This is a genomic window from Streptomyces sp. NPDC107454, assembly GCF_055582885.1.
Genome location: NZ_JBVJPA010000020.1, coordinates 1 through 197471 on the forward strand (window position 1 = coordinate 1; position 197471 = coordinate 197471).

General features: G+C 71.2%; 174 protein-coding genes, 5 pseudogenes and 2 riboswitches. Of the genes and pseudogenes, 96 read left to right on the forward strand and 83 right to left on the reverse strand.

The features are described from left to right. Positions 1–125: 125 nt before the first annotated feature. Complete coding sequence (locus ACZ69M_RS40355; RefSeq protein WP_470057939.1) at positions 126–1559, reverse strand: short-chain fatty acyl-CoA regulator family protein; 1434 nt, start codon at positions 1557–1559, stop codon at positions 126–128. Positions 1560–1788: 229 nt separating this feature from the next. Between ACZ69M_RS40355 and ACZ69M_RS40360 the strand changes: the two genes are divergently transcribed. The 3 genes from ACZ69M_RS40360 to ACZ69M_RS40370 are packed head-to-tail and all read left to right on the forward strand — an operon-like array spanning position 1789 to position 5369. Beyond that, positions 1789–3297 carry an MmgE/PrpD family protein gene (locus ACZ69M_RS40360; RefSeq protein ID WP_470057941.1) on the forward strand — a complete coding sequence of 503 codons (1509 nt, stop codon included), beginning with the start codon at positions 1789–1791 and terminating at the stop codon, positions 3295–3297. Then, complete coding sequence (gene prpB / locus ACZ69M_RS40365) at positions 3297–4205, forward strand: methylisocitrate lyase (protein WP_470057943.1); 909 nt, start codon at positions 3297–3299, stop codon at positions 4203–4205. Before ACZ69M_RS40360 ends, prpB begins: the two co-directional genes overlap by 1 nt. Positions 4206–4247: 42 nt before the next feature. Next, a complete protein-coding gene (locus ACZ69M_RS40370) occupies positions 4248–5369 on the forward strand; it encodes a bifunctional 2-methylcitrate synthase/citrate synthase (protein ID WP_470057945.1) in 1122 nt (373 codons plus the stop codon). 19 nt (positions 5370–5388) lie between these two features. Here the strand turns inward: ACZ69M_RS40370 and folP are convergent, their stop codons facing one another. The 7 genes from folP to aceA form a co-directional block, all read right to left on the reverse strand. Next, the gene (folP, locus tag ACZ69M_RS40375; RefSeq protein WP_470057947.1) at positions 5389–6264 is read right to left on the reverse strand and encodes a dihydropteroate synthase; all 876 of its coding nucleotides are present in this window, start codon (positions 6262–6264) and stop codon (positions 5389–5391) included. Continuing rightward, positions 6261–7172, reverse strand: a complete 912-nt coding sequence (gene metF / locus ACZ69M_RS40380; protein WP_470057949.1) for a methylenetetrahydrofolate reductase [NAD(P)H] — start codon at positions 7170–7172, stop codon at positions 6261–6263. The genes folP and metF overlap by 4 nt, the downstream gene beginning before the upstream one ends. Positions 7173–7255: 83 nt before the next feature. Next, entirely contained in the window at positions 7256–7582 is a 327-nt protein-coding gene (locus tag ACZ69M_RS40385) for a hypothetical protein (protein ID WP_470057951.1), read from the reverse strand. Between the two features lie 89 nt (positions 7583–7671). Further along, positions 7672–9990, reverse strand: coding sequence for a 5-methyltetrahydropteroyltriglutamate--homocysteine S-methyltransferase (gene metE / locus ACZ69M_RS40390; protein ID WP_470057953.1), 2319 nt, complete (start codon positions 9988–9990; stop codon positions 7672–7674). A gap of 180 nt (positions 9991–10170) precedes the next feature. Continuing rightward, a riboswitch (cobalamin riboswitch) is annotated at positions 10171–10366 on the reverse strand. A gap of 208 nt (positions 10367–10574) precedes the next feature. After that, the gene (locus ACZ69M_RS40395; RefSeq protein WP_470057955.1) at positions 10575–11444 is read right to left on the reverse strand and encodes a 3-hydroxybutyryl-CoA dehydrogenase; all 870 of its coding nucleotides are present in this window, start codon (positions 11442–11444) and stop codon (positions 10575–10577) included. Further along, positions 11441–13036: a malate synthase A gene (gene aceB, locus ACZ69M_RS40400; protein WP_470057957.1), complete on the reverse strand. Its 1596-nt coding sequence runs from the start codon at positions 13034–13036 to the stop codon at positions 11441–11443. Before aceB (ACZ69M_RS40400) ends, ACZ69M_RS40395 begins: the two co-directional genes overlap by 4 nt. A gap of 115 nt (positions 13037–13151) precedes the next feature. Further along, a complete protein-coding gene (aceA, locus tag ACZ69M_RS40405; RefSeq protein ID WP_470057959.1) occupies positions 13152–14438 on the reverse strand; it encodes an isocitrate lyase in 1287 nt (428 codons plus the stop codon). A 386-nt stretch (positions 14439–14824) separates the two neighbouring features. Between aceA and ACZ69M_RS40410 the strand changes: the two genes are divergently transcribed. Then, positions 14825–16222, forward strand: coding sequence for a short-chain fatty acyl-CoA regulator family protein (locus ACZ69M_RS40410; RefSeq protein WP_470057961.1), 1398 nt, complete (start codon positions 14825–14827; stop codon positions 16220–16222). 14 nt (positions 16223–16236) lie between these two features. Next, a riboswitch (cobalamin riboswitch) is annotated at positions 16237–16413 on the forward strand. A gap of 122 nt (positions 16414–16535) precedes the next feature. Then, positions 16536–16928 carry a (2Fe-2S) ferredoxin domain-containing protein gene (locus ACZ69M_RS40415; protein ID WP_470057963.1) on the forward strand — a complete coding sequence of 131 codons (393 nt, stop codon included), beginning with the start codon at positions 16536–16538 and terminating at the stop codon, positions 16926–16928. A gap of 425 nt (positions 16929–17353) precedes the next feature. Here the strand turns inward: ACZ69M_RS40415 and ACZ69M_RS40420 are convergent, their stop codons facing one another. Beyond that, positions 17354–18514 (reverse strand): magnesium and cobalt transport protein CorA, encoded by a 1161-nt coding sequence (locus tag ACZ69M_RS40420; protein WP_470057965.1) that lies wholly within the window; start codon positions 18512–18514, stop codon positions 17354–17356. A gap of 167 nt (positions 18515–18681) precedes the next feature. Here ACZ69M_RS40420 and ACZ69M_RS40425 point away from each other — a divergent pair, with 167 nt between their 5' ends. After that, on the forward strand, positions 18682–19899 hold the full coding sequence (locus tag ACZ69M_RS40425; protein ID WP_470057967.1) for a winged helix DNA-binding domain-containing protein: 1218 nt from the start codon (positions 18682–18684) through the stop codon (positions 19897–19899). 33 nt (positions 19900–19932) lie between these two features. On the opposite strand, the gene ACZ69M_RS40430 is transcribed toward ACZ69M_RS40425, so the two are convergent. Then, the gene (locus ACZ69M_RS40430; protein ID WP_470057969.1) at positions 19933–20580 is read right to left on the reverse strand and encodes a LysE family translocator; all 648 of its coding nucleotides are present in this window, start codon (positions 20578–20580) and stop codon (positions 19933–19935) included. A gap of 52 nt (positions 20581–20632) precedes the next feature. Here ACZ69M_RS40430 and ACZ69M_RS40435 point away from each other — a divergent pair, with 52 nt between their 5' ends. Together ACZ69M_RS40435 and dmpI are read left to right on the forward strand one after the other, a co-directional pair. After that, the gene (locus tag ACZ69M_RS40435) at positions 20633–21499 is read left to right on the forward strand and encodes a LysR family transcriptional regulator (RefSeq protein ID WP_470057970.1); all 867 of its coding nucleotides are present in this window, start codon (positions 20633–20635) and stop codon (positions 21497–21499) included. A gap of 104 nt (positions 21500–21603) precedes the next feature. Next, positions 21604–21786 (forward strand): 4-oxalocrotonate tautomerase DmpI, encoded by a 183-nt coding sequence (gene dmpI / locus ACZ69M_RS40440; protein ID WP_054237041.1) that lies wholly within the window; start codon positions 21604–21606, stop codon positions 21784–21786. A gap of 159 nt (positions 21787–21945) precedes the next feature. On the opposite strand, the gene ACZ69M_RS40445 is transcribed toward dmpI, so the two are convergent. From ACZ69M_RS40445 to ACZ69M_RS40455, 3 genes are all read right to left on the reverse strand, one after another. Beyond that, the gene (locus ACZ69M_RS40445; RefSeq protein ID WP_470057973.1) at positions 21946–22737 is read right to left on the reverse strand and encodes a S1 family peptidase; all 792 of its coding nucleotides are present in this window, start codon (positions 22735–22737) and stop codon (positions 21946–21948) included. Positions 22738–22974: 237 nt separating this feature from the next. Continuing rightward, a complete protein-coding gene (locus tag ACZ69M_RS40450) occupies positions 22975–25797 on the reverse strand; it encodes an AAA family ATPase (protein WP_470057975.1) in 2823 nt (940 codons plus the stop codon). 264 nt (positions 25798–26061) lie between these two features. Next, positions 26062–26901 (reverse strand): helix-turn-helix transcriptional regulator, encoded by an 840-nt coding sequence (locus tag ACZ69M_RS40455; RefSeq protein WP_470057977.1) that lies wholly within the window; start codon positions 26899–26901, stop codon positions 26062–26064. A 116-nt stretch (positions 26902–27017) separates the two neighbouring features. Between ACZ69M_RS40455 and ACZ69M_RS40460 the strand changes: the two genes are divergently transcribed. Together ACZ69M_RS40460 and ACZ69M_RS40465 are read left to right on the forward strand one after the other, a co-directional pair. Continuing rightward, complete coding sequence (locus ACZ69M_RS40460; RefSeq protein ID WP_470057979.1) at positions 27018–28697, forward strand: AMP-binding protein; 1680 nt, start codon at positions 27018–27020, stop codon at positions 28695–28697. Then, a complete protein-coding gene (locus tag ACZ69M_RS40465) occupies positions 28694–30301 on the forward strand; it encodes an AMP-binding protein (RefSeq protein WP_470057981.1) in 1608 nt (535 codons plus the stop codon). Before ACZ69M_RS40460 ends, ACZ69M_RS40465 begins: the two co-directional genes overlap by 4 nt. A gap of 21 nt (positions 30302–30322) precedes the next feature. Here ACZ69M_RS40465 and ACZ69M_RS40470 read toward each other — a convergent pair whose 3' ends face one another. Further along, on the reverse strand, positions 30323–31210 hold the full coding sequence (locus tag ACZ69M_RS40470) for a hypothetical protein (RefSeq protein WP_470058207.1): 888 nt from the start codon (positions 31208–31210) through the stop codon (positions 30323–30325). 280 nt (positions 31211–31490) lie between these two features. On the opposite strand from ACZ69M_RS40470, the gene gcl reads away from it, so the two are divergent. Further along, entirely contained in the window at positions 31491–33275 is a 1785-nt protein-coding gene (gene gcl / locus ACZ69M_RS40475; RefSeq protein WP_470057983.1) for a glyoxylate carboligase, read from the forward strand. Positions 33276–33533: 258 nt separating this feature from the next. Here gcl and ACZ69M_RS40480 read toward each other — a convergent pair whose 3' ends face one another. The 4 genes from ACZ69M_RS40480 to ACZ69M_RS40495 form a co-directional block, all read right to left on the reverse strand. Next, complete coding sequence (locus ACZ69M_RS40480; RefSeq protein WP_054237047.1) at positions 33534–33770, reverse strand: hypothetical protein; 237 nt, start codon at positions 33768–33770, stop codon at positions 33534–33536. 312 nt (positions 33771–34082) lie between these two features. Continuing rightward, a complete protein-coding gene (locus ACZ69M_RS40485; protein ID WP_364564285.1) occupies positions 34083–35540 on the reverse strand; it encodes a catalase in 1458 nt (485 codons plus the stop codon). A 550-nt stretch (positions 35541–36090) separates the two neighbouring features. Further along, the gene (locus ACZ69M_RS40490) at positions 36091–37017 is read right to left on the reverse strand and encodes a 2-hydroxy-3-oxopropionate reductase (RefSeq protein WP_470057986.1); all 927 of its coding nucleotides are present in this window, start codon (positions 37015–37017) and stop codon (positions 36091–36093) included. 44 nt (positions 37018–37061) lie between these two features. Next, positions 37062–37919, reverse strand: coding sequence for a TIM barrel protein (locus tag ACZ69M_RS40495; RefSeq protein ID WP_470057988.1), 858 nt, complete (start codon positions 37917–37919; stop codon positions 37062–37064). 170 nt (positions 37920–38089) lie between these two features. Here ACZ69M_RS40495 and ACZ69M_RS40500 point away from each other — a divergent pair, with 170 nt between their 5' ends. From ACZ69M_RS40500 to ACZ69M_RS40530, 7 genes are all read left to right on the forward strand, one after another. Further along, on the forward strand, positions 38090–38341 hold the full coding sequence (locus tag ACZ69M_RS40500; RefSeq protein ID WP_054237051.1) for a YkoF family thiamine-binding protein: 252 nt from the start codon (positions 38090–38092) through the stop codon (positions 38339–38341). Further along, positions 38338–38706 carry a helix-turn-helix domain-containing protein gene (locus tag ACZ69M_RS40505; RefSeq protein ID WP_382123558.1) on the forward strand — a complete coding sequence of 123 codons (369 nt, stop codon included), beginning with the start codon at positions 38338–38340 and terminating at the stop codon, positions 38704–38706. The genes ACZ69M_RS40500 and ACZ69M_RS40505 overlap by 4 nt, the downstream gene beginning before the upstream one ends. Positions 38707–38839: 133 nt before the next feature. Continuing rightward, on the forward strand, positions 38840–39355 hold the full coding sequence (gene uraD / locus ACZ69M_RS40510) for a 2-oxo-4-hydroxy-4-carboxy-5-ureidoimidazoline decarboxylase (protein WP_470057991.1): 516 nt from the start codon (positions 38840–38842) through the stop codon (positions 39353–39355). Further along, a complete protein-coding gene (gene uraH / locus ACZ69M_RS40515) occupies positions 39352–39750 on the forward strand; it encodes a hydroxyisourate hydrolase (protein WP_470057993.1) in 399 nt (132 codons plus the stop codon). The genes uraD and uraH overlap by 4 nt, the downstream gene beginning before the upstream one ends. Before the next feature lie 5 nt (positions 39751–39755). Beyond that, positions 39756–40712 carry a factor-independent urate hydroxylase gene (pucL, locus tag ACZ69M_RS40520; protein WP_470057995.1) on the forward strand — a complete coding sequence of 319 codons (957 nt, stop codon included), beginning with the start codon at positions 39756–39758 and terminating at the stop codon, positions 40710–40712. A 148-nt stretch (positions 40713–40860) separates the two neighbouring features. Next, positions 40861–42249 carry an 8-oxoguanine deaminase gene (locus ACZ69M_RS40525; protein WP_470057997.1) on the forward strand — a complete coding sequence of 463 codons (1389 nt, stop codon included), beginning with the start codon at positions 40861–40863 and terminating at the stop codon, positions 42247–42249. A gap of 222 nt (positions 42250–42471) precedes the next feature. Continuing rightward, positions 42472–43869, forward strand: coding sequence for a nucleobase:cation symporter-2 family protein (locus tag ACZ69M_RS40530; protein ID WP_470057999.1), 1398 nt, complete (start codon positions 42472–42474; stop codon positions 43867–43869). 42 nt (positions 43870–43911) lie between these two features. Here the strand turns inward: ACZ69M_RS40530 and ACZ69M_RS40535 are convergent, their stop codons facing one another. Next, entirely contained in the window at positions 43912–44739 is an 828-nt protein-coding gene (locus ACZ69M_RS40535; RefSeq protein ID WP_470058001.1) for a chitosanase, read from the reverse strand. Between the two features lie 157 nt (positions 44740–44896). After that, on the reverse strand, positions 44897–46396 hold the full coding sequence (locus ACZ69M_RS40540; RefSeq protein WP_470058003.1) for an MFS transporter: 1500 nt from the start codon (positions 46394–46396) through the stop codon (positions 44897–44899). 112 nt (positions 46397–46508) lie between these two features. Here ACZ69M_RS40540 and ACZ69M_RS40545 point away from each other — a divergent pair, with 112 nt between their 5' ends. Further along, the gene (locus ACZ69M_RS40545; RefSeq protein WP_470058005.1) at positions 46509–46910 is read left to right on the forward strand and encodes a winged helix-turn-helix transcriptional regulator; all 402 of its coding nucleotides are present in this window, start codon (positions 46509–46511) and stop codon (positions 46908–46910) included. A 21-nt stretch (positions 46911–46931) separates the two neighbouring features. Here the strand turns inward: ACZ69M_RS40545 and ACZ69M_RS40550 are convergent. The 4 genes and pseudogenes from ACZ69M_RS40550 to ACZ69M_RS40565 form a co-directional block, all read right to left on the reverse strand. Next, positions 46932–47189: pseudogene (locus tag ACZ69M_RS40550) on the reverse strand (acyl-CoA thioesterase); the annotation flags it as partial. A 103-nt stretch (positions 47190–47292) separates the two neighbouring features. Next, on the reverse strand, positions 47293–47922 hold the full coding sequence (locus tag ACZ69M_RS40555; protein WP_470058007.1) for a hypothetical protein: 630 nt from the start codon (positions 47920–47922) through the stop codon (positions 47293–47295). A 43-nt stretch (positions 47923–47965) separates the two neighbouring features. Then, complete coding sequence (locus ACZ69M_RS40560) at positions 47966–48565, reverse strand: histidine phosphatase family protein (RefSeq protein ID WP_470058009.1); 600 nt, start codon at positions 48563–48565, stop codon at positions 47966–47968. Positions 48566–48655: 90 nt separating this feature from the next. After that, positions 48656–49864: a pyridoxal phosphate-dependent aminotransferase gene (locus ACZ69M_RS40565; RefSeq protein WP_470058011.1), complete on the reverse strand. Its 1209-nt coding sequence runs from the start codon at positions 49862–49864 to the stop codon at positions 48656–48658. An 85-nt stretch (positions 49865–49949) separates the two neighbouring features. On the opposite strand from ACZ69M_RS40565, the gene ACZ69M_RS40570 reads away from it, so the two are divergent. Both ACZ69M_RS40570 and ACZ69M_RS40575 read left to right on the forward strand, forming a co-directional pair. Continuing rightward, positions 49950–50585 (forward strand): winged helix-turn-helix transcriptional regulator, encoded by a 636-nt coding sequence (locus tag ACZ69M_RS40570; RefSeq protein WP_470058013.1) that lies wholly within the window; start codon positions 49950–49952, stop codon positions 50583–50585. A 104-nt stretch (positions 50586–50689) separates the two neighbouring features. Further along, a complete protein-coding gene (locus ACZ69M_RS40575; RefSeq protein WP_470058015.1) occupies positions 50690–51076 on the forward strand; it encodes a hypothetical protein in 387 nt (128 codons plus the stop codon). A 128-nt stretch (positions 51077–51204) separates the two neighbouring features. On the opposite strand, the gene ACZ69M_RS40580 is transcribed toward ACZ69M_RS40575, so the two are convergent. From ACZ69M_RS40580 to ACZ69M_RS40590, 3 genes are read right to left on the reverse strand one after another with little or no spacing between them, the layout of a single operon-like run. Beyond that, the gene (locus ACZ69M_RS40580) at positions 51205–52020 is read right to left on the reverse strand and encodes a hypothetical protein (RefSeq protein ID WP_470058017.1); all 816 of its coding nucleotides are present in this window, start codon (positions 52018–52020) and stop codon (positions 51205–51207) included. Further along, entirely contained in the window at positions 52020–53285 is a 1266-nt protein-coding gene (locus ACZ69M_RS40585; RefSeq protein WP_470058018.1) for a VWA domain-containing protein, read from the reverse strand. The genes ACZ69M_RS40580 and ACZ69M_RS40585 overlap by 1 nt, the downstream gene beginning before the upstream one ends. A gap of 49 nt (positions 53286–53334) precedes the next feature. Next, positions 53335–54831, reverse strand: a complete 1497-nt coding sequence (locus ACZ69M_RS40590; RefSeq protein ID WP_470058020.1) for an IucA/IucC family protein — start codon at positions 54829–54831, stop codon at positions 53335–53337. Between the two features lie 86 nt (positions 54832–54917). Here ACZ69M_RS40590 and ACZ69M_RS40595 point away from each other — a divergent pair, with 86 nt between their 5' ends. The 5 genes from ACZ69M_RS40595 (at position 54918) to ACZ69M_RS40615 (ending at position 61950) form a co-directional block, all read left to right on the forward strand. Further along, the gene (locus ACZ69M_RS40595) at positions 54918–56468 is read left to right on the forward strand and encodes an IucA/IucC family protein (RefSeq protein ID WP_470058022.1); all 1551 of its coding nucleotides are present in this window, start codon (positions 54918–54920) and stop codon (positions 56466–56468) included. 225 nt (positions 56469–56693) lie between these two features. Continuing rightward, entirely contained in the window at positions 56694–58454 is a 1761-nt protein-coding gene (locus tag ACZ69M_RS40600; protein WP_470058024.1) for a serine/threonine-protein kinase, read from the forward strand. A 279-nt stretch (positions 58455–58733) separates the two neighbouring features. Next, entirely contained in the window at positions 58734–60665 is a 1932-nt protein-coding gene (locus tag ACZ69M_RS40605) for an FHA domain-containing protein (protein WP_470058026.1), read from the forward strand. Between the two features lie 98 nt (positions 60666–60763). Beyond that, entirely contained in the window at positions 60764–61678 is a 915-nt protein-coding gene (locus ACZ69M_RS40610; protein ID WP_470058028.1) for a HipA family kinase, read from the forward strand. After that, positions 61675–61950 (forward strand): Rdx family protein, encoded by a 276-nt coding sequence (locus tag ACZ69M_RS40615; protein ID WP_054237070.1) that lies wholly within the window; start codon positions 61675–61677, stop codon positions 61948–61950. The genes ACZ69M_RS40610 and ACZ69M_RS40615 overlap by 4 nt, the downstream gene beginning before the upstream one ends. A gap of 13 nt (positions 61951–61963) precedes the next feature. Here the strand turns inward: ACZ69M_RS40615 and aceB (ACZ69M_RS40620) are convergent, their stop codons facing one another. Both aceB (ACZ69M_RS40620) and ACZ69M_RS40625 read right to left on the reverse strand, forming a co-directional pair. Further along, positions 61964–63598, reverse strand: coding sequence for a malate synthase A (aceB, locus tag ACZ69M_RS40620; RefSeq protein WP_470058030.1), 1635 nt, complete (start codon positions 63596–63598; stop codon positions 61964–61966). A gap of 187 nt (positions 63599–63785) precedes the next feature. Beyond that, positions 63786–64385, reverse strand: a complete 600-nt coding sequence (locus ACZ69M_RS40625; RefSeq protein WP_470058032.1) for a nucleotidyltransferase family protein — start codon at positions 64383–64385, stop codon at positions 63786–63788. A 208-nt stretch (positions 64386–64593) separates the two neighbouring features. Between ACZ69M_RS40625 and ACZ69M_RS40630 the strand changes: the two genes are divergently transcribed. After that, positions 64594–64911 carry a DUF5955 family protein gene (locus ACZ69M_RS40630; RefSeq protein ID WP_054237073.1) on the forward strand — a complete coding sequence of 106 codons (318 nt, stop codon included), beginning with the start codon at positions 64594–64596 and terminating at the stop codon, positions 64909–64911. Positions 64912–64964: 53 nt separating this feature from the next. Here the strand turns inward: ACZ69M_RS40630 and yczR are convergent, their stop codons facing one another. Then, positions 64965–66440 carry a MocR-like transcription factor YczR gene (yczR, locus tag ACZ69M_RS40635; RefSeq protein WP_470058034.1) on the reverse strand — a complete coding sequence of 492 codons (1476 nt, stop codon included), beginning with the start codon at positions 66438–66440 and terminating at the stop codon, positions 64965–64967. A gap of 106 nt (positions 66441–66546) precedes the next feature. Here yczR and ACZ69M_RS40640 point away from each other — a divergent pair, with 106 nt between their 5' ends. Both ACZ69M_RS40640 and ACZ69M_RS40645 read left to right on the forward strand, forming a co-directional pair. Beyond that, positions 66547–66771, forward strand: coding sequence for a hypothetical protein (locus tag ACZ69M_RS40640; protein WP_470058036.1), 225 nt, complete (start codon positions 66547–66549; stop codon positions 66769–66771). Continuing rightward, positions 66771–67271 carry a universal stress protein gene (locus ACZ69M_RS40645; RefSeq protein ID WP_470058038.1) on the forward strand — a complete coding sequence of 167 codons (501 nt, stop codon included), beginning with the start codon at positions 66771–66773 and terminating at the stop codon, positions 67269–67271. The genes ACZ69M_RS40640 and ACZ69M_RS40645 overlap by 1 nt, the downstream gene beginning before the upstream one ends. A gap of 16 nt (positions 67272–67287) precedes the next feature. Here ACZ69M_RS40645 and ACZ69M_RS40650 read toward each other — a convergent pair whose 3' ends face one another. Continuing rightward, positions 67288–68091 carry an IclR family transcriptional regulator gene (locus ACZ69M_RS40650; protein ID WP_470058039.1) on the reverse strand — a complete coding sequence of 268 codons (804 nt, stop codon included), beginning with the start codon at positions 68089–68091 and terminating at the stop codon, positions 67288–67290. A 299-nt stretch (positions 68092–68390) separates the two neighbouring features. Here ACZ69M_RS40650 and allB point away from each other — a divergent pair, with 299 nt between their 5' ends. Together allB and alc are read left to right on the forward strand one after the other, a co-directional pair. Further along, on the forward strand, positions 68391–69722 hold the full coding sequence (gene allB / locus ACZ69M_RS40655; RefSeq protein WP_470058209.1) for an allantoinase AllB: 1332 nt from the start codon (positions 68391–68393) through the stop codon (positions 69720–69722). A gap of 63 nt (positions 69723–69785) precedes the next feature. Continuing rightward, complete coding sequence (gene alc / locus ACZ69M_RS40660) at positions 69786–70901, forward strand: allantoicase (protein WP_470058040.1); 1116 nt, start codon at positions 69786–69788, stop codon at positions 70899–70901. A 46-nt stretch (positions 70902–70947) separates the two neighbouring features. Here the strand turns inward: alc and ACZ69M_RS40665 are convergent, their stop codons facing one another. Beyond that, a complete protein-coding gene (locus tag ACZ69M_RS40665) occupies positions 70948–71955 on the reverse strand; it encodes a magnesium transporter CorA family protein (RefSeq protein ID WP_470058042.1) in 1008 nt (335 codons plus the stop codon). 198 nt (positions 71956–72153) lie between these two features. On the opposite strand from ACZ69M_RS40665, the gene ACZ69M_RS40670 reads away from it, so the two are divergent. Together ACZ69M_RS40670 and ACZ69M_RS40675 are read left to right on the forward strand one after the other, a co-directional pair. Beyond that, positions 72154–72546 carry a guanyl-specific ribonuclease gene (locus ACZ69M_RS40670; RefSeq protein WP_352044552.1) on the forward strand — a complete coding sequence of 131 codons (393 nt, stop codon included), beginning with the start codon at positions 72154–72156 and terminating at the stop codon, positions 72544–72546. 221 nt (positions 72547–72767) lie between these two features. After that, positions 72768–74030, forward strand: a complete 1263-nt coding sequence (locus ACZ69M_RS40675; protein WP_470058044.1) for a sensor histidine kinase — start codon at positions 72768–72770, stop codon at positions 74028–74030. Positions 74031–74211: 181 nt separating this feature from the next. Here ACZ69M_RS40675 and ACZ69M_RS40680 read toward each other — a convergent pair whose 3' ends face one another. Further along, a complete protein-coding gene (locus ACZ69M_RS40680; protein WP_470058046.1) occupies positions 74212–75240 on the reverse strand; it encodes an aldo/keto reductase in 1029 nt (342 codons plus the stop codon). A gap of 114 nt (positions 75241–75354) precedes the next feature. On the opposite strand from ACZ69M_RS40680, the gene ACZ69M_RS40685 reads away from it, so the two are divergent. After that, positions 75355–76029 (forward strand): response regulator, encoded by a 675-nt coding sequence (locus tag ACZ69M_RS40685; RefSeq protein ID WP_470058048.1) that lies wholly within the window; start codon positions 75355–75357, stop codon positions 76027–76029. A gap of 41 nt (positions 76030–76070) precedes the next feature. After that, a complete protein-coding gene (locus ACZ69M_RS40690; protein ID WP_470058050.1) occupies positions 76071–77243 on the forward strand; it encodes a cytochrome P450 family protein in 1173 nt (390 codons plus the stop codon). Positions 77244–77320: 77 nt separating this feature from the next. Here the strand turns inward: ACZ69M_RS40690 and ACZ69M_RS40695 are convergent, their stop codons facing one another. After that, on the reverse strand, positions 77321–78331 hold the full coding sequence (locus tag ACZ69M_RS40695) for a Gfo/Idh/MocA family protein (RefSeq protein ID WP_060898450.1): 1011 nt from the start codon (positions 78329–78331) through the stop codon (positions 77321–77323). Between the two features lie 128 nt (positions 78332–78459). Between ACZ69M_RS40695 and ACZ69M_RS40700 the strand changes: the two genes are divergently transcribed. The 12 genes from ACZ69M_RS40700 (at position 78460) to ACZ69M_RS40755 (ending at position 92432) form a co-directional block, all read left to right on the forward strand. Then, on the forward strand, positions 78460–79197 hold the full coding sequence (locus ACZ69M_RS40700) for a GntR family transcriptional regulator (RefSeq protein ID WP_470058211.1): 738 nt from the start codon (positions 78460–78462) through the stop codon (positions 79195–79197). Positions 79198–79346: 149 nt separating this feature from the next. Beyond that, the gene (locus ACZ69M_RS40705) at positions 79347–80339 is read left to right on the forward strand and encodes a sugar ABC transporter substrate-binding protein (protein ID WP_470058052.1); all 993 of its coding nucleotides are present in this window, start codon (positions 79347–79349) and stop codon (positions 80337–80339) included. Between the two features lie 140 nt (positions 80340–80479). After that, entirely contained in the window at positions 80480–81484 is a 1005-nt protein-coding gene (locus ACZ69M_RS40710; protein WP_095851797.1) for a sugar ABC transporter substrate-binding protein, read from the forward strand. Beyond that, the gene (locus tag ACZ69M_RS40715) at positions 81481–82542 is read left to right on the forward strand and encodes an ABC transporter permease (protein WP_470058054.1); all 1062 of its coding nucleotides are present in this window, start codon (positions 81481–81483) and stop codon (positions 82540–82542) included. The genes ACZ69M_RS40710 and ACZ69M_RS40715 overlap by 4 nt, the downstream gene beginning before the upstream one ends. After that, positions 82539–83426 carry an ATP-binding cassette domain-containing protein gene (locus ACZ69M_RS40720; RefSeq protein ID WP_470058055.1) on the forward strand — a complete coding sequence of 296 codons (888 nt, stop codon included), beginning with the start codon at positions 82539–82541 and terminating at the stop codon, positions 83424–83426. The genes ACZ69M_RS40715 and ACZ69M_RS40720 overlap by 4 nt, the downstream gene beginning before the upstream one ends. 150 nt (positions 83427–83576) lie before the next feature. Next, on the forward strand, positions 83577–84722 hold the full coding sequence (locus tag ACZ69M_RS40725) for an ROK family glucokinase (RefSeq protein WP_075032911.1): 1146 nt from the start codon (positions 83577–83579) through the stop codon (positions 84720–84722). After that, positions 84719–85300, forward strand: coding sequence for a sugar kinase (locus tag ACZ69M_RS40730; protein ID WP_470058058.1), 582 nt, complete (start codon positions 84719–84721; stop codon positions 85298–85300). The genes ACZ69M_RS40725 and ACZ69M_RS40730 overlap by 4 nt, the downstream gene beginning before the upstream one ends. Positions 85301–85406: 106 nt before the next feature. After that, on the forward strand, positions 85407–88265 hold the full coding sequence (locus ACZ69M_RS40735; protein ID WP_470058213.1) for a DEAD/DEAH box helicase: 2859 nt from the start codon (positions 85407–85409) through the stop codon (positions 88263–88265). After that, positions 88262–90475, forward strand: a complete 2214-nt coding sequence (locus tag ACZ69M_RS40740) for an SWIM zinc finger family protein (protein WP_470058059.1) — start codon at positions 88262–88264, stop codon at positions 90473–90475. The genes ACZ69M_RS40735 and ACZ69M_RS40740 overlap by 4 nt, the downstream gene beginning before the upstream one ends. 159 nt (positions 90476–90634) lie before the next feature. Next, the gene (locus ACZ69M_RS40745) at positions 90635–91165 is read left to right on the forward strand and encodes a hypothetical protein (protein WP_470058061.1); all 531 of its coding nucleotides are present in this window, start codon (positions 90635–90637) and stop codon (positions 91163–91165) included. A 308-nt stretch (positions 91166–91473) separates the two neighbouring features. After that, positions 91474–92085, forward strand: a complete 612-nt coding sequence (locus ACZ69M_RS40750; protein ID WP_470058062.1) for a DUF3566 domain-containing protein — start codon at positions 91474–91476, stop codon at positions 92083–92085. A gap of 191 nt (positions 92086–92276) precedes the next feature. Next, entirely contained in the window at positions 92277–92432 is a 156-nt protein-coding gene (locus ACZ69M_RS40755; protein WP_470058064.1) for a hypothetical protein, read from the forward strand. Positions 92433–93135: 703 nt separating this feature from the next. Here ACZ69M_RS40755 and ACZ69M_RS40760 read toward each other — a convergent pair. Together ACZ69M_RS40760 and ACZ69M_RS40765 are read right to left on the reverse strand one after the other, a co-directional pair. Further along, positions 93136–93921 (reverse strand): hypothetical protein, encoded by a 786-nt coding sequence (locus ACZ69M_RS40760; protein WP_470058066.1) that lies wholly within the window; start codon positions 93919–93921, stop codon positions 93136–93138. A gap of 222 nt (positions 93922–94143) precedes the next feature. Beyond that, positions 94144–94494 carry a hypothetical protein gene (locus ACZ69M_RS40765; protein ID WP_403694084.1) on the reverse strand — a complete coding sequence of 117 codons (351 nt, stop codon included), beginning with the start codon at positions 94492–94494 and terminating at the stop codon, positions 94144–94146. A gap of 156 nt (positions 94495–94650) precedes the next feature. Here ACZ69M_RS40765 and ACZ69M_RS40770 point away from each other — a divergent pair, with 156 nt between their 5' ends. Continuing rightward, the gene (locus ACZ69M_RS40770) at positions 94651–97587 is read left to right on the forward strand and encodes an AfsR/SARP family transcriptional regulator (protein WP_470058068.1); all 2937 of its coding nucleotides are present in this window, start codon (positions 94651–94653) and stop codon (positions 97585–97587) included. Positions 97588–97676: 89 nt separating this feature from the next. Here the strand turns inward: ACZ69M_RS40770 and ACZ69M_RS40775 are convergent. After that, a pseudogene (locus tag ACZ69M_RS40775) lies at positions 97677–97721 on the reverse strand (hypothetical protein); the annotation flags it as partial. A gap of 276 nt (positions 97722–97997) precedes the next feature. Here ACZ69M_RS40775 and ACZ69M_RS40780 point away from each other — a divergent pair. Further along, positions 97998–98600: a TerD family protein gene (locus ACZ69M_RS40780; protein WP_470058215.1), complete on the forward strand. Its 603-nt coding sequence runs from the start codon at positions 97998–98000 to the stop codon at positions 98598–98600. Between the two features lie 250 nt (positions 98601–98850). Here the strand turns inward: ACZ69M_RS40780 and ACZ69M_RS40785 are convergent, their stop codons facing one another. Further along, on the reverse strand, positions 98851–99213 hold the full coding sequence (locus ACZ69M_RS40785) for a carboxymuconolactone decarboxylase (RefSeq protein WP_470058070.1): 363 nt from the start codon (positions 99211–99213) through the stop codon (positions 98851–98853). A gap of 238 nt (positions 99214–99451) precedes the next feature. On the opposite strand from ACZ69M_RS40785, the pseudogene ACZ69M_RS40790 reads away from it, so the two are divergent. The 9 genes and pseudogenes from ACZ69M_RS40790 to ACZ69M_RS40830 form a co-directional block, all read left to right on the forward strand. Beyond that, positions 99452–99700, forward strand: a pseudogene (locus ACZ69M_RS40790) (NAD(P)-binding protein); the annotation flags it as partial. A gap of 284 nt (positions 99701–99984) precedes the next feature. After that, positions 99985–101280, forward strand: coding sequence for a bifunctional 3-oxoadipate enol-lactonase/4-carboxymuconolactone decarboxylase PcaDC (pcaDC, locus tag ACZ69M_RS40795; protein WP_470058072.1), 1296 nt, complete (start codon positions 99985–99987; stop codon positions 101278–101280). Between the two features lie 70 nt (positions 101281–101350). Next, positions 101351–101986: an MBL fold metallo-hydrolase gene (locus ACZ69M_RS40800; RefSeq protein ID WP_067362462.1), complete on the forward strand. Its 636-nt coding sequence runs from the start codon at positions 101351–101353 to the stop codon at positions 101984–101986. Between the two features lie 87 nt (positions 101987–102073). After that, positions 102074–102853: an exodeoxyribonuclease III gene (locus ACZ69M_RS40805; RefSeq protein WP_470058074.1), complete on the forward strand. Its 780-nt coding sequence runs from the start codon at positions 102074–102076 to the stop codon at positions 102851–102853. A 56-nt stretch (positions 102854–102909) separates the two neighbouring features. After that, positions 102910–103350, forward strand: coding sequence for a DUF6278 family protein (locus tag ACZ69M_RS40810; RefSeq protein ID WP_054230384.1), 441 nt, complete (start codon positions 102910–102912; stop codon positions 103348–103350). A gap of 140 nt (positions 103351–103490) precedes the next feature. Next, positions 103491–104234, forward strand: a complete 744-nt coding sequence (locus tag ACZ69M_RS40815; RefSeq protein ID WP_352044605.1) for an amino acid ABC transporter ATP-binding protein — start codon at positions 103491–103493, stop codon at positions 104232–104234. Between the two features lie 16 nt (positions 104235–104250). Beyond that, positions 104251–105168, forward strand: coding sequence for a glutamate ABC transporter substrate-binding protein (locus ACZ69M_RS40820; protein WP_470058077.1), 918 nt, complete (start codon positions 104251–104253; stop codon positions 105166–105168). Positions 105169–105179: 11 nt separating this feature from the next. Beyond that, positions 105180–105824 carry an amino acid ABC transporter permease gene (locus tag ACZ69M_RS40825; RefSeq protein WP_470058079.1) on the forward strand — a complete coding sequence of 215 codons (645 nt, stop codon included), beginning with the start codon at positions 105180–105182 and terminating at the stop codon, positions 105822–105824. Further along, positions 105821–106711: an amino acid ABC transporter permease gene (locus ACZ69M_RS40830; RefSeq protein ID WP_470058081.1), complete on the forward strand. Its 891-nt coding sequence runs from the start codon at positions 105821–105823 to the stop codon at positions 106709–106711. The genes ACZ69M_RS40825 and ACZ69M_RS40830 overlap by 4 nt, the downstream gene beginning before the upstream one ends. 51 nt (positions 106712–106762) lie before the next feature. Here the strand turns inward: ACZ69M_RS40830 and ACZ69M_RS40835 are convergent, their stop codons facing one another. Continuing rightward, positions 106763–108331, reverse strand: coding sequence for an alpha/beta fold hydrolase (locus ACZ69M_RS40835; protein ID WP_470058083.1), 1569 nt, complete (start codon positions 108329–108331; stop codon positions 106763–106765). Positions 108332–108466: 135 nt separating this feature from the next. Then, entirely contained in the window at positions 108467–109225 is a 759-nt protein-coding gene (locus ACZ69M_RS40840) for a hypothetical protein (protein ID WP_180292807.1), read from the reverse strand. Between the two features lie 104 nt (positions 109226–109329). On the opposite strand from ACZ69M_RS40840, the gene ggt reads away from it, so the two are divergent. Then, positions 109330–111141, forward strand: coding sequence for a gamma-glutamyltransferase (gene ggt / locus ACZ69M_RS40845; RefSeq protein WP_470058085.1), 1812 nt, complete (start codon positions 109330–109332; stop codon positions 111139–111141). 43 nt (positions 111142–111184) lie between these two features. Here the strand turns inward: ggt and map are convergent, their stop codons facing one another. Then, on the reverse strand, positions 111185–111952 hold the full coding sequence (map, locus tag ACZ69M_RS40850; RefSeq protein WP_097286817.1) for a type I methionyl aminopeptidase: 768 nt from the start codon (positions 111950–111952) through the stop codon (positions 111185–111187). A 32-nt stretch (positions 111953–111984) separates the two neighbouring features. Here map and ACZ69M_RS40855 point away from each other — a divergent pair, with 32 nt between their 5' ends. The 9 genes from ACZ69M_RS40855 to ACZ69M_RS40895 all read left to right on the forward strand — a co-directional run bounded on the left by ACZ69M_RS40855 (position 111985) and on the right by ACZ69M_RS40895 (position 123232). Further along, positions 111985–112257 carry a helix-turn-helix domain-containing protein gene (locus ACZ69M_RS40855; protein WP_067362435.1) on the forward strand — a complete coding sequence of 91 codons (273 nt, stop codon included), beginning with the start codon at positions 111985–111987 and terminating at the stop codon, positions 112255–112257. Between the two features lie 56 nt (positions 112258–112313). After that, complete coding sequence (locus tag ACZ69M_RS40860) at positions 112314–113918, forward strand: hypothetical protein (protein ID WP_470058088.1); 1605 nt, start codon at positions 112314–112316, stop codon at positions 113916–113918. Between the two features lie 298 nt (positions 113919–114216). Next, positions 114217–115059: a nitrilase-related carbon-nitrogen hydrolase gene (locus ACZ69M_RS40865; protein ID WP_470058090.1), complete on the forward strand. Its 843-nt coding sequence runs from the start codon at positions 114217–114219 to the stop codon at positions 115057–115059. Continuing rightward, positions 115056–116339 carry an aspartate aminotransferase family protein gene (locus ACZ69M_RS40870; protein ID WP_470058091.1) on the forward strand — a complete coding sequence of 428 codons (1284 nt, stop codon included), beginning with the start codon at positions 115056–115058 and terminating at the stop codon, positions 116337–116339. Before ACZ69M_RS40865 ends, ACZ69M_RS40870 begins: the two co-directional genes overlap by 4 nt. A gap of 25 nt (positions 116340–116364) precedes the next feature. Continuing rightward, positions 116365–117927, forward strand: coding sequence for a PucR family transcriptional regulator (locus ACZ69M_RS40875; RefSeq protein ID WP_470058093.1), 1563 nt, complete (start codon positions 116365–116367; stop codon positions 117925–117927). Positions 117928–118072: 145 nt separating this feature from the next. Beyond that, positions 118073–118915 (forward strand): nitrilase-related carbon-nitrogen hydrolase, encoded by an 843-nt coding sequence (locus tag ACZ69M_RS40880; protein WP_470058095.1) that lies wholly within the window; start codon positions 118073–118075, stop codon positions 118913–118915. 154 nt (positions 118916–119069) lie between these two features. Continuing rightward, positions 119070–120473 (forward strand): dihydropyrimidinase, encoded by a 1404-nt coding sequence (gene hydA / locus ACZ69M_RS40885; protein ID WP_470058096.1) that lies wholly within the window; start codon positions 119070–119072, stop codon positions 120471–120473. Positions 120474–120491: 18 nt separating this feature from the next. Next, entirely contained in the window at positions 120492–121511 is a 1020-nt protein-coding gene (locus ACZ69M_RS40890; RefSeq protein WP_054230369.1) for a TIGR03842 family LLM class F420-dependent oxidoreductase, read from the forward strand. A gap of 194 nt (positions 121512–121705) precedes the next feature. Beyond that, positions 121706–123232: an NCS1 family nucleobase:cation symporter-1 gene (locus tag ACZ69M_RS40895; RefSeq protein WP_470058098.1), complete on the forward strand. Its 1527-nt coding sequence runs from the start codon at positions 121706–121708 to the stop codon at positions 123230–123232. Between the two features lie 31 nt (positions 123233–123263). Here the strand turns inward: ACZ69M_RS40895 and ACZ69M_RS40900 are convergent, their stop codons facing one another. The 3 genes from ACZ69M_RS40900 to ACZ69M_RS40910 form a co-directional block, all read right to left on the reverse strand. Further along, positions 123264–123929, reverse strand: a complete 666-nt coding sequence (locus ACZ69M_RS40900; protein WP_470058100.1) for a hypothetical protein — start codon at positions 123927–123929, stop codon at positions 123264–123266. A 122-nt stretch (positions 123930–124051) separates the two neighbouring features. Beyond that, positions 124052–124885 (reverse strand): class I SAM-dependent methyltransferase, encoded by an 834-nt coding sequence (locus tag ACZ69M_RS40905; protein WP_470058102.1) that lies wholly within the window; start codon positions 124883–124885, stop codon positions 124052–124054. After that, on the reverse strand, positions 124882–125883 hold the full coding sequence (locus tag ACZ69M_RS40910) for a carboxymuconolactone decarboxylase family protein (protein ID WP_470058104.1): 1002 nt from the start codon (positions 125881–125883) through the stop codon (positions 124882–124884). The genes ACZ69M_RS40905 and ACZ69M_RS40910 overlap by 4 nt, the downstream gene beginning before the upstream one ends. 216 nt (positions 125884–126099) lie before the next feature. On the opposite strand from ACZ69M_RS40910, the gene ACZ69M_RS40915 reads away from it, so the two are divergent. Both ACZ69M_RS40915 and ACZ69M_RS40920 read left to right on the forward strand, forming a co-directional pair. Then, the gene (locus ACZ69M_RS40915) at positions 126100–127212 is read left to right on the forward strand and encodes a sensor histidine kinase (protein WP_470058106.1); all 1113 of its coding nucleotides are present in this window, start codon (positions 126100–126102) and stop codon (positions 127210–127212) included. Continuing rightward, positions 127209–127877: a response regulator gene (locus tag ACZ69M_RS40920; RefSeq protein ID WP_470058108.1), complete on the forward strand. Its 669-nt coding sequence runs from the start codon at positions 127209–127211 to the stop codon at positions 127875–127877. Before ACZ69M_RS40915 ends, ACZ69M_RS40920 begins: the two co-directional genes overlap by 4 nt. A 64-nt stretch (positions 127878–127941) precedes the next feature. Here the strand turns inward: ACZ69M_RS40920 and ACZ69M_RS40925 are convergent, their stop codons facing one another. Next, positions 127942–128328 (reverse strand): VOC family protein, encoded by a 387-nt coding sequence (locus ACZ69M_RS40925; RefSeq protein ID WP_470058110.1) that lies wholly within the window; start codon positions 128326–128328, stop codon positions 127942–127944. Positions 128329–128435: 107 nt separating this feature from the next. Between ACZ69M_RS40925 and ACZ69M_RS40930 the strand changes: the two genes are divergently transcribed. The 8 genes from ACZ69M_RS40930 to ACZ69M_RS40965 all read left to right on the forward strand — a co-directional run bounded on the left by ACZ69M_RS40930 (position 128436) and on the right by ACZ69M_RS40965 (position 137385). Next, positions 128436–129206 (forward strand): TetR/AcrR family transcriptional regulator, encoded by a 771-nt coding sequence (locus tag ACZ69M_RS40930; protein WP_470058112.1) that lies wholly within the window; start codon positions 128436–128438, stop codon positions 129204–129206. Positions 129207–129435: 229 nt separating this feature from the next. After that, positions 129436–129849, forward strand: a complete 414-nt coding sequence (locus tag ACZ69M_RS40935; protein ID WP_470058114.1) for a hypothetical protein — start codon at positions 129436–129438, stop codon at positions 129847–129849. Positions 129850–130094: 245 nt separating this feature from the next. Continuing rightward, positions 130095–131918, forward strand: coding sequence for a gamma-glutamyltransferase family protein (locus ACZ69M_RS40940; RefSeq protein WP_470058116.1), 1824 nt, complete (start codon positions 130095–130097; stop codon positions 131916–131918). Between the two features lie 86 nt (positions 131919–132004). Beyond that, positions 132005–132850 (forward strand): inositol monophosphatase family protein, encoded by an 846-nt coding sequence (locus tag ACZ69M_RS40945; protein WP_470058118.1) that lies wholly within the window; start codon positions 132005–132007, stop codon positions 132848–132850. Positions 132851–133218: 368 nt separating this feature from the next. After that, positions 133219–134628, forward strand: a complete 1410-nt coding sequence (locus ACZ69M_RS40950; RefSeq protein WP_470058120.1) for a phytoene desaturase family protein — start codon at positions 133219–133221, stop codon at positions 134626–134628. A 134-nt stretch (positions 134629–134762) separates the two neighbouring features. Then, positions 134763–136235 carry a glycoside hydrolase gene (locus ACZ69M_RS40955; protein ID WP_470058121.1) on the forward strand — a complete coding sequence of 491 codons (1473 nt, stop codon included), beginning with the start codon at positions 134763–134765 and terminating at the stop codon, positions 136233–136235. A gap of 76 nt (positions 136236–136311) precedes the next feature. Continuing rightward, positions 136312–136821 carry an O-acetyl-ADP-ribose deacetylase gene (locus tag ACZ69M_RS40960; protein WP_470058123.1) on the forward strand — a complete coding sequence of 170 codons (510 nt, stop codon included), beginning with the start codon at positions 136312–136314 and terminating at the stop codon, positions 136819–136821. 45 nt (positions 136822–136866) lie between these two features. After that, positions 136867–137385 (forward strand): P-loop NTPase family protein, encoded by a 519-nt coding sequence (locus ACZ69M_RS40965; RefSeq protein ID WP_470058125.1) that lies wholly within the window; start codon positions 136867–136869, stop codon positions 137383–137385. A gap of 10 nt (positions 137386–137395) precedes the next feature. Here the strand turns inward: ACZ69M_RS40965 and ACZ69M_RS40970 are convergent, their stop codons facing one another. From ACZ69M_RS40970 to ACZ69M_RS40980, 3 genes are all read right to left on the reverse strand, one after another. Beyond that, positions 137396–137773 (reverse strand): nuclear transport factor 2 family protein, encoded by a 378-nt coding sequence (locus ACZ69M_RS40970; RefSeq protein WP_470058127.1) that lies wholly within the window; start codon positions 137771–137773, stop codon positions 137396–137398. A 26-nt stretch (positions 137774–137799) separates the two neighbouring features. After that, positions 137800–138513, reverse strand: coding sequence for an SDR family NAD(P)-dependent oxidoreductase (locus ACZ69M_RS40975; RefSeq protein WP_470058129.1), 714 nt, complete (start codon positions 138511–138513; stop codon positions 137800–137802). A gap of 211 nt (positions 138514–138724) precedes the next feature. Continuing rightward, positions 138725–139645 (reverse strand): LysR family transcriptional regulator, encoded by a 921-nt coding sequence (locus ACZ69M_RS40980; protein WP_470058131.1) that lies wholly within the window; start codon positions 139643–139645, stop codon positions 138725–138727. A gap of 216 nt (positions 139646–139861) precedes the next feature. Between ACZ69M_RS40980 and ACZ69M_RS40985 the strand changes: the two genes are divergently transcribed. From ACZ69M_RS40985 to ACZ69M_RS41000, 4 genes are read left to right on the forward strand one after another with little or no spacing between them, the layout of a single operon-like run. Beyond that, a complete protein-coding gene (locus ACZ69M_RS40985) occupies positions 139862–140164 on the forward strand; it encodes a muconolactone Delta-isomerase family protein (RefSeq protein ID WP_382246839.1) in 303 nt (100 codons plus the stop codon). A 31-nt stretch (positions 140165–140195) separates the two neighbouring features. Further along, entirely contained in the window at positions 140196–141521 is a 1326-nt protein-coding gene (locus tag ACZ69M_RS40990) for a YbfB/YjiJ family MFS transporter (protein WP_470058133.1), read from the forward strand. Positions 141522–141540: 19 nt separating this feature from the next. Then, the gene (locus ACZ69M_RS40995; RefSeq protein WP_470058135.1) at positions 141541–142158 is read left to right on the forward strand and encodes a GOLPH3/VPS74 family protein; all 618 of its coding nucleotides are present in this window, start codon (positions 141541–141543) and stop codon (positions 142156–142158) included. A gap of 58 nt (positions 142159–142216) precedes the next feature. Beyond that, positions 142217–143245, forward strand: coding sequence for an alpha/beta fold hydrolase (locus tag ACZ69M_RS41000; RefSeq protein ID WP_470058137.1), 1029 nt, complete (start codon positions 142217–142219; stop codon positions 143243–143245). A 47-nt stretch (positions 143246–143292) separates the two neighbouring features. Here the strand turns inward: ACZ69M_RS41000 and ACZ69M_RS41005 are convergent, their stop codons facing one another. Then, complete coding sequence (locus tag ACZ69M_RS41005) at positions 143293–143913, reverse strand: TetR/AcrR family transcriptional regulator (RefSeq protein ID WP_470058139.1); 621 nt, start codon at positions 143911–143913, stop codon at positions 143293–143295. 620 nt (positions 143914–144533) lie between these two features. On the opposite strand from ACZ69M_RS41005, the gene ACZ69M_RS41010 reads away from it, so the two are divergent. Further along, positions 144534–145385: a COG4705 family protein gene (locus tag ACZ69M_RS41010; RefSeq protein ID WP_470058141.1), complete on the forward strand. Its 852-nt coding sequence runs from the start codon at positions 144534–144536 to the stop codon at positions 145383–145385. A 45-nt stretch (positions 145386–145430) separates the two neighbouring features. On the opposite strand, the gene ACZ69M_RS41015 is transcribed toward ACZ69M_RS41010, so the two are convergent. After that, positions 145431–146327 (reverse strand): M48 family metalloprotease, encoded by an 897-nt coding sequence (locus ACZ69M_RS41015; RefSeq protein ID WP_470058143.1) that lies wholly within the window; start codon positions 146325–146327, stop codon positions 145431–145433. Further along, on the reverse strand, positions 146324–146707 hold the full coding sequence (locus tag ACZ69M_RS41020; RefSeq protein ID WP_470058145.1) for a BlaI/MecI/CopY family transcriptional regulator: 384 nt from the start codon (positions 146705–146707) through the stop codon (positions 146324–146326). Before ACZ69M_RS41020 ends, ACZ69M_RS41015 begins: the two co-directional genes overlap by 4 nt. 199 nt (positions 146708–146906) lie before the next feature. On the opposite strand from ACZ69M_RS41020, the gene ACZ69M_RS41025 reads away from it, so the two are divergent. Both ACZ69M_RS41025 and ACZ69M_RS41030 read left to right on the forward strand, forming a co-directional pair. After that, positions 146907–148412, forward strand: coding sequence for a hypothetical protein (locus ACZ69M_RS41025; RefSeq protein WP_470058217.1), 1506 nt, complete (start codon positions 146907–146909; stop codon positions 148410–148412). Continuing rightward, positions 148409–149356 (forward strand): lysylphosphatidylglycerol synthase transmembrane domain-containing protein, encoded by a 948-nt coding sequence (locus tag ACZ69M_RS41030; RefSeq protein WP_470058147.1) that lies wholly within the window; start codon positions 148409–148411, stop codon positions 149354–149356. Before ACZ69M_RS41025 ends, ACZ69M_RS41030 begins: the two co-directional genes overlap by 4 nt. A gap of 87 nt (positions 149357–149443) precedes the next feature. Here the strand turns inward: ACZ69M_RS41030 and ACZ69M_RS41035 are convergent, their stop codons facing one another. The 5 genes from ACZ69M_RS41035 to ACZ69M_RS41055 form a co-directional block, all read right to left on the reverse strand. Then, positions 149444–150178 (reverse strand): response regulator transcription factor, encoded by a 735-nt coding sequence (locus ACZ69M_RS41035; protein ID WP_470058149.1) that lies wholly within the window; start codon positions 150176–150178, stop codon positions 149444–149446. Positions 150179–150264: 86 nt separating this feature from the next. Next, positions 150265–152904, reverse strand: coding sequence for an ABC transporter permease (locus ACZ69M_RS41040; protein WP_470058151.1), 2640 nt, complete (start codon positions 152902–152904; stop codon positions 150265–150267). After that, positions 152901–153677, reverse strand: coding sequence for an ABC transporter ATP-binding protein (locus tag ACZ69M_RS41045; RefSeq protein WP_470058153.1), 777 nt, complete (start codon positions 153675–153677; stop codon positions 152901–152903). The genes ACZ69M_RS41040 and ACZ69M_RS41045 overlap by 4 nt, the downstream gene beginning before the upstream one ends. Then, positions 153664–154383 (reverse strand): ABC transporter ATP-binding protein, encoded by a 720-nt coding sequence (locus ACZ69M_RS41050; RefSeq protein WP_470058219.1) that lies wholly within the window; start codon positions 154381–154383, stop codon positions 153664–153666. The genes ACZ69M_RS41045 and ACZ69M_RS41050 overlap by 14 nt, the downstream gene beginning before the upstream one ends. Before the next feature lie 11 nt (positions 154384–154394). Further along, the gene (locus ACZ69M_RS41055; protein ID WP_470058154.1) at positions 154395–155039 is read right to left on the reverse strand and encodes a hypothetical protein; all 645 of its coding nucleotides are present in this window, start codon (positions 155037–155039) and stop codon (positions 154395–154397) included. Between the two features lie 171 nt (positions 155040–155210). Here ACZ69M_RS41055 and ACZ69M_RS41060 point away from each other — a divergent pair, with 171 nt between their 5' ends. Continuing rightward, positions 155211–156512 (forward strand): HAMP domain-containing sensor histidine kinase, encoded by a 1302-nt coding sequence (locus ACZ69M_RS41060; protein WP_470058156.1) that lies wholly within the window; start codon positions 155211–155213, stop codon positions 156510–156512. Between the two features lie 39 nt (positions 156513–156551). Further along, a complete protein-coding gene (locus ACZ69M_RS41065; protein WP_352044647.1) occupies positions 156552–157379 on the forward strand; it encodes a COG4705 family protein in 828 nt (275 codons plus the stop codon). Positions 157380–157415: 36 nt separating this feature from the next. Here ACZ69M_RS41065 and ACZ69M_RS41070 read toward each other — a convergent pair whose 3' ends face one another. The 4 genes from ACZ69M_RS41070 to ACZ69M_RS41085 all read right to left on the reverse strand — a co-directional run bounded on the left by ACZ69M_RS41070 (position 157416) and on the right by ACZ69M_RS41085 (position 160902). Beyond that, the gene (locus ACZ69M_RS41070; protein WP_470058160.1) at positions 157416–158780 is read right to left on the reverse strand and encodes a sensor histidine kinase; all 1365 of its coding nucleotides are present in this window, start codon (positions 158778–158780) and stop codon (positions 157416–157418) included. A gap of 55 nt (positions 158781–158835) precedes the next feature. Next, a complete protein-coding gene (locus ACZ69M_RS41075; RefSeq protein ID WP_470058162.1) occupies positions 158836–159498 on the reverse strand; it encodes a response regulator transcription factor in 663 nt (220 codons plus the stop codon). 91 nt (positions 159499–159589) lie between these two features. Continuing rightward, positions 159590–160198 carry a phosphatase PAP2 family protein gene (locus ACZ69M_RS41080; protein WP_470058163.1) on the reverse strand — a complete coding sequence of 203 codons (609 nt, stop codon included), beginning with the start codon at positions 160196–160198 and terminating at the stop codon, positions 159590–159592. Further along, on the reverse strand, positions 160195–160902 hold the full coding sequence (locus ACZ69M_RS41085; RefSeq protein WP_470058165.1) for a DedA family protein: 708 nt from the start codon (positions 160900–160902) through the stop codon (positions 160195–160197). Before ACZ69M_RS41085 ends, ACZ69M_RS41080 begins: the two co-directional genes overlap by 4 nt. A 116-nt stretch (positions 160903–161018) precedes the next feature. Here ACZ69M_RS41085 and ACZ69M_RS41090 point away from each other — a divergent pair, with 116 nt between their 5' ends. Beyond that, positions 161019–161405, forward strand: coding sequence for a BlaI/MecI/CopY family transcriptional regulator (locus tag ACZ69M_RS41090; protein WP_470058167.1), 387 nt, complete (start codon positions 161019–161021; stop codon positions 161403–161405). After that, complete coding sequence (locus tag ACZ69M_RS41095) at positions 161405–162346, forward strand: M48 family metalloprotease (RefSeq protein ID WP_470058169.1); 942 nt, start codon at positions 161405–161407, stop codon at positions 162344–162346. Before ACZ69M_RS41090 ends, ACZ69M_RS41095 begins: the two co-directional genes overlap by 1 nt. Positions 162347–162425: 79 nt before the next feature. Here the strand turns inward: ACZ69M_RS41095 and ACZ69M_RS41100 are convergent, their stop codons facing one another. Both ACZ69M_RS41100 and ACZ69M_RS41105 read right to left on the reverse strand, forming a co-directional pair. Further along, complete coding sequence (locus ACZ69M_RS41100; RefSeq protein WP_470058171.1) at positions 162426–162638, reverse strand: hypothetical protein; 213 nt, start codon at positions 162636–162638, stop codon at positions 162426–162428. A gap of 102 nt (positions 162639–162740) precedes the next feature. Continuing rightward, positions 162741–163118, reverse strand: coding sequence for an ArsR/SmtB family transcription factor (locus ACZ69M_RS41105; RefSeq protein ID WP_470058173.1), 378 nt, complete (start codon positions 163116–163118; stop codon positions 162741–162743). A 34-nt stretch (positions 163119–163152) separates the two neighbouring features. Between ACZ69M_RS41105 and ACZ69M_RS41110 the strand changes: the two genes are divergently transcribed. Genes ACZ69M_RS41110 through ACZ69M_RS41120 form a run of 3 tightly spaced genes read left to right on the forward strand, consistent with a single transcriptional unit; the run spans position 163153 to position 167217 of the window. Beyond that, complete coding sequence (locus ACZ69M_RS41110; protein ID WP_470058175.1) at positions 163153–165147, forward strand: heavy metal translocating P-type ATPase; 1995 nt, start codon at positions 163153–163155, stop codon at positions 165145–165147. Between the two features lie 55 nt (positions 165148–165202). Next, the gene (locus ACZ69M_RS41115; protein ID WP_470058177.1) at positions 165203–166684 is read left to right on the forward strand and encodes an AlkA N-terminal domain-containing protein; all 1482 of its coding nucleotides are present in this window, start codon (positions 165203–165205) and stop codon (positions 166682–166684) included. A gap of 50 nt (positions 166685–166734) precedes the next feature. Then, entirely contained in the window at positions 166735–167217 is a 483-nt protein-coding gene (locus tag ACZ69M_RS41120) for a methylated-DNA--[protein]-cysteine S-methyltransferase (protein ID WP_470058179.1), read from the forward strand. Here ACZ69M_RS41120 and ACZ69M_RS41125 read toward each other — a convergent pair. The 7 genes from ACZ69M_RS41125 to ACZ69M_RS41155 all read right to left on the reverse strand — a co-directional run bounded on the left by ACZ69M_RS41125 (position 167214) and on the right by ACZ69M_RS41155 (position 176901). After that, positions 167214–167990: an SIR2 family NAD-dependent protein deacylase gene (locus ACZ69M_RS41125; RefSeq protein WP_470058181.1), complete on the reverse strand. Its 777-nt coding sequence runs from the start codon at positions 167988–167990 to the stop codon at positions 167214–167216. The genes ACZ69M_RS41120 and ACZ69M_RS41125 overlap by 4 nt on opposite strands. Positions 167991–168063: 73 nt before the next feature. After that, positions 168064–171432, reverse strand: coding sequence for an SAV_2336 N-terminal domain-related protein (locus ACZ69M_RS41130; RefSeq protein ID WP_470058183.1), 3369 nt, complete (start codon positions 171430–171432; stop codon positions 168064–168066). Between the two features lie 100 nt (positions 171433–171532). Further along, positions 171533–172489, reverse strand: coding sequence for an AAA family ATPase (locus tag ACZ69M_RS41135; protein ID WP_470058185.1), 957 nt, complete (start codon positions 172487–172489; stop codon positions 171533–171535). Then, positions 172486–174705 carry a VMAP-C domain-containing protein gene (locus tag ACZ69M_RS41140; protein WP_470058187.1) on the reverse strand — a complete coding sequence of 740 codons (2220 nt, stop codon included), beginning with the start codon at positions 174703–174705 and terminating at the stop codon, positions 172486–172488. Before ACZ69M_RS41140 ends, ACZ69M_RS41135 begins: the two co-directional genes overlap by 4 nt. Further along, positions 174702–175088 (reverse strand): CU044_2847 family protein, encoded by a 387-nt coding sequence (locus ACZ69M_RS41145; protein ID WP_470058188.1) that lies wholly within the window; start codon positions 175086–175088, stop codon positions 174702–174704. The genes ACZ69M_RS41140 and ACZ69M_RS41145 overlap by 4 nt, the downstream gene beginning before the upstream one ends. Before the next feature lie 71 nt (positions 175089–175159). Next, positions 175160–175651 carry an NUDIX domain-containing protein gene (locus tag ACZ69M_RS41150; protein WP_470058190.1) on the reverse strand — a complete coding sequence of 164 codons (492 nt, stop codon included), beginning with the start codon at positions 175649–175651 and terminating at the stop codon, positions 175160–175162. Between the two features lie 98 nt (positions 175652–175749). Next, entirely contained in the window at positions 175750–176901 is a 1152-nt protein-coding gene (locus ACZ69M_RS41155; protein WP_470058192.1) for an ADP-ribosylglycohydrolase family protein, read from the reverse strand. A gap of 211 nt (positions 176902–177112) precedes the next feature. On the opposite strand from ACZ69M_RS41155, the gene ACZ69M_RS41160 reads away from it, so the two are divergent. Beyond that, positions 177113–178231, forward strand: coding sequence for a glycerate kinase (locus tag ACZ69M_RS41160; protein ID WP_470058220.1), 1119 nt, complete (start codon positions 177113–177115; stop codon positions 178229–178231). 114 nt (positions 178232–178345) lie between these two features. Here the strand turns inward: ACZ69M_RS41160 and pssA are convergent, their stop codons facing one another. The 7 genes from pssA to ccrA all read right to left on the reverse strand — a co-directional run bounded on the left by pssA (position 178346) and on the right by ccrA (position 186122). Continuing rightward, positions 178346–179164 carry a CDP-diacylglycerol--serine O-phosphatidyltransferase gene (pssA, locus tag ACZ69M_RS41165; RefSeq protein ID WP_355314172.1) on the reverse strand — a complete coding sequence of 273 codons (819 nt, stop codon included), beginning with the start codon at positions 179162–179164 and terminating at the stop codon, positions 178346–178348. A 22-nt stretch (positions 179165–179186) separates the two neighbouring features. Continuing rightward, positions 179187–179843, reverse strand: coding sequence for a phosphatidylserine decarboxylase (locus ACZ69M_RS41170; RefSeq protein ID WP_352044666.1), 657 nt, complete (start codon positions 179841–179843; stop codon positions 179187–179189). Positions 179844–180023: 180 nt separating this feature from the next. Next, positions 180024–181229 (reverse strand): acyl-CoA dehydrogenase family protein, encoded by a 1206-nt coding sequence (locus ACZ69M_RS41175; protein ID WP_054230299.1) that lies wholly within the window; start codon positions 181227–181229, stop codon positions 180024–180026. 2 nt (positions 181230–181231) lie between these two features. Further along, positions 181232–181759 (reverse strand): MaoC family dehydratase, encoded by a 528-nt coding sequence (locus ACZ69M_RS41180; RefSeq protein WP_470058195.1) that lies wholly within the window; start codon positions 181757–181759, stop codon positions 181232–181234. 5 nt (positions 181760–181764) lie between these two features. After that, positions 181765–182730: an HpcH/HpaI aldolase/citrate lyase family protein gene (locus tag ACZ69M_RS41185; RefSeq protein WP_470058198.1), complete on the reverse strand. Its 966-nt coding sequence runs from the start codon at positions 182728–182730 to the stop codon at positions 181765–181767. After that, positions 182727–184775, reverse strand: a complete 2049-nt coding sequence (locus tag ACZ69M_RS41190) for a protein meaA (protein ID WP_470058200.1) — start codon at positions 184773–184775, stop codon at positions 182727–182729. The genes ACZ69M_RS41185 and ACZ69M_RS41190 overlap by 4 nt, the downstream gene beginning before the upstream one ends. Positions 184776–184784: 9 nt before the next feature. Next, positions 184785–186122 carry a crotonyl-CoA carboxylase/reductase gene (ccrA, locus tag ACZ69M_RS41195; protein WP_470058222.1) on the reverse strand — a complete coding sequence of 446 codons (1338 nt, stop codon included), beginning with the start codon at positions 186120–186122 and terminating at the stop codon, positions 184785–184787. A gap of 688 nt (positions 186123–186810) precedes the next feature. Here ccrA and ACZ69M_RS41200 point away from each other — a divergent pair. Then, complete coding sequence (locus tag ACZ69M_RS41200) at positions 186811–187755, forward strand: MFS transporter (RefSeq protein WP_470058201.1); 945 nt, start codon at positions 186811–186813, stop codon at positions 187753–187755. Continuing rightward, positions 187752–189068 (forward strand): NAD(P)/FAD-dependent oxidoreductase, encoded by a 1317-nt coding sequence (locus ACZ69M_RS41205; protein WP_470058202.1) that lies wholly within the window; start codon positions 187752–187754, stop codon positions 189066–189068. The genes ACZ69M_RS41200 and ACZ69M_RS41205 overlap by 4 nt, the downstream gene beginning before the upstream one ends. Before the next feature lie 51 nt (positions 189069–189119). On the opposite strand, the gene ACZ69M_RS41210 is transcribed toward ACZ69M_RS41205, so the two are convergent. Beyond that, positions 189120–189932, reverse strand: a complete 813-nt coding sequence (locus ACZ69M_RS41210; RefSeq protein ID WP_352044672.1) for a TetR family transcriptional regulator — start codon at positions 189930–189932, stop codon at positions 189120–189122. A 136-nt stretch (positions 189933–190068) separates the two neighbouring features. Continuing rightward, positions 190069–191874, reverse strand: coding sequence for a 3-hydroxyacyl-CoA dehydrogenase family protein (locus ACZ69M_RS41215; RefSeq protein ID WP_352044673.1), 1806 nt, complete (start codon positions 191872–191874; stop codon positions 190069–190071). Between the two features lie 376 nt (positions 191875–192250). On the opposite strand from ACZ69M_RS41215, the gene ACZ69M_RS41220 reads away from it, so the two are divergent. After that, on the forward strand, positions 192251–192820 hold the full coding sequence (locus tag ACZ69M_RS41220) for an adenylosuccinate lyase (protein WP_470058204.1): 570 nt from the start codon (positions 192251–192253) through the stop codon (positions 192818–192820). A gap of 141 nt (positions 192821–192961) precedes the next feature. Here the strand turns inward: ACZ69M_RS41220 and ACZ69M_RS41225 are convergent, their stop codons facing one another. The 5 genes and pseudogenes from ACZ69M_RS41225 to ACZ69M_RS41245 form a co-directional block, all read right to left on the reverse strand. After that, positions 192962–193498, reverse strand: a complete 537-nt coding sequence (locus ACZ69M_RS41225; protein WP_470058223.1) for a GNAT family N-acetyltransferase — start codon at positions 193496–193498, stop codon at positions 192962–192964. Positions 193499–193524: 26 nt separating this feature from the next. Continuing rightward, a complete protein-coding gene (locus ACZ69M_RS41230; RefSeq protein WP_381959928.1) occupies positions 193525–193923 on the reverse strand; it encodes a RidA family protein in 399 nt (132 codons plus the stop codon). Positions 193924–193979: 56 nt separating this feature from the next. Next, positions 193980–195584 carry an alpha/beta hydrolase gene (locus ACZ69M_RS41235; RefSeq protein WP_470058206.1) on the reverse strand — a complete coding sequence of 535 codons (1605 nt, stop codon included), beginning with the start codon at positions 195582–195584 and terminating at the stop codon, positions 193980–193982. A 173-nt stretch (positions 195585–195757) separates the two neighbouring features. Further along, positions 195758–196189, reverse strand: a pseudogene (locus tag ACZ69M_RS41240) (radical SAM family protein); the annotation flags it as partial. Beyond that, positions 196190–197311: pseudogene (locus tag ACZ69M_RS41245) on the reverse strand (IS701 family transposase); the annotation flags it as partial. Positions 197312–197471: the final 160 nt, after the last annotated feature.

Genomic DNA, 197471 nt, shown 5'->3' on the forward strand with positions numbered 1-197471 from the left:
GACCCGGCGACCAGGGCCGCCGCCGCGCCCGCACCGGGCGGACACCCGGAGCCGGTCGCCGCGGCCTGACCGACTCTCCCGAGGGCCGCGCCGCTTGAACAGGGCGCGGCCTCGCCGCTGTTCTGTCAGGGGTTGCGGGTCTCGACAGGATAGGGAACGTACGTGCGCCGGTCGGGGTCGACGGCGAGCCGTCCGCCCGCCGGGGGCCGGGCCCGCTGGGCGCAGTCGCGGCGTTCGCAGATCCGGCAGCCGAGGCCGATCGGGGTGGCGGCGCGGGGATCGTCCAGGCCGATGCCCTCGGCGTAGACGAGCCGGTGCGCGTGCCGGAGTTCGCAGCCGAGCGCGACGGCGAACTCCGCGCGCGGGGCGTGATGGCCGAAGCCGCCGCGGGTGATGGTCCGCGCGATCCAGAAGTACCTTTTGCCGTCGGGCATTTCGGCGACCTGGGTCAGTATCCGGCCCGGCGCGGAGAACGCCTCGTACACCGTCCACAGCGGGCAGGTGCCGCCGAGCCGGGAGAAGTGGAAGTCGGTGGCCGACTGCCGCTTGGAGATGTTCCCGGCCCGGTCGACCCGGAGGAAGGAGAAGGGAACCCCGCGGCGGCCGGCGCGTTGCAGGGTGCTCAGCCGGTGGCAGACGGTCTCGAAGCCGACACCGAAGCGCGCGGAGAGCAACTCGACGTCGTAGCGCACCTCGTCGGCCGTGTTGTGGAAGCGTGTGTACGGCATGAGGAGCGCGCCCGCGAAGTAGTTCGCCAGGCCGATGCGGGCCAGTGGCGGGGACTGCGGCGACGTCAGTTCCGTAGCGCTGTCGACGAGTTGGTCCAGCAGCGGGCCGTGTTCGAGCAGGGCGAGCTGGGTCGCGAGCTGGAAGGCGCGCTGGCCGTCGCTGAGCCAGGGGGACAGGAAGACCAGTCCGGTGTCGGGGTCGAAGCGCCGGGCGTCGGGGGAGCGGTCCGGCGCGGCCTGGACGACCCGTACCCCGTGCCGTTCGGCGAGGTGGGCGGTCAGCGGATCGGCGGCGCGGCCCGGCCGTAGCCTCAGGGCCTCGGCGGTGCGTTCGGCCTGCGTGTCGAGGGGCTCGAAGTGGTTGTGGTGGGCGTAGAAGAAGTCCCGTACCTCGTCGTGCGGTTCGCCCGGAACCGGGGGCGCGCCCTCTGCGGAGAGGACGGCCGCCTGTTCCGCCGCGTCCCGGTAGCGGCGGTGCAGGGCGACCAGGGCGCGGGCCACCTCGGGGTGGTCGCGGGCGGCTTCGGAGATCTCCTCGGCCGCCGGCAGCGGCACTCCGCACGCCTCGTCGGCCAGTGCGGCCCGCAGATCGGCGGCGAGCCGGTCCTCCTCCGCCTCGGAGAAGAACTCCGCGTCGACCCCGAAGACCTCGGCGATCCGCAGCAGCACCGGCGCGGTCAGCGGGCGCTGGCTCTGCTCGATCTGATTGGCGTAGCTCGTGGAGATACCGAGCGCGTGGGCCATGTCGACCTGGTTCATACCGTGCTCGCGCCGCAGCCGACGCAGCTTGGCGTGGGCGTAGACCTTCCGCTCGGCCGGCCGTCGCGCCATGCCCCACCTCCTTGCGGGAAACCCGGGAAACCCGGGAAGTCCGTGAGACCAGCCCCGGTCACCACCTGCACGTGCTTGCGAACATAGCATCCGCAGAATTCGCAACATTCGCAGATTCGCAGCCCGGCGCTGTACGGATTCCGCAGATTGGAGCGGTGGTCCGGGCGCCGCCCGCCGGGCAGTCTCGATCACGACAGCCTCTCCCAGGACCGCCCCCGCTAGGAGTCCCGTGATCGAGCACCACGTCCGTGTCCACCCCAGCTCCGACCGGCTCCCGCGCGAGGACCAGCTCGCCTGGAAGCTCGCCGCCGTGGCCACCGCCACCCAGGAACCGGACCCCGCCAGTGCGGCCATGGCCGTCAACCGGGTGATCGACAACGCCTCGGTCGCCGTCGCCTCCCTGCTGCGCCGCCCGGTCGCCGTCGCCCGTGCCCAGGCCACAGCCCACCGCGCGACCACCCCCGGCGCGTCGGTCTTCGGCACCTCCGTCCGGGTCTCCCCGGAGTGGGCGGCCTGGGCCAACGGCACCGCGGTGCGCGAACTCGACTTCCACGACACCTACCTGGCCGCCGACTACTCGCACCCCGGCGACAACATCCCGCCCCTCCTCGCGGTCGCCCAGTACACCGGCCGCACCGGCGCCGACCTGCTGCGCGCCGTCGTAGCGGCCTACGAGATCCATGTCGCCCTGGTGAAGGGCATCTGTCTGCACGCGCACCGGATCGACCACGTGGCCCACCTGAGTGCGGCCACCGCCTGCGGCCTCGGAGCGCTGCTGCGGCTGCCGACCGAGACCGTCCACCAGGCGGTCCAGCAGGCCGTACACACCACCACCGCCACCCGGCAGTCCCGCAAGGGCGAGATCTCCAGCTGGAAGGCGTACGCCCCCGCCTTCGCCGGCAAGGCGGCGATCGAGGCCGTCGACCGGGCGATGCGCGGCGAGACCTCCCCGTCCCCGATCTACGAGGGTGAGGACGGCTTCCTCGCCTGGATGCTCGACGGGCTCGGGTCCGACTACACCGTGGCACTCCCCGAGCCGGGCGAGCCGCGCCGCGCGATCCTCGACACCTACACCAAGGAGCACTCCGCCGAGTACCAGGCCCAGGCGATCATCGACCTCGCCCGGCGCCTGCGCGAGAAGACCGGACAGCTGCAGAAGGTGCGCTCGGTGGTCCTGCACACCAGCCACCACACCCACCACGTCATCGGCTCCGGTGCGAACGATCCGCAGAAGTACGACCCGACGGCGAGCCGCGAGACCCTCGACCACTCGGTGCCGTACATCTTCGCCGTCGCCCTTCAGGACGGCACCTGGCACCACGAACGCTCCTACGCACCCGAGCGCGCCTGCCGCACGGAGACGGTCGAACTGTGGCGGAAGATCACGACGGTGGAGGACCCGTCGTGGACCCGCCGCTACCACGACCCCGACCCGGACCGCCGGGCCTTCGGCGGCCGGGCGGTGATCACTCTGGCCGACGGGACGGTCGTGGAGGACGAACTCGCCGTCGCCGACGCCCATCCGGCGGGCGCCCGTCCCTTCGACCGGCCGGCGTACGCGGGCAAGTTTCGCACCCTCGCCGAGGGCATCGTCACCGCCGCCGCGCAGGACGCGTTCCTGAGCGCCGCCGAGCACCTCGCGGAGCTGACGGCGGTCGACCTCGGCGGCCTGTTCCCGGCCGTGGACACGGCGGCCGTCGCCGCGTACGACGCACGGCTCCCGAAGGGCCTGTTCTGATGCTCCTGCACACCCGCACCACCCCCGCCGAACGCCGCCGCGCCTTCCGCGAGCAGCTCGCCTCGGGCCGGCTGTTGCGCATGCCCGGCGCGATCAACCCGCTCTCCGCCCGGCTGATCCAGGACACCGGCTTCGAGGCGGTCTACCTCTCCGGTGCCGTTCTCGCCGCCGACCTGGGCCTGCCCGACATCGGCCTCACCACGTCCGTGGAGATCGCCGCCCGCGCGCAGCAGACCACCCGGGTCACCGACCTGCCCGTCCTCATCGACGCCGACACGGGCTTCGGCGAACCGATGAACGCGGCCCGCACGACGCAGCTGATGGAGGACGCGGGCCTGGCCGGACTCCACCTGGAGGACCAGGTCAACCCCAAGCGGTGCGGCCACCTCGACGGCAAGTCGGTGGTCCCGCCGCAGGACATGGTCCGCCGGATCCGGGCCGCCGTGGACGCCCGCCGCGACCCGGACTTCCTCCTCATGGCCCGCACCGACGCCCGCTCCGTCGAGGGCCTGGACGCGGCGATCGACCGCGCCAGGGCGTACGTCGACGCAGGCGCCGACGCGATCTTCCCCGAGGCACTGGCCGACGAGAGCGAGTACGAGGCGTTCCGCAGGGCGGTCGACGTCCCTCTGCTCGCCAACCTGACGGAGTTCGGCAAGACCCCGCTGCTGGACACGCGGACCCTCGAAGACCTCGGCTACAACATCGCGCTCTACCCGGTCACCCTGCTGCGGATCGCCATGGGCGCCGTCGAGGACGGGCTGCGCACGCTCGCTGCCGATGGCACCCAGGAGTCCCTGCTGCCCCGCATGCAGACCCGCTCCCGCCTGTACGAACTCCTCGGTTACGAGGAGTACTCGGCCTTCGACTCGGCCGTCTTCGACTTCACTCTCCCGCCCGGCACCTGACGCACGCACGGACGCGTGCGCGCACGCATCGGAGGCACCACCATGACCATCCATCGCGGTCTCGCCGGTGTCGTCGTCGACACCACCGAGATCTCCACCGTCATCCAGGAGACCAACTCCCTCACCTACCGCGGCTATCCGGTCCAGGACCTGGCCGCCCGCCGCTCCTTCGAGGAGGTCGCCCACCTGCTCTGGTACGGCGAACTCCCCGACCCGCGCCAACTCGCCCAGTTCCAGGCCCGCGAACGCGCCCTGCGCCCCCTGGACCGCACCACCTCCGAGCTGCTGGCCCGGCTGCCCGAGACCTGCCACCCCATGGACGTATTGCGCACCGCGGTCAGCTTCTTCGGCGCCGAGGACCCGACCGAGGACGACAGCAGCCTCGCCGCCAACCGCGCCAAGTCCCTCACCCTGCTGGCGAGACTGCCCACCGTGGTCGCCGCCGACCAGCGCCGCCGCCGCGGCCTCGAACCGATCGCCCCGAACCCCGAACTCGGCTACGCCGAGAACTTCTTCCACATGTGTTTCGGCAGCGTTCCCGACCCGGACGTGGTCCGCTGCTTCGAGATCTCCCTCGTGCTGTATGCCGAACACAGCTTCAACGCCTCGACGTTCACCGCCCGGGTCGTCACCTCCACCCTCTCCGACCTCTACAGCGCGGTCACCGCGGCGATCGGCGCGCTGAAGGGCCCGCTGCACGGCGGCGCCAACGAAGCGGTGATGCACATGCTGAACGAGATCGGCGACCCGCGTCGCGCCGAGCGGTGGCTCGACGAGGCACTGGCAGGCAAACGGAAGATCATGGGTTTCGGGCACCGCGTCTACAAGCACGGCGACTCCCGGGTCCCGATCATGCAGGAGGCACTGGACCGCCTGGTCGCCCGCGCCGCCGACCCGGAGGTGACCCGGCTGGCCACCCTGCACGCCGCGCTGCGGCACGCGATGGTCAGCCGCAAGGGCATCCACCCCAACCTGGACTACCCGGCCGGCCTCGCCTACCACCTGATGGGCTTCGACATCCCGGCCTTCACCCCGATCTTCGTGATGAGCCGCATCACCGGCTGGACCGCCCACATCACCGAACAGCTCGCCCACAACGCGCTGATCCGGCCCCTCGCCTCCTACGCGGGACCGGAGCAGCGGGCGGTGCCGACGGCCGGTTAGAACACGGGAACGCGGCTCCTCACCAGCCGCTCTCCTTGGCCGCCTCCAGGGCTTCGAAGACCGTGAGCGCGTCGCGGAGGGCGGCGACGTCGTGGGTGCGGACGAAGTCCGCCCCGCTGCGCGCGGCATACAGCTCCGCCGCCAGCGTGGCCGGGCCGATCGAGGAGACGTCGCTGCCGGTGAGCGTGCGCAGGAACGACTTCCGGGAGGGGGAGACCAGCACCGGCACGTCGAAGCGGGCCTTGAGCCGTTCGAGACCGGCCAGGGTCCGCAGCGACGGTTCGGGATCGCTGCCCAGGAAGTAGCCCAGTCCCGGATCGATGACCAGCCGCTCGCGACCGATGCCGGCGCTCTCCAGCGCGGCCAGGCGCTCCGCGAAGAACTCCTCGATCCCTCTGCACACCGCCGAGGCATCGGTGCGCACCTTGGTGGCGGGGCCGTGCCGCTGCACGGAGTGCATGACGACGAGCCGACAGGCCATGGCGGCGAGTTCCTCGTACTGTGCGGGATCGTCGAAGCCCTGGATGTCGTTGAGATAGGTGGCACCGCGCGCGGCGGCGAACCGTTGCGTCGCGGGCCGGTAGGAGTCGACCGACACCGGAACGCCCTCGACGACCAACTGGTCGAGGACATGGGTCAGCCGTCGGATCTCCTCGTCCTCGGTGACCGTCCGCGCTCCCGGATGGCTCGCGGCAGGCCCGAGTTCGATGACGTCGGCGCCCGCCGAGCGCAGTCGGCGAGCGTGGTCCAGTGCCGCGTGCGCGGTCAGGAACCTGTTCCCGTCCGAGAACGAGTCCGCGGTGATGTTGACGATCCCGACCAGTGAAGGCCGGCGGATTCCCACGACGCGGCCCGGGGTGACCCTGTCCGAGTTGATTCTGGCGGGTGTGCTCATGTGTCCAGCTCAAGGTTCTTGTAGATCTCTGTTGTCACGGTGGAGAAGTTCATGGTCATGAAGTGCAGTCCGGGAGCGTCTTCGGTCAGCAGACGACGACACATCTCGGTGGCATGGTCGATTCCGAGTGCTCGGACCGCCTTCGGGTCTTCCTCTACGGCGAGCATGCGTTCCGCCAATCGAGCCGGGAAGGCGGCGGTGGAGAGGGTGGGAATGCGTTGCAGCGAGCGGATGGTGGTGACCGGCATGATCTCCGGAATGACCGGTGTCTCACAGCCTGCCGCTGTCACACGATCACGGAAGAACAGATAGTCCTCGACGTCGAAGAACATCTGGGTGATGGCGTAGTCGGCTCCGGCCCGGCATTTTTCGACGAAGTGCCTGATGTCGCTGTCCCGGTCGGGGGAGCGCGGGTGCATCTCCGGGAAAGCGGCGACGCCGACGCAGAAGTCCCCCGACTCCTTGATCAGGCTGACCAGTTCGGCCGCGTACCGCACGCCCTGTGGATGCTTTGTCCAGGGGCCGAGCGGATCGCCGGGCGGGTCTCCGCGCAGGGCGAGGATGTTGCGTACGCCCTGGTCGGCATAGTGGCCGAGGATGTTGCGCAGTTCCGCGACGCTGTGGTCGACCGCGGTGAGGTGGGCGACCGGGGTGAGTGTGGTCTCCTGGGCGATTCGCCCAGTCACGTTCACGGTCCTGCCCCGCGTCGAGCCGCCGGCACCGTAGGTCACCGAGACGAACGTGGGCGCCAGGGTCTCCAGCCTGCGAATCGCGGTCCAGAGTCCGGCTTCGGCTGCCGCGCTGCGAGGCGGCATGAATTCGAACGAGTAACAGCGGCCTCCCCGTGCGAGCAGGTCATGAATGGTTACCGCACGGTCTTTCCTTGTGCTGGGGATACCGAGAGCCATGTGGGCCGTTCCAGTCGGTTCGGGACTCCGCGAAGGAATTTCAGGGCGTGGGTTTACCGGGATACTCGGCGTGGTGGAACCGGTTACTCGGGTCCGGTGCGCCCCGACCCGGTGATGGCGCGTACCCGGTGCGCCTGTCGGCGCATTTCGGCGACCAGTTCCAGATTGGTGCGCTGGGGGTCGGGATCCGTGGAACCGTCCCGTGGCCCGGGCAGGCCGCCGTCGCCGAGGGCCTCCACCAGGGTGTCCAGGAGTTCGGTCATTTCGACGAGTGCGTCGCGCAGTATGCGCATCTTCGCGCTCTGACTGCCGAGCTGTCTGCGCATGGCCAGCAGACTCTCGAACTCCTTCGTCGGCACGGCGATCATGGGTTTGCCGTCCACGACGATCTGGCGCGGCTTGTTCCGCACGGATAGGCCCCCCTTCCTGCCTTGGTCCTGGCGGTGCTGCTCGGCGGGGCCGGGACGCTTGTGGCGTCCCGGCCCACTCAGACCATGGGTCAGGAAGCGGGCAGCTCGCCGCGGACCGTGCGGGCGGCGGTGACCAGGTTCTCCAGGGAGGCCCGGGTCTCGGGCCAGCCGCGGGTCTTCAGGCCGCAGTCGGGGTTGACCCACAGCCGCTCGGCCGGGATGGCCTTGAGGCCGGTGCGCAGCAGCTCGGAGGCTTCCTCGGTGCTGGGCACGCGCGGGGAGTGGATGTCGTAGACGCCGGGTCCGGCCTCGCGCGGGTAGCCGTGGGCGGCGAGTTCGCGGGCGACCTGCATGTGCGAGCGGGCCGCCTCCAGGCTGATGACGTCGGCGTCGAGGTCGTCGATGGCCTGGACGATGTCGCCGAACTCGGCGTAGCACATGTGGGTGTGGATCTGGGTGTCCGGGCGGACTCCGGCGGTGGTGAGCCGGAACGCCTCGGTGGCCCACGCGAGGTAGGCGGCCCGGTCGGCGGTCCGCAGCGGCAGGGTCTCGCGCAGTGCGGGTTCGTCGACCTGGATCACCGAAGTACCCGCCGCCTCCAAGTCGTTCACCTCGTCGCGCAGGGCGAGGGCGACTTGGCGGGCGGTGTCGCCGAGCGGCTGGTCGTCACGGACGAACGACCAGGCCAGCATGGTGACCGGACCGGTCAGCATGCCCTTGACCGGACGGTGGGTGAGGGACTGGGCATACGACGTCCAGCGCAGCGTCATCGGCTCGGGACGGGAGATGTCGCCGGCCAGGACCGGCGGACGCACGTACCGGGTGCCGTAGGACTGGACCCAGCCGTGCTGGGTTGCCAGGTAGCCGGTCAGCTGCTCGGCGAAGTACTGGATCATGTCGTTGCGCTCGGGCTCACCGTGCACCAGGACGTCGATGCCGGTCTTCTCCTGGAAGGAGATGACCTCCTGGATCTCCGCCTTGATGCGCTCCTCGTACCCGGCGGTGTCGATCCGGCCGGTGCGCAGGTCGGCGCGGGCGACCCGCAGTTCGTCGGTCTGCGGGAACGACCCGATGGTCGTCGTCGGCAGCAGCGGCAGCCCGAGGTGGGCACGCTGGGCCCCGACCCGCTCGGCGTAGGACTGGGAGCGGCGGGCGTCGGCCTCCGTGACGGCGGCTGCCCGGTCACGTACGGCCGGGGCGTGGGTGATGGGCGAAGTCGCGCGGGAGGCGAGGTCTGCCTGGTTGGCGGCGAGCTCGCCGGTGATGGCGTCGGTGCCCTGGGCGAGGCCCTTGGCGAGGGTGACGATCTCGGTGGTCTTCTGCTGTGCGAAGGCCAGCCAGCGCCGGATCTGCGGCTCGATGTCCCGCTCGGCGGACGCGTCGAGAGGGATGTGCAGAAGGGAGCAGGAGGCGGCCACGTCGACCCGGTCGGCAAGCCCGAGGAGGGTGCCGAGGGTGGACAGGGACGTGGCGAGGTCGTTGATCCAGATGTTGCGGCCGTTGACGACCCCGGCGACCAGCCGCTTGCCGGGCAGCCCGCCGACGGCGGCCAGGGCGTCCAGGTTGGCGGCCGCCGCCTCGGTGAAGTCGAGGGCGAGCCCGTCGACGGGCGCCTTGGCCAGGACGGGGAGGGCGTTGCCGAGCCGGTCGAAGTAGGAGGCCACCAGGAGCTTGGGCCGGTCGGGGAGGGCGCCGAGGTCGCGGTAGGCACGTTCGGCCGCGTTCAGTTCGGCCGGGGTGCGGTCCTGGACCAGGGCGGGCTCGTCCAGCTGCACCCACTCCGCGCCTGCCGCCCGCAGGTCGGCGAGCACCTCGGCGTACACCGGCAGCAGCCGGTCGAGCAGGGTGAGCGGCTCGAAGTCGGCGGCGACGCCAGGGGCGGGCTTGGCGAGCAGCAGGTAGGTGACGGGGCCGACCAGGACCGGGCGGGCGGTCAGGCCGAGGGCCAGGGCCTCCTTCAGTTCCGCGACCTGCTTGGCGGAGTTCGCGGTGAAGACCGTGTCAGGACACAACTCGGGGACCAGGTAGTGGTAGTTGGTGTCGAACCACTTCGTCATTTCGAGCGGGGCGACGTCCTGGGTGCCGCGGGCCATGGCGAAGTAGCCGTCGAGCGCGTCGGCTTCGACGGCGGCCCGGTGCCGCTCGGGGATCGCGCCGACCATGACGGTGGTGTCGAGGACGTGGTCGTAGTACGAGAAGTCGCCGGTGGGTACCTCGTGGACGCCGGCGTCGGCGAGCTGCTGCCAGTTGCTCCGGCGGAGTCCGGCGGCGGTTTCCCGGAGGGTGTCGGCGGAGACGCGGCCCTTCCAGTAGCCCTCGATCGCCTTCTTCAGTTCCCGGTTCTGGCCCTGGCGGGGGTAGCCGTACACGGTGGCCCGTGCTGCCGCGGCTGCGGACTTCGCTGTCACGGAGATCTCCTTCGCGAGACGATTCCCTGGGATCCCGGCGACGGGACGAGAGCGCGAAGGTGATGACGAACCGGACGGCGACGACCTCGCGCGGCAAAGGCACGGTCGTCCCGACTGGTATGTACGCCGACCCGCCCACGAGGTCACCGGGGTATCCGCACACGCTCTTGCGCGCGCGGGCAACGGGCAGGTCTTCGGACTCGCGGGCCCGCCCTCCTGACGGAGGACACCTACTGGCCGTCGCTTCCCAGGCCCGGTACGTCGGGTCCAGTGCGTATGACGGCGGTCGTTCCCACTCACCGCTGCGGGGCAGTCCCGGATTCCCACCGGGTTCCCTCTTGCGACACCCCGCCTGGCTGACGGGGCGAACCAGCTGCACCCGCCACCCTAAGGGGCCGCCACCGAATACGGAGCGTCGCGTCCATCATTCGGATGGTGAGTCGGCACACGCGGATGACGGGTGTGAAACGGGCCGAGGGCGGGAAACGCCGCACACGCGTCTCCCGCCCTTCCCCAGTCGGCGCCTGCCGGACCCTCACCCGGCGGCGCGCTCCAGGCTCCTCAGCCCGGAATCGCCAGGATCCTCAGTCCTGGACGTAGGTGTGGAACCCCCGGCCGGTCTTACGGCCGAGCAGCCTCGCCTCGACCATCCGCTGGAGCAGCGGGGGCGGGGCGTAGAGGGGTTCGCGGAACTCGTCGTAGAGCGACTCGGCGATGGCGGCGACGGTGTCGAGGCCGATCAGGTCGGCGAGCTTCAGGGGGCCCATGGGGTGGGCGCAGCCCAGCTCCATGCCGGTGTCGATGTCGGTGGCGGTGGCGAAGCCGGACTCGGCCATCCGGATCGCGGACAGGAGGTAGGGGATGAGGAGGGCGTTGACGACGAACCCCGCCCGGTCCCGGGAGTGGATGACCGTCTTGCCCAGCGTTTCGGTGGCGAAGTGCTCCACGGCGGCGACGGTCCCGGGCGCGGTGTGCAGGGAGGTCACGACCTCCACGAGCGGCAGCACGGGGACGGGGTTGAAGAAGTGCAGTCCCACGACCCGGTCGGCCCGGCTGGTCGCCATGCCTAGCCGCATGATTGGGAGGGAGGAGGTGTTGGTGGCCAGGACCGCGTCCGGGTCTTCGACGACCTTGTCGAGGGCGGCGAAGATCTCGGTCTTCGCGTCGGCGTTCTCGATGACCGCCTCGACGACCAGCTGCCGGTCGGCCAGGTCGTCCAGTTCGCCGGTGAAGGCGAGTCGGGCGAGGGCGTCCCGGGCGGTGGCCGGGTCCAGCTTGCCGCGCTGGACGGCACGTTCGAGTGAGGAGGTGACCCTGTCCCGCGCCGCGCGGGCGGCCGTGGCGTCGGCCTCGCAGACCACGGTGTCCAGACCGGCCCGTGCGCACACCTCGGCGATACCGGCGCCCATCTGACCGCCGCCGACGATCCCGACGCGCTGGATGCGGGCGCTCATGACCGGGGCTCCGCGCGCTGCACGAGGTGGCGGGAGTAGGCGTCCGGGGTGAAGAAGAGGGGCAGTTCGGGGGCGAGAGCCGTCCGCTCGAAGAGCTCCCGTGCTTCCTCGACGGGTGCCCAGGGGCGGACGACGCCGAGGGCGGCCGTCTCGTCGTCGAGGATGGTCAGGACGGTCTCGCGGTCGATCACCTGGTGTCGTAGCCACTGCCAGATCTGCACGCGGGCGATCTCGGCGGTGGCCGCGTCCTCCATCAGGCCGTCGATGGCGACCGCGCCCTGGCCACGCAGCCAGGCGTCGAAGTAGCCGAGCGCCACCGCGATGTTGGTGCGGACGCCCTGGTCGGTGGGCGGGCCGCTGATCCGGCGCACGGACAGCAGGTCACCGGGGGCCACCTCGACGTCGTCCCGGGTGCGGTCGAGCTGGTGCGGCCGGTCGCCGAGGACGTCGTCGAAGACCTCGCGGCAGGTCCGCACCAGTCCGGGGTGGGCGACCCAGGAGCCGTCGAAGCCGTCCTCCGCCTCCCGCTCCTTGTCCAGCCGCACGGTGGCGAGGACCGCCTGGTTCGCGGCCGGGTCCTTGGCGGGGACCTGGGCGGCCATGCCGCCGATGGCGTGTGCGCCGCGCCTGTGGCAGGTGCGGACGAGGAGTTCGGTGTAGGCCCGCATGAAGGGGGCGGTCATCGTCACCTTCGCCCGGTCGGGGAGGAGGAAGTCGGTGCGGTGTCCGAAGGTCTTGATGACGCTGAACAGGTAGTCCCAGCGGCCCGCGTTGAGCCCGGCGCTGTGCTCGCGCAGCTCGTGGAGGATCTCCTCCATCTCGAAGGCGGCGGTGACCGTCTCGATGAGGACGGTGGCGCGGATCGTGCCGCGCGGGATGCCGAGCAGGTCCTGGGCGGCGACGAAGATGTCGTTCCACAGCCGGGCCTCGTAGCGGTTCTCCAGCTTGGGGAGGTAGAAGTACGGGCCGTGTCCGGCGTCGATCTGCCGCTGCGCGCAGTGGAAGAAGTACAGGCCGAAGTCGACGAGCGCGGCGGGCACGGGCCGGCCGTCGTACTCCAGGTGCTCCTCGTCCAGGTGCCAGCCGCGCGGCCGGACCATGATGGTGGCGAGCCGGTCGCTGTCGCCGAGGCGGTACTCCTTGCCCTCCTCGGTGGTGAAGTCGATGCGCCGCTCGATGGCGTCCAGCAGGACGAGCTGGCCGGCGACGAGGTTGTCCCAGGTCGGCGCGGTGGCGTCCTCGAAGTCCGCCATCCACACGCTGGCACCGGAGTTGAGGGCGTTGACGGCCATGCGCCGCTCGGGCGGACCGGTGATCTCCACGCGGCGGTCGGCCAGGCCGGGAGCGGGCGGGGCCACCCGCCAGGTCCGGTCGGCGCGGACGGCGGCGGTGACCATGGGGAAGTCGAGCGGGGAGCCTGCCGCGAGCCGGATCGCCTGCCGCCGGCGTTCCTTCAGCAGGCCCGCGCGGCGCTCGCCGAACTCGGCGGCGAGATGGCCGACGAAGTCCAGGGCGGCGGGGGTGAGGATCTCGTCGTGCCGGTGGCCGGGGGCGGCGAGGACACGGACACGGGTCAGCGCGGTGGTGGACATCGGGGTCTCCTGGCGAAGAGGGGTGCCCGGCTGATCGCCGGTTGCCCGGCGCCCCTGAAGGGGCGCGGGGAACTGCGCGACCAGCCACTGCGCACCCGCAGACGACGAACCGGACTTAGTGGAACTGCGCTTCCTCGGTCGACCCGGCCAACGCGGTCGTGGAGGAGGCGGGGTTGACGGCCGTGGACACCAGGTCGAAGTAACCCGTGCCGACCTCGCGCTGGTGCTTGACCGCGGTGAAGCCCTGCGCCTGGGCGGCGAACTCCCGCTCCTGGAGGTCGACATAGGCGGTCATGCCGTGCTCGGCGTAGCCACGGGCCAGGTCGAACATGCCGTGGTTGAGGGAGTGGAACCCGGCCAGGGTGATGAACTGGAAGCGGTAGCCCATCGCGCCCAGCTCCCGCTGGAACTTGGCGATCTGGTCGTCGTCCAGTGCGGCCTTCCAGTTGAAGGACGGCGAGCAGTTGTACGCCAGCATCTGGTCCGGGTACCGGGCGTGGATGGCCTCGGCGAACTCGCGGGCCTGCGCCAGGTCCGGGGTGCCGGTCTCGACCCAGATCAGGTCGGCGTACGGGGCGTACGCGAGCCCGCGGGCGATGACCGGGGCCATGCCGTTGCGGACCCGGTAGAAGCCCTCCGCCGTGCGCTCGCCGGTCACGAACTCGGCGTCGCGCTCGTCGACGTCGCTGGTGATCAGGTTGGCGGCCAGGGCATCCGTACGGGCGATGATGACGGTCGGGACATCGGCGATGTCGGCGGCGAGCCGGGCCGCGTTGAGGGTGCGGATGTGCTGTGAGGTCGGCACCAGGACCTTGCCGCCGAGGTGGCCGCACTTCTTCTCGGAAGCGAGCTGGTCCTCGTAGTGGATGCCGGCCGCGCCCGCCGCGATCATCGCCTTGGTCAGCTCGAAGGCGTTGAGCGGGCCGCCGAAGCCGGCCTCCGCGTCGGCGACGATCGGCGCCAGCCAGTCCGTCGTGTCCCCGGCGTCCTCGGCGGTGGCGATCTGGTCGGCGCGCAGCAGCGCGTTGTTGATGCGGCGGACCACCTGTGGGACGGAGTTGGCCGGGTAGAGGCTCTGGTCCGGGTAGGTGTGCCCGGCCTGGTTGGCGTCGGCGGCGACCTGCCACCCGGACAGGTAGATGGCCTGCAGACCGGCCTTGACCTGCTGCACCGCCTGGCCGCCGGTCAGGGCACCGAGCGCGTGGATGTAGTCCTGCTCGTGCAGCTGGCGCCACAGCCGGTCGGCGCCGCGCCGGGCCAGGGTCGCCTCCTCGCGGACACTTCCGGAGAGCCGTACGACGTCCTCGGCGCCGTAGGTGCGCTCGATGCCCTGCCAGCGCGGGTCGGTGGCCCAGCGCCGGGCGAGTTCCTCGGCCGCCTGGGTCCTCGCTTCTGCTGCCATGACTGTCACCGTCTCCTCGGTCTGTTGCGTCTGCCAAGCACCCTGTCCCGGAGAGCAGGGGTGGCACTGTGTGTCGTATAGCCGGAGTGAAGCTGGAGTGCGGCCCGCCACCCGGTGCTGTGCGGAGGTGAGCAACGCTGCCGCGAAGGACCGCTGTCCTCGCCGGGATCGCCGACGTCAGGACATGAATTGCGCCCCGGCTCCGAGCGGTGATCGCCGGGGTCCGGCGGGCCGCACTGAAACTCTGACATTGGCACTGAGTGCCATCAAGCGTGGATGCATGCCAACTTCTGCGAATCTTCAACCGCTCTTTTGCCAAGTTTGCGAAGGGTCGCAGGATCGGTCGATCACGTACGCTGACCGCATCACGGACTGGGAGGATCGCGGTGAGCAAGACATACGCGGGCGCCCGGCTGCGCCGTCTGCGCGAGGAACGCGGGATGAGCCAGGCCGAGCTCGCCCGGGTCCTCGCGATCTCGCCGAGCTATCTCAATCAGATGGAGCACGACTCCCGCCCGCTGACCGTGCCCGTCCTGCTGCGCCTGACCGAAGCGTTCGGCGTCGACCCCGGCTTCTTCTCCGCACGCGACACCACCCGGCTGGTGGCGGACCTCCGTGAGGCACTGGCCGGGGAACTCGCCGAGGCCCGCGTCTCCGCCGCCGACCTCGCCGACCTCGCGGCCCGGCTGCCCGGCGTCGCCCAGGTCCTGGTCGACCTCGGCCGCCGCAACCAGCGCCTCGCCGAACACCTTGCCGACAGCCGGGGCACGGACCCGGACCAGCCGCGCTCGCCGCACGAGGAGATCCGCGACTTCTTCTACCGCCGCCAGAACTACCTCCACGACACCGACCTCGCCGCGGAGGACCTCGCCCGCGACATCGGTATCCGCCCCGGCGATGTCCTCCGCGTCCTGGCCACCCGCCTCACCGACCGCCATGGCGTCCGGCTGACCGCCGAACCCGGCGAACGCCTTCACCACTTCGACGAGCCGACCCGCACCCTCCACCTGTCCACCCGGCTCCGCCCCGGCCAGCGCGCCTTCCGCATGGCCACCCAGCTCGCCCTGCTCGAATACGGCGACGAACTCGACCGCCAGGCCGCCGAGGACTTCGAACCCGGCACCCCCACCCACGCCCTGGCCCGCATCGGCATCGCCAACTACTTCGCCGCCGCGATGATCCTCCCGTACACCGCCTTCCACACGGCGGCCGAAGAGGCGCGCTACGACATCGAACGCCTCACCGACCATTACGGCCTCGGCTACGAGACCGTCTGCCACCGCCTGAGCACCCTCCAACGCCCGCGGCTGCGCGGAGTTCCCTTCTCCTTCGTCCGGGTCGACCGCGCTGGCAACATGTCCAAGCGGCAGTCCGCGACCGGCTTCCACTTCTCCCGGGCGGGCGGCACCTGCCCGCTCTGGAACGTCTACGAGGCGTTCGCCGCCCCCGGCCGCATCCACGTCCAGATCGCCGAAATGCCCGACGGGCAGCGGTACTTGTGGACGGCCCGCGCGATCACCCGGCACCGCGGCGGCTGGGGCGAACCCGGCAAGACCTTCGCCATCGGCCTCGGCTGCGAGATCCGCCACGCCCACCGCCTGGTCTACGCCGACGGCCTCGACCTCACCAGCGCCTCAGCCGCCACCCCCATCGGCATGGGCTGCCGCGTCTGCGAACGCCTCGACTGCCCCCAGCGGGGCGCGCCGCCGCTCGGCCGGCCCCTGCGGATCGACCAGAACAGCAGCACGTTCGTGCCGTACCCGGTGACCGATCGCACGGTCTGACCGTACGACGGACTTGATAGCCTCATCAGGCCAGTCGAGCCACACCCGAGGCCAGGGAATCCGGTGCGAATCCGGAACTGACGCGCAGCGGTGAGGGGGACGGGCGGGGCACGCGAGCCACTGGGAGACCGGGAAGGCGCCCCGGCCGGACGAACCCGAGTCCGAAAACCTGCTGGCACCTTCGCGCTCCGGCGCGGAGGGACGTCCGTAGGCCAGGCTCCGCGTACGAGCCCCGACCCCCGAGGCATGCCCGTGCACCTCCGCGCCCCCGCGATCCGCTACGTGTCTCCCTCTGAGAGGAGGGTGACGATCAATGCCTCGACGGCGATCTGAAGAAGACGGACGTGCCCCGCACCCTCCCGCAGCCCCGGCGCCGTGCCGGGTCGTGGTCTGCCGGGACTGCTGCTGCGGGACCCCGAAAGTCACCGGCGTGGACCACGACCGGCAGGTGGCACGCCTGGCCGAGGAGGTTCCCGTGCGTGTCTCGGACTGTCTCGACGTGTGCGAACACGCCAACGTGATCGTCGTCCAGCCCTCGGCCGCCGCCCGTGCCGCAGGCGCCCGCCCGGTCTGGCTCGGCCTCGTCAACGACCCCGACGCCACCGAGGACGTCGCCGCCTGGGTACAGGCCGGCGGCCCCGGTATCGCTCCCTGCCCCGACATCCTCGATCTCTACGCCTTCACCCCGCCGCGCAGGGCGCGATGAGCGCGCATCCAGACCGATTGACGTTTCTACGGAGCTCTCTCGGATACCGATCGTCACTCGACGTCGACTCCGTGGGCGTGGGCAAGGTGAACGTGGTCCGCCTCATGATGTGGGCGGCGAGACAGCACATTGTCGTCACTGTCTGTGATGTGTCGTAGGGGTAGTCAGTTCGGCAGAAATCGGCGAGTAGGGGAGCCCGCCAGGGTATTGCGTCGGGGTGGAAGGGGAGAGTGTCATTCAATTCTCCCCAGATTCTCCCCAGCGTTGAAGAGTGCTCGAAAGACCAGGTCAGAGGCTCAGATGAGGCTGGATGAGGAGATCACCCGCATCACCTCTCCCCAGGGACTCCCCACGGCCGATCCTCGCTCGATCCGCAGTAGATGCGTGAGCAAAGTGTGAACAGGAACTGAGCGTAGTGCGAGGGGCTAGAGCCAGTCCCGCCGCTTGAAAATCACGTACAAACTCGCGCAAACCACCCCCATCAGGCCGATCGCAAAGGGGTATCCGAAGTGCCATCCCAGCTCCGGCATGTTCTCAAAGTTCATGCCGTAAATAGTTCCAACCAGTGTGGGAGCAAACAGAATCGCCGCCCACGAAGAGATCTTCTTGATCTCCTCGTTCTGCTCGAAGCCCGCCTCCGCCAGTGCGCGCATCTCGGCGTTCTGCTGCTGGGTGACGAGGGTGGCGTTGACGGTGAGGATGTCGGTGAGGGCCTGGCGGAAGCCGTCGACGCGTTCGCTGGTGTGGGTGACGTGGTCGGCGACGTCGCGGAGGTAGCGCTGGAGTTCCTCTTCGGTGCCGTACTTGGCGAAACCCGCCATCAGGCCGTGCAGCATGCCGACCAGCGGGCGGGTGGCGCGCTGGAACTCGACCATTTCGCGGGAGAGTTCGTAGATGCGGCGGGACACCTCGGGGTCGCCGCGGAAGACCTCGGTCTCGATCTCGTCGATGTCGTTCTGGACGCCGGTGACGACGGGGACGTAGCCGTCGACCACGGAGTCGAGGATCGCGTAGAGGACGGCCTCGGGGCCGAGTTTCAGCAGCTCCGGGGTGTCCTCCATGCGGCGGCGCACCGCCGACAGGTCCGGTGCCGCGCCGTGCCGGACGGTGATCACGAAGTCTGGGCCCACGAAGACGTGCAGTTCGCCGAAGTAGACCTCCTCGGCCGCGTCCAGATAGCGGGCCGCGCTCAGGACGACGAAGAGCGTGTCGCCGTAGCGCTCCAGCTTCGGACGCTGGTGTGCCTCCATCGCGTCCTCGACGGCGAGTGGATGCAGGTCGAACTCGGCCGCCAGGGAGAGGAGTTCGGCCTCCGTGGGGCGGGCCAGGCCGATCCATGCCATGCCGGACGGCTGGTCGCGCAGCTCTCGGAAGGTGTCGGCCAGGGAGGTGGGGGTCGAGACCCGTACGCCGTCGCGGTACAGGGCCGCCTGTACGACGCTGTCGGCGACGGCGGGTTCCGGCTCCGGCGGGTCGGCGCGCGGCGCCGGCGGTGTCACGCCGGTCGCGGCCGGCGGGTTCAGGGCGCGTCGCCAGACGGGCTTTCTGCCGTTCTTGGCGGTCGGACGGGGGCGTCGCTCGGACATTGCGGCTGCCTCCCAAGTCGCAGGTACGTCGCTGTGATCACGGAGAAGGATATACGGGTCAAATGTCGCGGGCGGGCAGTGGGCGTACCGTCCGGGCGGGCGTGCCCGTGGAGGGCCCCACGGCTTGCGGACAGAAGGTGTCCGCAAGCCCCGTTAGCGTGCACGGCATGACGACGAGGGCGACGGCGAAGACGAAGACGAGCGGCGTGGACGGCAGCGCCAGCGGGAGCGGGAGCGGGAGCGGGAAGGTGGGCGGTGGGGGTGGGGCCAGGAGGCGCGGTATCGGCGCCCACCCCGCACCCGTACTCGACCCCCGCGCCCTCAACCGTGCGACCCTCGCCCGCCAGCTCCTCCTGCACCGCTCCGCCGGGCATGGCGTCACGGACGCCGTCCGGCACCTCGTGGGTCTTCAGGCGCAGAACGTGAAGCCGCCGTACCACGCCCTCGCCGCCCGACTGGAAGGGTTCCGGCCCGAGGAGCTGTCGACGGCCATGGAGGACCGTGCCGTCGTCCGCATCGTGACCCTGCGCTCCACCATCCACACCCACACCGCCGACGACGCCCTCACCCTGCGACCGCTCGTGCAGGGGGCCCGCGACCGGGAGCTGAACACCTTCCGCAAGGGGCTCGCGGGTGTCGACCTGGACCGGCTCGCCGTGATCGCCCGGGAACTGGTGGAGGCCGAGCCGCGCACGATGAAACAGCTGCGTGAGGAACTGCTCGTGCACTGGCCGGACGCCGACCCCTTCGCGCTCTCGGTCGCCGCCCGCTGCCGGCTGCCGCTCGTCCAGGTCACCCCGCGCGGACTGTGGGGCCGCAGCGGCCAGGTCGCGCTGACCACCGCCGAACACTGGCTGGGCCGTCCCACCGAGCCGTCCCCGGGCCCCGACGCGGCCGTCCTGCGCTACCTCGCCGCGTTCGGCCCCGCCTCCGTGAAGGACATGCAGACCTGGGCGGGGCTGACCCGGCTGCGCGAGGCCTTCGAACGACTCCGCCCGCGACTGCTCACCTTCCGCGACGAGAACGGCGTCGAACTCTTCGACCTCCCCGACGCGCCCCGCCCCGACGCCGACACCCCGGCCCCGCCTCGTTTCCTGCCCGAGTTCGACAACCTGCTCCTCTCGCACGCCGACCGCTCCCGGGTGGTGCCCGCCGGTTTCAAAGGGCGCAACTGGGCGGGCAACCAGGCGTACTGCACGCTGCTCGTCGACGGCTTCCTGGGCGGCCTGTGGCGACAGGAGGGGGACGTGCTCACCATCGAACCCTTCGGCCGGCTCACGAAGGTCCAGCGGGAGGAGGTGGTGGCGGAGGCGGAGGGGTTGCTCCGGACGCTGTCCGGCGCGTCGGCGTCGTACGACATCCGCTTCGGGACCGTGGCCGCGTAACCCACGTAGCCGCGTAACACGTAACCGGAGGACTCAGTCCGCGCGACCCGTCAACGCCACCGTCACCCCGAGCCCGATCAGGGTGCAGCCGCCCGCGCCCCCGATCAGCGACAGCCGACGGTCCGAACCGGCGAGCCAGGATCGGGCCACCGACGCCGTCAGCCCCCACAGGGTGTCGGTGACCAGCCCGATGGAGATCGGGATCAGACCGAGCACCAGCATCTGCATGGGCACCCGGCCCGCCGAGTGGTCCACGAACTGCGGCAGCACCGCCGCGAAGAAGACCAGCCCCTTGGGGTTGGTGAGGCCGACGAGAGCGCCGTCCAGGACGGTCCGCAGATCGCCGCGCGCCGCTGCCGCGGACTCCTGCCGCAACGCCGAGGCCTTCATCTCCTTGCGGTGCCTGAACGCCCGCACCCCCAGCAGGACCAGATACGCGGCGCCCGCCAGCTTCACCACCAGGAAGACGGTCAGCGAGCGCTCCACCAGCGAGCCGATCCCGAAGGCGACCGCGGCCACCAGCAGATACGAGCCGGCGACATTGCCCAGCGCGGTCATCACCGCCGTGCGCCGGCCGTGCGCGAGCGCCCGCCCGATCACGAACAGCACACTCGGCCCGGGAATCACGATCACCAGCAGCGACATCGCCGCGAACGCCAGGAACCGGTCCGTGGACACCATGTCCATCACCCCCAACGGCCGCCATTCAAACAGGAGCCCTACAGTCCCGGACATGGAACTGCGGCAACTCGTCTACTTCGTCACGGTCGCCGAGGAACTGCACTTCGGGCGGGCGGCGGAGCGTCTGCTCATCGTGCAGTCGGCCGTCAGCCAGCAGATACAGCGGCTGGAGCGGGAGCTGGGCGCCGAGCTGTTCGACCGTTCACCGCGGCACGTACGGCTGACGGGGGCAGGGGAGCGGCTGCTGCCCGAGGCGCGGGCGGTGCTCGCCGCCGTGGACCGGGCCCGCGCGGCGGTCGCCCCGGCCGAGGTGCTGCGGCTGGGCACCAGTACCGGCCTCGGCGCTCATCTGGACCGGGTGCTCGCGGGCTTCGCCGGGCGGAAGCCCGCGGTCCAGGTCGAGCTGGTCTCGCTTCCCGCGCAGGAGCGGCTCGCGCGGGTCGTGGACGGTCGCCTCGACGCCGCGTTCGTACGGGGCGCCGAGCCCCTGCCGGGCGTACGCGTGCTGCCGCTGTGGCCCGATCCGCTGGTGGCCGTGCTGCCCGGCGGGCACCCCTTGGCCGCCCGCGACGGGATCGACCTCGCCGAACTGGCCCCACTCCCGCTGAGCCTCACCGCGCGCCGGACCAACCCCGCCCTGGTCGACCTGGTCGTCGGGGCCTGTCACGACGCCGGCTTCGAACCTCTGCCCGGACCGGTGAGCGGCTCCTTGCAGGACACCCTCGCCAGCATCGGGACCCGGCCGCTGTGGACGGTCGTCTACGCCTCGCACGCCCGCGTCCTGCACAGCCCCCGGGTCGCCTTCGTCCCCTTCCGGGCACCGGGACTGGCGCTCACCACGGGGCTCGCCGTGCACGGCGCGACGCCGACGGCGCACCTGGACGCCCTGCTCGCGGCCTGCGGCGATCACGAGAACTGATCGCTGCGCTCGCGGTCCGCTTCTTGGCCGACGAGTCCCCGCGCGATGAACTGAACCCATAGCCGGAAAGCGGCCCACGCCGCCCCAGGAGAGGGAGTTCAGCCATGCCCATCGTCACCATCCAGCAGGGTCCGCGCGACGTCGAGCTCAAGCGGGACCTCGTCAAACGCGTCACCGACGCCTTCGTCGACGCGTACAGGATCCCCGCCGAGAGCGTGCACGTCTGGATCCACGAGGTGCCGGCGGACAGTTGGGGCAGTGCGGGGAAGCTGACCGCCGACAAGTAGAGGGGGAACGGGGGAAGGAACGGGGGAAGTGGATAGGGGGCGTTGCGGGCCGCTCGTGGAGGCTCGCAACGCCCCCTGGCTTTCACCTGAGGGGTGCTCAGGAGTCTGGGGCGCCGGTCGGCCGCCGGTGACTGACGAACAGTCACCGGCGACTGTCGACTATGAGTTGATCTGCGTCTTCACCAGGTTCGAGAAGGTCGTCAGGCGGGTGTAGACGCCCGGGTAGCCGGCCTCGGCGCAGCCGTTGCCCCAGGAGGTGATGCCCGCGAGGACGCCGCCGATGAGCAGCGGGCCGCCGCTGTCGCCCTGGCAGGTGTCGGTACCGCCGTTGGTGTAGCCGGCGCAGACCATGTCGCTGGCCACGAAGTCGGTGCCGTAGGAGCCGGCGCAGCTGGAGTTGGACACGATCGGGACGGTGGCGGTGCGCAGCTGGTTGGAGGAGTTGCCGCTCTCCGAGGTGGTGCCCCAGCCGATGATGCGAGCGGTGGCGCCGGTGGCGTACACGCCGGTGTCCGTGGCGGCGACGTACGACGCCGGGGTGTACGACATCGACGTCGACAGGGTCAGTACGGCCACGTCGTCGCCGTTGGTGGCGTCGGTGTAGCCAGGGTTGATCCAGATCTTGCTGACCTTGCTGACGGTGCCGTTCGTGCCGTTGAGGTACGTTCTGCCGCCGACGACGCGGACGCTGCTCGTGGTCTCGCCGACCATGCAGTGGGCGGCGGTGACCACCTTGTTGGCCGCGACCAGGGTGCCACCGCAGAACTGGTTCTGCGAGGCGTCCGTGATCTGCATCATGAACGGGTACGCGGTGGTGGTCGTCGTCGTGCCGCCGACGATCGGCTGGGGGGCGGCGACGGCGCCGGGTGCGCCGAGGAGAGCGGTCGCGGCGGCGGCAGCGGTGGCCACACAGAGAGCGGCGGTCTTCTTGGCACGGTTGAGCCCGAACATGGATCTCCTCAGAAGTTGCCGGTGGGGGGACGCGCGGGTGTGGGGGGTGAGGCACGGCGTCTGTGGGCTGACGCCGTGTGCCCGAGCGAGCGGCACGACGCTCACGCTAGAAGGCGGAACGTTCCGCATCCAAGAGGGGAACCCCCTAGGCGAGTTGCGGGAGGGAAAACCCTTGCTTGAGAGACACGGGGTTTAGCCACCGATCCTTCGACTGCGGGCCGGTGGGGGCGGGAAAATTCACCCGCTCCGGCGCCCCGCAGCCAGCCGAACGATGTCCACCCGCGACCGAATCCCCAGCTTCCGGTACACCCGCGTCAGCGTCGCCTCGACGGTCTTCACGCTGATGAACAGCCGCGCGGCTATCTCCCGGTTGGTCGCGCCCTCCATGACCAGCGCCGCGACCTGACGCTCCGTCGCGGCGAGGCCCTCCAGCGCGGCGGGGGCGAGCGGCGTCGTGGCCGGGACCACCGCAGGACCGGCCGCACTCGCGGACTCCACCTGCCGCAGCCACGGCAGTGCCCGGCAGCGGCGCAGCAGCCGCGTCGCCTCGTCGTAGGAGGTCGGCCCCGGCCGGTGGGTGCGCAGCCCGGCGAGGGCGTACGCCGCCCGGGCCTCCTCCAGGCCGTAGCCCAGCTTGCCCAACCGGTCCTGAGCGGCCGTCAGCTGACGTACCGCGGGCCCCTGTTCACCGCGCGCGGCCCGCACCAGCGCCTCCGCCCGGTCGAGCACGGCGAGCACGCTCTCCCGCCCGAGCCGCAGCGCCTGCGCCCGCGTGGCGTCGATGACGTCCTGCGCCTCGACCGGCTCACCGATCCGCACCAGCGCCTCGGCGAGGTCGCCGTGCCAGCGCCCCCGGGCCGGGTCCGTGACCCCGAGCCGTTCCTCCAGCTCCCGTACCCGCCGCAGGGACTGCACGACCGCGAGCGAGTCCCCGGCCACCAGCTGGGCGTGCCCGAGGGCGCCCAGGGCTCGGGAGAGGTAGACCAGGTCACCGTCCTCCTCGGCGCGGTCCACGGCCTCCCGGGCCAGCTCCAGCGCCCGGTCCACGTCACCGCCCGCGGCCTCGGCGAGCGAGGTGAACATGGCGGTGGCCGCCTCGCCGATTCCCGTGTCGCGGGCCAGCCGCAGGCTCTCCCGGGCCAGGTCGAGCGCCCGCCCGCAGTGCCCGGAGCGCAGCTCGGTCTCGGCGAGCCCGCGCAGGAAGTGCACCTCGCTCTCGACCATCCCGCGCCGCCGCACCTCGCGCAGCAGGGCGGTGATCGTGGTGCGGGCCTCGGCGAGCTGGTCGCCCATGATCAGCCAGCGGAAGCGGGCGGCGCCGGCGCCGTTGTGGTCGCACGCCACCCGGGGGTCCTGCGGCTCGCGCATCGCCCGCTGGATGGTGGCGGGTGCGTCCGGATGGCCCATCAGGGTCTCCATCTGGGCCTGGAAGCCGAGCGCGAGGAGTTCGGTGGGCCGGTCCCCGGCGCGGGCGGCGAGCTGGGCGGCGATCGCGGCCTCCTCGCGGCCCTTGGCCATCTCACCCTCCACCAGCAGGGCCCGCCAGGCGAGTTGGTAGCGCACGAGCGCGAGCAGCCGGGGATCCTCGCCCGCGTCGGCGAGGGCCTGCGGGAAGACCGCGTCGACCTCGGCCATGGCCTGCCCCGCCGCGTCGATGACGACCATCCAGGCGCGGACGCGCTCGGCAGGCGCGGTGACCCGGCGGAGCGCGTCGCGGGCGATGTCCCGCGCGAGGTCCGACTCCCCGGCGGTCAGCGCGTCCTCGGCGGCCTGCAACCGCCGCTCGTCCGGGCCGGGAACGGTCTCCGGGGGAGTGTGCCGGGCCGCGAGCAGCCCGAGCCCGGCCGCGACCGAGGGCGCGCCCCGGTCCCTGGCCGCGGCCGCCGCCTCCCCGAGCCGGGCGGCGACCTGGGGATCGGTACCGGTGGTGGCCAGGGCGAGATGCCGGGCCCGTTCGATGGGGTCGGAGGCGGCCGTGGAGAGCGCGGCATGGGCGGCGCGGCGTTCCTGGGCGCTCGCCTCCGCGTACAGGGCGGCCGAGATCATCGGATGCGCGAACCGGATGCCCGGTGTCTCGCGCTCGGTCGCCAGCAGTCCGAGCGAGGCGGCGTGCGCGGTCTCGGCCTCGGCGTTCTCGCGCCCGGCCGCGTGCAGCAGTGCCAGCGTGGGGCGGGCGCCCGCGCTCGCGACGAGCAGAGTGCGGCGGGCCTCGGCCGAGAGCATCTCCAGACGGCTGAGGACGAGCGCGCGCAACGAGGTCGGCACGGGCAGCGGTTCGCCGGGGTTCGGCCGGGCGGGATTCTCGGCGAGCGCGCGGCCGAGCTCCAGCGCGAAGAGCGGGTTGCCGCCGCTGGTGCGATGGATGTCGCGGACGGTCGTGCGGGGCAGCCCGGTGTAGCCGCGCCGGCCGAGGAGTTCGGCGACCTGCGCGCGGGAGAGCGGGTTGAGCCGGACGGCCAGGGTGTCCGGCGGGGACGCGCGTAGATGGCGGTCGTGCTGTTGGTCCCGTGGCTCGGTGTCGGTGCGCACCGCGGACAGCATCCGTACGGGCATCTCGCCGAGCCTGCGGGCGGCGAAGCCGAGCAGTTCGGCGCTGGCCGGATCCAGCCACTGGAGGTCGTCGGCGACGATCAGGACCGGGCCCTGGGCTGCCAGCGCGCGCAGCACGGAGAGGACGGCGAGGCGCAGGGCCAGGCCGTCGCGTTGCAGGGTCGATTCCCCGCGGCCGGTGAGGGCCGATTCGAGGGCGGTGCGCTGCGGGGCGGGCAGCCGGTCGGAGACCTGGTCCACCACCAGGCCGAGGAGGTCGGCCAGGGCGAGGAAGGGCAGATGCGATTCGGACTCGGTCGCCGAGCAGCGCAAGACGGTGTGTGCCGATTCGGCGCATTCCGCGGCCAGCGCACGCAGAACGGTGGACTTTCCTATTCCCGCGGGGCCGTGCACCAGCACGCTGCCTCCATCGGAGAGCTGCTCGCGGGCGGCCGCGAAGAGCTCCTCCCGGCCGATGACCAGGTCGGGGCGGGGTCTCGCAGGCTCCTTGAAGTCCCCTCGCACGGTCACCGCTCCCCTCGCATGTCGTGTCCGAGCCAATATTAGGCAACGACTCTTTGAATTTCGGAGTCTCGCGGTGGTGAGGGAAATAACAAGAGTGTTGGCATAACGTATTTCAGGACGTCGCCGCCTGAATGAAGAACGCCAGGTGGGGGTCGCGGAGCGGCCGGAACGGGGGGCTGCGAAGCGGCCATAAGGGGCGGTTCGGTGGGAAATCGTCGCGGAGCGACGGAGAAGAGGCCGCGAGGCGGCCGAAGCCGGGGCGGCCGGAAGCTACGGCAACAGCCCGACCCGCCGCGCGGCGACCACCGCCTCCCACCGCGTGTGCGCACCGAGCTTCCGCATGGCCGAGCGCAGATACCCCTTGACCGTCTCCGGCCGCAGCCCCAACCGCTCGGCGGCAACCCCGTTGGTGGCTCCCGCCGCGACGCAGGCGAGAACGTCCACCTCGCGCGGGGCGAGGTCGACGCGAGGCGGCCGGGCGTCGGACGCCGCCGCACCCGCCAGCCGCCCGCACACGTCGAGCAGTTCGGCCCGCAGCGCCGGGTCGAGAATGCGCGGCGCCAGTGCCCGCAGCGCCCCGTGCGCCTCACGGACCTCTTCCCACGCGGGGCTCCCGACCGCCGGTTCGGGCTCCCGGGCGACGGCCAGCAACCCCTGCGCCTCGTCCCGTACGACCAGCGCCTGCTCCACGTCCCGGGCCGCCGCCACCGCCGCGCCGAGCGTGCGGTCACCCAGGGGCTGGGCCGTGCGCAGGGCGCCGTACAGCACCCCGCGCACCCGGCGGCGTACGACGACGGGTACGGCGATCACGGAGCACAGGCCCTCGGTGGCGACCGCCACGTCGTACTCGTGGCTGATCTGCCGGGAGGCGGAGTAGTCCGTCACCGCGCAGGGCCGGGCCAGCGCGACGGCCTTGCCGCCCAGGCCGTTGCCCGAGGACACGGCGAGGGCGCTGAGCGCGGGCGTCGCCGTACCACTGAGTTCGCTGATACGTACGTGGCCGCGACCGGGTTCGACGAGGCCGCCGAAGGCGACCGGCAGCCCCGTCGCGCGCCGCAGTCGTACCAGCGCACCACGCATCTCCACCGCCTCGGCCGTGTCTGCTGCCACGTGTTCGCCCCTTCGTCGCGGCGTACCCCCGTTCGGGGGTGGTGAGACCTCCATCACGGAATACACGATGCCAGGGGCCTTTGTCGAAGGCGGCTGTGCGGCAACGAGGAGGACACATGACGGTGACGAAGGGTGCGACGGACGAGTTCCGCGCCGCGCGGGACTTCCTGCTGGAGCACCGTGCGGACTACGCCACGGCGTACGAGGGCTTCGACTGGCCCCGCCCGGAGTCCTTCAACTGGGCGCTGGACTGGTTCGACGTCATCGCACGGGGCAACGACCGCACCGCCCTGCACATCGTCGAGGAGGACGGCGAGCGCGCCGAGTTCTCCTTCGCCGCCCTCTCCGAGCGTTCGAACCGGGTGGCCAACTGGCTGCGCGCGCGGGGCGTACGCGCCGAGGACCGCGTGCTGGTCATGCTCGGCAACCAGGTCGAGCTGTGGGAGACGGCCCTCGCCGCGATGAAGCTGCGCGCCGTCGTCATCCCCGCGACCACCCTGCTGGGCCCCGCCGACCTGCGCGACCGGGTCGAGCGCGGCCGCATCCGGCATGTGATCGCGCGCGCCGAGGACGCCGAGAAGTTCGACGAGGTGCCCGGTCGCTACACCCGGATCACGGTGGGGGGAGCCCGGCCCGGCTGGCAGTCGTACGAGGAGGCGTACGCCGCCGACGCGCGCTTCGAGCCCGAGGGTGTCACCCACTCCGACGACCCCCTGATGCTCTACTTCACCTCCGGCACCACCGCCCGCCCCAAGCTCGTCGAACACACCCACGCCTCCTACCCGATCGGTCATCTGTCGACGATGTACTGGATCGGGCTCAAGCCCGGCGACGTGCACCTCAACATCTCCTCGCCCGGCTGGGCCAAGCACGCCTGGTCCAACCTCTTCGCGCCCTGGAACGCGGAGGCGACCGTCTTCATCCACAACTACACGCGCTTCGACCCGGCCCGGCTGATGGCGGAGATGGACCGGGCGGGCGTCACCACCTTCTGCGCGCCGCCCACGGTCTGGCGGATGCTCATCCAGGCCGACCTGACGCAGCTGAGCACCCCGCCACGCGAGGCCGTCGCCGCCGGTGAGCCGCTGAACCCGGAGGTCATCGAGCAGGTGCGGCGCGCCTGGGGCGTCACCATCCGGGACGGCTTCGGGCAGACCGAGACGGCCGTCCAGGTCTCCAACAGCCCCGGGCAGCAGCTCAAGACGGGCTCCATGGGACGGCCCAGTCCCGGCTTCCGCGTGGAACTCCTCGACGCGGTCACGGGTGCGCCCGGGGCGGTGGAGGGGGAGATCGCGCTCGATCTGTCGGTGCGACCGGTGGGCGTGATGACCGGCTACCACGGCGACGCCGACCGTACGGCGGAGGCGATGGCGGGCGGCTACTACCGCACCGGTGACATCGGCGCCCGGGACGAGGACGGGTACATCACCTACGTCGGCCGCGCCGACGACGTGTTCAAGGCCTCCGACTACAAGATCTCGCCCTTCGAGCTGGAGAGCGCCCTGCTGGAGCACGAGGCGGTGGCGGAGGCGGCCGTCGTCCCGGCCCCCGACGCACTGCGGCTCGCCGTCCCGAAGGCGTACATCGTCCTCGCCGCGGGCCACGAACCGGGCCCCGACGTGGCGAAGGTGCTCTTCGAACACTCACGGACGGTCCTCGCGCCGTACAAGCGCATCCGCCGTCTGGAGTTCGGCACGCTCCCCAAGACCATCTCCGGCAAGATCCGCCGGATCGAGCTGCGCGAGGCCACGGCCGCCGGCTCGGACGCCGAGTACCGCGAGGAGGACTTCCGGTGAGCGAACTCTCCTACGCGCACGGGACCAGTGCGACGACCCTGCTCGGCGACACCATCGGGGCCAACCTGGACCGGGCGGTCGCGGCCTGGCCGGAGCGGGAGGCGCTCGTCGACGTGCCGTCCGGGCGGCGCTGGACGTACGCCCAGTTCTCCGCGGACGTCGACGAGTTGGCGTACGCGCTGCTGGCCACCGGCATCGCCAAGGGCGACCGGGTGGGCATCTGGGCGGTCAACTGCCCGGAGTGGGTGCTCGTCCAGTACGCCACCGCCCGCGTCGGCGCGGTCATGGTGAACATCAACCCGGCCTACCGCACCCACGAGGTCGAGTACGTCCTCCAGCAGGCCGGCGTCTCGCTGCTCTTCGCCTCCCTCAGCCACAAGACCAGCGACTACCGGGCGATGGTCGAGCAAGTGCGCGGCAGATGCCCGCAGTTGCGGGAGACCGTCTACATCGGCGACCCGAGCTGGGACGCCCTGATCGGGCGCGGGAGCCCGGATCTCCACGAGGAATTCCGGGCCCGTGAGAGCGAGTTGTCCTGCGACGACCCCATCAACATCCAGTACACCTCGGGCACCACGGGCTTCCCCAAGGGGGCGACCCTCTCCCACCACAACATCCTCAACAACGGCTATTTCGTGGGCGAGTCGATCGCCTACAGCGAGCAGGACCGGATCTGCATCCCCGTGCCCTTCTACCACTGCTTCGGCATGGTGATGGGCAACCTCGCCGCGACCTCGCACGGCGCCTGCATGGTCATCCCCGCGCCCTCCTTCGATCCGGCGGCGACACTCCGAGCGGTCCAGGACGAGCGCTGCACCTCGCTGTACGGCGTACCGACCATGTTCATCGCGGAGTTGAACCTCCCCGGCTTCGCGTCGTACGACCTGTCCTCGCTGCGCACCGGCATCATGGCGGGCTCGCCGTGCCCGGTCGAGGTGATGAAGCGGGTGGTCGCCGAGATGCACATGGCGGAGGTCTCCATCTGCTACGGCATGACCGAGACCTCGCCCGTGTCCCTGCAGACCCGCAGGGACGACGACCTGGAGCACCGCACCGGCACCGTCGGCCGGGTGCTCCCGCACCTGGAGGTGAAGGTCGTCGACCCGGTGGACGGGGTGACACAGCCCCGCGGCACCGCCGGAGAGCTGTGCACCCGCGGCTACAGCGTGATGCTCGGATACTGGAACGAGCCCGAGAAGACCGCCGAGGCCGTCGACGCGGGGCGCTGGATGCACACGGGCGACCTCGCCGTGATGCGTGAGGACGGGTACGTCGAGATCGTCGGCCGCATCAAGGACATGATCATCCGCGGCGGCGAGAACATCTACCCGCGCGAGATCGAGGAGTTCCTCTACGCCCATCCGAAGATCGCCGACGTCCAGGTGGTCGGGGTGCCCCACGAGCGCTACGGCGAGGAGGTGCTCGCCTGCGTCATCCCGCTGGACCCGGCCGACCCTCTGACGCTGGAGGAACTGCGCGCCTTCTGCGAGGACCGGCTGGCCCACTACAAGATCCCCAGCCGCCTGCAGGTCCTGGAGTCCTTCCCGATGACGGTGTCGGGGAAGGTCCGCAAGATCGAACTGCGGCAGAGGTACGCCGAATAGAGCGCTCCCCGCCGCCGGGGTTCAGGCCCCGGTGGCGAGGAGTTCGTCGGCGTGGGTGTTCACCGGCTGGGGGGTGCCCGTGAGGTCGAGCACGAAGAGGGGGATCCCGAGGGCGTCGGCGCGGCGGCGGGCGTCGTCCGCGTACCCGGCCAGGGAGAAGTAGACGCATCCCGTGGACTCCGACATGGCCGTCAGCCACAGGCACTCCACGTCGCGCAGTGTGGCCGGGCGGACGGTGGGGTCCACCTGCGCCAGCATGCCGCGGGCGGCGAGTCCGATGCCCGAGGGCGGGCGCTGGTCCGCCCTGCGGATGTCGCGGTAGCCGAGCCACCGCAGATACAGCGCGGCCGCCGTGACGGCGTCACGGGCGGTGCGGATGGTCACCGGCTGGAACACCGGGCGCGGTGTCGGGGTGGTGCGGGGCAGTGGGACGTGGTCGGGGATGAGAGGGCTGCCCGGTGTGGCGGGGGCGGGTGACGACCCTGCGGTACCGAGGGGCGGCGACTCCGCGGTACCGAGGGGCGGCGACTCCCCCGTACCGGGGGGCGGTGGCTCGGGGGTGTGGGGTGCCGCCTTGGGTTCCGGTTCCGTCTCCAGGTCCGCGGGGGCGCCGGTGCCCGGCATGACCTCCGCGCGCAGAGGGCGCCGTACCCCTCGTACCGGAATCCGCAGCATGGCTCCGCAGGGGCAGCCCAGTTCCGGATGGGGCCACTGGTCCGCGCGCCCGCAGGTGTCGCAGGGGACCGTGACCCAGTCCTCGTCCCAGGTGCGGTGGGTGACCGGCGCGGGATCGGCCAGGCGGTCGAGCGGAGGCGTGACGGGGGCGCCGCACACGCACGGGTACGACGGCGCGGCAAAGAGATGCTCGCGACGGCAGGCCGGACACCGCACCGGCACGCTCTCGGCCATGGCCCACTCCAGGACGTCACGTCGGGACAGCGTGTCCATCGTCCTCCAGGTGGGGGGCCCGCGGGAGCGAAACGCTCCGAGCGCCCCCGCCCTTCCCTCCCGCGGATCCAGCCGGGTGCGCACCCTTGACGCTCTCCGGCACGCCACCTACATTAATTCCAGATAGTAGAAGTTAATTTCCGTAATGTGGAATTTCCGCACTGCGGAATCACCAGGAATCACCAGCTCTCCGAGGGGCGCGACGGGAGCGCGAATCCGACAGCCGAAGCAGGAGTACTCCATGGCTCGTATGACCGCTGCCCGCGCGGCAGTCGAGATCCTCAAGCGCGAGGGCGTCAGCGACGCGTTCGGCGTCCCGGGCGCGGCGATCAACCCCTTCTACGCGGCCCTCAAGGCCGCCGGGGGGATCGGCCACACCCTCGCCCGCCATGTCGAGGGCGCCTCGCACATGGCGGAGGGCTACACCCGCACCCGCCCGGGCAACATCGGCGTCTGCATCGGTACGTCGGGACCCGCGGGCACCGACATGATCACCGGCCTCTACTCCGCGATCGGCGACTCGATCCCGATCCTGTGCGTCACGGGCCAGGCGCCGACCGCCGTGATCCACAAAGAGGACTTCCAGGCCGTCGACATCGCCTCGATCGCGAAGCCGGTGACCAAGATGGCGGTCACCGTGCTGGAGGCGGCCCAGGTTCCCGGCGTCTTCCAGCAGGCCTTCCACCTCATGCGCTCCGGCCGTCCGGGCCCGGTCCTCATCGACCTGCCCATCGACGTCCAGCTCACCGAGATCGAGTTCGACCCGGAGACGTACGAGCCGCTCCAGGCGTACAAGCCCGCCGCCACCCGGGCTCAGATCGAGAAGGCGATCGGGCTGCTGAACGGGTCCGAGCGGCCCCTGATCGTCGCCGGCGGCGGTGTCATCAACGCCGATGCCAGTGAACTCCTCGTGGAATTCGCCGAGTTGACGGGCATCCCGGTCGTCCCCACCCTGATGGGCTGGGGTGTCCTGCCCGACGACCACGAGCTGAACGCCGGCATGGTGGGACTGCAGACCTCGCACCGCTACGGCAACGCGACCTTCCTGGAGTCCGACTTCGTCCTGGGCATCGGCAACCGCTGGGCCAACCGCCACACCGGCAAGCTGGACGTCTACACCGCGGGCCGTACCTTCGTCCACGTCGACATCGAGCCCACCCAGATCGGCAAGATCTTCGCCCCGGACTACGGCATCGCCTCCGACGCGAAGGCCGCGCTCGAACTGTTCGTCCAGGTGGCGAAGGAGCTCAGGGCGGAGGGCCGGCTGCCGGACCGCTCCGCGTGGGCCGCCTCCGCCCAGGAGCGCAGGGCGACCCTCCAGCGCCGTACGCACTTCGACGACATCCCGATCAAGCCGCAGCGCGTCTACGAGGAGATGAACAAGGCCTTCGGCCCGGAGACCCGGTACGTCTCCACCATCGGCCTCTCGCAGATCGCCGGCGCCCAGATGCTGCATGTCTACCGGCCCCGGCACTGGATCAACTGCGGCCAGGCGGGACCGCTCGGCTGGACGGTCCCGGCCGCGCTGGGCGTCGCCAAGGCCGACCCGGAGGCCTCCGTCGTCGCCCTCTCCGGCGACTACGACTTCCAGTTCATGATCGAGGAGCTGGCCGTCGGCGCCCAGCACCGGATCCCCTACGTCCACGTCCTGGTCAACAACGCCTACCTGGGCCTGATCCGCCAGGCGCAGCGGGCCTTCGACATCGACTTCCAGGTCAAGCTGGAGTTCGAGAACATCAACTCGCCCGAGCTCGGCGTCTACGGCGTCGACCATGTCAAGGTCGTCGAGGGCCTCGGCTGCAAGGCGATCCGTGTCACCGACCCGGCCGAGCTGGGTGCCGCCTTCGAGCAGGCCAAGAAGCTGGCCGCCGAGTACAGGGTGCCGGTCGTCGTCGAGGCGATCCTGGAGCGCGTCACGAACATCTCGATGTCCACGACGAACGACATCGGCAACGTCGTGGAGTTCGAGGAGATCGCGACCGAGCCGGGCCACGCGCCCACGTCCATCAGGACGCTGAAGGTCTGACGTACGCGTTCCCCGCGTACCGGTCGTGTACGTACCAGGGGCGGTTCACCGTTTGGGTGAGCCGCCCCTCGTGCTGTTCCCCCGTGATCCCCCGTACCCCCGTCACGAGGCCCGCCGCCCCCGTGCCGGCGGGCCTCGTGTGCCGAGAATGCGCCCACCACCGGGGTGAGTTGAAGCCCCTGGGGTCGTGTTCAGAGCTTGATTTGAGGGTTGCGTAGCCGGCGTACGTCCACTGGCGTACGTGTCCGGGGCGTGTGCTCAGTCCTCCGGGAGCTCGAGCTCCTCGAATCCCGGCCAGTGGTCGGGTCCGCCGCCCTGCCAGTCGATGATGTCGGTCTTGTCGACCTCGATCTCGTCCAGGTCGACCTCGGCCCGCCGCAGGATCTCGATGACGTCGTCGAGGTGATAGGCGACACCGAGCGTCTCGTCCCCCGTGGTGACCCGTCGCGAGCCGTCCAGTGCCGGGGCGTGCACGACGATGCTGGGATAGTCCATGCTTTCAGGCTGCTGTGCTCCGGCCGACTCCGCACCCCGGGAGCATGCCGAGGCGCCGGGTACGGAGTCCGTACCCGGCGCCTCGCCCGGTGTGTGACGGGGACCGCGGCGGCCGTGACGGAACCGGGGCGCCTTCCCTCAGGTCGAGAAGGGGGTCCCGGGACCTTCACCACCGCACTGGCTCACATCCGCCGCGGTCCTCGTCGTGCCCGCGTGCCACCGGCGACCACCCCTCATCCGGGTCGCTCGGGTCCTCGCGGGGCGCGCGTCACCGGGCCGACCTCCCGTCTGGCCCGGTGACGCGGTCAGGGGTCAGTCCTCGCGCAGGGCGTGGACCGCTTCCGCCACGCGCCGGCCGTACTCCGGGTCGGCGGCGTGGAAGTGGGCGAGGTTCTTCTCGACGACGTCGTCGCGGGAGACCTGTGCGAGGCCGCCGGCGATGTTGGCGATCAGCCGGGACCGCTCCTCGGCCGACATCAGGCGGTAGAGCTCGCCGGCCTGGAAGAAGTCGTCGTCCTTGGTGTGGAGGGGAGCCTCGTGGGCGCCGGTCCAGCCGGCGACGGCCAGCGGGGCCGACAGCGGGCGGCCGGTCTCGGCCGGGCCGCCGTAGGAGTTCGGCTCGTAGTTCTTGGCGGCGCGGCCCTGCGCGTTGGATGCCATGAAGCCGTCGCGGCCGTAGTTGTCCGCGGTCGTGGCCTTCGGCGCGTTCACCGCGAGCTGGGTGTGGTTGACGCCGAGGCGGTAGCGGTGGGCGTCCGCGTAGGCGAACAGCCGGCCCTGGAGCATCTTGTCGGGGGAGGGGCCGATGCCCGGAACGAAGTTGTTCGGGGAGAACGCGGCCTGCTCGACCTCGGCGAAGACGTTGTCGGGGTTGCGGTCCAGGACCAGCCGGCCCACGCGCTGGAGCGGGAAGTCCTTGTGCGGCCACACCTTGGTGAGGTCGAAGGGGTTGAAGCGGTAGTCCGCCGCGTCGGCCGCGGGCATGATCTGGACGTGGAGGGTCCAGGACGGGCGCACGCCCCGCTCGATGGCCTGGAGAAGGTCCGTCTGGTGGGAGTTCGGGTCCTTGCCCGCGATCTCCTGCGCCTGCTCGGTGGAGAGGCTGCGGACGCCCTGGTTCGTCTTGAAGTGGTACTTGACGAAGAAGGCCTCGCCTTCGGCGTTCGTCCACTGGTAGGTGTGCGAGCCGTAGCCGTTCATGTGCCGGTACGAGGCGGGGATGCCGCGGTCGCCCATCAGCCAGGTCACCTGGTGCGTGGCCTCGGGGGCGTGCGCCCAGAAGTCCCAGACGTTGTCCGGCTCCTGCTTGCCCGTGAACGGGTCGCGCTTCTGGGAGTGGATGAAGTCGGGGAACTTGAGCGGGTCCTTGATGAAGAAGACCGGGGTGTTGTTCCCGACGAGGTCGTAATTCCCCTCCTCCGTGTAGAACTTGACCGCGAAGCCGCGCGGGTCGCGGACCGCGTCCGCGCCGCCCAGGTTGTCGGCCACGGTGGAGAAGCGCAGGAAGACCTCGGTGCGCTTGCCGACCGTGTTCAGGAAGTCGGCGTGGGTGAAGCCGGTGACGTCGTCCGTGACCTCGAAGTGGCCGTACGCGCCGGAGCCGCGGGCGTGCACCACGCGCTCCGGGATGCGCTCGCGGTTGAACCGGGCGAGCTTCTCCAGGAGGTGCTGGTCCTGGAGGAGGAGCGGGCCGCCTGCGCCGGCGGTGGCTGAGTTCTGGTTGTCGGCGACCGGAGCACCGGACTCGGTCGTAAGCACGCGCTTCGACATCGTGGACCTTCCATGCGAGGGGCAGCGGAAACCGACTTCCGCTTTGTGGAGCCTAGGTTTGGGGCGTTCCGAACGTCAACAGTTTGTTGAAATAGGTTGGGTTCCGGGTGGCGCCGCCGCTTGGGCGCGACAGGACAGGTGTCAGCGACGACACCACCCGGAAGTCTCAGAACCACCCCGAGGCACGCGGGCCTGCGCTCGGCATGGCGGGGCTCCGCTCGGCCCAGCGGGCTGCGCCCGACGCATCCGGCCACGCCCGACGTACGGGCTGCGCCCGGGGTGCCGGGGATGCGCCCGGTGTCTCGGGGCCGCGCCCGGCGCACGGGCCTCGACCGCTGTGTCGGGGTTGTGCCCCTCGTGCCGGGGCGGTGCTTGATGCATCGGATCCCGCCCGAGGTGTCGGACCTCGCCCCGCGTGTCTCAGGTCTGCGGCCGACGCATCCGGCCGCGTCCGAGGCGCCGGGGCAGTGCCCGAGCCGTCAGGGGCGCGTCCGGGGCGTCAGGGTTGCGTCCGAGCGGGCGGGCCCCTGACTGGTGTGACGGGGGCGTGTCAGAGGTGGGCGCCTGAGAGGCGCTCCACGGAGCGGAGGAGGGCCGAGTGGTCGAGGCCGCCGTCACCCTGGGCGCGCAGGGAAGCGACGAGCTGGGCGACCACCGAGCCCACCGGCAGCGCGGCGCCGACCGTGCGGGCGGCGTCCGTGACGATGCCCATGTCCTTGTGGTGCAGGTCGATGCGGAAGCCCGGCTTGAAGTCACGGTTCAGGAAGTTGTCCTTCTTCCGCGTCAGTACGGTGGAGCCGGCAAGCCCGCCGCCCAGGACGTCGAGCGCGGCCTTCAGGTTCACGCCGGACTTCTCCAGGAAGACGACGGCCTCGGCGCACGCCTGGATGTTCACGGCGACGATCAGCTGGTTCGCGGCCTTCACGGTCTGACCGGAGCCGTGCGGACCGCAGAGCACGATGGTCTTGCCGAGCGCCTCGAAGAGCGGCTCGGCCTCGTCGAAGTCGGCCTGCTCGCCGCCGACCATGATCGACAGCACGGCCTCGATCGCCCCGGCCTCGCCACCGGACACGGGAGCGTCCAGAACCCGGATCCCCTTAGCGGCGGCCGCCTTCGCGAGGTCCACGGAGGTCTGCGGGGTGATCGACGACATGTCGATCAGCAGCGCGCCGGACCTCGCGTTCTCCAGGATGCCGTCGGGGCCGTACGCGATGGCCTCGACCTGCGGGGAGGCGGGCACCATCGTGATCACCACGTCGGCGTCCCGCACGGCCTCGGCGATCGAACCGGCGGCCGTACCCCCCGCGGCGGCGAGACGCTCCAGCTTGTCCTGTTCCAGCGTGAACCCGGTGACGTCGTACCCGGCCTTGATCAGGTTCTCCGACATGGGGGAGCCCATGATGCCGAGACCGATCCAGGCGACCGCCGGGCGGGCCGGGCGGTTCGGGTGGGAAGAATCTGCAAGAGTGCTGCTCATGAGGGTGCCTCTCTGACTGCTGTGATACGTCGATGAGTTGCCGCTCAGCGGGCGGCCCGGGCCTCCGCCGGCAGCCAGTCGAAGGCCGCCGCGCTCGGACGGTCGCCCGGCTTGTACTCCAGGCCGACCCAGCCCTCGTAACCGGCCTTGCCGAGACGGCCGAGGAGGTCCTCCAGGGGCAGGGTCCCGGTGCCGGGGGCGCCGCGCCCGGGGTTGTCGGCGATCTGCACGTGACCGGTCTTCGCGGCATACCGCTCGATCACCGACGGCAGGTCCTCGCCGTTCATGGACAGGTGGTACAGGTCCATGAGGAACCTGGCATTGCCGAGGCCGGACGCCTCATTGACCCTGTCGACGACGGCGACTCCCGCCGGAGCGCTCACCAGGGGATACCGCGGTGACTCGGGCTGGTTGAGGGTCTCGATCAGGAGGATCGCGCCGTTCCGGTCGGCGGCCCGCGCCGCGAGGACCAGGTTCTCCAGCGCGAGCGCGTCCTGCTCGGCCGCCTCCACGCCCTCGACACGGTTGCCGTACAGCGCGTTGAGGGCCCTGCAGCCCAGCGACCGCGCGAAGTCGGCCGCCACGTCGATGTTGGCGCGGAACCGCTCCGACTCGGCGCCGGGGACCGACAGCGCGCCCCGGTCGGGGCCGGGCAGCTGTCCGGCGTAGAAGTTCAGCCCCGTCAGCCGGACGCCCGCGTCCTCGATCGCCTTCTTCAAGGCGCCGAGTCCGGACCGCTCGGGGGTGGGGGAGTCGACCCACGGCCACCACAGCTCGACCGCGGTGAAGCCCGCCGCGGCGGCGGCCGCGGGGCGCTCCAGGAGCGGGAGTTCCGTGAAGAGGATCGACAGGTTGACGCTGAAGCGATGCTCGGTGGCTGTGCCCCATTCGGAACCCGGCATGTGGCTCGGCGCTCCCTTCCGTGTCGAGACGTTCGCCGGCGAGAGTCGAGACGTCGTTGAATTCCGTATTGCGGAAGTTAGTTTCTGCTTAATGGAAGACTGCCGTCGGGTGTCGAAGCTTGTCAAGAGGCGGCTGCCGGAAAATCGGCACCGCGCAGTAGGTTGAGCGCGTGCGATTGAGAGTGGAGTTCACGACCGAGCCCTTCGACCTCGACGAGGCGCCCCCGCACGCGTTGGTCGCCCGCGAGGTCATCGAGGCGGCCGAACTGGACGCCGTGGACGTCGGCCCGTTCGGCAACACCGCCGAGGGGGACGCGGACGCGGTGCTCACCGCGGTCGACGCGCTGCTGCGCCGGGCTCTGGCGGCCGGCGCCACCAGGGTCTCGCTGCAGGTGAACGCGGTCGGGGAGGGCGATAAGTGACCGGTATCGGAGACGACCCCTTCATCGCGGCGGTCAAGCCGCTGGTCGACGCCATGGGGGGCGAGATGGTGGCGCCCGACCGGGCCGGCCCCGACGATGTCGTGCTCTCCTGGGAGGGTGCGGACGTGGTCGCCGTACGGCTGCCGCAGCTGGCCGACTCGCTCGATCACATTCTGGCCGCCCTGGAGCGCAAGCAGGGCAAGCCGCTGGCCGACCTCGACCGCAAGTCCAAGCAGGAGGTCGTACGGGTGCTCGAGGCCCGCGGAGCCTTCTCGGTGCGGCACGGTGTGGAGACGGTGGCGAGCGCGCTGGGCGTCAGCCGCTTCACCGTCTACAACTACCTGAACCGCGAGAAGGAGGCCTGAGCGCCGGGCTTCGGTGGTCGCCGGGCGCGGGGCGGCGGTTGTTACCTCGATTTTTCAACAAAGTGTTGACGTGGTGTTTCCGAGGGCGTTAGCTAGCCGCAGCCCGTCCAGCACAAGGCCACGGAGGCTTCCCGTGACTTCGAGTACGACACCCGGCGGCCTCGCCCGGTTCAACGCCCTGGAGGAGCACGCGGCCCACGCCGCCCTCCGTGAGGCGTGCGCGTCGAAGGCCTGGGTGCGCACCCTGCTCACCCACCGCCCCTACACCACCCCCGACGACGTCTTCGCCGCGAGCGACGCCGCCATGGCCGAGCTGACCGCCGAGGACCTGGCGGAGGCGATGGCGGGGCACCCGCCGATCGGGCGGCCGAAGCCCGGGGACCCCACCTCCTCCCGGGAGCAGCGCGGCATGGCCGGCGCCTCGGCGGAGCTCAAGGAGGAGATGCTCGAACTGAACCTGGCGTACCAGGAGAGGTTCGGCCATGTCTTCCTGATCTGCGCCACCGGCCGGACCGGCGAGCAGATGCGTGACGCGGTCAAGGAACGGATCGGCAACTCGCCCGAGCAGGAGCGCGAGATCGTCCGCTCCGAACTGGGCAAGATCAACCGCATCCGGCTGGCCCGTCTCGTGGAGGAGGAGAACGTATGAGCACCGACACCACCGCATCCGTGTCCACGCACATCCTGGACACCAGCGTCGGACGCCCCGCCGAGGGCGTCGCCGTCCGGCTCGCGGCCCGTGGCGGCCGCACGGCGGACTGGCGGGAGCTCGGCGGCTCCGCGACCGACGCGGACGGGCGGTGCAAGGACCTCCCGGCGCTGCCGGAGGGGATGACCCACGTACGGCTCGACTTCGAGGTCGAGGCGTACTTCGAGAAGAAGCAAGCCGATGCGCAGCAGGACGCCCCCGCGAATCGGGACAGCGGTGCGAGCGGAGTGTTCTTCCCCGAGGTGACGATCACCTTCGCCGTCAGGCCGGGCGAGCACTACCACGTACCGCTGCTGCTCAACCCGTTCGGCTACTCCGTTTACCGAGGGAGCTAGCAGAAATGACCGACCATTCCCACCGCGGCCGCCCTGTGATGCTGGGACAGAACCAGTACGGCAAGGCCGAGAACCGCGTCGTGAAGATCACCCGCGACGGCGCGACGCACCACATCAAGGACCTGAACGTGTCCGTGGCGCTGAGCGGCGACATGGAAGAGGTCCACTACTCGGGCTCCAACGCGAACGTCCTGCCGACGGACACCACCAAGAACACGGTGTACGCCTTCGCCAAGGAGTACGGCATCGAGTCCGCCGAACAGTTCGGCATCCACCTCGCCCGGCACTTCGTGACCTCGCAGGAGCCGATCAGGACCGCGCGCATCCGCATCGAGGAGTACGCCTGGGAGCGCATCGAGACCTCCGACGCCAACTCCAGGTTCATCGGCGCCGACGACGTCAAGCACTCCTTCGTACGCAAGGGCCAGGAGACCCGGGTCACCCAGATCACCTATGACGGCTCGTCGTGGGAGGTCATCTCGGGGCTGAAGGACCTCGTCGTGATGAACTCGACGAACTCCGAGTTCTGGGGCTACGTCAAGGACAAGTACACGACGCTCCCCGAGGCGTACGACCGCATCCTGGCCACCCAGGTCTCCGGCCGCTGGCGCTTCAACTGGACCGGCGACGAGCAGAAGATGCCCAACTGGGAGAAGTCCTACGACCAGGTCAGGAAGCACATGCTCCAGGCCTTCGCGGAGACCTACTCCCTGTCGCTGCAGCAGACCCTGTACCAGATGGGCTCGCGGATCATCGAGAACCGCAGCGAGATCGACGAGGTCCGCTTCTCCCTCCCCAACAAGCACCACTTCCTGGTCGACCTCAAGCCGTTCGGGCTCGAGAACGATACCGCCGATGGGGCTGTGTACCTCGCGGCCGACCGGCCCTACGGACTGATCGAGGCCACCATCCTGCGCGACGGCTGCGAGCCGCACATCCCGGTGGACCTCACCAACCTCTGAGCCGGCCCCTGCTCCAACCTCTGCGCCGGCCGGCCTCCGAGGCCTCGGCGAAGGCCCCTCCTTCGGCACCCGTGGCGTCGACAGCCGCGGCACTCAAACCTCCTAGGGTCCTGCCGTGCCCACCCCTCGAATCGAAGAAGGACGCACCATGGCAGCATCGGCAGAAATCCGGCGCATCGTCATCGAGAACTGTGCGATCGCGACGGTGGACGCGGGCGACACCGAGTACGCGTCGGGCCATGTCGTCGTCGCGGACGACCGCATCGAGTCGCTCGGCGCGGGCAGGGCCCCGGAGGGCCTGGAGAACGTCGTACGCCGTATCGACGCCACGGGCCACCTCGTGACCCCCGGCCTGGTCAACACCCACCACCACTTCTACCAGTGGATCACCCGCGGCCTGGCCACCGACCACAACCTCTTCAACTGGCTCGTCGCGCTCTACCCGACCTGGGCGCGCATCGACGAGCAGATGGTGTCCGCCGCCGCACAGGGCTCCCTCGCCATGATGGCCCGCGGCGGTGTCACCACCGCCATGGACCACCACTACGTCTTCCCGCAAGGCTCCGGCGACCTGTCCGGCGCCATCATCCGGGCCGCCCGCGAGATGGGCGTCCGCTTCACCCTCGCCCGCGGCTCCATGGACCGCAGCGAGAAGGACGGCGGGCTGCCGCCGGACTTCGCCGTCGAGACCCTCGATGGCGCCCTCGCCGCCACCGAGGCGACCGTCGACGAGCACCACGACCCCTCCTTCGGCGCCATGACCCAGGTGGCCGTCGCACCCTGCTCGCCCTTCTCCGTCTCCACCGAACTTATGCGTCAGGGCGCCGAGTTGGCCCGCCGCAAGGGCGTACGACTGCACACGCACGGCTCGGAGACCGTGGAGGAGGAGCAGTTCTGCAAGGAACTGTTCGGCATGGGCCCGACCGAGTACTTCGAGTCCACCGGCTGGCTCGGCGAGGACGTGTGGATGGCGCACTGCGTCCACATGAACGACTCCGACATCGCCGCCTTCGCCCGTACGAAGACCGGTGTCGCCCACTGTCCCTCGTCCAACGCCCGCCTCGCGGCCGGTATCGCCCGCGTCCCGGACATGCTCGCGGCCGGCGTCCCGGTCGGCCTCGGCGTCGACGGCACCGCCTCGAACGAGTCCGGTGAACTCCACACCGAACTGCGCAACGCCCTTCTCATCAACCGCCTCGGCGCCCACCGCGAAGCCGCCCTGAACGCCCGTCAGGCGCTGCGCCTGGGCACCTACGGCGGCGCGCAGGTCCTGGGCAGGGCGGCGGAGATCGGTTCCCTGGAGCCGGGCAAGCTCGCCGACCTCGTGCTGTGGAAGCTGGACACCCTCGCGCACGCCTCGATCGCCGACCCGGTGACCGCGCTGGTCTTCGGCGCGGCGGCCCCGGTCACGCTCTCGCTCGTGGGCGGCGAGCCGGTGGTGGAGAGCGGCCGGCTCCTGCACGTCGACGAGGACGTCATCGCCCGCGCCACGCGGGAAGAGGCGCAGCGCCTCGCGCGGATCGCCGCGGGGGCCTGACCCGCTGAAAGACTCCGGCCGAGGGGGACGGCCCTCGGCCGGTAGCCGTGGACCCGAGCGGGGTCCATGGCGGCCGTCTCCGGGGCGTGCATGGACGTGCGCGCCCCGGAACGGTCACCTTTACCCTTTTTGAGGGGTTCCGTCCCTCGGTCCCGCACGACCGCGCACCACCTCCTGAAACCCACGTCGGAGCCGACGTGTTACCCGCCCGGAGGAGCCGCCGTGACCGCCCACCCCGTCGACGAGAAACTGCCCGCGCTCAAGATGGCCACCACGGGCCTGCAACACGTGGCCGCCATGTACGCCGGAGTCGTCGCCCCACCCCTGATCGTCGGCGCCGCCGTCGGTCTGTCCCCCACCGAGCTGACCTTCCTCACCGGCGCCTGCCTGTTCACCGCGGGCCTCGCCACCTTCCTCCAGACCCTCGGCGTCTGGAAGATCGGAGCGCGGCTGCCGTTCGTCAACGGCGTCACCTTCGCGGGCGTCGCCCCCATGACCGCCGTCGCCGCCTCCACCAGGGACAAGTCCGACGCCCTGCCGATCATCTTCGGCGCGGTGATGGTCGCGGGCGTCCTGGGCTTCGTGGCGGCTCCCTTCTTCAGCAAGGCCGTCCGTTTCTTCCCGCCCGTCGTCACCGGCACCGTCATCACCCTCATAGGTGTCTCGCTGCTGCCGGTCGCCTTCGGCTGGGCGCAGGGACCCGATCCCGCGGCGCACGACTACGGTTCGCCGACCTACCTGGGCCTCGCGGCGGCCACGCTCCTGCTCGTGCTGCTGCTGCGCCGCTTCACCCGTGGTTTCGTCAAGCAGATCGCCGTGCTGCTCGGCCTGGTCATCGGCACGCTGGTGGCGATCCCGTTCGGTGTCACGGACTTCGGTCCGGTGACCGACGCGGACGTGGTCGGCTTCCCGACGCCGTTCCACTTCGGCGCCCCGCAGTTCCAGCTCGCCGCGATCCTCTCGCTGTGTGTGGTCATGGTGGTCTCGATGACCGAATCGACCGCGGACATGCTGGCGCTGGGCGAGATCGTCGAGCGTCCGGCCGACGAGCGGACCATCGCGGCGGGCCTGCGCGCGGACACCCTCGGCTCGGCCCTCAGCCCGCTCTTCAACGGCTTCATGTGCAGCGCCTTCGCGCAGAACATCGGGCTGGTCGCGATGACGCGGATCCGCAGCCGGTACGTCGTCGCCACCGGCGGCGGTTTCCTGGTGCTGATGGGCCTGTGCCCGATGGCGGCGTCGCTGATCGCCGTCGTACCGCGCCCGGTCCTCGGCGGGGCGGGCGTCGTCCTGTTCGGCTCGGTCGCGGCCAGCGGCATCCAGACCCTGGTCAGGGCCGGCCTGGAGAAGGACAACAACGTCCTGATCGTCGCCGTGTCGCTGGCCGTCGGGATCATCCCGATCACCGCGCCGGACTTCTACCACGCGTTCCCGCAGACGGCGCGGATCGTCCTGGACTCGGGGATCTCCACGGGGTGCGTGGCGGCCGTCCTGCTCAACCTCGTCTTCAACCACCTGGGCCGGAACCGGGACGACGACGAGGTCACGGCCCCGATGGAGCCGGGCGAGGAGATTTCGGACCGGCGCACCGGTCCCGGCCCCGCGGTGGTGGGCGCGTAGCGGGCCGGGCCCGGCCCCGCACCCCGGGGCCGGGTCTCGGTCTCAGCCGATGTGGTAACTGTCCCCGTACACCTTCCAGTTCAGTGGCGGATCGAGATTCAGGTTCCGCTTCTGCAGGAACACCCGCTGCTCGGTGTCGACCCGGGTCGTGTCGGAGTGGGCCTCCTCCTGCTTCATCGCCCAGACGCGCGCGTCGAGGAAGGCGTTCAGATACGTCACCTCGTTGCCGCCCTGGGCCGGCGGCTTGGCCTTGGTCAGGGCACGCCTGCGGATGTTGCTGAAGCTGGTGCTGTCGCCGCCGTCGCCGTGCATCACGATGGCGTCGTAGTAGGTGAACTGGCCGAGGACGCCGATGCCGTCGGTCTTGCCCTGGGCGACGGCGGGGTTGAAGTAGACCCGGTCCCGCTCGTCGTTCTGGGCCTGCTGGAACGCGGTGTCCTGGGCGGCCTTGCGCCAGTCGGCGGGGAAGCCCGGGTCCAGGCCCTGGTGCGAGTCGCCGCCGTTCACCTTGCGCAGGGCGGGCAGGTACTTGGCGAGGACGTTGCCCGGCTTGCGCTGGGTGTACAGCTCGACCAGGTCCAGCATGTCGCCGGTGCCCGAGCAGAAGCCGATGATGCCGGCCGTGTAGCCGCGCCCGTCACCGATGTCCTCGATGTACTTGTACTGCGCCTTCCAGTCCAGCGAGGAGTTCTCCGCGCTGGAGACCAGCTTCATCGCGATCTCCTTCTTCGCCGGGTCGTCCAGACCGCCGGAGGCGGCGGCCTGGGACTGGGTCGCGAGGAGGGGGCCTGCCACCAGCGAGGCTCCGATCAGCGTGAGCAGGGTGCGCCGTGAGGTGTGGAGCTGGGGACCTGTGTGGGGGGTGTGCACGGTACCTCCGATGAGGGGAGTGTTGCGTCCACGTACTGTTAGGAAAGTTTCCTACCAGAGATTGAGGGCGGCGTACACCCGCCCAGCGAGACCGAGTTGGCGCTCCCTCAGCGGCTGCCGGGGGCCCCTGGGGCGGGGGACGGGCGCGCAGTCCTGGTCAGGACCGGTCGCGAGGAGAAAGGTGCGTCATCAGTCGCTCGGGCCGCGCGGAGGAGATGTGCGGGACGTGTCCCCGCCCCGGCCGCAGGACCGTCGCCGCCAGGACCAGGGCCGCCAGCGCGATCCCGGTGGCCACCGTGAACGCCAGTCGGTATCCGTCCGCCGTGGCCGCCACGGCCCCCTCACCGCCGCCGGTCAGGCGCTCCGTACGACTCGCCGCCAACGTGGTCAGCGCGGCCAGCCCCAGCGAACCACCCACCACCTGCGTGGTGTTGAAGAGTCCGGAGGCCAGTCCCGCGTCCTCCTCCCGGGCGCCCGTCATGGCGAGCCCCGTCACCGCGGGCATCGCGGCCGCGAAACCGGCGGCGAGCAGCAGCATCGCCGGCAGTACGTCGGCGACGTACGAGCCGTCGGCCGGGGCCCGGCTCAGCAGGGCCATGCCCGCGGTGATGAGGAGGAGCCCGGCGAGCAGCACCCGGTACGGTCCGAACCGGGCGATCGTCCGCGCGGACAGGGTCAGCATCAGCACCCCGATCGCGACCGGCGCCGGGAGGAACGCGGTGCCGGTGGCCAACTCGCTGTACCCGAGGACGCGTTGGAGGTAGAGCGCACCGATGTACTGGAAGCCGAACATCCCCGCGACCATCAGGATCTGCACTCCGTTGGCGCCGCTCAGTGCGCGGGAGCGGAAGAGCCGCAGCCGCAGCAGCGGACGGGCTGCCCGCGCCTGACGCAGGACGAAGCCGACGTAGAGACCGAGCGTGACCACGACCAGGGTGAGTGTGGTCCCCGGATTCCGGTCGCCGGCGCCGACGATCGTGTACACCGTCAGCATCAGCGCGCCCGTGACCAGCGCCGCCCCGGGATAGTCGGCGCCCTTGCCGAGCCCGACTCCCTGGTCCGGGGCGAGGATCCGGATCGCGGCGAGCCACGCGGCCACTCCGATCGGCAGGTTGATCAGAAAGATCCAGTGCCAGCCGGCCGTCTGGGTCAGCGCCCCGCCGAGAAAGGTGCCGAGCGCTCCGCCCGCCGCGCCGACCGCGCTGAACACCGCGATGGCGCGGGCCTGTTCACGCGGTTCGGGGAAGAGCGCGACCAGCATGCCGAGGACGACGGCCGAGGTCATCGCCCCGCCGACACCCTGAAGGGCGCGGGCCGCGACCAGCAGGCCCCGGTCGGTGGCGACCCCGCACAGCACGGACGCCGCCGTGAACACCACGAGCCCGGCGGCGAACATCCGCCTGCGCCCCACGAGGTCCCCGAGCCGGCCCACGAGCAGCAACAGTCCCCCGAACGGGATCAGATAGGCGTTCACCACCCAGGCGAGCCCCGGCCCCGAGAACCCCAGATCACTCTGGATCGCGGGCATCGCGACGGTGACGATGTTCCCGTCCAGGATCGTCATCAGGGTGCCCGCGCACAGGACGACGAGCGAGGCCCAGCGGGAGTGGGTTCGGGATACCCGCGGCTCGGACGGTGACTCGGTCCGGAACGGCATGACGACGACCTCCGTGTATGCGATCGCGTATGCGACGCGTTTCCATAGGTGCACGACTTGTAACGGGGTACATCGTGAGTGACCATGGAGATCGGTATAAGGAGGCACCTCAATGTCCCAGGGGAACACCGGTGTTACCCCGCAGGTCGTGCACGCGCAGGCGTGCCCGGTCCGCGAGGTTCTTGACAGGGTCGCCGGGAAATGGAGCGTGCAGATCATCGTGGCCGCGGCGCACGGCCCGATCCGCTTCACCGAACTGGAGCGCAGTATCGATGGCATCAGCCGCCGCATGCTCACCCTGACGCTGCGCAATCTGGAGCGCGACGGACTCCTCACCCGTACCGTCCACCCGACGGTCCCGCCCAGGGTCGAGTACGAACTCACGCCGGTGGCCTACGAGTTGCACGCCACCCTGCTGTCTCTCACGGACTGGGCGGAGCGGCACCGCGTCACGATCGCCGAGTCGCGCGCGGCCTACGACGCGCAGCACAGCCCGGAGCTGCTGGACGCGTAGACCGCGCCACGCGGGCTGGGCTCAGAGGCCGAAGACGCCCGGACCGGTGGCCAGCGCGCGGAAGTACACGCGGGGGTCCGCGACCAGCCTGCGCTCCTTGAGGTCCAGCAGCTCACCCACCGCGGTGAACTCGGCGGCCACCGTGCCGTCCGCCTTCCGTATCGTCTGCCCGATCCGGTAGGTCTTGCTCTCACCCCAGCTGAACGCGCAGGTCACTTCGGTCCGGTCCCCCGCACGCAACTCCCGCAGATAGCGGATGGTCGTCTCCAGGGTCACCGGGCACGGAAAACGGCTCAGTCACCACATTCCCTTCTTCGACCGTGCGTACGACGGCCGGAACGGACGTCACTCTACTGAGGGGTGGAAGGAGGGCCGCGGGACCTCACGCCCGCCGGGGTGAGGCCAGCACGTACCGCGCTCCCGTACGCGGCTCCGTGTGCTCGCCGACCTGCCAGCCCGCCTTCTCCAGCGTGGCCGCGCAGGCCCGCAGCGCCTCGGCGTCCGGCTCGCGCACGGCGACGGCCTCGGGCTGCGGAGTCGCCCGCACCCGATAGCCGGGGCCTTCCCCTGCCGCGGGGCGGTGCCCGGCGGCTTCCAGGGCGAGTGCGGCGGCCTGCACCAGATGCGTACGCTCCCATCCGCACGGACGGTCCACCGACCCGTCCCGATGGGTCATCCGCCGCAGCTCCAGCAGCCCCTGCCAGGCACTGTGCACCTCGCGGGTGCGGGAGGGGCCGCGGGCGGCGTTCTCCTCGCCGCCGATCCGCGCGGCGAACACGCCCGAGTCGGCGGGGGCGGCGGGAGGCTCAGGGGCCGCCGTCGGCTCGGGCGCCTCCCGTATCCGGTGCCCGGCGGGCGTCAGGAAGTGGTCGTGCGGCGGTCGCGGATGCCGGAAGGCGAGCCCCCGCTTCACCAGCGCGGCGAGCTGCGCGTCCGTCCCCTTCAGCCGCCCGGTCACCGGATCCGCCGCATCGATGACACGCCGCTGCGCGACGGTCGGCGTTCGTGTCATGACGGCACCCCTTTCCGTACCTCGGCCGCAGCGCACTCGAAGACTACGACGGGGGTCTGACATTCCAGCCGGCCACGACGGGGCGCCGATGCTCGGTGCTCAGCCGGCTCACCGTCCCGGTGGCGAGCTGGAACAACGCGCCGTCCGAAGCCCGCAGCCCCAGCCGCCGCGCGGTCAGCACCCGCAGAAAGTGCCCGTGGGAGATCAGGACGACACTGCCCTCCGCCTCGGCGAGCGCCGCGTCGACCTTGGCGAGCATCCGTTCCGCCCGTGCCCCGACCTGCTCCGGGCTCTCCCCGGGATGCTCCGGAGGTCCCGGCGCGACCCCGTGGTCGAACAGGAACCAGTCGGGCCGGGTCCGGTGGATCTCCACGGTCGTGATCCCTTCGTACCCGCCGTAGTCCCACTCGCACAGGTCCGCGTCGACCCGCGCCCCCTCGAGCCCGGCCAGCCGCGCCGTCTCCCGCGCGCGCTGCATCGGGCTCACGAACGCCGCCGCGATGTGGTGCGAGGCGACCAGCGGGGCCAGCCGCCTGGCCTGCTCGCGGCCGTTCTCCGTCAGCGGGATGTCGGTCGATCCGGTGTGCCGCCCGGACAAGGACCACTCGGTCTCGCCGTGCCGCACGAGGAGCAGGTCACCCATGGCCGACACCCCTCTCCGCTCCTGTCACTCCTTCCGTACGGTGTCATCGCCCCCGGCGGTCCGCAGGTCGGAGTGCGCCATACGGCGGCCCTACTGCCGATACCCGCCAAGGAACCGTCCGATCCGGCTGATCGCCGCGTCCAGGTCGTCGGCGTGCGGGAGGGTGAGGATGCGGAAGTGGTCGGGGCGGGGCCAGTTGAAGCCGGTGCCCTGGACGACCTGGATCTTCTCGCGGAGGAGGAGGTCCAGGACGAACTTCTCGTCGTCGTGGATCTTGTGGACCTCGGGGTCGATGCGGGGGAAGGCGTACAGCGCTCCCTTGGGCTTGACGCAGGAGACGCCGGGGATCTCGTTGAGCTTCTCCCAGACACGGTTGCGCTGTTCGTGGAGGCGGCCGCCGGGCGCGGTCAGCTCCTGGATGGACTGGCGGCCACCGAGCGCGGCCTGGATGGCGTACTGGGCGGGCGCGTTGGGGCACAGCCGCATGGAGGCCAGCATGGTCAGGCCTTCCAGGTAGTTGCGGGCGTGCTGCTTGGGGCCCGTCACCACCAGCCAGCCCGAGCGGAAGCCCGCCACCCGGTACGTCTTGGACAGGCCGCAGAAGGTGAGGACCACCAGGTCGGGGGCGAGCGCCGCGGCCGAGTGGTGGACCGCGTCGTCGTACAGGATCTGGTCGTAGATCTCGTCCGCGAAGACCATCAGGCCGTGCCGGCGGGCGAGGTCGAGGATGCCCTCGATGATCTCCTGGGGGTAGACCGCGCCGGTCGGGTTGTTGGGGTTGATGATGACGACCGCGCGGGTGCGGTCGGTGATCTTCGACTCCATGTCGGCCAGGTCCGGGTACCAGTCCGACTGTTCGTCGCAGAGGTAGTGGACCGCCTTGCCGCCCGCCAGGGTCGTGACGGCCGTCCAGAGGGGGAAGTCCGGGGCGGGGATGAGGACTTCGTCACCGTCCTCCACCAGCGCCTGGACCGCCATGGAGACCAGTTCGGAGACGCCGTTGCCGAGGAAGACGTCGTCCACGCCGACCTCGAGGCCCCGTTCCTGGTAGCGCTGGGCGACCGCGCGGCGGGCGGAGAGGATGCCGCGCGAGTCGGTGTAGCCGTGCGCCTGCGGCAGCATCCGGATCATGTCCTGGAGGATCTCCTCCGGCGCCTCGAAACCGAAGGCCGCGGGGTTTCCGGTGTTGAGGCGCAGCACGCTGTGGCCTGCCGCCTCCAGTGCGTCGGCCTGCTCGATCACCGGGCCGCGGATCTCGTAACAGACCTCGCTGAGCTTGCTCGACTGCCGGAACTCCATGCGCTGTGCCCTCCGGTTCGTGGTGTTGCTTGGTTTTACCAAGTGAGTGCTTGGAAAGTCCAACAACATGTCTAGACTGCGTCGCATGTCACCTCGCCGAAGCTACGACCAGTACTGTTCCGCGGCCCGAGCGCTCGACGCCGTCGGTGACCGCTGGACCCTCCTGATCGTCCGCGAGCTGCTCGGCGGCCCGCGCCGCTACACCGATCTGCACGCGGATCTGCCGGGCGTGAGCACGGACGTCCTCGCCTCCCGGCTCAAGGACATGGAGCGCGACGGACTGACGACCCGGCGCCGGCTGCCGCCGCCCGGCGCCGCCTACGTCTATGAACTCACCGGCCGGGGGCGGGAGTTGCTGCCCGTGCTGCAGGCGCTCGGTGAGTGGGGCGCGCACTCGCTGGGCGAGCGTGGGGCCACGGACGCCGTACGGGCGCACTGGTTCGCGCTGCCGCTGCTGCGGGGCCTGGCGGGGGAGAGCGCCGAAGGGCTGGTCGAAGTCCGCCTGGAAGAAGGGGAGTTCCATGTGTGGCTCGGCGCCGGGGAGGGGCCCGTGTACGGAGACGGCCCCGCCCCCGAGGAGCCGGACGTCCGGTTGAGCCTGGACACCGGGACCTGCGCTGAGGTGAGTCGCGGGATCTCGACCGTGCTGGACGCGGTGCGTGCGGGCCGGATCGAGGTCACGGGGGAGAGCACCCTCGCCAAGGTGCTGCGCGGGGACTGACGCCGCTACGGTCCCCGTAGCCGCCGCGTGCCGCTCGCGCCAGACACTTCCAGCGCGTTCGAAAACATTGCGGGCGGCGGGGCGGCGGCCACAGGGTGACTCGCATGCGTATCAAGAAGCCCCTGGCGGTGCTCTTCAGCGCCGCGGCGCTCGCCGTCGGCCTCGGGACCACCGCCGCGCCCGCCGCCTCGGCGGCGGGCGGTTGCTGGTACAGCGGGAGCCACTGGTGGTGCGACAACCGCTCCGGCGCCCCGGTCTACGGCTACAAGGACCTGGCCCGGTTCTACCCGGACTCCAGCCGCATCGTCGGCCACATGTACTCCAACCCCAGCTGGTTCGAGTGCCGTTACGACGGCGGCAACCCGGACGAGTACGTGGGCGGCCCGCATCCCTACCGCTGGGAGTGGACCGAGGCCGACAACGGGCAGTACGGCTGGATGAAGGACACCGCCATCGGCAGCGAGACCAACACCCTTCCGGCCTGCTGGTAGCCGGGACACACCTCTCGCCCCCAGCACCTCACCGGACCGGAACCCGGGCGGGGGACGAGGCCCGCCGTGCCGAGGGGGCACGGCGGGCCTTCGCCGTCACGGAGCCGTCACGGACGTCCTACGTGTGCCTACGCACCCGGCGGCACCCGGGAAGGCCGTCCCGACCCCCGGGTCAGCGCGTACCCGCCGATGCCCGCGAGCGCCGCGAGGATGCCGCCGATCGCGGTCCACACCCAGCGGTCGGACCACCAGCCGGAGGACCAGCCGTCGTCGGGCTCGATGGACGACAGGGCGGCCGTCGACGAACCGGAGCCCGAGTCGGACTTCCCGGCGCTCGTCGCGATGCCCGGCACCAGCGGCTTCGCCAGCGAACCGTCCACGGCCGCCGACCCGCCGATGTCCTTGGAGTCGACCTTGACCTCGGCCTCGACCGGCAGACCCAGGTCGGAGGCCTGCAGCCCGGTGACGGTCAGCCGGACGTAGTACGTGCCCGGCAGCGGGTCGTTGGCCCAGGTCTCCGACCAGGAACGGACCGTGCGCAGGGTGCAGGCCAGTTCCACGGAGGCCGCGTCCTGCGCCGCCGTCCGAGTCTGTGCCCCGTACTGGCAGGCCTGGCGGCGCCGCAGCCCGTCGTAGACGTCGAGCTGCCAGGTCTGGCCTGCGTGCCGCGTGGAGGCCTCCGGCAGCTTCACCGTCGCCTTCACGGTGGGCCGCTGCCCGGCGTCCGCGGGGAACGACCAGTACAGATAGTCGCCCGTGGACCCGCTGGCGGTGGCCTGCCGGCCCTGCTCGATCTCGGTCGCCGTACGGAACGACGTGCCGGCCTGGGTCGGCGCGGCGCTGTCGCCCGAGGGGCTCGCGGAGGGCGAGGAGTCTGCCGCGGCGGGCGCCGCGGCGATCCCGAGCAGCAGCAGGGCGGTGCTCAACACTCTTGTGACACGCATCAGTTGGTCCTCCAGACCGCGATCCGCAGGCGCGAGACCCAGCCCCACAGCACACCCGCCAGGAAGCCGGTGAGCACGAGGGCGCCGAGCAGCCACCAGCCGCGGCCGAGGCCGAAGGAGGCCACGTCGCTCGCCTGGTCCGGCCCGTCCACGACGTCGACCGTCAGTTCCACCGGCATGCCCGGCGTGGTCTTCACGCCGCTCGCCGCCGAGAAGGAGTTGGACACCTGGAGACACACGGTCTCGGCGGGGGCGTTCTCGTCGTCGCTCTCGGCCTTGGGATAGCGCAGACCCGTCGAGATGACGTCGGTACGGCCGTTGCCCGCCGCCTCGCCGCGCACGATCTCACGCCCGTGCACGGTGACGGCGCGCAGCAGCACCCCGTAGTCCGGGTTGACCTCGCGGTCGGCCGCGACGCTCACCGAGGCGCGCAGTTCCTGGCCCGGCTTGACGTCCACGCGGTAGTAGCGGTGCTGCCCGAACTCTTCGCGGTCCGTGTACAGCCCGGACTTCAGCGTCGGGGCACTCGTGCAGGCGGTGGCGCCCTCCACGGCGACCGGCGTCACCACCGGGTCGGCGGCGCGCTTCACCAACTGACCGACACGGTCGGTGAGTTCTTCCTTGTGCTGGACCGAGGTGTAGGTGCCCCCGGTCGCGTCCGCGATGCAGCTGAGCTGGTCGCGGGTCTTGGCGTCGGGCACGAGCCCGAGGGTGTCGATGGTGAGCCCGATGCCCTTGGCGGCGATCTCGCGGGCCACCTCGCACGGGTCGAGCGGCTGGCAGGTGTCCTCGCCGTCGCTGATCAGCACGATCCGCCGGGTGCCGTTGCCGCCGTCGAGGTCGCCGGCCGCCTTGAGCAGCGCGGGACCGATCGGCGTCCAGCCGGTGGGCGTGAGCGTTGCGACGGCGGTCTTCGCCTCCGTGCGGTTCAGTGTGCCCACCGGGTACAGCTGGGCGGTGTCCTTGCAGCCCGTCTTGCGGTCGTTGCCGCGGTAGTTGGCGCCGAGGGTCCGTATGCCGAGCTGGACCTCCTCGGGTGTCGCGTCGAGCACCTCGTTGAACGCCTGCTTCGCCGCGGACATGCGCGACCCGCCGTCGATGTCGCGCGCCCGCATCGAACCGCTGACGTCCAGCACGAGTTCGACCTTGGGAGCGGCCTGCTCCGCCGTTTCGTCGGCGACCGCTCCGGTCGGGAAGGCGATCCCGGCCGTCAGGGCGGCGAGCAGGGCGCAGACTCCTGCCGCCAGCCGTTGTCTTGTGATCATCGCAGGATCCTATGGAGCAAAGGTGCCGGGCTTCAAAACGATCTACGAACTATTGGGTGGCGAACGGGTTGGGAAGCCCCGCCCAGATGTCCCCCGGAGTCTCCGGAGACAGCCGCATCAGGCTCAACGCCTTGGTCGGCAGCGGCTCGTCGAGCAGGACCGCCAGGTCCGGGGTGTGCGGCAGATCCCGTACGACGGTCTCCAGGGCCTCCCGCAGTACGGCCGACGAACCGGCCGTCGCCCCCAGTGCCCCGCCGATCAGCGAGCCGAACATCTTGCGGCGCAGGGTGGTCACGTCGTCCGTGACGATCCGTCCGGAGAGTGCCGGGGCCGGGATGCCGTGCCGGGCCAGCCGGGCCGGGCTCACGCGGATGTCGGCCAGATCGCGGTAGACGAGCCGGACCGGGGCGCCGGTGGCGGACAGGACGACCAGGAGGTTCTGGCCGTGCGCCTCCAGGGCCACCCCCAGGTCGAGCAGCCGCAGACAGACGGTCAGCGCGAGGCGGGTGAAGTCGGCCAGCCAGGCGGCCGACCGGGGCAGCTCGGTGGTGGCGAGGGCGGCCACGGGCAGGACGCGCTCGCCCGGGTGCGCGTACACGTCCGGGGACTCGCGCAGCACCGCCGCAAGGTCGGGGGAGTGGGCCGTGACGGCGCCCAGGGTGCGGGTGACGTGCAGCAGGCCGTCCGTACGGGCCGCCATGTCCTCCGCGAACGCGGACACCGTCGCCGACGTCTCGATCGAGTAGACCGAGATGTCCCGCACGGAGGAGGTCAGCCGGGCGCTCAGCGCGGTCTTGACGTGCGGTCCGTCGGGCAGGGCGAGGGTGCGCAGCGACATCAACGGGTGCGCGGGCATGGCCTCCTGGGGCGCGGTGCGCAGGACGTGCGCCAGCTGCCAGGGGTGGACGGGGATCAGGAAACGGTCCTCGTCCCGCAGCCACTTGGGCCACTCACCCCGGACCAGACAGTCGTCCACGCCGACCAGGCCGAGTTCCACCACCGGCCGGTGCTCCGGCCCGTAGGCGAGCTGCTCGGCCACCGAGAACCCGGGCCGGGAACGGCAGTTGGGGTGGTACGGATGCCCGTCGACCACCCGCTGCTCCCACTCCCAGCTGGTCAGGGGCTCATGATCGGCAGCGGGCTGGTGCGCGCGCGACAGGGCCAACGAGGCCACACTGTCGTCGAGTTCGACGGCGAAGGCGGTCGCGTGCGGTACGCCGAGGGCCGTCATGAGCCGCGCCGGACGCTCGTACACCGTGTTGTCCAGCCGGACCCCGGTGACGTACGAGGTGGTCGCGTACGGATCCGGGCGCGGGCCGTGCAGCCGGCGGCCGTCGGTGAGGTGGAGCGTGAGTCCGTCGCCCCCCGGTTCGCGGCGCGCGATCCACGGCATCGGCTCATACGCCAGCGCACGCCACAGACGGCTCAGCACGGCCGCCCGGGCGCCGGGGAGCCCGGCCGCGTACGGCGCCGACAGGGCGGGGCGTACGGCGCTCAGCTCGTCGGCGAGCGCTGCCTCGGCGTCGGGCGTGGGGGGACGGTGCACGGTCGGGCTCCTTGGGTACGGGGACTGCGCGTCGCGGTCGCCCGCGCCGACAGACATACTGATCACCAGTGCACCGTATGGAATGAATGGATCGCGTGGACTCCATGCCCCCCAGGTACCTCAGGGACGACATCGACGAGGCCGCCGACGAGTACGCCGCCGCGCCGCTGCTCAATTGTCTGCTGCGGGAGGTGGGGGAGCCCGCCGAGGGCTCCGGTGTGTTCCGGCTCCGCTCCAGCGGCCGGCTGCTGCGGGTGCGGGGGACGCGCAGGCCCCAGGCGCCCGAGGTGTACGCCGACGGGGCCTGGCACTGGCTCACCCACGCCGAACTGGTCAAACTCACCGCCGAGGAACTGCGCGGAACCACCGGTCTGTCCAACCCCGAGCTGCCCGCCGAGATGATCGACAGCCGGGACACGGTGGCCGCGCTGCTCGCCGCCCGCCTGCACGCGACGCCGCCCGCGGACCCGTACATCCGCTCCGAGCAGTCCCTGATCACCGGGCACCCGTACCACCCGGCGCCCAAGGCCAGGGGCGGCGGCCCCGTAGCCGGTTGGCTGCCCTACGCGCCCGAGGCGTACGCCCGCTTCCCGCTGGAGCTGCTCGGCGTGCGCGAGGACGCGGTCGTCGAGGAGGGCGACACCTCGGCGCTGGACGACTTCGGACCGTCCCCGGAGGGCTACCGGCTGCTTCCGGCCCACCCCTGGCAGCTCGACCTGGTCGGAGCCCGCCCGGAGATCCGGGCCGCCTTCGCGGACGGCCGGCTGATCCGCCTGGGCCGCACCGCGCGCCCGCTGTGGCCGACGGCCGCCATCCGCACGCTCTACGCCCCCGAGGACGACGTCTTCGTCAAGTTCAGCCTCGACGTGCGCATCACCAACGACATCCGCCGGCTGTGGCGCCACGACCTGCTGAAACTGCGCCGCACGGACAAGGCGACAGCCGCCGCGTTCGCGACGACGACCACGACCACGACCACGGGGACAAGCACGGGCAAGGGCGCCGCCTGGCTCAGCGACCGCGGCTACCGCACCGCCGACTTCGCCTTCGAAGAACTCGCCGTCCTCGTCCGCGACGGGCTGCGCGAGCACATCGTCCCCGGCGCGACCCCGCTCCTCGCCGCCGCCCTTGTCGAAGGCTTCGAGGGCAGCCCCCTCGACGGTCTCGCCGACCCGTCCGCCTGGTGGACGGCGTATCTGCGCCAGGTCGTCCCCCCGGCCCTGGAGGCGTTCGCGCGGTACGGAGTCGTCCTGGAGGCGCATCTGCAGAACACGGTGGTCGCCGTGGACGCCGACGGCATCCCTGTGCAGGCGCTGTTCCGGGACGCGGAGGGCGTGAAGCTGCTCACGGACGTGGACCGGGCCGCCGGATGGGAGCGCCTTGTCTACTGCCTGATCGTCAACAACGTGTCAGAACTCGCCGCCCTGCTCGCGGAGGACCACCCGGGCTGGGACCCGTGGCCCGCCGTACGGACCGAGCTGGCCCACCACGGCCTGCCCGGGATCGCGCACGAGATCACGGAGTTGCTCGCCGCCCCGACACTCCCCGGCAAGACGAACCTGCTGCTTCGCTGGACGGGCGCGGACGGCGCGGACGCCCGCTACCTCCCACTGCCGAACCCGCTGGCCCGCGCCTAGTACCGGGTTCTTGTGACCCGGGCGGTGCCCCGCACACGTCGGCTCCCGCATCCGGTGAACGACGGTACGATCACCGTCGGATTAGTCCGTTGGGTCGCCGCGGGTTCCTCCGCTGTGGGGTCACTCCGTCCGTGCCCTGCTTTCCGGGCAGACCAAGTGCATGGTCCACGTGCGATGTCCGCGCTCCGACGAGCGGCTCGGGCAGGGAAAGGGAGAATCGCTCCGATGGCCAATGAGGACGCCGTGTCCCAAGAGTCGGGCAGCGAACGTGTGATCGCCGGCCGCTACAGTCTGCTGTCGCCCCTCGGCGCGGGCGGCATGGGCACCGTGTGGCGGGCCTACGACAAGGTGCTGCACCGCGAGGTTGCCATCAAGGAGGTGCGGGCGCCTGCCGGACTGGCGGCGTCCGACATCGAGCGGATGTACACACGGCTGGAGCGTGAGGCGTGGGCCGCGGCCCGGGTGGCGCATCCGAACGTGGTGACCGTCTACGACGTGGCCATGGAGGAGGGCCGCCCGTGGATCGTCATGGAGTTGGTCCGCGGTCAGTCGCTGGCCGACATGCTCAAGGCCGAGGGCCGGCTCTCCCCGCAGCGGGCCGCGTCCATCGGCCTCGAGGTGCTCGCCGCGCTCCACGCCGCCCACGAGACGGGCGTGCTGCACCGCGATGTGAAACCGGCCAACGTGCTGATGGCCAAGGACGGCCGGGTGGTGCTCACCGATTTCGGCATCGCCATGATCGAGGGCGACTCCGCGCTCACCATGACCGGTGAAGTCGTCGGATCACCCGAGTTCCTGGCTCCGGAGCGGGCGTTGGGCCGGCGGTACGGGCCCGCGTCGGACCTGTGGTCGCTCGGCGTGCTGCTGTACGCGGCCGTCGAGGCGCGCTCCCCCTTCCGCCAGAACACCCCGCTCAGCACCCTGCGGGCCATCGTGGACGCGGAGTTGCCGCAAGTCCGCCGGGCCGGCGCTCTCACCCCGGTCATCGAGGGGCTGCTGCGCAAGGATCCGGACGAACGCCTCACCGCCGTGCAGGCGGAACGGGACCTGCGGCTCGTCGGCCAGGGCGGCATTTCCGCCACGGGAATCGCGCAGCCGTCCTCCGACTCCCCGACCGTATCGACGCAGTCCACGACAGGAACGTCTCCCGTGGATCCCGGGGAACAGCCCACGGTCACGCAATCCTTGGCGCAGCCCACGGTCGCTGATCCCCTGGCACAGGCGACGGTCGCGGATCCTTCGGCGCAGGCGGCGGACACGGATCCCGTGACGCAGCCCACGGTCGCTGATCCCCTGGCACAGGCGGCGCTCGCGGATCCTTCGGCGCAGCCCACGGTCACGCATCCCCTGGCGCGGGCGGCGGACGCGGATCGTGGGGCACAGCCCGCGGTCGCGGACCCCGCGGTGCCGGATCCGCGCGCCGCCGGAACACCCGCCCCCACCGTGGCCCCGGTTGACGCGCGGCGCAGCCGGCGCAGCGTCGCGCTCGTCGCCGCGGGTGTGTCCCTGTGCGTGCTGGCGCTGGCCGGGGTGGGCTATGCGCTCATGAACGACGGAAACGGCAGCGGAGATCGGCAGAACGCCGGCAACGCCACCGCCGCGGGCACACAGGGCGACAGCCAAGGCACCTCCGGCACGCTGGGGGTGCGGGTGACGGTGGCGGGTTCGCACACGACGTACGCGGGACAGTGCCCGCCACCGAGCGAGCAGGCACCCACCTTTACGGCGACGTTCACGGTGGACCGGCTCCCGGCCCAGTTCTCCTACCGGTGGGTGTCCAAGGACGGCTCGGTGACCGATCCGCACTGGAGGACGCTGGTGTTCTCGGACGACGGAGGGCTCAGCAAGCAGGACACGGTGAGTCTGACCACGTGGGCGGAAGCCGGAAAGCTCGAGAGCGAGATCGGCGTGGAGCTCAAGGCACCCTTGAACGGCAAGTCCAACACGGTGCCTCTGTCGCTGACTTGCGAGGCCGGAACGGGCTGAGGCACGCCGTCCGGGCACCGGCCGACGGCTCGGACCGCGTTGCCGAGCGTCGCAACGGGCCGCCGCGGAAAGGCTTTCACCGCTCATCGCGGCATGCCGAGTGCGTGGATCGGGGTGTCCGGATCGCGGCCCCGCGACGAGGTGCGGAACGAATTTGTCGCAAGAATCGAACTGAACCAGGTCACGTTCACGTTTGAGTGAAGGCTCCGGTCTCGTGTCGGGTCAGCCCCGTCACGCGGTCTCTCTTTCGCTGTTGGATGTCGTTCATAAGGAGTATCAGTGCCATCGGTCATCCTGGGGCAAACGGGCCCCTTCACTGGTCAAAGCGTGGTCCTGAGCGCTGCTCCACTGACGTTCGGTCGCAAGAGCGACAACGACGTCGTGATCGTCAGCGCCAACGCCTCCCGTCTGCACGCCGAAATCCTCGAGGAGGACGCCGGCTTCGTGCTCCACGACCGCAACAGCCGGAACGGCACCTTCGTCAACGACCAGCGCATCACACGGCATGCACTGCGCTCAGGCGACCGCATCCGAATCGGTGAGGAGACCTTCCTCTTCGAGTCGGAGGACGCCATCGAGACAATGATGGATCTCTCCCACCTCGACACACCCCGGGTGAGCGCCTCCGCGGACCCCGGCGTGCTCAGGGTGACCATCACCGGCGGAGGCCCGGTGGGCCTCGCCTTCGCGCTGACGCTGGAGAACATGCTGCGCGGGCGGGTCTCGATCACGGTCTACGAAGGGCGGTGGACCAAGAACGGCTCCACCGTCGTCTGGAAGGACGAGACTCAGGGAAACGTCCGTCGCCAGCAGGTCGTGACCGTCCAGAGCCGGCAGTACCTCGCTCTGCCCGAGGACATCCAGTCGGCGCTGTTCGGCGACGTGGGCGACTATTCGGAAATGTGGCCCGTAGGGCCGGACTCCGTGGACGGCCTGCCTCCCCGCAACATCCGGATCGCGTACATCGAGGACCGCCTGCTGGAGCTGGCGAACAAGAGCGCCGCGATCCGGCTGGTGCCGGAGCGCTTCGACCCGTCGGAGCATCAGGGCCGGCTCTCGCAGGAACACGTCCTGGCGATCTGCGAAGGCGGACGATCCCGCACGCGGGAGCACTACGCCGACCGCTTCGGCGCGGCCGACGCCTCGATCTACTCCCTGGACGGCGACCACTTGCAGGACGTGGTGCTGGGGCTGCGGGTGAAGTCCCCGCTCTCGGACCAGATGAGCGTCCTGCTGACCGTGTCGCAGAACAGGTTTCTTCTCAACTCGCTGCGCGGCGAGGGCTTCTTGAACATGCGGCTCACCCGCGAGGAGGCCCGCAACGTGATCGGCATCGACCCGGTCCGTCAGGTCTTCGAGGAGTGCATCGCCGCTCGCCCCTGTGTCATGAGCCGCGAAGAGGACCACGAGTTCCGCTGTCCCACGCACGGAACCCTCTTCCTGCCCGCCCTGCTGCGCAGTTCGCCCTTGTGGAGGCGGATCCGGGAGGGACTGAAGCTGTTCGGCGTCCCGGAGAACGACCTCACCGCGATCACGTCGTTCCGACTGGACATGGTGCAGCGCCCGCGGTTCACGGCGCAGCTGAGCCGCCCGACCGCGACGGCCCCCGGCACGTACGGCCTCCTGCTGGGCGACGCGGCCAACGCCATCCACTTCTGGCCGGGTCGCGGTCTCAACAGCGGTCTCGCCTCCGCCACTTCGCTCGCGCGCTCCCTCAGCCGCACATGGCAGGGCAAGCCGCTGCGCGACGCCGACTTCATCCGGCACGAGGCGGCCATGTCCATGCTCCAGTACCGGCACAAGAGCCGGGCCTGGAACGCCATGGTCACCACCGACGAACAGGGCGTCACCCGCGCTATCAAGGACATCATCGCCCGCAGCATGGAACCGGAACCCGGCGACGGCTCCGCACCCGAGCACGCGTCCCTCGACGCCCTGCTGGAGCGCATGAGCGCGATACGCGAGCGCCTCGCGACCCGTCTGCCCGGTATGCCCACGGACGAGGAACTGCGCGACCACCTCCTGACGCTGGACCCGGCCACGCTGCGCACGCTCCAGGAAAGCGGCGCGTGGGACACGCTGATCGTCGGCGGCGAGGAGGCCGACATCGACCTCTTCTACCAATCCGACTCCCCCGTCTACGTCCCTCGCCCCACCGACCCGCGCGTCGGCCCGCCGGCCCGCACGCCCCAGGAGTCGCCCAGGGCATGATCATGATGGAGGCAAGGGGTGCACGTCGATTACCTTGGTTGCATATGTCTGAGGTTGGTCATGGATTGTAAGGTCAAGAAAATGTACGGCCTGAGAAAATGCTGAACGAGGTCACTGCGACCCGCTATATCGCACCCCTGCGGTCCGGCGGTTCCGTGCCCGGAGTCGTCGAGGCCGACGACCTGGGCACCTACGTCGTGAAGTTCACGGGCTCCGCGCAGGGCCGCAAGGCGCTGGTCGCCGAGGTGATCGTCGGTGAACTGGCGCGCACCCTCGGGCTGCGCTTCCCCGAGCTGGTCCTCGTCCACTTCGATCCGGCCGTCGCCGAGCACGAGCCGCACCAGGAGGTCCAGGACCTGCTGCGCGTCAGCGCGGGGATCAACCTCGGCATGGACTATCTGCCGGGCGCGAAGGACTTCACCCCGGAGATGGCCGGGACGTTCCCCGTGGACCCGCTGGAGGCGGGCAAGGTGATCTGGCTGGACGCCCTCACGGTCAACGTGGACCGCACGGTGCACAGCTCGAACCTGATGGTCTGGCCGACGTTCGGCATCGCGCCCCCGCGGCTGTGGCTGATCGACCACGGCGCCGCCCTCGTCTTCCACCACCGCTGGGACGCCTCGGCCCCGGAGAAGGCGTACGACTTCCGCAGCCACGCTCTCGGAGGCTACGCCCCGGACACCCGCGCCGCCGACGCGGAACTGGCGCCCAAGGTGACGGAGGAGCTGCTGCGCGAGGTCACCGCCGCGGTGCCGGACGCCTGGCTCGCGGAAGAGCCGGGTTTCGCGACCCCGGACGAGGCGCGGGAGGCGTACGTCCGCTATCTCCTCGCCCGTGTGAAGGCCTCGGCGGACTGGCTCCCCACGGACTTCCCGAGCCGTGAACAGCTCGCCGCCGAGGACGCGGACCGCGCGACGAAAACCCAGCAGGGCCGCCCGAACTGGCTCAAGCGGGTCCCCGACCTGCACGGCAAACCGGCGGCGGAACAGGATTGGTCGGTGCACCTCGGATGACAGACGTCCAGCGCGTCCAGATCGAATACTGCACCCAGTGCCGCTGGCTGCCCCGCGCGGCCTGGCTGGCCCAGGAGCTGCTCACCACCTTCGAGACGGAACTCACCGAGCTGTCGCTGAAGCCCGGCACCGGCGGCGTGTTCGTCGTCCGCGTGAACGACGAGGTGGTCTGGGACCGGCGCGAGCAGGGCTTCCCGGAACCGACGGCAGTGAAGAAGCTCGTACGCGACCGAGTGGCCCCGGGAAGGTCCCTGGGCCACTCGGACAAGTGAGCCGCCCGGGAGGTCAGCCCCTGAGCTGCTCGTACGCCGGCAGCGTCAGGAAGTCGGCGTAGTTCTCGTCGAGCGCGACCTCCAGGAGCAGGTCGTGGGCCTGCTGCCAGTGGCCGGCCGCGAAGGCCTCCTCGCCGATCTCGGCGCGGATGTTCGCCAGCTCCTCGGCGGCGACCTCGCGGGCCAGCTCCGGGGTGGCCTTCACGGTGTGCCCCGCGTGCTCGAACTCGACGCCCGCGTTGATCCACTGCCAGATCTGCGAGCGGGAGATCTCGGCGGTGGCCGCGTCCTCCATGAGGTTGAAGATGGCGACCGCGCCGAGCCCGCGCAGCCAGGCCTCGATGTAACGGATGCCGACCTGGACGGCGTTGACCAGACCGTCGTACGTCGGCCTGGCGTCGAGGGAGTCGACGGCGATCAGGTCCCCGGCGGCGACCGACACGTCCTCGCGCAGCCGGTCCTTCTGGTTCGGCTTCTCGCCGAGGACGGCGTCGAAGGAGGCCATCGCGATCGGGACCAGGTCCGGGTGGGCCACCCACGAGCCGTCGAAACCGTCGCCCGCCTCGCGGTCCTTGTCGGCCTTGACCTTCTCGAAGGCGACCTTGTTGACCTCTTCGTCGCGCCGGGAGGGGATGAACGCCGCCATGCCGCCGATCGCGTGCGCGCCGCGCTTGTGACAGGTGCGGACCAGGAGTTCGGTGTAGGCGCGCATGAACGGGGCCGTCATCGTCACCGCGTTGCGGTCCGGCAGCACGAACTTCTGGCCGCCGTCACGGAAGTTCTTGACGATGGAGAAGAGGTAGTCCCAGCGACCCGCGTTCAACCCGGAGGCGTGGTCGCGGAGTTCGTGGAGGATCTCCTCCATCTCGTACGCCGCCGTGATCGTCTCGATCAGGACGGTCGCGCGGACGGTGCCCTGCGGGATGCCGACGTAGTCCTGCGCGAAGACGAACACGTCGTTCCAGAGGCGGGCCTCCAGGTGCGACTCCGTCTTCGGGAGGTAGAAGTACGGGCCCTTGCCGAGGTCGAGCAGGCGCTGCGCGTTGTGGAAGAAGTACAGGCCGAAGTCGACGAGCGCGCCGGGGACGGGGGTGCCGTCCGCGTCGACGAGGTGACGCTCGTTCAGGTGCCAGCCGCGGGGCCGCATGACGACCGTCGCGAGCTCGTCGTTCGCCTTCAGGGCGTACGACTTCCCGGACTTCGGGTCCGTGAAATCGATGCTGCGGGTGTACGCGTCGATCAGGTTGAGCTGACCGGTGACCACGTTCTCCCAGGTGGGCGCCGAGGCGTCCTCGAAGTCCGCGAGCCAGACCTTCGCGCCCGAGTTGAGGGCGTTGATGGTCATCTTGCGGTCGGTGGGGCCGGTGATCTCGACACGGCGGTCGTTCAGGGCGGCCGGAGCGGGGGCGACCTTCCAGGAGTCGTCCGCGCGGATGGCGGCGGTCTCGGGGAGGAAGTCGAGCGTGGAGGTGCGGGCGATCTCGGCGCGGCGCTCCCCGCGGCGGGCGAGGAGCTCGTCACGCCGGGGCGTGAACAACCGGTGCAGCTCGGCCACGAAGGCGAGGGCCGCGTCGGTGAGGACCTCTTCCTGCCGGGGCAGGGGCTCGGCGTCGACGATGGCCAGCGGGGACGGCGCTGGTGCGGACATGAGCTGTCACTTCCTTCAGCGAGCGTGGCACCGGGTGCCAGACGACCCGGGTAGGGCGATCAGCGCCCGGAGAGCTGCCCGGCGCTTCTGAACAGTGGATATTAGTTTCCTCATGGTGGAAGTTCAATGGTTTGTTGATATCGAGATTCTCCAGGCCGAGGCACCGTGGCGCTCAGTGCCACGCCGTTCACTCAAGGTGTCCCAGGTCGTCCTCCGTGTCGATGTCGTACGGCTGTGCCACGTCACCGCACTCGACGAGGGTGATCGCGGCCTCGTGTTCCTTCAGATAGGCGCGTGCCCCCCGGTCACCCGTGGCACTCGCCGCGACACCGGCCCAGTGGGCGGCGCCGAAGAGGACGGGATGGCCGCGCGCGCCGTCGTACGCCGCGGAAACCAGCGAGGTGTCGTCCTGGTAGGCGGCGAGCACCCGGGCGACCGCCCGCGGCCCGATGCCGGGCTGGTCGACCAGCGAGACCAGTGCCGCCCGCGCGCCCGTGCCGGCCAGCGAGCCGAGTCCGGCCCGTAGCGACGAACCCATGCCGTGCTCCCACTCCGGGTTGTCCACGAGCACACACCCGTCGAGCCGCGCCCGCTCCCGTACGGCGCCGGCCCGCGCCCCCAGCACCACGTGGACGCGCGTGCATCCGGCCGCGCGCAACACCCCCACCGCGTGCTCCACGAGGGGGCGCCCCCGGTGTTCGAGCAGCGCCTTGGGCCGCCCGCCGAGCCGTCGCCCCCCGCCCGCCGCGAGGAGCAGCCCGACCACCTGGTCTTCTGTGTGCGTCATACGCCGTCTTCCCTGTGCGTCATACCTCCTGCATACCTGACCCGGCGCCGGGGGCGCGGGTTCACGGGGCTGAATTTCGGTCCGCGCGGTGGCGCCACCGCATCGGGTGGCGTTTACTGGCCCGCGTCCCCCGGCGCCCGACCATCGCCATGGGGTGTGGGGCAGAGCGGCGAGGGCGTGCGCACAAGGACGTGCGAGGGGGCGAGCTGTGTTGCGGAGCTTGGGACAGAGGCCAGTGACCGGCAGCGACGAGGATCCGAGGGTGGCGGAACTGCGGACCGCCGTCTCCCGGCTGCGCCGTGAACTCGCCACGCATCCGGCCGAGTTCCCCGACCGGGGCATTGCCGAGGACGAGCTCGCCGCGCTGGCGGCGATGGCCCTCAGCGGCATGCCCGAGATACCCCGGCTGCGCCGCTCCCTGCTGCTGATCGCGGGCGCGATCGGCTCGGTCAGCGCGCTGTCGACCGGCCTCGCGGGCGTACGCAGTGCGGTGGAGCTGTTCGGGGAACCGCCCCGGCGCCCTTGAGGGGGCGGGGCGGGGGTTCTTCTCCGGCTCCAGGTGCGTTTGCGGAGTACCGCTCACGCCACCCAGTGCGGGCGGCCCGCCTCCGCTCCGGCCGCGGCGAGCCCGCCGTCGAGGGCGGTCGTGAGCCGGCGTACGGCCTCGTCGAGCACGTCGGACGGCAGGGTGTAGGGGAAACGCAGCCGGTGCTCATGAGTGCCCGGGTCGGCGCCGAAGCGGGAACCGCCCTCGATGCGCAGACCTTGGGACAGGGCCGCGCGGGCCAGCGCCGAGGCGATCGGGCGGCCCAGGTCGATCCACAGCGTCAGTCCGCCGGGCGGCAACTGCCAGCGCCAGTCGGGGAGATGGCGGGCCAGTGAGTCGGCGAGCGCGTCCCGCTGGGCGCGCAGCCGCGGCAGCCGCTCGCGCAGCACCTCGTCCGTGCGCTCCAGCAGTCCGAGCGCGACCAGCTGGTCCAGGACCGAACCGCCCATGTCCGTGGGCACCCGCGCGGTCGCCAGCTCCGTGATGAGCCGGGATCCCGCCCGCACCCAGCCGAGACGCAGCCCGCCCCAGTGCGTCTTGCTCAACGACCCCACCGTCACGACCTGTTCGCTCATTCCGCGTGGTGCGAGCGAGGCGAACGGCGCGGCCCCGGGCACGTCCAGCGCGATGTCCGTCATCGTCTCGTCGATCACCAGCCAGGTGCCGGTCGCGCGCGCCGACTCCAGTACCGCCAGGCGCTGTTCGAGGGGCATCAGATGACCCGTCGGATTGTGGAAGTCGGGGATCAGATACGCGAGCCGGGGCGCCGCCTGCCGCAGCGCGCTGTCGATCAGCCCCGGGTCCCAGCCTTCCGCGGTGACGGGCACGGGAGTGGTACGCAGTCCGACGCGGCGCATCGCGTCGAGCGCGTTCGGATACGAGGGGTTCTCGACCAGGATCCGGTCACCGGGCCGCCCGAGCAGCCCGAGTGTCAGCGAGAGGGCCTGCTGCGCGCCGTTCGTGATGAGGATCTGGTCCGGCAGTGTCGAAAGCCCGCGCTGGGTGAACCGCTCGGCGACGGCGGCCCTCAACTCCGGGATTCCGTAGGGGTGATAGCCGGGTGTCGAGGCCCGCCGGGCGAGCAGGACGCCCGCCTCCGCGAAGGCCGCGGCGAGCTCCGCCTCGGGCGCGCCGGGGGCCGCGATGGCCAGGTCGATCACCCCGTCGTCGGCCGGGAAGGAGGCCACATTGGCCGGGCGGTGGCCGGCGGGCAGCTCCGTCCACGTCCCCGCGCCCCGCCGGCTCCGCGCGAACCCGTCCTCCCGCAGCAGGTCGTACGCCGCCGTCACCGTGGCCCTGCTGACCGTGAGCGCGGAGGCCAGCTCGCGCTCGGCCGGCAGCCGGACGTGCAGCGCGATCCGGCCGTCGAGGAGCAGCCTGCGTACCCCGTCGGCCAGCGCGCGATACCCCGGGCGGCCGTCGGCATGGAGCACGGAGGACAGCAGCGCGGCGAGCTGCCGGCTTCCCAGCGTCCTGTCCATTCCGTGGACCACCGGTCCGTTCACCATGCCAACTCCCTTGCATTGGCCCTGTGGGGCAGGCCAATCAGCCTACAGACTTCGGGGACCAGGGGAAATCGTCCCACCGCATTGGCCTGGGAAGGGGAGCGGAGCGATGCCGATCGACGCCGGACATGTCTGCGAGAAGGGGAGCGTCAGCGCCAGGGGAAGCGATCACTGCCTCACCGATCGTGGGGAGCGGGAGATGCAGCGGCGCCAGGAGGAGCGGATGCCGGGGGTGCCGGTGCGCGAGTGGCTGCGCGGGCTGGTCACGGGGCGCCTCGCCGCCCGTGCCGCTGGGGGGCTCGGGCTGCCGCGGCCACGCCGAGGCGAGTCCTGATGGCCGCCGCCGGACAGGTCGTCGTCGGCGTCAGCGGCTCACTCGCCAGCCTCGCCGCGCTGCGGGTCGCCGCCCGCGCCGCCCGCGACAGCGGCGGCGTGCTCGTGGCCGTACTCGCGTGGGAGCCGCCAGAGGGCGAGGCCCTCCACGTCCGCAACCCCGACAGCGCCTGGGCCGCCCGCTGCGCCCGCGATGCCGCCGCGCGGCTCGACCGCGCCTTCGAGGAGGCCTTCGGCGGTACGCCGCCCGAGGTCACCGTCGTCCGCAGGGTGGTCCGGGCCCGTCCCGACCGGGCCCTGTGCCGGCTGGCCGCGCACCCGGGCGACCTCCTGGTCCTCGGCGCCCGCACGGGGGCTCGCAGGGCCGTGGTCCGCCGCCGGGTACTGGCCCACGCCCGCTGCCCGGTCCTGACGGTGCCCGCCCCGGCCTTCGCACGGCGCGAACGCCGTGCCCTGCGCCGGGCCATGGCGCGGGACTTCGCCGACTTCGCCGCCGGGTGAACCGGAGGCGCTCCGGTCAGGCCCCCGGGCCCGAGCTCGCCAGCGCCTCCGACAGCTCCACCGCGACCTGCTGGAGCACGGGCACGATCTTCTCCGTGGCCGCGTCCGTGACCCGGCCCGCGGGACCGGAGATCGAGATGGCGGCGGCCGTGGGGGAGTCGGGGACCGAGACGGCGAGGCAGCGCACGCCGATCTCCTGCTCGTTGTCGTCCACCGCGTAACCGAGCCGGCGCACCTCCTCCAGCGCGGAGAGGAAGCCGTCCGGGGTGGTGATCGTCTTCTCCGTCGCGGCGGGCATGCCGGTACGGGCGAGCAGCGCGCGCACCTCGTCCGCCGGGGTGTTCGCGAGCAGCGCCTTGCCCACGCCGGTGGAGTGCGGCAGCACCCGGCGCCCCACCTCGGTGAACATGCGCATCGAGTGCTTGGAGGGCACCTGGGCCACGTACACGATCTCGTCCCCGTCGAGCAGCGCCATGTTCGCGGTCTCGCCGGTCTCCTCGACCAGACGGGCGAGATAGGGGCGCGCCCAGGTGCCGAGCAGCCGGGAGGCGGACTCGCCCAGGCGGATCAGGCGGGGGCCGAGCGCGTAGCGGCGGTTCGGCTGCTGGCGTACGTAACCGCAGGCCACGAGGGTGCGCATGAGGCGGTGGATGGTGGGCAGCGGCAGCCCGCTGCTCACGGAGAGCTCGCTCAGGCCGACCTCCCCGCCGGCGTCGGCCATGCGCTCGAGCAGGTCGAAGGCGCGCTCGAGGGACTGGACACCACCGCTGGGGGCGGATGACTTGGCGGCGTCGGTGGTGCTGGCGCTGGACGCAGACACGGCGCGGTCCTTTCACGGCTGACAGGCAGTGATGCAGCCTACCCGGCTGTTGGTTGACTCCCTGGGGGGTGTGTAGCTAAGTTCTGTTCTGCGGAATTATATTTCCGTTCTGTGGAAATATCCAGAGGGGCGCGCTCGGGGGCAGGGTGGAGGGGTGAGCCCTTGACGACGCGAGGGCTTGAGTGAAGACTCCTTCAACAGAACGTTGAATTCCGTTACGTGGAAGTTAACTGCGGCAGCGGGAGTCGACAGCGGCAGAGAGAGGGGTCCGGGTGTCCGACGTCGGATGGGTCGAACTGATGCTGCGCTCGACGCGCGTCATCACTCCCGAAGGAACGCGCGCCGCCACGGTCGCGGTCGCCGCGGGCAAGATCACGGCCGTGCTCGCCCACGACGCCGAGGTGCCGTCCGGCGCCCGCGTGGAGGACTTCGGCGACGACGTCCTGCTGCCGGGCCTGGTCGACACCCACGTGCACGTCAACGACCCCGGCCGCACGGAGTGGGAGGGCTTCTGGACCGCGACGCGCGCCGCCGCGGCCGGCGGCATCACCACCCTGGTCGACATGCCGCTCAACTCCCTCCCGCCGACGACCACGGTCGAGCATCTCCGTACGAAGCGGGACGTCGCCCGCTCCAAGGCGCACATCGACGTCGGCTTCTGGGGTGGTGCCCTTCCCGACAACGTCAAGCACCTGCGTCCGCTGCACGACGCGGGAGTCTTCGGCTTCAAGGCCTTCCTGTCGCCGTCAGGCGTGGACGAGTTCCCCGAGCTGGACCAGGAACAACTGGCCCGGTCCCTGGCCGAGATCGCCGCGTTCGACGGCCTGCTCATCGTGCACGCGGAGGACCCGCACCACCTCGCCGCCGCCCCTCGGATGGGCGGCCGGAAGGCCACCAAGTACGCGGACTTCCTGGCCTCGCGCCCGCGCGACGCCGAGGACACCGCCATCGGCAACCTCATCGCGCAGGCTGAACGCCTCCACGCGCGTGTGCACGTGCTGCACCTGTCGTCCTCCGGCGCGCTGCCCCTGATCGCCGAAGCCAAGCGTGCGGGCGTGCGGATCACGGTGGAGACCTGCCCCCACTACCTGACCCTGACGGCGGAGGAAGTCCCGGACGGGGCGAGCGAGTTCAAGTGCTGCCCGCCCATCCGTGAGGCCGCCAACCAGGACCTGCTGTGGCAGGCGCTGGCCGACGGCACGATCGACTGCGTCGTCACCGACCACTCGCCGTCCACGGCCGACCTGAAGACGGACGACTTCGCGACCGCCTGGGGCGGCATCTCCGGGCTCCAGCTGAGCCTGTCGGCGGTCTGGACGGAGGCACGGGGGCGCGGTCACAGCCTGGAGGACGTGGTCCGCTGGATGTCCACGCGCACCGCTCAACTGGTCGGCCTCGGCTCCCGCAAGGGCGCCATCGCGGTCGGCCATGACGCCGACTTCGCCGTCCTCGCCCCCGACGAGACCTTCACCGTGGATCCCGCCGCGCTGCAGCACCGCAACCGGGTCACGGCCTACGCCGGCCGAACGCTCAGCGGGGTCGTGAAGTCCACCTGGCTGCGCGGCGAGCGCATCGTGGCCGACGGCGAGTTCGGCGCCCCCGGCGGTGAACTCCTGACGCGCACCCCGTAGTCCTCGAACTCACTCGCACCCGCCCCCCGCAGCGGCCGACCTCGAAAGGCAGACCTGATCAACGTGACGGCGATTCCTCACTTCACCGGCGACGCGAACCCCTATGGAGGCGGCGACCCGTACGCGGACCACCGCACCGCCGACTTCCCCTTCACCCAGTACGCCAACCTCGCCGACCGGCAGCTCGGCGCCGGGGTCATCGCCGCCAGCGACGAGTTCTTCGCCCAGCGCGAGAACCTCCTGCTGCCGGGGCGCGCCGAGTTCGATCCCGAGCACTTCGGGCACAAGGGCAAGGTCATGGACGGCTGGGAGACGCGACGGCGCCGCGGCGCCTCGGCCGAGCACCCGTGGCCGACGGCCGAGGACCACGACTGGGCGCTCGTCCGGCTCGGCGCACCCGGTGTCGTACGCGGAGTGGTGGTCGACACGGCCCACTTCCGCGGCAACTACCCCCAGGCGGTGTCGGTCGAGGGCGCCTCGGTGCCCGGCTCCCCGTCGCCGGAGGAACTCCTCGCGGACGACGTGAAGTGGACGACGCTCGTACCGCGCACGGCGGTCGGCGGCCACGCCGCCAACGGCTTCGCCGTCGCCGTCGAGCAGCGCTTCACCCACCTCCGCGTCAACCAGCACCCCGACGGCGGCATCGCCCGACTGCGCGTCCACGGCGAGGTCGTGGCCGACCCGGAGTGGCTCTCCGCGCTCGGCACCTTCGACGTTCTCGCCCTGGAGAGCGGCGGCCGGGTCGAGGACGCCTCCAACCTCTTCTACTCGCCCGCCACGAACACCATCCAGCCGGGACGCTCCCGCAAGATGGACGACGGCTGGGAGACCCGCCGCCGCCGTGACCAGGGCAACGACTGGATCCGCTACCAGCTGGTCGCCCAGTCCGAGATCCGTGCCCTGGAGATCGACACGGCGTACCTGAAGGGCAACAGCGCCGGCTGGGCGTCGGTGTCGGTGAAGGACGGCGACGACGGCGACTGGACGGAGATCCTCCCCCGTACCCGCCTCCAGCCCGACACCAACCACCGCTTCGTCCTCGCCGCGCCCGTGACCGGGACCCACGCGCGCGTGGACATCTTCCCCGACGGAGGCATCTCCCGCCTGCGTCTGTTCGGTTCCCTCACGGAGGAGGGCGCCACGGCCCTGACGGCCAGGTACCAGGAGCTCGGCGGCTGAGGCCGCGCTGCGTGCCGCTGCCGCGCGGGGCCCCGGCGGGTTGCGATCAGGACTGGCCGTCGGCGGCGTCACGGGTTCGGCTGTCGCGCAGCTGCCGCCAGTGCGTGCGGTACAGCACGTAGTACAGAGCGACGAGCACGGCACCCACCTGCAGACCCAGGCCGAACTCCAGGAAGGAGTCCTCGCTCATCAGCCGGTTGGTGAGGTAGGCGAAGTTCATGCCGAAGAAGCCGGTCAGGAACGACAGCGGCAAGAAGATCATCGAGACGATCGTGAGTCTGTTGATCACGACGTTCTGCTGATCGGCGACGAGCGACGCATAGCTGGCCGCGGCCCGCCGGGCCGCGTCCCGCAGCGCCTCGATCTCCACGAGGACCAGCTGCACGGTGTGCTCGTGCAGCCGGTTCATCGCCTGCCGCTCCTCGGAGAGGTGGTGCCCCGCCATCCTGCGGCGCACCAGGATCTCCTGGGCGACCGCGGCGTACGGCAGGAACGCGCGATGCAGACGGGCCGCACGCCGTCGCAGCTGGGCCAGCCGTTGGACATGCTCCGGCTGCCGCCGCTCGAACATCGCCTCCTCCAGGTCCTCGACCTCCAGATGGGCCTGCGTGACGGCCCGGCGAAAGGTCTCCAGGACCCCTTGCAGAAACAGGAACAGCGTCGTCACCACGTCGGGGGGCAGGTCCTGCGGCACCTGGTCGAGGAAGGCCTCGATCAGTTCGACGGGCCCGTGATGCACCGTGATGAAGCGGCGCTGGTCGGCAAGGACATGGATATGGGTGACGTCGTCTCCGCTGACCGCCGGAACGACGCCGATGGCAGTCTTGTCGTGGTACTCGGCCCGGACGTGCTCGTCCGCTCTGCCGAGCCACTCGCGGGCCGCGTCGTCCAGTCCGAGCCGACGGGAGAGCGGCTCCTCGTCGGGCGGGGGTTCGTCTCCCAGGTCGATGTCCACGATCACGAAGCCGGTCGTCGCCGCGAGGTGCTCCCGGGCCTGTGCCAGACCGGTGCGAGCGACGACGCCCTCCGGCATCGACACCACCGAAACGATCATCGCCCCTCACCGTGGATGGCGTCGTGTGCACACTGCACCGTCCCTCGGCACACTACCGCCGAAGGTCCCGCGAGCGGCTGACCGCGCACGGCGTCGTGTCGGGTTTCGTTAACTCCCGGAAAATTCATCGGACTTGGCGGGAGAAATCCTCTGCCTTGACATTGACATGCCAGGGTCTACGCGCGTCATCCTAGAGTCATGAGATTCCCCCCACGAATCACTCGTATCGGCGCCCTGGTCGCCTTCATGTCCGCGCTGCTCATCGGCGGCACCACCGTGGTCCCCGCCAACGCGGCGGCCACCGCCGTGGGCAGCATCTGCTACAGCAGGCTGCCGTCGCAGGCGTACGACACGCTGGACCTGATCGCGTCCGGCGGTCCCTTCCCGTACTCGCAGGACGGGGCCGTCTTCCAGAACCGGGAGGGTGTCCTGCCCTCCCAGTCCACCGGGTACTACCACGAGTACACCGTCATCACGCCGGGCTCCTCGACGCGTGGCGCCAAGCGCATCGTGACCGGCAAGAAGACGCAGGAGGACTACTACACCTCGGACCACTACGTCACGTTCAAGCTGATCAACTTCGGCTGCTGAGCCGAGGGTTGCGCGTACGACTGGTCTGACCGCTTCACTCGGTCCGACTGCTTCACCTGGTCCGACTGCTCTTGCCGCTTTGCGGAAGATCCTCGCCCCGCGGTTCCCCCCACGTTCATGGGCCGCGGGGTGAGGTACGTCCGGACGAAAGTATGCGGCGCCGCTACTTTGGTCGACGATCGCCCCGCGGGGGAGGTGCCCGCGCGGCGGGCCTCGTAGATTTGTCGACCGTGAGTGGTGACAATCCGGTGCCGACGGCACCCGTTCTGGCCGGGCGGCGCTGGCTGCTGCCGTCGGCCGTGGTCGCGGAGCTCGACCCCGAGCGGACGGGGCGGGGTGGATGGCCCCGGCGTACCGCGCGTGACTGGGTGGTCGACTTCGGCTGCTTTCTGCTGGCCGTCCTCATCGGGGCGATGGCCGCGCACACGCTGACCCGCGACCCGGAAACCCCGCACGCCCTCGCCGTCGTCGACCAGTGGATCGGCGGACTCGCCTGCCTCGCCGTGTGGTCGCGCCGTCGGTGGCCGCTGGGGCTGGCCGTGGCGATGATCCCCGTCGGACTGCTCTCGAACACCGCGGGTGGCGCGGGCCTGGTCGCCCTCTTCACGCTCGCCGTGCACCGGCCCCTCAAATACGTGGGCTGGGTCGCCGGTCTCCAGCTCGCCCTGCTTCCGGTCTACTTCTGGCTGCGCCCCGATCCCGATCTTTCCTACGCCGCCGCCATCGCCGTCACCGCGCTGCTGACCCTGTCGGTCGTCGGCTGGGGCATGTTCGTACGGTCCAAGCGGCAGCTCATGCTGAGTCTGCGGGACCGGGCACGGCGGGCCGAGACGGAGGCCGCGCTGCGGGCCGAGCAGGCGCAGCGGCTGGCGCGTGAGGCGATCGCGCGCGAGATGCACGATGTGCTCGCGCACCGGCTGACGCTGTTGAGCGTGCACGCGGGGGCGTTGGAGTTCCGTCCGGACGCGCCTCGCGAGGAGGTCGCGCGGGCCGCCGGGGTGATCCGGGAGAGCGCGCGCGAGGCCTTGCAGGATCTGCGGGAGATCATCGGGGTGCTGCGGGCGGGTGACTCCGACGACGCGGGGCGGCCGCAGCCGACGCTCGGCGCGTTGGACGCGCTGGTCTCCGAGTCGCGTGAGGCGGGGATGAAGGTGGCCCTCGATCTGCGGGTCGCCGATGCCGCGGCGGTGCCCGCCTCTGTCGGGCGGACGGTGTATCGCATCGCCCAGGAAGGGCTGACGAACGCTCGTAAGCACGCTCCGGGGGCCGAGGTCACGGTGGGTGTCTCGGGGGCCCCGGGTGACGGGGTGAGTGTGTCCGTGCGCAACCCCGCTCCTCCGGGGGAGGTGCCGCATGTGCCGGGTTCCGGGCAGGGGCTGATCGGGCTGACCGAGCGGGCCACTCTGGCCGGGGGGCGTCTGGAGCACGGGTCCGACGGGGGTGGGGGCTTCTTGGTGCGGGCGTGGCTGCCGTGGGGTGGGTGAGCGTGGGGTGCGCCTGCGCCTGCGGGTGTGTGGTGGGTCGGGGCCGTGGCGGTGCGTCGAGCCCGTCGCCGCTGGATCAGACGTGGGCCGGGCAAGGGAGCCGCTGCTCGATCCGGACGTGAGCGACGGACTTGCGACGTACCGCCACGGCCCCTTGCGTCGCCTCGCGGCTGCGGGTGTGTCAGGGATTGCGGGGGATCACTCGGTGGCCCGCGGTGCCGTACACCCAGCTCGATGTCTCGTTGATGAAGTCCGTGGGGAAGCCGGTGCGGAAGGCCGTGGCCTCCTCCAGGTTGGTCAGTATGTGGTCGGGGAGGGTGAGTTCGCCCGCGCCCAGGTTGTCGGTGAGCTGGGTGACGTGGCGGGCGCCGATGATGGGGTGGACGGTGGGGGAGTGGGCCATGGTCCAGGCGATGGCCACCTGGGCGGGGGAGGCGCCGAGCTCGTCGGCCGCCGACCGGACCGCTTCGGCCACCGTCCGTTCGAGTTCCCCGATCGCCTCGGGGGAGAGGCGGGTCGCCGTGCCGGGGGCCACGCCGCCCGGACGTGTGTACTTGCCCGACAGGATGCCGTTGTGCAGCGGGCTCCACGCGGCCACCGACATGCCGAGGGTCTCCGCCATGGGGAGGAGCTCGCGCTCCGCGTCGCGGCTGAGCAGGCTGTAGGGCACCTGGAGTGCGGCGAAGGGAGACCAACCCCGCCACTCGGCAAGGGTGTTGGCCCGCGAGACCACCCAGGCGGGCGCGTCCGAGATACCCACGTACAGGACCTTGCCGGACCGTACGGCGTCGTCCAGGGCGCGCATGGTCTCCTCGACCGGTGTGTTCCGGTCCCAGATGTGCACCCAGTAGACGTCGATGTAGTCCGTGTCGAGGCGCCGCAGGCTCGTCTCCAGGGAGAGGGCGAGGTTCTTACGGTGGTTCCCGGCGGCGTTCGGGTCGGTGCCGTCACGGGAGACGGTGTACTTGGTGGAGAGGACGAAACGGTCGCGTCGGCCTCTGAGTAACTCCCCCACGATCTCCTCGCTGGCGCCGCCGCGGTAGTTGACGGCCGTGTCCACCACGTTGCCGCCCGCCTCCGCGTACGTGTCGAGGATCCGCGCGCACTCCTCCTTCGGCGCTCCCACCCCGCCCTGCTCCCCGAACGTCATGGCACCGAGGAACAGCTCCGAGACGCGCAGGCCGGTCCTGCCCAAGAGCCGATAGCGCACTGAACTCCTCACTCCCGGGAGAGACCCCGTCGAGACTGTCGTGGCGGCCGACGGTAGTCGTTCGTCGCGGTCGAGGCGTGAGGAATGCCCCGGCGGGCACCTACGGTAGGCACCATGAATGCGATCCGGCTGCTTCTCGTCGACGACGATCCACTGGTCAGGGCCGGCCTGTCCTTCATGATGGGCGGCGCCGACGACATCGAGATCGTCGGCGAGGCCGCGGACGGCGGCGAGGTCGAGGCGCTCGTCGACCGCACCCGCCCGGACGTCGTCCTGATGGACATCCGGATGCCGGTGATCGACGGACTCACGGCCACCGAACGGCTGCGGGGACGCGAGAACGCGCCGCAGGTCGTGGTCCTCACCACGTTTCACGCCGACGACCAGGTGCTGCGGGCGCTGCGCGCGGGTGCGGCCGGGTTCGTCCTCAAGGACACGCCGCCTGTGCAGATCCTCGACGCGGTACGCCGGGTCGCGGCCGGTGATCCCGTGCTCTCGCCCGCCGTCACCCGCCAGTTGATGGAGCACGCGGCCGGTGGGGCGCCGGGTGGGCGGCGTACCGGCGCCCGGGACCGGATCGGCGCGCTCAACGACCGTGAACGCGAGGTCGCCGTGGCCGTCGGCCGGGGCTCCTCCAACGCCGAGATCGCCGCCGGGCTGTACATGAGCGTCGCCACCGTCAAGACCCATGTTTCACGCATCCTCGCCAAGCTCGGCCTCAACAACCGGGTGCAGATCGCCCTGTTGACGTACGACGCGGGACTTCTGGAGGCAGACGACGGGCACTGAGCGTGGGGCCCGCGCGTTGGAAGGACAACGGGAGGGGGACCATGATCGATCTGGGGGAGTACGGAGCGGGGTTCACGAGGGACCCGTATCCGGTGTACGCGGCGCTGCGCGAGCGCGGCCCCGTCCACTGGGTGCGGACACCGCGGCCGGGCGCGTACGAGGGCTGGCTCGTCGTCGGGTACGAGGAGGCGCGGGCCGCTCTCGCCGACCCGAGGCTCTCCAAGGACACGAGGAGAGGGGGGTGGAGTTCACTCGAAGAAGAGCTGATGGGCCGGTATGTGCTGATCGCCGACCCGCCGGAGCACACCCGGCTGCGCTCCCTCGTCACGGGCGCGTTCACCATGCGGAGGGTGGAGGCGCTGCGCCCGCGCGTCCAGCAGATCACCGACGAACTGCTGGACGAGATGCTTCCGAAGGGGGGCGCCGACCTCGTCGAGTCGTTCGCCTATCCGCTGCCGATCACCGTCATCTGCGAGCTGCTGGGCGTCCCGGACATCGACCGGGTGGCGTTCCGCGCGATGTCGAACGAGATCGTGACGCCGACCGACGGGGATTCCGAGCTGGCCGCCGTCCGGCAGCTGGCCGCCTACCTCGATGAGCTCATCGAGGACAAGCGGTGCACGGCCCCCGGCGACGACCTGCTCAGCGACCTCATCCGCACCCGGGCCGAGGACGGCGACCGGCTCTCCCGTGACGAGTTGCGCGGGATGGCGTTCATCCTGCTGGTCGCGGGCCACGAGACCACGGTCAACCTGATCACGAACGGTGTGCACGCCCTGCTCACCCACCCCGGCCAGCTCGCCGCGCTGCGGGCCGACATGACGCTCCTCGACGGCGCGGTGGAGGAGGTGCTGCGCTTCGAGGGACCGGTCGAGACGGCGACGTACCGCTATGCGGCGGAGCCGTTGGAGATCGGTGGCAGGGCCATCGCGGCGGGTGACCCGGTGATGATCGGGCTCGACGCCGCGAACCGTGACGCGGCGCGCTGCCCGGATCCTGACCGTTTCGACATCCACCGCGCCCCGCAGGGCCATCTCTCCTTCGGGCACGGCATCCACTACTGCCTGGGTGCGCCGCTGGCCCGTCTCGAAGCCCGGGTCGCGCTGCGCTCCCTGCTGGAGAGATGCCCGGATCTCGCGCTGGACGGGCCCCCTGGTGACTGGCTCTCGGGCATGCTGATGCGCGGTCTGCGCAGTCTGCCCGTGCGCTGGTGAGTGGTCGTGCGCGGGGGTGAGTGAAGGGGGACGGTGGTGCGGCGGCCTCGGGTGGGGAGCGGCACCGACGCGTCCGCTCAGTCCCGTCTGCCGGGGATCTCCGCCAGATACACCGGGCGTCTCTCCAGCCGCGACAGCTCGCAGGCCTCGGCGATGCGCAGTGCGTGCAGGGCCTCCTGCCCGTCGCAGGGGTTGGCGCGTTCGCCGCGCACGACGTCGACGAAGGCGGCGAGCTCGGCCTCGTAGGCAGGGCCGAAGCGCTCCAGGAAACCGGTCCACGGCTTGTCGGCGGCCGGCGGTCCGGCCGGTTCGGTGGAGGCGATCGGCGTACGGTCGTCCAGGCCGACGCCGATCTGGTCCAGCTCGCCGGCCAGCTCCATGCGCACGTCGTAGCCCGCGCCGTTCAGCCGGGTCGCGGTCGCCGTGGCGAGCGTGCCGTCGTCCAGGGTGAGGACGGCGGCGGCCGTGTCGATGTCATGCGCCTCACGGAACATCGAGGGCCCGGCGTCGGAGCCCATCGCGTACACCTCGACGACCTCGCGGCCGGTGATCCAGCGCAGCATGTCAAAGTCATGGACGAGGCAGTCGCGGTACATGCCACCGGAGATCGGGAGGTACGCGGCCGGGGGAGGCGACTGGTCGGAGGTCATCGCGCGGATCGTGTGCAGCCGTCCGAGCCGCCCCGAGCGCACCGCCTCGCGCGCGGTCGCGTAGCCGGTGTCGAAGCGGCGCTGGAAGCCCAGCTGCAGGACCGTGCCGGCCGCGTCGACCTCGGCGAGCGCGGACAGCGTGCCCGGCAGGTCGACGGCGATGGGCTTCTCGCAGAACACCGGGAGCCCCATGCGCGCTGCCCTGCCGATCAGTTCGCCGTGCGCCGAGGTGGCCGCCGTGATCACCACGGCGTCCACACCCCAGGTGAAGATCTCGTCCACGCTGGGCGCCGCCGTGGCGCCCAGCCGGTCCGCGACCGCATGTGCCCTCACCGAGTCCGCGTCCGTGACGATGAGGGAACCGACCTCGCGGTGGCGGTTGAGAACGGTCGCGTGAAATGTGCCGATACGACCCGTTCCGATCAGTCCGATGCGCATGGGAACAAAGTGAGGGCCCACCAGGCACGCTGTCAATGCTTTGTCCGGACAATCGAACTACACAACTTCCCGTCAACATCTCCCGGAGCTACGCTCGGCCCGTGCCGAAACCAGATGAGGAACCGACCGTGTCGCTCCAGCTCAGCGTCGACCGCAGCAGCCCGGTCCCGCTGTACTTCCAGCTGTCCCAACAGCTGGAGGCGGCGATCGAGCACGGGACCCTGACCCCGGGCAGCCTGCTCGGCAACGAGATCGAGCTCGCGGGGCGGCTCGGGCTGTCCCGTCCCACGGTCCGCCAGGCCATCCAGTCCCTCGTCGACAAGGGTCTGCTGGTGCGCCGCCGCGGTGTCGGCACCCAGGTCGTGCACAGCCAGGTCAAGCGGCCCCTGGAGCTCAGCAGTCTGTACGACGACCTGGAGGCGGCCGGGCAGCGTCCCGCGACCCGGGTGCTCGTCAACACCGTCGTACCGGCGTCCGCCGAGGTCGCGGCCGCTCTGGGCGTGGCCGAGGGCAGCGACGTACACCGGGTGGAGCGGCTGCGGCTCGCCCACGGTGAGCCGATGGCGTACCTCTGCAACTATCTGCCCCCCGAACTGCTGGAGCTGGACAGTGAGCAGATGGAGGCCACCGGCCTGTACCGGCTGATGCGGGCCGCGGGCATCACCCTGCACAGCGCCCGCCAGTCCGTCGGGGCCCGCGCGGCCACCGCGGAGGAGGGGGAGCGGCTCGGTGAGCCCGCCGGGGCACCGCTGCTCACCATGCAGCGCACCACCTTCGACGACACCGGACGCGCGGTGGAGTTCGGCAGCCACACGTACCGTGCCTCGCGCTACTCCTTCGAATTCCAGCTCCTCGTACGGCCGTGAAGCAGTCGTGAAGGGGTGGTGAATCGGCTCCAGTGAGGCCGAATTTGAATCGTAAGAATGTTCTAAAAAGTCCATTGACTGGTGTGCGGGCGCAAAGCTAGAACTCCCCTCAGCCGCAAAGGTGCGGCGGAAAAGAGGGTGTTCCGACCATGCGTACAGCCCGAACGGCAGCGGCGGTGATCGCCGTGATCGCGCTCGCGGCCGGCTGCAGCAACTCCGGTGGCAAGGACTCCGAGAACAAGGCGAGCGCCGGCGGGAGCGGCGGGAAGGCCGCGAGTACGCCCCGTCTGAAGATCGCGATGGTGACGCACTCCGGCGAGGGCGACACCTTCTGGGACATCGTGCAGAGCGGCGCCAAGCAGGCGGCGAGCAAGGACAACGTCGACTTCCTGTACTCGAACGACAAGGAAGCGGGCGGCCAGGCCCAGCTCGTCCAGGCCGCCATCGACAAGAAGGTCGACGGGATCGTCGTCACCCTGGCCAAGCCCGACGCCATGAAGGATGTCCTCGCCAAGGCCGAGCAGGCGGGCATCCCGGTCGTCACGATCAACTCCGGTGCCGAGTTCTCCAAGCGGTTCGGGGCGCTCGCGCACTTCGGACAGGACGAGTCGGTCGCCGGTGAGGCCGTCGGCGAGGAGCTGAACAACCGGGGCCTGAAGAAGGCCGTCTGCGTCATCCACGAGCAGGGCAACGTCTCGCTGGAGCAGCGCTGCGCGGGCGTGAGGAAGACCTTCAAGGGCACGCTCGAGAACCTCGACGTCGACGGCACCAACGCCCCCGCCACCCAGTCCTCCATCGAGGCGAAGCTCCAGGCCACCAAGGGTATCGACGCCCTCGTCACCCTGGGCGCCCCGATCGCCGCCGTCGCGGTGAAGGCCAAGGCCGACGCGGGCAGCAAGGCGGAGATAGACACCTTCGACCTGAACGCCGAGGTGGTCAAGCGCCTCCAGGCCAAGGAGGTCGGCTTCGCGGTCGACCAGCAGCCCTACCTCCAGGGGTACGAGGCCATCGACATGCTGTGGCTCTACGAGACCAACGGCGACATCCTCGGCGGCGGCAAGACGGTCCTGACCGGCCCGGCCATCATCACCGAGAAGGACGCCTCGACCCTCGAGAAGTACACCGCGCGCGGGACCCGCTGATGGGGTGCACGATCCCAGTGTTCGATACTTGGGCGTTTGGGGCCGGCGAGATGCCGGCCCCCGGGGCCTGCGGAACGGCCCGCCGGGCCGCTTCGCGGGCCCCGGCGCACCAAAGAACACAGCAAGAAGGGCACGGCCTCGTGGCACGGACTCGGACCTGGGTAAGCATCGCGCTCGCAGGGGCGCTGGGGGTGTCCCTCGCGGGATGCAGCAGCACCGGCGGGAAGCGGGCCGAGGACGCCCGTAAGGCGGCCGCGGCCCAGGGCAGGGCCGCGGTGAACACGCCCAAGTGGACCTTCGCGATGATCACCCATTCGGGCGATGGCGACACGTTCTGGGACATCGTGCAGAACGGCGCCAAGCAGGCCGCGGTCAAGGACAACATCAACTTCCTGTACTCGCACAACGCCGAGGCGCAGCAGCAGGCGCAGCTCGTCGACGCCGCCGTGGACAAGCAGGTCGACGGCATCATCGTCACGCTGGCCAAGCCGGACGCGATGAAGGCGGCCGTCGCGCGCGCCGAGAAGGCCGGCATTCCCGTGATCACGGTGAACTCCGGCTCCGAGCAGTCCAAGGCGTTCGGCGCGCTCGCCCACATCGGGCAGGACGAGACGATCGCCGGCGAGGCGGTCGGCGAGGAGCTGAACAAGCGGGGCCGCAAGAAGGCCCTGTGCATCCTGCACGAGCAGGGCAACGTCGGCCACGAGCAGCGCTGTGCGGGTGTGAAGAACACCTTCCACGGCACCGTGCAGAACCTCTACGTCCAGGGCACCAGCATGCCCGACGTGCAGTCCTCCATCGGCGCCAAGCTGCAGGCCGACAAGTCCATCGACACGGTCGTCACGCTCGGCGCCCCGTACGCGGACACCGCGGTGAAGGCGAAGGCCGACGCGGGCAGCAAGGCGGAGATCGACACCTTCGACCTGAACGCGAAGGTGGCCGCGGAGCTCAAGGACGGCACACTCGGCTTCGCGGTCGACCAGCAGCCCTACCTCCAGGGGTACGAGGCCGTGGACCTGCTGTGGCTCTACAAGTACAACGCCGATGTCCTCGGCGGCGGCAAGCCGGTCCTCACCGGCCCGCAGATCATCACCAAGGATCAGGCCGCCGCGCTCGAGGAGTACACCAAGCGGGGGACCCGATGAGCGCCACTGCGCCCGCACCCGCGCCGTCGCCCGACACCAAGGCCGACGAGCGCCTCCTGAAGACCTCGCCCCTGCGCAGACTCATGGGCCGGCCCGAGCTCGGCTCCGTGGTCGGAGCGATCGCGGTCTTCCTCTTCTTCGCGATCTTCGCCGACAGCTTCGTACGCGCCGCGAGTCTCAGCACGGTGCTGTACGCCTCCTCGACGATCGGCATCATGGCCGTACCGGTCGCGCTGCTGATGATCGGCGGCGAGTTCGACCTCTCCGCGGGCGTCATGGTGACCAGTTCCGCGCTGATCTCCTCGATGTTCAGCTATCAGATGACCGCGAACGTCTGGGTCGGCGTTCTCGTCTCGCTGGTCGTCACGCTGGCGATCGGCGTCTTCAACGGCGTCATGCTGACCCGCACGGACCCCCCGAGCTTCATCATCACGCTCGGCACCTTCCTGATGCTGACCGGCATGAACCTCGGCTTCACCAAGCTGATCAGCGGCACGGTGTCCACGAAGTCGATCTCCGACATGCAGGGCTTCTCCTCGGCCAGGGACGTCTTCGCCTCGACGTTCACCATCGGCGGCGTCGACTTCAAGATCACCATCCTGTGGTGGCTGGCCCTGGTCGTCGTCGCCACCTGGATCCTGCTGCGCACCCGCTTCGGCAACTGGATCTACGCCGTCGGCGGTGGCGAGGACGCGGCCCGCGCGGTCGGCGTCCCGGTCAACAAGACGAAGATCGGCCTCTACATGGGTGTCGCCTTCGGCGCCTGGATCTCCGGGCAGCACCTGCTGTTCTCGTTCGACGTCGTGCAGTCCGGCGAGGGCGTCGGCAACGAGCTGATCTACATCATCGCGGCCGTCATCGGCGGCTGTCTGATCACCGGTGGCTACGGCTCCGCGGTCGGCGCGGCGGTCGGCGCGCTGATCTTCGGCATGGTGAGCAAGGGCATCGTGTTCGCCGAGTGGAACCCGGACTGGTTCAAGTTCTTCCTGGGAGTGATGCTGCTCCTGGCGACCCTGCTCAACCACTGGGTCCGCAAGCGCGCGGAGGCGACGGCATGACGACGGACGGCGACGGCGTGACGACGAACGGTGACGGTGTGGCGACGGGCGGCGACGGTCTGACGACGGGCGCGGGAAAGGCGACCGGCGCGGCCGCCACGGAACGCACGGCGCTCGTCGAACTCGACGACGTCAGCAAGTACTACGGCAACATCCGCGCCCTCGAAGGCGTCTCGCTGGTGGTGCACGCGGGCGAGATCTCGTGTGTGCTCGGCGACAACGGCGCGGGCAAGTCCACGCTGATCAAGATCATCGCGGGCCTGCACCAGCACGACGCGGGCACCCTGAGCATCGAGGGCGAGGAGACCCGGCTCACCTCCCCGCGCGAGGCCCTGGACCGGGGCATCGCCACCGTCTACCAGGACCTCGCCGTGGTCCCGCTGATGCCGGTGTGGCGGAACTTCTTCCTCGGCTCCGAGCTGTCGACGGGCACCGGTCCCTTCAAGCGCATGGACGTCGACCGCATGCGCAGGACCACCCACGCGGAGCTGCTGCGCATGGGCATCGACCTGCGTGACGTCGACCAGCCCATCGGCACCCTCTCCGGCGGTGAGCGCCAGTGCGTGGCGATCGCCCGCGCCGTCCACTTCGGCGCCAAGGTCCTCGTCCTCGACGAGCCCACCGCCGCGCTCGGTGTGAAGCAGTCCGGCGTGGTCCTCAAGTACGTGGCCGCCGCGCGGGACGCCGGCCTCGGCGTGGTCCTCATCACGCACAACCCGCACCACGCGTACCTGGTGGGCGACCGTTTCGTCCTCCTGAAGCGCGGCGCCATGTTCGGCAGCCACACCCGCGACGAGATCACCCTCGACGAGCTGACCCGCCAGATGGCGGGCGGCAGCGAGCTGGACGACCTCCGGCACGAGCTGGAGCGGAGCGCCTCTTAAGGGGTGCGGGGAACTGTGCGACCCGTCACACAAGTCCTGCGGCTCACAGGCGGCCCAAGGCTCTCCAGGGCGCTCCGGCGGAGCGGCCTGGAGCGCTCAGGGGGGACTCCGCCATGCGCCCCCCTGGCTCGGTGAGGCAGAATCGGCCCGATGAGCACCTACCGCGACCTCGCACACCGCGGCTCCGCGCGGGCCACTGTCCTGCGGACCGTAGGGACGCGTGAGCGCCGTTCCCACCTGACGGCTCCCCGCGTCCCCACCGTCGGTATCGACATCGGCGGCACGAAGGTGATGGCGGGCGTCGTCGACGCCGACGGCAACATCCTGGAGAAGCTCCGCGCCGAGACGCCGGACAAGTCCAAGAGCCCCAAGGTCGTCGAGGACACCATCGTGGAGCTGGTCCTGGACCTCTCGGACCGGCACGACGTGCACGCCGTGGGCATCGGTGCGGCCGGCTGGGTCGACGCCGAGCGCAACCGCGTCCTCTTCGCCCCCCACCTGTCCTGGCGCAACGAGCCGCTGCGCGACCGCCTCGCCGGGCGGCTCGCCGTCCCGGTCCTGGTCGACAACGACGCCAACGCCGCCGCCTGGGCGGAGTGGCGGTTCGGCGCGGGGCGCGGCGAGGACAACCTCGTCATGATCACGCTCGGCACCGGCATCGGCGGCGCGCTGCTGGAGGACGGCCAGGTCAAGCGCGGCAAGTTCGGCGTCGCGGGCGAGTTCGGTCACATGCAGGTGGTCCCCGGCGGCCACCGCTGCCCGTGCGGCAACCGCGGCTGCTGGGAGCAGTACAGCTCGGGCAACGCGCTGGTCCGCGAGGCCCGCGAACTCGCCGCCGCGGACTCCCCGGTCGCGTACGGGATCATCGAGCACGTCAAGGGCAACATCGGCGACATCACCGGCCCGATGATCACCGAGCTCGCCCGTGAGGGCGACGCCATGTGCATCGAGCTGCTCCAGGACATCGGCCAGTGGCTCGGCGTCGGCATCGCCAACCTGGCGGCGGCCCTGGACCCCTCCTGCTTCGTCATCGGCGGCGGCGTCAGCGCGGCCGACGACCTCCTCATCGGCCCCGCGCGTGACGCCTTCCGCCGCCACCTGACCGGCCGCGGCTACCGTCCAGAGGCCCGTATCGCCCGCGCCCAGCTCGGCCCCGAGGCCGGTATGGTCGGCGCCGCCGACCTCGCCCGCCTCGTCGCCCGCCGCTTCCGCCGCGCCAAGCGCCGCCGTGTGGAGCGCTACGAGCGGTACGAGCGCTACTCCGAGTCGCGCCGTACGACCCAGGGGACGCTGTGACGGCCTCGCTGCCGCGCCAGGCCTCACCTCCGGACGAGCCCCGGCGCCCGCCGGAGGACCCGCGCCACAAGTTCCGCCGCCGCGCCCTGACGCTGCTGATCATCGTGCTGCTCATCGGCGTCCCGGCCGGCTACCTGGTGATCTCCGCCAACCAGAGCCGCGACAGCGGCAAGCAGAAGGAGGAGAAGTACTCGGCGACCGGCCTCACCGTGGGCTGGCCCTCGCGCGTCCAGCGCCGCCTCTACCAGGTGCCGATCCCGCTGAACGCCGTCGCCGTCGCCTCCTACGAGACGAACAACTGGAAGACCAGCCGCTTCTACGTACAGTTCGCCACCAACGGCACGGGCCTGGAGCAGTTCCTCTCGGAGATCGGCACCAGCCGGGACACACTGCGCAAGAACAACATCACCGTCGGTACCCGTGACCAGAAGATCGTCGGCTGGAAGTTCACGGGCCCCGGCTCGTGGTGGGGCCTCGCCCACGAACAGAAGGACCCGGCGCCCACCCAGGACATCGTCGTGAACTGGCCTCAGCCCGGGCGCGCCATGGTCTACGTCGTCTCCCGCACGATCCCCTGAGCCGCCCCGGCCCCGCGCCGGGGCCACCGTCGGGACCGATTGTCAGAGCCCGCCCGTAGAGTCGAAGACGACTGATTCGACCGAGGGGCGGGAGGTGACCGGACGTATGGGCGACGAGGCCGTGCAGACCGATACGCGTGTGCCGGTGCGGCTTGCCGCCGTCTTCCTGCCCGCACCCGTGCCCCGCCAGGGGCGCGTCGCCTTCTGGGACCCGGACGGCGGGCCGCTGCCCTCCGTCGGCGGTGCCGGGAGCGTGTCGCCCGCCGAGAACACGTCGTCCGCCGAGCCGACCGAGCTGACGGTGGTACGACCGCACGGCTCGGGAGCCCGCCGCGGCACCGTCCCCGCGCTGACCCTGCCGATCGCCGGGGCCCTCCCGCTGCTCGTCGGCGCCCGCCACGACCGCGCCGCGCATCCGGCCACGACCTGCTGGGGCGCGGCCGCGCTGCACGCGCTGCGGCTCGTCGCTCGGGGCCGGTTGCTGCCCGGGCTCACCCCCGAGGGCCACGACGCCTGGCGCGCCGGCCCACTGGACCCGGACGACATCGCCCATCTGCGGGCCGTGGCCGCCGCTCTCCCGTACGAAGGGCATGCCGTCCCGCTCCCCGGCAAGGGCCCCCTCCGGCTGCCCGACCCGGAAGCGCTGATGCGCTCCTTCCTGGACGCGGTCGCCGACACCCTGCCGCGCACCCCCGCCGCTCCCCACACCGCAGGAAAACCTTTCGCGGCCGGAGAGCCGCAGCGGCTGCCCGGAGCCCACGACTGGGCCGCCGAGGTCGCCGCGGGCATGGACGCGGGCGTACGGATCTCGCTCCGCCTGGACCTGTCGGCGTACCAGCTCTTCGACGACGGCGAGGGCGCGCACCGCGCGGGCGCCGCCGTCGTCCAGGTGCACAGCCTCGCCGACCCCACCCTCGTCGTCGACACCGCGGCCCTGTGGGCGGGCGACGCCGACACGGCCTTCGGCCCCCGCGCACGCGTGGACGCGGCACTCGCCGTGCGCCGCGCCGCCCGCGTCTGGCCGCCCCTGGACCGCCTGTCCGAACAGGACGTGCCCGACGTCCTCGCACTCTCCGAAGAGGAGCTCTCCGACCTGCTCGGCATCGCCGCGACCCGCCTCGGCGCGGCCGGCGTCGCCGTCCACTGGCCCCGCGACCTCGCCCACGACCTCAGCGCCGCCGCGGTGGTGCGTCCCGCGCCAGGCTCGGCCACGGACGGCACCGGATTCTTCGAGAGCGAGGAACTGCTCCAGTTCCGCTGGCAGCTGGCCCTCGGCGGCGACCCGCTCACCGAGGCCGAGATGGACGCCCTCGCCGAGGCCCACCGCCCGGTCGTGCGGCTGCGCGACCAGTGGGTCCTCGTCGACCCCGCCCTCGTCCGCAAGGCCCGCAAGCGCGAGCTGGGCCTGCTCGACCCGGTCGACGCCCTGTCCGTGGCGCTCACCGGCACCGCGGAGGTCGACGGCGAGACGGTCGAGGCGGTGCCGGTCGGCGCCCTCGCCACGCTGCGCGACCGTCTGACGGCCGGTATCACCCCGGTGGAGCCTCCCCCGGGTCTCCAGGCCCGGCTGCGGGACTACCAGCTGCGGGGCCTCGCCTGGCTCGACCTCATGACCTCGCTCGGCCTCGGTGGCTGCCTGGCCGACGACATGGGCCTCGGCAAGACCATCACCGTCATCGCCCTGCACCTGCGCCGGGACCGCGGCGAACCCACCCTGGTCGTCTGCCCGGCATCCCTCATGGGCAACTGGCAGCGGGAGATCAACCGCTTCGCGCCCGGCGTCCCGGTCCGTCGCTTCCACGGCCCCGACCGCACCCTGGAGGACCTCGACGGCGGTTTCGTCCTCACCACCTACGGCACGATGCGCTCGGCCGCGCCCCGGCTCGCCCAGCAGACGTGGGGCATGGTCGTCGCCGACGAGGCCCAGCACGTCAAGAACCCCTACTCGGCGACGGCGAAGGCCCTACGGACGATTCCGTCCCCCGCGCGCGTGGCCCTCACCGGCACCCCCGTGGAGAACAACCTCTCCGAGCTGTGGGCCCTGCTGGACTGGACGACGCCCGGCCTGCTCGGACCCCTCAAGTCCTTCCGCGCCCGCCACGCGCGCGCCGTGGAGAACGGCGAGGACGAGGAGGCGATCGCCCGCCTGGCCCGGCTGATCCGCCCCTTCCTGCTCCGTCGTAAGAAGTCCGACCCCGGGATCGTCCCCGAGCTCCCGCCCAAGACGGAGACGGACCACCCGGTCCCCCTCACCCGCGAGCAGGCATCCCTCTACGAGGCCGTGGTCCGCGAGTCGATGCTCGCCATCGAGACGACCGACGGCATCGCCCGCCGCGGCCTGGTCCTGAAGCTCCTCACCTCGCTCAAGCAGATCTGCAACCACCCGGCGCTGTTCCTGAAGGAGGACGCCCGGGCGGCCGCCCTCGGACCCTCCGCCCGCTCCGGCAAGCTCGCCCTGCTCGACGAGCTGCTGGACACACTGCTCGCCGAGGACGGCTCGGCGCTGGTCTTCACCCAGTACGTGGGGATGGCCCGGCTGATCACCGCCCACCTGGCCGCGCGCGCCGTCCCGGTGGAGCTCCTGCACGGCGGCACCCCGGTCGCCGAACGCGAGCACATGGTGGACCGCTTCCAGAGCGGGGCCACCCCGATCCTGGTGCTGTCCCTCAAGGCCGCGGGCACCGGCCTGAACCTCACCCGGGCGGGCCACGTCGTCCACTTCGACCGCTGGTGGAACCCGGCCGTCGAGGAGCAGGCCACCGACCGCGCCTACCGCATCGGCCAGACCCAGCCCGTCCAGGTCCACCGCCTCATCACCGAGGGCACGGTCGAGGACCGCATCGCCGAGATGCTCGAAGCGAAGCGGGCGCTCGCCGACGCCATCCTGGGCTCCGGAGAGGCCTCCCTGACCGAACTGACCGACCGCGAGCTGTCGGACCTGGTGTCACTGCGGAGGTCGTCGTGAGCGGCGCCGAGGAGGAGACACGACCGGTGACCGGGGGCGTGGACGTGCCGGACGCCGAGCCGTCCGCTCCCGGGGCCGGGCCGCGCCCCGCTGACGTGGCGCGTCGCGCGCTGCGGGCCGCGCGGGAGCGCGACACCCGGGGTGCGGCGGCAGGGGACGAGCCGGGTTCGCGGTCCGACGGCGTGACCTCCCCGGCGGCCCGACCGGGCGACGCGGCCAGGCAGGCCCTGCGCCGGGCCGCCACGAGGGGGAGCGATCCGCATCCGGACCCGAGTGCGGGTGCGGATGCGGGTGCGGGTGCCGACACCGTCCCGGATCCGGACCCCGACGCAGGCGCCGGACCCGGCCCGGTACGGCCCTCCGCCCGCGCGAAGACGGCGGACGCCCCGTCCGCCGACGTGCCCGTAGCCGGCACACGTCCTGGTGACATCGCCCGCGAGGCACTGCGCGCGGCGCGCACGGAAGCCCGACAGGCGCGGACGGCGGCGGAGACCAAGGGAGCCGGAGGCGCCCACCGGTCGGCAGACCGTGCGGCGGCCAGTGCGCGGGCCCGGCGCGACCGACGGGACCACGACCCGGGAGGCCGGGTCCGGGACGTACGAGAGGTGCTCGCGGAGGCCTTCGAGCTGCCCGGCGCCGCAGCGCCCCGCGACACAACCACCACCGGCCGTCCGGCGCACCCCGACACGGACACCGAGACAGACGTAGCCACCAACACCAACATCGGCACCACCACCGAGACCGCCCCCGACGCCAACAGCGACGCCAAGACCGATACCAAGACCGACGCCAACAGCGACGCCAAGACCGACACCAAGACCGACGCCGAAACCGACGCCGAGAAGGTGCGCCGCAGGTCGGCGCGCCCGGCGCAGCCGATGCTCCCGGCGCAGCCCCGGCTCAGCGAGCCGAGCACGCTCCCGTCGGCCGCCGCCGCGCCGCGCTCCATGGCGTCCCCGCGCCGCGACGGCGAGCTGCGCCGCACGTTCGAAGCGCTCCCCGCCCGCACCTCGCACGCGGACACCTTCGCGGAGACCTGGTGGGGCAACGCCTGGGTGAGCGCCCTCGAAGAGGGCGCCCTGGACGCGGCGCGGCTGGCGCGCGGACGGGCGTACGCCGACCAGGGGCACGTCGACGCCATCACGGTCACACCGGGACTCCTGCTGGCCTATGTCCACGGGAGCCGCCCGCGGCCGTACCGCGTCCAGGTCCGACTGCGGACGCTGGACGACGGCGACTGGGACCGTTTCCTCGACGCGGCGGCCGAGCGCCCCGGGCACATCGCGGCGCTCCTCGACAAGGAGATGCCGAAGTCGCTCGCGGACTGCGGAGCCGACCTGCTCCCCGGCCCCGGCGACCTCGCACCCCAGTGCAGCTGCCCCGACTACGGCCACCCCTGCAAACACGCCGCCGCCCTCTGCTACCAGACGGCACGTCTGCTCGACGAGGACCCCTTCGTACTGCTTCTGCTGCGTGGCAGGGGCGAGCGCGAGCTGCTGGACGCGCTGTCCCGCCGCAACGCCACCCGTGCGGCCCGCTCCGCCCAGGAGCAGCAGTCGGCGCCGCTGCCCGGTGTACGGGCCCGTGACGCCCTCGCGCGCCGGTCGCTGCCGTCCCTCCCGGCGCCGCTGCCCGCCCCCGCGCACCCCGAGCAGCCGCCGGCCTACCCGGGCGCGCCGGGCGGCCCCGACCCGTTCGCGCTGGACCAGCTCGCCACGGACGCGGCCGCCCGCGCGCACGCGCTGCTCACCACGGGCCGCGACCCGGTCGCGGAGCTGACGCTGTGGCAGGACGCGGTACGGCTCGCCGCCGCCCGCCCCGGTTCCGGCCTCACCGCCGCGACCCGCGCTCTCTACTCCTCGCTGGCCTCCGCCGCCGGCCGCACCCCCGCCGACCTGGCCCGCGCGGTCGCCGCGTGGCGGCAGGGCGGGCTCGAAGGGCTCACCGTCCTCGAAGAGCCCTGGGACCCGCCCGCGGGCCGTTTCGACCGCGCCCGCCCCCTCCTCCTCGCCGCCGACCTTCCCGCCTTCCGCCCCTGGCGCAACCACCTCACCCACCCCCGCGGCCATGCCCAGCTCCGCCTGGGCCACGACGGCCTCTGGTACGCCTACGAATCGGAACCGGGCCACGAGGACTGGTGGCCCCGGGGCACCCCCGACCTCGACCCGGTCGGCGCCCTGACCGGCCTCGGCGCACCGGACGAGCTCTGACCCATGGCATTGACCGCCGGGCGTCCGCACGTCGTGGAAATTGCTCCGGATGCACGACCGCAATCCTGCACATAACGTCGGATTCGCAAACGAGTTGTTGAAAGCGGGCATCTGCCCACGGTGTGCAGAGGCCTGTTCGGCATGGGAGGTCGGTCAGTGATGAGACTCGCCACGGCGGGCCGCCGCGACCGGACCAGGCCACTGCTGGTGCGGCGGTGGCGGCAGGCAGCGGAACGGCATCTGACGCCGCTGCAGCGGTCGCTGCTGATCACATGGATCTCGTTCGGGGTGACCTTCGGCACCGTACGGGTCATCACGCACGGCATTCGCGGCGGGTGGCTGCCCTGGGGAAACATCTCCGCGGGCGGCGAGCATCTGCATCACTACAACTTCGGCATCGCTACGCTCGCCGGGCTCGGCCTGATCGCCGTCCGGGGTGACGAGCGGGCGATCGGACATCCCGTCGTGGCGGCCGCCTACGGATGCGGCACCGCGCTGATCTGCGACGAGTTCGCGCTGCTGCTGGATCTGCAGGACGTGTACTGGGCCAGCGAGGGTCGCATCAGTGTCGACGTCTCCTTCGGCGTGCTGTCCGTGCTGGGCGCATATCTGACAGCGAGGCCGTTCTGGCACGAGGTCGGCAGGATCACCCGCACAGCGGCCGCCGGCGGCGTCCGCGCAGCCGCTTGAGGCCAGGCCCGGCAGCCGCCTGAGGCCAGGCCCGACAGCCGGGTGAGACCCCGCGCCATCGCGTGGGGATCAGCGCTCAGACACAGCCCGAGTACCCAGCCCAGCGCGTCACGTGTGCCGTGAGACCAGTGGGCGTCCGACCACCCGGGGAGGAAGGCATGAGCCGGGCCAAGCGCAGGACCCGTAGTACCCGCAAAATACAGACTTCGGGACAAGGCGGTGCCGACGGCCGCCGGCAACGAGACCCCCAGGACGTGCCCCGCCGCACCGGGCGACCACCGGCAGACGCGGCCAGGGACGGTGCGCCTGTGTCCGATGCTCAGCAGCCGGCGCAGCCCCGCGAGCACGACGCGCAGGACCGCTCGCAGACGGATCCGGTGCCACGGGCGGCGCGCTGCGGACCTGGCGCGCAGATGGCACGGCTGCGCATGACCCGAGCTGATCCCTGGTCGGTCATGGCAACGAGCTTTCTGGTCCTGGTAAGTCTCGGAGCGTGTGTGGTCGTCACCATGGCCGTCATATGGAGCACGTTGAGCGCGATGGACCCGCAACCGTGGCCGTCCCTGAGACGGGGTCTGACCATCACCACCGCCGTCGTCGTGCTGGAAATCATCCTGGGCACGGCCCTGGCAACCCTGAGCGCCTACCTCTACAACATGTCCTCGCAATACATCGGCGCCGTCGAGCTGACACTGGCCGACGATGTCACCGAACCGGCAGATACCAGTGCCGGGGCCCTGCCGTCGGACCACCTCCGCGCTCGCGTCCGACAGCGTCTGAGCACACACCTGGGACGTCTGCGCGTGCTGAGCGCGGTGCTGCTCGAGGCCATCGGTTCAGCCCGCCGCATGTGGCAGAACCGGAACTCACGCGGAAACGGCGACCCCAACAAGCCCGCAGAGACCGACGAAACCAGCTGACCTGCTGAAACACGGGTCACGCCATGTCACAGGTCACGCCATGTGAAGATCCCGCTCCCCGCAGGGATGTCGCCCGAATGGCCTAACGCCCCCGGGTCCGGCGTGCGGCGTTCCCCCATTCGGTCCACGCTGAGCCTGTACCTGTTGCAGCCGCGCCGTACCCGTGATCACCGACTTCGTCGGGAGGCACCGTGGTCGTGATAGCTCTGCTCGTGCCGGAGATGCTCCTGCTGTTGATGTTCATGCTGGACGCCATGGAGAACCTTCTGTTTCCTCCATCGCCGACGCCACCTCCGGAGGAAGATACGCCGGACCAGCCGACATCCAATGAGCATTCCTCCGGCTGACGAGGTCCGGGACCGGTGGGATTCTCCCCGCGGCGACGGGGGTCGGCCGCGAGGGGACGGGCCGGCCGTTGGCTGGTGCCATCGGCGGCCCGGAACCCCGCGGTACACGGGTTCTTGTCCAGGCGGACCGGACGGCCATAGTGGCGCCCCAGTCCTCGTCGACCAGGCCGGACAGCGGATGCCCGGCGGCGCGGGCCGCTTCCTCCAGCGTGGCACGGACCGCCTCAGTGGCCAGTTCCAGCCGCGTCAGATCGCGCACCGCGGCCAGAACATGGGTGGAGTCGGTCCGCTGCGTAGTGCGCTCGCGTACGAGGCCGCCTCCTTGAGGCTGACCTCAACGAGGCGGCAGAGCGCTGGATCGAGAAGACAGTCGGGCACTCGTCCCGTGCGAGGCGCTCGCGGAAGTCGGTCAACACGCCGTGGCGGAAGCCCGGATCGTCCAGCTCCATGGTGCAGCACGCAGACGGTGGTGAGCCGGGCGGGGGAGAGGCCGGGGTGCCCGTCGCGCGGGTAGCAGTCAGCGAAGTCCTCGTCACCCAGAGCCCGTCGAGGCGGTCTCTCGCCCACATCGCCGTCGTACCACCCGGTTTGCTCGCCTGCGATCTGCGCAGTCAGGGACGAGACGTGCTCACCGGAGCGGCAGCCCCGGGCATGCCGGTCGATCGTGCTGCCGCACCGAGAAACTCCAAGATTCCCGGCAGGGTCAGGCTGAGTTGGAGCCCGTCAGTCGCGCGGCCGTGCGCAGTTGGTCGCCAAGTCGCCGCTTGAATTTGGCAAGTTGAGCCGTATGCGACTCAATGTATTGACGGTCGTAGGCGATCTCAACGGCTACGGCAACGCCGACCAGGTTGGTGGACAGCTTGCACTCCACATCAGCTGTGGCAGTTGCGATTTCCTCTGATGTGTGAGGGGTCTGTCGAGGGGGTGACCCAGCCGCAGATGCTTTCCACTTCGGACTGCTGTATGCCGCCCAAGGGTTGGGGTACATGAACCCTTTGCCTTTCATGCAGGCCGCCCAGCGTGCATTGACCACCTTCATGTGTGGATTATCCGGGGGAATCTTGGGTCCTCCGTCCGGAAGCGCTTCGGCGGCAGGTATCGGAGGTGGGCCTCCGATAGCGTCGATGCCCTGCTGACGGCATCCGCCGGCGGGGACCTTCTTGTCCTTGAACGTGGCCACAGTGGTTCCGGAGGCGCTCTGTCCGCGGAGGACACCCATCTCCGTCATGGTGTAGGGCACTTCGTCGGACGTGCCGTCAGGACGGCCGAGCTGCGTGTCGTATCCCTTGCTGCGGGCCGTGGAAAGGTCGAAGAAACCGTACAGGGTGGTGCGTATCTTGTTCTGCCGGGCGAAGTCGGCGAACCCCTCCATGATCGGCGGGTGATACGGCAGTCCGTAGCCGTGCATACAACGCGCCGACGCCACGTCAGTGGCCTTCTGCAATGCCAGGATCTGAGTCGAGGTGGGTATGTAGGAATCGACCGGCAAACTGATGGCGTCGACCGAGGATATCTCCGGGATCGGCCCCAGTGCCGGCGCAGGGGACCGGGGTGCCTGGCTTGAGCACCCGGCAGTCAGCAGCAGTGCTAGGAGCCCGACAGCTGCTCTACCCGTGTTTCTCATCTTGGCTCATCTCAGCAGGTCCCGTAACAGCACGTCGTGGACACCGCTGCCGGCGGTCGCCAGGGGGCTCCCGCCGGCAGCGATCCGCTACGGGATGTACTTGATGTGAACCCCGTACACGTTCCCCCAGGTTCCGTAGCGCTGCTCGTAGTTGACGCTCATCCCCGCGCTCAAGGGGACGTTGTAGTTGACCCCGTGCACGCTGATGTCGGTCACGCTGCCGCTGTTCCCCGAGCTCGTTGCATACACCTCTGAGATGTTTGCCCAGCCGTCACCGACGCCCGCATAGCAGTAGTCGTGGGTGTGGCTCCACTCATGCAGGGTGTTGTTGTTGCAGCCGACGTTGGCGATCGCGCCGGCCGGAGTGGCTGCCGCGACGCCTGCGAGTACTACGGTTCCAGCAAAGGCGCCGGCGAGAAACTTCCTGCGCAAGTTCAAGACAATTCTCCTTCTGGATCCCGCGGGAACTTCCCGCCTTTCGGTGAGCCCCGCTACGGTGACGACGCTATGGACGAGGGTCCGTCGGCCGTCCTGGATTCGTCCTAATGCGAGGTCAGCCGGGGGTGGCGTCAATTTTCACGTGCCGGGGGATACATGAGATTCGGCGTGCTGGGGCCGTTATACGCCCAGATCACCGGACGCGAGGTTCGGTTGAACGGGCCGCGGCAGGCCAAGCTGCTGGCAGCACTGCTGATCGACGCCAACAACATCGTCGCCATGGAACGGCTCGTCGCCGTGATGTGGGACGCGAACGCGCCCGCCACCGCGGTCCGCCAGGTCCAGGACGCCGTCTCTGGGCTGCGCCGCAACCTCGCCGCCTGCGGAGCACCCGGCTCCTTGATCAGCACGCGGCGCGGCGGCTACGAGATCCACCTGGCCCGAGATCAGCTCGACCTGCTGGAGTTCGACCACGAGCGACACCTCGCCGAACAGCACACGGCCCCGTTCGAGACAGCAGTCGCGCTGCGGCGGGCGCTGGCCTGCTGGCGAGGAAACGCCCTGGTCGACACTCCCAGCCAAGCCCTGGAGATCGATGCGGCACGGCTGAACGAGAAACGCGCGGCCACGCACAAACAGTGCCTGGCCATCGAACTCGACCTGGGGCGCCATCGAGAGGTCATCGATGAACTGACCGCTCTGCTCCGCGAGCACCCCTACGACGAGCAGGTTGCCGAACACCTGATGGTCGCCCTCTACCGGTGTCGAAGACAAGGCGAGGCGCTGCAGGTGTACGAGCGGCTGCGCCGGACACTGGCCGACGAACTCGGCGTCGACCCCACCCCGCCGCTCCAGGCGCTGCATCAGCGCATCCTCATCGCGGATCCCGCCCTGACGGCTCCCGTCCCAGCGAGCAGGCCCTTGGACATACCACCGGAGAGCCCTGCCCCGACGGACCCCGGGCCGGCCATGGCGATGCCCGTGCGTCAACTACCCCTCGACGTACCCGACTTCGTAGGCCGGGCCGAAGCGCTGGCCGAGATCGCCGGACTGCTCGACGGGGCGGCGCCGAACCGGGCCCCGGTGGCCGTCATCGTGGGTGGTCCCGGTGTCGGCAAGTCCTGCCTGGTGACGCACGCTGCGCGGCTGGCGAGCGCCGACTTCCCCGACGGCCAGCTCTACCTCAACCTCGCCGCGACATCGGACGAGCCACGGGACCCGGGGCTGATGCTGGCCGAAGCACTGCGCGCGCTCTCGATCGCCGGCAGCGCGATCCCGAACGGCCTGTCCGAGCGAGCCGCGCTCTACCGATCGTTGCTGGTGGAACGTCACATGCTGGTGGTGCTGGACGATGCCGGTCACGCCGATCAGGTGCTGCCCTTGCTGCCCGCGGCCGACGGCTGTGCCGTGTTGATCACCAGCCGCACTCTGCTGACGCAACTCCCCGGCGCTCGGCACATCGACCTGGATGTGCTGAGCCCGGCAGAGGCGCGGGAGTTGTTCACGGGAATTGTCGGGCGGCGGCGGGTCGAGCGGGAACCTGGGGAGGCCGACGCGATCCTCGACTGCTGCGGCAACTTGCCGCTGGCGATCCGGATCGCCAGCGGCAAGCTCACGGGCCGCCCGGCTTGGTCGCTGCGGGTGCTGCGGGAACGGATCGAGGATGAGTCCCGGCGGCTGGCCGAGCTGAGGATCGGGGATCTCAGTGTGCGAGCCAGCGTAGAGCTGAGCTTACGGCTGCTGCCGGCCGACTCGGTGCGCGCGCTGAGTCTGCTGGGTCTGCTCGGCGCCTACACCCTGCCCGGCTGGGTGGTCGGCCCGCTGCTGGACCGCTCGGACGGCGAGGAGGTGCTGGACACCCTCGTCGACGCCAGCCTGGTGCGGCTGACCGCCACCGACGCCCTCGGCGAGCCGCGCTATCGGCTGCACGACCTGATCAGGACCTGCGCCGTGGAGATCGCCGCCCCGCTGCCGACGGAGGACAAGCGGGACGCGATCATCCGGGTGCTGTCCGTTTGGCTTGAGCTGATCGGGCGCGGCACCGATCGGCTGCCGGCGGCCGGGCTGCTGGCAGCCGAGCCCGGTTCGGCACCGCGCCGGTCGCTGCCCGATGCGGTCGTGGACCGGCTGATGGCCGATCCGTTCGGCTGGTTCGACGCGGAACGCGACAACCTGCTCGGTGCGGTGAAACTGGCCGTGGACTGGGGCCTGGACGAGTTGGCCTGGGAGCTGGCGGCCGGCGCGGCGACCTACTACGACCACCGGTGTCTGTATCAGGACTGGCAGCACGGGCACCGGCTCGCGTTGGACGCGGCCGAGGCCGCCGGCAACGTACGCGGGGCATCGGTGCTGCTACGCGGTCTCGGCCAGCTGCACATCTACCAAGACGAATTCGACAGCGCCACCCGCGTCCTGGAGTCCTCCATCGAGCTGTGCCGGGACAGTGGGGACAAGCGCGGCGAGGCGTTGTCGGTGGCGATGCTCAGTACGGTCAGCCGGGTGCAGGGCCGTGACGACGAAGCACTCGAACGTGTCGAGCAAGCGCTGGCCATCGCGGTCGGTGAAGGCGACCGGCACATCGAAGCGCAGCTGTCCTGCTCCATGGCCGTGATGCGACTCATGCAGGGCCGACTCGAAGAGGCGGAGTCCTGGTTCACCGGAGCCCTGCGCCTGGCCAGGGCGCTTGACGACGAGCATCGCGTGGCCGTCGTGCTGCGGCGGTTCAGCCGGTTGCACGATCGGCGCGGTGATCCGGACGAGGCGCTGCGCTGCCTGTGGCAGGCGTTGGCCACCTTCGAGAAACTGGCCGACGAGCGGTGTGCCGCGTACACGCTCCTGGAAGTCGGCCGCGTGTACGCCGGTCAAGACGACCGGGACCGGGCGAGCCCGGCGCTGGAGCGCGCGGCGGGCCTGTTCCACCGGCACGGCGACCGCCAGGACGAGGCCACATGCTGGCAACTGATCGGCGACCTGGACGCCGCCGCCGGCGTTCACCACCTGGCGCAGCAGCACCGAGGGCGGGCGCTGCGGCTGTGGCAGATGATCGGCGACATCAACCAGACGAAGGCTCCGGCGCGACCATCGTCGCCGTGAGGTGGCCATGTCCCTGATCGGAGATGTCTGTCGTGGCACACTGTCAGCAGGGCCGTCTCGCATCCCCCGTCGAGGCGGCCCTGCCGCTTTCATGCGCAGGCGACGCCGTCGCAGTCCCGGTCGAGGTGTGAGTCGTATCCGGGATCGCCCTCGTAGAGGGGGTGACCTCAGCGGCGCGGGCGGCGCTGCAGTTGGCGTAGTAGGTGCGTCCGCCACCGCTGTTGTCGTCGTCGGAGCTGACGGAGTCGCTGCCCGTGTCCGCGGCGACGGTCACCTTGACCTTGACGGTCTTCGTCTCGGTGACGGTCGCCGTCGGCCCGGGCCGAACGGTTCGGAGACAAGGGCGTCAAGGAAGCATCAATTCGCTGGTCACAGGCCATACTTCACCGGTGGGGGCCGAGCGGCCCCCGTTGGTCCGGTGCGGGAGGCGACATCCGGTGAGCAGCGTCGGCGAGGGGTTCGGGAAGGTCGAGGTACGGCTGAAATGGGACCCGAGTCCCCTGGGGGAACCGGCCCGGCATCTCGACATCGTGGCCGCGACCTACTCCGTGGACGATTCCCACGGGCGGCCGGTGTACATCGTCCACTACGACAGCCGGTCTCCCGACGGCACGATCAACATGACCCGGCACAGCCAGACCGGCCAGGGCTTCGGCTACGTCGAGGTGATGGTGCTGGAGTTGGACCGCCTCGCGGCCGCCTACGGGCGGGTCGTGGTGGGGGTGGTCATCCACCAGGACGGCGGACTGCGGACTTTCGGTGACATCCACAACGCCGGGGTGCTGGTCGTCCAGCGCTACACCGAACTGCTGGCGGACGACTTCACGCAGGTCGCCGGGTCCACGGCCACCACCGTGGCCGAGTTCGTCAGGGACGGCTCGGGAGTGTGGGAGATGCACGAGATGGTCCGGGGATCCGACAGCGACCCGGTGCCCTTCACTCTGGAGATGGGCAGTGTGTCCCGGCCTCGCAGCGGCCACACCCCGGAGGAGCGTCCGGCCGGGACGGTCTGAACGCGCCGGCCAGGGGCCGCTGCCCGGCTCGGCCGCCGGTGCGCGGGCAGGGCCGATCCGGTGCAGGGGCGTCCCGGCCCGTTCGTCGGCGTGCGTGACGAGCAGCCGGGTGTCGCGGGCGCGAGCGGCACGGAGCGCTGAGAAGAGTGCTGTGCAACTGCTCACGGCCCTCAGGACAGCAGGCAGCCGGTGTCCGATCGGAGGCTCGCGGCGCACCGGGATCCCCGTGTTCCAGGAGGGCATTGGCGCTTCAGCCGGTGGTGCGGCTGTCGGCCTCGGCTCGGGCTATGGCTTCGGCCTCGCTGTCGGCCAGGGCGATTCCGACGCCGAAAGCCTCGGCGAGGTGGCCGGCCGCGGACATGACGCGCGCTGTTCCCACCACGGGTGCGATCGCGACGAGGAGGTCCTGGAGCTGCTCGACGGTGAACTGGGCCTTGATCGCGGGATTGACGTGGGCCAGGTAGGAGATCGAGGGTGCGTCCATGGCCACGAGTGCGGCGATGCGGCTGAGGATGAGCGTGCGCTCGTCCATCTGGCAATGCTCGATGGAGTCGATCGTCATCGCGGCGATCGTGTCGAGAACGGGAGTGTCGAACTCAGGTGCAGTAGCCATGACGAGACTGCCTTCCGGTTCCGGTGCTGTAGGGCGTCGGACCGCCACCCGCTTCACGCGGAGGTCCCCCCTGAATGCCCGGCGGTGACCAGTCAAGCGTAGGCACCGTCGAGCGGTCGCCGCGACCGAAGCGGGGCGGCGCCTGCACGGGAACCGATCGGCGCCGCCGCCAATCCGTCCCCCCGGTCTGTTCCGGATCACGCGAGGAAGCCCGATCGCGTGGTGCGGAGGACAGACGATGGAGCGGACGTCGCGGCAGGCCGCGTACGGCCCGCAGCACACGGCTCGCCGAGGACGGCGGACGGCGGTGGTCGGGTCCGGCGTGGCGGGGCCGACCGCCGCGTACCTGCTGGCCCGCGTCGGTCACATCACCCTCCACGAGGCCGACGACCGGCTCGGCGGACACGCGCACACCCATGAGCCGACCTCGCCGCACGGCGGCCGGGTGCACCGCGTGGACTCCGGGTTCATCGATCCAACACGTCAGGGGCCTGCCGATCAGTCGTGGCGTCCTCGCGATTCTGACCGCCCGATGCGGCCCGGTACCGGCAACGTGACGCGCCATCGGACCGGAAGAGGGGACGGGCATGTCCAGTACGCCGCCGGCCCCGCAGGTTTGTCGTCGACGCTCTGCGGGATATCGCGATCTGCTGAAGCAGGCCAGGAAGTGGGGAGCCGTGAGGCTGTCCGCGAGGTCTTCCACCTGGTCGAACAGATACAGCCAGGACCCCACTCATACGGGCTGTCGTGACAGATGAGAGGGTCAGGCGGGTGAGTGAGACACCGAAGAACACCCTCCAATACCGCCTTGACGGGCCAGAAGACGCTCCTGTCCTGATCTTGGGTCCCTCACTGGGTACCACCTGGCACATGTGGGACCGGCAGATACCGGAGCTGTCCAAGAACTGGCGGATCTTCCGCTTCGACCTGCCGGGCCACGGCGGCGCACCCGCCTACCCGGCGGGTTCCGTGACCGAACTCGCGGGGCGGCTGCTCGCCACCCTCGACGGGCTCGGCGTTCAGCGCTTCGGTTACGCGGGCTGCGCGTTCAGCGGGGCCATCGGTATCGAGCTGGCCCTGCGGCACCCGGAGCGGATCGCCTCGCTCGCCGTGATCGCCGCCTCGCCCCGCTTCGGATCGGCCGACGAGTTCCGCCAGCGCGGGGTGATCGTGCGCAGCAACGGTCTTGACCCGATCGCGCGGTCCTCGCCCGAGCGCTGGTTCACGAGCGGCTTCGCCGCCGCGCAGCCCGCGATCACCGAGTGGGCCGTGCAGATGGTGCGCACCACCGACCCCGGCTGCTACATCGCGGCCTGCGAGGCGCTCGCCGCGTTCGACGTACGCGTCGAACTGGGCCGCATCGGCGTCCCCACCCTCGTCCTCGTCGGCTCCGACGACCAGGTCACCGGACCCGCCGAGGCCCGCACGCTGGTCGCGGGGATACCGGACGCCCGACTCGCCGTCGTACCCGGAGCCTCGCACCTGGTGCCCGTGGAGCAGCCGGCAGCGGTCACCGACCTGCTGGTACGGCACTTCTCCACCGCCTGGCAGCCCGCCTACGACTCGACCACAGGCCAGATGGCCATCCCGGCGGCCCCGGTCAAGCCGGTGCTCGCGGCAGCCCCGCCGGTCGGCCCCGTCGCCGAGATCGCCCCGCCCGTCGTCCGGCCCGCGGTCCTGGGCAGGCCGGACCCCTACGACGCCGGGATCAAGGTGCGCCGCGAGGTACTGGGCGACGCGCATGTGGACCGGGCGCTGGCCTCGGCGGACGAGTTCTCCGGGGACTTCCAGGAGTTCATCACGCGCTACGCGTGGGGCGAGATCTGGGACCGGCCGGGCCTCGACCGGCGTTCGCGCAGCTGTGTCACGCTGACCGCGCTGGTCGCGGGCGGTCACCTCGACGAGCTGGCCTTCCACACCCGCGCCGCCCTCCGCAACGGCCTCACCCCGGACGAGATCAAGGAGGTGCTCCTCCAGGCGGCCGTCTACTGCGGTGTCCCGGCCGCGAACAGCGCCTTCAAGGTGGCGCAGCAGGTCATCCGGGAGGAGACCACCCCCGAGGAGTGATCTTGAGCCTGGTAGTGGGAGCACCTGTCTCGGGGGCCCTCCGTGGCACCGGGAGGGGGAGGATGGACCCATGAAGCTCACGAAGAAGTCGCATGCCTGCATCCGTCTCGAGAAGGACGGGCGTGTGCTCGTCATCGACCCGGGGACCTTCACCGAGGAGGACGCGGCCGTCGGCGCGGAAGCGATCCTGGTCACGCACGAGCACCTCGACCACTTCAACGAGGACCGGCTGCGGGCCGGCCTGGAGTCCAACCCGGCGGCCGAGATCTGGACCCTGAAGTCGGTCGCGGAGAAGATCTCCGCGGCCTTCCCGGGGCGTGTGCACACCGTCGGTCACGGCGACACGTTCACCGCCGCGGGCTTCGACGTCCAGGTGCACGGTGAACTGCACGCCGTGATCCACCCGGACATCCCGCGCATCACGAACGTCGGCTATCTCATCGACGGTGGCCGCGTCTTCCACCCGGGCGACGCCCTCACCGTTCCCGAGCAGCCGGTCGAGACGCTGATGCTCCCGGTCATGGCCCCGTGGAACAAGATCGCCGAGGTCATCGACTACGTCCGTGAGGTGAAGCCGCAGCGCGCGTACGACATCCACGACGCGCTCCTGACGGACCTCGCGCGCCCGATCTACGACCACCAGATCGGCTCCCTGGGCGGCTCCGAGCACCTGCGGCTCGCGCCGGGGGCGTCGGCGGACGTCTGAGCACCCGAGGGCGGGTGCGCCGGGTGGTCACGGCGCCCCGGTGGTCACGGCGACCCGTTGTCGTACCCGCCCGGTAGGTTGTGAGGCATGCGCATCGCGACCTGGAACGTGAACTCGATCACCGCTCGCCTCCCGAGGCTGCTGGCCTGGCTGGAGAGCAGCGGCACGGACGTGCTGTGCCTCCAGGAGGCCAAGGTCGCCGCGGAGCAGTTCCCCGTCGACGAGCTGCGTGAGCTGGGCTACGAGGCGGCGGTCCACGCGACCGGGCGGTGGAACGGCGTGGCGGTGCTGTCCCGCGTCGGTCTGGAGGACGTGGTCAAGGGGCTGCCCGGCGGCCCCGGTTACGAGGGTGTGGAGGAGCCCCGGGCCGTCTCCGCGACCTGCGGCCCGGTCCGCGTCTGGTCGGTGTACGTGCCGAACGGACGCGAGGTGGACCACCCTCACTACGCCTACAAGATCCAGTGGTTCGAGGCCCTCAAGGCCGCGGTCGCGGGTGACGCGGCGGGCAGCCGTCCCTTCGCCGTGCTGGGCGACTACAACGTGGCACCGACGGACGACGACGTCTGGGACATCTCCCTCTTCGAGGGGGCCACCCACGTCACCCCGGCCGAGCGGGAGGCCCTCGCCGCGCTGCGCGAGTCGGGCCTGTCGGACGTGGTCCCGCGGCCCCTGAAGTACGACCACCCGTTCACGTACTGGGACTACCGTCAGCTCGGCTTCCCGAAGAACCGCGGCATGCGCATCGACCTGGTCTACGGCAACGAGCCGTTCGCCAAGGCGGTCACCGACTCCTATGTGGACCGCGAGGAGCGCAAGGGCAAGGGCGCGTCGGACCACGCCCCGGTCGTGGTGGACCTCGACGTGTGAGTGCCGCCGGGGCGCGCCTGTGGTGCGACCCGGAGTACGAATGTCACGCTGGGCGTATGAACATCCCTTTCCTGGGCACCTGGCGCAAGAAGCACGGTCCCGCCTTCGGCGTCGCGGTGTTCTCCGACGGTGATCACGACTCCGAGGGCGTCGCCGAACTCCTCTCCGAGTGCGAGCTGCTGCGCTCGCAGGCCCACCAGGCGGGCGTCGAACTCGACGACTCCGTCGCCTCGTTGGAAGCGCTTGACCAGCTGCTGCCGCGCTGGCGCGACGACGAGGAGAGCCTGCCATGGCTCGGCAACGACGCGGGGCTCTATCTCGGCTCGGTCATCGTGCGCACGGTGCCCGGCGCCCGCTGGGAGGTCTGGCCCAACGGCCACCCGGCGGTGCGGCTGGCCTCCGGCCGGGAGATCGACGTCGTCGCCTCCGGCCATACCTGGGCGTCCAGCGGCGCCCCCGAACTCTCCCAGTTGTACGCCGAGGTGGCGGAGGGGTAGCCCGTCTCGCCAGGACGCCGTAAACCAGAAAATTGAAAAATACGGCTAATGCCCGAAAAGTGCGTGTCGCGTATGGGGGGTCACCCTGCCCGGATAGTTTGCGGCTTCTGCGACACAGCTGAGAGTGGGTAGGGCCGGGCATGGCTGTCGATCCTCTGATCGAACTGCAGGACGTGAACAAGCACTTCGGCGCGTTGCATGTCCTCCAGGACATCAACCTCACCGTCGGCAAGGGGGAGGTGGTCGTGGTCATCGGCCCCTCGGGGTCGGGCAAGTCGACCCTGTGCAGGGCCATCAACCGGCTGGAGACCATCGAGTCCGGCGCCATCAGGCTCGAAGGACAGCCGCTGCCGGACGAGGGCAAAGCGCTCGCCAGGCTCCGCGCCGAGGTCGGGATGGTGTTCCAGTCCTTCAACCTCTTCGCCCACAAGACGATCCTGCAGAACGTCTCACTGGCCCAGATCAAGGTCCGTGGCCGCAAGAAGGAGGAGGCCGACCGGCGCTCCCTCGAACTCCTGGACCGCGTGGGCCTCGCCTCCCAGGCCCCGAAATACCCGGCGCAGCTCTCCGGCGGCCAGCAGCAGCGCGTGGCCATCGCCCGCGCCCTCGCCATGGACCCCAAGGCCCTGCTGTTCGACGAGCCGACCTCGGCACTCGACCCCGAGATGATCAACGAGGTCCTCGAAGTCATGCGGCAGCTCGCGCGCGACGGCATGACCATGGTCGTCGTCACCCACGAGATGGGCTTCGCACGCTCCGCGGCCAATCGCGTCGTGTTCATGGCCGACGGCCGCGTCGTCGAGGACCGCACCCCCGAGGAGTTCTTCACCAACCCGCGCAGCGACCGCGCCAAGGACTTCCTCTCCAAGATCCTCAAGCACTAGGCGGGGGAGTACGACCATGATCCGTACGACACGTACGCGCCTCGCCGTGGCCGCCCTCGTGTGCGTCGCGCTGCTGACGGCCGCCTGCGGCAAGGAGGGAAGTCCGCCCGTCAAGGGACCGGCCGCCGGCAAGCTGCCCCACTACCAGGTGGCGGAGGGCTTCGAGCTCCCCTCCTCGCCCACCTGGGAGAGAGCCAGAAAGCGCGGCTACCTCACCATCGGCGTCAAGGAGGACCAGCCGTACCTGGGCGAGAAGGACCCGGCGAGCGGTACCTACTCCGGCTTCGACATCGAGATCGCCAGGATGATGTCGGCCTCGCTCGGCTTCGACCCGAGCACCATCCGTTTCAAGACGATCGCCTCGGCCAACCGCGAAACCGCCCTGCAGAACGGTCAGATCGACTTCTACGTCGGCACCTACACCATCAACGACAAGCGCAAGAATCTCGTCGGCTTCGCGGGCCCCTACTACATGGCCGGTCAGTCGCTGCTCGTACGCAAGAACGAGAAGGACATCCGCGGCCCCGACGACCTCGCCGGCAAACGTGTCTGCTCGGCGGCCGGTTCGACGCCGTACCAGCGCATCCAGACCGACTACCCGAAGGCGACGCTCGTCGCCTACGACACCTACTCGGTCTGCGTCGACAACCTGCTCACCTACCAGGTCGACGCCGTCACCACCGACGACGCGATCCTGATCGGCTACGCGGCGAAGGTGCCCGACGAACTCAAGGTCGTCGGCCGGCCGTTCTCGAAGGAGCCGTACGGCATCGGTGTGCCGCGCGACGACAACGCGCTGCGGTTCGCGCTCGACGACGCGTTGGCGGCCCGCGAGAAGAACGGCGACTGGAAGAGGGCGTACGAGGCGACACTCGGGCTCTCCGGAGTGCCGGCGCCCACCCCGCCCGCCATCGACCGCTACCCGGCGAGCTGAGCGAGGCCGATGTGAACGTACTGATCGACAACTTCCACACCTTCGCCCAGGGATTCCTCGGCACCGTCGAACTCACCGTCTACGCGAGCGTGCTGGCCCTCGTGCTCGGCTTCCTGATGGCGTCGTTCCGGGTCGCGCCGGTCGGCTCCCTCCGGGCCTTCGGGACGGTGTGGGTGACCGTGCTGCGCAACACCCCGCTGACCCTGCTGTTCTTCGCCGTGCTGCTCGGGCTGCCCCGGTTCGGACTCGTGCTGCCCTTCAAGGTGTTCGCGGTCCTGGCGCTCGGCTGCTACACCTCCGCGTTCATCTGCGAGGCGCTGCGCTCGGGCATCAACACCGTGCCCAAGGGACAGGGCGAGGCGGCCCGCAGCCTCGGCATGACCTTCAGCCAGACGCTGTCCGCGGTCGTCCTGCCGCAGGCGTTCCGGTCCGTGATCCCGCCCATCGGCTCCACGCTCATCGCCCTCGCCAAGAACTCGGCGATCGCCGGGGCGTTCAGCGTCAACGAACTGCTCGGGACCTACAAGACGCTGAGCGAGCTCGGCTACAACATCGTCTGGACCTTCCTCTGGATCGCCGTCGGCTATCTGATCATCACCCTCACCATCAGCGCGATCTTCAACTACCTCGAACAGCGCTGGGGAGTCGCCCGATGACCACCACCACCCCCGAATCGACCGCCCTTTACGACGTTCCCGGACCCAGGACCCGTCAGCGGCACCGGCTCTACGCGGCCGTGTCCACCGCCCTGATCCTCGCCCTGGTCGGCTGGATCCTCTATCTCCTCTTCGACACCGACCAGTTCACCTACACCAAGTGGATGCCGTTCGAGTACAAGGGCATCCAGGAACTGCTGCTGCGGGGACTGGGCAACACGCTGAAGGCCTTCGCGATGGCCGCGGTGCTCTCGCTGGCGCTGGGCACCGTGCTCGCGACAGGACGCCTGTCCGACCACCGTCCGGTGCGCTGGATCTCCGCGCTGGTCGTCGAGTTCTTCCGCGCCATGCCCGTACTGGTGATGATCTTCTTCATCTTCGTGGCGCTGAAGGTGCAGCCGCTGCCCGCGCTGGTCGCGGGGCTGACCCTCTACAACGGCTCGGTGCTCGCCGAGGTCTTCCGCTCCGGCGTCAACTCCGTCGAACGCGGCCAGCGGGAGGCCGCGTTCGCGCTCGGCATGCGCAAGACCCAGGTCATGACCTACGTCCTCGTCCCGCAGGCCGTGCGGGCCATGCTGCCCGCCATCATCAGCCAACTCGTGGTGGCCCTGAAGGACACCTCGCTCGGATATCTCATCACCTACGAGGAGTTTCTCCACGCCGGGAAACTGATCGCCTCGAACCTCGACTACGATTTGCCGTTCATCCCCGTGGTGATGGTGATCTCGCCGATCTACATCGGGATGTGCATGCTGCTCTCCTGGTTCGCCCAGTGGGTGTCCCGGCGGGAGCAGCGCAGTCCCAAGACCGAGGCCGTGAACGTGGCACCGGCCGAACCAGGGACGCTGCTGCCGGGTGGGGGTCCCCCCACAGCCCCGCGATTGTAGGGGGAGCAGCAGCTCACAGGGCCAGACCCGGCCGGCGCCAGCAGCCGGAGATCACTGCTCGCGCAGGGGAACGGACACGTAGGACGGGTCGTTCGCCGGTGAGGAGAAGGTCAGCTGCGCGCCGGACGGGTTGTGCTCGATGTAGAGCGGGTCGACCGTGTCGACGACCAGGGCGAGCCGATGCCCTGCCGGGACGTCGTAGGCCGTGGAGTACAGGTCCAGGTCGACGCCGAACGGCTTTCCGGGCATCTGCCCGTGGAAGGTGTACGGCGCGTTGCTGACCAGCTTGCCGAGGCCGAGCGGGCCCACGTCGTAGAGGTAGGCGACGAGGGTGCCGCTCTCCTTGGTCGGAGTGAGCGTGGTGTGCAGCGTGGTGGTTCCGCGCACTTGCTGGACGCTCGCGTACTTCTCCGACTGCCAGACGGCCGCCCAGCGGCGCGGCAGCAGCGGGATCGACGCCATCGGGGGGACCTGGGCGATCTGGTCGAGGATGCTGGAGAGGAAGATGATCCCGCCGTCCGCGCCCGAGTCGACGTTGGTGTGGATCGTGGTGGTGCCCGCGAGGGCGATCTTCTTCCTGGTCGCGCCGACCGACTTCCAGTCGGGGTAGCCCTCGTAGGCGCCGGTGGTGCGGGGCTTGAGCTGGACGGGCTGCTCACGGTCGATGCCGTTGTCGACGCCCCTGAGGTAGTGGTCGAACCAGCGGCCGGTGTCCGTCCACACGTCGTTGGGGAGCCCGAACAGACCGGTCACCTCGGCGGTGGCGTGGTCGCCGGGGCGGAACTCCAGGCGCTTGGGGCCGGTCAACTCCTCGTAGAACCTGGCGTACTGGTTGGGCGGGAAGATCGTGTCGCCCCAGCCGTTGGCCATGAAGACGGCCGCGCCGTTCTTGTTGAGCTGGTCGACGTAGGTCTCGGGGGAACGTTTCTTCCCCCAGGCGATCATCTCCTGCTCCTTCGACAGGTTCGAGGCGAAGAAGTCCTTGAGGGTCTGCTGGAGTTCGGCGCTCGGGCGCCCGGTGATGGTCCCCGCGACGCCGAGCAGGGCGGTGGCCTGGGAGTGCTGGGTGCGGCCCGAGTAGATCGAGTCGATGAGGTCGGCCCAGCCGCTCATGGCGGAGACCGCCTTGATCCTCTTGTCGTGCGCGGCGGCGAGCAGGCTGATCCCGGCGCCGTAGGAGACGCCCGCCATGCCGACCTTCTGGGCGTCGGCCGGGGTGTTCGCCAGCGCCCAGTCGATCACCTTGGAGGCGTCGGCCACGTCCGGCGGTCCCGCCACTTCTATCTCGCCGCCGGACTGCCAGAAGCCGCGCACGTTGTACGTGAGCACGACATAGCCGGAGTCGGCGAGCTTCTGGGCCTGTGCGAGGTACTCGACCTGGGGCAGGCCCCAGCTCGTCGGCATGACGAGGAGCGGGTACCTGCGGCTGCCGTCGGCGCCCGCGGGGGTGACGACATTGGCCTTGAGGACCGTGCCGCCGTCTCCGGCGATGTCGACGAAGCGGACGGAGGCCGAGGCCGCCTGGGCGGTGGGGGCGAGCCCGAGGGCGGTACCGGCGATCAGGGCTGCGGATACGGCACCGACGGCGGACGTGCGCAGGGCATGACGATGGTGTCCCACGGGCCACTCCTCACTCGTGTCAGTAGAATGTGACCCGACGGTAACCTCGTTGTCTTACCCGAAGTAACCCGTCGGTAAGTTACGCACGGGTAAAGATTGTTGGAGGGCCGTGAAATCTACGAGGCGAGGTGAAATCTACGAGGCGCGATGGGAGTTGCGGGCCGGCGCCGGTGTGGGCAGCGGGGTCTGGGCGGCCCGGGTCACATCCGCGACGAGCTCGACGACATCGGGCCCGTACGCGTGCGAGTTCACCACCTTCAGCAGCAGGACGAAGGAGTTGCCGCCGTGCTTGCGTGCCAGCCGTTCGTGGTTGCGGGCGAGATAGCGGGTCGCCGCCTGGTTGGTGATCGCGCGCTGCCCGCAGAAGAGGAAGACGGGCCGCGTCCCGCGCTCCTGTCCCGCGATCAGCCGGGCGAGGATCACGTACTCGCCCTTCCCCGACTCCAGGCGGTAGCGCTCGCTGCCGATCTGGAAGGCGCCGCGGTCCGGGCCCGGTTCGGCGTCGGTGTTCACCTGGATGCCGGGCAGCAGGGAGTGCAGGTGCGCGGCCATCCGCCGGTTGGACGACGGCCCGCCCACGCAGAACTCGGTCCGCTCCCCGAACCCCTGCTGCGCGGCGTCGTGCGCGACGACCTGGGCGTGCGCGCCGCAGTCCTTGATCAGCGCGGCGAGTTCGAGGAGCGCGAACACGTCGAAGCGCATCACCGTGAGCTCCGGGCCGCCCGCCTCGCGGTTCACCACGAGAAGCGACTCGGAGTTGTCGGGCAGCCCGAAGAACGCCTGTTTGCGCCGGAGTCTGCGCTTCCAGAGGTAGGTGCGGGCGAGCCAGCCGAGCGCGGCGCTGATGGCGGCGGCGACCACGCCGAGGACGATGTTGCGCACGTCGTCATTCATGGGCGCGCATGGTATCGGGAGTGCGGACCGGTGTTCGAGGGGGTCCTGACGGGAGGGGTGCGGTGAAGTTACGCTGCGCGGACGGCTGTTGACTGGAGGTACGGATGCGTCGCCCTGTTGCGCGGAATCTGGCGGTCTTGGCGGTTTCGGCCGCGGTGGTGTCGGTCGGCGCGGCGGCGCCACCCGCCGCCGGGACGGCTTCCTCCCGTGCCACCCCGGCGAAGGTGCCGGTCGCCGTCGGCTACGGCGGTGCCGTGGCCAGCGTCGACGCCGACGCCTCCGCCGCCGGGATCGAAATCCTGAAGAAGGGCGGCAACGCGGTGGACGCGGCGGTCGCCACCGCGGCGGCCCTGGGTGTCACCGAGCCGTACTCCTCCGGCGTCGGCGGGGGCGGCTACTTCGTCTACTACGACGCCAAGTCCCGTTCGGTGCACACGATCGACGGCCGCGAGACCGCGCCGCTGACCGCCGACTCGGGGCTGTTCCTGGAGAACGGCCGGCCGCTCGCCTTCGCGGACGCCGTCACCAGCGGGCTGAGCGTGGGCACGCCGGGCACGCCCGCGACCTGGCAGACGGCGCTGGACAGCTGGGGCAGCAAGCGGCTCGGGAGCGTGCTGAAGCCCGCGGAGCGGATCGCGCGCGACGGGTTCACGGTCGACGCGACCTTCCGCTCGCAGACCGAGTCCAACCAGGCGCGCTTCGAGAACTTCCCCGACACCGCGAAGCTGTTCCTGCCCGGCGGCTCGCTCCCCGTGGTCGGATCGACCTTCACCAACCCCGATCTCGCCCGCACATACGAGGAGTTGGGCAAGAAGGGGGTCGGCGCGATCTACCACGGCGACCTCGGCAAGGACATCGTCGCCACCGTGAACAAGCCCCCGGTGGACCCGGCTTCGGGCTACGACGCCCGCCCGGGCAAGCTGTCGTCGAAGGACCTGGCGGCCTACCGGGCGAAGCGACAGGCGCCGACGGAGACGTCGTACCGCGGCAAGAAGGTCTACTCGATCGCCCCGTCCTCCTCCGGCGGCACCACGGTCGGCGAGGCCCTCAACATCCTTGAGAAGACGGACCTTTCGAAGGCGAGCGAGGTCCAGTACCTGCACCACTACATCGAGGCCAGCCGGATCGCGTTCGCGGACCGGGGGCGCTGGGTGGGCGACCCCGCCTTCGAGGACGTCCCCACGAAGGAACTCCTCTCGCAGAAGTACGCCGATTCGCGCGCCTGCCTGATCAAGGACGACGCGGTCCTGACGAGCCCGCTCGCACCGGGCGACCCGCGCCGTCCTGCGGCCTGCTCCACCGCGGGAACGGCCGCACCGACGACGTACGAGGGCGAGAACACCACCCATCTCACGGTGGCCGACAAGTGGGGCAACGTCGTCTCCTACACCCTCACCATCGAACAGACCGGCGGCAGCGGGATCACCGTCCCGGGGCGCGGATTCCTCCTCAACAACGAGCTGACGGACTTCTCCTTCACCCCGGCCAACCCGGCCGTCCACGACCCGAACCTGCCCGGCCCCGGTAAGCGCCCGCGCTCGTCGATCTCCCCGACGATCGTCCTGGACCGGCACAACCAGCCCGTGGTGGCGCTCGGTTCGCCCGGCGGCGCGACCATCATCACCACCGTCCTGCAGACCCTGACGGAGTTCCTGGACCGGGGGCTGCCGCTGGTGGACGCCATCGCCGCCCCGCGCGCCAGCCAGCGCAACGCGGCCCAGACCGAACTCGAACCCGGCCTGTACGACAGCGCCCTGCGGACCCGGCTCGAAGCCCTCGGGCACTCCTTCAAGCTCAACCCCGAGATCGGCGCCGCGACGGGCGTCCAACGCCTCCCGGGCGGCCAGTGGCTGGCGGCCGCCGAGACGGTACGGCGCGGTGGCGGCTCGGCGATGGTGGTGCGACCGGCGTCGTAGCGAGCGGCGCCCTCGCTCGTCGACGTCGGTGCGCCGGTGGCGATCAGCGTGCCGTGAGGATGCGTGGGCCCGTCCGGGTGATGGCCACCGTGTGTTCCGTGTGGGCCGCGCGGGAGCCGTCGTCGGTGCGCAGCGTCCAGCCGTCGGGGGCCGCGTGGAAGCCGTCGGTGCCGCCGCCGATGAGCATGGGCTCGATCGCGAGCACCATGCCGTGGCGCAGCGGGAGGCCGCGGCCCGGGCGGCCCTCGTTCGGGACGGACGGGTCCTCGTGCATGCGGCGGCCCACGCCGTGGCCCCCGAAGCCGTCCGGGATGCCGTACCCCGCCGCGCGGCACACCGTGCCGACGGCGTGCGCGATGTCCCCGATGCGGTTGCCGACGACCGCCGCTTCGATGCCCGCCGCGAGGGCCCGCTCGGCGGTCTCCACGAGCCGCACGTCGGCCACGCGCGGCTCGCCCACGATGAAGCTGATCGCCGAGTCGCCGACCCAGCCGCCCAGTTCGGCCCCGAAGTCGATGGAGACCAGGTCGCCGTCCCGCAACCGGTATCCGGTCGGGATGCCGTGCACGATCGCGTCGTTCACCGAGGCGCAGATGACCGCGGGGAAGGGGGTGGGGGCGAACGAGGGCCGGTAGCCGAGGAAGGGCGAGCCGGCGCCCGCGTCGCGCAGCACCTGGTGGGCGACCTCGTCCAGCTCCAGCAACGAGACACCCACGTCCGCCACCTTGCGCACCGCCGTGAGCGCCCGGCCCACGACCTGACCCGCTTCGTACATCTCGTCGATCGACGTGTCCGTCTTGAGTTCCACCATGCCAATTACTATACCGGTATTAGAATGGGGCCATGGTGCGTAACCCCCTGACCCCCGAAGAGCGCGAACGCGGCGAGCGTCTCGGGCAGTTGCTGCGCGAGGCCCGCGGCGGCCGCAGCATGGTGGAGGTCGCGGCGACCGCCGGGATCTCGGCCGAGACCCTGCGCAAGATCGAGACCGGACGGGCCCCCACCCCCGCCTTCTTCACCGTGGCGGCACTGGCGCGGGCGCTCGGACTGTCCATGGACGACATTGATCACAGGACTCTGCGTCCAGTCCGAAAACTCCCTGTAGCCGTCCCGTAACACGAAGGGTGTTTTCTACCGGACCGGAGTACTCCAGTCGGGCGGGGAGTTGTGTGATGGCTGTGGAACAACTCCCGGGTCAGGTACGGGAGTTCGCGAGTTACCTGAGCGGGCTGATGAAACGGCTCGATCAGGACGGCGGCTGGTGCGCAGTGTTCTGGCAGCGCGACCCCGACGGCATGCGGGCCTGCCTGGACGGCTGGGAAGTGCCCCCGTGGGACGTCGTGGAGGCGCTCTTCCAGGACCTCGCCGCGGAGCTGGGCCCCCAGATCGCGGCCCAGGAGGCCCAGCGCGCCCGCTCCCTGCACAGCGCCTCGCTCACCGCCTACGACGGCCGGCCCGGCGGACGGGACGCCCTCGGCGACCGTCTCGACGTCATGCTCCGCGAACAGCGCTACGCCGCGGAGCGTCAGGCCGAACTGAGCCGGCAGCTGCACGCGGCCACCACCCAGGAGGAGGCCGACACCGTGCGGCTCGACCTGGCCTGGGCCCACGACGACCACGAACGGGCCGCCGCCCGATGTGCCGAACTCCGCCGCCGGATGGAGAACCTGGACCGCCGCGCCCTGCGTACCCACGTATCGGGCGCGTTCGACTTTTCGGGGGACGGGGGCGTCGTCCGGGTCGCGGAGCCGGCCGACCGGCGCGCGCTCGAGACACGGCCCGACCACTCCGGGCCCGTCCCCCTCCCCGCCCCCGCTCCCATGGCGCCGAACGACCCGGCGTCCCCCGGTTCCGGGCCGTACGATCCGGCGGCCGCCCGTTCCGCCCGAAGTGATTCTGCAGCCGCCCGTATCGCCTCGTACGACCAGGCCGGTGCCAGTGCCAGTGCCAGTACCGGTACCGGCACTGGTCCCACTACCAGTACCGGCGCCGGCATCACCCCCGGCCCGGGTCCCGCCACCACCCCGAGCACCGCCCCCGTCCCCAAGCCGCGCTCCAAGCGGCGCCCCCGCGGCAGCGCCCGCTTCGCCGGGATGATGGAGGCCGAGGCGGCCCCTGTGGCCGTCCCGGAGGCGGCGGCGCCGCCCGTGTCCACCCCGGCCGCGCCGAGCGGCCGTAGCCCCCGTGGAGCCCGTTTCGCGGGTGCCGCCGAGGCGCCCGCGCAGCCGCGCACCGAGGCGTTGGACGAGGACGCGCGGCGGGCCACCGCCGAGACCGTCCAGACCCTGACCCGGCTGCGCCGCGAGGGCCGCAGCGGCGAGGCGCACGCCGTGCTCGTGGAGGCCGCCTACTGGCCCGCCGCCCGCTTCCCGCTGCTCGCCGCCGAACTGCACCGGGCGGGCCTCGACGCGGACTGGGCCACCCTGCTGTGGGAGGCCGCCTCGCTTCCCGCGGACCGGCTGGTCGGCGCCGCGGACGCGCTCGTCGCGGCGGGCCGCAGCGCCGACGGCCGGCAGATGCTGCGCCAGGGCGTCGCCCGCCCCGCTCCCGAGATCGGGACCGCCGTGCTGAGCCTGGCCGACGAGGGGCGGCAGCGCGAGATCCGGGCGCTGCTCGACGCGTATGTCCGCGTCCGCACCCCGGAGGAGGCGGCCCGCAGCGCGGAGGCGGACCCGGGACGCCTCGTGCCGCTGCTGCTGGCGGCCGCCAAGGGCGTATCGGAGGAGCGACACTGGGACCTGGTGCACGCGCTGAGGGTGGCCGGCTTCACCGCCTGAGGGGGCGGCTTCACGGCCTGCCTGAGGGGGCGGCCGCACGGCCTGGGCGGGGAGCCGCTGCACGGCCGGGGAGCGCGGCCGGTTTCGCCGCCCGAGCGATCCGGGAAGGCATCCCCGAGCCCGTCGAGCCCTCGCCCACCGGATCGGCAGATCACCCACAGGGGTGCGAAACGTGATCGACTCAGCGGGTTAACGGCGATGGTCTTGGCAAGGCTGTCCGCTGGGCTTACTTTCGAGCCTCTACCGCCTTTGTCTACGGGCGTAGAAGCTCTCTGACGTCTCGTCGAAGGAGCAGCTCATGGCCAACGTCGTACGCGCCGCTCTGGTCCAGGCCACCTGGACCGGCGACACCGCATCCATGGTCGCCAAGCACGAGGAGCACGCCCGCGAGGCGGCCCGGCAGGGCGCGAAGGTGATCGGATTCCAGGAAGTCTTCAACGCCCCCTACTTCTGCCAGGTCCAGGAACCCGAGCACTACGGCTGGGCGGAGCCGGTGCCCGACGGGCCCACCGTCACTCGTATGCGGGAGCTCGCGCGCGAGACCGGCATGGTCATCGTCGTACCCGTGTTCGAGGTCGAGCAGTCCGGCTTCTACTTCAACACCGCGGCCGTGATCGACGCCGACGGCACCTACCTCGGCAAGTACCGCAAGCACCACATCCCGCAGGTGAAGGGCTTCTGGGAGAAGTACTACTTCAAACCGGGCAACCTGGGCTGGCCCGTCTTCGACACCGCGGTGGGCAGGATCGGCGTGTACATCTGCTACGACCGGCACTTCCCCGAGGGCTGGCGGCAGCTCGGCCTGAACGGCGCCCAGCTCGTCTACAACCCCTCCGCCACCTCCCGCGGCCTCTCCGCCTACCTCTGGCAGCTGGAGCAGCCCGCCGCGGCCGTCGCCAACGAGTACTTCATCGCCGCGATCAACCGGGTCGGGCAGGAGGAGTACGGCGACAACGACTTCTACGGGACCTCGTACTTCGTCGACCCGCGCGGACAGTTCGTGGGGGAGACGGCCGGGGACAAGGCCGAGGAGCTGATCGTCCGCGACCTCGACTTCGACCTGATCGAGGAGGTCCGGCAGCAGTGGGCGTTCTACCGCGACCGGCGGCCCGACGCCTACGAGGGGCTGGTGCAGCCGTGAGCGACCTGTACGCGCGACACAAGGCCGTCCTGCCCGACTGGCTGGCCCTCTACTACGAGGACCCGATCGAGATCACCCACGGCGAGGGCCGCCACGTCTGGGACGCCCAGGGCAACAAGTACCTCGACTTCTTCGGCGGCATCCTGACGACGATGACCGCGCACGCCCTGCCCGAGGTCACCAAGGCCGTCAGCGAGCAGGCCGGGCGGATCATCCACACCTCCACGCTCTACCTCAACCGGCCGATGGTCGAGCTCGCCGAGCGGATCGCCCAGCTGTCCGGCATCCCCGACGCCCGCGTCTTCTTCACCACCTCCGGCACCGAGGCCAACGACACGGCCCTGCTGCTCGCCACCGCCTACCGGCAGAGCAACCAGATCCTGGCGATGCGCAACAGCTACCACGGCCGCTCCTTCAGCGCGGTCGGCATCACCGGCAACAAGGGCTGGTCACCGACCTCCCTCTCGCCCCTCCAGACGCTGTACGTCCACGGCGGCGTCCGCACCCGCGGCCCGTACGCCGATCTCGGCGACGCGGAGTTCATCGCGGCCTGCGTCGACGATCTGAAGGACCTGCTCGGTCACGTCCGCCCGCCCGCCGCCCTCATCGCCGAACCCATCCAGGGCGTCGGCGGCTTCACCGCGCCGCCTGACGGCCTGTACGCGGCCTTCCGCGAGGTCCTGGACCAGCACGGCATCCTCTGGATCGCCGACGAGGTGCAGACCGGCTGGGGCCGCACCGGCGAGCACTTCTGGGGCTGGCAGGCGCACGCCGCCGCGGGCCCGCCGGACCTGCTCACCTTCGCCAAGGGCATCGGCAACGGCATGTCCATCGGCGGCGTCGTCGCGCGCGCCGAGATCATGAACTGCCTCGACTCCAACTCCATCTCGACCTTCGGCGGCTCGCCGATCACGATGGCGGCGGGCCTGGCAAACCTCACGTACCTCCTCGAACACGACCTCCAGGGCAACGCCCGGCGCGTCGGCGGTCTGCTCGGCGAGCGGCTGCGGGCGATCTCCGTGCCGCTCGACTACGTACGGGAGGTGCGCGGGCGCGGGTTGATGATCGGCGTCGAGCTGGTCAAGCCCGGCACCGACGAGGCGTACCCCGAAGGCGCCGCGGCCGTGCTCGAAGCGGCCCGCCGGGACGGCCTGTTGATCGGCAAGGGCGGCGGTCACAACACCAGCGTGCTGCGCATCGCACCGCCGCTCTCCCTCACCGTCGCGGAGGCGGAGGAGGGCGCGGCGATTCTCGAGCACGCGCTGAGGTGTATCCAGTAAGAAGTTCTGAGCAAGGGAACGTGCCATGACCACCGCCACCGCCTTGGAACCCGCCCTGTCGGTACGCCAGGTCCTCGCCCTGGACCGGGTGCTCGCCGGAGAGCCCGAGGTGGTGGCCGGCGCGGGCCACCTCGACCGGTCCGTGCGCTGGGTGCACGTCGCCGAGGCCGCCGACGTGGGCGTGATGCTCAGCGGCGGGGAAATGGTGCTCACCACCGGGGTCCTGCTCGCCGGCGACCCGGACGCGCAGGCCGAGTACATCCGTTCGCTGCACCGCGCGGAGGCCGCGGCCGTCGTCCTCGGGCTCGGCCGGGCCTTCCCGACCCCGCCGGACGTGATGCGCCGGGCCGCCGAGCGCTGCGGGCTGCCCATGGTGGTCCTCCACCGGCCCTTCCCGTTCGCCGAGCTGACGGAGGAGGTCCAGTCCCGGCTCGTGCGCAGCAAGTTCGCGGCGGTGAGCCTCTCGGAGGCCGTACGGACCGCGCTCACCGGGCTCATCACCACGGGCGCGCCCCTGCAGCGGATGCTCGACGAGATCGCCGTGCACGCCGCGTGCCCGGTCGTCGTCACCAACCTCGCCCACCGCGTCCTCGCCACGGCGGGGGAGCGGTCCGCGGTGGACGACGTGCTGCGCGACTGGGAGCGCATCGCCCGGCAGGCGGGCGGCAGTACGGGCGACGGCTGGATCCGCGCCGAGCTGGGCGGGCGCGGCGAGAGATGGGGCCGCATCGTGCTGTGCGGCTACCGGGGCGACGCCGCCACCGGACGGCTGCTGGCGGACCGTGCCGCCGAGGCCCTGGTCCTGCACCGGATGCTGGGTGGCTCCGTGCACACCTGGGAGGAGGAGTCCGCGCAGGGCCTGCTGACGGACCTGGTGAGCGGGGTCGTACCGGCACGGCAGCTGCTCCCGCGGGCCAGGGCGGCCGGGCTGCCGGTCAACCGGCGGGTCTTCGTGCCGCTGGTGGTACGGGACGGCGACCTGGGCCAACTCGACCGCGTCCTACGTCTGTTGGGGCTCCCAGGACTGGTCGCCGAGCTCACCGACGGGGCCACCGCCGTACTGCTCAGCCTCGCCCGCGACCAGGACGCGGAGGCGCTGGCCGCCCACTTCGCGCTGCGGCTGCGCCATGAGACCGGCACCCGTACGACGGTGGCGGCGGCCTCGCCCCGTACCGCCTGGGACGACGTGCCCGGCGGCCTGCGCGAGGCCCTGCACGTCGCCGAGGCCGCCGCCGACGCACCCGCCGACCAGTACCAGCCGGTGCTCGTACGGCTGCGTGACGTCCATCTGCGGGGCCTGATACGGCTGTTGCGCGACGACCCGAACGTCCAGTCCTTCGCCGAACGGGAGTTGGACGGGCTGCTGTGCGGGGCCGATGCCGAGTCGGAGTTGCTGCCCGTGCTGCGGACCTACCTCGCGACCGGCCGCAACAAGTCCCGCACCGCGCAGCTCCACCACGTCAGCAGGCCCGCGCTCTACCGCCGGCTGGAGGCCATCGAGGCCCGGCTCGGCGTCGACCTCGACGACTTCGAGCAGGCCGCCTCCGTGCACATCGCACTGCTCGCACACGACGCGCAACAACGGTGAAACACGGGACGACTCAGGTGAAACATGGGACAACGCGGGGGTGACACCGTGGAACGGCACAGCGCCTCAGACGTGACACGGTGCAACTCAATCCAGCAGTCCGGGCTTCCTAGGCTCCTCGCACACCGAGCGACCGGAGGTCCCGATGAGCAGAGTGATCCGCGCCGCCGTCTTCCAGACTGCCTGGACCGGCGACAAGGAGTCGATGATCCAGGTCCACGAGCAGGCGGCCCGCGACGCCGCCGCACAGGGCGCACAGGTGCTGTGCTTCCAGGAGCTCTTCTACGGGCCCTACTTCTGCCAGGTCCAGGACAAGGCGTTCTACGAGTACGCCGAGCAGATCCCCGAAGGCCCGATCGTCCGGCGCTTCCAGGCGCTGGCCGAGGAACTGGGCATCGTCCTCGTGCTGCCGATGTACGAGGAGGAGCAGCCCGGCGTCCTCTACAACACGGCCGCCGTGATCGACGCGGACGGCTCGTACCTCGGCAAGTACCGCAAGCACCACATCCCGCAGGTCGAGGGCTTCTGGGAGAAGTTCTACTTCCGTCCCGGCAACGCCGGCTGGCCGGTCTTCGACACCGCCGTCGGCAGGATCGGCGTCTACATCTGCTACGACCGGCACTTCCCGGAGGGCTGGCGCGCGCTGGGTCTCGCGGGCGCCGAGATCGTGTTCAACCCGTCGGCCACCTCGCGCGGACTGTCCTCCTACATCTGGCAGCTGGAGCAGCCGGCGGCGGCCGTCGCCAACGAGTACTTCGTGGGCGCCATCAACCGCGTGGGCGTGGAGGAACTGGGCGACAACGACTTCTACGGAACGTCGTACTTCGTCGACCCGGAGGCCCGGTTCGTCGGGGAGGTGGCCAGCGACAAGGAGACCGAACTCGTCGTCCGCGACCTCGACATGGCCAAGCTGCGCGAGGTGCGCGACCGCTGGCAGTTCTACCGGGACCGCCGCCCCGACGCGTACGAGCCGCTGACCGCGCCGTAGCCCGGCGGGGCCCTGGAGTCCGCCGGGCGTCCCGCGCCCCGGACGGGGCGCGGGGCTGTGGCATGGCGCGGCTCCGCCGCGGCGGCGCGACCAACCACGAGTGACCCGCAGTTTTCAGCGCACCGCAGTCAGCGCACGGCAGGAGAGAGGGAGCATGAGCAGCCGTACCGTCATCCGTAATGGCCTCGTCATCACCGCGTCCGACGAGATCCACGCCGACGTCCTGATCGAGGACGGCCGGGTCGTCGCCCTCGCCGCGACCGGCACCCCGGCGGCCGAGTCGTGGACGGCCGGGAAGACCATCGACGCCACCGGCAAGTACGTCATCCCGGGCGGCGTCGACGCCCACACCCACATGGAGCTGCCCTTCGGCGGCACCTTCGCCTCGGACACCTTCGAGACGGGCACCCGGGCCGCGGCCTGGGGCGGCACCACCACCATCGTCGACTTCGCGGTGCAGAGCGTCGGCCGCTCACTGCGCGAGGGCCTCGACGCCTGGAACGCCAAGGCCGACGGCAACTGCGCCATCGACTACGCCTTCCACATGATCGTCTCCGACGTCAACCAGGAGACGCTCAAGGAGATGGACCTGCTGGTCCAGGAGGGCGTCACCTCCTTCAAGCAGTTCATGGCCTACCCCGGCGTCTTCTACAGCGACGACGGCCAGATCCTGCGCGCCATGCAGCGCTCCGCCGAGAACGGCGGCCTGATCATGATGCACGCGGAGAACGGCATCGCGATCGACGTCCTCGTGGAACAGGCGCTGGCGCGCGGCGAGACCGACCCGCGCTTCCACGGCGAGGTGCGCAAGGCGCTCCTGGAGGCCGAGGCCACCCACCGCGCCATCAAGCTCGCCCAGGTCGCGGGCGCTCCGCTGTACGTCGTGCATGTCTCGGCGCAGGAGGCGGTCGCCGAGATCGCACGGGCGCGTGACGAGGGCCTGAACGTCTTCGGCGAGACCTGCCCGCAGTACCTGTTCCTGTCGACCGACAACCTCGCGGAACCGGACTTCGAGGGCTCGAAGTACGTGTGCAGCACGCCCCTTCGGCCCAAGGAGCACCAGGCCGCCCTGTGGCGGGGCCTGCGCACCAACGACCTCCAGGTCGTGTCGACGGACCACTGCCCCTTCTGCTTCGTGGGCCAGAAGGAGCTCGGCCGGGGCGACTTCTCGAAGATCCCCAACGGCCTCCCGGGCGTCGAGAACCGCATGGACCTGCTCCACCAGGCCGTCGTCGACGGGCACATCTCGCGCCGCCGCTGGATCGAGATCGCCTGCGCCACCCCGGCCCGGATGTTCGGCCTGTACCCGAAGAAGGGCACCATCGCGCCGGGCGCCGACGCCGACATCGTCATCTACGACCCGCACGCCGAGCAGGTCATGTCGGTCGAGACCCACCACATGAACGTCGACTACTCGGCCTACGAGGGCAAGCGCGTCACCGGACAGGTCGAGACCGTGCTCTCGCGCGGCGAACCGGTCATCACCGAGCGGGAGTTCACCGGACGCGCGGGTCACGGCGTCTACACCCCCCGCTCCACCTGTCAGTACCTTCTCTGAGCGACTAGGAGCGGCGCCATGGACTTCGGACTCGTCCTGCAGACCGACCCCCCGGCCTCCCGCGTCATCGACCTGATGAAGCGCGCCGAGGGCAACGGCTTCACGTACGGCTGGACCTTCGACTCGGCCGTCCTGTGGCAGGAACCCTTTGTGATTTACAGTCAGATCCTCGCGAACACCGAGAAGTTGACGGTCGGCCCGATGGTCACCAACCCGGGCACCCGCACCTGGGAGGTCACCGCCTCCACCTTCGCGACCCTCAACGACATGTATGGCAACCGCACGGTGTGCGGCATCGGGCGCGGCGACTCGGCGATGCGCGTCGCCGGCCGCAAGCCCAACACGCTCGCCCGCATCAGCGGCGCGATGAAGGTCATCCGCGCCCTGGGCCGCGGTGAGGAGGCCGACCTCGGCGGCACCGTCGTCAAGTTCCCCTGGGTCAAGCCGGGTGCCGAACTCCCGGTCTGGATGGCCGCGTACGGTCCCAAGGCCCTGAAGATGACCGGCGAGGAGGCCGACGGGTTCATCCTCCAGCTCGCCGACCTCTATCTCACCGAGTACATGGTCAAGGCCGTGAAGGACGCGGCCGTCGAGGCCGGGCGTGACCCCTCCGAGGTGAAGATCTGCGTGGCCGCGCCCGCGTACATCACCGAGGACGACTCGCCGGAGGCCCTCGCCCACGCGCGTGAGCAGTGCCGCTGGTTCGGCGGCATGGTCGGCAACCACGTGGCCGACCTGGTCTCCAAGTACGGCGAGCACTCCGCCGCCGTACCCGAGGAACTCACCGACTACATCAAGGCCCGCGAGGGCTACGACTACTCCCACCACGGGCGCAGCGACAACCCCGACACCAAGTTCGTGCCGGACGAGATCGTCGACCGGTTCTGCCTGATCGGCACGGCCGAGCAGCACATCGAGAAGCTGAAGGCGCTGCGCGCGCTGGGCGTGGACCAGTTCGCGGTGTACGACATGCACGACGCGCAGGAGGCCGTGATCGACGCGTACGGGTCGAAGGTCATCCCGGCCGTCAACGGCTGACAACTCCGCTCCGGGCGGCCGGACTCCGGCCGCCCACCGCACCACCGGCCCTGCTGCGGCCACCGCTCCCCCTCCCCATACGTCCCCTTCCCGCCGTCCCGGGAAGGGGATCACCGCACCACCGCACCCGCACAACCCCCCACGGCGTCACCCGCACGGCCTCTCCCGTCACTCCTCACTTGATTGGCCTGCCCATGACCGAGACCGTCCCCAGCGAGGGCCCACCCGTCGCTCAAGTCACGCTCACCGACGGCCGGGTGGAGATCGCGCCCGGCGCACCCGCGCCCAGCGGCCCCTACGCCAACGAGGACCTGCTGCCGGTCCCGGTCGAGAAGCGCACCTGGACCACGTACAACTTCTCGGCGCTGTGGGTCGGCATGGCCCACAACACCGCTTCCTGGACCCTTGCTTCCGGCCTGATAGCCGTCGGCATGGACTGGAAGCAGGCCGTGTTCACCATCGCGCTGGCCAACCTGATCGTGCTGGTCCCGATGCTGCTCACCGGGCACGCGGGACCCAAGTACGGCATTCCCTTCCCCGTCTTCGCCCGCGCCTCCTTCGGTGTCCGCGGCGCCAACCTGCCCGCCGTCGTACGGGCGTTGGTGGCCTGCGGCTGGTTCGGCATCCAGACCTGGATCGGCGGCGAGGCGATCTACTTCCTCGCCGGGAAGCTCTTCGGAGACGGCTGGAAGAACGCCTCGGAGGTCGGCGGCTACGCCTGGACCATGTGGCTGTCGTTCGCGATCTTCTGGGTGCTCCAGGTCGCCATCATCTACCGGGGCATGGAGACGATCCGCCGCTTCGAGAACTGGGCGGCGCCCTTCGTGCTCCTGGGCGCCGGCGTGATGCTGTGGTGGATGAGCAGCAAGGCGGGCGGCTTCGGCCCGCTGCTCGACCAGCCCTCGAAGCTCGGCTGGGGCGGCGGCTTCTGGAAGCTGTTCTGGCCCTCGCTCATGGGCATGATCGGCTTCTGGTCCACGCTGTCGCTGAACATTCCCGACTTCACCCGGTACGGCAAGAGCCAGAAGGCGCAGACCTGGGGTCAGGCGCTCGGTCTGCCCACCACGATGACGCTCTTCGCCTTCCTGTCCGTCATGGTCACCTCGGGCTCGCAGGCCGTGTACGGCGAGGCCGTCTGGGACCCGGTCCAGCTGGCCGCCAAGACCGACAACGTCTTCGGCCTGCTCTACGCGCTGGTCACCGTGCTGGTCGCGACCCTGTCCGTGAACGTCGCGGCCAACCTGGTGTCGCCGGCCTTCGACTTCTCCAATCTCGCACCGCGGAAGATCAGCTTCCGTACCGGCGCACTCGCCACCTGTGTCCTCGGCGTGCTGATCTTCCCCTGGAAGCTGTACTCCGACCCGCAGGGCTACATCTTCACCTGGCTCGGCCTCGTCGGCGGTCTGCTCGGCACCGTCGCCGGCATCCTCATCGCCGACTACTGGATCCTGCGCCGAACCAAGCTCGACCTCGCCGACCTGTACCGCACGGGCGGCCGCTACTGGTACGACCGCGGCTGGAACTGGCGGGCCGTCGTCGCCTTCCTCACCGGAGGCGTCCTGGCCGTCGGCGGCGCCGACTTCCATCCGCTCATCGACGGACGGCCCATCCCGGCGCTGAAGTCCCTGGCCGACTACGGCTGGGCGGTCGGACTCGGTACGTCGATGGTCCTGTACCTGACGCTGATGCTGCTGCGGGGCAAGGAGAAGACCGCCGTCTGACGCGTGAGCGGGGACAGCCGTCGGAGAACGGTCAGCCCTTCTGGCCGTTCTCCAGCGTCGCCACCACGTCCTTGGCGGCCTTGATGGCCCCCTTGTTGATCTCGTCCGTACTGGGCGCCTTCTTCGTCTCGAAGTTGCTGCCGTTGTACGTGACGACCACCAGCGCGTTGGACGCGCGGACGATCACCACTCCCTCACGGGTCTGCTGCTTGTCCGTGGTGGTGAGGTTCACGACCGAGTAGGCCGAGTCACCGAGGCCGGGAACCGCTCCGCCGCCGCTCTTGTCCGCGACGCGCCCCGTATAGGACTTCTGTGCCGCTTCGTCCGAGTCCTTGATCTCGTACGAGACGTCCAGCCAGTGGTAGTCGAAACCCTTGAGCGCGTTCCAGGAACAGGTGCGGCGCACCGACTTGTCGGTCGACGGAATCTCCTGGCCGGCCGTCTTGGCGCCCGGGACAAGGGCCTTGATCGTCTTCTCCGTCACGCCGGTGCAGGGCGCGGGGGCCGCGGTGAACGTCTTCGCGACCGCCGTCGCCGCGGGACCCGACGGGGACTGCGGCGTCTGGGGCGACTTGTGGTCGGTGGCGGCCGGAGTCGTCGTCGACGTGCCGGACGACATGACCCAGCCCGTGCAGGCGAGGACCGCGACCGGCAGCAGGCGCGCGGTGAGGGCGAGTGGCAGAGGAAGAGAATGCACGGCGCACTTCTCGTGGGGGACGGTGCGGAGGGAGTCCACACTGCGGACGGAACGCCAGTGTCACATGACTCACTGTGGGGCGGAAGTGCCAACTCACTCCGTGCCTGTGTGGTGACAGTGACTCACTGGGAACCGTCTGTGCGCCACTTCGCCGTCACCAGCCACACCGCCGCACGGAGTCGAACACCGCGATCCGTCTCATAAGGGCGCAAGGTGTCCTCCAGGGCGGCGCGCGTGTCGGCGTCGACCGTCCGGCCGGGTGTACGGGAGAGGATGAAGCCGACGGCGTCCGCGGCGTCGCGCCCCCAGGTCGTCTCCGCCGCGACCGGAGTCACCGTCACGTCGTCCCACCCGCGCAGAACCTCGCGGATGCGCGCCGGGTCGGACAGGGAGGCCATGGCGGCCTGGACGGCGACCGTCGCGGCGTCCGGTTCGTCCAGGAGTTTTCCGAAAAGGGTCAAGGCGCGTGACTCCTCCACCTCGGGACCGGCGGGCTGCGGACAGACGAACGCGAGCCGCCCTCCCGGCCGCAGCGAGCGCGCCAGGTTCCGGAACGCCGCCGCGTGGTCCGCGAAGAACATCACCCCGCCCCGGCTGATCAGGACGTCGTATCCGGCGGGCGGGAAGGGGTGGATCTGGGCGTCGGCGAGCTCGTACGCGACGTTGGTGACCTTCTCCGCGGCGGTCGTCGCCCGGGCCTGGTCGAGCAGGGGTGCCGAGATGTCGGCCCCGACGGCGTGCCCGTGCGCCGCCAGCCGGCCCGCGATCCGGGTCGTCGCACCGGACCCGCAGCCGACGTCCAGGACGCGGTCGCCCGAAGCGATCGCCGCCGCGTCGAAGAGCGCGGTGTTCAGGCCCGACACGAGCGTGTCATAGCGCTCGTGATGGCCGGCCCAGTGGTTGCCCAGAGTGCCGTTCCAGGCCCGCGCCTGAGCGGAGTTGGCGATCAGTGTCATGAGGTCTCCTCGGCCGTGCGGACGGGAAGCGCGCTCTCGATCCGGTCGACGGCGGCGAACGCGCCGTACGCCACCAGATGCACCAGACAGTGGTCGGTATGGATGGGTTTACGCCAGGCCGTCACGTCCTCGTCCGCGATCCGGTACGGGGCCAGCGCGGCCAGCAGGGCGAGCCGCGCCCCGGGCCGCGAACGGTCGGGCAGTGCGTCCCACGCGAGCGGCGGGTGCGAGCCGTCCCAGTCCCGGAGCGTCTCCCGTACGAGGATCCGGTCGTCCTCGTCGAGCAGACCCTCCCCCTCGGTGGCGGCGGCCCGCAGCGCGGCGTACGCCGGGCCGACGGTGGTCCCGCGCGCCCAGTCCGGGCCGGGCCCGGGGTCGTCGAGGAGTTCCAGGCCCGCACCCGGCGCGGCTCGCCTGCGCACCGTCCGGGCGACGGACCGCCCGGCCAGACTCCGCACCGCCCGGAACCGTTGCGCGTTGCCGGGCAGCAGACTCTCGGTGAGCAGCGCCGACACCACGCGGTTGATGAAGTGGAAGGACAGGGCGGTGCCGATGTAGGCGGGGGCGTGCGCGTCGGGGAAGGGGTACGGCGCCAGCTCGGGTGCCCCCGGGGTCCGGGTCGCCCCGCCCCATGCCAGCACGCGCGCGTGCTCCTCGTCGGCGGGGGTGTCCCCGCGCGCCACCGTCTCCGCGAGCCGGTGGTCCCCGGTCGCGTGCAGCAACATCGTGTGCGCGTCGACGCAGAACGGGCACCGGTTGGCGACGGACACCCCGAGCGCCGCGAGTTCCTTCCCCGTCCGGCTGCCCTCGCCCGCGATCAGCGACTCGCGCATCAACGCCCAGGCGGAGGTCATGAGACCGGGAGCGGGCGAGAGCACGACGAAGGTCACCGCGCGCTCGATGCCGAAGTCGTCGGCGAGCTGGGCATAGACGCCCGCGACACGGCCGGTGGCGGACCTGGGCGGAGACGGGGTGGTGTAACGGAAGGGACTGGGCATGGGACACCTCCTGGTAGGGAAGGAGCGCGGGGCCGCCGGCGCGGCCGCCAACGCCACCCTCCTTCAGGGAGCCGTCCCCGGTCGTCGTCCGCCCGAAGGCATCCCGAGCTACCCTCACCGGCCCCGCGCGCGCCGTGATCTACTCCAGCCGGAGTACGCCGGGCCCCCTCCACAGGTCTGACGCCACGGTCCGAACGGCCGTCTATCGTGCGGAACATGGCGTTGGACCAGGGCACGCGCAGGCACCTGACCGACGCGGCCCTCGCGGTCGTGGTCGGTGCCCTCGTCATGACCGCGGCGGCGGTCGACGACGGCGCGAGCCCCGCCGACTACGCGCTGATCACCGTGGGCTCCCTCGCCCTCGCGGCCTACCGCCGCGCCCCGCGCCGGGTACTCGCGGTCAGTACGGTCACCACGACGGCGTACGTCCTGCACGCCCACCCCGGCACCCTCGCCGCCCTCCCCGTACTGAGCGCCGTCCACACGGCGGCCCGAGCGGGGCACCGAGGGGTGGCGGCGCTCGCGAGTGCCCTGTTCCTGGCGGCATTCGTGACCACGGACCTCACGGCACGCGCAGGCGCCGAGCGCTCCCTCCTGCTGGCCGGCTGGTTCCTGTGCGCCCTGGTGACAGGCCTCGCCGACCGCAACTGGCAGGCGTATCTGCGCCAGACGGAACAGCGCGCGATGGAAGCCGAACGCACCCGTGAGGAGGCGGCCCTGCGCCGCGCGGGGGAGGAACGGCTGCGGATCGCCCGAGAGTTGCACGACTCGCTCACGCACAGCATCTCGATCGTCAAGCTCCAGGCCGGCGTCGCCGTCCACCTCGCCCGCAAACGCGGTGAGGAGGTCCCGCCCGCGCTGCTCGCCATCCAGGAGGCGGGAGGCGAGGCGATGCGCGAACTGCGGGCGACGCTTGAGGTGTTGCGCACCGACGAGCCGACCGGCACCCCCGCGCTGCTCGTAGAGCGGGCCCGCGCGGCCGGTCTCGCGGTGGAGCTGACGGTGTGCGGCCACGAGCGTCCCCTCACGGCGACGGTGGACCGTGCCGCGTACCGCATCGTCCAGGAGGCCCTGACGAACGCCGCGCGCCACGCGGGCCCCGCCAAGGTGGCCGTCCAACTCGACTACACGACCGAAGACCTGACGATATCCGTCGACGACGACGGCGGCGCCGACCCGTCCCGTCCGCCCACCCCCGGCATCGGCCTCACCGGCATGCGCGAACGTGTCACGGCCCTCGGCGGCACCCTGCACGCCGCACCGCGCACGGAGGGCGGCTTCTCGGTGCGCGCCGAACTGCCGCTGGGCCTACCGGAGCAGGTGCCGTGATCAGGGTCGCGCTCGTCGACGACCAGGCGCTGATGCGCGCGGGCTTTCGCGCCCTGCTCGACGCCGAGGACGGCATCGAGGTGGTGGGCGAGGCCGCCGACGGCCGGCAGGGCCTCGCGCTGGTGCGCGCTTCCTTGCCGGACATCGCCCTCGTCGACGTGCAGATGCCGGTGATGTCGGGCATCGAGGCCACCCGCCGTATCGCCGCCGACCCGGAGCTGTCCGCCGTACGCGTCGTCATGCTCACCAACTACGGTCTGGACGAGTACGTCTTCGAGGCGCTGCGGGCCGGGGCCAGCGGCTTCCTGCTCAAGGACACCGAGCCCGCCGACCTGCTCCAGGCCATCGAGGTCGTCGCGCGGGGAGAGGCGCTGCTGTCCCCGTCCGTGACCCGCACCCTGATCGGCGAGTTCGTCGCCCGGCCCCCGGACCGGGCCACCGCGCCCGGCCTGGAGTGCCTCACCCCCCGCGAACGCGAGGTCACGGCACTCGCCGCGCGCGGTCTGACCAACGAGGAGATCGCCGCGCACATGGTCATCAGCCCGTTCACCGCCAAGACCCACATCAGCCGGGCGATGACGAAGCTGGGCGCCCGCGACCGGGCCCAACTGGTGGTGTTCGCCTACGAGTCGGGCTTGGTGACGGCGCGGGGGAGTGCGCACTGAGGGGTGCGTGACGGCCGCTGTGGGCGGCACGTACCTCCGGGTCGTCCCGCGGCAGCGCTTCTTCTCACTGGTCGTCGGGCGTGGCCCAGGCGACCAGCTGGATGATGACCCCGTTCGGGTCGGTGACCTGGAAGAGGCGCTCACCCCACGGCTCTTCACGCAGCGGCATGGTGATGGAGACGCCCTCACTCCGCAGTCGCTCGTATTCGGCGTCCAGGTCGGCCACGGTGAACGCGGTGATCACACCCGCGGCGTGCTGGTCCCTGACGCCCTCGGGCAGGACCTCGATGCCGCGCCGCAGAAAGATCACGTCGACCGCGTCCTCGCGGACCAGGGAGGCAAAGCCTTCGGCGGCCATGGCCTCCTGGAAGCCGAAGTGCCTGGTCAGGAATGCGGCGGAGGCGGGGACGTCGTCGACGGTGAGGGAGACAGCGGTGGAAGTGATCTTCATGGCTTCTCCTGGAGTCCGAAGTGAATCTCTGTACGCTGTACTGTATACAGCGTACAGAGTGGAAGGGGTGCGGGACCCGAATTCCCGCAGGGGCAAGGATGGGGCGCATGGCCAAAGAACGAAGCGGCGCGGAAGACCCGGCCCGCACCCTGGAACTGCTGTGGCGCGAGCCCGGACAAGGTGGCCCCCGGCGCGGCCCCAAGCAGGGCTTGACCGTCGACGCTGTCGTCCGGGCCGCCATCGAGCTCGCCGACTCCGGTGGGCTGGACGCCCTGACCATGCGCAGCGTGGCCCAGCGGCTGGGCGTCACGCCGATGACGCTCTACACGTACGTCCCGGGCAAGGCGGAGCTGCTCGACCTCATGCTGGACACCGCCCATCTGCAGATGCCGCGTGCCGATCACACAACCGCTCCGTGGCGTACGAGGGTGGAGGCCGTCGCGCGCGAGAACCGCGACCTGTACAGGCGCCACCCCTGGGTGGCGACCCTGCCCACCACGCGCCCGCCGCTCGGCCCCGGGCTCATGGCCAAGTACGAACACGAACTGGCCGCGTTCGACGGCCTCGGGCTCGACGATGTCGAAATGGACGCGGCCCTGACCTTCCTGCTCGGCTTCGTCCAGTCCGTCGCCCGCGCCGATCTCGACGCCCAGGCCGCCGCCCGCGACAGCGCCATGTCGGACGAGCAGTGGTGGGCCGCCAACGCACCACTGCTGGCCAGGGTCTTCGATCCTGCCCGCTTCCCCCTCGCGGCTCGGGTCGGAAGTGCCGCGGGTGCGGCTCACCAGGGCGTGTACAACCCCGAACACGTCTTCAGTTTCGGGCTGCAGCGCATCCTGGACGGCCTCACGCACCTCATCATGAGCCGTTCCCGGTAGTCACCTCGCGAGCCCGTCCGCGGCCTTGTCGCGAACGACGAGGCGGACATCGCGACCGACCACCTCATCAACATGGTCAACTCGCCCCGGCCTTACGGTGCCTGACGGTCCCTCTCCTGGCGCCGCCGCCGGCCCGACGTGGCTCAAGTTGATTCTGACTCACCCAGTTGTGTGAGCTACAGTCCGCGAGCCGCGTACTCAGCGGCACAGCACATCAAACGGGAGAGTAATGAATCGGCACATCATGGCCCGCGTCGGTACAGCCGTCACCGCCACCGGGCTGGCACTGGCACTGGGCACGGGAACCTCCTTCGCCGGCGGCAACTACGTCGGCTCGTTCAAGAAGAACGGCAAGTCCGTCGCGACCGTGGTGTTCGAGCCGCGGAACTCCTCCGGGGGACCTCAGTTCACCGACGTGATCGACTCGGCCAAGGACGGGCACTCGATCCGAGCGGTCACCTATGACGCGACCACGGGCAAGCGGCGGAACACCTGCGAGACCAGTTCCGTCAAGGACTGCGCGATCTCGCCCCGGATCGCCAAGGGCCACAAGGTCCGCGTCAAGGTGTACTGGGTCAAGGGCAAGACGGCGACCTACCTCGGCACGGTGATGGCCGCCAAGGGCAAGCTGCCGGTCGTCTGACCGAGGGTCTCCGCCCGACGAGAACCGCGTCGGGGTGCCGTCCCGGACGGCACCTCGACGCGCGGACGGGCGGCGGCAGTCGCCCGCCGGTGGGCGCCGAAGTCAGAGCGCGTCCGATCGGTAGTCTGCTGCCTGATCAGGGCGACGGGAGCCGAGCCGGAACTCTCCGGATTCCTCCCCCACGGCGAGTCCGGGGGGGCCGACCGGTTGGTACCGGCCGACGCGCGCAAACACCGAGGTGAGAGATGTACTTCACTACGCGACCCACGCTTCAGGGGTCCTTCGGCATGGTGTCCTCCACGCACTGGCTCGCCTCGCAGTCGGCGATGGCCGTCCTGGAGGACGGCGGCAACGCCTACGACGCCGCCGTCGCCGCGGGCTTCGTCCTGCACGTGGTCGAGCCGCACCTCAACGGACCCGCCGGTGAGGTCCCGATCATCCTCGCCCCGGCGGGCGGCGAGGTGCGGGTGCTGTGCGGACAGGGCGTCGCGCCCGCGGGGGCGACGATCGCCCACTACAGGGGACTCGGTTTGGATCTCGTACCCGGCACCGGGCCGCTCGCGGCCGCCGTGCCCGGCGCCTTCGACGCGTGGATGCTGCTCCTGCGAGACCACGGCACGAGGTCCCTCGCCGACGTCATGAAGTACGCCATCGGATACGCGGAGGACGGGCACCCGCCCGTGGAGCGGGTCGGCGAGACCGTGGAATCGGTGCGCGGGCTCTTCGAGACGGAGTGGACCTCGTCGGCCGAGGTGTACCTGCCCGGCGGGAAGGCCCCGCGTCCCGGCGAACTGTTCCGCAATCCCGCCCTCGCCGCGACCTGGCGCCGACTGCTCGCCGAGGTCTCCGGCGAGACCGGCCGTGTGGCGCAGATCGAGGCCGCGCGCCGCGTCTGGCGCTCGGGCTTCATCGCCGAGGCCCTGGTACGGCAGGCCCGGCGGCCCACCATGGACACCAGCGGAAACCGCCACACCGGCACCCTGACAGCCACCGACCTCGCCTCCTGGTCCGCGAGCTACGAGGCACCCGCGACGTACGACTGGCGCGGCTGGACCCTGTGCAAGGCGGGCCCCTGGAGCCAGGGCCCGGTCCTCCTCCAGCAGCTCGCCCTGCTCCCGCCCCAGCTGCCGCGGTACGGCTCCGCGGAGTACGTCCACCTGCTCGTCGAGGGCTGCAAGCTCGCCATGGCCGACCGGGAGGCCTGGTACGGGGACGCGGCCGAGGTGCCCCTCGACGAGCTGTTGTCGCAGGAGTACAACGCCGAGCGGCGCGCCCTCATCGGCTACAAGGCCTCCGGCGAGCTGCGTCCCGGCAGTCCCGGAGGGCGCACCCCGACGATCAGTGGCCACGCGCGCGAGGGCGCCGCCGGGAAGCCGGGCTTCGACGCGCTGGCGGTACCGGGCGCGGGCGAGCCCACCGTCGCCGGCGCCGCGGGGGAACCCGAGGTGGCCCGGGACGGCAGCACCCGGGGCGACACCTGCCACCTCGACGTCGTCGACCGCTGGGGCAACATGGTCGCCGCCACGCCCAGCGGTGGCTGGCTTCAGTCCAACCCCGTCGTTCCCGAGCTGGGCTTCCCGCTCGGCACCCGGCTCCAGATGGCCTGGCTGGACGAGGGGCTGCCCAACTCCCTCACACCCGGACGCCGTCCCCGTACGACGCTGACACCCTCGCTGGCGCTGCGCGACGGAGTCCCGGTCATGGCGTTCGGAACCCCGGGCGGCGACCAGCAGGACCAGTGGCAGACCCACTTCTTCCTGGCCGTGGCGCTGCGCGCCGAGGTACGCGGCGGGCTCGACCTCCAGGGCGCGATCGACGCCCCGAACTGGCACAACGACAGCTTCCCGAGCTCGTTCTACCCGCGCGGCATGCGCCCAGGCAGCCTCACCGTCGAGTCCCGCACGGACGAGGCGGTCGTCGAGGAGCTGCGCCGTCGCGGCCATGACGTCGAGGTCGCGGAGGCCTGGTCCGAGGGCCGGCTGTGCGCGGTCGCACGGGATCCGCACACGGGTGTGCTGTCGGCGGCGGCGAACCCGCGGGGGATGCAGGGGTACGCGGTGGGTCGCTGATCAGCAACTCCGGGAATTCACGGCGATTCCACCCGGAGTGCACCGGAGGTGCGGGGATTGTCAGTGGCGCGTGTTGTCATGGAGCCATGATCGAAGACATCGAAACCATCGACGAGTTTCTCGCGCACCGCACGTCCGACGTCGAAGAAGCGATCCGGCAGGCGGCCGCCGCCGAGATCATGCCGCGCTTCAGGCAGCTGACCGCGGACGAGATCGACGAGAAGAGCGGCCCGCACGACCTGGTCACGGACGCCGACCGCAAGGCCGAGGAGTACCTCACCGAGGTGCTCGCCAAGCTGCTGCCCGGCTCGGTCGTGGTCGGCGAGGAGGCGGTCCACGCCAATCCGGCGACGTACGAGGCGATCCAGGGGCAGGCCCCGGTCTGGATCGTGGACCCGGTCGACGGCACCCGCCAGTTCGTCCACGGCGACACCGGTTTCTGCACGCTCGTGGCGCTCGCCGTGGGCGGGGTCGTCCAGGCGTCCTGGACCTATGCCCCGGCCCGCGACCAGCTCGCCGTCGCCGTGCGCGGCCGGGGTGCCCGTCTCGACGGCGAGCCGCTGCGCCCGGGTGCGCCCACGCCGGGCCGTGACCTCGAGATAGCCACCTCCCACCCCGACTACACCACCGACGAGCAGAAGCGGGCTCTCCTCGGCCTGCGCACCGAGGGCGTGCGGCCGCGTCCCTGCGGTTCGGCGGGGCTGGAGTATCTGGCCGTCGCCCGCGGCGAGCTGGACGCGACGGCCTTCTCCTGGGAGGCGGCCTGGGACCACGCGGCGGGCCTGCTCCTCGTCGAGGAGGCGGGCGGCGCCCACCTGACCCTCACGGGCGAACCCTTCCGCATCACGGGAGGCAACACCCTCCCTTTCACGGCGGCCCGGGACGCGGCCACGGCCCGACGGGTACGGGGCTTGCTGACCGCCGGCCTCTGACCCCACCGACACGCCGAGCAGCATCGAAGCCCTTGCCCTTGCCCGTTCCCGGTCGTCGTCCGGGGGCGCCGTCGAGGTAGCCGCTCCCGACGATGTGCACCGGAGCGCGCACCTGTCTCACACCAGTGGCCTCGTCGGCACAAGGCGAAAGCGGACGGCCTTCCGGCCCCCGGCGGGTCCCGGACCCCGGCGACCCGAGGTCCGGCGGGCCCTCGGCCCCGGTGGCCCCTGACCCGGCGGCCCCAGGCCCCTGCCGGCCGGACGACTCCCCGTCTGCCAACCCCCCGCGCCATCAAGGCTGTCAGTCCCCCGGCATATCCTGATGTCCAGTGGCCGTCGGCTGACAAAGGAGTCCGAAGGTGCCGTCGATGCTCGATGCGGTCGTGGTGGGTGCGGGGCCGAACGGACTGACGGCTGCCGTGGAGCTGGCCCGCCGTGGCTTCTCCGTGGCCGTGTTCGAGGCACGGGACACCGTGGGCGGCGGCGCCCGCACCGAAGAGCTGACACTCCCCGGCTTCCGTCACGACCCCTGTTCCGCGGCCCATCCCCTCGGGATCAACTCACCCGCCTTCCGGGCGATGCCCCTGGAGCGGTACGGCCTGGAGTGGCTGCACGCGAAGCTCCCGATGGCGCACCCGTTCCCCGACGGCACCGCGGCGGTGCTCGCCCGCTCCGTGGCCGAGACGGCGGCCTCGTTCGGTCCGCGCGACGCCGGTGCGTACCGCAGACTGGTCGCCCCCTTCCTTCCCAAGTGGGACACGCTGGCCCAGGACTTCATGTCCCTGCCACTGACCGCCCTGCCCCGCGACCCGGTGACGCTCGCCCGTTTCGGCCTGGCCGGGCTGCCGCCCTCGACCTGGCTCATGCGGCGCTTCCGCGACGAGCGGGCCCAGGCGCTGTTCGCCGGTCTCGTCGCCCACGTCATGGCCCCGCTCGACGGCATCGCCACCGGCGCCGTCGGCCTGGTCTTCGCGCTGGCCGCGCACGCCCGCGGCTGGCCCGTCGCGCGCGGCGGCTCCCAGTCCCTCTCCGACGCGCTCACCGCTTACCTCAAGGACCTCGGCGGCACCGTCCACACCGACTACGAGGTCAAGCGTCTCGACGACCTGCCGCCCGCCCGCGCGTACGTCTTCGACACCTCACCCGCCGCGCTGTCCCGCATCGCGGGCTTCGGGCGGTACTACGAGGACTATCGCTACGGGGCGTCCGTCTTCAAGATCGACTACGCCCTGGACGGCCCCGTCCCCTGGACGGCCGAGGAGGCGCGCACCGCCGGGACGGTGCAGGTGGGCGCGAGCCGCGCCGAGATCGCCACCGCCCTGCGCGCCGCCTCGCGCGAGGGCCGGGCGCCCGACGCCCCCTTCCTGATCACGGTGCAGCCCAGCGTCGTCGATCCCTCCCGGGCCCCGGAGGGCAAGCAGGTCTTCTGGGCGTACGGACATGTTCCGAACGGCTGGACGGGTGACCTCACGGACGCGATCGAGCGGCAGTTGGAGCGGTTCGCACCCGGCTTCCGTGACCGCGTACTGGCCCGCGCCACCGCGGGCCCGCCCGAACTCGCCGCGCGCAACGCCAACTACGTGGGCGGCGACATCGGCTGCGGCGCCGCCTCCGGACTCCAGCTCCTGCTGCGCCCCAAGCTGTCCCTGTTCCCGTACGGCACACCGCACCCGGCCGTCTTCATCTGCTCCTCGGCCACCCCTCCGGGCCCCGGTGTGCACGGCATGTCGGGGCACAACGCGGCGAAGGCCGTATGGCGGCGCCTGCGCCAGTCCTGACCGGAGGCGGCGCGAGCCGTCACATCCGTGCCTCGTTTCACAGGAAGAAAGCGCTGTCACGCGTCTCGACAACGTCCTGCCCCGGCCCGATCATGCGATGGGGCCGTGGCATGACCGTGACAGGAGACTTCCACATGATCAAGCGCAGATCGGTGCTGGCCGCGGCGGGTGGTGCGCTGCTCGGCAGTGCGCTGGCCACGGGCACCGCTCGGGCCGACGCGACCATCGGGGTCAACCCCGGTACGACGTACGGCAGTTGGGAGGGCTGGGGTACCTCCCTCGCATGGTGGGCCAATGTGTTCGGCGCCCGGGACGACTTCGCCGACATCTTCTTCACCACCAAGTCCGTGGCGTACGGCGGCAAGACGCTGCCGGGCCTCGGCCTCAACATCGCCCGCTACAACCTGGGCGCGTCCAGCTGGAACACCGTGAGCGGCGCGAGCATGGTCGCCTCCGCCAACATTCCCGCGTTCAAGCAGATCGAGGGGTACTGGCAGGACTGGAACAACGAGGACCCCACCTCCTCCGCCTGGGACTGGACGGCCGACGCCAACCAGCGGGCGGCCCTGGTCAAGGCGACCCAACGCGGCGCCGTCAGCGAGCTGTTCGCCAACTCGCCGATGTGGTGGATGTGCCTCAACCACAACCCGTCCGGCGCGTCCGACGGCGGCAACAACCTCCAGTCCTGGAACTACCGTCAGCACGCCTCCCACCTGGCCGCGGTGGCGCTCTACGCGAAGAACAACTGGGGTGTGAGCTTCAGCTCCGTCGACGCGTTCAACGAGCCCTCCTCCAGCTGGTGGACGGCGACGGGCACCCAGGAGGGCTGCCACATGGACGCCACCGTCCAGGCGGCCGTCCTCCCGTATCTGCGCAGCGAACTCGACAAGCGCGGTCTGACCGGCACCCTGGTCTCCGCGTCCGACGAGACGAACTACGACCTGGCCCGCACGACCTGGAACTCCTTCAGCTCGACCACGAAAGCCCAGGTCAACCGGGTCAACGTACACGGGTACCAGGGCTCCGGCGGGCGCCGTGACCTCCTCTACACCGACGTCGTCACCACGGCGGGCAAGCGGCTGTGGAACTCCGAGACGGGCGACTCCGACGCCACCGGCCTCACCCTGGCGAGCAACCTCTGCCTGGACTTCCGCTGGCTGCACCCGACCGCGTGGGTCTACTGGCAGGTGATGGACCCCAGCACCGGCTGGGCGATGATCGCCTACGACCAGAGCACCCTCCAGCCGACGACCGTCCAGACCAAGTACTACGTGATGGCCCAGTTCAGCCGGCACATCCGCCCCGGCATGACCATCATCGACACCGGTGTCGGATACGCGGCAGCGGCGTACGACGCGAGCGCGAAGCGCCTGGTCATCGTGGCCGTCAACTCCGGCGCCGCGCAGAACCTCACCTTCGATCTGTCCAGGTTCAGCCAGGTCAGCGGGGGCAGCGGCGGACTCGTACGACGCTGGAACACCGTCACCTCCGGCAGCGGCGACCTCTACACCGCCCACTCGGACACCTATCTGAGCGGCAAGACGCTGACCGCGGCCTTCTCCGCCGCGTCCGTGCAGACCTTCGAGATCGACGGAGTGGTCGTCTGACCGTCGGATATCGCGTGGCGGCCGGAGCGCGATGCGGCGAGGATCGAAGACCGCATAGGAGAAGGCCGAGGCCGTCATGACCGCCATCACCCTGGTCCAGGGAGACATCACCCGTCGGAGCGCCGACGCGATCGTCAACGCGGCGAACTCGTCGCTGCTCGGCGGGGGAGGCGTGGACGGGGCCATCCACCGACGTGGCGGCCCCGCCATCCTCGCCGACTGCCGCAGGCTCCGCGCCTCGCACTACGGCAAGGGACTGCCCACGGGCCGGGCGGTCGCCACCACCGCGGGCGAGCTGGACGCGCGATGGGTGATCCACACGGTCGGCCCGGTCTTCAGCCGTGAGGAGGACCGCTCGGAACTCCTCGCCTCCTGCTACCGGGAGTCACTGAAGGTGGCCGACGAACTCGGCGCCCGCACGGTCGCCTTCCCGGCCGTCTCCGCCGGTATCTACGGGTGGCCGATGGACGACGCCGCCCGGATCGCGGTGGAGACCGTACGGGCCACGCGGACGGCCGTCGAGGAGGTCACGTTCGTCCTCTTCGACGAGCCGGCGTACGAGGCGTTCGCCGCGCAGGTCCGCTGACTCCCCCTTTCTCGCGGAGGGGTCCGGCTCCGTTAGGGTGCCGGGATGCGGCGGATCTTGGTGGTGGGCAGTACCGGTGCGGGTAAGTCCACGCTCGCCCGGGGCCTGAGCGGTCGCCTCGGCCTGCCCTACCACGAGATGGACGCGCTGTACTTCACCGGCGCCGGGTGGGCCGTGAACGAGAAGCTGCGCGAGGACGTACTGCGGATCACGGCCGAACCCCGCTGGGTCATCGACTCCCTCGGCTATCCGGAGGTCCGTGACCTGATGTGGGACCGGGCCGACACGGTGATATGGCTGGACTATCCCAAACGGGTCGTCCTGCCCCGCGTCCTGCGCCGTTCCGTCCGCCGCACCGTCACACGCGAGCCGCTGTTCGGTGGCAACAGGGAGACCTGGACCGGCTGGCTGAGCCGGGAGCACCCCCTCTGGTGGGCCTGGTCCCAGCACGCGAACCGGCGCCACGAGATCACCCGCCGCACCGGCGACCCGCGCTTCGCGCCCCTCGACACCCTTCGCTTCGGCCGCCCCGGCGACACCGCGGCCTGGGTGAAGTCCCTGTGAGGGAGCCGGACTACTCGAGCCGTGACACCTGGTAGTGGCTGATGTACCAGGTCTCCCGCACGCGTCGCACCAGTACGCCGAGCTTGACGTTGAGGGTGGGGCGGTCGGTGAAGGAGAAGTCGACGCTCAGATAACCGAGTACGAGGTCGTCGGTGAGGCGTCTGGTCTCGAGAATCCGGTACGCGGCTGTCATACCGACGGGCTGGGAGGCGTAGTAGGCCGCGACGCCCGGCCTCCCGACGCTGTAGGGGTGCAGCCCCTGGAAGATCGCGTCCTCGGTGAACCGGGCGGCGACCTGCTCCGGTTCGTGTCCGTCGACGGCGGCCTTCCACTGGTCGAGGACGCCGCGCAGGATCGCTTCCGTGTCGCTGTCCGTCGTGCTGTTCATCGGGATTCTCCCCTTGTCGTGTTCCGTCAGTGGCCGGCGCTCATGCCACCGTCGACGTGGAGGATCTCGCCGGTGACGAACGGAGCGTTCTCCAGGTAGATCACGGCGTCGACGATGTCGCTCGTCTCGCCCATCCGGCCGACCGGGTGCAGCCCGGCGAGGGCCTCGTGGGTCTCCTCGGCGTGCATCGGGGTCTTTATGGTGCCCGGCGAAACGGCGTTGGCGCGGATACCGCGCGTGGCGTACTCGATGGCGAGGGACTTGGTGGCGGACTGGAGGCCGCCCTTGGTCAACGAGGCGAGTACGGAGGGCACGTTGGAGTCGGCGTTGTCGACCAGGCTGGTGGTGACGTTGACGATGTGGCCGCCGCCCTGGGCGAGCATGTGCCCGACGGCCAGCTGGGTGATGCGGAAGAAGCCGTCGAGGTTCACGCCGGTCACCGTGGCGTAGTCGTCCTGGGTGTAGTCGCCGAAGGGCTTGGCGATGAAGACGCCCGCGTTGTTGACCAGGGTGTCGATACGGCCGAACCGCTCGACGCCTGCCGCGATGACGCGTTCGGCCGTGGCGGGGTCGGCGATGTCACCCTGGACGGTCACGACGCCCGCGTCGTCGGCGGGGGCGATCGTGCGCGAGGTGGCGACGACGGCGTACCCGAGCTTGCGGTAGGCCTCGACGAGGCCCGCGCCGATGCCCTGCGAGGCTCCGGTGACGACGGCGACCTTCTGGTTCTGAGAGCTCATGCTGATCTTCTCCGGGTTCCGTGATTCCGCGATGAAGCGGGGGCTTCTTGACGGGTCGCCGGTCCCGCTAGGAACTAGCCGACCGGTCGACTATCTGGAAGTTAGGCGGGGTGAAGTGGAGAAGTCAAAGGTCAACAGAGGTCCGGCCAGGACCGAATTCCTCCCTGCTGGTAGGCGCAGCCTTCCAGGCCAGGTCAGTGGGCCGGCGGCCCTACCGGTGCGGATCCCCGTCCGGCAGCCAGGCGCCCGGGGCGCGGATGCCGAGGTCGCCCACGCCGTCGCAGAGGGCGTCGACGACGGCGAGGACGGCCGGGCGGTCCTCGTTCTCGCGCCAGACCAGCGACCAGGTCCAGTAGATCTCCGGTGCGGTGACCGGGCGCTGGACCAGATCGGGCGGCAGCGGGGTGGTCTGGCCCTTGGGGGAGTTGATCACCGGGCGAGTGCAGCGACGGACGTGATCGAAGAACGCCGGTCCGGTGATGCCGCCGTTGGAGATGCGTACCGCGCGGGCCCCGGTGTCCTCGGCCAGCTCTTCGGCGTAGACGTTCCAGGACGACCAGGAGGTGGTGTCGTCGTCGAGGAGGACGGCGGTGTCCCGGGCGGCCACGTCGCTCGTGTCGTCACCGCCTGCGACGGCGTAGAGCCGGTCGGCGCCGATGAGCCGGGCGCGCAGGCCGCGTTCTTCCAGGTCCTCGGTCCGCACCCAGCACACCGCGAGGTCCAGACCGCCCGCGGCGACCCGGGCGGCCTGGGTGTGCGAGGGCGCGACCCATGCGTCGAGGTGGAGTTGGGCCACGGTGGCGGTGCGGGCGGTGAGGTCCGACGGGAGCCAGTTGACGTAGCCGAGCCGTACCGGTTCCGATCCGGACAGTCGGCCGGCCCGCCGCTGGAGGTCGTCGGCCCGCTCGAGCAGGGCGCGGGTGTGGGGGAGCAGGGCCGAACCCGCCGCGGTGAGGGACACCGAGCGACGATCGCGATCGAACAACCGCACGCCCAGGTCGCGTTCGAGCGCCTTGATCTGCTGAGACAGAGAGGGGCCGGCGATCAGCAGGCGCTCGGCGGCCCGGCCGAAGTTCAGCTCCTCGGCGACGGCGACGAAATACCGCAGTTGGCGCAACTCCACGCTGGTCATGCTACGTCGGTGCGAGGCCACGCCTCTCAACAGGGAGGAAGCCGGTCGTGGCAGCGCCCCGGTCGCAGGCGGACGATGGAGCCCATGGAAGCCCGGCCGAGGGCAGCACGGCGGGACAACTGACGGCGGATGACCTCCGCGCTCCTCCGGCCGGCCACCCTCACCCCACGCGGCGCTCCGGTGCCCGCCGGACGTCCCATCGAGCGGAGCAGGACCATGCGAGAGTTCCTGGTCGAGATCACCACCACGATCCCCGAGGGCACCCCTCAGGACGAGGTCGACCGGCGGCGCGCCGCCGAGGCCGTCCGTGCCCGGGAACTGGCCGCCACCGGCAACCTGGCACGGCTGTGGCGCCCGGTCGGCGAGCTGCGCAGCATCGGCATCTGGTGTGCCGGTGACGAGGACGAACTCCACGAGAAGGTGCTCGGCACACTGCCGCTGCGCCCGTGGATGAGCCTCACCGTCACCGCGCTCGAGTCCCACCCGAACGACCCGGGCCGTACGGACGCCGCGCGGTGACGGCGGGGACGGGTGCGGCATGGATTTCGTCATGAGCGTACGAACCCTGCGCGCCTGCCCGGCCCGAAGTGCCGGCGCGCCGCACTCGCCCTGGCGCCACGTGGCCCAGGCCGCCGCGGCTCTCGCCGCGGGCATGGGGGTCGGCCGGTTCGTCTACACCCCGATCCTCCCGCTGATGCACGCCGGGGCGGGGCTGTCCGCGGGCGCCGGCGCGAACCTGGCCACCGCCAACTACATCGGCTATCTCCTCGGCGCGCTCGTCGGCATCCTGGCCCCCGCGGTGGTCCGCTCGCGGGCCCTGCTGCGCACCTCCCTCGTCGTGCTGACCGGCACCCTGGCCGCGATGCCCGCCACTCACGACACCGCCGGGTGGTTCGCGCTGCGGCTGCTGGCCGGGGTCGCCAGCGCTCTGATCTTCGTCATCGCGGTCAGCTCGCTCCTCGGTCACTTGCGGGAGTACCCGGCTCATCTGCCCGGATGGGCGTTCGGCGGGGTCGGCGCCGGCATCGCCCTGTCGGGTCTGCTCGTCCTGGTGCTGCGCCCCGTCGCCGACTGGCGGGCCGCCTGGTGGGCCTCGGCCGCACTCGCCGCGGTCCTCGCCGTCGCCTCGTGGAACCTCCGCCCCGAAGCGCCTCCCACGACAACGCGGGCCACGCGGGCCACGCGGGCAGTCGAGGCCACCCAAGCCACGCAGGCCACCACAGTCACTGCGGCCACCGCGGATTCCAGCCGCGGGCCGCGCACGCACCGCTGGTTCACCGCCCTGTTCGCCTCCTACACGCTGGAAGGCATCGGCTACATCATCGCCGGTACGTTCCTGGTCGCCGCGATCGAGCAGAGCTCCCCCGGACCGCTCGGCGGCGGCGCCTGGGTGCTGGTCGGTCTGGCCGCGGTGCCCTCCTCCGCGCTGTGGGCCCGGCTCGGGCGCCGTTGGTCGCGCCCCGACCTGCTGCTGGCCGCGCTCGTCGTCCAGGCGGTGGGCATCGCGCTGCCCGCCCTGATCGGTGGAGCACCGGCCGCCCTGGTCTCCGCGGTGCTGTTCGGCGCGACGTTCATCGGCGTCAGCACCCTCGCCCTCGCCACCGGGGCCCACCTGGAGTTCCCCCGCTCCGTCGCGCTCCTGACCGCCGGATACTCCGTCGGCCAGATCCTCGGCCCGCTGGTGGCCGCGCCCCTGCTCCACCACGGCTATCAGCAGGCACTGGTCCTGGCCGCTTCCGTGGTTCTCGTGGCGGCCGCGGCCGCCGCCGTGCTGCGCATCGGCTTCCCGCACCACATGGTGGTAGTGCGAGCTACCGCCCCGGTACGACAGCCCGCACCGACGGAATCCGCCGCGGACGCGGGCAGCCACCGATGACTCAGACGTGGAGTCCGTCATGACCACACCGCGGGACCTGTTGATGATCGCCATGGACGTCCCGTCCAGCCGGCCCGTCGAGCAGGGCGACCTGTCGCTGGCCCTCGCGGGAGCCGAACTGGTCGACCTCATCGAGGCCCAGGCCATCACGCTGGAGGACGACGACCGCATCGTGCCCGGCGCGCAGTGGACCATGGGCGACCGTCTGTTGGACGGGGCCGTGGCGTCGCTGGTCCGGGAGCGGCCGTACGAGTCCGTGGACGACTGGCTCTGGCGCCGGGGCCGTGGGCTGTCCGCGGCCTATCGCGCGGACCTGGAGGCGGAGGGACGGCTCACCAGGCCCCGCCACCGCTGGATTCCCTTCGGCGGCGGCCGTACGGAAGCGGCCGACTCGCCGGACCGCAGCCACGCGGACGAACGCTGGACCGCGGGCGAGCCCATCCTCACCGTCCTCGCGGCCGCCGTGGGGATCCACGACGAGTCGACCGAGGAGGCCGCGGGTCTCGTCGACGACTCGGTCCTGACCGTACTGGCCGCCGTCAACGGCGCGGTGACGGAACTGGAAGCGGTACGGCAACGGCGAAGCATCGAGGACGCGGCCTTCGACAACATCTGGCGAGGCGGCGACGGCACATGACGCGTCGGCCTCGCCGGTTCCTCCGCTCTCCACGCACCGGTGAAGGAAGGTGGTTGTCATGGACAGGCGCACGTTTTCCCGGATTCTCACCATCGGAACTGCCGGAGCCTCACTGCCGGCGCTCCCGGTGACATCGGATTCCGCCTCGGCCTCTCCGTCGGGCCGCGCGTCCGAGTCCGGAACGCACACCTCTTTCGGCCCGCTGAAGCAGATCCGAGCCGGAGAGCTGACCATGGGATATGCGGAGGCCGGCCCCGCGCACGGCCCCGCGGTCGTCCTGCTGCACGGCTGGCCCTACGACATTCACAGCTATGTCGATGTGGCTCCCAGGCTCGCCGCGGCGGGCTACCGGGTGATCGTGCCCTACCTGCGCGGTCACGGCACCACACGGTTCCGGTCGGACAAGACGTTCCGCAACGCCCAGCAGTCGGTGATCGCGCTCGACATCATCGCGCTCATGGACGCGCTGAAGATCGAGAAGGCGATCCTCGCCGGCTTCGACTGGGGAGCGCGGACGGCCGACATCATCGCGGTGCTCTGGCCGGAGCGCTGCAAGGCCCTGGTCTCCGTGAGCGGATATCTCATCACCGACCGTGAAAGCAACAAGGCGCCGCTGCCGCCGCAGGCCGAGTGGGCGTGGTGGTATCAGTACTATTTCGCCACCGAAAGGGGGCGGCTCGGCCTCGCGCAGTACAAGCACGATTTCGCGAAACTCATCTGGAAGAACGTCTCCCCGACATGGCACTTCGATGACGCCACATTCGACCGGACCGCGACCGCCTTCGACAATCCGGACTGGGTTCCCATCGTGATCCACAACTATCGGTGGCGACTGAGTCTGGCCAAGGGCGACCCGCGATTCGATCGTCTGGAAAAGCGACTTGCCGAGAGTCCCGCCATCCCGCTGCCGACGATCACCCTCGACGGCGAGCTGGATCCCTTCACGCCGCCGGGAAACGGTGCCTCTTATCGCGAGCGTTTCACGGGCGCGTACGACCACCGGGCGCTGAAGGGCATCGGTCACAACGTGCCGCAGGAAGCACCCGAGGCATTCGCTGCGGCGGTCGTCGACGTCAACGCCCTCTGAAACCCTCCGAACCCTCTTGAACCCTCTGAACGGTGTCGTGGTGGGCGTCAGGCGCCCGCCACGGCCTCCTGCGGGGCGCGGGCACCGAGCAGGGCCAGGCAGTTCGCCCACAGGGGGCTGAGCCGGCCGGTGTTGTTGTAGAGCTTGGCGAACAGCACCTGCCCCTCCAACTGGGCGACCACCGCCCGTGCCGCTTCCCGGCTGTCGAGGGTGGTGACCTCCTCGCGCTCACGAGCCTCGGTGATGACCGACTCGACCATCTCGACCTGCGCGTCGAAGATCTCCTGCAGCCGGGTGCGGATGGGCTCGGTGTGGTTGCTCATCTCCAGGCTGAGGTTCCCGAACAGGCAGCCGGACACGGTGCCGCAGCTCTGCTGGCCGGCGCGCTGGTCGGCCTCCGTCTCCTCGAACAGCCGGTACAGCCGCCGCAGGGGTTCCTCGTCGCTGTTCAGGACGCGTCCCCAGGCGCTCTTCTGGGCGTCCCAGTGTTCGTCGAGCACGGCCAGGGCGAGGGCTTCCTTGGACGCGAAGAAGTAGTAGAAGCTGCCCTTGGGCACGCCGGCCGCCTTGCAGATCTCGGCCACCCCCAGCGCCGAGTAACCGCGCAGCTCGATGAGCGACTGCGCGGCGCTGAGGATCTTTTCCCTGGCGTCGCTGGTTCGTCCCATGATGCAATTGTACGACCGGTCGACTATCTCTGACCGTGGTCGCGTCCGTGCGGCGAAACCGTCTGATCGGGTGGTGTGGGAGCACGAGCTCCCGCAGCGGGCGGGGGCGTGCCCCCACGGGATGCGCGCGAGCCGTTCCGGCGGGGTGGCGGGTCTGTTGAGGTGCGTCCATCGCCACGCTCACGCGAGCGGGTGACGGGGGAGCCTCCATGACCGAACCACCCAACAAGGACACCCCACCCACCGCCGAACCTTGCCCCGAGGCCCGGCCTGGGTGCGGCCCTGGACACCGCGCACGCGATGGCCGACGACTACGCCCGCAGGGCCCGCGAACTGCTCACCCGACTGCCCGCCACCGCCCACGTCGCCCACGTCCGCGCCCTGGCGCTTCTCACCCGGCCGGCCCACTGAGCCGTAGCGGATCATCCAGGAACCTGTGAGGGGTGCCTGCGCGGGACGAGCTCCCGGAGGCGTGATCGCGCGTTCAGGATGTGTTCAGGCGGCGACTGCCGCGTTGATCGGCGTGGCGCGCAGGCATGCGCAACACTGAGCCGACGGACACGCGGCCTCCTTCGGCCGTGGCCCTGGGGGGACGTCGACGCACCCCCCAGGAGCGAACGTTGGACAAGACGGACCTTGCGGCCGACCCCCAAGTCGCCGACCTCGGCGCCTCCGTGATGAAGAAGCTGCCAGAGGTGACCCTGGCCTTCTGGATCATGAAGATCGCCGCGACGACACTGGGCGAGACCGCGGGCGACCTCTTCGCGCAGACCCTCAAGCTGGGCTACTTCCTCACCACGATCCTGCTGTTCCTGATCTTCGTGGTCACGCTGGTCGTGCAGCTCAGGTCGCGCCGGTACAACCCCTTCTTCTACTGGACGGTGATCCTTTCCACCAGCATGGCGGGCACCACCATGTCCGACTTCATGAACCGTGACGCCAGCGCCAAGTACCTCTCCGACGGGGCCACCTCGCTGGGCTGGGGTCCACAGGGCCTGGGTCTCGGGTACCCCGCGGGCGCCGCGATCCTGATCTCGCTGCTGGTCGTGATCTTCACCGTCTGGAAGTTCACGGGGATGACGTTCGTCATCCGCGACATCGTGACCTTCCGGGCCGAGGCCCTCTTCTGGTCGGCGATCCTCGTGTCGAACACCCTCGGCACCTCGATGGGCGACTTCCTGTCGGACAGCTCCGGGCTCGGTTACGCGGGCGGCGCGCTGCTCGTCACCGGGCTGCTCGCGGTCCTCGTCGCGCTGATGCGCGTTCCCGTGGTGCCGAACGTGCTGCTGTTCTGGATCGCCTTCGTCCTCACCCGTCCGCTCGGCGCGACCGCGGGCGACTTCCTCACCAAGCCGACCGCCAAGGGCGGACTCGACCTCGGTACGGCGGGTTCGTCGGCCGTGCTGTTCGCGGTGCTCGTCGGTCTCATGGGCTACGCCCACCTGCGGGAGCGCAGGACGCTCGCCACCTGAGCCCGGCGAGCCGGGCCCGATCCGAAGGGCAGGCCCCGGCAGGGCCTACAGCGGCAGGCTCTCGCCGAGCAGGCGCAGCAGATCGCCGGTGGCGTCCAGCGCGCCGAACGCGGGCAGGGCGCCCAGGGCGAGGACGGCCACGCCGATGGACCACAGGTTCGGCGGCGGGGCCGTCTGCAGGGCGGCGATGCGGCGGGTGACCGCGTGTTCGGAGAAGCTCAGGGCGCAGCCCGGCCGGGCGCGTTGGGCGACAAGGGCGGCCCGGGCGAGGGCGCGGGCGGTGGTACGGCGGTCCCCGACGCGCCGCGCGGCCTCCTCGTCGGCCCAGCGCTCCACCAGGAAGGCGACGGTGGTGCGCACGGGTGCGAGCGCCGGGTTGGCGGCGGCGGCCAGGGTCACGGCGGTCGTCAGCACCGAGTGGCGGTGGGCGAGATGGGCGCGCTCGTGGGCCAGCAGTACACGCCGCTCCGCCGGTTCCAGCGCGCCGAGCATGGCGGCCGTGACCAGGATCCGGCCCGGCGTGCCGGGGATCGCGAAGGCCCGGGGCGTCGAGGAGGCGGCGACGATGAGTTCGCTGTCGGGCGGATGTCCCTCGCACAGCCGCGCGAGGACGCGGCGGGTCGCGTAGTGGGCGCGCAGGGCGCGAACGAGCCGGAAGCCGATCAGCCACAGGAGCATGATCGCGGCGACGGCGATCGCCACCGGGACCGGTTCGGGCAGCCGCCGCCCGTCCTCGCCGGCCTCCGTGGCCACGTGCGGCGCCTCGTTGACCAGGGTGGCGGCGAGCAGGAGCAGCGCCCAGGTGGAGGCGGTGGCGGCCAGCACGGCGGCGATGGTGAGGACCCGGGCGGCCAGCGCGGGGGAGACCCTGAGGCCCACTTGCGGTGCGACAGCCGTCAGCAGCAGCGGCAGGACGAGGGGGATGTAGACGTCGATCCTCACATCCCGCTCCCCCCGAGGAGATCCCGCAGGGCTTCTTCCTCCCGGGGGCTCAGGCCGGTGACGAACTGCTGGAGGGCCGCGATCGGGTCGGGTCCCCGGTCGAGCGCCTCGTGCATGGCCGCGGCGGTCAGTTCGGCGGCGTTCTTGGCGGGCCGGTACGCGCCGCGTCGACCGTCGACGTCACGCAGGACCAGACCCTTGTCGTACAGGCGCTTGAGGATGGTGTGAACGGTGTTGTAGGCGAGGTTGCCGCCGATCTCACCCTGGATGTCGGCGGGGGTGAGGGCCTTGTCGGTGGCCCAGAGGGCGGCGAGGACCTCACTCTCCAGCTCACCGGCGTTGCGTCGTTCCGCTCTGCCGTGGGGGCCTGTGCGAGCCATGTCCGTCACCTTACAGCGCGTAGGGGTGCGGGGGGTGGTGAGGGCGTGCGAGTGCGCCCAGGGGCGGTGCGAGGGTGTGTCCCCGGACTGCGTCCCCGCTCGATCCACGGTAATTTGACCGTGTTTTGCGCAACTTCCTCCTTCACCCTACGTCTTGTAGGGTGAAGGGCCCTACAGACTGTAGGGCGAAGGGTGGATGATGGCCAAGACCGTGAACCTTCCGCTCCTCGGCGCCCATCGCCACAGTCCGCCCTCGACGGGGCGCGTCTCCGGACGGCCGCACGGTCAGCAGTGGCTCGCCCTGGTTGCGGGCGCCTTCACCCTGGCCCAACTGCTCCTCGTACGGCCGGGTATGGGGCTCGGCTGGGACGAGACCGTCTACGTCAGCCAGGTCGGCTCACATGCCCCCGCCGCCTTCTTCAGCGCCCCCCGCGCCCGCGGCGTGCCGCTGCTGGTGGCACCGATCGCGTCCTGGTCCTCGTCCACCGACCTGCTGCGCGTCTATCTCGCGGTGCTCTCCGGACTCGGCCTGTTCGTCGCGCTGCGCGTCTGGCGCGGACTGTTCCCCATGCGGGTACTGGCGGCGGCGGGCGCCCTGTTCGCCACGCTCTGGGTGACCCTCTTCTACGGCCCGCAGGCCATGCCCAACTACTGGGTCGCGATCGGCGCCCTGGCCTGCGTCGGCTGCTTCCTGCGCGCCCAGGCCGACCGGTTCGACAGGGCGGCGCTGTGGGGCGTGGGCCTGAGCGCCGCGCTGATGGCGTGGATGCGGCCCACCGACGCGGTCTACGTGACCGTGCCGCTGCTCTTCCTCGTCGTGTGCGTACGCCGCTGGCGGCGCCCGCGGGTGCTGGTGGCGCTCGTCGCGGGCCTGGTCGCCGGCGGGGGCGAGTGGGTCGTCGAGGCGTATGTCAGCTACGGCGGCCTGACCCAGCGGCTCTCCGACGGCTCCAAGGTCCAGGGCGGCCTGGGGTGGAACATCGCCGTCGGCGACCAGCTGCGCAGCCTCGGCGGGCGCGTCCTGTGCCGCCCCTGCACCGGGGCGATGCCAGCCCCGCCGGTGCTGCTGTGGTGGTTCGCGCTGCCCGTCGTGGCCGTCCTCGGAGCGGTGATCGCCGTCAGGGCCCGGCGCGGGGTGAGCAGCCTGCTGCTCCTGGCCTGCGCCGTGACGGCGGGCTTCCCGTACCTCTTCATGATCGGATACGCGGCGCCTCGCTTCCTGCTGCCCGTGTACATCCTGCTGGCCATCCCGGTCGCCGACGGCCTGATCCACCTGCTGACCGCGCCCCGCGGCGCCTGGCGACCGGTGGCCGTCACCCTGGTGACGCTCGGCCTGGCCGGGCATCTCGCCGTGCAGTTCGCGGTGCTGGAGCGCACCGTGCACGGCACCACCGTCTCCCATCAGGACTGGGCCGACGCCGCGACGGAGCTGCACCGGCTGGGGGTGAAGCCGCCCTGCATGCTGACCGGCTACGAGGACGTCCCGGTCGCCTTCTACGCCGGCTGCTCCTCCGTCGACACCGGCGGAAACAACGCCAACACCACCGCCGGCGCCATAGTGCGGGCCGGACAGCGGATCCCGGTCGGCGTGCTCACCACACCGGGCGAGAAGCCGCCCGCGTACGCCCGCACGTGGCACGCGCACCGCGTCGGTCATCTGATGGCGTACGTCGCCCCCGCCGTCCAGGGAGGCGGGGCGACATGACCGTCCTTCCGCCCGGCACCCGGACGCCGACCGCGACAGCCGTGAGCAGGCGGGTCTCCCTGCACGCCGCGGTGACCCTCGCCGTCATGGTGGGCACGGTCTGTCTCGGCCGGCGCCACTGGCCGATGATCGCGACCGGCGCCGGCCGGCTGGCCGTCGCCGACCGCGGCTGGCTGCTCGTGGCGGCCGTCGCCACCGTGGCGACCTGGGTGTGTTCGGCGCTCGCCCAACAAGGGGCGGTGACCCGGCCGTTGCCCGCCGGGCAGCTGGTGGCCGTCCAGTTCGCGGCCTCCGCCGCCAACCATGTGCTGCCCGCGGGCCTCGGCGCGGGCGCGGTCAACCTCCGCTTCCTGACCCGGTGCGGTCTGCCGGTCGTCAGGTCGGCGACCGCGCTCGGTGTGAAGGCCACCGCCGGGGCCGTCTCGCGCGGCCTCCTGATCGCCGTGCTCGCGCTGGCCTGCCCCGGCCTCCTCCGTCTGCCGCACATCTCGGCGACGGTGGTCGCGATCGCGCTCGCCGTGATGGTCGCCGCCGCCGTACTGCTGCGCGGGCCGTTGCGGCGCGCGCTGCGGGCCGTGCTGGCCGACGTCCGTGCCGTGCACGAGGTCCCGGCGCGCGCGGCCGCGCTGTGGGGCGGCTCGCTGGCCTTCGCCGCGCTGCACGCCACCGTGGTCGTCGCCGTGGCCCAGGCCCTCGAACTGCCGCTCCCCCCGGTCCAGGTGGCGCTGGCCTACCTCGCCGCGAGCAGCGCCGCCGTCCTCCTGCCCACGCCCGGTGGGATCGGTTCCCTGGACGCGGCGCTCGCCGTGGCCCTCTCGCTGGCCGGAGTCCCGGGCAGCGCGGCGGCGTCGGTGGTTCTCGGCTACCGGCTCCTGACGGTGTGGCTGCCCCTGATCCCCGGGCTGCTGGCACTGGCCGTACTGGCCCGCCGCAAGGTCCTCTGAGCCCGCCGCAAGATCCCTCCGGGACTCCGGTCCCTCCGGGGCTCCGGCGCCGCCCCCCTGTCGGCGCTCGCCGAATGCCGTGGCACCTCAGGGCGCTTCAAGCCGGTAACCGTGCCCCCGCAGGGTCGTGATGCGCGGTGTGCGGGACGGACGGGACGCCGTGTCCGTCAGCCGGCGGCGCAGTCCCGCCATGGTGACGTCGAGCGTCTTCGTCGAGCCGAACCAGTTCTCGTCCCACACCTCGGCCATCAGCGTCTCGCGCGAGACGGCCGCGCCCACGTTCCGGGCCAGCACGGCGAGCAGTTCGAACTCCTTGGGCCGCAGCGGAATCTCGTCCTCGTGCAGGGTGCAGCGGCGTGCCGTGATGTCGACGACCAGGTCGCCGAGCCGGATCGGCTCCTGCGGCGGGCCGGCGATGGCCCGACGGCGCAGATGGGCCCGGAGCCGGGCGAGCAGCACGGTCAGACTGAACGGCTTCACCAGGTAGTCGTCGGCTCCGGCGTCGAGCCCCGCGATGACGTCGATGTCGTCGGTGCGGGCGGTGAGGATCACGATGAGCAGCTCGGGAAAGCGGGCGCGCAGCGTGCGGGCCACGTCGAGACCGTCCATGTCCGGCAGCCCCAGATCCAGCAACAGCACGTCGTACGACGACCGCGCGGACTCCGCGAGGGCGCCCGCACCGGTCCGGTTCCACGTCGGCGCGTAGTCGTTGCTGCGCAGGCCCGACTCCAGATGACGGCCGATCGTGTCGTCGTCCTCGACGACGAGGACACGCGGTCGCCCGAAGTGACGGCGGTCCGGTGCGGGGGCGGGCGTTCGCATGAAGGGCAGCGTAGGGCCGGCGGCGCGTGCAGGGCCGGAGGCGGGCGTGCGGGGGCCGGAGGCCGACCTGTGGCTCGAAGTGGCGGTCACAGATCGCGGAGTTCCTCGACGGCGGGGCGTCCGGCCGCGCGGCGTACCCCGTTGAGGGCCGCGATCAGGACGGCCGCCGTCGCGGCGCAGGCCGTCAGCGTCAGATAGCCGCCGGGGACGGCGAGAGCGGCCGGCGGCGGGTCGAAGACACCGGTCAGGACCTTGACCAGCATCTCCGACAGCGCCCAGCCGATCAGCGCGCCGCCCGCGAGGCCCCCCACGGTCAGCACGATCGCCTCGGTGAGGACCATGCCCCGCAGCTGCCGGGGCCCGGCGCCCAGCACGGTCGCGATGGCGAAGGTCCGGCGGCGTTCGGCGAGCCCGAGCGCCAGGACCAGCCCGCCCGCCCCGGCCGCGAGCAGCACCGCGAAGGCCAGCTCGATACGGGTGAGCCCGGCCAGGTCCACGGAGGTCAGGCTGGTGCCGACGGTGCCACGGGTCTGGGTGAGGTCGGTGACGGTGGCAGCGGTTCCCAGCCGGTGACGCAGCCGCGCGGCGACCTGCTTCTGGTGCGTACCACCGGTGTCCAGCAGGAACGCGCCCACCGCGTCGCTGCCGGTCGCCTTCGCCACGTAGGAGGCGTTGGCGACGAAGAAGCTGTCCTTCGGCGCGGTCGGGAACTCCTTGGCGACGCCCACGTAGTGGAAGGGCACCGTGCGCAGCGCCTTGGTCCGGGTGTTCTGGATCCGCAGGTTGACCGTGTCGCCGGGCGAGAGCTGGAAGTCGTTGACGGTCTCCGCGCTGACCAGCAGTCCGTCCGGGCGCTGAGCGAGCCGGTTCATGAGGGCGCGGGCGCCGCCGCCGGAGAAGTACGCGTCCTGGAGGGAGGTGGCCGAGGCGATCGAGTCGGGGCGCACTCCGTAGAGGTCCTGGAGGTCGGAGCCGACGTAGGCGAACCGGTGCTGGAGCGGCTCGACCCGACGTACGCCGGAGATCTTCAGCGCGTCGGCCCCGCTCGGCGGGATCCGCGCGCCGGGCGGTTCGGTGACCGTGACGTCGGCGCCGTTGGTGAGCCGCGCGTCGACCTCGGCCTGCTGCCTGTAGGTCGAGTTGAAGGTTGCCGTGGAGATCGCGAACGACACCGCGAGCGCCAGCAGCACCACCGAGCGGGCCAGTGGACGGCGGCGCCGGGAGAGGACGGCGGCCGTGGTCCCCGCCAGGTTCGAGGCGAGCGGCCGCGACAGCCGGGTCAGTACGGGACGGCCGTACGTCAGCGCGAGGAGCGTGAGCCGCCACAGCAGCAGGGCGGCGCCGATCCACAGCAGCGCCGGGCCGAGGAACGCCCAGTACGACACGGAGATGCTCGGCACGCCCTCCGGGGCGAGCACCAGGGCGTACTGGTTGCCGGACGAGGCGCGGAAGATCAGCCAGGAGCCGACCAGCAGGACGAGGTCGAGGCCGTACCGCATCCACCACACCGAACCCGGCCGCCGCTCCTGCCTGCGGGTGTCGGCGACCGTCACCGTGCGCAGATCGCGCAGCGCGGGGAGGAGGACCGCGCCCGAGGCCACGGCGGCGCCGAGCACGAAGGCGAGGGCGTACCAGAGGAGCCACGCGCTCGTCGTCGTCCCGAACGAGGCCGATCCGAAGGCGACGCGGCCCGTCAGCGCGGCGATGCCGAGCCCGGCGGCGCCGCCGGTGACGGCCACCAGGGCGGCTTCGAGTCCGGAGAGGGTGGCGATCCGGCGGGGGTGCATCCCGCGCAGGCGCAGCAGGCCCTGCTCCTGGCGGCGGCGTTCGCCCCCGGCCGCGGCGACCGCGGCGGTCAGCGCGGCGGCGAGGAGCGCGCCCGGCACGCCGAGGAAGAGGAAGAGGATCTGCGCGTACAGCGCGTCCTGGCGGGCGGAGTCGAGGGCGGCGCCGAGGTTGTCGCCGACGATCACACCGCCCGAGGCGCGGGCCTCCAGGTTGTGGGCGGCGCGGGTCACGGAGCTGAAGGCGCCGGCGGGGTCGGAGGGAAGCTTCGCGTCGCGGGCCGCGTGGATCTGGGTGGTGGCGGCGGGCGTTGTGAGGGAGGCGAAGACGGCGGAGGGGAGCAGGACGACGTTGTCCGGGGGCGCGGCGGGCTGGGTCTGACCGGGGGCGCCGACCCGCTGGAAGAGGGAGTCGGCCTGCGGGAGGTCGACCACGCCGTCCACCCGGACCCGGCGCACGGCGGTGCCGGGGAGCCGGATGCCGACGGTGTCGCCGGGGGCGATGTGCAGGTTGGAGGCGGTCTGCTGGGCCAGCAGGGCGCCGGTGGTGCGGCCGGTGAGCGGGCGGATCTCGCCGGGGAAGGCCTGCTGGTAGCCGTCGGGGAGGCCGAGGACCATGCCGGGGCCGGTCGTCTGTGTGCTGCCCCGCACGGTGGCCACGAACGCGCCGCTGTGCGCGAAGCCGACGGGCAGGGCCGTCTTGATGCCGGGCGTCTTCCGCACCAGGGACAGCGTCGCGGCCGGATCGGCCCCCGGCTGGACCTCGACCTGCCAGTCCACGGCGACCGAGCGCACGGCACGCTGCGTCATCGTCGCCTTCGACGCGGTGAGGAAGGAACCGAGCGAGGCGATCAGGGCCACGGCCAGGGCGATGCCGGCCAGAGCGGCGAGCAGCCGGCCGGTGCGGTGGCGGGCGAGACCGCCCGCCCAGGCGGTGATCATGACGCTTCCTCCGTCGTGTCCTGCGGGTCCCCGGTGGTCTCCGCCGTGAGCAACCGGCCGTCGCGCATGGTCAGCCGGGTGCTGAGCCGTGCGGCGACCGCAGGGTCGTGCGTGGTGACGACGAGGGCCGCGCCCGTGCGGTCGGCCGCCGTGAGCAGGGCGTCCAGGACATGGCCGCCGGTGGTGTGGTCGAGCCGTCCGGTCGGTTCGTCGGCGAGGATCAGCCGTGGGGCCTGGGCCAGGACGCGGGCGGCGGCGACACGCTGGGCCTGGCCGCCGGAGATCTCCTCCGGTAGCCGCTCGGCGAGGTCTTCGGCGCCGACCTGGGCAAGGGCCGCGAGGGCCGTTCGCCGTGCGTCGGGGTCCGCCACCCCGGCCAGCACCAGCGGCAGCGCGGTGTTCTCGACGACGTCGAGGGCGGGGATCAGGCTGTCCCCCTGGAAGACCAGTCCGATGTCACGTCTGGTGTCGGGCCCGGGAGCCGACTTGCGATCGTCGGGCTTTGTGCGGGGACCGATGTCCTGGGAACCGGTCAGGCCGGGCCGCGTGACGGTGCCGCTGGTGGGCTGTTCGAGTCCGGCCAGCAGATGCAGCAACGAAGACTTGCCCGACCCGGAGGGGCCGACGATCGCCAGCCGGTCCCCGGCCCGCACCCGCAGGTGCGCGCCGTGCACCGCCACGACCGCGTTCGCGCCCCGCCCGAAGGTGAGAGCGGCGTCCCGGCAGACGACAAGCATGTCGTCCGGGACGGCCGTCGGCTCATCCGGAGACATCGTGGGCCCTCCCGTCGTCCAGCGCGATCACCCGGTCGGCGACGCGTACGGCCTCCGCGCTGTGCGTGACGATCAGCACCGCGCAGCCCAGCGCGGCGCGGTCGCGCAGCATCTGGAGGATCAGTCGCTCCGTGCCCCCGTCGAGCTCGCCGGTCGGTTCGTCCGCCAGCAGGACGGCGGGGGAGTTGGCGAGGGCGACGGCCAGCCCGGCCCGGGCCAGCTCACCGCCGGACAGCTGACGGGGCAGCGCGTGCGCCCGCCCCGCGAGCCCCACCTCGTCCAGCAACGCCCGTGCGGACACGGCTGGACGACCACGTACGGCGCTGTGCGCCAGCCGGACGTTGTCGCGCACGCTCAGGTGGGCGACGAGGTTGCGGGTCTGCAGGAGTACGCCGATGTGCTGGGCCCGCAGCCGGGCGCGCTCGGTCTCCGGCCGGTGGCTGATGCGTACGCCGGCCACCCGCACCTCGCCGCCGGAGGGCTCGTCAAGACCGGCCAGGCAGGACAGCAGCGTGGACTTGCCCGCGCCGGAAGGTCCGACGACGGCGACCGTCTCGCCGCGCCGCACCCGCAGGGACACCCCGCGCAGTGCGAGCGTCTCCTCCTCCCCGGCCCGGAAGAAGCGGTACAGCTCCCGGGCGGTCAGGGCCTCGTCGTGGGATGCCTGGTAGGTGCGGACGGGCGCGGTGCCCGGCCGGGTCGGCATGGCGCTCACGGTCACTTCCACGAGAAGGAGTCGGTGACCATGCGCCACGGGTCCACGTTGTCGGCGTTCACGGGCCCGGACAGGGTGAGGTCCACCTCGTGGCCCCGCCGGTAGAACGCGTACCGCTCGAAGGCGTCGCGCACGACCTTGCCGGTGACCGGGTCCGCCGCGGAGTCGCCCTGGTACTTCAGCAGCACCGCGCTTCCGGCGTGCCGGTTCACCTGCGACACCTTGGGGCCGCTGAACTTCGGTACCTGGCCGCGCAGTCGGTGTACGACCTCGGAGCCGACCGAGGTGCGCGTGGGCGCCGAGGAGGCGGACGCGGTGGCGATCTCGACGCGGTTCAGCTTGTCCGTGAAGACGGTCGTAGCGCCCTGGCCGGTACGGGCCCAGCCCTCGGGCACCTTCACCGTGAACCCGCCGCCCGACGGCCGGAAGGCGACGTACGCCTGGTTGTCGGGGATGTCACCGGGCGGATTGGACTCGGTGGGCGCCGGGGCTGCACCGGCCGCGGTGGCGGAGCCCGAGCCCGAGCCGGAGGACGCGTGCGAGGCGGCAGGGGGACCGGAACTCGAACCGGAGCATCCGGCGGTCACCGCCGCGGCGAGTACGAGCCCGACGATCCCGGGACTACGGACGGTACGTACGCGTGCCATGGCCACTGCCCTCCTGGAAACCCCTGCCGAACCGGTGCGGATCCGACCGGACGGTCATGGCACCGACGTTAGGAGCGGCCCGGTTAACGCCCCGCACGGCGAGGGTTAGACGACGGCAAAAGCGCGTGGCCGCCCCGCGTGATCCGATGACCGCCCCGCATCATGAGGGGCATGAGACAGCGTGTCGTGAGGGTGGCCGTCACCGCGGTGCTGGTCGCGCTGGTCCTCCTCGCGATCCCGCTGGTCCTCGCCGTCCGGGCCACCCTCTACGCCGACCAGCGGGACTCCCTCGAACGGGCCGCCCTGGCCGCCGCCGTACGCGTGAACCCCGACTACGCGACCGGTGACCCCGCCGAACTGCCCCCGCCGGGACCGGGCGAACGTCTCGGCCTGTACGACCCGAAATCCCGGCTCCACACCGGCACCGGGCCCCGCAGCGGGGACGCGGCGGTCCACCGTGCGTTCCGTGGTGTCATCGCGCGGACCCAGAGCGGGGGTGAGCTCGTGGTCGCCGTGCCCGTCTCGCACGCCGAACAGGTCATCGGTGTCGTACGGGCCTCCTCCGCCATGTCGGCCGTCAGGAACCGTGTCCTGGTGGACTGGGCGGTCCTGCTCGGCGCGGCCGTGTTCGCGCTCGCCGTCGCCGTCCTCGTCGCCCGGCGTCAGGCACGGGCGCTCGCCGCACCGCTGGAGGGCCTCTCCCGGCACTGCCGCGCCGTCATGGAGGGCGACCTGACCGCACGGGCCGCGCCCAGCATCATCGCCGAGATCGACCAGGTCGCCCGCACGCACAACGACATGCTGCACAGCCTCTCCGAACTCCTGCGCCACGAGAAGGACTTCACCGCCAACGCCTCCCACCAGCTGCGCACCCCGCTGACCGGGCTGCAGCTCACCCTGGAGGCGGGGCTCGCGCAGGACGACGCCCGGCTGCGCCCCGCACTGGAGGAGGCGCTGGAAGCCACCCGGCGGCTGCACGACACGGTGGAGGAGGTGCTGCGGCTCGCGGGTTCGCCCGGCCCGCCGGGCGCGGTCGTGCCGGACCGGCCGGTGCTCCACCTCCTGGCGGAGACCGACGCCCGGTGGCACGGGCTCTTCGCCCAGGACGGCAGGCGCCTGGACTGCGGAGTCCAGGACGCCCCGGCCGACGTCCTGGTGCCGGGCGGGCCCGTCGCCGAGATCCTCGGCGTCCTCCTGGACAACGCCCGTACGCACGGCCGGGGCAGCGTCCGTGTCACGGTCCGCGACCTCGACGACGCCCTCGCCTTCGGCGTCGCCGACGAGGGAACGGTCACCGCCGACCCGGAAGGACTGTTCGCGCGCGGACGGACCGGCGGCAGCAACGGGGGTACGGGCATCGGTCTCGCCCTCGCCCGAGACCTGGCAGTGTCGCTCGGCGGCAGACTCTTCCTGTCGGACGGCGACCCCACGACGTTCACACTGCTCGTCCCGGTCGCCCCCGCCACCCGGTAGTCAGGATGTGTTCAGGGTCCCGCTGACAGGGTCGGCCTCATGACTGAGACTTCTGAGACGCCCGGGGCTTATGTCCGCAGTGGGGCGGCCCCCGGCCACCGCCTCCGCTGGAACAAGGTTCCCGAGGTCACCGCGTACTTCTGGATCATCAAGGTGCTGTGCACCACGGTCGGCGAGACCGCGGCGGACTTCCTGAACTCGAACCTGGGCATGGGCCTGACCGGCGTGTCGCTGCTGATGAGCGCGCTGCTGATAGGGGTCCTCGTCGTCCAGTTCCGCACGAAGGCCTACCGGCCCGGCGTGTACTGGTTCGCCGTGGCCCTGATCAGCGTCGTCGGCACGCTGATCAGCGACAACCTCACCGACAACCTGGGTGTGTCGCTGACGACCTGCACCACCGTGTTCGCCGTCGCCCTCGCCGTCGTCTTCGCCATCTGGTACCGCCGCGAGGGAACGCTGTCCATCCACAGCATCGACACGGTGTCCCGCGAGGCCTACTACTGGCTGGCCGTCCTGTTCACCTTCGCGCTGGGCACCGCGGCCGGTGACCTCGTCGCGGAGAAGATGGCCCTCGGATACTGGGTGTCCGCGATCCTGTTCGGCCTGGCCATCGCCGCGGTGGCGGTCGCGCACTTCGCGCTCGGTCTGAACGCCGTGCTGAGCTTCTGGATCGCGTACATCCTCACCCGTCCGCTGGGTGCCTCGATGGGCGACTACCTCTCGCAGCCGACCGGCGACGGCGGCCTGGGCCTGGGCACGACGGTCACCAGCGTGCTGTTCCTCGCGGTCATCCTCGCTCTGGTGGTGTACCTGTCGATGACCCGCAAGGACGTCACCGAGTCCGAGCGGGAGCTCAGCCTCCCGTAGGGGCCGCGAGCAGGGGTCTTCGGGCGGATGACGTGCTCAACCCGCGGGAAGCGTGACCACGAACGTCGCGCCGCGGGTGCGCCGCCCGTCGTGGTCCACCTCCCCGCCGGCGGAGCGGGCCAGGCGTCGCGCCAGCGGCAGCCCGAGGCCCGCTCCGCCGTGTCCGTCCTCGGGATCGGCGCGCCGGCCGGGCTGGAAGAGCTGCGCCGCGAACGACGCCGGTACGCCGGGACCGTCGTCCCCGACCTCGACGTGCACGCCGCCGGGCCGCGCGCGGGCCAGGATCTCGACCCGGGTGCGCGCGTGCCGTAGGGCGTTGTCGAGCAGCGGGCTGACGATGCGCTCCAGAAGGGCTTCCGGCACGCCGGCCGACAACCGCGCGTCGCCGGCGGTGACGACGACCTCCACGCCCGCCTTCGTGGGGCCGAGGCGGTCCACCAGGCGGTGCAGCACCGGCAGCACATCGGCCGTGCCGGGCGCGGTGGCGGCGCTGTCACGGGCCTCGTCGAGCAGGGTGTCGCAGATCGTGCGCATGGACTGGGCCGCGTCGGCTATCGCCGCGTGCGTGGCCTTGGTGTCGGCGTCGGAGCGGGGGCGGGCTCCCCACCAGTCGAGCTCGGCGATGATCCGGGCGAGCGGGTTGCGCAGCTCGTGCGACAGCTCCCGGGTGAGCTGCTGCTCGTGCCGCAGCAGCGCGCGGATGCGGTCGAGGAGGGCGTCCAGCGAACCGCCCAGCTGGGCGAGCTCGGTGGGACGGGCCACGGCGCCGAAGCGCTCCTGGGAGGCTATCGCGCTCCATTGGGTGGCGTGCTCGGTCATCGAACGCACGGGACGCAGGGCGCGGCCCACCGCCAGCCGCGTCAGCGCGTAGGTGCAGGCGAGCATCGCGGCGTCGAGGGCGAGGGACGCGAAGAGCATCGTGTCGGCCGAGCCGCGGTACGGGGAGAGGTCCAGTGCGGTGACGACGGTGGCGGCGCCCTTGCCACCGGGCACCGGGCGCGAGCACAGCCGTACCTCGTCGTGACTGTGCACGGTGACGCAGTGCCGGGCGCCGCGTGCCACGAGCCGGCCGGCGGCGCGGGTCAGCGGGCTGGTGGCGGTGGCGGACGGGGGCTTCTCGAGCAGCCGGCCGCCCGCGTAGATCCACACGTTCGTGTCGAGGAGCTCCTCGCCCGGGGTCTCCAGGACCCGCACCCGGGAGCCGTCGGTGACGACGGTCGCGGCGACGGCGGCGGCACGGGTGCGCAGCTCGTCGTCCGCCTGGTGCTGGAGGTGACGGCGTACGACCGTGTTGAACGCGACCGTGAGGATCACCATCAGGATCGTCGCCGTGGTGAGCGCGACCAGGGAGAGCCGGCCTCGCAGGGTGCGCGGCCACCATCGTGCGGCGAACGCCCTCATGACCGTGCCTTCGCGCCGGCTGCCAGGGCCCTCATGACACCGCCTGACAGGGTCTTCATGACAGCCGATGGCCGATGCCGCGCGCCGTGGTGATGGCCAGCGCGCTGCCGCCGTCCCGGAGCTTGCGGCGCAGCCGGGTCAGGTACTGGTCCAGCGTGTTGTCGCTGACCTGGGCGCCTTCCGGCCAGCCGGCCCTGATCAGCTCCCGCCTGCGGACGATGTCCCCGGACCCCGCCATCAGCGCCGCCAGCAGCCGGAACTCCGTCGGAGTGAGGCCGACCCGGGTGCCCTGGACGGTGAGGGTGTGCCCGACCGGGTCCAGGACCAGGTCCCCGGCGGTGGTGGCCGGGAGCGGTCCGCTGCGCTTGAGCGCCGCCCGCAGCCGGGCGGCCAGCTCCGTCAGGTGGAACGGCTTGGGCAGATAGTCGTCGCCGCCGGCCGAGAAGCCCGCCAGCCGGTCCGTGAGGTGGTGATGGGCGGTCAGGAAGATGACGGGCGAGAGGAAGCCATTGGCTCTGATCGCCTGGCACACGTCCCGCCCGTCCGCGTCGGGCAGCCCGACGTCCAGCACGGCCGCGTCGACGTCGTCCCCGGCCAGCCGCAGCGCGGTCGCCCCGTCCGGGGCGGGCACGGTGTCGAAGCCCTCGTCGCGCAGCCCGCGCAGCAGGACGTCACGCAGGGCGTGATCGTCCTCGACGACCAGGATCGTGTGCCGCATGGTCCTCCTTCAGCCGCTCCGGAAGGGCGCTTGCCTGTTCCCCATGGCCGTAGCCGTAGCCGTAGCCGTAGCCGTAGCCGTAGCCGTGGGCCTACGCCGAGACCAGCAACGGCCGCAGCAGCCGCGAGTCCGTCAGCCGGCCGGCGAGCGGGTCGGAGAGTCTGCGCAGGAGGGTCGTCAGCAGCATCGCGATCAGCGTGCCGACCAGGACACCGGCGACCACGTCGTGCGGATAGTGCGCGCCGACCCAGACCCGGGAGACGGCCATCAGGCAGGCGCCCAGCAGGGCAATGGTGCCGAGGCGACGGGAGACGTAGAGCAGGGCCACGGCGGCCGCGGCTGCGATGACCGTGTGATTGCTGGGGAAGGACCAGTCGCCCGGCGCAGGACACGCCTCCAGCGTTTTCACGTGCAGGCTCTGACAGGGGCGGTCCTCGCGCACGACCATCTTGAACAGGGAGTTCACCCCGAACGCCACGACGACGATCAGCGGCACCGCGAGCGCGACCATCGCCGCCCGGGCGCTGTCGCGACGGGCCTGCCACCAGCCCACGAGCATGAGAACGGCGAACAGCGCCAGCCCGTATGTCGACCAGGCGGACACCAGGCTGTCCAGCCAGGACGGGGAGTCATGGGCGAGATTCACCACGTAGGTGTAGGTGGAGCCGTCGATCGACGACCCGTTGAACGCGAGGATCATCCCTGGGCGCCCTTCTCCGCGGTCGCGGTCGCGGTCGCGGCCTTGCGGGAGCGGCGGAACTCGGCGGCCAGCGGGATCAGCGACACGATGACGATCACGGCGATGATCGGGAGCAGATAGCGGTCGACGTTCGGAATCGACGAGCCCAGTGCGTAGCCCGCGAGGGTGAGGCCGATGCTCCAGACGAGACCGCCGACGACCTGCCACACGGTGAACGTGCGGGCGGGGACCTGGAGGGCGCCCGCCATCGGGTTCAGCACCGTGCGCACGACCGGGACGAAGCGGGCCAGCACGATCGCCTTCGCGTGGCCGTACCGCTCCAGCAGCTCCTCGGCGCGCTGGGCCCCTTCGTGCAGCCGGGGCGAGCCGCTGCGGGCGAGCAGCGCGCCGCCCGCCTTGCGGCCGATGAGATAGCCGCACTGGGAGCCGGCCAGCGCGCCCACGGCGGCGCAGACCAGCAGCGGCCCCAGGGAGAGCTTCAGCCCCCCGTGGCCCGACCCCGTGCACAGCAGGCCCGCCGTGAACAGCAGCGAGTCACCGGGCAGGAAGAAGCCGATCAGCAGCCCGGTCTCCGCGAACATCACCACGCCTACACCCAGCACACCGAAGGCGGCGAGCAGGGACTGGGCGCTGAGGATGTTCACCGCCAGCTCCGACCCGAGCTGTGATCCGAGCTGTGACGCTGCGAACAAAGGTGCGGCCATCGCCGGGAGCCCTCTCATACTGGACGGGCGGGCGCAGTGGTGACGGCACCCGAGTGACTACAATCCTGTAGACGGTCTACTGAACTGTAGACGATACCGGGGTGAGGATCGTTCCCATGACCAGCGCGAAGGACGAACGCCGACCGGCGGGTGAGCTCGAGGCCTCCGTCATGGCCGCCCTCTGGGCCGCCGGCGCGCCCCTGACTCCGGGCCGCGTCCAGACGGAGCTCGGCTCGGGACTGGCCCGTACGACGGTGACGACGATCCTGTCCAGGCTGCATGAGAAGGGGATCGTCGGCCGGGAGCGGCAGGGCCGGGGCTTCGCGTACTTCCCCGTCCAGGACCCGCACGGTCTCACCGCCCGGCGCATGCACACCGAGCTCGACCGGGACAAGGACCGGGAGACGGCGCTCGCCCGGTTCGTCGCCCAGCTCAGCCCCGACGACGAGCGCCTTTTGCGTGATCTTCTGGAATCGGGTGAGCCACTGGAATCGGGTGAGTAATGACCACTCTGCTGATCATTCCGCTGCTCGTCCCGCTTCTGCTGCCTTTCGCGCTGCCGGGGCTGGCCCGCCGCTGCCTCGACCGCCTCGCGCCGGTCGCCGCCCTGTGGGCACTGACCCTCACGGTCCTGGTACTGGCCGGCGCCTCCGTGGCCGCGCTCGGCGCGCTGCTCCTCACGGGCCTGCTCAAGCTGCCGGTCCTGGCGGGTCTGGGTGACCTCGTCCACCCCCTGCGCACCCCGTCGAACCTGATCGTGCTGCCCCTGGCGGCGGCGGCCACCGGCCTCCTGACCGTCGGCGCCGCGACCCTCGCACGCTCCGCCCTGCGCCAGTTGCGCGCCTTCCGCACCGCCCGCAGCCAGGCCGACCGCCGACCGGCCGCGGGCGACCTGTGCGTGATCGAATCGCCCCACCCGGACGCGTACGCGCTGCCGGGCCGTCCGCACCGCATCGTCGTGACCACCGGCATGCTCCGCAGCCTCTGTCCCGAAGAGCGCGAGGTGCTCTTCGCCCACGAGCGGGCCCACAACGCGGGCAACCACCACCGCTTCCTCGTCGCGGCCGAGATCGCCGCGCACTGCCATCCCGGGCTGCGCCCGGTCCGCGACAGCATCGCGCTCGCCGCCGAGCGCGCCGCGGACGAGGCCGCCGCCACGGCGGTGGGGGACCGGCGGCTGACCGCGCGCGCCATCGCCCGCGCCGCCCTCGCCACCACGGCCGCCCGCTCCATCCGCCCCGACTTCGCCGCCGCCGCGACCACCGGACCCGTACCCCAGCGGGTCGCGGCCCTTCTCGCGGCTCCCGGGCGCCGCCCCCGAGCCGCCTCCTGGATCGCCCTCCTCCTCGTCGCCTGCGCGACCGTCTCGGCCTCCGCGGCGGCGACCGGCGTTCTCGCCTTCCATCACGAGGTGGAGATCGCCCAGGGCGAGGAGACCCGCTGACCCTTCCGGGTCGGGTCGCCGGGGCAGGGCCGTGTGCCCAGCTGGTTCCCCGACGCCCCTCTGCCTCTCCGTGGAATCTTCATTTGCGCTCAGCGAGAGGCATGTTCTCCCTCAGGGAGAGTCTGTCGTGCCCACGCGTCACGCCCACCGGATCGGCGGCAGGGGAGAGCTCATGGAAGAGACCGACGCGTTGCGGGCCGCCCGCGCCGTGCGGCGGGCCGTGCTCGGCGACGCCTACGTCGACGGCGCCACCGCCGACCCCGACCGGGCCGGCCGGGAGTTCCAGGACCACGTCACGGCGACCGCGTGGGGCGTCTGGGCCCGGGGCGGCGCCCTCAGCCCCCGGCGTACAGCGGCCGGATCTGCCGTGTGGCCGTCGGCAGGGGCGTTTGCGCTACTCGGACGCGTCGCTGAGACCGAGCCGCAGATGCTCCACGTGGTAGACCGCCTGGTCGAGGAGTTCGGCGACATGGTGGTCGTGCAGCGCGTAGACCACCGACCGGCCGCGGCGCTCGCCGACGACCAGGCCCAGGTTGCGCAGCAGCCGCAGCTGGTGCGAGCAGGCGGACTGTTCCATACCCACCTCGGTGGCCAGCTCCGTCGCCGGAAGCGGCCCTTCGCGCAGCCGCGCGAGGATCAGCAGCCGTGAGGGGGTGGACAGGGCCTGGAGCGTCGTGGCCACCTTCGCGACATTGGCAGCGTCCAGACGCACGCGCGAGGTGACGTGCTGAGCGGCGGCGTCCTGCGCGGTGGTGACGGCTCCATGACCCATGGGCGTATCTTACCCATCACACATGAAGGCATGAATGAGTCTTCATGCGTTCCTGTATGGTGCCGGGGTGTCCTCCACTCTTGACTCGCCGCCCGTCCCCACCCTCGACGCATCCGCCCGCACGGCCCCGCGCCGCCGCACCCGACTCCTCGCGCTGCCGGAGGCCCGCTGGGCGCTCCTCGCGACCGCCGCTTTCCTCCTGGCGCTCCCGTTGCACTTCGCCGACGCGCCCGGCTGGACGTACGGGCCGCTCTACGCGATCGCCTACCTCGCCGGTGGCTGGGAACCGGCGCTGGAGGGGCTGCGGGCGCTGCGCGGCAAGACCCTCGACGTCGATCTGCTGATGATCGTCGCGGCCCTCGGCGCGGCTGCGATCGGACAGGTCCTGGACGGCGCCCTGCTGATCGTCATCTTCGCCACCTCCGGCGCCCTGGAGGCCCTGGCCACCGCCCGCACCGCCGACTCCGTACGCGGGCTGCTCGACCTCGCGCCCGCGACGGCGACCCGGGTGACCGCCGACGGTGAGGAGTCCGTCCCGGTGAGCCGACTCTCCGTCGGTGACGAGCTGTTGATCCGGCCGGGGGAGCGGATCGGAGCCGACGGACGGGTCCTCGACGGTACGAGCGAGGCCGACCAGGCGACCATCACCGGCGAGCCGCTGCCGGTCCTGAAGAATCCGGGCGACGAGGTCTTCACGGGCACCCTCAACGGCACCGGAGCCCTGCGCGTCCGTGTCGAGCGCGACCCCGCCGACGCCGTGATCGCCCGGATCGTCACCCTCGTGGAGGAGGCCTCGCGCACCAAGGCGCCGACGCAGCTGTTCATCGAGAAGATCGAACAGCGCTACGCGGTGGGCGTGGTGGCCGCCACGCTCACCGTCTTCGCCGTGCCGCTCGCCTTCGGCGCGGACCTCACCGGCGCGCTGCTGCGGGCGATGACGTTCATGATCGTCGCCTCGCCGTGCGCGGTCGTCCTCGCGACCATGCCCCCGCTGCTCTCCGCCATCGCCACCGCCGGCCGGCACGGCGTCCTGGTCAAGTCCGCGCTCGCCATGGAACGCCTCGGCGAGATCGACACGGCCGCCCTCGACAAGACCGGGACGCTGACGGAGGGCGCGCCCGAGGTGACTGCCGTACGCCCGGCGGCCGGATCGGGGCTGGACGAGGACGCCCTGCTGGCGCTGGCGGCCGCCGCCGAGCACCCCAGCGAACACCCGCTCGCCCGTGCGATCGTCGCCGCCGCCCGCGCCCGGGACCTGCGCCTCGCCTCCGCCCGCGACTTCGCGGCGAAGCCGGGACACGGCGTCACCGCCACGGTCGACGGCATGGTCGTCACGGTCGGCCGCCCCGACTCGGGCCTGGACACGGACGCAGATACGGACACTGACGTCGAAGGCGGCACGGTCGTCCGTGTGGAACGCGACGGCGCCCCCGTCGGCTCGCTCGTCCTGGCCGACCGCCCGCGCGCCGACGCCGCCGAGACGGCCGCGGGGCTCACCGCCCTGACGGGCACCTCACCCGTGCTCCTCACCGGCGACAACCCGCGCGCCGCCGCCCAGGTGGCCGCCGCCACCGGCATCACGGACGTACGCGCCTGTCTGCTGCCCGAGGACAAGGTCAGGGCCGTACGGGAGCTCCAACGCGCCGGCCGCAAGGTCCTGTTCGTCGGCGACGGCGTCAACGACGCGCCCGCCCTGGCCGCCGCCCATGCGGGGGTCGCCATGGGCCGGGCGGGTTCCGACCTCGCGCTGGAGACGGCGGACGCCGTAGTCGTACGCGACGAGCTGGCGGCGATCCCCGCGGTCGTACGGCTGTCCCGCGCGGCCCGCCGCCTGGTGGTCCAGAATCTCCTTGTCGCGGGTATGTTCATCACGGTCCTCGTCGTGTGGGACCTGCTCGGACACCTCCCGCTGCCGCTCGGCGTCGCGGGCCACGAGGGCTCCACCGTGCTGGTCGGGCTGAACGGGCTTCGGCTGCTGCGGGAGTCCGCATGGCGGCGGCCGGACGGAGGCCGACCTCGGGCGGTGTGAGGTTGATGTCGGATTCTCGCCAGCCCCGGCCTCGCGGGTGCCCGATGCTTGAGGCATGCGGAACGGGATGCACACTGACATGGAGCGCTGCGTGCGCGCTGTCCAGTCGAAGGACGCGCGCTTCGACGGATGGTTCTTCACAGCGGTCCTGACCACGCGAATCTACTGTCGGCCGAGCTGCCCGGTGGTGCCGCCGAAACCGGAGAACATGACGTTCTACCCGAGCGCGGCGGCCTGCCAGCAGGCCGGGTTCCGGGCCTGCAAGCGCTGCCGTCCGGACACCAGCCCCGGCTCGCCCGAGTGGAACCAGCGAGCCGACCTCGTCGCCCGCGCGATGCGCCTGATCGGCGACGGCGTCGTGGACCGTGAGGGCGTTCCGGGTCTGGCCGGCCGGCTCGGCTACAGCATCCGCCAGGTCGAGCGGCAGCTGCTCGCCGAGCTGGGCGCGGGACCGCTCGCGCTCGCCCGGGCCCAGCGCGCCCAGACCGCCCGGCTGCTCATCGAGACCACCACGCTCCCGATGGCGGAGATCGCCTTCGCGGCCGGGTTCTCCTCCATCCGCACCTTCAACGACACCGTGCGCGAGGTCTTCGCCCTCGCCCCGAGCGAGCTGCGCGACCGGGTGCCCAAGAAACGCGCCCCGGCCACACCGGGCGTCCTGAGCCTGCGGCTCCCCTTCCGCGCCCCGCTCAACCCCGACAACCTCTTCGGCCACCTCGCGGCGACCGCCGTACCCGGTGTCGAGGAGTGGCGCGACGGCGCCTACCGGCGCACCCTGCGCCTGCCCTACGGCCACGGGATCGTCGGGCTCACCCCGCACGTCGACCACATCGCCTGCCGCCTCACCCTCAGCGACCTGCGCGACCTGCCCGTCGCGATCAGCCGCTGCCGCCGCATGCTCGACCTCGACGCCGACCCGGTCGCCGTCGACGACCAGCTGCGGACGGATCCGGTACTGGCGCCCCTGGTGGCGAAGGCTCCCGGCCGCCGGGTGCCGCGCACGGTCGACGAGGCCGAGTTCGCCGTGCGGGCCGTCCTGGGCCAGCAGGTCTCCACCGCCGCCGCCCGAACCCACGCGGCCCGCCTGGTCACCGCGCACGGCGAAGCCGTCGAGGACCCCGAGGGCGGCCTCACCCACCTCTTCCCCTCCCCGCAGGCGCTCGCGGCCCTGGACCCGTCGTCACTCGCGCTGCCGAGCACCCGCCGCACCACCTTCACCACGCTCGTCCGCCAACTCGCCGACGGTTCCCTCCACTTGGGAGTGGAGAGCGACTGGGCCGAGGCCCGCGCCCGCCTTCTCGCCCTCCCCGGCTTCGGCCCCTGGACGGTCGACGTCATCGGCATGCGCGCCCTCGGCGACCCCGACGCGTTCCTCCCCACCGACCTCGGGATCCGGCGCGCGGCCCAGGAGCTGGGCCTGCCGTCGACCCCCGCCGCCCTGACGGCGCGCGCGGCGGCGTGGCGCCCGTGGCGGGCGTACGCGGTCCAGTACCTGTGGGCGACGGACAGTCACCCGATCAACTTCCTCCCGGTATGAGCGACTTCAGGCACATGAAGATGGCTTCAAACGACTCGAAGGTACGAACTGTGAAACAGCACACGGTCATCGACAGCCCGTACGGCCCCCTCACCCTCGTCGCCGACGACGGCGTCCTGTGCGGCCTCTACATGGTCGGCCAACGCCATCGCCCGCCGGAGGAGACCTTCGGCGAACGCGACGACACGCCCTTCGGCGAGGTCGCCGACCAGCTGAAGGCCTATTTCGAGGGGGAGTTGAAGGAGTTCACCCTCGAACTGCGCATGTCCGGCACCCTCTTCCAGCGCAGCGTCTGGGAGCAGCTGTGCCGGATCCCCTACGGCGAGACCCGCTCGTACGGCGAACTGGCCGAAGCCCTGGGCAACACGGGCGCCTCCCGCGCGGTCGGCCTCGCCAACGGCAAGAACCCCATCGGCATCATCGTGCCCTGCCACCGCGTGGTCGGCGCGAACGGAAGCCTCACCGGATACGGCGGCGGCCTGGACCGCAAGCAGCGCCTGCTGGACTTCGAGAGCGGCACGGCACTCTTCTAGCCCACTTCCCCGGCTCTCGGCGCCGTCGGCTCGCTGTGCCTCCAGCTCTCTTCGCCCAGGGTGCGCAGCAGCTTCGGCAGGGCGGTGCCGATCGGCTCCCGTACGACCTCGTCGGCCCGGTCGTCGTACGGCGTCGGTTCGGCGTTGACGATGATCAGCCGCGCCCCGTGGTCGGCGGCGAGGCCCGCGAGCCCGGCGGCGGGCTGCACCTGAAGGCTGCTGCCGACCGCGATGAACACCTGGCACGCCTTGGTGATCGCCATCGCCTCACCGAGCACCACCGGGTCCAGCCGCTGCCCGAACATCACCGTCGCCGACTTCAGGATCCCGCCGCACTCCAGGCACGGCGGGTCCTCCTCGCCCGCCTCGACCCGCGCGAGCGCGTCCTCCATCGGCCCCTTGGCATGACACGTGGTGCACACGACGGTACGCGCGGTGCCGTGCAGCTCGATCACCTTGCGGGCCGGCATCCCGGCGAGCTGGTGCAGCCCGTCCACGTTCTGCGTGATCACCCGCACCGGCACCCCCGACCGCTCCAGCTCGGCCACCGCCCGGTGCGCCGCGTTCGGCTCCGCCTTCAGCGTCCGGTTCTTGCGCCGCATCTGCCACGACCGCCGCCGGATCTCCGGATCAGCCATGTAGAAGTCGTACGTCACGAGCTTCTCGGCCTCCGGATCCCGCCGCCACAGCCCGTTCGGACCCCGGTAGTCGGGGATCCCGGAATCCGTGGAGATACCGGCACCACTGAGCAGGGCAACAAGGGGCTTGGTCATGGTGCCGAGGGTAGATCGCGCGGGGTGCGACGGCGAACGGAATTCGTGTGAGTGCGGGTGGGGGGCGGTCGGGTCAGGGGAAGATCGGGCGGGGGCCCAACAGGAGGGCGGCGAGGCGCAGGTATGCCTTGTAGGCCTCAGGCGTCAGCCAGGAGAGTTCGACCGTGCTGCCCATGGTGAGGTGGCCGTCGCGGGGGACCATGACGACGCCGCGGCAGCGGGAGCTCAGGCCGCGGATACTGGCGGCGTCGAGCGTCCAGCCGGCCGCGGGGCGGCTGTGGTTGAGGACGACCACGGCCTCGCGGACCAGGTCCGGCAGGTCGAGGGTGACAAGACGGTCCATGGCCTGCTGCGCCTGGGTCAGACCGGCGGGGTCGGCCCGCGAGACGATGACCACGCGGTCGGCCGCCCTGAGCACCGTGGGCATGAACTTGTCCGAGTCGACCAGGGTGAGGTCGAAGTAGTCCCGGGTGGTCCGGGCCACCCGGTGGAAGTCGTAGTCCGTGAACTGGCCGACCGACGCGATGCGCGAGACGGAGTCGTTGGCGAGAACCTGGAGCCCCGAGCGGTGCGGCGACAGGAACAGCTGGAGATCCTCGAAGTGCCGCACCTCGTGCAGTGACTCGGCCAGGTCCGACAGGCTGGCCAGGGTGTTGCGGAAGACCCGCCCGCCGATCCGGACCTGGCTGCCCGTGTGCCGGTCGGCGTCGATGGCGAGCACCCGCTCCTGCCGCTGGTCGGCCAGTACGGCACCCAGCACCATCGTGGTCGTGGTGCAGCCGACCCCGTCCTTGACGCCCACGAGCGCGATCCGCAGGGGCTCGGGCAAGGGGGTGCGGATGGTGCGCATCCACTGCTCGTGGTCGTCCTCCCCGTCGCTCGCCGTCTCCGGCTCGACGGCGGGGCCCTCGTCGTCCCCGCCCGTGCCGCCCTCCACGTCCTCCCACTCCACCCCGCCCGGCAGCAGCGCACCGAAGGCGTCCGCCACCTCGCGGGCGGTCGGCCGCCCCGCGGGTTCGGGCTCGACACAGCGCAGCAGCAACTCCGCGATGTTCTCGTCGAGTTGCGCGAGCTGGGGACTCCTGCGCAGCGCGTCGTTCTCGTACCAGCGCCACGGCCGGCCGGTCGCGGCCTGCAACAGGATGGAGCCGAGGGCGTACACGTCGCCCGCCGTGATCCGGGACTCGCCCCAGTACGTCACCTCGGGCGCCCGGTAGGGGGAGTTGGCCGGCGTGGACGGTGTCGACGCGCTCCACGCGCCGTCGATGCGCGCCGACGTCCAGCCGATGAGATGCAGCGTCGACTCGGTGACCAGCACGGTGCCCGGGGTGAGCGCGCCGTGCACGATGCCCTTGTGATGGCAGCGGGTCAGCGCCCGCGCCAGGTTCCAGCCCAGCCAGGTGAACAGCGGGGTCCCGGGCAGCGCCCCGGCCGCGTCGAGCACGGCACGCAGCGTGGGCGCGGGCGGACCACCGCTCAGCGTGTCCAGACGCAGCGCCAGCCACGGCGTGGGGCCCTCCAGGTCACTGCGCAGCACGGCGGGCGCGTACATCCCGTCCATACGGCGCAGCGCCCGTCGTTCCACGTCGAGCAACTCCCGTGCCACGGGCGAGTCGAAGGAGTGCGACACCCGCAGCAGCACCCGCTGCCCGTCCTCGTCCTCCCCGATGTACGCGGTGGGCTTGCCGCCCGTGCCGTCGCGTTGCAGCAGCGAGTACGGGCCCAGGGTGTGCAGGTCCTGCAGCCGCAGCGGCAGCCACGACGGGGCCGCCTCCAGGCCCGACGGCAGCCGCACCTCCTCGTACTCGGTGGTGCGCGGCGGCGTCGGCGCCATCGGTTTGGCACCCAGGTGGGTGAGGAGACGGTCCTCCAGCCAGGCGAACGGCCGTGTCCCGGGCAGGAGTTCACCCGTTCCCGAGGGGTGGGCGAGCCAGGCGGGGAAGTCGGGGGAGCGGCCCACCAGGGTGCGCAGCCGCGCGGTGACCGCCCGGGTGGTGCGCAGCAGATCGATCGGGGACGCGGTGTCGAGCAGGATCTCCTGGGCCTCGCCGGCGAATCCGAACCGGCGGTGCTGGGCCGGCAGCCGCTCGTCGACCGGCTCCACCTGGCGCATCAGACCGCCCAGGAACACCTCGGCCAGATGCGCGGTGTCGGCCCGCCACGGCACGGCCGCCTGCACCAGCCGCATCACGGGCACCGTGAGCGGGGACACCGCCGCGAGATGAGCGGCCAGCCGGTAGGCCCCCGGGGACGCGGCGTCCCGGAACCTGAGCACGGCGTCCGCCGCGCCACCGCCCCGGGTGTCGGCCCCGGCCCGTGGCGCCTTCGCCTGTAGCGGCGCCAGCAGGGGCAGCTCCGCGCTGCCGCCCGGCGAGGCCACCAGCCGCGCCCACGCGGCGACCGCCGGGGGATACGGCTCCAGTACGGGGACGGGGACCCCGGGGAACTCGTCACCGAGCCCCGGCGGCAGCAGCGGGTCGGCGACCTCCCAGGTGTCGTTCGCCGCGCCGCGCCGCCGGGTCGTCACCAGCCACGGTTCCGAGCGGATGCCCGACCCGTCCCACATGTGGGAGGGCAGCGCGTGCATGATCGCCGTCGGCCCCTGGTGCGCCCAGCGTTCCAGCGCCGCGTGCAGCCGCCCGTCCCGCCAGCAGGCGCCGACGCCGTCGCTGATCACCAGCACCAGCGTGCCGCCCGAGGGGTCGGCGACCGACGCGGGGGAGAGCAGCGGGGCGTGCGGGTCGAAGGGGCGGGAGCGCAGCAGCGGCGCCTCCGCCGACCGGGTGTCCAGGCCGTGTACACGGATGTCGCGGAAGGCTCCGAGACGTTCCAGCAAGGCGCGCAGTTCCATCGCCAGCCGCCGCCACAGCAGCATCGAGATGCCGTCGTCGATGAGGAGGGTGAGGTCGAGCCAGCGCTGCCGGGCGGGGCGGGTCACCACATCGGGCAGCCCCGTCTCGGCCATGGCCGACGCCGTGGCCTCCTCGTCGAACTCCCGTTTCAAGGGCCCGGGCTGAGGCTGTTTCAGCAGCCGGAGCGCGCGGCTGAGGCGCAGCTCGTCCGACCCGAGCGCCTTCTCCTCGGGGACCCGCACGGGCAGCGCGCCCTCGCCGGGCGCGCCACGCAGCCCCGGCGCGGCGAGGTCCGCGAACTCGGGTGCGCTGCGCGCTGCTGCCGCCGCGTGCAGGGCGCCCAACAGTTGTGCGGGAGGCGGTGGTTGGGCCGGTGCGGCGGGCGCGGGGGAGTCGAGCTCGGCCGGGGCGGGGCCGGCCGTGGAGCGCTCGGTGTCTCCCGCGCCGCCCGGCGGCGGTACGGCGTCCGCGGCGAGCGCGCTCGCGAGGGGCGCCGCGGCTCCCGGCGGAAGCCGCGTCGCCAGCCACAGGGTGTCGAGCAGTTCATGGATCGACAGCTCATGACCGGCCAGTCGTCCGAGTTTGCTCAACGGGGGCAGGATCGGCGGGGCACCCGGAACGTCAGGGCCGCCCGGACCGCCGCCGGTGTCACGCGGGTTCCCCCCGTCGCCCCCGTCGCCCCCGCGCACGCTAGACCATCCCACCCAGGCGGTGGAGTACGGCGTCCAGCAGCCCTTCGGCGTCCAGATCGACCCCGCCCTTGCGCAGGAACACGGCGTTGAGCAGCTGGTCGGTGGCGAGTTCGCCCGGCGCCCGGCGGTTGAGGAAGGCGTGCAGCAGGTCGTCCACGTCGGACAGCGCGTCCTCACCGAGATGCGCGGCGACGATGTCCCGCAGCCGGGCCTCGTCCGGGTCCGGCAGATCGAGCCGTACACAGCGGCGCATGAAGGCCGGCGGGAAGTCCCGTTCGCCGTTGCTGGTGATCACCACGACGGGGAACTCCCGGCAGCGCACCACCCCGCGCGTCACGGTGACCCGCTCGCCGCCCGAGCCATGGGTCAGCACCGGCACCTCGGACTGGGTCTCCGGCAGCCGGGACAGTTCGGGTATCTCGAACTCGCCCTCCTCGAACACGGTCAGCAGATCGTTCGGGAGGTCGACGTCACCCTTGTCGAGCTCGTCCACGAGCAGCAGCCGCGGCCGGTCGCGCGGCACCAGGGCGGTGCCGAGCGGCCCGAGCCGCACATAGGTGCCGATGTCGGGCTCGGGGTCCCCGCGCTCCTGGCGCAGATGCGTCTCACGCAGCCTGCCGATCGCGTCGTAGCCGTACAGGGCGTCCTTGAGGACGGAGCGGCTGTTGACGGGCCATTGGAGCACCGGTCCGAGGGACAGCTCGTGCGCGACGGCGTGCGCCAGCGAGGACTTGCCGGTGCCGGGGTGCCCGGTGACGAGCAGCGGGCGGCGCAGATGGAGGGCGGCGCTGACCACGTCCGCCTCCGTGCGCCCGATCAGATAGGGACGGTGCCGCGGGCGGCCGCCCGGTCCGTCGACGAACTGCCGCCAGGGCGGCGCCTCGGGGAACTCCACCTCACGGGCCACGCGGTCACCGCGGAACAGCCGCCACCCGTCCTGCGTCTGCTGGTTCATCCTGTCCGCTCCGTTCCTTCCGAGGGATCGGCGAGCTGGAGTTCGTCGGGCAGCGGCAGCTCGATGTCCTCCCACACCAGCGCGGGACGCGCGGGCACCGCCCGGTCCGCGTAGGCGCGGACTCTGAAGTGCCGTACGCGCTCCGGGAGTCCGTCCACGGGACCGTGCGGTGCCAGGGCGTCGAGCGGGGCGCAGTCGTCCGGACCGGGGGCGGCCCGGTCCCAGAGCACGACCGGCACCCCCATCACCAGGCACACGGGCAGCAACTCGCCGCGGTGCTCGGTGCTTCCGTGCACAAGGACGCGCGCGGTGTCCCGATGGGTTGTCTTCAGCAGCCCGATGAGTCCCGCCCGGCCGCCGATCCTGTGGTCCGCGAGGAGGGTGTCGCTCTGGTGACGGGCGTTCCAGCGCCGCTTGAGATCGGCGGGTCCGGTGCGCGAGCGCCGCCGGATCTTCGGGCAGCGCAGCACGAGATGGAAGTCCTCGCCGAGCCGCGCGGAGATGTACTCCTCGGCGCCCGCCCCGTCCCACTCGTCGAGCGCGAGCTCCAGCGCGTCCGGCGGCACCGACACGGCGACCAGCACGACCCCGTCCCCGGCGCCCTCCGCGCCCCCGGCCACCTCCCGGATCAGCCGGGCGATCTCCCGTCCGGTGCGCGGCCGGCCGGACTCCGAGGCGGCGCGCGCCGGGGTGCCGTCGGGGCGCAGCCGCCACACCGAGCAGCGGTAGTGGTCGGCCGGGTCCTTGGCGTACCGGTCCAGCTCCACCAGGACCCGTACACCGGCCGGCGCGGACCGCCGGGACCAGCGGTCCGCATCCCCGCGCCGCTCCTGCAGCGCCGAGGAGTGAATGCCCAGGCGGGCGGCGACCCGGGAGCTCCACTCCCGCAGCGCCTGCCGGGCCAGATCGCCGGACGTCTCCGCCGCCACGTACTCGACGACCCGCAGCAGCGCGGGCAGCCGGGGCGACTCGTCGGGCACGGGCGACCCGTCCCCGTACCAGCCCTCCAGTTCGTGGACGACCGCGGGCACGGCCGACGGTGCTAGGCGGGCCGCCTGCAGCGACCGCGGCAGGTCCACGTAGGGCAGCGCGGCGGTCGCGGCCCGCGGCAGCAGGCCCGGATCGTGCTCGGTGAGATGCTCCAACTTGACCACCAGCGCCCGGTGTTCGGCCACCGACAGCAGCCGCGCGGCCTCCGTCAGCCGGCCCAGGGCGAGCAGCCGGTCCAGCTCGGCCCGGCCGCGCGGATCGTCCGCCACCTTGGGCGCGAGCGACTCGGCGAGCGTGGGCAGCGCCCGCTCCGTGCCGCTGAGCAGATGGGCGAGCTCCTCCACGGTCGGCGCGCTCCCGTCGCCCGGGGCCCGCAGCGCGAGCTGGGCGGCGAGCACGGTGGCGTGGTCGGCGCGCGCCCGAGGGTCGCCCAGCAGGCTGTGCAGCGGGCCGACCATCATGTCGCGCACCGACTCGGCCTCGGCGAGGGTCGCGGCCGACCGCTCCCTGCTGCCGTTCACCTGCTCGGGTGCCGCCCCGACCCGGGCCAGCTCCCGCAGGACCGACTGCCAGCCGAGCCCCCAGCTGCGCCGCAGCGTGTGCTGGGCCGAGAACACCCCGTCGGGCGCGGTGATCCGCCCCACGACCAGGCCGACGGCCGCCCGGTCGGTCACCGACCAGAGGGGCCCGCCGCTGTAGCCCTCGTCGACCGCCGCGCCGGACAACTGTCCGTCGAGATAACAGATCCGGCCGTCGTACGCCCCCACCCGCGCGTCGGCGTACGAGAACGGCTGCCCGCCGCCGTACCAGGCCCGCACCTGCTGGCCGCGCTCCATCTCCAGCCAGCGCAGCGGGCTCACGGGCGGGGGAGGCGCCTCGTCGAGTTCGAGGACGGCCAGATCGCCGTCCCACTCCAGGGAGCCGTCGGCGACCGGGCCGTACTGCGGGGACCGCGGCGGTATCCAGGCGACCAGCCGGGCCTGGTGCAGATCCGCGGCGGACAGCACGGGGAAGGACACGTCGAGGGTGACCTCCCCCGGGTTGTGCGGGCTGAGGCCCCGCAGCCCGAGCGCCAGGTTGATGACATGCGCGCAGGTCAGCAGCCTGCGGCCGGAGAGGTAGACACCCGCCCCCGCGGTCCGGCCGCGATCGCTGGACAGGACGCGCACCAGCGCGCCGCGGGCGTCGCCGGACGACGGGTCGTCCGGCGATCCGAACCAGGTCACGGCTCCGTCCGGCGGGGCAGCTGCCAGGTCGCCGAAATGGTCATGCTGGCCTGGCCGTTGGCCCCGACGATGCCGATCTTCAGGTCCTGCCCGATCTGGATGCCGAAGTCGACGGAGATCTCGTGCGGCGGGTCGGGTATACCGCGGATCGCGTCGTGCACCTGCTGCAGTACGGGCCCCAGCGGGCTCAGCACACTGCGCAGACCGTCCGTCGCCAGCGACGCGACCCGCGCGCCACGCCCGACCGGGACCACCCCGGAAATGCCGCTGGGCAGATCGGCGTCGACGGCCGGGGCCGCCGACGCCTCCCCCGCGGCCGCGAGCTCGAGCCGGACGTGGGCCCCGTCGTCGAGGGCGAACTCCATGTAGTCGTAGTGCGGCACATGGGCATTGTGCCGATCAATGCCCCGTGAAGGTAGCGAAGTTGACGAATCCGCCGAAGCCGATGGGCGAACTAGCCCACCCGGTGGCCGTTCTCCAGCTCCGCGGTTCCGCCGCCCTCCGTCAGGACGTCCAGCGCGGCGAGGACCCGGCGGCCCAGTGCGCCCGGCAGATACTCGGCCAGTTCCTCCCGCGGCACCAGCCGCCACGACAGCAGTTCCTCCTCCTGCAACCGGATCGCCTTGAGTTCCCGCTCGCCGAGGACTCCGCCGTCGTACAGGTAGGCGACCAGCGGGGGGCGCGCCGTCCCGTGCACCCAGTCGACCGCGAGCAGCGCACCGAGTGCGATGTCGAGCCCGATCTCCTCGGCGGTCTCGCGGCGCGCGCCCTGGCGCGGGGTCTCCCCGTCGTCCGACTCGACCGTGCCACCCGGAAGGGCCCAGCCCTCACGGTAGTTCGGCTCGACGAGCAGCACCCGGCCGTCACCGTCGCGGAAGAGTGCGGCGGCACCGGCGAGGACACGGGGGAGGCCCGCGATGTACGTGGCGAAGTCTGGAGTGGTCATCCCCGAAGCGTAACGAGCCTGCGCGGCCCCTCCCCGGACGTGCTGCCGGCGACGGGAATCACGGCGGACGTGTTCGAAACGGCCCCGGCACCCGTCGGCTAGGCGAGGCCCTGGACGTCGGAACCGGCACCGGAACGCCCCTCGGCCTCGGCTTCGCCCCCCGTCTCCGCTCCAGTCTCCGCCTCCGTCCCCGTCAGGGCGAGCGTCCGCGCGGCGAGCTCACTGATCCGTACGCCGTCGAAGCCGAACACCGCGCTGCGTACGGTGTCCTCCAGCGGGTCCTTCCACTGCGCGGGAATGGCCCCGGCCCCGCACAGGACCCCGGCCACCGAGCCCGCCGTCGCGCCGTTCGAATCGGTGTCCAGACCGCCGCGGACGGTCAGCGTGATGGTCCGGGTGAAGTCGCCGTCGCCGTAGAGCAGCCCGGCCGTGAGGACGGCGGCGTTCGGGATCGTGTGGATCCAGCCGAGCCCCGCGGTCTCCTCGGACACCGTGGTGAGCGTGTCCTCCCAGGTCATCCGGGTCTCGTGCAGCGTGAGCACCCGGCGCACGGTGCGGGCGAGGCGGCTGCTCGCGGGAATGACGGTCAGCGCCGTGTCCAGTGCGTGGCGGACCGTGGGCGCGGTGAACGCGGCCGAGACGAGCGCCGCCGCCCACATCGCCCCGTACACGCCGTTGCCGGTGTGGGACAGCACTGCGTCCCGACGGGCGAGGGAGGCCGCCCGGCGCGGCGCACCCGGGCTGGTCCAGCCGTAGACATCGGCGCGGATCAGGGCGCCGATCCACTCCTGGTAGGGGTTGTCGTACGTCGCCGTCAGCGGCGGTTTGATGCCATGGGCGAGGTTGCGGTAAGCGGCCCGCTCCGCCGTGAACGTCTGCAGATACGGCAGCCGCAGCAGCCACAGGTCGCCGACCTGCTCGGTGCTGAAACCGAAACCGTGCGTCTCCAGCAGGTGCAGGCCCAGGATCGCGTAGTCGACGTCGTCGTCACGGCAGCTGCCGTGGATGCGGCCGCGCACGCACTGCCGCCACTCGGGCCGCAGCTCGAACTCGCCGGTGTCACCGTGGGCGGCGGGCTCGGGAAGGTAGTCGGTGAGCGGCAGGGCGGCGGCCTGTCGCAGATAGCGGTCGATACGGTCCCGCGTCCAGTGGTCGCCCTGCTCGACCGGCTTGCCGAGCATGTTGCCCGCGATCCGGCCGAGCCAGCCCCCGAGAACGCGGTCCGCGAGTTCGGTGCCCACAGGAGTCATCGCAGGGGTCATAGCTCCGGTTTACCCAATTCCGGGCAGGAGCGCGCGGTGTTCCACGGGCCGGTCGGGGCATGACGGCGGGGGCGTCCGCCGGTTAAGGTCGCAGCGGCGCGACTGCCTTGACGTGTGCGAGGCCGGAAAGCAAGGGGAATGCAAGGTGGCGGACTCTGCTGTGAAGACGACACGTGCGGGCACCGGGCGTGTTCCGCGGGTGCTGATCGCCGCGGACAAGTTCAAGGGGTCGCTGACCGCCGTGCAGGTCGCGGAGCGCGTCATGACCGGGCTGCGCCGCGTCGTGCCGGGTGTCGAGGTCGAGGCGCTGCCCGTGGCCGACGGCGGCGACGGGACCGTGGACGCGGCGGTCGCGGCCGGGTTCGAGCGGCGGGAGGTGCGGGTCGCGGGCCCGCTGGGCGACGAGCTCACCGCCGCCTTCGCGCTGCGCGGCGACACCGCGGTGGTGGAGATGGCGGAGGCGAGCGGATTGCAGCGGCTGCCCGCCGGGGTGTTCGCGCCGCTGACGTCGTCCACGTACGGGTCCGGGGAGCTCCTGCGGGCCGCGCTGGACGCCGGGGCCCGGACGATCGTGTTCGGTGTGGGCGGCAGCGCGACGACGGACGGCGGGGCGGGGATGCTGTCCGCGCTCGGGGCGCGGTTCGTGGACGCGGAGGGGGAGCCGGTGGCTCCCGGCGGTGCGGCGCTGAGCGACGTGGCGACCGCGGACCTGTCCGGCCTGGACCCCCGGCTGTCCTCCGTGGACCTCGTCCTCGCCAGCGACGTGGACAACCCGCTCACCGGGCCGAAGGGCGCGCCCGCCGTGTACGGCCCCCAGAAGGGGGCGAGCCCCGACGACGTGGAGATCCTGGACGCGGCCCTCGGGCACTTCGCCGCGGTTCTGGAGAAGTCGATCGGGTCCAGCGCCACGGAGTACGCCGCGGCGCCGGGGGCGGGAGCCGCGGGTGGCATCGGCTACGGCGCGCTGGTCCTGGGCGCCCGGTTCCGTCCCGGTATCGAGGTGATGCTCGACGTCCTCGGCTTCGCGCCCGCGCTGGAGAGGGCCACCCTGGTGATCACCGGTGAGGGTTCCCTCGACGAACAGACCCTCCACGGCAAGGCTCCGGCGGGGGTGGCTGCGGCCGCCCGTGCCGGCGGCAAGGAGGTCGTCGCGGTGTGCGGGCGCCTGGCACTGCGCCCGGAGGCGCTCGGCAGGGCCGGCATCCGGCGCGCCTACCCCCTCACGGAGGTCGAGCCCGACATCGCGCGATGCATCTCCGACGCGGGGCCGATCCTGGAGACGGTGGCCCAGAACATCGCCCGTGACTTCCTGACCTGACCTGACCTGGCGTGACCTGGCCCGTCCCAGGGACTGCGAGGTACGACGAGGTACGACGAAGGGGCCCGAACCGGTTGTCTGGTTCGGGCCCCTTCGGGCGTGTACGAGGAAAAGCTATGGCAGCTGCGCCGCCCGTGCCTCACGCCGGTTGTCGCGGAAGTTGTTCACCCGCCGAGCCGTCGCGAACAGCGGAATCACCGCACCCATGACGAGCTGCAGCGCACAGCCGGTCTGGAGCAGGAGCTGACCGCTGGGGGCGTCGAAGGCCCACGCCGCCAACAGACCCATGGACAGGACGATCCAGGAGAGCATCGCCACCGCGAGGCGGCCCCGCGGCTTCGGGTACTCCACCCGGCTCACCATCAGCCACGCCGTGCCGAGGATCGCCATCAGCGTCGCCGCGAAGGGCAGCTCCAGGAGCACGATCGAGACCACCGTCAGCGCTCCGAACGGCGACGGCATGCCCTGGAACGTGCCGTCCTTCACCGTGACACAGGAGAAGCGGGCGAGGCGGAGGACGACCGCGAGCAACACCACGATCGCGCCGAGCGCCGCCATTCTCTGGTGCGCGTCGTCCGCGACCATGCCGTAGACGAGGACGAAGTACGCGGGCGCCAGACCGAAGCTGATCAGGTCCGACAGGTTGTCCAGTTCCGCGCCCATGGGGGAGGAGCGCAGCTTGCGGGCGACGAGGCCGTCGAAGAGGTCGAAGACCGCGGCGCAGAGCATCAGGATGACGGCCGTGGCGGCGCTGTGGCGCGCCATGCCCGACTCCTGGCTGCCGGTGAGGTGCGGGATCAGAATGCCCGTGGTGGTGAAGTACACCGCCATGAAGCCGCACGTGGCGTTGCCGAGGGTGAGGGTGTCCGCTATTGAGAGGCGGAGAGAGAGGGGCATCTCCTCCTCGTCGTCCACCTCGTCGGCCTCCGGCACCCAGCCGGCCTGAGTCTCAGGATCAATCACGGTCAATTCGAGTCACCCCAGCCACGGTCTTCTGACCGACTTCCACATCGACCTCGACACCCTCGGGGAGGTAGATGTCGACGCGCGAGCCGAAGCGGATGAGACCGATCCGGTCGCCCTGCTCGACCTTCGTACCTTGCGGGATATAAGGAACGATACGGCGGGCGACCGCGCCGGCGATCTGGATCATCTCGATGTCACCGAGTTCGGTGTCGAAATGCCAGACGACGCGCTCGTTGTTCTCGCTTTCCTTGTTGAACGCCGGAACGAACCCACCGGGGATGTGCTCGACCGAGGTCACCGTGCCGGAGAGCGGCGCGCGGTTGACGTGGACGTTCAGAGGGCTCATGAAGATCGCGACGCGGGTGCGTCCGTCCTTCCACGGCATGATGCTCTGCACCACACCGTCGGCGGGCGAGATGACACGGCCCGGGGCGATCTCGCGCTCGGGGTCGCGGAAGAACCACAGCATGCCCGCCGCGAGCGCGGTGGCGGGTACGGCCACGGCCTTGGCGGCGCCGGAGCGGCGTGCCTTGGCCAGACTGAGTGCTGCGGTGGCGACGGTCGGGAGAAGCCACGGCGATGCTCCGCGCGCAAGGCGTACGCCGACCAGGCTGTCGCGAGGTGCAGAGGTTTGGCTGTGGGGCATGGATGACCTTCGTAGCGGATGATGCCGCGCTGGAACGGGGGACGGCGGCTTTCCCGGGATCGTACCGGGCGTGGGCCGCAACTGGGCAAGCCAGGAAGCCGAGTCGGCGGCCGAAGAGTGTTGACGGGGTGTGATCTTCTTCTCGAAGAAAACACCCCGTACCAGGACATCCAACCCTGCTTAACCCTGGAGTCGATACTCTTCGAGCAGTCGGCGCCCGATGATCATTTTCTGGATTTCGGCGGTACCTTCGCCGATCAGCAGCATCGGTGCCTCGCGGTAGAGGCGCTCGATCTCGTACTCCTTGGAGAAGCCGTAGCCCCCGTGGATCCGGAAGGCGTCCTCGACCACTTCCTTGCAGTATTCGGAGGCGAGGTACTTCGCCATCCCCGCCTCGAGGTCGTTTCGTTCTCCGGAGTCCTTTTTGCGGGCCGCGTTCACCATCATTGCATGGGCCGCTTCGACCTTGGTGGCCATCTCGGCCAGCTTGAACTGGATGGCCTGGTGCTGCGCGATCGGCTTGCCGAAAGTGTGACGCTGCTGGGCATACGAGACACCCAGCTCGAACGCACGCTGTGCGACACCGCAACCACGTGCCGCCACGTTGACGCGGCCGACCTCGACTCCGTCCATCATTTGGTAAAACCCTCGGCCAGTGGTGCCGCCGAGTACCCGATTGGCCGGAACGCGCAGTCCGTCCATGATGAGCTCGGTGGTGTCGACGCCCTTGTAGCCCATCTTGTCGATCTTCCCGGGAATGGTGAGGCCGGGGCGGACCTCTCCGAAGCCGGGCTCCTTCTCGACCAGGAAGGTCGTCATCGACTTGTGGGGCGCGGTGCCCTCCGGGTGTCCTTCGTCACTTCGTACGAGCACGGCCACCAGGTTCGACGAGCCGCCGTTCGTCAGCCACATCTTCTGACCGTTCAGGACGTACTCGTCGCCGTCCCTGACCGCCTTCGAGGTGATCGCGGAGACGTCCGAGCCCAGAGCCGGCTCCGACATCGAGAACGCGCCGCGCACCTCGCCCAGTGCCATCCGGGGCAGGAAGTGGTCCTTCTGCTCCTGCGTGCCGTGCTGCTTGAGCATGTACGCCACGATGAAGTGCGTGTTGATGATGCCGGAGACCGACATCCAGCCGCGGGCGATCTCCTCGACGCAGAGCGCGTAGGTGAGGAGGGACTCGCCCAGGCCCCCGTACTCCTCGGGGATCATCAGGCCGAACAGGCCCAGTTCCTTGAGGCCGTCGACGATCTGCTGGGGGTACTCGTCGCGGTGCTCCAGCTCGGTCGCGACCGGGATGATCTCCTTGTCCACGAAGTCGCGGACGGTGGAGAGGATCTCCTGCTGGACGTCGGTGAGACCGGCGGTCTGGGCGAGTCGCGCCATGGCTACTTCTCCGTCTTCTTTTCCGCGGGTGCGGTCAGCTCCGGGCGGCCGGGCTGCTCGCCCCCGCGCTCCTTGATGTACGTCTCGGTCGGCACCATGACCTTGCGGCGGAACACGCACACCAGCGTGCCGTCCTGCTTGTAGCCCTTGGTCTCGACGTAGACGATCCCGCGGTCGCTCTTCGACTTCGAGGGCGTTTTGTCGAGGACCGTGGTCTCGCCGTAGATCGTGTCGCCGTGGAAGGTCGGCGCCACGTGCTTCAGCGACTCGATCTCCAGGTTGGCGATCGCCTTCCCGGAGACGTCCGGGACGGACATGCCGAGCAGCAGCGAGTAGATGTAGTTGCCCACGACGACGTTCCTGCCGAAATCCGTCGTCTTCTCCGCATAGTTCGTGTCCATGTGGAGGGGGTGGTGGTTCATGGTCAGGAGACAGAAGAGGTGGTCGTCGTACTCCGTGACGGTCTTTCCGGGCCAGTGCTTGTAGACCGCACCGACCTCGAACTCCTCGTACGTGCGTCCGAACTGCATGCTGCTCAGGCCTCCGGGGCTTCGAACTTGGACGTGCGCTGCATGCCGGCCGCCCGGCCCTTGCCCGAGATGACCAGGGCCATCTTGCGGCTGGCCTCGTCGATCATCTCGTCGCCGAGCATCGCCGAGCCCTTCTTGCCGCCCGCCTCGGACGTGTAGTACTCGTACGCGTCGAGGATGAGTTCGGCGTGGTCGAAGTCCTCCTGGGAGGGCGAGAAGATCTCGTTGGCCGCGGCGACCTGGTCCGGGTGCAGCACCCACTTGCCGTCGAAGCCCAGGGCGGCGGCGCGCCGGGCGACCTCGCGGTAGCCCTCCGGGTTGCGGATCTGGAGGTAGGGGCCGTCGATCGCCTGGAGGTCGTGCGTACGGGCGGCCATCAGGATGCGCATCAGGATGTAGTGGTACGCGTCCGCCGGGTAGCCCGGCGGCTGCTCGCCCACGACCAGCGACTTCATGTTGATGGAGGCCATGAAGTCGGCCGGGCCGAAGATGATGGTCTCTACACGCGGTGAGGCCCCGGCGATCTCGTCGACGTTGACGAGCCCCTTCGCGTTCTCGATCTGCGCCTCGATGCCGATCTTGCCGACCTCGAAGCCCATCGTCTTCTCGATCTGCGTCAGCAGCAGGTCGAGCGCGACGACCTGCTGGGCGTCCTGGACCTTCGGCAGCATGATGCAGTCGAGGTTCTGGCCCGCGCCCTCGACGACCGTGACGACATCGCGGTACGTCCAGTGCGTCGTCCAGTCGTTCACCCGCACGACCCGCGTCTTGCCGGTCCAGTCGCCCTCGTTCAGGAACTTCACGATGGTGTGCCGCGCCTCGGGCTTGGCGAGCGGGGCGCAGGCGTCCTCCAGGTCCAGGAAGACCTGGTCCGCGGGGAGGCCCTGGGCCTTCTCCAGGAAGCGGGGGTTCGAACCGGGCACGGCCAGGCAGGAACGCCGCGGGCGAAGGCGGTTGACGGGCGTGGTCATGCGGGGACCTCCAGGGGATCGAGCTTGTTCGCTTTCCGGATCTCGTCGACGATACGGCCGATGATTCCGGTGATGTCGAAGTCCTTCGGTGTGAATACCGCGGCGACTCCCGCGGCACGCAGCAGTTCGGCGTCGGCGTTCGGGATGATCCCGCCGGCGATCACCGGGATGTCGGCCGCGCCGGCCTCGCGCAGCCGCTCCAGCACGTCCGGCACCAACTGGGCGTGCGAGCCGGACAGGATGGACAGGCCGACGCCGTGCACGTCCTCGGCGACGGCCGCGTCCACGATCTGTTCGGGCGTGAGCCGGATGCCCTGGTAGACCACCTCGAACCCGGCGTCGCGGGCGCGCACGGCGATCTGCTCGGCGCCGTTGGAGTGCCCGTCCAGGCCCGGCTTGCCCACCAGGAAGCGGAGCTTGCCGACGCCGAGTTCGCGGGCGGTCTCCTCGACCTTGCGGCGCACCAGCGCCAGCGCGGTGCCCTCCTCGGCGGTGACCGCGACGGGCGCGGACGAGACGCCGGTCGGGGCGCGGAACTCGCCGAACACCTCACGCAGGGCCTCGGACCACTCGCCGGTCGTGACCCCGGCGCGGGCGCACTCCAGGGTGGCCTCCATGAGGTTGTCGGTGCCCTTGGCCGCCTCCTTCAGCCGCTCCAGCGCCTTGCAGGGGCGCGGGTGGTTGAACGGCGGCTGATAGCGCGTGTCGCGCCACTGCTGGAGCGCGGCGACGACACGGGCCTCGACGGCCGGGTCGACGGTCTGGATCGCCGCGTCCAGATCGGCGGTGAGCGGGTTCGGCTCCGTCGACTCGAAGATGTTGACGCCGACGATCTTCTCGGTGCCCCCCTCGATCCGGGCCCGGCGCTCGGCGTGCGAGGAGACGAGCTGCGACTTCAGGTAGCCCGACTCGACGGCGGCCATCGCCCCGCCCATCTCGTCGATCCGGTCCATCTCGGCGAGCGACTCCTCGACGAGCGCCGTGACCTTCGCCTCGATGACGTGCGAGCCCTCGAAGATGTCCTCGTACTCCAGCAGGTCGCTCTCGTGCGCCAGCACCTGCTGGATGCGCAGCGACCACTGCTGGTCCCAGGGCCGGGGCAGCCCGAGGGCCTCGTTCCAGGCGGGCAGCTGCACGGCACGCGCGCGTGCGTCCTTCGACAGCGTCACGGCCAGCATCTCGAGGACGATCCGCTGGACGTTGTTCTCCGGCTGCGCCTCGGTCAGACCGAGCGAGTTGACCTGGACGCCGTAGCGGAAACGCCGCTGCTTGGCGTCCTGGATGCCGTACCGCTCGCGCGTGACCTGGTCCCAGATCCGCCCGAACGCCCGCATCTTGCACATCTCCTCGATGAACCGGACGCCCGCGTTCACGAAGAAGGAGATACGGGCGACGACGTCACCGAACTTCTCGGCGGGCACCTGCCCCGAGTCGCGGACGGCGTCCAGCACCGCGATGGCCGTCGACATCGCGTACGCGATCTCCTGGACGGGGGTCGCGCCCGCCTCCTGGAGGTGGTACGAGCAGATGTTGATCGGGTTCCACTTGGGGATGTGGGAGACCGTGTACGCGATCATGTCCGTCGTCAGCCGGAGTGAGGGCACCGGCGGAAAGACATGCGTACCCCGCGACAGGTACTCCTTGACGATGTCGTTCTGCGTCGTCCCCTGGAGCTTGGTGATGTCGGCGCCCTGCTCCTCGGCGACGACCTGGTAGAGCGCCAGCAGCCACATGGCGGTGGCGTTGATGGTCATCGAGGTGTTCATCTGCTCCAGGGGGATGTCCTGGAACAGCCGGCGCATGTCACCGAGGTGCGAGACCGGCACCCCGACCCGGCCGACCTCGCCGCGGGCGAGGATGTGGTCGGGGTCGTACCCGGTCTGCGTGGGCAGGTCGAAGGCCACGGAGAGACCCGTCTGCCCCTTGGCGAGGTTGCGCCGGTACAACTCGTTGGACGCCTCGGCGGTGGAGTGACCGGCGTAGGTCCGCATGAGCCACGGCCGGTCCTTCTCCCGCCGTCCAGCGGCGTTCTGACGCTCAGTCATCTCGGGACCTCAGACGTTCCGGAAGCGGTTGATGGCGTCGATGTGCTGGGCGCGCTTCTCCTCGTCGCGCACGCCCAGGCCCTCGCGGGGCGCCAGCGCGAGCACGCCGACCTTGCCCTGGTGGAGGTTGCGGTGGACGTCGTACGCGGCCTGCCCGGTCTCCTCCAGGGAGTACACCTTGGAGAGCGTCGGGTGGATCTTGCCCTTGGCGACCAGCCGGTTGGCCTCCCAGGCCTCGCGGTAGTTGGCGAAGTGCGAGCCGATGATGCGCTTCAGCGACATCCACAGGTAGCGGTTGTCGTACTCGTGGTTGTAGCCCGAGGTGGAGGCGCAGGTGACGATGGTGCCGCCCTTGCGGGTGACGTAGACGGAGGCTCCGAAGGTCTCGCGGCCCGGGTGCTCGAAGACGATGTCGACGTCCTCGCCGCCCGTCAGCTCACGGATGCGCTTGCCGAACCGCTTCCACTCCTTCGGGTCCTGGTTGTGCTCGTCCTTCCAGAACTTGAAGCCCTCGGCGTTGCGGTCGATGATCGCCTCGGCGCCCATCGACCGGCAGATGTCCGCCTTCTGGTCGCTGCTGACGACGCAGATGGGGTTGGCGCCGCCGGCGAGCGCGAACTGCGTGGCGTACGAGCCGAGCCCGCCGCTCGCGCCCCAGATGAGGACGTTGTCGCCCTGCTTCATGCCGGCGCCGTTCCTCGACACGAGCTGCCGGTACGCGGTGGAGTTCACGAGCCCGGGAGCGGCGGCCTCCTCCCACGACAGGTGGTCGGGCTTGGGCATCAGCTGGTTGGACTTGACGAGGGCTATCTCGGCGAGGCCGCCGAAGTTGGTCTCGAAGCCCCAGATGCGCTGCTCGGGGTCGAGCATCGTGTCGTTGTGCCCGTCGCTGGACTCCAGCTCGACGGACAGACAGTGCGCGACGACCTCGTCACCGGGCTTCCAGGCGTTGACGCCGGGGCCGGTGCGCAGGACGACGCCCGCGAGGTCGGAACCGATGACGTGGTACGGCAGGTCGTGGCGCTTGGTGAGCTCGCTGAGCCTGCCGTAGCGCTCCAGGAAGCCGAAGGTCGACATCGGCTCGAAGATCGAGGTCCAGACCGAGTTGTAGTTGACCGAGGAGGCCATCACGGCCACCAGGGCCTCGCCCGGGCCGAGCTCCGGCACCGGCACGTCGTCCAGGTGGATCGACTTGCGGGGGTCCTTGTCGCGGGTGGTGAGCCCCGCGAACATCTCCGTCTCGTCCTTGTGCACGGTGATCGCGCGGTACGACTCGGGGAGCGGAAGAGCGGCGAAGTCGGCAGACGTGGCCGTCTTCGACTGAATCGCGTCCAGGATGTCCTTCACGGTGTTGCCTCCGGCGATGAGCGTCTTGAGGGAAGACACTTGAGGGTTACGTCGGTGCTGCTGCTGGAAGTGAGGGGTGTGCCGTCGGTTCGGCGGAGGGGTGGTGCGGTGGCAGCGCCGGGTTGGCGCAAAAGGTTGCCTGTGACGCAGGCGTCCGGGCGCGCTCGCCGTGGCTTGCGGGGACAGCCGGCGTACGAAAGGTCTCTGCACGCCGGCCGCCCGGACAACATCAACGTATGGCACGGCGTGTCACCGTGCAAGGCACGGAGTGCCATGAGTTTCGCTCAGGTGAAATCTTTACGTAACACGTGAGCGATGATCGATCAGATCGACCGATGATCGATCAAAATGCACTGGTCAGCGGTGGTATGGCGGGGCCGGTATGCGGGCCGGAGGCGCGGGATGGCGGGCCGCTTCGGAGAACACCTGGTGTCGGTGGCACGGCGTGCGGGTTCCGGTGTGGGGGCGCGTGCGGGGGCGGCGTCGGGGTGAGCCGGCGTCGCGGAGGGCCGGCGAGACGTCCCGGGGAGCGCCGGGCGTCGGGTGCGCCGGGCGGTCGACGACGGGGGCGCTCGGCGGCGGAGCCGGGGGTGCGGGCGACGGGACGAAGGGCCGTGCCGGCCCGAGGGCGGCACTTTTCGGCCCACGACTCGCGGCGCCCGTCCGTCCGTCCGGCTGGAGCGGTGGCGTGCTGGAGCGGCGGCGTGTCGGGTCGGTGGCGTGCTGGGTCGGCGCCGCGACGGCCTACGTCGTCGGCTGGCTCATGATGCGATCCGGGCACGACGACTGGCGCCTGATGATGGCCAGCAGCGCCGTACCCGCGGCCCTCATCCTCTTGATGCGATTCGGTACGCCGGAGTCGCCGCGCCGGCTGATGAGCCAGGGCCGGACCGACGAGGCCGCCCAGGTCGTCCGCCAAATGCTGGGCCCGGAAGCCGACTTGACGGATCTGGAGGCCGAGACCACGACGCGCACCCGCTACACGGACATCTTCCGCGGCGTCTATCTGCGCCGCACGATCTTCGTCGGGATGTTCTGGGCCTGCCAGTTGCTGCCGATCGACGCCATCACGACGTACGAGCCCACCATCCTGTCCTCCCTCGGGCTCGCCCACGGCAACACCGCCTACCTGGGCTCGGTGGCGCTCCAGATCTTCTACATCCTCGGTTCGCTCTCCGGGATCCTCTTCGTCAACAGGGTTCGCAGGCCACTGCTGTTGTGGAGTTTCGCGCTGTCGGCCGTGCCGCTGCTCGTCCTGTCGCTGGTCGCCGATCCGAGTCCGGCGGCGGTCCTCGTGCTGTTCGCCGTCTTCGGTGTGGCGTCCTTCTCCAGCCAGTGCCTCCAGGCCATCTACCCCTCCGAACTCTTCCCGACGGGTGTCCGCGCCACCGCCAACGGTTTCGCGACCGGGGCCAGCCGGATCGGAGCCGCCATCGGCACCTGGGGCGCGCCCGTGGTGCTCGGCCACAGCATCCGGCTCGCCATGCTCCTCGGCGCGCTGATCTGCGGGGCCGGCTGGCTGGTCTCCTACCGGCTGGCGCCCGAGACGAGCGGCAAGAGCCTGGCCGAGTCCAGTGGCGAAGGGGCGTCCACGACGCCCGATCCCTCCCTTGCGGTGAAGGAGCTCTCGTGACCAGGCCCCCTTCCTCGGTCCTCGTCCTCGGCGGCGGTGTCATCGGCCTGACCTGCGCGTTCTACCTCGGTCGGGCGGGCCTCAAGGTCACCGTCCTCGAACGGGACCGGCTCGGCAGCGGGGCCTCGCGCGGCAACGCCGGTGAGGTCTGCCCCGACCTCGTCGAACCCCTGGGCGCCCCGGGGGTCGCCGTCAAGGCGCTCAGCGGCCTGTTCCGCCCGCAGAGCCCGCTGTGGATCAATCCGGTGCCGAACGTCCGGCTGCTGCGCTTCCTGGCCCGCCTCGGCCTGAACAGCACGGCCCGCAGGTACGACGCCGGGGCCGCGTCGCTCGCCGCGCTGGCCGAGGACACGTTCGCGCTGTTCGAGGAGCTGGAGGCGCTCGGCGTGGACGGCGGCGCCGGGAAGGACGGCTTCCTCTTCGCGTATCCGTCGTACGAGGCCGCGGCGCACGGTGTGGCGGCCTTCCGCCGCCTCGGCGCCCCGGTGGCCGCCGAAGGGGTTCTGGCCGCCTCCGCGCTCGCGGAGCTCGAGCCCACGCTCGGCCCCGCCGCCCGCGCCGGATTCCTCGTCGAACGCCAGTGGTCACTGGACCCCGGCCGGTTCGTGGACTCGCTCGCCGAGCGGCTGCGGCGGGACGGGGCCGGGCTGGTGGAGGGCGCCCGGGTCACCGCGGTACGTGAGGGCGCGGGCCGCGTGGAGGTCCGGACGACCGCGGGCACGTACGGCGCCGACCAGGTGGTGGTCGCCGCCGGAGTCTGGTCACGCGAGATCCGCCGCTCCCTGGGCGTCGACATCGACCTCGCCCCCGGCAAGGGCTACAGCTTCTCGGTCCCGGCCGACCCCCTGCCGCGCCGCCTGGTCCACCTCGGCACCGCCAAGGCGGTCCTCGCGCCGATGGGCACGGGGGCGCCTTCCTGCCGAGCGGAGTCGAGAGCCCGGGGGAAGGTGAGGGTCGCGGGCACGATGGAGTTCGACCGGGACCCCGACCACTTCCGCCAGTCCCGCGTGGACGCGATCGTGGCGGCGGCCCGCCCCTATCTGCCCCAGGCGGACTGGGACCACAGGGAACAGGAGTGGATGGGCCCGCGCCCCATGACCACGGACGGGCTGCCCCTGATCGGCCCGCTCCCCGGGCACCCCGGGGTGGTCCTGGCGACCGGCCACAACATGCTCGGGCTGATGCTGGCCCCGGCGACAGGACGCCTGGTGACGGGGCTGCTGACGGGAAAGCCGGACGACTCCCTGACCCCCAGGTTCGCCCCCGGCCGAGCCGTCAGGAGGGGACTCGGCCCGTCCGCCGGGCGCGCGTGAGTCCGGGCGGGACCGCGCCTCCGGCGCCGGAAGGCCCCCTCGGCCCGCGTTCTACGACCGCTCCCGCAGTGCCTGCTCGATGGTCCGCATGACCTGGTCCAACGGCGCGTCGACCCGGGCCACGGTCACCAGGACGTCGCCCTCGGTGAAGGCGGACGCCGGCGCCGTACGGGGCGTGGTCTCCCGCCCGGCCCCGATCCCCGTCCCGAAGGTCTTGCGGACGATGGAGAAGGCGTGGTCCAGCTGCGCCTCGACGTCGCCCTGTCCCCCCGCCCGCAGCCAGCGCCGCAGTACGTGGTTGTGGGCCGTGACCACGGCGGACGCGGCGACCTCCGCGAGCAGCGGATCGTCATTGGCGTCGTCGTCGTGCGCGTGCTCGTCGAAGTGGCCCAGGAGATAGCGGGTGAAGAGCCGCTCGTAGCGGGCCACGGAGGCGATCTCGGCCTCCCGGAGCGTGGGTACCTCGCGGGTCAGCTTGTAGCGCGAGACGGAGATCTCGGGCTGGGCCGCGTACATCGTCATGACTTCCTTGATGCCGCGGCACACCGTGTCGAGCGGGTGCTCGTGCGCCGGAGCCGCGTTGAGGACCGCCTCCGCGCGGATCAGGGTGTCGTCGTGATCGGGGAAGATCGCCTCTTCCTTGGAGCGGAAGTGGCGGAAGAACGTGCGGCGGGCCACCCCGGCCCGGGCCGCGATCTCGTCGACGGTGGTCGCCTCGTACCCCTTGGTCGCGAACAGCTCCATGGCCGCGGCCGCCAGTTCTCGGCGCATCTTGAGCCGTTGGGCGGCGGCGCGACTGCCCGCGGCGCTCTCCGGAGCGTCGGGCGTGGCTGGTGTACGTGAGGACTTGGCGGGCTGGGGCATGACCCGAACGTACTGCATCTGCGCAGGGGAAAGCGCATGTCCGGGGAACCCCCCGCCCTCGACGGGCGGGGGGCTCCCGGCCGGGCCGAGCAGTCCGCCCCAGTCGGCGGTGTCGGCCAGCCGGTCGCCGGGACGCTCAGCGGCGGGCATATTCGCGGAAGCCGCGGCCCGTCTTGCGGCCGAGGCAGCCCGCGGCCACCAGATGCTCCAGGAGCGGCGCGGGGGCGAGACCCGGGTCGCGGAACTCGCGGTGCAGGACCTTCTCGATGGCGAGCGAGACGTCCAGACCGACGACGTCGAGCAGTTCGAACGGCCCCATCGGGTAACCGCCGCCCAGCTTCATCGCGGCGTCGATGTCGTCGAGGGTGGCGTAGTGCTCCTGGACCATCTTGATCGCGTTGTTCAGGTACGGGAAGAGCAGCGCGTTCACGATGAAACCGGCGCGGTCCCCGCAGTCCACCGGGTGCTTGCGGACCTTCCCGCACAGCTCGCGGACCGTGGCGTGCACGTCGTCCGCGGTCAGGACGGTCCGGACCACCTCGACCAGCTTCATCGCCGGGGCCGGGTTGAAGAAGTGCATGCCGATCACGTCCTGGGGGCGTGAGGTGGCACGGGCGCAGGCGACGACGGGCAGCGAGGAGGTGGTCGTGGCGAGGATCGCGCCGGGCTTGCAGACCTTGTCGAACACCCCGAACAGCTGCTGCTTGACCTCCAGGTCCTCGGCCACCGCCTCCAGGGCGAGATCGACGTCGGCGAAGGCGTCGTACGAGCCCGCCGGGACGATCAGGTCCAGGGTGCTCGCGGCGGCCTCGGCGGTCATCCGGCCCTTGTCGACCGAGCGGGCCAGGGACTTGCCGATGCGGGCCTTCGCGGCCTGTGCCTTCTCCTCGGTGCGGGCGGCGAGGACGACCTCGTACCCGGCCTTCGCGAAGACCTCGGCGATGCCGGAGGCCATGGTCCCCGAGCCCGCGACGCCGACGGAGCGGACCGTGCGGCCGGGGACCTCGGGGCCGCCGGAGAGGGGGGTCAGCGCGTCCCGCACGACCGTCGCGCTGCCGGGCGCCTCGTAGGAGTAGAAGCCGCGCCCCGACTTGCGGCCGGTCAGGCCCGCCTCGCTGAGCTGCTTGAGGATGGGCGCGGGGGCGTGCAGCCGGTCGCGGGACTCGGCGTACATGGCCTCCAGGACCGTCCGCGCGGTGTCGACACCGATCAGGTCGAGCAGCGCGAGCGGGCCCATGGGCAGCCCGCAGCCGAGCTTCATCGCGGCGTCGATGTCCTCGCGGGAGGCGTACTTGGCCTCGTACATCGCGGCGGCCTGGTTGAGGTAGCCGAACAGCAGCCCGTCGGCGACGAAGCCGGGACGGTCGCCGACCGCGACGGGCTCCTTGCCGAGGTCGAGCGCGAGATTGGTGACCGCGGAGACGGCCGCGGGCGCGGTGAGCACCGAGGAGACGACCTCGACCAGCTTCATCGCGGGGGCCGGGTTGAAGAAGTGCAGGCCGAGGACGCGCTCGGGGCGCGCCGAGTCGGCGGCCAGGCGCGTCACCGAGAGGGCGTTGGTGCCGGTGGCCAGGATGGTGTCCGGACGCACGATGCCGTCCAGCGCGCGGAAGACCTGCTGCTTGATGTCGTACGACTCCGGGGTCACCTCGATGACCAGATCGGCGTCGGCGGCGGCCGCGAGGTCGGTGAAGGTGCGGAAGCGGGGCAGGGCGTCGGCCCGGTCCTGCTCACTGAGGCGCTCGCGTCGCACGGCGCGGGCGGTGGAGGCTTCGAGGGCGGAGACGGCCTGGGCGGCCGCCGCCTCGCTGATGTCGATGCCGATGACCTCGCGGCCGGCCCGGACGAGGACCTCGGCGATACCGGTGCCCATCGTGCCGAGGCCGACGACGGCAACGGTCTTGATGGGGGACAGCGGGGTGTCGGACAGGGGAGTTGCCATCGCGGGACTCCAGGAAGAGGGTGACGACTGAGGAGCGCACGCAGGTACGCCCAAGAGGCGCACGGAGTGCGGAGAGTGCGGGTGTTTCCGGGCTGACGAGCGCACACGCCCGGTGCCGTCCAGAGGGGGGTGCCCGCGAGGGCGCACCCAGGGAACGGTGAAGCCGACCGGCCCTGTCCCGGAGCCGTGTCGTAGTGAGGTACCTGAGGTACCGAACCGACTGCTCTCACGGTGGCTGCGTCACCAGGCCACCGCAAGCACGACGCGAGTGGGTAACTCGCTCGTCTGAGCTTAACCCGCCGGTAACGAGCGCGCCAGCCCCCGAGTTTGTGATGTAGGTCCCGGAGCGACGGGGGCCGCGCCTAGGCTCGGCTTCATGGACGAAGAGTTGCGATCACTCACGGAGCGTCTACGAAACGAGGCGGGGGCTTCGCCGGCGTACGAGCGACTTGCGGCGACCGAGGATCCGAATGTGCTGGCCGACGCGCTGATCGCGCCCGGACAGCCCTTGTGGGCCCGGGAGTTGGTCGCCTACCGGCTCGGACTCGCCGGGGACCGGCGGGCCTTCGAGGCGCTCGTCCTGCTGCTGAACCACCGCGACCCCCAGCGCTGCGCGTCCGCGGCGCACGCGCTCGCCCGCCTCGGCGATCCGCGCACGGCCCGCGCGGCGGCCGCGCTCGCCACCAACGAACTGCGCGTCGCCTACGCGCTGCATCCCGTACGGCTCCTGGTCGAGCTGCGCGCCCCCGAGGCCGTGCCGGCGCTGATCACCACCCTGGGGCGCAGGCTGCGCCTCCACGACCCCTACCGCGCAGTCGCCCTGGCCTGTGTGGAGGGGCTCGGGGAGCTGGGGGACGCACGCGCGAGACCCGTCCTGAACGAGGCGCTCGCCCAGCCGGCACTCGCCGAGGCGGCGGTGCACGCGCTGGCCCGGCTGGCCGGGTGACACGGCGGGCGGCCGACGGGCCGCCTCCCGCAGCGCCTCGTCGACCGTGCTCACCGTGCCGTCGCGCTCCGGACCCGGCCCTTCGAGCGTAGTCCGTGACGTCCGCACGGGAACGGTCGGAACCGCAAAGATGTTCCCCCGCTACGGGCGCGCCCCGGTGCCGGTTCCCGGGCGTGTGAGGGTGCGGGCGTACCGGACCTCGGGCACCGCGACACCGTCCACATCGAAGGGTTCCTCGCCACCGTCGGGGCCGAACCCGGCCTGTGCGTAGAACCGACGTGCCCTGGTGTTTCCCTCGAGCACCCACAGCAGCATGCGCTCGTGCCCCGCGGCGGTGCAGCGGGCGATCGACTCCGTGAGAAGCGCGCGGCCCACCCCGGACCCGACCCGCTCGGGATCGACGTAGATCGCGTACAACTCGGCCGCCCCGACGCCGTCGCCGCGGGCTTCGTCGTCCCGGTACGGGCCGTGGCAGGCCCAGCCGATCACCTCGCCGTCCCGCTCGGCGACCAGGTTCACGATCGTGCCGCCGCCCCGCCCGAAACGCTCGCGCCGCCGGGCCGCGTCCTCGGCCACGCTGAGCGCGTCGAGGTACGACCGGGGCATCAGCCCCCGGTACGCGGTCTGCCAGCCACGGACGCGGATCTCGGCCACCCGCTCGCAGTCCGCGAGGACCATCTCCCGGATCCGGACCGGGAGTGCGCTCACTCGCCCACCACCGCGTACGCCTCGATCTCCATCAGGAACTCGGGGCGGACCAGCGCGGCGACCTGGACCGCCGACGCGGCCGGGAGGCGGTCCGCGGGTATGTGGGCGTCGCGGGCCGCGCGGACGGCCGGCATGTGGGCCATGTCCGTGACGAAGAAGGTGAGTTTGACGACGTCGTCGAAGGTCGCCCCGGCGGCGGCCAGGCAACGGCGCAGGTTCTCGAACACCTGGCGGGCCTGGGCCGCCGCGTCGCCCGCGCCGACGAGTTCGCCGTCCTCGTCCAGGGCGAGCTGTCCCGAGACCGCGACGAAGCGGCCCGTACCGAGGACGACGTGCGAGTACGCGGCGGCGGGGGCGACCCCGTCGGGGGCGGGAATACGGGTCAGCTCACTCATGCGTCCATGGTGGACCATGGGTCTGACAACGCCCCCGACGGGCCGTCAGGGCGTGCTCAGCCGCGGTAGCCGAGCAGCCCGTGCAGCGCCGTGCCTGCCGAGGACGCACCGCCCGAGGCGGTGGACAGCGCCGCCTTCGTGCTCTGCGGCTCCGGATCCGGCAGCTTCTTGCACACCGCGTCGGCCACACCGTGGCCGTGCGGCACCTTGCCGTTGGTGAGGTACGCCGCCAGGTACTTGTCCAGGCAGGCGTTCCCGCTCAGCGTGATGCCGTGGTTGCCGCCACCCTGCTCGACCACCAGGCTGGAGCCGCGCAGTGCGTGATGGACCGTCACGCCGCCCTGGTAGGGAGTGGCCGCGTCGTTCGTGGCCTGGAAGAGCAGCGTCGGCGGCAGCGCCTTGTTGGCGATGTTCACCGGCCGCAGCGTCTTCGTCGGCCAGAACGCGCACGGCGCGTTGTACCAGGCGTTGTTCCAGGCCATGAACGGCGCCTTGCCGTACACCGCCCAGTTGTCCTTGCGCCACTGGTTCCAGTCGCGCGGCCAGGACGCGTCACGGCACTGCACCGCGGTGTAGATGCTGTAGCCGTTGTCGCCGGAGGCGTCGATGGCGCCGAGTTTCTCGTAGGCCGCGACGAGCGGGGCCGTCTTCCTGTCGTTCACATAGGCCGCGAACGCCTCGGCGAGAGAGGGCCAGTAGCCGTTGTAGTAGCCGCCCGGGATGAAGGTGTCCTCCAGCTCGGAGGCGCCGACCTTCTTGCCCGCGGGGTTCTTGGCGAGCGCCTTGCGCATGGCGTACCACTTGGCCTCGACCCTGGCCGGGTCCGTGCCGAGCTTGTAGGTCGCGTTGTGCTTGGCGACCCAGGCCATGAACGCCTGGTGGCGGTCGTTGAAGGCGTAGTCCTGGCCGATGTTGTCCTCGTACCAGACACCGCTGGGGTCGACGATGGAGTCGAGCACCAGACGGCGTACGCGCTGCGGGTAGAGCTTCGCGTACACGGCACCGAGGTAGGTGCCGTACGAGTAACCGAAGTAGTTGATCTTCTTGGCGCCGAGCGCGGCGCGGATGGAGTCCATGTCCCGGACCGCGCTCACCGTGTCGATGTACGGGAGCAGGTCGGCGTACTTCTTGCCGCACGCCTTCGCGAAGGCCTTGGCGCGGTCGAGGTTGGCCTTCTCGATCGCGGGGGTGCTGGGCACGGAGTCCGGGCGCACCGGGTTGAAGGACCCGGGCCTGCAGTCCAGGGCGGGCCTGCTGGCGCCGACACCGCGCGGATCGAAGCCGATGATGTCGTACTGCGCCGCCACTGCCTTCGGCAGCGAGGAGGCGACGAATCCGGCCAGCGAGAGCCCGCTGCCGCCGGGACCGCCGGGGTTCACCAGCAGCGGCCCCTGGTACGTCTTCGCGGTGTGCGGGACGCGTGAGAGGGCGAGGGTGATCTGCCGGCCGTGAGGCTTGGAGTGGTCCAGCGGCACCTTCAGGGACGCGCATTGGAGCGTCGGATAGGTGCTGGTCCCGCACTTCTTCCAGGTGGGTTTCGCGGTGGTGAGGGTGGTGCGCGGTGCGGTCGCGGAACCGGCGCTCGCGTCGGCGGGGATCGACGTGATCATCCCGGCCAGCACGGCCGCCGCCCCGCACAGAGCAGCTGCGCGTTTCTTCACAGAGCCTCCCAAGGACGGAGGATTTTGAGCCGTGCACGCCACGGCCTTCGCCGCATCGTCCCGGAAAGGGGCCCCGGAAGAACTCGTTCTGGAAAGTCTTGACCCGATTGAGCCGTGTGATCCGCTCGGATGCCGTCAGGAACGGGCCGGGCGGCGGCCGTTCGCCGTGGTCGGAGCAGGGTGAGCTGGGTCGGCTCCGGCGTGGCGGGCACCACGGGCTCGGCGGGCGCGGCGATCCTGCGGGGCATCCCCGCGCGCGTGGGACCGATGCCGTACTCCTGGGCCAGCTCGTGGACCTGACGGGTGATCCGGCGCTGATACCACTTCGGCGCGTAGGCGCCCTCCGCGTACAGCCGCTCGTAACGGCGGACGAGATAGGGGTGGTAGTGCTCGAGCCAGGCCATGAACCACTCCCGGGCGCCGGGCCGCAGATGCAGGACGAGCGGGGTCACCGAGGTGGCCCCGGAGGCCGCTATCGCCCGTACGGTGGCGCGCAGTTGGGCCGGGCTGTCCCCCAGGAAGGGGATCACAGGGGCCATCAGGACCCCGCAGCCGATGCCGTGGTCCGTCAGGGTGCGCACGACGTCCAGGCGGCGCTCCGGGGTCTCGCGGTAGTCGTTCTCGATGCGCCAGCGAAGCTTCGCGGTGCGCACGAGGACGGGCAACGGGGTGGTCTCGGGCAGGTTGGAGAGCCAGAACTGCACGGGCTCGTCCTGGCCGGCGGGCCATTCGGCCAGCAGCCAGCGCATCGGAAGCTCGGTGGCGGCCGTGACCTTGCGGATCTCACGTCCGGCGGGCCGGATCCGCAGCGCCACGAAGCGCGGGTACATGCGCTTGTACCCGCTGCGGCCACTGCCCGGCCGCGATCCCTCCCTCCACTGCACTGGCCGTGCGGAAGATCTGCCGGCCGCGATGACCAGGCTCTTCACCCTCTGCGCCGGATCGGGGTAGGCAGGAACCGGCCGCCGGCCCCGGCCGGAGTAGGCCGGGGTGCACGGCTGCGCGTCCTCGGGTTGCGCGGTGGTCGTGGTCGAGATGCCCACCACGTAGTCGAGACCGCGTTCTTCCAGGCCAAGCCGGAAGGCGGCGGTGTCCCCATAGCCGCCGTCGGCGATGACCTGGGGCACCTCGATGCCCCAGGAGCGCGTCTCGTCGATCATGTCGAGGGCCAGCTGCCACTTCTCGACATGGCCCACCCGGGCAGGGATGGCGCACTTGTCACGGCGGACCACTTTGACCGGATCGGCCTTCGGCGAGGCGGGATCCCAGCCCTCGGGCAGGAACAGACGCCAGTTCACCGCCGCCGAGGCGCCGTTGGAAGCCATGTGCAGCGAGACCCCGGCCTGGCACTTGGTGACCTTGCCCGCGGTGCCGGTGTACTGCCGGGGCACGCACGCGGACGCGTCCCCGTCCTTGAGGAACCCGGTGCCATCGATGATCAACGCGGTGGGCTTGATGACCGGCTGCATACGCCAGGCCAAACGGGCCCGAACATGTGCCGCATCCCACGGGCTGGAAGTGACGAAGTGGGCCAGGGCCTGCCGGTTCCCGTCTTCGCCCAGGCGGGCGGCCATCGGCTCCACCGACTTGCGCCCGCCGTCCAGCAGCAGGCCCCGCAGATATACCTCGCCCCACCGTCGCTGATCTGCCCGCGCGAACGGCTCGAACATCTCCGCCGCGAAGTCCTCCAGATCACACCGGACCGCAGCCAACTCCCCACCCAGCACACCCGATCAAGGACACGACCGATCAAGAAGACACGCCATCACGGACCGCACCTGACCAAGCCCTACTAAGGCGTGTCCCGCAATGATCACGGAGCCGAGTACAGAGCTGTCTGATGGAGTGGTGACGTGCTCAGTCGGTGGCTTGTGGGGTGTCCAGTGA

Excerpts from the sequence above, each read along its gene's own strand:
- ACZ69M_RS40355 (WP_470057939.1), bottom strand. The coding sequence starts at position 1,559 with ATGGCGCGACGGCCGGCCGAGCGGAAGGTCTACGCCCACGCCAAGCTG.
- prpB (WP_470057943.1), top strand. The coding sequence starts at position 3,297 with ATGCTCCTGCACACCCGCACCACCCCCGCCGAACGCCGCCGCGCCTTC.
- ACZ69M_RS40370 (WP_470057945.1), top strand. The coding sequence starts at position 4,248 with ATGACCATCCATCGCGGTCTCGCCGGTGTCGTCGTCGACACCACCGAG.
- folP (WP_470057947.1), bottom strand. The coding sequence starts at position 6,264 with ATGAGCACACCCGCCAGAATCAACTCGGACAGGGTCACCCCGGGCCGC.
- metF (WP_470057949.1), bottom strand. The coding sequence starts at position 7,172 with ATGGCTCTCGGTATCCCCAGCACAAGGAAAGACCGTGCGGTAACCATT.
- ACZ69M_RS40395 (WP_470057955.1), bottom strand. The coding sequence starts at position 11,444 with ATGAGCGCCCGCATCCAGCGCGTCGGGATCGTCGGCGGCGGTCAGATG.
- aceB (WP_470057957.1), bottom strand. The coding sequence starts at position 13,036 with ATGTCCACCACCGCGCTGACCCGTGTCCGTGTCCTCGCCGCCCCCGGC.
- aceA (WP_470057959.1), bottom strand. The coding sequence starts at position 14,438 with ATGGCAGCAGAAGCGAGGACCCAGGCGGCCGAGGAACTCGCCCGGCGC.
- ACZ69M_RS40415 (WP_470057963.1), top strand. The coding sequence starts at position 16,536 with ATGCCTCGACGGCGATCTGAAGAAGACGGACGTGCCCCGCACCCTCCC.
- ACZ69M_RS40420 (WP_470057965.1), bottom strand. The coding sequence starts at position 18,514 with ATGTCCGAGCGACGCCCCCGTCCGACCGCCAAGAACGGCAGAAAGCCC.
- ACZ69M_RS40425 (WP_470057967.1), top strand. The coding sequence starts at position 18,682 with ATGACGACGAGGGCGACGGCGAAGACGAAGACGAGCGGCGTGGACGGC.
- ACZ69M_RS40430 (WP_470057969.1), bottom strand. The coding sequence starts at position 20,580 with ATGGTGTCCACGGACCGGTTCCTGGCGTTCGCGGCGATGTCGCTGCTG.
- ACZ69M_RS40435 (WP_470057970.1), top strand. The coding sequence starts at position 20,633 with ATGGAACTGCGGCAACTCGTCTACTTCGTCACGGTCGCCGAGGAACTG.
- dmpI (WP_054237041.1), top strand. The coding sequence starts at position 21,604 with ATGCCCATCGTCACCATCCAGCAGGGTCCGCGCGACGTCGAGCTCAAG.
- ACZ69M_RS40445 (WP_470057973.1), bottom strand. The coding sequence starts at position 22,737 with ATGTTCGGGCTCAACCGTGCCAAGAAGACCGCCGCTCTCTGTGTGGCC.
- ACZ69M_RS40460 (WP_470057979.1), top strand. The coding sequence starts at position 27,018 with ATGACGGTGACGAAGGGTGCGACGGACGAGTTCCGCGCCGCGCGGGAC.
- ACZ69M_RS40470 (WP_470058207.1), bottom strand. The coding sequence starts at position 31,210 with ATGGCCGAGAGCGTGCCGGTGCGGTGTCCGGCCTGCCGTCGCGAGCAT.
- gcl (WP_470057983.1), top strand. The coding sequence starts at position 31,491 with ATGGCTCGTATGACCGCTGCCCGCGCGGCAGTCGAGATCCTCAAGCGC.
- ACZ69M_RS40480 (WP_054237047.1), bottom strand. The coding sequence starts at position 33,770 with ATGGACTATCCCAGCATCGTCGTGCACGCCCCGGCACTGGACGGCTCG.
- ACZ69M_RS40485 (WP_364564285.1), bottom strand. The coding sequence starts at position 35,540 with ATGTCGAAGCGCGTGCTTACGACCGAGTCCGGTGCTCCGGTCGCCGAC.
- ACZ69M_RS40490 (WP_470057986.1), bottom strand. The coding sequence starts at position 37,017 with ATGAGCAGCACTCTTGCAGATTCTTCCCACCCGAACCGCCCGGCCCGC.
- ACZ69M_RS40495 (WP_470057988.1), bottom strand. The coding sequence starts at position 37,919 with ATGCCGGGTTCCGAATGGGGCACAGCCACCGAGCATCGCTTCAGCGTC.
- uraH (WP_470057993.1), top strand. The coding sequence starts at position 39,352 with ATGAGCACCGACACCACCGCATCCGTGTCCACGCACATCCTGGACACC.
- pucL (WP_470057995.1), top strand. The coding sequence starts at position 39,756 with ATGACCGACCATTCCCACCGCGGCCGCCCTGTGATGCTGGGACAGAAC.
- ACZ69M_RS40525 (WP_470057997.1), top strand. The coding sequence starts at position 40,861 with ATGGCAGCATCGGCAGAAATCCGGCGCATCGTCATCGAGAACTGTGCG.
- ACZ69M_RS40540 (WP_470058003.1), bottom strand. The coding sequence starts at position 46,396 with ATGCCGTTCCGGACCGAGTCACCGTCCGAGCCGCGGGTATCCCGAACC.
- ACZ69M_RS40545 (WP_470058005.1), top strand. The coding sequence starts at position 46,509 with ATGTCCCAGGGGAACACCGGTGTTACCCCGCAGGTCGTGCACGCGCAG.
- ACZ69M_RS40555 (WP_470058007.1), bottom strand. The coding sequence starts at position 47,922 with ATGACACGAACGCCGACCGTCGCGCAGCGGCGTGTCATCGATGCGGCG.
- ACZ69M_RS40560 (WP_470058009.1), bottom strand. The coding sequence starts at position 48,565 with ATGGGTGACCTGCTCCTCGTGCGGCACGGCGAGACCGAGTGGTCCTTG.
- ACZ69M_RS40565 (WP_470058011.1), bottom strand. The coding sequence starts at position 49,864 with ATGGAGTTCCGGCAGTCGAGCAAGCTCAGCGAGGTCTGTTACGAGATC.
- ACZ69M_RS40570 (WP_470058013.1), top strand. The coding sequence starts at position 49,950 with ATGTCACCTCGCCGAAGCTACGACCAGTACTGTTCCGCGGCCCGAGCG.
- ACZ69M_RS40575 (WP_470058015.1), top strand. The coding sequence starts at position 50,690 with ATGCGTATCAAGAAGCCCCTGGCGGTGCTCTTCAGCGCCGCGGCGCTC.
- ACZ69M_RS40580 (WP_470058017.1), bottom strand. The coding sequence starts at position 52,020 with ATGCGTGTCACAAGAGTGTTGAGCACCGCCCTGCTGCTGCTCGGGATC.
- ACZ69M_RS40585 (WP_470058018.1), bottom strand. The coding sequence starts at position 53,285 with ATGATCACAAGACAACGGCTGGCGGCAGGAGTCTGCGCCCTGCTCGCC.
- ACZ69M_RS40595 (WP_470058022.1), top strand. The coding sequence starts at position 54,918 with ATGGATCGCGTGGACTCCATGCCCCCCAGGTACCTCAGGGACGACATC.
- ACZ69M_RS40600 (WP_470058024.1), top strand. The coding sequence starts at position 56,694 with ATGGCCAATGAGGACGCCGTGTCCCAAGAGTCGGGCAGCGAACGTGTG.
- ACZ69M_RS40610 (WP_470058028.1), top strand. The coding sequence starts at position 60,764 with ATGCTGAACGAGGTCACTGCGACCCGCTATATCGCACCCCTGCGGTCC.
- ACZ69M_RS40615 (WP_054237070.1), top strand. The coding sequence starts at position 61,675 with ATGACAGACGTCCAGCGCGTCCAGATCGAATACTGCACCCAGTGCCGC.
- aceB (WP_470058030.1), bottom strand. The coding sequence starts at position 63,598 with ATGTCCGCACCAGCGCCGTCCCCGCTGGCCATCGTCGACGCCGAGCCC.
- ACZ69M_RS40625 (WP_470058032.1), bottom strand. The coding sequence starts at position 64,385 with ATGACGCACACAGAAGACCAGGTGGTCGGGCTGCTCCTCGCGGCGGGC.
- yczR (WP_470058034.1), bottom strand. The coding sequence starts at position 66,440 with ATGGTGAACGGACCGGTGGTCCACGGAATGGACAGGACGCTGGGAAGC.
- ACZ69M_RS40640 (WP_470058036.1), top strand. The coding sequence starts at position 66,547 with ATGCCGATCGACGCCGGACATGTCTGCGAGAAGGGGAGCGTCAGCGCC.
- ACZ69M_RS40645 (WP_470058038.1), top strand. The coding sequence starts at position 66,771 with ATGGCCGCCGCCGGACAGGTCGTCGTCGGCGTCAGCGGCTCACTCGCC.
- allB (WP_470058209.1), top strand. The coding sequence starts at position 68,391 with ATGCTGCGCTCGACGCGCGTCATCACTCCCGAAGGAACGCGCGCCGCC.
- ACZ69M_RS40665 (WP_470058042.1), bottom strand. The coding sequence starts at position 71,955 with ATGATCGTTTCGGTGGTGTCGATGCCGGAGGGCGTCGTCGCTCGCACC.
- ACZ69M_RS40670 (WP_352044552.1), top strand. The coding sequence starts at position 72,154 with ATGAGATTCCCCCCACGAATCACTCGTATCGGCGCCCTGGTCGCCTTC.
- ACZ69M_RS40685 (WP_470058048.1), top strand. The coding sequence starts at position 75,355 with ATGAATGCGATCCGGCTGCTTCTCGTCGACGACGATCCACTGGTCAGG.
- ACZ69M_RS40690 (WP_470058050.1), top strand. The coding sequence starts at position 76,071 with ATGATCGATCTGGGGGAGTACGGAGCGGGGTTCACGAGGGACCCGTAT.
- ACZ69M_RS40695 (WP_060898450.1), bottom strand. The coding sequence starts at position 78,331 with ATGCGCATCGGACTGATCGGAACGGGTCGTATCGGCACATTTCACGCG.
- ACZ69M_RS40705 (WP_470058052.1), top strand. The coding sequence starts at position 79,347 with ATGCGTACAGCCCGAACGGCAGCGGCGGTGATCGCCGTGATCGCGCTC.
- ACZ69M_RS40715 (WP_470058054.1), top strand. The coding sequence starts at position 81,481 with ATGAGCGCCACTGCGCCCGCACCCGCGCCGTCGCCCGACACCAAGGCC.
- ACZ69M_RS40720 (WP_470058055.1), top strand. The coding sequence starts at position 82,539 with ATGACGACGGACGGCGACGGCGTGACGACGAACGGTGACGGTGTGGCG.
- ACZ69M_RS40725 (WP_075032911.1), top strand. The coding sequence starts at position 83,577 with ATGAGCACCTACCGCGACCTCGCACACCGCGGCTCCGCGCGGGCCACT.
- ACZ69M_RS40735 (WP_470058213.1), top strand. The coding sequence starts at position 85,407 with ATGGGCGACGAGGCCGTGCAGACCGATACGCGTGTGCCGGTGCGGCTT.
- ACZ69M_RS40745 (WP_470058061.1), top strand. The coding sequence starts at position 90,635 with ATGAGACTCGCCACGGCGGGCCGCCGCGACCGGACCAGGCCACTGCTG.
- ACZ69M_RS40770 (WP_470058068.1), top strand. The coding sequence starts at position 94,651 with ATGAGATTCGGCGTGCTGGGGCCGTTATACGCCCAGATCACCGGACGC.
- ACZ69M_RS40785 (WP_470058070.1), bottom strand. The coding sequence starts at position 99,213 with ATGGCTACTGCACCTGAGTTCGACACTCCCGTTCTCGACACGATCGCC.
- ACZ69M_RS40800 (WP_067362462.1), top strand. The coding sequence starts at position 101,351 with ATGAAGCTCACGAAGAAGTCGCATGCCTGCATCCGTCTCGAGAAGGAC.
- ACZ69M_RS40805 (WP_470058074.1), top strand. The coding sequence starts at position 102,074 with ATGCGCATCGCGACCTGGAACGTGAACTCGATCACCGCTCGCCTCCCG.
- ACZ69M_RS40810 (WP_054230384.1), top strand. The coding sequence starts at position 102,910 with ATGAACATCCCTTTCCTGGGCACCTGGCGCAAGAAGCACGGTCCCGCC.
- ACZ69M_RS40815 (WP_352044605.1), top strand. The coding sequence starts at position 103,491 with ATGGCTGTCGATCCTCTGATCGAACTGCAGGACGTGAACAAGCACTTC.
- ACZ69M_RS40820 (WP_470058077.1), top strand. The coding sequence starts at position 104,251 with ATGATCCGTACGACACGTACGCGCCTCGCCGTGGCCGCCCTCGTGTGC.
- ACZ69M_RS40830 (WP_470058081.1), top strand. The coding sequence starts at position 105,821 with ATGACCACCACCACCCCCGAATCGACCGCCCTTTACGACGTTCCCGGA.
- ACZ69M_RS40840 (WP_180292807.1), bottom strand. The coding sequence starts at position 109,225 with ATGAATGACGACGTGCGCAACATCGTCCTCGGCGTGGTCGCCGCCGCC.
- ggt (WP_470058085.1), top strand. The coding sequence starts at position 109,330 with ATGCGTCGCCCTGTTGCGCGGAATCTGGCGGTCTTGGCGGTTTCGGCC.
- map (WP_097286817.1), bottom strand. The coding sequence starts at position 111,952 with ATGGTGGAACTCAAGACGGACACGTCGATCGACGAGATGTACGAAGCG.
- ACZ69M_RS40855 (WP_067362435.1), top strand. The coding sequence starts at position 111,985 with ATGGTGCGTAACCCCCTGACCCCCGAAGAGCGCGAACGCGGCGAGCGT.
- ACZ69M_RS40860 (WP_470058088.1), top strand. The coding sequence starts at position 112,314 with ATGGCTGTGGAACAACTCCCGGGTCAGGTACGGGAGTTCGCGAGTTAC.
- ACZ69M_RS40865 (WP_470058090.1), top strand. The coding sequence starts at position 114,217 with ATGGCCAACGTCGTACGCGCCGCTCTGGTCCAGGCCACCTGGACCGGC.
- ACZ69M_RS40875 (WP_470058093.1), top strand. The coding sequence starts at position 116,365 with ATGACCACCGCCACCGCCTTGGAACCCGCCCTGTCGGTACGCCAGGTC.
- ACZ69M_RS40880 (WP_470058095.1), top strand. The coding sequence starts at position 118,073 with ATGAGCAGAGTGATCCGCGCCGCCGTCTTCCAGACTGCCTGGACCGGC.
- hydA (WP_470058096.1), top strand. The coding sequence starts at position 119,070 with ATGAGCAGCCGTACCGTCATCCGTAATGGCCTCGTCATCACCGCGTCC.
- ACZ69M_RS40890 (WP_054230369.1), top strand. The coding sequence starts at position 120,492 with ATGGACTTCGGACTCGTCCTGCAGACCGACCCCCCGGCCTCCCGCGTC.
- ACZ69M_RS40895 (WP_470058098.1), top strand. The coding sequence starts at position 121,706 with ATGACCGAGACCGTCCCCAGCGAGGGCCCACCCGTCGCTCAAGTCACG.
- ACZ69M_RS40905 (WP_470058102.1), bottom strand. The coding sequence starts at position 124,885 with ATGACACTGATCGCCAACTCCGCTCAGGCGCGGGCCTGGAACGGCACT.
- ACZ69M_RS40910 (WP_470058104.1), bottom strand. The coding sequence starts at position 125,883 with ATGCCCAGTCCCTTCCGTTACACCACCCCGTCTCCGCCCAGGTCCGCC.
- ACZ69M_RS40915 (WP_470058106.1), top strand. The coding sequence starts at position 126,100 with ATGGCGTTGGACCAGGGCACGCGCAGGCACCTGACCGACGCGGCCCTC.
- ACZ69M_RS40925 (WP_470058110.1), bottom strand. The coding sequence starts at position 128,328 with ATGAAGATCACTTCCACCGCTGTCTCCCTCACCGTCGACGACGTCCCC.
- ACZ69M_RS40930 (WP_470058112.1), top strand. The coding sequence starts at position 128,436 with ATGGCCAAAGAACGAAGCGGCGCGGAAGACCCGGCCCGCACCCTGGAA.
- ACZ69M_RS40935 (WP_470058114.1), top strand. The coding sequence starts at position 129,436 with ATGAATCGGCACATCATGGCCCGCGTCGGTACAGCCGTCACCGCCACC.
- ACZ69M_RS40940 (WP_470058116.1), top strand. The coding sequence starts at position 130,095 with ATGTACTTCACTACGCGACCCACGCTTCAGGGGTCCTTCGGCATGGTG.
- ACZ69M_RS40945 (WP_470058118.1), top strand. The coding sequence starts at position 132,005 with ATGATCGAAGACATCGAAACCATCGACGAGTTTCTCGCGCACCGCACG.
- ACZ69M_RS40950 (WP_470058120.1), top strand. The coding sequence starts at position 133,219 with ATGCTCGATGCGGTCGTGGTGGGTGCGGGGCCGAACGGACTGACGGCT.
- ACZ69M_RS40955 (WP_470058121.1), top strand. The coding sequence starts at position 134,763 with ATGATCAAGCGCAGATCGGTGCTGGCCGCGGCGGGTGGTGCGCTGCTC.
- ACZ69M_RS40960 (WP_470058123.1), top strand. The coding sequence starts at position 136,312 with ATGACCGCCATCACCCTGGTCCAGGGAGACATCACCCGTCGGAGCGCC.
- ACZ69M_RS40965 (WP_470058125.1), top strand. The coding sequence starts at position 136,867 with ATGCGGCGGATCTTGGTGGTGGGCAGTACCGGTGCGGGTAAGTCCACG.
- ACZ69M_RS40970 (WP_470058127.1), bottom strand. The coding sequence starts at position 137,773 with ATGAACAGCACGACGGACAGCGACACGGAAGCGATCCTGCGCGGCGTC.
- ACZ69M_RS40975 (WP_470058129.1), bottom strand. The coding sequence starts at position 138,513 with ATGAGCTCTCAGAACCAGAAGGTCGCCGTCGTCACCGGAGCCTCGCAG.
- ACZ69M_RS40980 (WP_470058131.1), bottom strand. The coding sequence starts at position 139,645 with ATGACCAGCGTGGAGTTGCGCCAACTGCGGTATTTCGTCGCCGTCGCC.
- ACZ69M_RS40985 (WP_382246839.1), top strand. The coding sequence starts at position 139,862 with ATGCGAGAGTTCCTGGTCGAGATCACCACCACGATCCCCGAGGGCACC.
- ACZ69M_RS40990 (WP_470058133.1), top strand. The coding sequence starts at position 140,196 with ATGAGCGTACGAACCCTGCGCGCCTGCCCGGCCCGAAGTGCCGGCGCG.
- ACZ69M_RS40995 (WP_470058135.1), top strand. The coding sequence starts at position 141,541 with ATGACCACACCGCGGGACCTGTTGATGATCGCCATGGACGTCCCGTCC.
- ACZ69M_RS41000 (WP_470058137.1), top strand. The coding sequence starts at position 142,217 with ATGGACAGGCGCACGTTTTCCCGGATTCTCACCATCGGAACTGCCGGA.
- ACZ69M_RS41005 (WP_470058139.1), bottom strand. The coding sequence starts at position 143,913 with ATGGGACGAACCAGCGACGCCAGGGAAAAGATCCTCAGCGCCGCGCAG.
- ACZ69M_RS41020 (WP_470058145.1), bottom strand. The coding sequence starts at position 146,707 with ATGGCTCGCACAGGCCCCCACGGCAGAGCGGAACGACGCAACGCCGGT.
- ACZ69M_RS41025 (WP_470058217.1), top strand. The coding sequence starts at position 146,907 with ATGGCCAAGACCGTGAACCTTCCGCTCCTCGGCGCCCATCGCCACAGT.
- ACZ69M_RS41030 (WP_470058147.1), top strand. The coding sequence starts at position 148,409 with ATGACCGTCCTTCCGCCCGGCACCCGGACGCCGACCGCGACAGCCGTG.
- ACZ69M_RS41035 (WP_470058149.1), bottom strand. The coding sequence starts at position 150,178 with ATGCGAACGCCCGCCCCCGCACCGGACCGCCGTCACTTCGGGCGACCG.
- ACZ69M_RS41040 (WP_470058151.1), bottom strand. The coding sequence starts at position 152,904 with ATGATCACCGCCTGGGCGGGCGGTCTCGCCCGCCACCGCACCGGCCGG.
- ACZ69M_RS41045 (WP_470058153.1), bottom strand. The coding sequence starts at position 153,677 with ATGTCTCCGGATGAGCCGACGGCCGTCCCGGACGACATGCTTGTCGTC.
- ACZ69M_RS41050 (WP_470058219.1), bottom strand. The coding sequence starts at position 154,383 with ATGCCGACCCGGCCGGGCACCGCGCCCGTCCGCACCTACCAGGCATCC.
- ACZ69M_RS41055 (WP_470058154.1), bottom strand. The coding sequence starts at position 155,039 with ATGGCACGCGTACGTACCGTCCGTAGTCCCGGGATCGTCGGGCTCGTA.
- ACZ69M_RS41060 (WP_470058156.1), top strand. The coding sequence starts at position 155,211 with ATGAGACAGCGTGTCGTGAGGGTGGCCGTCACCGCGGTGCTGGTCGCG.
- ACZ69M_RS41065 (WP_352044647.1), top strand. The coding sequence starts at position 156,552 with ATGACTGAGACTTCTGAGACGCCCGGGGCTTATGTCCGCAGTGGGGCG.
- ACZ69M_RS41070 (WP_470058160.1), bottom strand. The coding sequence starts at position 158,780 with ATGAGGGCGTTCGCCGCACGATGGTGGCCGCGCACCCTGCGAGGCCGG.
- ACZ69M_RS41075 (WP_470058162.1), bottom strand. The coding sequence starts at position 159,498 with ATGCGGCACACGATCCTGGTCGTCGAGGACGATCACGCCCTGCGTGAC.
- ACZ69M_RS41080 (WP_470058163.1), bottom strand. The coding sequence starts at position 160,198 with ATGATCCTCGCGTTCAACGGGTCGTCGATCGACGGCTCCACCTACACC.
- ACZ69M_RS41085 (WP_470058165.1), bottom strand. The coding sequence starts at position 160,902 with ATGGCCGCACCTTTGTTCGCAGCGTCACAGCTCGGATCACAGCTCGGG.
- ACZ69M_RS41090 (WP_470058167.1), top strand. The coding sequence starts at position 161,019 with ATGACCAGCGCGAAGGACGAACGCCGACCGGCGGGTGAGCTCGAGGCC.
- ACZ69M_RS41095 (WP_470058169.1), top strand. The coding sequence starts at position 161,405 with ATGACCACTCTGCTGATCATTCCGCTGCTCGTCCCGCTTCTGCTGCCT.
- ACZ69M_RS41105 (WP_470058173.1), bottom strand. The coding sequence starts at position 163,118 with ATGGGTCATGGAGCCGTCACCACCGCGCAGGACGCCGCCGCTCAGCAC.
- ACZ69M_RS41110 (WP_470058175.1), top strand. The coding sequence starts at position 163,153 with ATGAGTCTTCATGCGTTCCTGTATGGTGCCGGGGTGTCCTCCACTCTT.
- ACZ69M_RS41115 (WP_470058177.1), top strand. The coding sequence starts at position 165,203 with ATGCGGAACGGGATGCACACTGACATGGAGCGCTGCGTGCGCGCTGTC.
- ACZ69M_RS41125 (WP_470058181.1), bottom strand. The coding sequence starts at position 167,990 with ATGACCAAGCCCCTTGTTGCCCTGCTCAGTGGTGCCGGTATCTCCACG.
- ACZ69M_RS41135 (WP_470058185.1), bottom strand. The coding sequence starts at position 172,489 with ATGAACCAGCAGACGCAGGACGGGTGGCGGCTGTTCCGCGGTGACCGC.
- ACZ69M_RS41150 (WP_470058190.1), bottom strand. The coding sequence starts at position 175,651 with ATGACCACTCCAGACTTCGCCACGTACATCGCGGGCCTCCCCCGTGTC.
- ACZ69M_RS41155 (WP_470058192.1), bottom strand. The coding sequence starts at position 176,901 with ATGACTCCTGTGGGCACCGAACTCGCGGACCGCGTTCTCGGGGGCTGG.
- ACZ69M_RS41170 (WP_352044666.1), bottom strand. The coding sequence starts at position 179,843 with ATGCCCCACAGCCAAACCTCTGCACCTCGCGACAGCCTGGTCGGCGTA.
- ACZ69M_RS41175 (WP_054230299.1), bottom strand. The coding sequence starts at position 181,229 with ATGGCGCGACTCGCCCAGACCGCCGGTCTCACCGACGTCCAGCAGGAG.
- ACZ69M_RS41180 (WP_470058195.1), bottom strand. The coding sequence starts at position 181,759 with ATGCAGTTCGGACGCACGTACGAGGAGTTCGAGGTCGGTGCGGTCTAC.
- ACZ69M_RS41185 (WP_470058198.1), bottom strand. The coding sequence starts at position 182,730 with ATGACCACGCCCGTCAACCGCCTTCGCCCGCGGCGTTCCTGCCTGGCC.
- ACZ69M_RS41190 (WP_470058200.1), bottom strand. The coding sequence starts at position 184,775 with ATGACTGAGCGTCAGAACGCCGCTGGACGGCGGGAGAAGGACCGGCCG.
- ACZ69M_RS41210 (WP_352044672.1), bottom strand. The coding sequence starts at position 189,932 with ATGCCCCAGCCCGCCAAGTCCTCACGTACACCAGCCACGCCCGACGCT.
- ACZ69M_RS41215 (WP_352044673.1), bottom strand. The coding sequence starts at position 191,874 with ATGGCAACTCCCCTGTCCGACACCCCGCTGTCCCCCATCAAGACCGTT.
- ACZ69M_RS41220 (WP_470058204.1), top strand. The coding sequence starts at position 192,251 with ATGGACGAAGAGTTGCGATCACTCACGGAGCGTCTACGAAACGAGGCG.
- ACZ69M_RS41225 (WP_470058223.1), bottom strand. The coding sequence starts at position 193,498 with ATGGTCCTCGCGGACTGCGAGCGGGTGGCCGAGATCCGCGTCCGTGGC.
- ACZ69M_RS41230 (WP_381959928.1), bottom strand. The coding sequence starts at position 193,923 with ATGAGTGAGCTGACCCGTATTCCCGCCCCCGACGGGGTCGCCCCCGCC.